This window comes from Streptomyces sp. NPDC005402 (assembly GCF_040606575.1).
GTDB lineage: Bacteria > Actinomycetota > Actinomycetes > Streptomycetales > Streptomycetaceae > Streptomyces.
The window spans coordinates 1-227,087 of record NZ_JBEXFB010000012.1 but is presented as its reverse complement, the minus strand read 5'-3'; the positions used below and the strand labels follow the sequence as shown (position 1 = coordinate 227,087).

The window sequence follows — 227,087 nt, the reverse complement described above, 5'->3', positions numbered from 1 at the left end:
ACGTCGTGGGAGATCACGATGAAGCCGCCGCGGTAGGTCTTGAGGTAGTCGCGCAGCCAGACGATCGAGTCGGCGTCGAGGTGGTTGGTCGGCTCGTCGAGAAGCAGGGTGTCGGCGTCGGAGAAGAGGATCCGGGCCAGTTCGATACGGCGGCGCTGACCACCGGAGAGGGTGTGCAGGGGCTGGCCCAGCACCCGGTCGGGGAGGTTCAGCGCGGCGGCGATGGTGGAGGCCTCCGCCTCGGCGGAGTACCCGCCCTTGGTGAGGAACTCGGTCTCCTGTCGCTCGTACTGCCGCAGCGCCTTCTCCCGGGTGGCGCCGGAGCCGTTGGCGATGCGCTGCTCGTTGTCGCGCATCTTCTTCAGCAGGACGTCGAGGCCGCGCGCGGAGAGGATGCGGTCGCGGGCGAGCACGTCGAGGTCGCCGGTGCGGGGGTCCTGGGGGAGGTAGCCGACCTCGCCGGAGCGGGTGATCTGGCCCGCGGCGGGGATGCCCTCGCCGGCCAGGCACTTGGTGAGGGTGGTCTTCCCCGCGCCGTTGCGGCCGACCAGGCCGATGCGGTCGCCCTTGGCGATTCGGAAGGTGGCGGACTCGATGAGGACTCGGGCGCCGGCGCGCAGCTCGATACCGGAGGCGGAGATCACGGACAGACTCCTGGGCGGATTCGGGATTGACGGGTGGGCGGCTGAGGCGTTCCCGCCGTCTAATGCGCGAGGAGAATGGCCATGGGCCAAGTCTAACGGGGGCGTGCAAGCACTTTTCCTGAGTGCGGGTGTTCGGTTGGTCTCGCTCCGGGTATCCGGTCGGTCCCGTCGCCGTCTCTCGCCCGGAGGTGTCCGCATGCAGTTCGACGACGACGCCAGGCTGGACACCTCCGAGGTGCAGGACGTGCGCGGCAGCCGCGTCCCGGGCGGGAAGGCGACCGTCGGTGGTGGCATCGGCGGGCTGATCGTCCTGCTCCTCGGGCTCTTCCTCGGTGTCGGCCCGGACCAGCTCGGGCTCACCGACGGCGGCGGACAGCCCGCGGCCACGGCCTCCGGCCTCGGCGAGGTCGAGCAGAGCTGCAAGAGCGGGCAGGACGCGAACACGCGCGACGACTGCCGGACGGTGGCGGTGGTCAACAGCGTGCAGGACTACTGGGACCAGGAGTTCCAGCGGCGCGGTGACACGTACACCCGCTCCTCCACCATCCTGTTCGGTGAACAGGTCGGCACGGCGTGCGGGTCGGCGACCTCGGCGGTCGGGCCGTTCTACTGCCCGGGCGACCGGAAGGTCTATCTCGACCTCGGGTTCTTCGACGAGCTGCGGTCGAAGTTCGGGGCGAGCGGCGGGCCGTTCGCGCAGGCGTACGTGGTGGCGCACGAGTACGGGCATCACGTGCAGGACCTGATGGGCACGCTGAGCCGGTCGCAGGACGGGCGCACGGGCGCGGACAGCAACGCGGTGAAGGTGGAACTCCAGGCGGACTGCTACGCCGGGGTGTGGGCCCGGCACGCGACCACGACGAACGACGAGTCGACGGGGCGCCCGCTCATCACGAGTCTCACGGACGCGGACATCGCCGACGGTCTGGACGCGGCGGCGGCCGTGGGCGACGACCGGATCCAGGAGCGGTTCCAGGGTCGAGTGACACCGGAGTCGTGGACGCACGGGTCGGCCGAGCAGCGGCAGAGCTGGTTCCGGCAGGGGTACGAGTCCGGCGACCTCACGCGGTGCGACACCTTCCGTTGAGGTTCCACCAGGCCCCTGTCGGTGGTCGCTGCGAGACTGGTCCACGGATCGATGTCCGGCTTTTTGGTCACAAGGGAGTGATCGGCATGACCGGTACCGGTGGTGGACGTCCGAGCATCTACCCCGCACTGCTGTACGCGGACGCGAAGGCGGCCATCAGGCAGCTGACCGAGGCCTTCGGCTTCACCGAGCTCGCGGTGTACGAGGGCGAGGACGGCCTGGTGGCCCACGCCGAGCTGGTGCAGGGCAACGGCGCGGTGATGCTCGGTTCGAAGGGCACCGGCAGCGCCTACGACAAGCTGATGAAGGACGCGGGCCCGACCGGGGTGTACGTGGTCGTGGACGACGTCGACGCGCACCACCGCCACGCCGTGGAGCACGGCGCGGAGATCCTGATGCCCCCGACGGACCAGGACTACGGCTCCCGGGACTACATGGCCCGGGACGCCGAGGGCAATGTGTGGAGCTTCGGGACGTACGCGCCGGAGGTACGCCCCTGACTCACCCGCCGGTGTGCACCTGGAAGGCGGCGCGGCGGACGGCCTTGGCGAGGGCCGGGTCGGGGTGCGCGGCGGCGAGGGCGACCAGGACCTGCACGGTGCGCGGGTGGCCCACGGCCCGCACCTCGTCCAGCAGTTGAGGGACGGTCGGCTGGAGCGCCGACTCCAGGTGCCGCACCAGCATCGGGGCCTCACCGTGGTCGGCGACGGCCGCCGCGGTGTCGACCCACAGCCAGGTGGCCTCTTCCCGGGTGAGGACCTCGTGGGCGTCCTCCGGGTCGATCCCGTCGTGCTCGGCCAGCCACAGCAGGGCGTACGGCCGCAGGGTGGGCTCGTCGGCCACCGAGCGGACGTCGGGCTCGGCGGGGGCGCCGACGACGCGCAGGGCCTCGAAGGCGAGACCGCGCAGCAGGGCGTCGTCGCCGCGGGCGGCACCGAGGAGTTCGGTGACGGCACTGCCGACGGGGCGGGCGGCCAGCCAGGCGCGGTACTCGGCGCGGGCCGCGTTCGGACGCAGCTGGGCGCAGCCGCGCAGCATCTCCTCGGCGGCGACCTCGATGTTGCCGGCCGGGCTCTGTGCGGCGACGCAGATCTGCTCCAGCTTGACCCACACCGCCCAGTTGCCGAGCGGGGTGAGGGTGGCCTGGCCGTCGCCGTAGGTCAGGGCTCCGACGGAGGCGAGGGCGCGCAGGGCCCAGTCGAGGAGGGGGGCCAGGGGGGCGTCGGCCGTCTCCGGCTCCGCCACGGGTTCCGGCTGGGGGCCGTAGGGGATCTCGCAGCGCTCGGTGCGCAGTTCGGTGACGCGCTGCTCCAGGAGGTCCAGGAGCTGCTCGACGGGGACGGGGCCGGCGGACAGCTGGAGGAAGGAGAGCACCTGGGGCATGGCCGAGACGACCTCGGCGACCGCCGCGGGCTCGCGGTCGGCGGGTTCCGGGAAGGCCAGCGACCAGGCGTCGAAGAGGGCGACCCAGCCGCGCAGTACGGCACTGTCGTCGCGGTCCCAGGCGCGCAGCCGCCAGCCGGGGCGGGCGTTGTCGCCGTGCACCTCGACGAGGCCCGCGAGGCGGGCGGTGTCCCAGTCGGCGCGGACCTGAGCCGCGGTCAGGCCGAGGTCCTCGGCCGCGCGGGCGGCTGTCTCGTCGGAGAGGGTGCCGTTGCCGTCGGAGCCGGCGCCGTCCCTGCCGGGGCCCAGGGCGCCGTCGGCCCAGTGCGCGACGCGGGCCGCGTCGGCAAGACCCCTGCGCGCCATTCTGGCCAGTTCCGCGGGGGCCGGCGTGCCCTCCGGGGGGCGGGGCGCGGGGCGGCGTGGGCGCCGTTGGTTCACAGCTGAGGGGGCGGCGGCCAGGGGTCGCGGGCGGACGAGTCGAAGCCTGGAGTCGCGCGGGATACGGGACGTCACGGGTGCAGTCTTCCGGTTGACGGTCCGAAAACCCAAACGGAATGTCACCGCGGGCGCCGGGCAGGGCCGGCGCCGGGGCCGCGCGGAGGGGCATACGCCGAGATCAGGCCAGTAGTACGGGCTTAAACGGAACCTGTGGGACCGGGGCGCCCGGAGGTCACATCAGGGGAGTGAGGAAACGGCGCAGTGCCTCCTCGTAGGCGCTCGGGTCGGCGTTCCACATCGCCGCGTGGGGGGCCTGACGGACCGTGTGCAGGGCGATCCGGTCCGGGTGGGCGTCGGCGAGACGGCGGGAGAGGGTCCAGGGGGCGATCGTGTCGTCCGGGCCGTGGAGGATCAGGGTCGGCGGCGGGGGCCCGTCGGGGCCCGTCCTGTCGGCCCGGTCCTCGCGGTCGGCGTAGGGGACGGTCCGGTCGGCGTACAGGCCGGAGCGGTCGCTGGGCAGGCCGGTGCGGCCCTGTGCCGCGCGCACCGCGAGCGGGAGGAGGACGCCGGGGGTGTGGCGGGCCGCGGCGAGGGCGCGCAGGGTCAGCTCCCAGCTGAGCACCGGGGAGTCCAGGACGAGCCCCTTGACGCGGCCGCGCAGGCCGGAGCGGGCGGCGGCGCGCAGGGCCATGGTGGCGCCGGTGGACCAGCCGTGCAGCACGAGTTGGCGGGCGCCGTTGCTGACGGCGTAGCGCATCGCCGCGTCCAGGTCGCGCCACTCGGTCTCGCCGAAGTGGTTCAGGCCGTCCGGCGGGCGGGGCGCGCCGAGGTCGCCGCGGTGGGCGGGGGCGAGGACCGGGAAGCGGTGGCGGTGCAGGAACTCCATGATGTTCAGGGCGTGTTCGCGGGTGGTACCGAGACCGTGCACCGCGATGACCCAGGTGTCCCGCACGCCGGGGACGAACCACGCGGGCAGCGCACCGAGTTCGCCCGGGATGTCGACGTCGGTGTGGTCGAGGCCGAGGGCCGACCCCGGGTCGCCGACGTACGCGTTCGGGGTGAGCCAGACCTTGTCGCCGGGTGCGAGGGTGCCGTGGGTGACGCGTTCCAGGCGGCGGACGACGGTGTCGGCGGAGTGCGGTTCCGCGGTGAGGACGTCGCCGACGACGGCGTGGGAGGCGTCACCGGCGAGGCCGTAGGTACCGGGGCGGAGGGCGGCGAGGTCGCGGGTGAGGGCGATGCGGCCGGCCGCGGTGGAGTGGACGGTGAGCCGGGGTTCGCCGGGCAGCGGGCGGCCCGGCGGCGCCTTCAGTCCGGCGTCGCTGGCGATCCTCCCCGCGACGATTCCGGCCGCGCCGGCCGCCAGGGCTGCGGTGACGGCAGCGGCCGTCGCTTTGACAGTGCGCACGTCTTCAGTGTCCTTTCGGACGCGGTCTTCGGCCAGTGGGCGGGGGCCTCCGGCGGTTGGGCGGCGCTGGTCGTCGGGTGTGTGCGGGCCGGTGGGGGCGGGCGTTTTGCGTGGTTCCCCGCGCCCCTGGAGGCGTGCGGTGCGTTGTGGGTCGGGGATGGGGTGCGCGGGGAACGATCCGTCCTGGCGCAGGGTGACCGCAACCCCCAGGGGCGCGGGGAACCGCGCGACCAGCCACAACGGACCCGCACCGGCAACCCCTTAAGTCCGCTGCCCGTACCCCCGCAACCGCTCCCCCACCTCCGCCACCTGTTCCTCGGTCAGGAGATGTGGCGTCAGGCCCGGTACCGCTCGGGCCGTCAGCCAGAGGTGGCACATCCACTCCAGTTGGGCTGTGCGGTCGAAGGCCTGGGACAGACTCGCGCCGTAGGCGATCGTGCCGTGGTTCTGGAGGAGGCAGGCGGTGCGGTCGGCGAGGGCGCGGAACATGTTCTCGGCCAGTTCGGCGGTGCCGTAGGTGGCGTAGGGGGCAACCCGGACGGGGCCGCCGAGTGCGGCGGTCATGTAGTGGATCGTGGGGAGTTCGGGCACGAGCGTGGAGACGGCCGTGGCGTGCACCGCGTGGGTGTGGACGACCGCGTGGGCGCCGGTGCTGCGGTAGACCGCCAGATGCATGGGGAGTTCACTCGTCGGCACCAGGGTGCCGAGCACCTGACGGCCCTCCAGGTCGACACCTGTCACGTCGCCGGGGGTGAGGCGGTCGTAGGGCACGCCGGACGGGGTGACCAGGACCGTGTCCCCGACGCGCACCGAGACGTTGCCGGAGGTGCCGACGACGAGTCCGTCGGTGACCGTCCGGCGGGCCGTATCGACCAACTCGCCCCAGGCGTCCGCCTCCTCGGCCCGCACACCCCTCGTGCCACCCCCGGCACCCGGTACGTCTCGTGGATCCTGCCGTTGCTCAGCCATGCCCGCGATCCTGCCAGCCGGGGTTTCGGGCCGTCGCGGGGCCGGGTCACTCCAGGGCGCGATCCGGCGCTCCGAAAGGGCGCGCGATCTTCCAGTAGCCTCTGGGCTTTGTCTCGTTTCGTGCACGACGCCATTCCGGGGGGGAGCACATGGCTCGTGATCACCAGGCCGGCCGTCGCCGAACCCGCGCCCTGGCCGTGCCCGCGCAGAAGGACGTCGACCGGCAGAAGGCCAACTACCGCAATCCGCACTTCGGGCACGGCACAGGCCGCGTACTTCGTACGCAACGGCGGCGCCTGGTCCGGTGATCCACCCGAACCGACCACGCGCTGTGAGCGGCCCGTTACCACTCGGCGGACGGGGGAACTCTGCCCGGCGGATGGTCGTCCTGAACACTCCGGCAGTACGCCAGCCGCAGCAGCCTGCCGGGTGACCAAAATCTCCTCAACGGGTCGGCAGGTCAGCTGAAGAGGTTCGCCGCCGGGTCATAGCGGTGGGGCCCATGGGGCGTGCGGGGGCCGCGGGGTCCGGCACAGCAATAGCCGAAGATTTCGGTCACCGTGCGGCCCGCCTCAGTTCACCTTCCGTTCATCCAGGTTACTTACGTTCGACTCGCCAATGACCTCGAACGATTGCCTGGGTAAATGGAAAACTTCTCGCTGATCCTCGCGATTGTGGTCGTCACCGCACTCGCGTTCGATTTCACGAACGGTTTTCACGACACCGCCAACGCGATGGCCACCACCATCTCGACCGGTGCACTCAAGCCCAAGGTCGCGGTGGCCATGTCCGCCGTGCTGAACCTTGTGGGCGCCTTTCTCTCGGTGGAGGTCGCCAACACGATCTCCAAGGGTCTCGTCGACGAGACCGGCATCCGTCCCGAGGTCATCTTCGCCGCCCTGGTCGGCGCGATCCTCTGGAACCTGCTGACCTGGCTGGTGGGTCTGCCCTCCAGCTCCTCGCACGCCCTCATGGGCGGTCTGATCGGCGCCACCATCGCCTCGGCGGGCATGGGCGCGGTCCACGGCGACGCGCTCGTCACCAAGGTCCTGATCCCGGCGGTCGCCGCGCCGATCGTCGCGGGCGTCGCCGCCATGCTGGCCACCCGGCTCTCCTACTCGCTGGGCAGGAAGGCCGACGGCAAGGCCGCCGCGAAGGGCTACCGCACCGGCCAGATCGCTTCGGCCGGCCTGGTCTCGCTGGCCCACGGCACCAACGACGCGCAGAAGACGATGGGCATCATCACCCTCGCCCTGGTCGCCGGCGGCGCCGTCGCCCCCGACTCCGACCCGCCCACCTGGGTCATCCTCTCCGCGGGTCTCGCCATCGCGCTCGGCACCTACCTCGGCGGCTGGCGCATCATCCGCACCATGGGCAAGGGCCTGACCGACCTCCAGCCGCAGCAGGGCTTCGCCGCCCAGACCAGCGCGGCCACGGTCATCCTGGCCTCGTCCCACCTCGGCTTCTCCCTGTCCACCACGCACGCCGTCTCCGGTTCGGTGATGGGCGCCGGCCTCGGCCGCAAGGGCGGGGTCGTCCGCTGGTCGACGGCCACCCGCATGCTCGTCGCCTGGGGCCTCACCCTCCCGGCGGCCGCCCTGGTGGGCGCCCTGGCCGAGTCCGTCACGGACCTCGGCGACTGGGGCACCGCGGTCGTGGCGGTCTTCCTCGTCGCCTCCAGCGCGGGGATCTGGAAGCTCTCGCGGCGCGAGGTCGTGGACGCGTCGAACGTCAACCACACCGACGAGCCGGCCGGCGTGGTGACCACGGCCATCGCCGCCGTGATCCCGCCGCCCGCGGGCCCCGTGACCGAGGACCTCATCGCCACGATCCCGGCCCCGCCCGTCACGACGGAACCGGCCGCCCCGCCGGCCGCCGTCTGAGCCCGCCGCACTAAGGAAGCCTCACCATGAAGATCGACTGGGAAGCACTCGGCTCCGTCTTCGGCGTCAGCCTCGTCGTCACCGTGGGCCTCGTGGCCCTGTTCACCCTCGGCATCATGGGCCTGTCCCGCCAGGAACGGGCCACGGCCCAGGGCGGCTCGGCCGGCCTCGCGGTCACCGGCGCCTACGCCTGCTTCGCGGCATGCGCGGCGGCGGTGGCGTACGGGATCTATCTGATCGTGGCCTGACGGCACCCCGTCACTCGACGGCCGGGCGGGCACGGAACTTCGGGTTCCGTGCCCGCCCGGCCGTCTGTGGTGACCGGCGATGTGGGGTTCTGCACACTCCCCCGCCGCAGGTCAACAGCAAGTTGACGGGTCTCGAAGGCCCGTGGTGGACTGCCGGAGCCATATACGGCGGCAGAAGAGGAAGCCGGTGCGAATCCGGCGCGGTCCCGCCACTGTCACCGGGGTAGGTAGCCCCGGGAGCCAGGAACTCTCGCCGCCGGACTCGTCGAACCAGGGCGTGGACACCCTGAGTGAGGACATGACGCGATGCTCGCCTGCCGATCGACCCGCAGTACCCGGCACTTGAACGACCCCGCGATCGGCTGACCCGATGCGTGCCGATCGCGTTTTCGCGTACGGCGCCGCCGCCGGCCTTCTCGGTGACCTTCTGCTCGGTGACCCACGTCGTGGGCATCCGGTCGCCGCGTTCGGGCGGGCCGCCGGGGCCGTGGAGCGGGTGCTGTGGCGGGACCACCGGGGGTGGGGCGCGCTGCACACCGCCGTGTGCGTGGGGGGTGCGGTGGCGCTGGGCGCCGTCGCCGAGAAGGTCGTACGTCCCTCCCGTACCGCCTCCGTCGTGCTCACCGGCGCCGCCACCTGGGCCGTCGTGGGCGGGACTTCGCTCGTGCGGGAGGCCCGGGTCATCGGGCGGGCGCTGGAGGCCGGGGACGTCGAGGCGGCCCGTGCCCGGCTGCCTCATCTGTGCGGGCGGGATCCTCAGGCACTCGACGCCGACGGGATCGCCCGGGCCGTCGTGGAGTCCGTCGCCGAGAACACCTCCGACGCCGTCGTGGGGGCGCTCGTGTGGGGTGCCGTCGGCGGGGTGCCGGGGCTGCTCGGCTTCCGGGCCGTGAACACGCTGGACGCCATGGTGGGGCACAGGTCGCCCCGCTACCGGCGTTTCGGGTGGGCCTCCGCCCGGCTCGACGACCTCGCCGGATGGCCGGGGGCGCGGCTGACCGCCGTACTCGCCGCCGTGGCCGGTGACAGTCCCCGGGGTGCCGTGCAGGCCTGGCGGGAGGACGCGCGCAGGCATCCAAGCCCCAACGCCGGGCCTGTCGAGGCCTCGTTCGCGGGGGCGCTGGGCGTCCGGCTCGGGGGCACCCTCTCGTACGCGGGGCGGGTCGAGCACCGGCCGACGCTCCATCAGCGGGGGCGTGCCGTCGCCCCGTACGACATCGAGCGCGCCGCACGGCTGTCGCGGCGCGTCGGACTGCTCGCGCTCGGCGCAGGTGTCGCCGCGCGTGCCTTGGTGAAGGGGCGTACGGCATGACGGGCGGGGGTCTTCTCGTCGCGGGTACCACCTCCGACGCCGGCAAGAGTGTCGTCACCGCCGGGATCTGCCGGTGGCTGGTGCGCCAGGGGGTGAGGGTCGCGCCGTTCAAGGCGCAGAACATGTCCCTCAACTCGTTCGTCACGCGCGAGGGCGCCGAGATCGGGCGGGCCCAGGCCATGCAGGCACAGGCCTGCCGGGTCGAGCCGACCGCGCTGATGAATCCCGTGCTGCTCAAGCCCGGTGGCGAACAGAGCAGTCAGGTCGTGCTGCTCGGGAAGCCGGTCGGTGAGCTGAGCGCCCGGGGGTATCACGGGGGGCGGCAGCAGAAGCTTCTCGGGACCGTGCTCGACTGTCTCGCCGAGTTGCGGGGCACGTATGACGCGGTGATCTGTGAGGGGGCCGGGAGCCCGGCCGAGATCAATCTCCGGCGGACCGACATCGTCAACATGGGGATCGCCCGGAACGCCGGGCTGCCCGTGCTGGTCGTGGGCGACATCGACCGCGGGGGTGTCTTCGCCTCGTTCTTCGGGACCGTCGCGCTGCTCTCGGAAGAGGACCAGAAGCTGGTCGCCGGGTTCCTCGTGAACAAGTTCCGGGGGGATGTCAGCCTCCTGGAACCCGGGCTCGACATGCTCCTCGGCCTCACCGGGCGGTCCACGTACGGCGTTCTGCCCTTCCGGCACGGGCTCGGGATCGACGAGGAGGACGGGCTGCGGGTGTCCCTGCGCGGGACGGTCCGGGAGTCCGCGGTGAGCCCCCCGGTGGGCGAGGACGTGCTGCGGGTCGCCGTCTGCGCGATCCCGCTGATGTCCAACTTCACCGACGTCGACGCCCTGGCCGCCGAACCGGGTGTCGTGGTGCGGTTCGTGGACCGGCCCGAGGAGCTGGCCGACGCCGACCTCGTCGTGATCCCCGGAACCCGCGGGACCGTCCGCGCGCTGGAGTGGCTGCGGGAGCGGGGACTCGCGGCGGCCATCGGGCGCAGGGTCGCCGAGCGGCGGCCCGTCCTCGGCATCTGCGGCGGGTTCCAGATCCTCGGCGAGCACATCGAGGACGAGGTCGAATCGCGCGTCGGCGCGGTCGACGGACTCGGAGTCCTGCCCGTGCGGGTGCGGTTCGCGCGGGAGAAGACCCTCACCCGGCCGGTGGGCGAAGCCCTCGGCGAGCCGGTCGAGGGGTACGAGATCCATCACGGGGTCGCCGACGTCCGCGGCGGTGTCCCCTTTCTCGACGGCTGTCGCGTCGGCCAGACCTGGGGCACGCACTGGCACGGCTCGCTGGAGTCGGACGGCTTCCGGCGGGCCTTCCTGCGGGAGGTGGCGGCCGCCGCGGGCCGCCGGTTCGTACCGGCCCCCGACACCTCGTTCGCCGCGCTGCGCGAGGAGCAGCTGGACCGGCTCGGCGACCTGATCGAACAGCACGCGGACACGGACGCGCTGTGGCGGCTCATCGAGTCCGGCGCGCCGCAAGGACTGCCTTTCATTCCACCGGGAGCGCCCGCATGAGCACAGTGTTGTTGTTGTCGACCGCCGACACGGACCTGTTGGCGGCCCGGGCCGCTGCCGGCGCCTCGTACCGGATCGGGAACCCGACCCGGGTCGATGTCGCGCAGGAGCTGCCGGCGCTGATCGAGGGCGCGGACATCGCCGTCGTACGGCTGCTCGGCGGCAAGCGGGCCTGGGAGGACGGGCTCGCCGCGCTGAGGACTTCGGGCATCCCGACCGTACTGCTGGGCGGAGAGGCCGTTCCCGACGCGGAGTTGATGGCCGAGTCGTCCGTGCCGGCCGGTGTCGTGGCCGAGGCGCTCAGGTACCTCGTCGAGGGCGGGCCCGCCAACCTGGAGGAACTCGCCCGGTTCCTGTCCGACACCGTGCTGCTGACCGGTGAGGGGTTCGTCGAGCCGCGGAAGATGCCGGAGTACGGCGTCCACGGCTCGTACGCGCGGGAGAGCGGCCGCCCCACCGTCGGCGTGCTCTTCTACCGGGCCCATGAGCTGAGCGGCAACACCGCCTTCGTGGACACCCTGTGCGAGGCGATCGAGGCGAAGGGCGCCAACGCCCTTCCCGTGTACTGCGGTTCGCTGCGCGGAGCCGACGCCGGGCTCTACGAGATCCTCGCCGGGGCCGACTCCCTGATCGCCACCGTCCTCGCCGCCGGCGGCACCCACGCCTCGCAGGCCTCGGCCGGCGGTGACGAGGAGGCCTGGGACATCGGGGCGCTGGCCGACCTCGACGTGCCCGTGCTGCAAGGACTGTGCCTGACGACGTCCAGGGCGGCCTGGGACGCGTCCGACGCGGCCCTCTCCCCCATGGACGCGGCCATGCAGGTCGCGATCCCGGAGTTCGACGGACGGCTGATCACCGTGCCGTTCTCCTTCAAGGAGCAGGGCCCCGACGACGTCCCGGTGTACGTGGCCGACCCGGAGCGGGCCGCGCGGGTCGCCGGGATCGCCGTACGGCACGCGACGTTGCGGCACAAGCCGAACGCCGAGAAGAAGCTCGCGCTGGTCTTCACCGCGTACCCGACGAAGCATTCGCGGGTCGGCAACGCGGTGGGCCTCGACACGCCCGCTTCGGCGGTGCGGGTGCTGGACGCGCTCAGGGACGCCGGGTACTCGCTCACGGAATACCCCTCCGGCGGCGACGAGTTGATCCACCGGCTCATCGAGGCCGGCGGGCACGACGTCGAGTGGCTCACCGAGGACCAGCTGGCCTCCGCCCCCGCGCGGGTGCCGCTCGCGGACTATCAGGCGTGGTTCGACAAGCTCGACCCGGAGCTCCGGCAGGCCATGGTGGACGCGTGGGGCGAGCCGCCGGGCTCGCTGTACGTCGACGGGGACGACATCGTGCTGGCCTCACTCCAGTTCGGGAACGTCGTCGTGATGATCCAGCCGCCGCGCGGCTTCGGGGAGAACCCGATCGCGATCTACCACGACCCGGACATGCCGCCGTCGCACCACTACATGGCCGCGTACCGGTGGCTGGACAACTCGTTCGGCGCCGACGCGATCGTCCACATGGGCAAGCACGGCACGATGGAGTGGCTGCCGGGCAAGGGGCTGGGGCTGAGTGGCGGGTGCGCGCCGGACGCCGTCCTGGGTGAACTGCCGCTGATCTACCCCTTCATCGTCAACGACCCCGGCGAGGGCACCCAGGCCAAGCGGCGCGGACACGCCACCGTCGTCGACCATCTGGTGCCGCCGATGGCTCGGGCCGACACCTACGGCGACCTCGCCAAGCTGGAGCAGCTGCTCGACGAGTACGCGCTCGTCTCCGACCTGGACCCGACCAAGGCCCCGGCCGTCCGCGCGCAGATCTGGACGCTGGTGAAGGCGGCCGAGCTCCACCACGACCTGCATGTCGACGAGCAGCCGGACGACGAGACCTTCGACGAGTTCGTCATGCACATCGACGGCTATCTGTGCGAGATCAAGGACGTGCAGATCCGGGACGGGCTGCACATCCTCGGCGGCGGTCCGGTCGACGAGGCCCGCGTCAACCTCGTGCTGGCTGTGCTGCGCGCCTCGCAGGTGTGGGGCGGACAGGCCAACGCCCTGCCGGGGCTGCGGGCCGCCTTCGCCGCCCATTTCGGGCTGGTCGAGAAGGAGTTGCTCGCGGAGCCGGGGGCGCCGGTGAAGGTCCCGGTCGAGCTCTCCGACCTCGTCGAGGGCCCGTCCCGTACGGCCGCCGACGCGATCGATCTGCTGGAGCAGCTGTGCCGGCGGGTCGCAGAGGGCATGGAGGCCGTTTCCTGGGACGCGGCGGCCGTCCCCGGTCTCGTCCGTGACGTCCTCGGCACCGAACTCCCCGAGGCTGTCGCCGTGTTGGAGTTCGCCTGCACCGAGGTGGTGCCCCGGCTGGCCCGCACGACCGACGAGATCGACCACATCCTCAAGGCCCTGGACGGCGGGTACGTCCCGGCCGGGCCCTCCGGCTCCCCGACCCGCGGTCTCGTCAACGTCCTGCCGACCGGCCGGAACTTCTACTCGGTCGACCCCAAGGCCATTCCGTCCAGGCTGAGTTGGGAGGTCGGACAGTCGCTCGCCGACTCGCTCGTGCAGCGGTACCTCCAGGACACCGGCGAGTACCCGAAGTCCGTGGGCCTCACGGTCTGGGGCACGTCCGCGATGCGTACACAGGGCGACGACATCGCCGAGATCCTGGCGCTGCTGGGCTGCCGCCCGGTGTGGGACGAGGCCTCGCGGCGGGTGACCGGTTTCGAGGTGATCGGTCTGGAGGAACTCGGGCGGCCGCGCATCGACGTCACCGTCCGCATCTCCGGGTTCTTCCGGGACGCGTTCCCGCACGTGGTCGGACTGATCGACGACGCCGTGCGCAAGGTGGCGGAGCTGGACGAGCCCGCCGAGTCCAACTACGTGCGCGCCCACGCCGACGAGGACACCGTCGAGCACGGTGACCGGCGGCGCGCCACCGCCCGGATCTTCGGGTCCAAGCCGGGGGCGTACGGTGCCGGTCTGCTGCCCCTGATCGACGCCCGCAACTGGCGCTCGGACGCCGACCTCGCCGAGGTGTACGCGGTGTGGGGCGGCTACGCCTACGGGCGCGGGCTCGACGGGCGGGCCGCGCGCGGGGACATGGAGACCGCGTTCAAGCGGATCAACGTCGCCGCGAAGAACGTCGACACCCGCGAGCACGACCTGGTCGACGCCGACGACTACTTCCAGTACCACGGCGGCATGGTCGCCATGGTGCGTCACCTCACGGGCGCCAACCCCGAGGCGTACGTGGGCGATTCGGCCACGCCCGACCAGGTGAAGACGCGGACGCTCGGCGAGGAGACCCACCGGGTCTTCCGGGCCCGGGTGGTCAACCCGCGCTGGATGGCGGCCATGCGCCGGCACGGCTACAAGGGCGCCTTCGAGATGGCGGCGACCGTCGACTACCTCTTCGGCTACGACGCCACGGCGGGCGTGGTCGACGACTGGATGTACGAGAAGCTCAGCGCGGAGTACGTCTTCGACGCGGAGAACCGGGACTTCATGAAGAAGTCCAACCCCTGGGCGCTGCGGGGCATCACGGAACGGCTCCTGGAGGCCGCCGACCGTGGACTGTGGGCCGAGCCGGACGCGGAGACGCTGGAGCGGCTGCGGGCCACGTACCTGGAGCTCGAGGGCGACTTGGAGGGTGACGAGAAGTGAGTACCCCGTTTCCGTTCACGGCCGTCGTCGGCCAGGAGGACCTGCGGCTCGCGCTGCTGCTGAACGCCGTGTCGCCGGCGGTCGGCGGTGTGCTGGTGCGCGGCGAGAAGGGCACGGCCAAGTCGACGGCGGTGCGCGCGCTCTCGGCGCTGCTGCCCGAGGTCGCGGTCGTCCCCGGCTGCCGTTTCTCCTGTGACCCCGCCGCGCCGGACCCGTCCTGCCCGGACGGACCGCACGAGCCCGGCAACGGCGGCACCCGCCCCTCCCGCATGGTCGAACTGCCCGTCGGTGCCTCCGAGGACCGGCTCGTCGGCGCCCTGGATATCGAACGGGCGCTCGCGGAGGGCGTGAAGGCCTTCGAGCCGGGCCTCCTCGCCGACGCGCACCGGGGCATCCTCTACGTCGACGAGGTCAACCTCCTCCACGACCACCTGGTCGACCTGCTCCTCGACGCGGCCGCGATGGGAGCGTCGTACGTCGAGCGCGAGGGCGTCTCCGTACGGCACGCCTCGAAGTTCCTGCTGGTCGGCACCATGAACCCCGAAGAGGGCGAGCTGCGGCCGCAGTTGCTGGACCGTTTCGGGCTGACCGTCGAGGTCGCCGCCTCGCGGGAGCCGGACCAGCGGGTGGAGGTCGTACGGCGCCGGCTCGCGTACGACGACGATCCGGCGGGTTTCTCGGCTCGCTGGGCGGAGGAGGAGGCCGCCGTACGGCAACGGGTCGTGGCCGCACGGGAGTTGTTGCCGTCGGTGCGGCTGGGCGACGGGGCGCTCCGGCAGATCGCGGCGACCTGTGCCGCGTTCGAGGTGGACGGTATGCGGGCCGACATCGTGATGGCGCGTACGGCGACCGCGCTGGCCGCGTGGGCCGGGCGGACCGATGTGCTGGCGGAGGATGTCCGGCAGGCCGCGCTGCTCGCGCTGCCGCACCGCAGGCGCCGTAATCCCTTCGACGCGCCGGGACTTGACGAGGACAAGCTCGACGAGACGCTGGAGGAGTTCAGCGGCGAGGGCGACGAGGACCCCGACCCGGACGGGCCCGGTGGGGGTGGCGGGCAGCCGCCGTCCTCCGACGGGCCGGGGACCGACGGGGGGTCCGGTGCGCAGCCGGAGGCCGGGGACGGCGGTGAGCCGCAAGCATCAGGGGCCGGTTCCGGGGAGCAGGCCGCCGCACGGGCTGCCGAGCCGTTCCGTACCAAGATGCTCAGCGTGCCCGGGCTCGGGGACGGCGCTGCCGGACGGCGCTCGCGGGCACGGACCGAGCACGGGCGCACGACCGGTGCGCGGCGGCCTCGAGGGGCGTTGACCAAGCTGCACCTGGCGGCCACCGTGCAGGCGGCCGCGCCCCATCAGCGGGCGCGGGGGCGGTCGGGGCGCGGTCTCGTGGTCCGGCGGGACGATCTGCGGCAGGCGACGCGCGAGGGCCGCGAGGGCAATCTCGTGCTGTTCGTCGTCGACGCCTCGGGGTCGATGGCGGCGCGGCAACGGATGAGCGCCGTGAAGGGGGCCGTGCTGTCGCTGCTCCTCGACGCGTATCAGCGGCGGGACAAGGTGGGGCTGGTGACGTTCCGGGGGTCGGCGGCGGAGGTCGCGTTGCCGCCGACGTCATCCGTGGACGCGGCGGCGGCCCGGCTGGAGACGCTGCCGACGGGTGGGCGTACTCCGCTCGCCGCCGGGCTGCTGCGGGCGCACGAGGTGCTGCGGGTGGAGCGGCTGCGGGATCCCGCGCGGCGGGCGCTGGTCGTGGTGGTGACGGACGGGCGGGCCACCGGTGGGCCCGAGCCGGTCGCGCTCGCGGGGCGGGCGGCTCGGCTGTTCGCCGCGGAGGGTGTCGCCTCCGTCGTCGTGGACTGCGAGTCCGGGCCCGTGCGACTGGGGCTGGCAGGACAGCTCGCCGGTGAACTCGGGGGTACCGCGGTGACGCTGGACGAGCTGCGGGCCGACTCGATCGCAGGGCTCGTGAAGGACGTACAGAGGAGGGCCGCGTAATGCCTCAGGGACAGCCGAGTGTGGTGCCGGACGACGGGCTGACGACGCGACAGCGGCGGAACCGGCCGCTGGTCGTCGTGCACACCGGGATCGGGAAGGGGAAGTCCACCGCGGCCTTCGGGCTCGCTCTGCGGGCCTGGAACCAGAGGTGGCCCATCGGGGTGTTCCAGTTCGTCAAGTCGGCGAAGTGGAAGGTCGGCGAGGAGAACGCGCTGCGGGTGCTGGGGGCGTCCGGGGAGGGCGGGTCCGTCGACTGGCACAAGATGGGTGAGGGCTGGTCCTGGGTGCAGCGGGACGCCCAGATGGACAACGAGGAGAAGGCCCGGGAGGGCTGGGAGCAGGTCAAGCGGGATCTCGCCGCCGAGACGTACAAGCTGTACGTGCTCGACGAGTTCGCCTATCCGATGCACTGGGGGTGGGTGGACACGGACGAGGTTCTCGATGTGCTGCGGGAGCGGCCCGGGACCCAGCATGTGGTGATCACCGGGCGGAACGCGCCCGAGAAGCTCGTCGATTTCGCCGATCTCGTGACCGACATGTCCAAGGTGAAGCACCCCATGGACGCCGGGCAGAAGGGGCAGCGGGGTATCGAGTGGTGATGTCCTCGTCCGCTTCCGTCCCTCGGCTGGTCGTCGCCGCGCCGTCCTCCGGCAGCGGGAAGACCACCGTCGCCACGGGGTTGATGGCCGCGTTCGCCGCGCGGGGGCTTGCCGTGTCTCCGCACAAGGTGGGCCCCGACTACATCGATCCCGGGTACCACGCGCTCGCGAGCGGGCGGGTGGGGCGGAACCTCGACGCGTACCTGTGCGGGCCGGAGCTGGTGGCTCCGCTGTTCCTGCACGGGGCGCGGGGATGTGACATCGCCGTCGTCGAGGGGGTGATGGGGATGTTCGACGGGGCCGCGGGGGAAGGGGAGCTGGCCTCCACGGCCCATGTGGCGAAGTTGCTGCGGGCGCCGGTGGTGCTGGTCGTCGACGCCTCCTCGCAGTCCCGGTCGGTGGCCGCTCTGGTGCACGGGTTCGCTTCGTGGGATCCCGAGGTGCGGGTGGGGGGCGTGATCCTCAACAAGGTCGCCTCCGACCGGCATGAGGAGCTTCTGCGGGAGGCGTTGGAGTCGGCCGGGGTGCCGGTGTTCGGGGTGTTGCGGCGGGTGACGCAGGTGGACACGCCTTCGCGGCATCTGGGGCTGGTGCCGGTCGCCGAGCGGCGGGCGGATGCGGTCGACTCCGTCGCGGCGATGGCGGAGCAGGTGCGTGCCGGGTGCGATCTTGAGGGGCTGATGGCACTTGCTCGGGGTGCCGGTGCGTTGTCCTGTGCGGTGTGGGACGCGGCTGAGGTCCTGGCTTCTTCGCCCCCGCCGCCCCTACCCGTCCCGTCCCCGGGGGCTCCGCCCCCAGACCCCCGCTCCTCAAACGCCGGAGGGCCTGAATCGGCGCGAACGCCGGAAGGGCTGGATTCGGCTCAGGTCACCCACCCAGGGGCGCGGGGCTGCGTTGAATCTGCGGCTACCGCCGCGTGGGCGCGACCAGCCCCCACGCACCCGCACCCGACTTCCGACGGACCGGTACGAGTTGCCGTCGCCGGTGGGCCCGCCTTCACCTTCTCCTATGCAGAGCACTCCGAGCTGCTCACCGCCGCCGGTGCCGAGGTCATCGTCTTCGACCCCTTGCGCGACGAGCAACTGCCGGACGGGACACGCGGGTTGGTCATCGGCGGCGGTTTCCCCGAAGTCTACGCCGCCGAGCTCTCCGCCAACGAGCCGCTGCGCAGGGCCGTTTCAGCCCTCGCAGAGACCGGCGCCCCCGTCGCCGCCGAGTGTGCCGGACTGCTCTATCTGTGCCGGGAACTCGACGGGCAGCCGATGTGCGGGGTGCTCGACGCCTCGGCGCGGATGGAGGAGAAGCTCACCCTCGGGTACCGGGACGCCGTCGCCGTCAGTGACAGTTCGCTCGCCGTCGCCGGGACGCGGATGCGAGGGCACGAGTTCCACCGGACCGTGGTGGAGCCGGGGGCGGGGGACGCCGCGGCCTGGGGTGTGCGGGTGCCCCGGCGGCGGCTCGAAGGTTTTGTACAGCGTGGTGTGCACGCGAGTTATCTGCACACGCACTGGGCCTCGCAGCCCGGTGTCGCCCGTCGGTTCGTGGAGAGGTGCCGGACGTCATGAGCAGCAGCAGGTTGATCGGGGTCGGGGTCGGGCCCGGGGATCCGGAGCTGGTGACCGTCAAGGGTGTCAACGCCCTGCGCGCCGCCGACGTGGTCGTCGTGCCCGTCATGGCCGCGCCCGACGGAAAGGACGGCGGAGAGCGGGGGCGGGCCGAGGCGACCGTGCTGCACTACGTGCCGCAGGAGAAGGTCGTACGGGTCGTGTTCGCCCTCAATGAGCGCACCGATCACGGTCGGCGCGAGGCCGCCTGGGACGCGGCCGGGGAGCGGGTCGCCGAGCTGCTTCACTCGCACGACTCCGTCGCCTTCGCGACCATCGGGGACCCCAACGTCTATTCCACCTTCACCTATCTCGCCCACACCATCAGTGAGCTCGTGCCCGGCGTCGTCGTCGAGACCGTGCCCGGTATCACCGCCATGCAGGATCTCGCGGCGAGGTCGGGGGCCGTGCTGACCGAGGGCACCGAACCGCTCACGCTCGTGCCCGTCACCGCCGGTTCCGCCGTGCTCAAGGACGCGCTCAACGGGCCCGGGACCGTCGTCGCCTACAAGTTCGGGCGGCAGGCCGGGGAGGTGGCCGAGGCGCTCAGGGAGACCGGGCGGATCGAGAACGCCGTATGGGGCTCGGCGCTGGGTCTCGAGGGCGAGTTCATCCGGCCCGCCGGCGAGCTCGACGGGGCTCCCCTGCCGTATCTGTCCACCCTGATCGCGCCCGCGCGGCGGGACGGCACCCGGGGTGGCAAGTTGTGACCCCCTCAGCGAACCCCTGCAGACCCGCCGGGTCAGCCGGCCAACCCCACCACCAGCCAGATGAAGCCCACGCCCGCGACCGTGCACAACAGGGTCGAGCGGGCGGGGTGTTCGTGATGTGCCTCGGGGAGGATCTCGGCGGCCGCGAGATAGAGCAGCGCGCCGCCGAAGAAGCCGAGATAACCGCCGAGCAGGCCCTCGGGGATGGTCACGAACGACGTCGAGGCGGCGCCCAGCACCGGGGCGGCCGCGTCCGCGAAGAGCATCGTCAGCGCTCTGCGGCGGGCGTTCCCGTACAGGCTCGTGATCGTGTACGTGTTGAAGCCGTCCGCGAAGTCGTGGGCCACGACGGCGAGCGCGACCGCCGTGCCCATGCCGCCGCCCACCTGGAAGGCCGCGCCGATCGCCACGCCGTCCATGGCGCTGTGGCCGACCATCGCGCCGGCGGCCGTCAGGCCCACCTCGGGAGCCCGGCCGGCGTGCTCCTCGCCGCCGTGCGCGGCCTGGCGGGCGGCCAGCAGGCGTTCCACCAGATGGGCCAGCAGGAAACCGGCCACGAACAGGAGCAGGGCCGCGGGCACGCCGAAGACCTCGTCGCCGGCCGCGTGCAGCGCCTCCGGCAGCAGGTCCAGGCCGACCACGCCGAGCATCAGTCCGCCGGCGAGGCCGAGGACCAGATGACGGCGGTCGGTCACCCGCTGTGCCGTCCAGCCGCCGGCCAGCGTCATCAGGAACGCGCCGAGCGCGACGAAGACCGCCATAGGGCCTTGGTATCCGATCAACCCCCGTTCGCGCACATCCGGCCACCGCGCCGACCGCAGCCGTAAGAGCTTTTCAAGACCTTTTGTGATGAGAGGACCGATTTCCATGGCCGATGCCCCCACCGGCAAGGTGACCTTCGTCGGTGCCGGCCCCGGCGCCGCCGATCTGCTGACGTTCCGGGCCGCGCGCGCCATCGCCGAGGCCGACGTCGTGATCTGGGCCGCGAGCCTGGTGCAGGCGGAGGTCCTCGAGCACGCGCGCGAGGACGCGGAGATCCTCGACTCGGCGACCATGTCGCTGGAGGACGTGGTCGCCGTGTACGAACGGGCCCACGAGGAGGGTTTCCGGGTCGCCCGGATCCACTCCGGCGACCCCGCTCTGTGGGGCGGTACACAGGAGCAGCTCGACCGGTGCGCGCGGATCGGCATCGCCACCGAGGTCGTGCCCGGGGTCTCCGCCTTCTCGGCGGTCGCCGCGCTCGCGCAGCGCGAGCTGACCATCCCCGAGGTCGCGCAGTCCGTCGTGCTCACCCGGCTCGGCGGCGGCAAGACGCCGATGCCGCCCGGCGAGGAGGTGCGGGAGTTCGCCAAGCACGGCACCACCATGGCGATCTTCCTGTCCGCCGCGCGCAGTGGGCAGTTGGTGCGGGAGCTGCTGGAGGGCGGTTATCCGACCTCCACGCCGGTCGTGGTCGCCTACCAGGCGACCTGGCCCGAGGAGCTGGTCGTGCGCTGCACGATCGAGACGCTGGAGGAGACCGTCAAGGAACACAAGCTGTGGAAGCACACGCTGTTCCTGGTCGGCCCGGCCCTCGACTCCGAGGGCACCCGGTCGCACCTCTACCACCCCGGTCACTTCCACGGGTACCGCAAGGCCGACCCGGAGGCCCGGCGGGCGCTGCGGGCGTCGCGGGGTGCCGGCACATGATCACGGTGGTGGGTACGGGGACGGCGGCCGCGCCCGCGGAGTGCCTGGCCGGGGCCGAACTGGTCGTGGGCGGACGGCGGCACCTGGATGCCGCGGCGGTCCCCGCGGACGCCGAGCGGGTCGTCCTCGGACCGCTGGCACCGGCGCTGGACATCATCGAACGGCATCACGACAAGGGCAGGCGGGTCGTCGTGCTGGCCTCCGGCGACCCCGGGTTCTTCGGGATCGTACGGGTGCTGGCCGAACGCTTCGGTGCCGGTGCGCTGGAGGTGCGGCCCGGGGTCTCCTCCGTCGCGGCCGCGTTCGCCCGCGTGGGGCTGCCGTGGGACGACGCGGTGGTGGTCAGTGCGCATGGGCGTGATCTGCGGACGGCGGTGAATGTGTGCCGGGCTCATCCGAAGGTGGCGGTGCTCACGGGGCCGGGGGCCGGGCCTGCAGAGTTGGGAGCTGCGCTCGCGGCAGGGGGTGCCGAGAAAGGCTGTTGGGCGACTGCGGATGCGTCGGGGCTGGTCGCGCCCCGCGGCGGAGCCGCAAATCGATACAGCCCCGCGCCCCTGAAACGCGTACTCCTCGTTGCCTCTGCCCTCGGCACCGAGGACGAGCGCGTCGAACGCGTCACCCCTGCCGAGGCCGCGGGCCGCGACTGGGGTACGGCCATGAGTGTCGTCCTCTGTCTTGACGAGCGGCGCGCCCTCGGTGGCGTGCGAACGGTCGCCGGGGCTGCAGCCGTTCCCCCCGGCTGGGCCCTCGTCGAGGACGAGTTCGTGCACCGCGACTCGATGATCACCAAGTTCGAGGTGCGGGCGCTCGCGCTCGCGCGGCTCGGGCCGCGGCTCGGGGAGCTGGTGTGGGACGTCGGTGCGGGGTCCGGGTCCGTGGCGGTGGAGTGTGCGCGGCTCGGTGCGGCCGTCGTCGCGGTCGAGAAGGCCCCCGACGGGATCGAGCGCATCCGCGCCAACGCGGCCGCACACGAGGTCGACGTACAGGTCGTCCACGGGTCCGCGCCGGACGCGCTCGCCGAACTGGACGACCCGGATGCCGTGTTCGTCGGTGGCGGTGGGCGCGAACTGCCCGACATCGTCGCCGTGTGCGCGCGCCGGGCCCGGCGCAGCGTGGTCGTCGCCATGGCCGCGCTGGACCGGGTTCCGGCCGTACGCGCGGCGCTCACCGACGCCGGGTTCGACTGCGACGGCGTACTGCTCCAGTCGTCCCGGCTCGCGCCGCTGCCCGGGGACGTGACCCGGCTCGCGGCGACCAACCCGGTCTTTCTGCTGTGGGGTGCCCGACACGGTGCCGGAACCCCCGTCTCTCGTGAAGGAGTTGCTCAGTGATCGGCCTCATTTCCGCCACCGCGGCGGGGACCGCGGCGCGCGACCGGCTGGCCGCGGCATGGCCGGACCGCACGCGCGTGTACGACGGACCCGTGGGGGACGGCGTGCGGCGGGCGTTCGCGGAGTGCGAGCAGCTCGTGTGTTTCCTGGCGACGGGTGCGGTCGTACGCCTGATCGCGCCGCTGCTCGGCGACAAGACGTCCGACCCGGGTGTGGTGTGCGTCGACGAGGGCGGCCGGTTCGCCGTGTCCCTCGTCGGCGGGCACGGCGGCGGCGCCAATGAACTCGCCCGAGAGGTCGGGGAGTTGCTGGGAGCCGAGCCGGTGGTAACGACGGCGACCGACGCGGTGGGGGTGCCGGGTCTCGACACCCTCGGGCTGCCGGTGGAGGGCGCGGTGGCCGCCGTGTCGCGGGCGCTCCTGGACGGGGAACCCGTCGCCCTGCACAACGAGTCGGGCTGGCCGCTGCCTCCGCTGCCGGTGGCCCCGGAGGGGGCGTACGGCATCCGTGTCACGGACCGGCTCGTCGAACTCTCGGAGCGGGAGGTCGTGCTGCGGCCGCCCACGCTCGTGGTCGGCGTCGGCGCCTCGAAGGGCGCGCCCACCGAGGAAGTTCTGGAGTTGATCGAGGACTCGTTGCGAGAGGCGGGACTGTCCCCTCGTAGCGTCGCCCGACTCGCCACCGTGGACGCCAAGGCCGAGGAGCCGGGGATCGTGGCGGCGGCCGAGCGGCTCGGGGTGCCCCTTCTCACCCACTCCGCCGAGGAGTTGGCCGCCGTGGAGGTGCCCAACCCCTCGGACGCGCCCCTGGCCGCCGTGGGCACGCCGTCGGTCGCGGAGGCCGCGGCGCTCGTACAAGGCGGTGAACTCCTCGTCCCCAAGCGGAAGTCGGGCGCCCGGCCCGCGATGGCGACCTGCGCTGTCGTACGGCGTCCCGCGCGCGGCCGGCTCGCGGTCGTCGGGCTCGGTCCCGGCGCCCGGGACCTGCTCACGCCCCGCGCGAAGGCGGAGTTGGAGCGGGCTTCGGTGCTGGTCGGGCTCGACCAGTACGTCGACCAGATCCGTGATCTGCTGCGGCCCGGCACCCGGATCCTGGAGTCGGGGCTCGGGGCCGAGGAGGAGCGGGCGCGCACGGCCGTCGACGAGGCCCGCAAGGGCCAGGCCGTCGCGCTGATCGGCAGCGGGGACGCCGGCGTGTACGCCATGGCCTCGCCCGCGCTCGCCGAGGCCTCCGACGACATCGACGTGGTCGGCGTCCCCGGGGTGACCGCGGCGCTCGCGGCGGCCGCGATCCTCGGGGCCCCGCTGGGGCACGACCACGTGTCCATCAGCCTCTCGGACCTGCACACCCCGTGGGAGGTCATCGAGCGGCGGGTGCGCGCGGCGGCCGAGGCGGACATCGTGGTCACGTTCTACAACCCCCGTTCCCGGGGACGGGACTGGCAGCTGCCCAAGGCGCTCGCGATCCTCGCCGAGCACCGGGAGCCGGCCACGCCGGTCGGGGTCGTACGGAACGCGTCGCGGCCGGACGAGTCCGGTCGGCTGACGACGCTGGCCGCTCTCGACCCGGCGACGGTCGACATGATGACGGTCGTGACCGTGGGCAACACGGCGACCCGTGACATCGCGGGGCGCATGGTGACGCCGCGCGGCTACCGCTGGCAGGAGGGCGCCAAGTGAACCGTGTCGTCCACCCGATCGAGGTGGAGTCCTACCGGCGGTTGCGCGCCCGCCTGGACACCTCGCACTTCCCGCCGCTGACCCGGGCGGTGGTGGAGCGGGTCATCCACTCCGCCGCCGATCTGGAGTACGCCACCGATCTCGTCATGGACGAGGGCGAGTTGGAGAAGGCGCACGCCGCGCTGCACTCCGGCGCGCCCGTCGTCACCGACGTGGAGATGGTCGCGGCCGGCATCACCCGGCGCGAGACCGTCTGCCGGCTGAGGGACGCCAAGTCCGGCCCGGGACTGACCCGTTCGGCCCACGCGATCCGCCTCGCCCACCAGCAGGTCGGGCCGGGGGCGATCTGGGTGATCGGCAACGCCCCCACCGCGCTGGAGGAGTTGCTGACCCTGGACGCGGCCCCGGCCCTCGTCATCGGGCTGCCCGTCGGCTTCGTCGGCGCGGTCGAGTCCAAGGCCGCGTTGCGCGAGAGCGGCCTGCCCGCCGTGAGCAACGTGTCCGAGAAGGGCGGTTCGGCGGTCGCCTCCGCCGCGCTCAACGCCCTGCTGTACCACCCTCTTGTCGAGAAGTCCGAGGAGACATCGTGACCACCCCGCCGCCCGCCCTGCTCATCGCCGGTCATGGCACCCGGGACGACGCCGGAGCCGAGGCGTTCCGCGACTTCGTCCGGGAGCTGGGGGCCCGCCACCCCGAACTGCCCGTCGCGGGTGGCTTCATCGAGCTGTCCCCGCCACCGCTGGGCGACGCGGTGACCGAGCTGGTGGAGCGCGGCGTGCGCCGGTTCGCCGCCGTGCCGCTGATGCTGGTGTCCGCCGGGCACGCCAAGGGCGACATCCCGGCGGCGCTGTCCCGCGAGAAGGAGCGCCACCCCGGGATCTCGTACACCTACGGGCGCCCGCTGGGCCCGCACCCGGCCCTGCTGAACGTGCTGGAGCGGCGCTTGGACGAGGCGCTGGGCGCGACCGGGGGGCGTACCCCCATGGACCGGGCGGACGTGACCGTGCTGCTCGTCGGCCGGGGCTCCACGGATCCCGACGCCAACGCCGAGGTGTACAAGGCGGCCCGGCTGCTGTGGGAGGGGCGCGGGTACGCGGGCGTGGAGACGGCGTTCGTGTCGCTGGCCGCGCCGGACGTGCCGAGCGGCCTCGACCGCTGTGTGGCACTGGGGGCGCGCAGGATCGTCGTACTGCCCTACTTCCTGTTCACCGGCATCCTGCCGGACCGGGTGAAGCACCAGACCGAGGGCTGGGCGGCCGCGCACCCGGAGATCGAGGTGCGCTCGGCGGAGGTCATCGGTCCGGAGCCGGAGCTGCTGGACCTGGTGATGGAGCGGTACGAGGAGGCCGTCAAGGGCGATCTGCGGATGAACTGCGACTCGTGCGTGTACCGCATCGCGCTGCCGGGCTTCGAGGACAAGGTGGGCCTGCCGCAGCAGCCGCACTTCCACCCGGACGACGACGGCCATCACCACGACGGCCACCACCACGGCGCCCACACCCATGCGCACTGACCGCACCGGCGGCCATGACCTGCGGCACCACGGTGACGCCGAGGTGCGGGACGACGGGGCTCGGCTCACCGACCTCGCCGTCAACGTCCGCGCGGACACTCCCCCGCTCTGGCTGCGGGAGCGGATCGCCGACTCGCTGACCGGGCTCGCCGCCTACCCCGACGGCCGCGCGGCGCGGGCGGCGGTGGCGGCCCGGCACGAGCTGCCCGTGGAACGGGTGCTGCTGACGGCGGGGGCCGCCGAGGCGTTCGTCCTGCTCGCGCGCGCCCTGACGGTTCGTCACGCGGTGGTGGTGCACCCCCAGTTCACCGAGCCGGAGGCGGCCCTGCGGGACGCCGGGCACTCCGTGGACCGGGTGCTGCTGCGGGAGGAGGACGGCTTCCGGCTCGACCCGGCGGCCGTCCCCGAGGACGCGGACCTCGTCGTCGTGGGCAACCCGACCAACCCCACCTCGGTCCTGCATCCGGCCGCCACGATCGCCGAACTGGCGCGTCCCGGGCGGACGTTGGTGGTGGACGAGGCGTTCCTGGACGCGGTGCCGGGCGAGCGGGAGGCGCTGGCCGGGCGGACGGACGTGCCCGGGCTCGTCGTCCTGCGCAGCCTGACGAAGACGTGGGGCCTGGCCGGTCTCCGGATCGGTTACGTCCTCGCCGCCCCGGAGACCGTCGCCGCCCTGGAGCGCGCCCAGCCTCTGTGGCCGGTGTCCACGCCGGCCCTCGCGGCGGCCGTGGCGTGCATGGAGCCGCGGGCCCTGGCCGAGGCCGCCCACGCGGCCCACCGCGTGTCCACCGACCGGGCCCATCTCGTCGCCGGCCTGCGGGAGTTCGCCCCGGACGGCCTCCGGGTGGCCGAACCGGCCGAGGGCCCCTTCGTCCTCGTACGCCTGCCGAAGGCCACTGTCGTACGACGGCATCTGCGCGACCTGGGCTTCGCGGTGCGGCGCGGGGACACGTTCCCGGGACTCGGCGAGGAATGGCTGCGACTCGCGGTGCGGGACCGGGTTACGGTGAACCGTTTCCTCCAGGCGCTGGATCAGGCGGTGACGCTGTCGAAGGGGTGAGCTCACATGTGGGACGGTCCCTTTTACCGAGTCAGGCGTGACGGGTACGAGATCTGTTTCGTGCCCGATGAGGGAGAGGACCTGGACGAGGTCTGCAACGTGGACATGTGGGTCACCCGTGACGACGGCGATCGCTGGTGCGGCACCGTGTTCACGCTCGACGAGGTGCACCGGCTCATGGACCATCACCGGCAGTCGGGGGCGCTGGAGGGCGACTACTGGTGGTGCTGGGACGGTCTCATCGTGCGTGACGCCGGCCTGTCCTCCATGGTCAAGGTCATCGACGGGCTGGTCGCCGCAGGCGATCTCGAGTCGGTCCTTCGCCATATCGGTCCCGAGAAGGACCTTTGATCCTCACCTCCGTTCCCATGGGCCCACCCGTTCCGTGGCACCGTCCGGAAACCGCACCTCCACAACCCCTTCGGCGTCGACCAGCGCCCGCGCTCCGGTGTACGGGCCCGTGCCGAGCATCACGAGGGTGACCAGGAGCGGCCCGGCGCCTTCGAGGACGGGCGTGGCCGAGTGCCGGCCGTACGCGTTGGTGTCCTCGGCCGCCACGACCGTTCCGGCGCCCTCTCCCCAGCCGTACAGTCCGACGATCGCGCTCGTCAGTCCGTCCGCCGCCCGGCGGACCCGCGCCCAGCCGGGACCGGACTCGGCGGTCGGCGGCCCGGCGTCGTCGGCGAGTGCCCAACCCCCTTCCCGCACCGGGACGTTGTCTCCCGAGATGCGGTGCACGCGGATCTCCCACGGCCCGTGGACCACGCTCACCGTCTCGACACGGTGCCCGAGCGCGCGGTGCCAGGAGGCGGCCCTGCTGCCTTCGCAGTGCAGCGGGTGGATACGGCCGCGGGGGGACGGGGTGCCGTCGGGGGCGAGCAGGGCGAGGTGGTTGTCGGGGCCGAGGGGGGTCTCGGGGGCGGTCGCGGTGGAGTAGGCGAGCTTGGCGTAGTGCGGGCTGTCCTCGTCCGTGGCCGGTGGGGGCGGGAGGCGGTCGGTGCCGTGGTTGACGAGGCGGACGATCCCGTCGGAGGCGGTCGAGTGGATCAGCCAGCCGGGGGCGGGGAGTGCGAGGACGGTGTCGGTGGTGTCGACGGGGCCGGGCTCCTCGGGGGCCGTCCACAAGGGGTGGTCCGCGGGCAGCAGCAGGCCGAGGAACGCCTTGCTGGCCCAGTACGGGGAGGCGGGGCCCGAGTAGCGCTGGAGCACTCCCGGGAACGGCCGGTACCAGCCGAGGGTGAGCAGGCCGCGTTCGTCGGGGGCGCCGCGCTCGGTGAAGTGCCTCAGGGTGCCGGAGGCCAGGCGCCGGGTGAGGCCGGGCGGCAGCGGGGTGGCGTCGGCGAGGGCGCCCGCCCAGAGCGGGGCGGCGGCCGCGAAGCGGTAGGTGAGGGAGCGGCCCTGGTGGACGGGGGCGCCGTCGGAGCCGAAGAAGTGCTGGTGCACCCCGAGGAACTCGCGCAGCCGGTCGCGATGGCGGGCCACGGTCCGCGGGTCGGCGCGCGGTCCGGCGATCCGGGCCCACAGCACCGGGTACAGGTGCAGCGCCCAGCCGTTGTAGTAGTCGAACTTCTTCCCGTCGCCGTCCGTGTACCAGCCGCCGCCCCGGTACCAGTCGTCCAGCCGGGCGAGTCCCGCGTCGATCTCCGCCCGGTTGTGCGGAGCCCCGACGGAGGCCAGGAACTCCTCCGTGATCACCTGGAAGAGCCGCCAGTTGGAGTCGTTGGCCGTCGCCCCGACGAAGTGGCCGAGCCACTCGACCACTTGGCCACGCACCCGGTCGTCGAGCCGGTCCCACAGCCAGGGCCGGGACTCGTGCAGCGCGAGGGCGACGGAGGCCGCCTCCACCATCGGCTGGGCGCGGTCGGTGATCGGCGGCCAGTGCTCGGGGTGGTGCGGATCGGTACCGGCGGCGAGTCCGGCGGCGTACCGCTCGACGAGCGCGGGACCGACCTGCCCCGCCGACCCGGCGATCCGGAAGGCGGCGAGCAGGAAGGACCGCGCGAACCCCTCGAGGCCGTCGGACCAGGCCCCGGAGTGACTGGGCGGCCCGGGCAGCCGGTACTGCGCGAATCCGGGGGTGGCGTAGGGCAGCAGTCCGTCGAGCAGCCGGTCGGCGACGGCTTCCCAGTGGGCGCGGGTCCAGCCGGTGACGGGAGAGCGCAGGGGGTCGGTGGGCGGCAGGTCGGGGTGGTGCGTCGGGTCGTCGGGGAGCGACACATGCGGCGCGGTCATACGGGGGTGAGTCCTCCGTCGGTCGGTGGTGGGGCGACGCTTCGGCGTACGACGATGTGCGTGCCCAGCAGATGGTGGCTTCCGGCGGCGTGTTCGGGGTCGCGCAGGGCGATGCGTACGGCGGCCCGGCCGAGTTCCTCGGCGGGCGTACGGACCGTGGTCAGCGGGGGGTTGAAGTCCTCGGCGAGCGGGATGTCGTTGTAGCCGACGACGGAGATGTCCGCCGGCACACCGAGCCCGGCGTCGGCGATGGCACGCAGCGCCCCCGCGGCGACCATGTCGTCCCCGGCGACGACGGCCGTGAACTCCCTGGTCGCCTTGAGCAGTTCGGCCATCGCCCGCAGCCCCGCCGCCCGTCCCAGCCCGCAGTCGACGACCCGTGCCGCCCCGGGGGGCAGCCCGTGCTCGGCGAGCGCGGCCCGGTACCCGGCGACGCGCGCGTCGAGGGCCGTGTTCCCGGGCAGCCCGCCGAGGAAGACGATCCGCCGGTGCCCCGCGGACAGCAGGTGCCCGGTGATCGCCCGGGCCCCCGCCTCGTTGTCGAACTCGACGACCAGCGCCGGGATCTCGGGGTCCGGGGCGGGACGGCCGCACAGCACCAGCCGGGCCCCGGAGGAGTCGAGGGCCTGCGCGTAGTGGGCCACGCGGGAGCGGTACGCGTCGTCCTCGACGACCCCGCCGACGAGGATGACCAGCCGGGCCCCCTCCTCCCGCATCAGCTGCACGAACTCCATCTCCCGCTGCGGATCCCCGCCGGTCGCCCCGACCACGCACAGCCAGCCGCGGTCGGCGGCCTCGGCCTCCACCCCCTCGGCGACCTGGGCGTAGAAGGGGCTGGTGACCTGACGGACGACGACGGCGGCCATCTTGCGGCCGCCGCCGACCAGCGCCCGGGCGTGCGCGTTGGCGACGTAGTCGAGGTCGCGGGCGGCGCGCAGCACGCGGGCCCGGGTCGCGGCCGGTACCGGGTGGTTGCCGCTGAGCGCGCGTGAGGCCGTCGCCATCGACACCCCCGCCCGCTCGGCCACGTCACGGATCGTGACCCGCCGCCTGGACCCCGTGTCCGTCATGTCGTTCTCCATCCCCCGCGTCTCCTGTTCCACCGGCGGCGCCTCATGTGTTGGCCGCGTAGTCCTTCGCGAACTCCCCGGCCATTCTGTCGCCGCCCTGGGCCCGCCACTTCTTGACCACCGCGTCCCACTCGGACAGCGGCAGCCGCCCGGCGACGATCCCGGTGACGGCGTCGTCCAGCAACGCCTTGAGGGTGGTGCCCTGGGCGTTCTTGGTGCGGGACTGCAGGCCGTTGGAGGCGTTGCGGATGGCGTGCGGCACGACCTTCTGCTGCCAGGAGTGCAGGGCCCGTACGGCGTCCGGCATGCCCGGCACGAACAGCACCTGCGGGCCCTCGGCGAGGTACTTCAGCGGCAGGTTGGTGTTGTTCTCGACCTCGCCGAGCTCGGTCGGCTCGGGTGAACCGTCCTTGCCGCGGGTGAAGTGGGTGCCCTCGACGCCGTAGTGGACGAGCTCCCACTCCTGGCTGCCGAAGGGGGCGGCGAGGTAGTCGAGGATGCGCAGGAGGAGTTCGACGCGCTCCTTCTTGGCCTTCTTCAGGACGGTGTACCCGAAGGAGCGGCGGGCGGCCACGATCCCGCCGGGCTCGCCGTCCACGCTGTACGGGAGGGCCGCAGCCGGGGTCAACTTGCCTTGCGACTCACGGTACTTGGGGAGGTAGGCGCCGAAGCCGTCCTGCATGGAGCCGACGGTGCCGTTGTAGTAGAGGGTGGTCAGGTCGATCTGGGAGACGGATGTGGAGTCCGGGTAGTAGGAGCCGTTCTTGCGGAGCTCGGCCTGGAAGGCGATGGCCGCCTTGTAGCGTTCGTCGGCGGCGCAGTGCTGGAAGGTGCCGTCCTTGGTGACGGCCCACTCGTTGGGCGCGTGGTGGGCGGCGGCGTGCACGGCGTTGCCGAACAGGGAGCCGTTGGCGGCCCCGAGCGCGTAGGTGCGGCCGCTGGTGGCCCGCCGGGCGACGGCGGCGAAGTCCTCGGAGGTCCAGCCCTCCTTCATGCCTGCGTCGGTGAACAGGCCCTGGTTGAGCCAGAGGGTGGAGCCGGGCAGCGGGCGTTCCAGCGGGATGCCGTAGAGGCGGCCGCCGATGCGTCCCATGTCCTGCCAGGCGTGGGTGGGGATCCCGGCCAGGTTCGGGTAGTCGGCGATCGCCTCGCCGGAGAGGTACGGGGTGAGGTCCTCGGCCCGGCGCTGCACGAACTCGGCCTCGCGGGGCAGGACGAAGCCGGAGAACAGGTTGATGATGTCGGGCAGGGTGTCGGGGTCTCCGGCCATGACGGTGGCCATCTTCTTCTGGTAGTCGGCCTGGGAGACGATCGTGTACTCGATCCTCACGCCCAGCGCCTTCTCGACGGCCGCCCAGAACCGGTTCGCCGAGGACGGCTTGGGCGGGGTGCCGAAGGACACCGACATGACCTTGACGGTGGAACCGTCGCCGGGGGTGCGGGAGACGGACCTGACGAGGTCGGCGGGGTAGGCGGTGTATCCGGCCTGGACGCCCGCCTCGGTGGGGGCGAGATCCGGCTTCGGACCGCTCGCGGCCCTGTACGCGGGCCAGGGGGCCAGCTTCTTGCCCGCGTTGGAGACGTCGCTGTCGCCGGAGCCGGTGGAGCAAGCGGTCAGCGCACCGGGGACGGAGAGTGCGGCCGCGGACAGCAGCAGGGTGCGTCGGGACATGCTGGGCATGGGTGATCACCTCGTGTCGGCTTGTGTCAGCTCGGGTCAGCTCTTGATGGCGCCGGTGAGCACGCCCTTGGTGAAGTACTTCTGCAGGAAGGGGTAGATCAGCAGGATCGGCACCGTGGCGATCACGAGGACCGCCATCTGCACGGTCTGCGGGGCGGTGACGGTGCCCTCGCCGGTGGTGGCGTCGGTGAGCCCGGACCCGGCCACCACGTAGGTGCGCAGCACCTGTTGGAGGGGCCAGTGGTCGCTCTCCAGGTAGAGGGAGGCGTAGAACCAGGAGTTCCAGTAGGCCACCGCGTAGAAGAGTCCCACGACGGCCAACGCGGCCTTGGACAGCGGCAGTACGACGGAGACGAGCACCCGCCAGTCCCCCGCCCCGTCGAGGCGCGCGGCCTCGTACAGCTCGTCGGGGATGCCCTGGAAGAACCCGCGCAGGACGACCAGGTTGAAGACGTTCACCAGCACGGGCAGGACCAGCGAGGCGTAACTGTCCAGCAGGCCGAGCTCCTTGACCAGCAGGAAGCTCGGGATCATGCCGGGCGGGAAGAGGAAGGTGAACAGGACGAGGAGGAGGACCGGCCTGCCGCCGAAGACTCCGGGGCGGGCGAGGGCGTAGGCGAGGGTGACCGTGCACAGCAGGCTCAGCAGGGTCCCTACGACCGTGACGCCGACGCTGACGCCGAGGGCGTGGGTGACGATCCCGCCGTCGAGGATGTCCCGGTAGGCCTTGAGACTCGGCTCGGTCGGCCACAGCACCCAGCCCCCGTTGTCGACGACCTCCTCGGTGGAGGCGAGCGAGGTCGACACGATGACGAGGAACGGCACACAGACCAGCAGGACGACCACGGCGAGGGCCACCGCCTTCGCGGCCTGGGTCACCGGCTTCGGTTTCTCCATCCATCCCGGACGGGCCTGGGCACTCACCTGTAGACCCCCTGTTCGCCGAGGCGGTGGGCGACCTTGTTGGCCGCGTAGACGAGGAGGGCGCCGACGACGCCCTTGAACACGCCCGCGGCGGCGGCGAATCCGTAGTCGCCGCCGACGATGCCCTGGTAGTAGACGAAGGTGTCGATGATCTCGGAGGCCTCGGGGCCGACCGCGTCGCGCTGGAGCAGCATCTGCTCGAAGCCGACGGAGAGGATGTCACCGAGCCGCATGATCAGCAGCAGCACGATCACCGGCCGGATGGCGGGCAGGGTGACGTGCCAGAAGCGCCGCCAGGGGCCCGCCCCGTCGATCGCGGCGGCCTCGTACTGCTGCTCGTCGACCTGGGCGAGGGCGGCCAGGAAGATGATCGTGCCCCAGCCGGCGTCCTTCCAGATGACCTGGGCGACGACGAGCGGCTTGAAGGCGTCGGGGTTGCCGATGATGTCGACGCTGTGCAACCCCATGCCGTCCAGGCCGGAGTTGAGCAGTCCGGTGTCGCCGAGCAGCTGCTGGAAGAGCGCGACGACGATCACCCACGAGATGAAGTGCGGGAGATAGGCGACCGACTGCACGAACCGGCGGACGCTGCTCCAGGTGAGGCTGTGCAGCAGCAGGGCGAGGCCGAGCGGGACCGGGAAGTAGAAGACGAGCTGGAGGACGGCGATCCAGACGGTGTTGAGCACCGCGTCCCAGAACGCGGTGTCCTCGAACATCCGCCGGAAGTTGCCGAGTCCGGTCCAGGGGCTGCCCCACAGGCCGTCGAAGGGGACGTACTCCTTGAACGCGATGACGTTGCCGACCAGCGCGCCGTAGTGGAAGAGCAGGAAGTAGGCGAGGCCGGGCAGCATCAGCAGGAACAGGGTCCTGCTCTGGAAGCGTTTTCGTCGGACGACTGCCAAGGCTCTCCCTCTTCCTGATGGGTCGGACCGAAGAGGAAGTTAAAGCGCTTTCATGCAGGGGTCAACAGTTCTGACAAAGGCGGGGAGTTGAGGCAGGTCAGGGCTGTGCGTCGCCGTGCCTATGGGAATGAAAACGCTCTCATAGGCTCTGACTGGTGCGGAGCCTGCGGGCCAACAGGACGCTCGCGACGATCACCCACAGGCCCGCGAGCGCGAAGGCGAAGAAGCCGACCCAGGGGATGAAGACCAGGACGCCGAGGACGAGCGCGGCCCAGCTCAGCCAGCGGGGCAGCGGCGAGCCGTCGGCGCGGACCGTGGCCAGGCCGGCGGCCAGGAGCATCAGGCCCATCCCGGCGACGAACGGGATGAAGAAGTCCTCGTTGAGCGCGTTGAGGGCCTGGAGCGCCTGAGGGGAGGCCGAGGACTTGTCCGAGAGGTCCAGCAGGGCCAGGGTGAGGGCCGCGCCCACCAGGAAGCCGACGGCGAGCAGGACGCCGCCCGCGAGGACCACGCGGTGCAGCCACTCGCCGCCGGGCGGAACGTCCCGGACCGCGCGGGCCAGGTGCGCGGCGAAGAAGACGAACAGCACCGCGGCGATGACCAGCAGATACAGGCTCACTCCGGTCTGTGCCCGATGGCCGTCGTAGTACGACCTGACCTCGCGGCCGGGGGCGCCGGTCCCCGGAGTGTCGCCCAGCAGGAGGAAAGCGGCGACCGTGAGCGCCACGGCCACGACACCGGTGAGCGGTGCTACGCGCATGGGGACCTCCTCGCCCCCCGGCCGGGTCACCCCCGCACATCTCACGGTCGCAGAGACGGGGTCACTGCGCCATCCGGGTGAGTAGGTCAGCGCCTACGCCGGGCCACCGCCACCGCTCCCCCGATCCGCCGGGAGTTCACATGATCGTGGCGCACCCGCGCATGCTGTCGAACCCGCGCTTCACGCAGTGCCTACTCCACCACCCGGCCGTTCAGCACGACCTGGCGCGGGGCGGCCAGTACGCGTACGTCTGCTCGCGGGTCCTGTTCGTACAGCACCAGGTCCGCGGCGGCGCCCTCTTCCAGTCCGGGGCGTCCCAGCCACTTCCGGGCGCCCCATGTCGTCGCCGACAGCGCGTTCAGCGGGGGGATTCCGGCCGTCACCAGTTCCGCGACCTCCGCCGCCACCAGGCCGTGCGGGAGGGTGCCGCCCGCGTCCGTGCCGACGTAGACCGGGATGCCGGCGTCGTAGGCGCCGCGGACGGTGTCGTAGCGGCCTTCGTGGAGCCGGCGCATGTGGGCGGACCAGCGGGGGAACCTGGACTCGCCGCCGTCCGCCAGCTTGGGGAAGGTGGCGATGTTGACCAGGGTCGGGACGATCGCGACGCCTCGCTCGGCGAAGAGGGGAATCAGGTCCTCCGTGAGGCCGGTGGCGTGTTCGACGCAGTCGATGCCCGCCTCGACCAGGTCCTGGAGGGAGTTCTCGGCGAAGCAGTGCGCGGTGACGCGGGCGCCGAGGCGGTGGGCCTCCGCGATGGCCGCCTCGACCGCCTCCCGCGGCCAGCTGGGGGCGAGGTCGCCCACCTCGCGGTCGATCCAGTCGCCGACCAGCTTGACCCAGCCGTCACCCCGGCGGGCCTCCTGGGCGACGTACGCGACGAGGTCCTCGGGCTCGATCTCCCAGGCGTAGTTCCTGATGTAGCGGCGGGTGCGGGCGATGTGCCGGCCGGCCCTGATGATCTTCGGGAGGTCCTCGCGGTCGTCCACCCAGCGGGTGTCGGAGGGCGATCCGGCGTCGCGGATCAGCAGGGTGCCGGCCTCCCGGTCGGCCAGCGCCTGCTTCTCGGCCACGTCCTGGTCGACCGGGCCGTGCGCGCCCAGGCCCACATGGCAGTGCGCGTCCACCAGACCGGGCAGCGCCCAGCCCGACACCGTACGGACGTCACGGGCGGCGACGGGACGGTCGTAGGAGATCCGCCCGTCGACCACCCACAGCTCGTCCCGGACGTCCTCGGGGCCGACCAGGATCCGGCCCTTCACGTGCAGCACCGCGCGATCGCTCATGCACCGCACCCTAGTCAGCCGGACGTCACTGTTCCCAGGGCGGTGGCCCCTCGAAGGCGAGCCGGTGGACGTCGAAGAGGACCGCCGCCTCGACGCGGAGGGCGGGACGCCGTGTCCGGCGTCCAAGTCACAAAGTTCCAGCGGTTGCCGGCGTCGCGTGCCACGTCGAGAGCGGCGAGGCCCGCCACGCGGTGGTCGGCCTGGTCGGCCACCCCGGCGACCGTCCTCACGGTGAAGGCCCCTGTCACCGCGACGTGCAGTCCGTCGATGCCCGCCTCGCCGCGCGGCCGGCAGCCGGCGACCTGCTCGCCCCGGGTCGTCCGGCGGGCCCTCTCGGACACCGCCCCGTCCTCGATGTCGTCCGGGTGCGCGGTCACGGCCAGGCCGCGCTCGCAGCGCTCCGGCAACAGGGGCAGCGGGCCGCCCGCTCCGAAGCCACCCGTGTCGTCGGGAGTCGTCATGCCCTGATGATGGACGTCCCCTGTCAGGCGCCTTTTCCGGCGTCCTCTCCCCCGGCGTCCTCTCCCCCGTCGTTCTCCTCCACGTCGGCCATCGCCGGGTCGAGGAGGCGGGAGAGGAAGTGGCGGGTGCGCTCGTGGCTCGGAGCGCCGATGACCTGGGCCGGGGTGCCGTCCTCGACGATGACTCCGCCGTCCATGAAGACGACCCGGTCGGCGACCTCGCGGGCGAAGGTCATCTCGTGGGTGACGACCATCATCGTCATGCCCTCCTGGGCCAGCATCCGCATGACCGCGAGCACGTCGCCCACCAGCTCCGGGTCGAGGGCCGAGGTCGGCTCGTCGAAGAGCATCACCTCGGGGCCCATGGACAGGGACCGGGCGATCGCGACGCGCTGCTGCTGGCCGCCGGAGAGGGAGGCGGGATAGGCGTCCGCCTTGTCGGAAAGGCCCACCCTCTCCAGGTTCTCGGCGGCCACCTTCGCGGCCCGCGCCTTGTCCCGCCTGAGGACCCTGCGCTGGGGCAGCGTGAGGTTCTCGGTCACCGTGAGGTGCGGGAAGAGGTTGAACTGCTGGAAGACCATGCCGATACGGCGGCGTACGGCGTCGATGTCGACGTCGGGGTCGGTGAGTTCAGTGCCGCCGACGAAGACCTGGCCCTTGCTCGGCTCCTCCAGGAGGTTCACGCACCGCAGCAGTGTGGACTTGCCCGAGCCCGAGGGGCCGATCACACAGACGACCTCGCCCTGGCCGATCTCCAGGTCGATGCCCTTGAGGACCTCGTTGGTGCCGAACGACTTGTGCAGACCGCGTACTTCGATCTCCGGCCGGCTCGTCTCAACGGTCATTTCACGGCCTCCTGCGCCTTGGCCTCCATACGGCGGACCACGAACCCGAGCGGGATCGTCACCAGCAGATAGCACAGGCCGGCGACGAGGATCGGTGTGGAGTTGGCCGTCGTACTGGCCAGGTCGCGGCCGTACTTGGACAGTTCGCGTTCCTCCAGGGTGACGCCGAGGAACAGCACCAGCGAGGAGTCCTTGAAGAGGAGGACCAACTCGTTGGTGAGCGGCGGGAGGATGATCCGGAACGCCTGCGGGATGATGATCGAGATCATCGCGCGGGCCGGTGAGAAGCCAAGCGAACGGGCCGCCTCCAGCTGCCCCTTGGGCACCGCCTGGATGCCCGCGCGGATCGTCTCCGCCATGTAGGCCGCCGCCACCAGGCCGAGCGCGAGGGCGACCTTGCCGTAGGTGCCGCCGATGATCTCCGTACCGGGGAACGCGAGCGGTACGGCCACGCCGATGAAGATGAAGATCAGCAGCGCGGGCAGGCCCCGGAAGATCTCGATGTAGACACCGGCGAACCAGCGGTACGGGCCCACCGAGGACAGCCTCATGAGCGCTATGACCATGCCGAGGACGAGTCCGACGACGAAGCCGGACAGCGTGTAGAGCACGGTGTTCTTCAGCGCCAGCGTGATGACCTCGGGGAACATCTGGCCGGCGATGTCCGCCTGCGCGAACTGGTTCTTCAGCCGCCCCCAGTCCGCCGAGGCCGCGAAGGCGATCACGGCGGCGAGGAAGACGGCGTACTGGATGCCGCGGGACAGACTGCGCTTCTGACGCCTGGTCAGGCCCTTTTTGCGAGGCTGGAGTCGTGAGTCAGCCGCGGTCATGAGGCGGCGGGAGAGGCGACCGACGCGTCGTACGGGCCGATCCACTTCTCGTAGAGCTTCTTGTAGGTGCCGTCGGCCTTGGCGTCCGCGAGCGCCTTGTTGATGGCGGTCCGCAGCTTGGTGTTGCCCTTCTTCACCGTGAAGCCGTACTGCTCACCGGTGTTGATGTTGTCGGCGACCTGGAAGGCGTCGGCGTTGGCCTTGTCCTTGAGCCAGCCCTGGACGACCGGGTAGTCGATGACGACGGCCTTGACCTGGCCCGAGCGCAGGCCGTTCAGGACGGCGTCGGAGGACTCGAAAGAGACCGGGTCGAAGCCCTGGGCCTTGACGTAGTCCTCACCGGTGGTCTGGGCCTGGGCGCCGAGCTGGACCTTCTTCGCCTTGGCGGCGGCGAGCGAGGAGATCCCGCTGCCCTTGGCGACCAGCAGGGCCTGGGTGGCGTCGAAGTACGGGTCCGAGAAGTCGACGTTCTTCTTGCGCTCGTCGGTGATGGTCATGCCGGCCGCGGCCAGGTCGCATTCGCCGGAGTTGAGGAACGCGCCGGTCTTGAAGTTCTCGAAGGGGGTGTCGAGGATCTCCTGCTTCACGCCCAGGTCCCCCGCGACCAGGTCGATGAGCGAGACGTCGAAGCCCTGGACCTTGCCGTCGATCTCCGACTGGAACGGCGGGTACGGCAAGTGGGTGCAGGTGGTGAGCTGTCCGCCCTTGACCAGTTCGACCCCGCCCGCGGCGGTCTTCGAACCGCTGCCGCCGTCGTCGCTCGAGGTGCAGGCAGCGACGAGCAGAAGCCCGGCCGTCGCGGTGGTGGCGGCCAGGACGCGGGTCCGGCGCCCGGAGAGGGTGTTCACGGGAGGCCTCCTGTGGGGGAACTGTGGGTTCCGATTATAAGGAAAGGTTTGAGTCTCTCAAACCAAACCGATGGTTGCGAGGCCGTTCAGCCTGAGAAGTCGCCGGTCGTCGGGGGTTGATCGGGAACGGTTACGCTCGTTCACGTCTACCCCGGAGAACGAAGAGAGCACCGTCGTGACACACCCCTTCCTGGACCTGACCCCGCTCGGCGCGGCGCAGTTCGCCTCGATCGAGGACCGTGTGGCGCGGCTGCTGCGCACCGAGCAGGACGTCGTGATCATGCAGGGCGAGGCGCTGCTGCCGCTGGAGGGGGCGATTCGGGGGACCGCGGGTCCGGGCACGACCGCGCTGAACGTCATCACCGGCCCGTACGGGCAGACCTTCGGGAACTGGCTGCGGGACTGCGGCGCGACGGTGATCGACCTCGCGGTGCCGTTCCACACGGCGGTGACGGCCGAGCAGGTCTCCGCGGCGTTCGAGGAGCACCCGGCCATCGACTTCGTGTCGCTGGTGCACGCGGAGGCGGCGACCGGCAACACGAACCCGGTCGCGGAGATCGGAGAAGTCGTACGGCGGCAGGGCGCCCTCTTCTACCTGGACGCGGTCGCCTCCGTGGGGGCCGAGCCGGTGCTGCCGGACGCGTGGGGTGTGGACCTGTGCGTGATCGGGGCGCAGAAGGCGATGGGCGGGCCCGCGGGTGTGTCAGCGGTGTCGGTGAGCGAGCGGGCATGGGCGCGGATGGCCGCGAATCCGGCGGCGCCGCGGCGGTCGTACCTCTCCCTCCTCGACTGGAAGGAGCGCTGGATCGACGGCGGCCGCAAGGCCCTGCTGCACGCTCCGGCGCAGCTGGAGATGCTGGCGCTGGAGGCGTGCGTCGAGCGGATCGAGGCGGACGGCCTTGAGACGGTGATGGGCCGGCACCGGGCCGCCGCCGCGGCGACCCGGGCGGGGGCGCGGGCCCTGGGCGGGGGCCTGGAGCCGTATGTGCACGCCGACCATGAGGCCGCACCGGTCGCCACGACGCTGCGTTCGCCGTCCGGCGCGCCGGCGTCGGAGCTCGTCGCCCGGGCGCTGTCCTCCGACCCGGCGCTGCCGCTGGCCGCTGGCGGGGGTGCGCTGGCCAAGGAGATGATCCGGGTCAACCACTACGGGGTGGATGCGACGCGGGGGGCCGTGCGGGCGAGTCTGGCGGCGTTGGGGGCGGCGCTGGGCGAACGAGGGCTCGCGGTGGACGTGGAGGGTGCGTTGCGCGCCGCGGACGAGGCTTGGCGCTGAGCGCTCCCGGCCGGTGCCACGACGGTCCGTTCTCGACTGCGACACCGTCGAGGCCGGTCGCGCGGTTCCCCGCGCCCCTGAAGGGCGCGTGCCCTGAGCGGCATTCATTCGTGCTCGCCGCCGAGCAGACCCTGCAGCAACTCTCCGCACTGGAGTCGAAGTGCGCGGGACTGGAGGACGTCGGGTGGATCGCCGACGGGCCCATGGCGGGCGTCGAGGTCAGTCTGCGCTGGGTGTTCATTCACCTGGTCGAGGAATACGCGCGGCACAACGGACACGCCGACATCTTACGAGAACGCATCGACGGGGTTATCGGCGCATAATTCACGGGGTAATTCCCGGGTTTATCAGAGCTTAGCTTCCCGTATTCTTCTGCCCGCTTTCACAAGACCTAAACGCAAAGATTCTGCGAACGAGAACCGGCTGAATTCGGGTAGATCTCGTGGGGGTTACATGCTTGTGACGCGTTACACATGGTGATCCATTTGCCCCTTATTTGCTGGGCGTAATCGTACATAGCGGTCACCTCTTGCGCGTCGGCGCGCGCCCGCGTGATAACACACGAAGCGCCCGTACGTAACCCCACCCGACGATGCAATTTTGAATTTCCCTCGGTAAATTCATTTCGCATGACTGCCGCACAAGCAGACCTGCAAATCGACCGGCCTACGGTCGCGGACGGAGCCGCACTGTGGCGGATCGCCCGCGACTCCGAGGTCCTCGACCTGAACTCGTCGTACAGCTATCTGCTGTGGTGTCGCGACTTCGCCGACACGTCGGCGGTGGCACGGAACGAGCAAGGGGAGCCGATCGGCTTCGTCACCGGGTACGTCCGCCCGGACCGACCCGGCACCCTCCTCGTCTGGCAGGTGGCGGTGGACTCGGCGTACCGCGGCCGCGGACTCGCCGCCGCCCTGCTCGACGGGCTGACCGCGCGGCTCGCCGCCGAGCGCGGACTGACCACCGTCGAGACCACCATCACGCCGGGCAACACCGCCTCCGAGCGGCTGTTCACGGCGTTCGCCGAACGCCACGGCGCCCGCCTGGAGCGCGAGGTGCTGTTCGACACGAGCCTGTTCCCCGACGGGCCGCACGACCCCGAGGTCCTCTACCGGATCGGGCCCTTCTCCCCCGGTTCCGCCACTCCCTCCGCCTGACCCCCCACGCACCCCGAGGAGCGATTCGTCGTGACCATCACCCAGCCCGACCTCAGCGTCTTCGAGACCCTCGAGTCCGAGGTGCGCAGCTACTGCCGCGGCTGGCCCACCGTCTTCGACCGCGCGCAGGGCAGCCGCATGTACGACGAGGACGGCCACGCCTACCTGGACTTCTTCGCCGGCGCCGGCTCACTGAACTACGGCCACAACAACCCTGTGCTGAAACGGGCGTTGATCGACTATCTGGAGCGCGACGGCGTCACGCACGGCCTCGACATGTCGACCACCGCCAAGCGCGCCTTCCTGCAGACCTTCCAGGACCTGGTGCTGCGGCCGCGCGACCTTCCGTACAAGGTCATGTTCCCCGGCCCGACGGGGACCAACGCCGTGGAGTCGGCGCTCAAGCTGGCCCGGAAGGTCAAGGGGCGCGAGGCCATCGTGTCCTTCACCAACGCCTTCCACGGGATGTCCCTGGGGTCGCTGGCCGTCACCGGCAACGCCTTCAAGCGGGCCGGCGCCGGTGTCCCGCTGGTGCACGGAACGCCGATGCCGTTCGACAACTACTTCGACGGCACGGTCGAGGATTTCCTGTGGTTCGAGCGGCTCCTGGAGGACCAGGGCTCGGGCCTCAACAAGCCGGCCGCCGTGATCGTGGAGACCGTGCAGGGCGAGGGCGGCATCAACGTGGCCCGCAAGGAGTGGCTCCAGGCGCTCGCCGCGCTGTGCGAGCGGCAGGACATGCTGCTCATCGTCGACGACATCCAGATGGGTTGCGGAAGGACCGGCGCCTTCTTCTCGTTCGAGGAAGCGGGCATCACGCCCGACATCGTCACCGTCTCGAAGTCGATCAGCGGCTACGGACTGCCCATGTCCCTCTGCCTGTTCAAGCCCGAGCTGGACATCTGGGAGCCGGGCGAGCACAACGGCACCTTCCGCGGCAACAACCCGGCCTTCGTCACGGCCACCGCCACCCTGGAGCAGTACTGGGCGGACGGTGCCGCGATGGAGAAGCAGACCCGGCAGCGCGGCGAGCAGGTCGAGCAGGGGCTCATCTCCATCACCGAGGAGAACCTGGCCGACGTGAAGGAGTACCGCGGGCGCGGGCTCGTGTGGGGCCTGGAGTTCCACGACAAGGATCGCGCGGGCCGGGTGGCGCACCGGGCCTTCGAGCTGGGGCTCCTCATCGAGACGTCGGGCCCCGAGAGCGAGGTCGTGAAGCTGCTTCCGGCGCTCACGATCACCCCCGAGGAACTGGACGAGGGCTTGAGCATCCTCGCCCGTGCCGTCCGGGAGACCGCCTGAACCGTCTTCCGCATCACATCACCGTCTACATAGGAGGCATCGCAGCACCGTGATCGTCCGCTCGTTCAAGGACATCGAAGGCACCGACCGGCATGTGAAGGCCGCGTCCGGCACCTGGGAGAGCAAACGCATCGTGCTCGCCAAGGAGCGGGTCGGCTTCTCGCTGCACGAGACGATCCTGTACGCGGGTACGGAGACGTCGATGTGGTACGCGAACCACATCGAGGCCGTCGTCTGCGTCGAGGGGGAGGCAGAGCTGACCGACCACGAGAGCGGCCAGACGCACTCGATCACGCCGGGGACCATGTACCTCCTGGACGGTCATGAGCGGCACACGCTGCGGGTCAAGGAGGACTTCCGCTGCCTCTGTGTGTTCAACCCGCCCGTGACCGGCCGGGAGGACCACGACGAGAACGGCGTCTACCCGCTGCTCACCGAACCCGAGTCCGAGGAGGTGTGACGCACCCATGACCACCACCGTCACCGATCTCTACCCCAGCCGCGGCGCCACCGAGGTGTCCGTCCCCCGCAAGGATCCGGTCGTCTGGTCGGCGCCCGACGCGCCGGGACCGATCGCCACGGGCGAGCTGGAGGCGTTCGAGCGCGACGGCTTCCTCGCCGTCGACCAGCTCATCGGCCCCGACGAAGTCCCCGTCTACCACCGCGAGTTGGAGCGACTCGTCAACGACCCGGAGATCCGCGCGGACGAACGCTCGATCATCGAGCCGAAGTCCAAGGAGATCCGCTCGGTCTTCGAGGTGCACAAGATCAGCGAGGTGTTCGCGAAGCTGGTGCGCGACGAGCGGGTCGTCGGCCGGGCCCGGCAGATCCTCGGCTCCGACGTCTACGTCCACCAGTCGCGGATCAACGTCAAGCCCGGTTTCGGGGCCAGCGGCTTCTACTGGCACTCCGACTTCGAGACCTGGCACGCCGAGGACGGCCTGCCGAACATGCGCACGGTGTCCGTCTCGATCGCGCTGACCGAGAACTACGACACCAACGGCGGCCTCATGATCATGCCGGGGTCCCACCGCACCTTCCTCGGGTGCGCGGGTGCCACCCCGAAGGACAACTACAAGCAGTCGCTGCAGATGCAGGACGCGGGCACGCCGTCGGACGAGGCGCTCACCGCGATGGCCTCGGAGTACGGCATCAAGCTGTTCACCGGCAAGGCCGGTTCGGCGACCTGGTTCGACTGCAACTGCATGCACGGCTCGGGCGACAACATCACGCCGTTCCCGCGCAGCAACGTGTTCATCGTGTTCAACAGCGTGGAGAACCAGGCCGTGGAGCCGTTCGCGGCGCCCATCCGGAGGCCGGGGTTCATCGGCGCGAGGGACTTCACGCCGGTGAAGTGAGCCCTTCGGGATGATCCTTCGGGGTGATCCCTCGGGGTGACCTCACAGCCACGACAGCGACGCGGCCCGCTCCAGTACGTTCCGTACGGCGGCCGCGTCGCCCGTCGTGTCCCGGGGCACGGTGTCCGGCGCGTACCGGCCGCCGACGAGCAGACAGAAGTCCACGGCGTCCAGGGTGAGTTCGGCCGCCACGGGGTCGCTCTGCGAACCCAGGACCCACTCCTCCCCGCCCCTGACCGCGAACAGCACGGGGGGCGCCTCGGCCCCGAGGGCCCCGCCGAGGATCCGGACGGCCAGCCTGACCAGCCGCCCCAGGTGCTCCTCGGGCGGCGGCGGTACGGCCAGGCCCAGTGCGCGGCCGATGTCGTCGGTGTGGATCCACGCCTCGAAGGCGCGCACCAGGAAGTGCTCGGTGACGGGCAGCCGGATGCCCATCAACAGCGTGGTCCCGGCGGCGAGTTCGGGATCGCGGGCGTGCGGGGTGCCGAGCAGCGCGGCCGCCTGCGCGGACCAGTCGGCGACGGTCTCCCCGGGCGTACGGCCGTACTCGTGGGCGATCACCTCGGCGGTACGCCTCTCCCAGGCGTCCCCCCAGTCCGCGTCCTCGTCGATCCGCGCGCCCGGCACCCGGGCGTCGATCCCGAGCCGCAGGGCCAGGTGTTCGTCGGCGGCGAGCAGATGGGCGACGGTGGCGTGCACGTCCCAGTCGTGCACGACCGGCGTCGTCCAGCGCCCCGCCATCTCGGGCAGCAGCGCCCGCAGCCCGGCGACGGTGGCCGCGTAGGGCGCGGCGTGCCGGGCCACGGGGGGTGGGGCGGGGCGGGCACGGAGGGCGCCGGTCAGGAGGTCGCCGAGCGGCGACTGCGGCTCGTCGAGCGGCGGCCCGTCCAGCAGTCGTACGGCCGCGCGCAGCCGTTCCGCTTCCGCGGCACAGCTCTCGCACCCGGCCAGGTGCGGTGGGACCAGCCGCTCCTCGGCCGGTTCCAGGGCGCCGAAGGCCCAGGCGGCCAGCAGGTCGCGTACGTCGTCGTGATCGGTCACCGCTCGCCCCCTGCCCTGTGTTCCCCTGCCGTCATCATGCGCCCTTTTCCCACACCGGGTCGGGTGGGTCCGCCAAAGTCTCCGCCAGGGTGCGCAGCGCGGTGCGCAGCCGGGTCTTCGCGGTGCCCTCGGGGATGCCGAGCTCGACGGCGGCCTGCCGGTAGGTGCGGCCCGCGAAGTAGGCGAGGTGCACCACCTCCCGCTGCGGCTGCGGGAGTTCGGCGAGGGCGGTGTGCAGCAGGAGGGAGCGCTCCCGGTCGACGACCGCCTCGGCGGGGCCGGGAGCGGCGTCCGGGATGCCGTGCAGCGCCAGGTCGTCGGCGCGGGCGTCCTTGCGGTGCCGGGCCTCGCCGCGCACCCAGTCCACGGCCCGCCGGTGGGCGAGCAGGGACAGCCAGGTGCGCAGGCTGCCCCGGCGCGCGTCGAAGGCGTACGGCCGGCTCCACAGCTGTGCGAAGACCTCCTGCGCGACGTCCTCGGCCGCGGCGCTGCTGCCGGTCACGCGCATCGCGATGGCCCGCACCAGCCCGCCGTACGCCCCGTACGCCTCGGCCAGCGCGGACTCCTCGCCGTACACCAGCCGCCGGTGCAGCTCCGCGTCTGCGGGTTGCTGCACGGACGTCGTCCCGCCCGTGGACTCCACGGCACCACCACCCCTTGGTGCCCTTCCTAGCGTCCCGGGCGGCGCGGCGCCAGCGGTTCAGTCAGACAGGGCGTCCAGAAGCCGGTCGACATCCGCGGCCGTGTTGTACAGATGGAAGGAGGCGCGCAGGTTGCCGGCCCGGTTGGACACCTCGATGCCCGCCGCGCTCAACTCGGGCTGGCGGCCGCCGAGTCCGGGCACGGACACGATCGCCGAGCCGGGGGCCGGCAGGGGTTCGTGGCCGAGGCCGGCGAGTCCGGTGCGGAAGCGGTCGGCGAGGGCGAGGTCGTGGGTGCGCACGGCGTCCACGCCGAGCTCCTCCAGGAGTTCGAGGGAGCGGCGGGTTCCCGTGTAGGTGAACAGGGCCGGGCTGACGTCGAACCGCCGGGCGGAGTGGGCCAGTTCGGCGACGGGGCCGTAGCAGCTGTCCCAGGGGACCTCGCCCGCGACCCAGCCGGCGAGCACCGGCTTCAGGTCGCCGAAGTCCTCCGGCACGGCGAGGAAGGCCGCGCCGTGCGGGCCGAGCAGCCACTTGAAGGTGGTGGAGACGGTGTAGTCGTACGACCGCGCGTCCACCGGGAGCCAGCCCGCGGCCTGCGAGAAGTCGACGTAGGTGCGGGCGCCGTGGGCGGTGGCCGCCGCTCGCAGGGCGGGCAGATCGGCGATCCGGCCGTCGGCGGACTGGGCGGCGCTGACCGCGACGAGGGCGGTGCCGGGGCGGACGGAGTCGGCGAGCCGCTCCAGCGGCACCATGCGCACCTTGAGGTCGCCGCGGGTGTGGAAGGGGTTCACGACGGAGCTGAAGTCGTCCTCGGCGGTGAGGACTTCGGCGCCCGGCGGCAGCGAGGCGGCGACCAGACCGGAGTAGGTGGACACGGACGCGCCCGCCGCGACCCGGGCGACCGGGACGCCGGCGAGCCGGGCGAACGAGGCGCGGGCCGCCTCCACGTCCTCGAACAGCGGACTCAGCGGCCTGCCCTCGGCGCGGATCAGCGCGGCCTCCTGGAGGGCGGTCACGGTGCGGGCCGGTAGCAGGCCGCTGCTCGCGGTGTTGAGGAAGGTGTTCTTCGGGGCGAACTCGGCGCGGACGAGGCTCTCGAAGGTCTCCATGGCTCCACTGTGGGGCCGGAAGACCTCTCGGTCCATGGCGATTTTCTACGTGGTTCCGCCAAGGAACGCTTATACGTCCGCGCCGACCTGCGCGTTTGTCAGCCCTGCTGGGGTACGGCGCACCCGTCGGGACCGCAGGCCTCGGCGGAGGTGTCGCCCTGGTCGATCAACTGCAGCGGGGAGCGGTTGCCCCAGGCCTGGGTGAGGGCCTGGGTGAAGACCTCGGCGGGCTGGGCGCCGGAGACGCCGTACGTGCGGTCCAGGACGAAGAACGGGACGCCGTTGGCACCGAGCTCGGCGGCCTCGCGCTCGTCGGCGCGGACCTCGTCCGCGTAGGCGGTGGGGTCGGCGAGGACCGTGCGGACCTCGTCGGCGTCCAGGCCGGCCTCCACCGCGAGCTCGACGAGGCGCTCGTCGCCCTCGGTGAACAGGGACCGCTCCTCGGCGAAGTTGGCCCGGTAGAAGATCTGGACGAGCTCGTCCTGCCGGCCGTGCTCCTTGGCGAGGTGGAGGAGGCGGTGCAGGTCGAAGGTGTTGCCGTGGTCGCGGTCGCGGGTGCGGTAGTCGAGGCCCTCGGCGGCGGCCTGGGCACCGAGGTTCTCCTCGCCGGCCTGGGCCTGGGCCTCGCTCATGCCGTACTTCTTGCTGAGCATGGCGAGGACGGGCTGCACGTCGCTCTTGTCGCGTCCCGGGTCCAGCTCGAACGACCGGTGGACCACCTCGACGCCGTCACGGTGTGGGAAGGCCGCCAGCGCCTTCTCGAAGCGGGCCTTGCCCACATAGCACCAGGGGCAGGCGATGTCGCTCCAGATCTCGACGCGCATGTCTACGGCTCTCTCCAGGTCGGACGGCTGCGGAGACTCCCTCCGCTACTTGGATGAACGTTCAAGCAGCGGGTTCCATTCCCACCGGCCCCGGTCAGCCCTCAGGCCCCGTCCCGCAGGTCGGCCGGCCAGTCGGGCCTGAACTCGATGTGGTCGTACGTCACCACACAGCCCTCCCCCATCGGCGACTGCGCCATGAAGCCGACCAGGGCCGCGCCGGTCTCCTTCTCGTCGCCCAGGGTGAAGAGGCGGACGAAGGTCCAGCGCTTGCCGTCGCGGGAGGCGTGGAAGGCGAAGGCTCGGCCGGTGCGGCTGATCCGGAGCCAGACCGAACTGCCGTCCACGGTGAAGGAGTTGCAGTCGTCGGAGTGCCCCCGGGTGACGACCGTGCAGACGGTGGGCACGTCCGGGGAGTTCTCCAGGCAGAGTTTGGCCCAGGCCCGCTCGCCGACATGGACGTACAGGACGCCCGCGTCGAACGAGCCGTTGAAGCCCACGGTGACGCGGGCTATCAGCTGGAAGTCGCCCTCGGGGGCACCGAGCAGCCGCGGTGCGTCGGCGGCGGGGTCCAGGGACTCCCCGGTGGGCGGCACGAACCGGTCCTGCCGGGGGCCGGCCCAGCCGGAGAGGATGCCGTCCTCGTAGGCCCAGTGTCCGTCGGGGCCGTAGGTGCGGAGAGGGAAGGGAAGTTCGGGAAGTTCGACGTCCATCCTCAGAGTTTTCCAGTTCCCTCTCCGCGTGCGAGCGTCGGGTGCCTAGCGCTCGAGACGGTTGTTGAAGCGGCGGGGCAGACCCAGCGGGTTGTCGTCCCGCAGCTCCGGCGGGAGCAGGGCCTCCGGCGTGTTCTGGTACGCCACCGGGCGCAGCCAGCGCTCGATCGCCGTACCGCCCACCGACGTCGACGTGGACGTCGTCGCCGGGTACGGGCCGCCGTGCTGCTGGGCCGGGGCCACGGCCACGCCCGTCGGCCAGCCGTTCACCAGGACACGGCCGGCGAGGGGGGTCAGCTCCGCCAGGATCTCGGCGCCGCGTCCCTGGCCGGCGGCCTCCCCGTCGGACAGGTGGACCGTCGCCGTGAGGTTGCCGGGCAGCCGGGAGAGCACCGCCCGTGCCTGCTCGTCGTCCTCGTACCGGGCGACCACGGTCACCGGGCCGAAGCACTCCTCCAGGAGCAGGTCGTACGCGCCCTCGGTGGCCAGCTTCTCCGCCGCCACCGTGAGGAAGCCCGCGCTCACCGTGTGCTCGCCGCCCGCGCCGGGCGTCACCGGCGTCTCGACCTCGGGCAGCTGTGCGCGCTCGGCGACGCCGGCGACGAAGTTGTCCCGCATGCGGTGGTCGAGGAGGACGCCCGCGTCGGTGTCGCTGACGGCGTCGGTCAGCGACTTCACCAGGCCGTCGCCCGCCGCGCCGGACGGCACGAGGACCAGGCCCGGCTTCACGCAGAACTGGCCGACGCCGAGGGTCATGGAGCCCGCGAGCCCGGCGCCGATGGCCTCCGCGCGCTCGGCGGCGGCCTCCTCGGTGATCACGACGGGGTTCAGGGAGCCCAGCTCGCCGTGGAACGGGATCGGCACCGGACGTGCGGCCGCCGCGTCGAACAGGGCGCGACCGCCCTTCACGGACCCGGTGAAGCCCGCGGCGGCGACCAGCGGGTGCTTGATCAGCTCGATGCCGGCCTCGAAGCCGTGCACGAGGCCGAGCACGCCCGCGGGGATGCCGTGCTCGTCGGCGGCCCGGCGCAGCACGGACGCGACCAGCTCGGACAGGCCCGGGTGGTCGGGGTGGGCCTTGACGACGACCGGGTTGCCGGCCGCCAGCGCGCTCGCGGTGTCGCCGCCGGCGACCGAGAAGGCGAAGGGGAAGTTGGAGGCCGAGTACACGGCGACGACACCGAGCGGCACCTTGTAGCGGCGCAGGTCCGGGATCGGCGGGGTCGCGGTGTCGTCGGGGTGGTTGATCACCACGCCGAGGAACTCGCCCTCGTCGACGATGTCCGCGAAGGCCCGCAGCTGGTAGCAGGTGCGGGCGAGTTCGCCGGTCAGCCGGACCGGGCCGAGGGCGGTCTCCGCGTCGGCCGCCTCGACCAGGTGTTCCTTGGACTCTTCGAGCTTGGTGGCCGCGGTGCGCAGGAAGGCAGCGCGGACGGTGCGGTCGGCGAGGGAAGCGCGCGCGTCGTACGCGGCGCGGACGGCGGCGTCCACCTCCTGGGCTGTGGCCTCCACCGCAACCTGTTCGCGCTGCTTCCCGGTTCGGGGGTCGACACTCCAGACTGGTGCTGCTGCCACCGCGGGTCCCTCCACGTGTATCTGGGTCATCCACCAGGAACGTTCGATATGCTGAACGCTGTCTCTGATGGTGAATATGCTGTTGGAGACTATAACTCTGGTTCTCGTCCAACAAAGGGGTCAAGGGCGATGTCGGCAGGCGAGACGGGCGGCGGGTCACAGGTCAAGTCCGCGGTACGGACGGTTGAACTGCTCGAATACTTCGCCGGGCGCCCCGGCATGCACTCCCTCGCGGCGGTCCAGGAGGCCGTCGGGTACCCCAAGTCCAGCCTCTACATGTTGCTGCGCACGCTGGTCGAGCTGGGCTGGGTGGAGACGGACGCGACGGGCACGCGGTACGGCATCGGGGTGCGGGCGCTGCTCGTCGGCACCTCGTACATCGACGGCGACGAGGTGGTCGCGGCGGCCCGGCCGACCCTGGACCGGCTGTCCGACGACACCACCGAGACCATCCACCTGGCCCGTCTGGACGGCACCAACGTCGTCTACCTGGCCACCCGCCAGTCGCAGCACTACCTGCGGCCCTTCACCCGGGTCGGCCGCCGGCTCCCGGCGCACTCCACCTCCCTCGGCAAGGCGCTGCTGAGCACGTACTCCGACGAGCAGGTCCGCAAGATGCTGCCGGAGACCCTGCCCGCGCTCACCGAGCACACGATCACCGACCGCGAGAAGCTCATCGAGGAGCTGCACCAGATCCGCGAGCAGGGCTTCTCCGTGGACCGCGAGGAGAACACGCTGGGGCTGCGCTGCTTCGGCGTCGCGATCCCGTACCGCACGCCCGCGCGGGACGCGATCAGCTGCTCGGTGCCGGTGGCGCGGCTGACCCCGGCCCACGAACAGATGGTGAAGGACGCGCTGTTCGACGCGCGGGACCGGCTGACACTGGCCACCCGTAGGCTCTGAGGCATGCAGATCGTTCTCCGCGAGGTCCATGACAGCGATCTGCCGGTCTTCTTCCGGCAGATGAACGACCCCGAGGCCCTGCGCATGGCGGCCTTCACCCCGAAGGACCCGGCCGACCGGGACGCCTTCGACGCCCACTGGGAGCGGATCCGGGCCACCGAGGACGTGCAGCGCACGATCCTGGTGGACGGTGACGTGGTGGGCAGCGCGGCCGTGTACGGCGAGCCGGGCGAGCGCGAGGTGACGTACTGGATCGACCGCGCCTACTGGGGGCGCGGCATCGCCACGGCGGCCCTGCGGGAGCTCGTCATCCAGGTGCCCGAGCGTCCCCTGTACGCCCGCGCGGCCGCCGACAACGCCGGCTCGCTGCGGGTGCTCGACAAGTGCGGGTTCCGGGTGACCGCCCGGGCTTCCGGGTACGCCCACGCGCGCGGTGCGGAGATCGACGAGTTCGTGCTCATGCTGGACGCCTGAGACCGCCGTACGACAGGGCGTGGATGAACGTCCGATGAGAAAAGCGGATGTTCGGGAACGATTCGTCCGCGCCTGATCGTCTTCTGGGTGGGATGAACAAGACGATCAGGCGCGCATCGGTCTTCGCGCTGCTCCTGGTGTTCGCTCTGCTGATCCGGGCGACCTGGGTGCAGTTCTACGAGGGCCAGGCACTCGCGGACGACAACGACAACCGGCGGAACGCGATCGAGACGTACTCCTCGCCGCTCGGGAACATCATCGTGGCCGGAAAAGCGGTCACGGGGTCCGAGAAGGTGACGGACAGCGACCTCGCGTACAAGCGGACGTACACCAACGGCAAGCTGTACGCGGCGGTGACGGGCTACGCCTCGCAGGCCTACGCCCCGACCCAGCTGGAGGGCATCTACGCCGACCTCCTCAACGGCACGGACAGCAGACTGAAGACCGTCATGGACACGATCACCAACCAGCGGGCCGAGCCCGGTGATGTGATCACGACGATCGACCCGGCCGTGCAGAAGGCGGCCTACGAAGCGCTCGGCGACACGAAGGGCGCGGCCGTCGCGATCGACCCGGCGACCGGCAAGATCCTGGCCGTCGTGTCGACGCCGTCGTACGACCCGTCCTCGCTGACGGACGCCAACACCGCGGGCAGTGCCTGGAAGCAGCTCAACGCGGACTCCGACAAGCCGCTCACCAACCGCGCGCTGCGCCAGCCGCTGCCGCCCGGCTCGACGTTCAAGCTGGTGGTGGCCGCGGCCGCGCTGGAGGACGGCCTGTACTCCTCGGTGGACGAGAAGACCGTCAGCCCGGACCCGTACACCCTGCCGGGCACGGTGACCCCGCTGGGCAACGAGAACTCCTCGGCGCCCTGCGAGAACGCCTCGATCCGGGTCGCGCTGGAGTACTCCTGCAACACCGTCTTCGCGAAGATGGCCGTCGACCTGGGCCAGGACAAGGTGAAGGCGATGGCCGAGAAGTTCGGCTTCAACAACGCGGAGCAGGACGTCCCGGTGCGGGCCTACGAGAGCGTCTATCCCTCCGACATGAACAAGTCGTCCACGGCCCTGACCGGTATCGGCCAGTACGACGTCACGGCCACCCCGCTTCAAATGGCCATGGTCTCCGCGGCCATAGCCAACGGCGGCCAGCTGGTGACGCCCCACATGGTGTCGACGATCACCGACCACGGCGGCGACGTCCTGAAGAACTACGACGACGAGGCGAGCACGACCCGGATCGTCAGCGCCGGCACGGCCGAGCAACTCCAGTCGGCGATGCAGTCGGTGATCCAGGACGGCACCGGCACCAACGCCAGGATCGACGGTGTCACCGTGGGCGGCAAGACGGGCACGGCCCAGCACGGCGAGAACAACAGCAAGACGCCGTACGCCTGGTTCACGTCCTACGGAAAGGCCGACGGGAAGGAGGTCGCGGTGGCGGTGGTGGTGGAGCAGTCGAACGCGGCCCGCTCGGAGGTGAGCGGCAACGGGCTGGCCGCCCCCGTGGCCAAGGCCATGATGGAGGCGGCCCTGAAGAACTGAGTCCTCCCGGTGGCTACTTGGCGCCGAGCACCTGCTCGATCGGGTCGATGGCGAAGTACACGAGGAACAGCGCCGAGGCGGCCCACAGCAGCCAGTGGATCTCCTTGGCCTTCCCCAGCACCACCTTGATCACGACGTACGCCAGGAACCCGGCCCCTATGCCGTTGGTGATCGAGTAGGTGAACGGCATCACGGCGATGGTCAGGAACGCCGGGATCGCGATGTCGTAGCGGTCCCAGTCGATGTGCTTGACCTGCGTCATCATCAGGAAGCCCACGGCGACCAGGGCGGGGGCTGCGGCCTGGAGCGGGACGATGGTCAGCAGCGGGGTCAGGAACAGCGCCAGGCCGAACATCCCGCCGGTGATCAGGTTCGAGAACCCGGTGCGTGAGCCCTCGCCGACGCCCGCCGCCGACTCGATGTACGACGTGGCGGAGGAAGCCGACGCGGCACCGCCGGCCACCGCCGCCGCCCCGTCGATCAGCAGGACCCGGCCGAGACCCGGCACCTTGCCCTCCTCGTCGAGGAGCCCCGCCTCCGCGCTGATCCCGACGACCGTGCCCATCGTGTCGAAGAAGTCGGACAGGATCAGGGTGAAGATCAGCAGGACGACGGTGACGATCCCGACGCCGGGCGCGCTGAAGGAACCGAACAGGCTGAAGTGGCCGATCAGTCCGAAGTCGGGGGCGTCGACGACCTTGTCGGGCCAGGCCGGTGTGGTGAGCCCCCAGGTCTTGATGTCGGCGATCGAGTTGATGATCATCGCGAGGACCGTCATGGTGACGATGCTGATGAGGATCGCGCCCTTGACCTTGCGGGCGAGCAGCCCGATCGTCAGCAGCACCCCGAGGCAGAAGACGAGGATCGGCCAGCCGGTGAGCGCGCCGGTGCCGCCGAGCTGAACCGGCACGGTGGTGTTCGCGGCGTCGGGGATACGGCTGACGAATCCCGCGTCCACGAAGCCGATGAACGCGATGAACAGCCCGATCCCGACACTGATGGCCTGCTTGAGCGGTTGCGGGATGGCATGCATGACGGCCTCCCGCAGACCGGTCACCACCAGCACACAGATCAGCAGGCCCTCCAGGACGACGAGGCCCATCGCGTCGTCCCAGCTCATCAGCGGGGCGATCTGGAAGGCGACGACGGCGTTCAGGCCGAGCCCGGCGGCGAGGGCGAGCGGCAGGTTCCCGCCGACACCCATGACGATCGTCATCACCGCGGCCACCAGAGCCGTCGCGGTGGTCAGCTGGACCGCGTCCAGCTGGTGTCCGAACTTGTCCTTCGCACTGCCGAGGATGATGGGATTCAGGACAAGGATGTAGGCCATCGTGAAGAACGTGGCGAAGCCGCCGCGTATCTCACGGGCGAAGGTGGATCCCCGTTCGGAGATCCTGAAGTACCGGTCGACGGACATGCTCGCTGCTCCTTGGTGCCTGAATGATCGGTGTGCGGATGCTGGCTGGATTGTTCCTGCGTTGAACGCGCTTCAGGTTTTACCCGTGTTACGAATTCGGGGGCCGCCCCGTCATACATCGTTCGAAGACCCGTACGAGAACACATGATCGGTCACTGCTACGCTTCCGGATCTCCGCCCGGCCACCTCCGGACGATCACATGTCATTCACATGACACACAAGGGAGAGGGAGCCCGTGGGCACAGTCGTCGACGACGCCGCCTCCGTGGAGTTCCACGCCTTCTTCGAGCGCCACTACGCCGAACTGTCCCGCCTGGCCCAGCTGTTGACCGGGGAACCGGACGCCGCCGACGACCTGGCGGCGGACGCGTTGCTGGCGCTGTGGCACCGCTGGGACCGGGTGCGCGCGGCCGACCACCCGGCGGCGTACGCGCGCGGAGTGGTCGCCAACCTGGCCCGCACCCGTATCCGCAGCGCCGTCCGTGAGCGCCGGCGCGTCGCCCTGTTCTGGTCCCAGCGCGAGGAGAAGGTCGAGAACCCGGACGTGGCGGGCGCGGTCGACGTCCAGGAGGCGTTGCGCAGGCTGCCGTTCCGCAAGCGGGCGTGTGTCGTGCTGCGGCACGCGTTCGATCTCTCCGAGAAGGACACCGCGCTGGCATTGGGGGTGTCGGTCGGTACGGTGAAGAGCCAGACCTCCAAGGGGATGGCCGAGTTGCAGCGGCTGCTGGGCCCCAGGAACACTCCGCTGAAGATGCACGCCGCGATGGCGCGCACCGGTGACGCCGGAGGAAGGGACCGATGACCATGCAGCGGGACGCGCACCGCGAACTGCGCGCCCGGCTGCGGGACGCGGCCGAGGCACACGAGCCGAACCGCGAGCGGATGCTCGCGCGGATCGAACGCGGCATGTCGGAACAGACCCGCCCCGACCACCGGGCGACCCGGCCGCCGGTCTACGGCTGGGTGCGGGTGGTGAGCGCCACCGCCGCGGTCGCCGCCGTGCTGGGCCTCGGCGGTTACGCGGTGGCGTCCGCGGTGAAGAACGAGCCGCCCGCGCAGAAGCCGGTCGCCGCCACGGGCACACCCACTCCTTCCCCCGACGCGACCAGCCGTCCGCCCGCCCGGTCGGCGGATCCGACGCCGCGCACCACTCCCACCCACAGGGCCGAGCCGCCCAGCGGTACGCCCTCGTCCACGCCGAGCGCCTCCACCGAGGTGCAGGCGTCCGGCGTCGAGGACGGTCCGCTGTGGTCGGACGGCTCGGTGGACCCGCACAGCAACGAGTTCTGGGCGCAGAGCAACCTGACCTTCAAGACCTCCGAGCAACTGACCGCGCTGACGGTCGAGTTGAGGATCGCGCAGACCGGCGGTGTCACGAACGCCGGTGCCTGGCGCTCGCTGCCGGAGGACGACTTCACGCTGACCGTCGCCGAGAGGGACGGCTTCCTCGTCTACACCTGGGTGCTCAAGGACGGCCGCACGGTCCCGAAGGGCGAGTGGGTGTTCGCCGGGCAGTACGACCACAAGCGCGGCGGCCGGGACGCGAAGGACGACGGCTACACGGCGACGGCGAGAGCGAAGTCCGGGGACCTCGCCGTGAAGGGCGGCTTCGCGGCGCAGGACGGCAAGACGGACGAAGGGGACTCGTAGGCCCTCCTGCCGGAGCCTCACGAAAAAAAGTCTCCGCGACGCGGCAACCGTTTCCTCTCCAGCGGCCACTCCATGGTGCACGACCCCCGGCAGGACGGCGTTTTCGGCGGTTCCCACGGCTCCCACCCAGCCCAACACCCGCTTTTTGCACACAAGTTCGCCCCATGGGAACAACCTTTCGTTCGCCTTCGACGTCCCTACTAATGACCTGCTGGCCTGAGCCCCCCTCGGGCCGGCGGCTGCCGGCTGGAGCCCCCCTCGGGCCGGCACGAGGAACGCCCCGCCTGTGACGACAGGCGGGGCGTTCCGTCGTTCCGTCCCTCAGTTCATCGTGGTGCCGAGAGTGGTGGAGCCGGTGGTCAGGAAGGTCGTCGAGGGCAGCGAGCCGTCCGCACCGCGGGCGCCGTACGCCGTGCCGGCATCCGTCGACCTGAACGCGGGGGTCGCCACCCCGGCGTCCCAGTTGTTCGCCGCGGACACCGTGGACGTACCCGGCTTCGACGCCCCGCCCTTGTTGCCGACCGCGAGATTGCGCGCCAGCCGGGCCCGGCCCCTGGCGAAGTAGAACCCGGCCTCGGCGTTGGAGTACGCCGTGTTGCGGTTGAGCACGATCGCCCCGGTGTTGGAGTTCTCGGTGAAGCCGTGCAGCGTGTTGCCCCAGGCCGCGTTGTTGTTGACCAGGTGCGCCACCGTGACGCCCCCGCCGCCCAGCTTGAACCCGTTGCCGTTGCCCTCGAAGGCGCTGTCCCCCCACCGGTTCCTGCCGTTGCCGAAGGCCCAGCTGTGCTCGACGGTGACCGGCGAGGAGAACTGCCACAGGTCGAGCCCGTCGTCGGAGTTGTTGTACAGACGCGCCCCGGTGATCCGGTTGCCGGTCCCGGACCCGAACTTGACGGCGATCCCGTCGGCGTTCTGACCGTGCCCGGCGGGGTCGTAGTTGCCGTGGCTGTCCAGGTTCTGCACGAGGTTGTCGCTGGTCCCGTCCCCGCGCAGGGTGAATCCGGAGTCCCCGTTGTCCGCGGTGACGAGGTTCTTGAAGACACCCCCGACGGAGGAGGTGACGACGAGGCCCTGGGCCGGCGAGTTCTGGAAGATGAGGTTCTGGACGGTCCAGTGGTCGCCGTGGATCCCCGCCAGCCAGGACCCGGCGGGCAGCTCGGACCCGTCGATCCGCACCTTCTCGCTGCCGTACGCCCGCAGGGTGATCCGTGCCGAACTCGTGCCGCTCGCGGTGGACTTGAGGGTGGCCGACGGGGTGTACGTACCCGCGCGGACCTGGATGACCGTACCCGCACTCGCGTTCCTCACCGCCGCCTCCAACTGAGCCGTGCTGGAGACGGTGACCGTCGTGGACGCGGCCTCGGCCCCGCCGCCCGACAGGCCGAGGTACACACCGCCCGCGCCCGCGGCCACGGCGACCGCCGCCGCGATGGAGAGCGTTCGGGTCCGGCGGTGGCGTCCGGTGCTGTGACGCACGGAGGCGTTCCTTTCCTCGGGGATCGGGGACGCCCTGAAGTCGCCGCCATGGCCGGTGAGGTTGCCGCGCCTCGACGAGAACAACCGAAACTTTCGCTGCTTCTCATCGCGCACTCATCGATTGACGTGCTGTTTCCCGCTCGTAACACTCCGAAGGCGCGCACAGCCCCCAACAGAAACCCCCACACCCCCACATCTCAGGAGCGACATGCGCTCACGTATCCTCCTCGTCGCCTGTCTCTCGCTACTGCTGGCCCTTCTCACCGCACCGCCCGGTTCCGCCCACTCAGGAGCACCACCCGTGAGCCACCCCAAGTACGCCGGCTATCTCTTCGCCTACTTCACCGGCGAGGGCACCGCCGACGGCGAGCAGATCCGCTACGCCCTCAGCCGCGGCAACGACCCCCTGCACTGGCGCGAGCTCAACCAGGGCAAGCCCGTCCTGACGTCGACGACCGGCGAGAAGGGCCTGCGCGACCCCTTCGTGATCCGCTCCCCCAAGGGCGACAAGTTCTATCTGATCGCCACCGACCTGCGCATGTACCAGAACAGCAGTGGCAGCTGGGACGACGTCCAGCGGCACGGCAGCAAGTCGGTCATGATCTGGGAGTCCACCGACCTGGTCCACTGGACGGACCAACGGCTGGTGAAGGTCGCCCCGGACAACGCGGGCAACACCTGGGCGCCGGAGGCCTACTGGGACGACAGCCTCGGTGAGTACGTCGTCTTCTGGGCGTCGAAGCTGTACGCCGACGACGACCCCGGGCACACCGGCTCGACGTACAACAAGATGCTGTACGCGACCACGAAGGACTTCCGCACCTTCAGCGCGCCGAAGGTCTGGGACGACCCCGGCTACTCGGTGATCGACTCGACGGTCGTGAAGTACAAGGACACCTACTACCGCTACACCAAGGACGAGCGGGACCCCACCTCCAGCTCGCCGTGTGCCAAGTTCATCACCGGCGAGAAGTCGACGAGCCTGACCTCGACGACGTACGACCTGGTGGCGGACTGCATCGGCAACGGGGCCATGGACCGCGGTGAGGGCCCGACGGTGTTCAAGTCGAACACCGAGAAGAAGTGGTACCTGTTCATCGACGAGTACGGCGGCCGCGGGTACGTTCCCTTCGAGACGACCGACCTCGACTCGGGCAGGTGGACGCCGTCGACGAACTACCAGCTCCCGGCAAGTCCCCGGCACGGCACGGTCCTTCCGGTGACGCAGAAGGAGTACGACCGGCTGCTGGCCGCGTACCCGTCGACGCCGAACTCGGTGGTGGACGCGACGGCCGCCGACCAGAAGGGGTACGCGATCGTCACGGAGGCCGCGTCCAAGGTCGTGCTGCCGATGCGGCCGGGCTCCGATCTCGCCCGTCTGGCACCGGAGTTGGCGGTCGGCGAGGGGGCCCGTGTGAGCCCCGCGTCCGGTACCCGGCGTGACTTCCGCAAGCCGCAGACGTACACCGTGACGGCGGCCGACGGCACGACCCGCCGCTGGACCGTCGAGGCCGTGCCGACCGGCAGCCCCGTCCTGCCCGGTCTCAACGCCGACCCGGACGTGCACTATCTGAACGGCGAGTACTGGATCTACCCGACCACCGACGGCTTCAACGGCTGGAGCGGGACGCGGTTCAAGGCGTACTCGTCGAAGGACCTGGTCCACTGGAAGGACCACGGGGTCATCCTCGACCTCGGCGCGGACGTGTCGTGGGCCGACAAGTACGCCTGGGCACCGGCGATCGCCGAGCGCGACGGCACGTACTACTTCTACTTCTGCGCCGAGCAGCAGATCGGCGTGGCGGTGGCGGACTCCCCCGCGGGGCCCTTCAAGGACGCGCTCGGCAAGCCGCTGGTCGCGAAGGGCGGTGCGTTGCAGGGCCAGATGATCGACCCGGCCGTCTTCACGGACGACGACGGCACGTCGTACCTCTACTGGGGCAACGGGCACGGGTACGTGGTGCCGCTGAACGACGACATGACCTCGTACGACCCGGCGAAGATCGAGGACATCACCCCGGACAACTTCCGCGAGGGGTCCTTCGTGATCAAGCGGAACGGCACGTACTACTTCATGTGGTCCGAGGACGACACGCGCAGCGAGAACTACCACGTCGCCTACGCGACGGGACCGTCCCCGCTCGGTCCGTGGACCAAGAAGGGGACGATCCTGTCCAAGCGTCCCGAGTACGGCATCCTCGCCACCGGCCACCACTCCGTGGTGAACGTCCCCGGCACCGACGACTGGTACATCGTCTATCACCGGTTCGCCCTGAACGGGCCGGGGAAGGCGGGCGGGGACGGTATGCACCGCGAAACCACCATCGACCGCATGGAGTTCGCGCCGGACGGCACGATCAAGCCCGTGGTGCCGACTCTTGAGGGGATCCGGCCGGTGAGGAACTAGCTGACGAAGTACGTCGGGTTCGGCAGCTTGTACGTCTTGTCGGCGTAGCCGCCGTCGAGGTCGGAGTACTGGTCGCCGAAGTTGGCGATGATGTCGTATCCGAGGTCCTGCTCGATGTGCTTGCGGGTGCCGCCCTTGTACTGCACGGTCGTGCAGGTCCAGGTGCCGGGGGTGGCGCAGGCGCTCAGGTAGGACGGCGGGTTGGCCTTGTCCTTGAGGAACACGTGGTCGGCGTCGAGGTTCACATCGGCGCCGATCTTCTTCAGGTTCTCGACGGCGGCGGAGCGCTGCGCCTCGCTCAGGCCCGAGTTGTAGAAGACCTCGACGCCCTTCTTGTCCGCGTACTGCACCAGCTCGGCGCTGCCGAAGACCCCCGGGCGGTCGGCCTTGTTCACGTAGTCGGCCCAAGTGGTCGCGTTGTACGTGTAGTTGTAGCGCTTCTCGTAGTCGAGGCTGAGCAGCAGCGTGTCGTCGATGTCGAAGACGACGGCGGGCTTGTGGCCCTTGTGGTGCGCCTTGCGGGCGGCCTGGTCGATCTGCTTCCTCGCGGCCTTGTCGATGGCCGCGAGGTCCTTGGCGTACTGGCTGTCGGGAGACGCCTGGTAGACGCCGTTGGCGTCGGCCGTGGTGCCGTAGTAGGTGTCGATGTCCTTGACCAGGAGCCCGATGTTGTAGGGCTCGTGCGTGGAGTTGGCCGTGGACTGGTGGGCCGTGGCCGCACCGGCGCCGTACACGGCGACGCCGACGACCGCACAGGCGGTGGTGGCGGCAGCGATACGCAATGTCTTATGCATGACAGAGGTTCTACGCGCGTCACCCCCGCGGGCGCGAGACCCGCCGGGTAAAAAACGGGTCAAGCGCCCCGGGCCGGGGTCCTGAACGGCGCGATCAGTTCATCGTGGCGCCGATGGTGGTGCTGCCCGTCGTCAGGAAGGTCGTGGCGGGCAGGGTGCCACTGGAGCTGCGGGCGTTGTACGTCGTCGAGGCGTCCGTCGACCTGAAGGCGGGGGTGCTGATGCCGCTGTCCCAGTTGTTGCCGGACGAGGTGACCTTGGAGCCCTTGCTGACCGAGCCGCCGCCGTTGCTCACCGCGAGGTTCTTGCCGAGCTTCGCGGAGCTGGTGGCGAAGTAGTAGCCCCACTTGCTGTTGGCGTAGGCGGTGGTGCGGTTGATGACGATGGCGCCGGTGTTGGAGTTCTCGGTGAAGCCGTTGCCGGCGTTGCCCCAGGCCGCGGAGTTGTTGATGACGTGCGCGACGACCTCGCCGTCACCGCCCAGCTTGTAGCCGTTGCCGTCGCCCGCGAAGGCGGAGTCGGACCAGCGGTTGACGCCGTTGCCCATGGACCAGGTGTGCTCGACGGTGACGGGCGAGGAGAAGGACCAGAAGTCGATCCCGTCGTCCGAGTTGTTGTAGAGGCGGGCGCCGGTGATGAGGTTGCCGGTGCCGGAGCCGAACTTCACGGCGATGCCGTCGGCGTTCTCGCCGTGGTTCGCGGCGTCGTAGTTGCCGTAGGAGTCGATGTTCTTGACGGTGTTGTTCACGGTCCCGTCGCCGGTGAGCGTGAAGCCGGAGTCGCCGCCGTTGATGGTCTTGATGTTGTTCCAGACGGTCCCGGTGCAGGACTGGCAGACGACCGCGCTGTCCGGAGAGTTCTGGAAGGTGATGTTGGAGACGTTCCAGTAGTCGGCGGTCAGCTTGAAGATCCAGTCACCGTCGGGCAGCGACGAGCCGTCGATCTTCACGGTCTCCGAGCCGTACGCGGTGAGCGTGACCGGCGCGGAGGAACTGCCGTTGGCCGTGGACTGGAGGGTGGCCGTCGGGTAGTAGGTGCCGCCGCGGACCTGGATCACCATGCCGGCGGTGGCGTTCTTGATGGCGTTGGACAGGTCGGTCGAGTTGCTGACGACCACGGTCGCGGCCTGGGCCTGGGTGGGGAGGACGGCGAGGCCTGAGCCGAGGGCGAGGGCGGCCGTGGCGATGAGAGCGGTACGACGAGACATGGAGAGCGGGTCCCTTCTCGTGCGGGTGGGGGGATGGTTCACAGGACGACGTCGAGCCAGCCGAAGACCTCGTCCTGCATGCGGTCGACGAAGACATGGCCGAGGTCGGGCCAGGTCTTCAGGTGCAACCGCTCCTCGGCGCGGCGGGAGTGCCAGACGGCGCGCAGTTTGTCGTACGCGACCTGTACGCCGTCGGCGGGGAACAGCGGGTCGAGCCCGCCGTTGAAGAAGAGCATCGGCCTGGGTGCGGCGATGCTCGCCACGTCGGGGAAGTCGAGGAGCCGGGGCAGCCCGGGATGGAGCATGTAGTAACTGGACTGCCCGCGCAGGGTGTTGTTGCCGGGCACCATCATTTCCCTGAGGCCGGTCATCCAGCAGATGGCGGCCGTGGCGCGGACGCAGTCGGTCAGCGCGGCGGTCTGCCAGGCGCGGTAGGCGCCCATGGAGAAGCCGACGGCCGCGACCCGGCGGGCGTCCACCCGGTCGAGACCGGCGAGGAACCCGGCCGCGCGGGCGTCCTCGCGGGCCATGAGCCCGGCGAGCGAGGAGCCGAGGTTGTAGAAGTTGCTCGCCAGCGCCTGCTGCTGGTCGTAGCCGACCGGGCCGCGGTCGCCCCAGCCGAGGGCGTCCGCGCACAGGACGACATAGCCGCGGCGGGCCAGCTCGTCGCCGACGAACCGGCCGCTGAAGTACTTGTCGGCCCAGGCCTGAGCGGAGGCGAGCCGGGTGTCGTCGTACCAGGGCCGGACCAGTTTCTCCTTGCCGATGTCGAACTTCGCCCCGTGGTCGTGGAGCAGCAGCACGGCGGGGAACGGGCCGGGGCCGCGCGGGGTGAGCAGGGCGGCGCGGACGCGTTCGTGGCGGGTGAGGGAGAGGGTGACCAACTCCCTTGTATAACCGTCACCTTGGGAGACCTGACTGCGCTCGGGTGCATAGGGCGTTCCGTCCTCGCGGTCGACGAGCAGGTGCTCCTCGACCTTGGCACGTGCGTGCCGACGCCAGGTGCGGAAGTCCCGGACCGGTGAAGTCCCCCAGGCCAGCGGGAAGGTCAGCTCGGCCTTGAGCGCGGGGTGGAAGTCGGGCAGCGGACCGTCCACGACCCCGGCTTCCGCGGGGCCCACCCCTCCCCCGGCCAGCGCTGCCGCTCCGGCGCCCACCACGAACGCCCGCCGCCCCAGCGGGTCACCGGCGCGCATAGGGCCTCCAGTCCCCGAGATACGTGCGCCGGGTGTGCGTGGCCGCCTGCTCGGCGCTCAGCTGGGGCCGGTTGTCGGGGACGGAGATCACCGCGCCGGGGCCGGAGTTGGCGTACTCGCCAAAGCGCATGGTCTGCCAGGGGTAGGCCTCGCGCATGTTGGTGTAGGGCGCGACCGGGTCGATGCCGGGGCCGATCCAGGAGTCGCGCACCACGAGCGACGGCCAGGCGGTCGTCTCGTACGACGGCACCCACGGCCGTGCCAGCTTGTACGCCCCGTCCTCGGCGCCGGAGGTGATGCGGGAGCGGACGGCGAGGATGCCGTACGGGTTGGCGCGGGCCGTGGAGGGGGCGAAGACCATGCCCTTGGGGGTGAAGTCGACGTCGCGCTGGAGGGTGTGGAAGTGGCACTCCTCGAAGACGGCGGTGGCCCGGCCGAAGACGAAGTCGACGTCACCCTCGATGTAGCAGCTGCGGAAGTACTGCCGGTCGAAGGCGGTGAGCGCGGTCGTCTCGACGAAGAGCGTGTCCTGGTGGGCGAGGAGCCGGACGTTCTCGAAGTGGGTGCGGTCGCCGTAGGTGCAGGCGGCGACGGCCTGGGTGCCGGTGATGTCGGGGTGGTCGGCGCGCAGCCAGTCGTTGGCGAGGGTGAGGTCGCGGACGGTGAGGCCGGGGGCCGCGGAGGTGAAGGTGGCGGACCCGGCGGTGCCGTAGGTGCCCGAACCGTCGGGCTTCTGGGTGCCGTTGGCGTTGTCGTACACGATGACGGCGGCGCGGGGGTCGCGGACGGCCCCGCGCAGGGTCAACTCGGCAGCGGAGGCGGGGACGTCGACGACCTCGCGATACGTGCCCGGATGCACGACGATCGTCCAGCCGGGGCCGGTGACCGCGTCCACGGCGGCCTGGACGGAGTCGCCGGGGCGGACGTGGAGGACGCGGTGGCCGCCGCCGGCGAAGGCCGGGGTCGCTCCCGCCGCGGCGAGTCCGAAGCCGGCCGCGAGAAGGGTGCGCCTGCGCATCAGCACGACTCCTTCCAGGGCCGCCAGTCGCCGAGGTAGGTCTCCCGCGTGGCCGACTCGGCCTGCTCGCGGGTGAGTTGGGGCCGGTTCTCCGGGACGGTGATCCTGGCGCCGGGGCCGGTGTCGCGGTACTCGGCGAAGCGCTGGTTCTGCCAGGGGAAGCTGTCCGACATGTTGGTGTAGGGGGCGGCCGCGTCGATGCCGGGGCCGAGCCAGGTGTCCCGGACGACGAGCGACGGACGGGCCGTGGTGTCGGAGCTCGGAACCCAAGGACGGGCCAGCTTGTAGTGGGCGTCGGGGGCTTCGCTGCTGACGCGGCTCCTGGTGACGAGGTATCCGCGCGGGTTGGCGCCCGCCGTCGAGGGCGCGAAGACGAAGCCGTACGGCGCCGCCGCCAGGTCGGTCCGGTTCAGGGTCCGGAAGTGGCAGTTCTCGTAGACGGCGGTGCCCCGCCCGAAGACGAAGTCGACGTCACCCTCGGCGTAGCAGTGCGAGAAGTACTGGCGGGCGAAGGAGGTCAGGGCCATCGAGTCGGCGTACAGGGTGTCCTGGTGGCCGAGGAAGCGGCAGTGGTGGAAGGCGGAGCGGTCGCCCTGGACCTTGAGGGCGACGGCCTGGGTGCCGGTGATGTCGGGGTGGTCGGCGCGCAGCCAGTCGTTGGCGAAGGTGATCCAGCGGGCGGTGAAGCCGTCGGCCTGAATCGTGGTGGTGGCGGATCCGGTGGTGCCGTAGGTGCCGCCGCCGGGCTTGGGGGTGCCGGCCGCGTTGTCGTAGACGATCACGACGTCCCGGGGGTCCTCGGAGGCGCCGATCCAGGTCGCCTCGGTGCGGGTGGCGTCGACGGCGACGGTCTCCCGGTAGGTGCCCGGTGCGAGGACCAGGGTCCAGCCGCTGCCGGCGGCCGCGGTGACGGCGCCCTTGACGGTGGTGTGGTCGCCGCGGCCCCGGGGGTCGACGTAGAGCGTCTGTGGGGTGAGCCGGGCGGCCGGGGAGCCGAAGCGGCCGAAGGGGCGTCGGCCACCGGCGGCCCGAGCCGGGCTCGACGTGAGCGCGAGCGTGGCTGCCGCTCCGGTGCCGGCGAGCAGGAATCCCCTTCTGGACAGGGGGAGTTGGGCGTGGTGCGAGGACATGCGGGTGCTCCTTGGAGACGCGGCTCAGGGGGTGGGGTTCCTCGCGTGGGGGGGTGAGGTGGCCGGGGCGGCCGCTGGATTCCGCCCCGGCCGGTCTGAGGGTGGGGCGTGTCAGCAGATGTTTCCGGCGCCCGCGCCGCGGTCGACGATCGCCGGCACCTTCTTGGCCGGGTCGATCTTCGTGCGCAGGGTGGGCGTCCAGCCCGCGCCGGACTGAAGGGTCTCGGCGGGGATCTCGGCGTTGTGGACGGCGATCAGGTCGGTGGGCGTGCCGTTGACGTAGTTGTCGGCGGCGGTGAGCGGGGAGACGTTCCACCGCTTGAGCACCTTGGCCGCGCTGACACCCGTCGGCAGCGTGAACGCGTTGTGCTCGGCGACGAGTTGGGACTCCTTGCCGATGCCGAAGCTGTAGGCGTAGTCGCCGTTCGCGACGAAGTGGTTGTTGTAGGAGTCGACCTGGCCGAAGCGGACGCGGGGTGCGCGCTCGACGAGGTCCGAGAACAGGTTGTGGTGGAAGGTGACCTTGAGTTTGCCCCGGTCCCCCACCGCGGTGGACTCGCTGTCGCTGTTGCCGATCAGGATCGTCTTGTCGTGGTCGGTGAAGACGTTCCAGGAGGCGGTGACGTAGTTCGCGCCCCGGACGATGTCCAGCTCGCCGTCGTGCTGCTGGTAGAGCATGCCGAAATAGGTCGGCGCGGCGCTGTCGGGGTGGCTGCCGTCGGTGAACGTGTTGTGGTCCAGCCACACATGGGTGGAGCCGTAGACGACGGCGGTGTCGTACTCGGAGTTCCAGTTGCCCTTGTCGCCGTCGGTGGGGTCCCACTGCGGGAAGCAGTCGATGGGGCTCTCGAAGGTGAGGTTGCGGACGATGACGTTGTCGACGGCCTTGATCTGGAGGCTCGCGCCCTTGAACCCGGCGTTCTTGCCGATGCCGATGATCGTGGTGTTCGCGGGGACGTTCGCCTTGATGGTCTGGTCCTGGTTGGCGGCGGAGACGCGGCGCAGTCCCTCGGGGCTGTCGGCGGGCTCGGCGCTCAGGTCGGTGTCCAGGCCCCAGGCCTCGGGCGCGTACTTCGCGAGGTAGGCGTCGAAGTCGTAGCCGGGCGCGGCGAGCGAGTCGCAGCCCTCGGAGACCGCGTCGATGGTCCCCTTCACCTTGATGATCTTCGGTGCGGTCCCGCCGGCGGCGAGGGCGGCCTTGAAGCCGGCCCAGTCGGTGACGGTGTACACGTGGGCGGCGTCGGCGGCCGCGCCTCCGGTGGTGCCGGTGCCGTCGGAGGCCCAGCCGTCACCGGCGGCGAGGGTCGCGCGGGCCGCGTCGTGGCCCTTGGCCTGAGCGGTGGTGCCGGTGACCGCGAGGACCAGGGCGGCGCATCCCGCCACCGCCATTACCTTGGTGATGACATGCCCATGCCATACCTGTGCGTTCATTGTGCGGCTCTCTTTCGACTGCGAAGAAGGAGTGGTCAGACGGTGGCCGGCGGCGGCCAGGTGATCCAGGACTCCGGGATCCCGGCGTCGAGCCGACGCACGTCCCGGGGCGCCAGCACGCGGTTCCGCAGCAGTTCACGGGCGACCAGCCGCGCGACCGCGATGGCCCCGGGCGGATTGAAGTGCGTGTTGTCCTGCTCGGTGTCGGTCCAGTTGAAGTACTTCTTGGTCTCCTCGACGCCGAGCTTCTGCCACAGCGCGAGCGACAGCGCCTGGATGTCGAGCAGCGTCACGCCCTCTTCCGCGGCGAGCGCACGCATGGCCGCCGGGTACTCGCCATGGGTCGGCACGGCGTTGCCGCTCGCGTCGAACTTCCGTCGCTCCACGGGCGTGGCGAGCACCGGCCGGGCACCCTTCGCGCGGGCGCCGTCGATGTAGAGGCGCAGATAGTCCTGGTACGTCGTCCAGGGCTCGGTGTAGCGGGTCGGATCGGCGGTCTTCTCGTCGTTGTGCGCGAACTGGACGAGCAGGAAGTCACCGGGCCTGATCAGCCCGAGCATCGCGTCGAGCCGTCCCTCGTCGACGAAGGACTTCGAACTCCGCCCGTTCACCGCGTGATTGGCGACGGGCAGGTCCTTGTGCAGAAAGAAGGGGAGTGCCATGCCCCACCCGGTCTCGGGAGCGGCGTCGGAGTACTTCTGGGCGGCGGTGGAGTCACCGGCGATGTAGAGGGTGCGAGTCCTCCTGGGAGAGGCATGAGCTGTGCCTGCCGCACCGAACGCGAGTGGCACGGTGGAGAGCGCCGCGACGGTGACTTGTCTACGAGTGAGCGACATTTTCAGATGCACCTTTCTGACCTGTGAGGGGCGCGGGGAACTGCGCGACCAGCCACAACCGGCCGGCAGCCCCCCACAAGCGCAACCACCCGAGCTCTAGCCGTTCTGTTCCTTCCACTCCGCCTGAGCCTTGTTCAGCTGCTCGGCCATGGTGTCCAGGAAGTCCTTGGCGCTCATGTCCCCCAGCAGGACCTTCTGGAAGTTCGGCTCGTTGTCGGCCTTGGAAATGGTGTTCCAGTCGGGCAGGTAGTACGGCAGCTGCACGATGCTCGTGGAGCCGTCGGTCAGCGCGGCCGCGGCCAACTTCGTGGGCTCCGCCTCAGAGATCCACGCGTCCTTGGCGGCCTCGTTGTTCGAGGGCACCTGTCCGGCGGACTTGTTGAACTTCGAGTTCTCCGCGTGCGAGGTGGCGAACTCGATGAACTTCCAGGCGGCGTTCTTGTTCTTCGAGCTCTTGAACACGCCCAGCCCGTCAACGGGGTTGGACACCTGGACCCGCTTGCCGGTGGAGCCGACGGGCTGCGGGATACCCCGGAACTTGTCGGCCCCGAGCGCCTTCACATGGTCCTGGTACGACCCCAGGTTGTGGTTCAGCATCCCGATCGTGCCGGAGTCCCACTGCGCGACCATCTTGGTGAAGTCGTTGTTGAGGTCGGCCGCCGGAGTGTCCTTCTTGTACAGCGCCGCGTACTTCTCCAGCGCCGCCACGTTCTTCGGGTCGTTGAGGGTGGTCTTGTCACCGTCCCAGAAGGAGGTGATGCCGCTCTGCCCGTACGACGCGTCCAGCGCCTGGGCGATGGACCCGGCTCCGCCGCGGATGGTGTAACCGAACTCGTTCTTCTTGGAGTTGGTGAGCTTGCCCGCGGCCTCGTAGAACTTGTCCCAGGTCGTCGGCTCGTCGAGGCCGGCCTTCTTGAACAGGTCGGTCCGGTAGTAGAGCACACCGTTGTTGGCGGAGGTCGGGATCGAGTAGAGGGTCCCGTCCCCGCCCCCGGCCGCCTTCAGCGACTCGACCATGTTCTCGTTGAGCTTGCCGTTCAGGGAGGACTTGGCGAGCCGGTCGTCCAGCGGCTCCAGCGCGTTCTGCGCGGAGAACCCGGCGAGCATGGCCGCACCGACACCGCCGACGTCCGGCAGGCCGCCGCCCTGGATGGCGGTGTCGACCTTGGACTGGTACTCGGTGGACGCGATGCCGACGTACTCGACCTTGATGTCCGGGTTCGCCTTCTGGAAGTCGGCGATGACCTCCTTCCAGATGTCGGTGCGCACACCGCCGTTGTTGTCCCAGAAGACGATCTTTCCCTTGCCGCTGCCCGCGTCGCCCTTGTCACCGCCCGACCCGCTGCCGTCGTCACCGCAGGCGGTGGCGGTCAGCGCCAGGACGGACCCGAGGGCGACGGCTATGGCAGCGCGCCTGCTTCTGCGGATACTGATCTTCATTGATCGGCTCTCTTCTTCTTCTGATTCCAGCGGAGATATGAAGTTGTGGGGGGAAGTCAGTGGTGGGCGTGGGGGGCCCAGCCGTCGGTGCCCTTGAGGTAGTCCGCGACGGTGTACGTCCTCGCGTCGGCGGCGCCGAGCTGCGGCCGGTCGGCGCTCGGGGCGGCTCCCGGCCCGACGTTGCGGTACTCGGCGAACCGCGCGTCCTTCCACGAGAAGCCGCTCATGTCGGTCCACGGCGAGGTCTTCACGGCGGCCGGCAGTTCGGTGTCGCGGATCAGCACCTGGGCCACGGCGGCGGGTTCACCGCCCGGGTGCCACGGCCGCCCCAGGTGGAAGCTCTGGTCCGGGGCGTCGCTCACGACCTTCGACCGGGTGATCAGGAAGCCGTACGGGTTGCCCGTCCAGGTCGAAGCGGCCGTGATGTAGCCGTTGTTGGAGTCCGAGCCCCGGCTCAGCGCCCGGATCACGGACCGTTCGATCACCGTGGTCGCGCGGCCGTAGATGAAGTCGACATCGCCCTCGATGTACGAGTCGCGGATGTAGACCCGGCTGATCACGTCCAGCTTGGGGCTGTCGGTCATCAGGGTGTCCTGGTTGCCCAGGAAGGCGGTGTCCTCGAAGACGATCCGGTCGCCGGTCGTCTTCATCGCGAGGGCCTGCTCGCCCTTCAGCTCGACCGCGGCCTCGTCGAAGTCGTTGCTGAAGGTGAGGTGGCGGGCGGTGACGTCGTTCGCGGCGATCCGGACCGTGGCGCTGCCCGTCGAACCGCCGTACTCGGCGGGGGTGTCGTAGACGATGACGGTGTCGGACCGGTCCTGTCCAGTCCCCTGGAGCACGATCTTCGGCTTGGTCGCCGGGATGTACACCTTGGCCCGGTAGGTACCGGGCGCGACGGCGATCGTCACCGGCACGGCGTTCTGGTCGGGCACGGCGTCCACGGCGGCCTGCACGGTCGGGTAGTCACCGGGGACGCGCAGGGTCACCCCGATCCGCTGCTGCGGGCCGGAGAACCTGGACACCAGCGCGGGCACGGCGGCGGCCGGGTCCAGCCGGTAGTCGTAGAAGGCCCGCGGATCGAATGCGGTACCCCACGCGTCCGTTCGCCCGGACGTGTTCTTCAGGATCGACCCGCGCTGCACCAACTCAGCGGTGGTGTCGGCCTGGTAGGGATGCTGGACGCCGTCGTAGTAGCTGCTCTCGATGACCATCTTCGTCCGGCCGCGCGACCAGTTCCCGTACGTCCACACCGGATCACCGTCGGCGACCTGCGCTGAGAGGTAGTTGTTGTAGAGGTGCGCGTAGGCGCAGTTGTCGGCGGACGGGTTGCGCTGCTTGGTTCCGGTGAACCAGTTGTGGTCGATGGTGATCTGGGTCAGCACGTTGGTCGTCCAGCCGATCCCGAACGCCTTGTTGTGGCTTCGGAACTGGTTGTACGAGACGGTGATGTACTGGCTGTCCTTGCGGATGTCGAGCAGCCCGTCACCCATGTGCTCGAAGCGGTTGTGGTCGATCCAGACGTGGTCGACCGTGTCCATCTGGATCGCGTCGAAGTCGGTCGTCTTGCCGTCCCAGTCGCCCTCGACGTACGAGTCGCGGATCGTCAGGTTGCGGATGATCACGTTGTGCGTGCCGGGGTCGAGGTGCAACTCGCCGTGGACGATCTCGCCGGTGTCGCCGACGCCGATGATCGTCTTGTTCGAGCCGACCACGATGTCCGAGCCGAAGGGCTCGACGGCTATCGCGCCCGAGACCCGTATGACGTACGGCTCCTCGGCCGCCGCGTACCGCGCCAGCGAGGCCTGGTCGGTGACGGTGACGACCTTGCCGCCGGCCCCTCCGGTGGTACCGCCGGCGAGGGAGGCGAAGCCGTGGGCCCGGTTGCTCCAGCGGTCCGCCTGGACCTGGTCGCTCCGGCGGTCGACCGGAGCCTTTTCGACAGCGAAGGCCCTGGCCTGCCCGAGCGCCCCGAGGCTCAGCGCGGCCACCAGGCCGAGCACAGCGGCCAGGACCGTGCCGTACCCCGGTCTCTGCAAGCGCTTGCTATGAAGGTGCTGCGTCATTGCGGCTCCCAACAGGCTTACGGGTTCAGTGCGTTACAGGTGGTCGATCCTGAAGTGCGAGAAGGTTGCCGCCCCGGCGTGCCCTCCTCCGACGGGCGCGAGGGCGAACAGTCCGAGCAGGGCTCCGACCCACCGCCAGGGGGTGGCGGCGAAGACGGGGCCGGAGGGGCGCGGGCCCTCGCCGATGTCGTGGAAGAACCGGCAGCGGGCGCCCGCGCCGATCTCGATCCGCAGGCGCACCCGTCCGTCGGCGGCCTCGGGCACGAGGCGCGGATGGTCGGCGTCCCGCTCCTGCTCGGCGACGCCCTCGGCGAACCGGTGCACGAGCTGGACCCTCCCGTCGGCCCCGCGCTGGAGCCCGATCCAGCTGAAGGCGTCCCCGAGGACGGCGAGACCGGCCCGTGCGCCCGGCTCCGCACTGTGCAGGCTCAGTTCCACCTCGACCACCGATGGTGTGCCGGGCAGCCGCTGGGTGAGGACGCTCGGCAGTCTGCGCAGGTCGTGCGCGTCGGCCGAGCGGACACAGGTGAGCCGGAGCCCGTCGCCGGAGTGGTGGGTGGCCCAGCCGGGCTGCGGGTTCGCGGTCCACTGCCACTGACGGCCGAAGCGTCCGCCGGGGAAGTCGTCGTCGGTGGCGGGCGCCGCGTCCGGCTGCGGCGGCAGGTCGGGCCTTTCGTGTACGGCGACGGGGGCGCCGTCGTGGCCGAGCACCGGCCAGCCCTCCTCGTCCCAGCGCATCGGCTGGAGGTGGACGACCCTGCCGTAGACGCCCTTCTGCTGGAAGTGCAGGAACCAGTCCTGGCCGGACGGGGTGCGCACCCAGCCGCCCTGGTGCGGCCCGTTGACGTCGGTGTCCCGCTGTTCCAGGACGACCTTCTCCTCGTACGGCCCGAAGAACCCGCGCGAGCGGAAGGCACCCTGCCAGCCGGTCTCCACTCCCCCGGCGGGCGCGAGGATCCAGAACCAGCCGTCGTGCCGGTAGAGCTTGGGCCCTTCGAGGGTGAACCAGCCGGGGATCCGGTCCCCGTCGACGATCACCTTGCCCTCGTCGAGGAGTTCACGGCCGTCGAGGTCCATCCGGTGCCCGGTGAGGCGGTTCTTGACGCCGGAACGGGACTTGGCCCAGGCGTGCACGAGGTACGCCTCGCCGCTCTCCTCGTCCCACAGGGGGCACGGATCGATCAGACCCTTGCCCGACTTGAGGAGGTGCGGGCGGGTCCAAGGGCCCCTGATCTCCGGGGCGTTGATCTGGAAGATGCCCTGGTCGGGGTCGCCCCAGAAGATCCAGAACCGTTCGTCGTGGTACCGGAGAGACGGTGCCCACACCCCGCAGTCGTGCCGGGGCCTGGCGAACTCCCCCGCCGGTTCCAGTCGTTCGAGAGCGTGGCCGATCAGGGTCCAGTTGACGAGGTCGCGGGAGTGCAGCAGCGGCAGGCCGGGGACGCGGCCGAAGCTGGAGGCGGTGAGGTAGAAGTCGTCGCCGACCCGGACGACGTCCGGGTCGGACCAGTCGGCGTTCAGCACCGGGTTCGTGTACGTCGTCGGCGGGTGCGGGTTCCCGGGTGCCACCGGCGGGTTCTGGTTCGTGGGTGTCATTGGCTGACCGCCTTCCGTACCAGGGCCGCCGCTTCGAGCCGGGGCAGGCGTCCGTCGGCCACGACGGTGACGATCCGCCGTACGACGGTCTCGCCGGGTGGGATCGGCAGTCTTGAGTCGTGGGCGAGCGAGGAGCCCACGCCCGGGTACTCGTCGGCGCGCACGAACCACGGGTCACGGCGGGTCTGCTCGGTGGCCCCGGCGAAGACGAGCGTCCAGGTACTGCCCGTGAGCGCGACCCAGTCGGCGCGGGTGCCGTGGATCGCCGCCTCGCCCTCCCGGTCGGCGGTGAGGACGTCCGGCGCGTCCTGCTCCTTCCGGGCCCGCCAGAAGAAGCCGCCGTACGCCGCGCCCGGGCGGCCGTTGGTGGCCGGGCTGCCGATCGACAGGGCGTCCTGGGTGACGTTGGTGAGGGAGAAGGTGAAGTCCAACGCCCAGGCGGTGCCGGTCAGTTCGGTGGCCGCGACGGTACGGCGCTCACGCAGCAGTTCCGCTCCCGAGGCGACCCAGCGCAACTCCTCCACGAAGCCGTCCGGGTCGCGGAGCTGGAAGGAGTGGTGGCGCTGGGCGCCGTGGTTGTCGAGCTCGGTCGGTCCCTGGTCGCGGACGTAGGTGCGACCGCCCCAGAAGTTGTGCCCCTCGACGTCGGGAACGGCGACACCGACGCCGAGGTGGTGGATGTGGTCGGTCGGGCTGAGTTCGGTGACCGCCGTGCCGGCCAGGGTGGTGACGGGGTGCAGATAGGGGCGCGGGGAGAGCCGGGCGGGCAGCTCGGGCCGGGTGACGTAGCGGCCGACCGGGCGGCCCGCGACACGCAGGACCGGGGAATCGGGGGTCGTCATGTGCTCACCTCGTTCGCGACGTGTGGCCGGGCCCAGTCGGCGCCCAGCTCGGAGTAGAGGGCGAGGTTGTCGGCGGCGGCCGCGACGAGTCCGTCGATGCCGGGGACGACACGGCGGTCCTCGTCGGGGAGCAGATGCCAGGCCGTGGCCGGGAGCGGGGTCGGGTCCGGGGCCAGCCGGATCGCCTCGACGACCTTCATGAAGGCGCCCGTCACCTCCGGGACGACCAGGAGCTCGTCGCCGTCGGTGATGTGGTCGACCAGGTTCTCCAGCAGGTCGGTGCGGCCGTACTCGTACTCCTCGGGGCCGTGCCCGGCCCGCTGGAGCAGCACGCGGTCCTGCTTGTACCAGTAGGTGATCCGGCCGCGGCTGCCGTGCACGACGACGTACGGCTCGTCGGGGTCCTCCGCGCACAGGGTCGCCGCGACGGTGACCGGGATGCCGTTCGCGGTGGTGACGCGGACGCAGGAGGTGTCGTCGGACTCGATGTCGTTGGCGCGCTGCAGCTCGGTCTCGATACGGGTGACGTCCTCGGCGCGGGTGGTGCCGTTCAGGGCGAGCGCGGTGGCGACGGCGTGCGCGAGCGGGTTGGTCAGCACTCCGTCGATCACGTCGACGCCGTTCATCCGCCGCTTGCCCGCCCAGGGCGCCCGCCGGTAGTACGCCTCGGCACGCGCCCAGGCACCGGCCCCGCCGACCCCGGTCACCTCACCGATCGCGCCCTCCTCGACCAGCTCCCGGATTGCGGGCACGGCGTGCGAGCCCAGCGACTGGAAGCCGATCTGGCAGGCGACACCGGCCGCGGCGACCCCGTCGGCCATGCGGCGGAACTCGGCGTACGACGGTGCCGGGGGCTTCTCCAGCAGGATGTGCACCCCTCGGGAGGCCGCTTCGAGCGCCAGGTCCGTGTGCGTCGGGATCGGTGTGCAGATCACCGCGATCCGGGCGCCGGTGGAGTCCAGGAGCGCCCCGAAGTCGGCGGACTGCTCGGGTGTGCCCAGGCCCTCGGGGATCTCGTCGCCGGTCAGCGGGTTCAGCTCGCAGATCCCCGCCAGTCGTACGATCCCCTTGTCCTGGAGCCGGCGGATGTTCTCCAGGTGCCAGCGGCCGTGGCCGCGCGCGCCCGCCAGGACGATGTCTACGGTGCCTACGGTGTTCATGGCATCCTCCCTGCGCCCGCGCCGCGCGCCACCTGTCGGTCGGCCACCGCGGCGCTGTCGATCTTTGTGTGCAGGGTAGGCGTCCAGCCGACGTCCGCCGTGAGGTCGCGCTCGCTGCCGGAGTTGTAGGCGTTGTGGATGGCGAGCAGGTCCACCGGATAGCCGTTGAAGAGGGTGCCGGTCTGGTGCAGCGCACTGCCGTTCCAGCTCTTGACGAGGTCGGCGGCCTCGATGTGGCCGGGGGTGCGGAAGGCGTTGTTCTCGGCGAAGATCGCGGACTCGGTGGAGACGCCCAGGGAGTAGCGGTAGTCGTCCGCGGGGACGACGTACCGGTTGTTGTAGACGTGCACCTGCCCGAAGCGGACGCGGGGTGCGCGCTGTACGACGGACTCGAACTCGTTGTGGTGCAGGGTGACCCGGAGCCTGCCGCGGTCGCCGGTGGCCGAGTCGCTGTTGCCGATGAGCATCGCCTTGTCGTGGTCGGCGAACCGGCTCCAGGAGACGGTGACCAGGTCGGAGCCGGTTGTGATGTCCAACAGGCCGTCGTGGCGCAGGTAGTTGCGGGCGAAGTAGGTGGGCTCGGCGGAGTCGGGACGACCCTTGTCGCTCAGGGTCACGTGGTCGACCCACACATGGGTGGCGCCGGTCAGCCAGATGGTGTCGTACGCCGTCTTCCAGTCGCCGAGGCCGCCGGTGTTGGGCTGCCAGACGGGGAAGCAGTCGTAGGCGTCCCGGACGTCGAGGTTGCGGATGATGACGTTGCCGGCGTTCCTGACCTGGAGGCTGCCGCCCTTGAGGACCGCTTCGCCGAGCCCGACGATCGTCGTGTTCGAACCGACGGCCAGCTCGACCCGCTCGGCCTGCTTCCTCGCGGACGCCTGCCGGGCCTCCTCCTGCGGTCCGCTGGGCTTGGCGGAGCCCCAGGTGCGGGGGTCGTAGGCGGCGAGGTACTTCTTCAGGGCGTAGCCGTCGGTGGCGTAGTCGGCGCAGTCCAGGTGGTCGCCGTCGTCGTCGGTGTTGGCGTCGACGGTCCCGGCGATCCTGATGATCTTCGGCGTGTCGCTGCCGCCGTCGAGAGCGCGGACCAGCCCGGCGCGGTCGGTGACGGTGTACACGTGCGCCGAGTCGGCGGCGGAGCCCCCGGTGGTGCCTTCTCCCTCGGCGGCCCAGCCGTCGTTCGCGGGCAGGGTGTCCCGGCTGATGTCGCGGGCCTCGGCGTGGGCGGGGAGACAGAACAGCCCCAACATGCCGGCGAGTACGGCGATCTTACGCAACCTCATACCCTCACCTCCCCGTCGGAACCGGAACCCGACTTCTTCCGCACACTCGCGGCCCGGCGCACAGCAGCCGTGGCCCGCCCAAGGCCGAGGGCTGCCGACACCCGGGCGTCACCCACCCCCAGGAGGACACGGCCGACGGCACGCCCCTCGGCGCGGACGACGACGCCCGTCAGTCCCAACACCACGCCGCTCAGCGCGATCCGACGGAGTCTCACTTCCCCGTCACCCCCCTGCCGGACCCGGCGGCCGGGGCTCCGGCCGGCGCGACACCCCGACAGCTGTCACCTGCTCCCGTCCGCGGACCGATGACCGACCGCGCCGGAACCCGCCTGATCCGGTGGCCGACCGCGCGGACACCACCGAAGGCCACCAGCAGGCCGTCCGCCGAACCGGCTTGGCCGAGGACCTGCGGGCTCCACCGGGAGCGCGGGCCGGGTGCACCGGCGGAGGCCGCCGCGGACTCCGCACTCGCCGTCGCGGCACTGCACGCTTCCGGCACCCGGGTCCGGCAGCCGACCGACCGGTCATGACCGCCACCGGCCGCCCCCGGTGCGCCCCTTCCGCTGATCCGACGGAGCCTCATCCCTTCACCGCCCCCGCGCTGAAGCCTGTGATCAGCCACTTCTGGATGAAGGCGAACACGATCACCACGGGTACCGCCGCGATGATGCCGCCTGCGGCCAGCGCCCCGAGGTCGACGCTGTCGGCGCTCATCAGGGTGTTGAGGCCGACCGGGATCGTCTGCTTGTCCTGGTTGTTGAGGAACATCAGGGCGAACAGGAAGTGGTTCCAGGAGTGCACGAAGGCGAAGGAACCGACGGCGATCAAGCCGGGGCGGAGAAGGGGCAGGACGACGATCCTGAAGGCCGTCAGCCTGTTGCAGCCGTCGACCCAGGCCGCCTCCTCCAGGGAGTACGGGACGTTCTTGATGAAGTTGCTGATCAGGATCATCGACAGCGGCAGCTGGAAGACCGTCTCGGCGATGATGACACTGCCCAGCGAGTTGATCATCTTCAGCTCGGCGAAGATCTCGAACAGCGGCACCAGGAGCAGCGCGCCCGGCACGAACTGGGAGCAGAGCAGGGCCAGCATGAACGCGTTCTTGACCTTGAAGTCGAACCGGGCCAGGGCGTAGCCGCCGGCCAGCGCGACGAGTGTCGTCATCACCAGGGTGGCGAGGCCGACGTACACGCTGTTCTCGAAGTAGGTGCCGAAGGCCCGCTCCGTCCACACCTTCTCGAAGTGGTCGAAGGTGATCGGCCAGGGCACGAGCGAGGTCGAGCCGGCCGGACGCAGTGCGAAGAGCAGGATCCAGTAGAAGGGGATCAGCGTGAAGACGAGGTAGATCGACAGCGGCAGGTAGATGTGCCAGCGCGGGACCTCGTCCCAGGCGCGGCGGCGCTTGGCGGGCCGTGGCGGCTCGGGCTCGTCGCGCACCGGTGCGGGTGCCGTCTCGGTGGCCTCCTTGGTGATCACTTGGAACCGCCTCCGAACTTGCTCAGCCGCAGATAGACCATCGAGCAGAAGAGCAGAATCACGAACGCGACCGTGGTCAGGGCGGACGCGTAGCCGAAGTTGTGGGCGTCGACGCTGGTGTTGGCGATGTAGAGCGGGAGGGTGGTCGTCTCCCCCGCGGGCCCGCCGCCGGTCAGCGTGTAGAGCAGGTCGACGTTGTTGAACTCCCACACCGCGCGCAGCAGCGTGGACAGGATGATCGCGTCCTTCAGGTGGGGCAGCGTGATGTGCCAGAACTGCTTGATCGTGCTGGCCCCGTCGACCTCGGCGGCCTCGTACAGGTCCTTCGAGACGGACTGGAGGTCGGCGAGGATGAGGATCGCGAAGAAGGGGACACCGCGCCACAGATCGGCGACGACCGCCGCCGAGAAGACGGTCGAGGTGTCCGACAGCCAGCTGGTGCCGTAGGAGCCGATGCCCATGTCGGCGAGGTAACGGGTGACGCCCGTCTGGGAGTTGTAGAGCAGCACCCAGATCGCGGAGGTCAGCACACCGGAGACGGCCCACGGGGAGAAGACGAGCGCGCGGCCCACCGCCCGGCCCACGAAGGTCTGGTTGACGATCAGCGCGAGCGCCAGACCGAACAGCAGCTGGAGCCCGACCTCGACGAAGACCCACTTGGCGCTGAAGGTCAGCGTGTCCCAGAACTGCGGGTCCTCGGTGAAGATGTGGACGAAGTTGTCGAAGCCCGCGTAGCCGTTCCGCCACGGCTTGGTGGGGTTGTAGTTCTGCAGGCTGTAGTAGAAGACGCTGATGACCGGGTAGGCGATGAAGCCCAGCATCAGCAGGGCCGCCGGTGCGATCAGCAGGTACGGCAGTCTGCGCGGCGTGGCGGAGGCACGGCGTCGCCGGGGTGGCGCGGGCGGTTTCGCCACGGCTACGGCTTGGGCCATGACAGGTCTCCGTTCTCGGTACGTCGTGCGGTGGTCGTACAGGAAGCGCTTTCTCGATGTGCGGAGGCCGGCCCCTTCGCGCGGTACGGGGTGCCTCTTGCTGTTGTGCGGCGACTGCGGGTGGGTCGTGGCTTGTCGCGCAGTTCCCCGCGCCCCTGAGTGGGACTTGTCAACCGGCGTATGGATCCGGGGACTTGCCTTGCCTGGCCAGGAACTCGAAGTCGCAGCCGGTGTTCGCCTGGGTGATCTGGTCGTTGTAGAGCGCTCCGTAGCCGCGCTCGTAACGGGTGGGCGGCGGTGTCCACTCCGCCCTGCGGCGCTCCAACTCCTCTTCATCCACGTTGAGTTGGAGAGCGCGTGCCTCGACGTCGAGGGTGATGCTGTCCCCCGTGCGCACGAGGGCGAGCGGTCCGCCGACGTACGACTCCGGCGCCACGTGCAGCACGCACGCGCCGTAACTCGTGCCGCTCATCCGGGCGTCGGAGATACGGACCATGTCGCGCACGCCCTGCTTGAGCAGATGGTCGGGGATGGGGAGCATCCCGTACTCGGGCATGCCCGGACCGCCCTTGGGTCCCGCGTTGCGCAGCACCAGCACGCTGTCGGCGGTGATGTCCAACGCCGGGTCGTTGATGGTGCGTTGCATGGTCTTGTAGTCGTCGAAGACGACCGCGGGCCCGGTGTGCTTGAGCAGGTGCGGCTCGGCGGAGATGTGCTTGATGACGGCGCCGTCCGGGCAGAGGTTGCCGCGCAGGACGGCGACCCCGCCCTCGCTCGCGACCGGGTTCTCCCGGGTGCGGATGACCTCGTCGTCGTGGACGACGGCCCCCTCGATCTGCTCGCCCAGGGTGCCGCTGACGGTCGGCCGGTCCAGGTGGAGCAGGTCGGTGATCCGGGAGAGGAAGGCGGGCAGGCCGCCGGCGAAGTAGAAGTCCTCCATCAGGTACGTCTGTCCGCCGGGCCGGACGTTCGCCAGCACCGGCACGGTACGCGCGATGCGGTCGAAGTCGTCGAGGGTGAGCGTGACCCCGCAGCGTCCGGCCATCGCGATCAGGTGGATGACCGCGTTGGTGGAGCCGCCGAGCCCGAGCACCGTGGTGACGGCGTCCTCGAAGGCCTCGTGGGTGAGGATCTCGGACGGCCGGAGCCCGGTCCAGGCGAGTTCCACCGCGCGGCGCCCGGAGGCCGCGGCCATCCGCTCGTGCGCGGAGTCGACGGCCGGGATCGAGGAGGCGCCCGGCAGGGTCATGCCGAGGGTCTCCGCCGCCGCGGTCATCGTGGACGCGGTCCCCATGGTCATGCAGTGGCCCGGCGAGCGCGCCAACCCTCCCTGAAGTTCCCGCAGTTCGCAGTCGGTCAGGTTGCCGGCGCGGTGCTCGTCCCAGTACTTCCACATGTCGGTGCCGGACCCGAGGGTCTCACCGCGCCAGTGCCCCGGAAGCATCGGCCCCGCGGGCACGAAGATCGAGGTGACGTCGGCCGAGGCCGCGCCCATGAGCAGCGCGGGCGTCGACTTGTCGCAGCCGCCGAGCAGCACCGCCGCGTCGATCGGGTACGACCGCAGCAGCTCCTCCGTCTCCATGGCGAGGAGGTTGCGGTAGAGCATCGGAGTGGGCTTCTGGTAGGTCTCCGAGAGGGTGGCGACCGGGAATTCGAGCGGAAAGCCGCCGGCCTGCCACACCCCCCGCTTGACCGCCTCGGCGCGCTCGCGCAGGTGGACGTGGCAGGGGTTGATGTCGGACCAGGTGTTGAGGACGGCGATCACCGGGCGGCCCCGGTACTCCTCCGCCTCGTAACCGAGCTGGCGCATACGGGCGTTGTGCGACCAGGTGCGCAGCTGGCCCTCGGTGCCGTACCACTGGTGGCTTCTGAGCTCTTCGGGACGCTTCCTGTCGGTCATATGGACCACCCGGCGGCTATCGCGGCGACCTCGGAGCGCTCGCTCTCGGGCAACTCGCGGCTGGGCGGGCGCACTTCGCGGCGGCACAGGCCGAGGGAGGCGAGGGCCTCCTTGACGACGGTGACGTTGTCGGCGGAGCCGTTCGCCGCGCGGAGTTCCTCGAAGCGGCGGATCTGCTCCCACACCTTCATGGCGGCCGGGTAGTCACCGGACCGGAGCGCTTCGATCATGTTCAGCGAGACGGCGGGGGCGACGTTCACGAGCCCGGAGGTGAACCCGGTGGCACCCGCCGAGAAGTAGGAGGGCGCGTAGGGCTCGGCGAGCCCGGCGACCCATACGAAGCGTTCGAGTCCCGCGTCCCTCGCGAAGGCGGCGAACTTGGCCGCGTCCGGGACGGCGTACTTCACGCCGATCACGTTCGGGCAGGCGTCGGCGAGTTCGGCGAGGCGGTCGCCGCCGAGCTGGGCGTTGCGGATGTACGGGACGACGCCGAGCTCCGGGACGGCCGAGGCGATCGCACGGTGGTAGTCGATCCAGCCGCCCTGCGAGACGTAGGGGTGGACGGGCTGGTGGACCATGACCATCCCGGCGCCCAGCTCGCGGGCATGGCGGGCGGAGGCGACAGCGGTCGGGACGTCGTGTCCGACGCCGACGAGGACGTCCGCCCGGTCCCCGGCCTCCTCGACGGTCAACTCCGTGACCAGACGGCGCTCTTCGGGGCTGAGGGCGTAGAACTCGCCGGTGTTCCCGTTGGGGGTGAGGGTGGTGATCCCGCCGTCGAGCAGCCGACGCAGCAGGGCCCGGTGGACGTCCTGGTCGATGGTGCCGTCCTCGGCGAACGGGGTCACCGGGATCGCCACCACGTCGGCCAGGGCCGCCCGCTGGGTCTCGAAGGTCTCGCTGCTCATTCCTGGCCTTCCTGGTCCAGCACTCCGGGGAACGCTCGTTCCACGAAGGACGCGATGTGGGCGTGCAGGGCGCGGGCCGCGCCGTCCGCGTCGCCGTCCAGGGCGAGCCGCAGGATCTCCCGGTGCTCCCCGGCCTCCCGCTCCCAGGAGGGCGAGGCCGCCCAGGCGACCGCGGAGACCAGGGCGGCCTGGTCGCGGACCTCGTCGAGCATCCGGCCGAGCAGCGGATTGCCGCAGGGCAGATAGAGCGAGCGGTGGAACTCCCGGTTGGCGAGGGAGCGTTCGGCGGTGTCGGTGGCGTCGTCGGCCCTGGTCAGGGCATCGCGTGCGGCGTCGAGGGAGGCCCCGCGCCGTACGGCCCGCTTGAGCGCCTCGGGTTCGAGGAGCAGCCGGACGTCGTAGACCTCGCGCGCCATGTCCGCGTCCACCATGCGCACCGTGACGCCCTTGTACTGGCTCATCACGACGAGCCCGGTGCCGGCCAGGGTCTTGAGCGCCTCGCGCACCGGGGTCTTGGACACCCCGAACTGTGCGGCGAGTTCGGTCTCGACCAGGGCCTGCCCCGGCGTCAACTGCCCGGTGAGGATGCGGCGTTTGATCTCCTCCAGCACGTACTGCGTGCGGGAGGGGATCGGGGTGGGCACAGAGGTCATGCGCGCCTCTCGGATCTCGCGTATCGGATCTTGCGTATCTGATCTCGCGTATCGCGTCTCATATATGACGTACGAAGTACGACGCGTTGAAGGTAGGGAGGACCGCGATGTTTCGTCAATGCTTCTGGCAAAAGAAGCTGAAGTTGCGGTGAGGGCCAGGCTCAGACGAGCCGGGTGGCGCCCTCGAAGGCCGTGCTGGTGCGCCCGGCGAAGGCGACGGCGGCGCGCGTGGTCGCCTCCTCCCTGGTGAGCGTGGGTCCGACGTGGGTGACGATCAGCTCGCGCACCCCGGCCTTGCGGGCGATGCCGCCGGCGTCCTCCGGCGTCAGATGAACCTGTTCGCCTTCGCGATGCCGGTCGATGTCCGCCTCGCACAGGAACACATCGGATTCCGCGGCGAGTTCGACGAGGGCGGCGCAGGGTCCGCTGTCCCCGGAGTACGCGAGGACGCGTCCGGCGCACTCGGCGCGCAGCCCGTACGCCTCGGTGTCGTGCGCGACGGCCCGCGCGGCGAGCCGCAGGTTCCAGTGCCGGACGGCATGACCGTCGTACAAGGGATGGAAGTCGAGGATGCCGTCGAGGAAGCGCACGTCGGACCTCCCGAAGAACCCGGCGAGGCGGTGGGCACAGCCGGGTGGCGCGTACACCGGGATCGGGGCGGGCGGGGTGAGCCCGCCGTACGCGAAGGCGTACACGGCGGAGAGCAGGTCGGCCGTGTGGTCGGCGTGCAGGTGGGAGATCCAGATCGCCGTCAGCCGGGAGGGATCCGTGTGCCGCTGCAACTCCGCGAAGGTTCCGGGACCGGCGTCCACCCACACCTCGGCGCCCCCGCCGCGCAGCAGATAGCCGGAGCAGGGGCGGCCCGGCGCCGGGTGCGGGGAGGCGGTACCGAGGACGGTGAGGCTGAGGGGCGGCATGGTGGGGAGCGTACGGTCCGGGCCTGCCGCCCGCCGCCCGTTTCCGTTCCTCTACGGCAGGGTGGTACCGGCGTCTACGGCGTCCAGCCCGGGTTCCGCCCGCTGAGGCCCAGGGCCCGGTCCAGCAGCGGCGCGCCCTGGGGCACCGGGACGATCGGGCCGAAGATGGCGTCCCGGCTCGGGTCGTCGGCGGAGGCCTGGAGGAAGCCGTACGACGCCTGGAGGGCGGCGGGGTCCGGGTCGTACGGCCGGCCGGTGGTGCGGGCGAGGTCCCAGCCGTGGACGACCAGTTCGTCGACGGCGACGGCCGCGGCGATCTCGGCGGGCAGGTCCACGCCGCCCGCGCGGGTCATGCCGGTCCAGGCGGCCGGGTCGCGCCAGGCCTCGGCGAGTTCGTCGAGGATCTTGGGGAGTTCCTCGCGCCAGCCGGGGCCGATGTCCGGGACGGAGTCGGTCGGCGGGGTGTCGGTGGTGGCGCCGAGGTCCTTGCGGGCGGCGTCGCGGAAGGCAGCGGAGAGATGGAGCAGGTGGCCGAGGATGTTGCGCACCATGTACTGCGGACACGGCGTGGCGTTCCTCAGCTGATCATCGGTGACCGCTTCGGCCAGCCGGGCGATGACCTGGGTCTGCGGTCCGAGGTCCAGGGTCGGGACGGTCATTCGGTGCTCCTCGGGGTTCGCGGTGTGGTGAGGGGTTGACCGTCGCGGCTCCGAAAACTCATCGCTCGGCATCTACGGCACCTGCCCCATCCCGACGCGTGGGCCTTAGACCCACGATGTGCAGGCATGACGAAGACATGGGCGGTGCTCCGTGACCGCAATGCCAGGCTCTACCTCACCGGAGTTCTCGTCTCGGGCTTCGGCACCTCGGCCCTGTGGCTGGTGTCCGGCGTCTGGGTCAAGGACCTCACCGGCTCGGACGGCCTGGCGGCGCTGTGCATGCTGGCGATGTGGGCACCCACCCTGGCGGGCCCGCTGCTCGGCACGATCGCCGACCGGGTCCGACGCAAGCCGCTGCTGATCGGCGGCAACCTGCTGTCGGCGGCCCTGTTGCCGATCCTGCTCATCGACCGGGCCCCGGTCGTCCTCGCGGTCCTTCTCGCCTACGGCGCGGCAGGCGTCGTCCACGACGTGGTGGAGTCGGCCCTCGTCGCCGGCGCCGTTCCCCCGTCCCTGCTCGGCGACTTCAACGGGCTGCGGATGGCGATCACCGAGGGCATGAAACTGGTGGCACCCCTGGCGGGAGCGGGCCTCTACACCCTCTACGGCGGCCCGGCCGTGGCGCTCCTGGACGCGGTCACGTTCGTGCTCGCCGCGCTCCTGTACGCCGGGCTCCGGGTCCACGAGAGCCGACCGGCCCCCCTCACGCAGGCGACAGCCCACGGCACCGGGGGCGAGCCGCCGGGTCCGACGGCGACCACGGCGGAGGCACCCGATCACCGCCCCACCTCCACCACCACGCGCAAGCCACCCGCCACCACCGGGCGCGGGCTGTTCCGGCGGGCCGCTACGGCGTCGAGAACCCCCGCCGCCACACCGGCCACCGAGACCGGGCCGCAGCCGTCCGGACGAAGGACGACCGCGCCGAAGCCGGCCGGTCACGGCCCCACCTCCACCACCACGCGCAGGCCACCCGCCACCACCGGGCGCGGGCTGTTCCGGCGGGCCGCGACGGCGTCGAGGGCGCCCGGCAGCGCACCACCGCCGCCGGAAGAAGCTCTCTCCCGCGCGGACCACACCCCGACGCCGTCCAGGCGCACCCCCGCCGGAACCCGCCACCTATGGGCCCACCCCACACTGCGCCCCCTGATCCTGGCCGCCGGCACCACCATGCTCTGCGCGGGGCTCAACGGCGCCCTGCTCTACGCCGTGATCGACGGCCTCGGCCACTCCCCCACGTACGCCGGTGCGCTGTACGCCGTCCAGGGCGCCGGTTCCGTGGCGGTGGGGCTGCTCTCCGGGCCCGCCCTGCGTCGGCTGGGCGAGCGCCGGTTCGCCGCGTACGGCATCACCCTGACCGCGGTGGCCGCCGGGCTGCGGGCGGTCCCCTCGGACCCGCTCGCCCTCGTCTGCAGCGCGGCCATCGGCCTGGGCCTGCCCTGTGTGCTGATCGCCGCGCTCACCGCCGTCCAGCGCGAGACCCCGGACGCGCTGCTGGGCCGTACGGTCGCCACCGCCAACACCCTGGTGTACACCCCGAACGTGCTCGGTCTCGCGGCGGGCGCGGCCCTGGTCGAACTGGTAGACCAGCGGCCGCTGTCAGCCGTCCTGGGCGTGGCCTGGCTCGCCGTGGCCCTGCCGCTGTTTCAGAGGGCGGCGAGCCCCTCGCGGATCGCGGACAGGTCGCCGTCCGACGCCAACCCCGCGTGATACAGCCGGACTTCGCTCGCCCCGAGCTCCCGCGCGCGGGCCACGTCCGCCGCGAGGGTGCCCGGGCTGCCGCCCATCGCCGAGACGACGGGGAAGTTGGCGGCGATGACCGCGTCCGCTCGGGCCCGGGCGAAGGGCGTGAGCAGGTCCGGACCGCCCGCGCAGGGCACGACGACACCGTCCGCGACGGACAGGATGTGCTCGGGGTCGACGCCCGGGTTGGCACCGACGTGGTACGACACAGGGTCGGCGTGCAGCAGGATCTGGAAGCCTTCGGGAGCGGCCGCGCGGACCGCCCGCACCGCCGTCTCCTGGAGCGTACGGGCGGTTTCGTCGCGCCACGCGCGCGTGGCCGCCGCCGACTCGGAGCCGAGCAGCTTCTCGACCCCGTCCCAGCCCCCGTCGTCCGGCGCGCCCTGCCACAGCGGCTCCAGCGCGACCCGTACGGCGGCGGCGAGCGCGTCGGCGTCCAGCCCCTGCTCGCCGTACCCCTCGCGGCACGTTCCGCAGAAGCAGAGCGCCATGAGGTACATCCCGGCGTCGCCGAGGGGCACCCCGCCGGTCTTGTCGTGGGCGTGCAGGTGCTGGAGGCCGTACCAGCCGAGGGACTCCAGTTCGGTGCCGGCCGCGCCCGGACGCAGTGCCGCCTCGACGGCGAGGTCGACGAGGTACGCGCGCGTGGCGGGCTGTGCGATGCACGGGGCCCACGGGTAGCGGTCGCCGTAGGCGTTGACGACGGAGGTGCTCGGGTGCTCGGCGCCCAGGCGGGAGTTGTGGGCGAGGACGACCCAGGTGTGCACGTCGAGGCCCGCCCCGGACAGCTGCGCGGCCGCCTCGCCGAAGGCGTCGCCGGGGGCCCAGTCGCCGGCCGGGTACGGACGCAGTTCCCGCCCTGCCCAGCGGGAGTCCGTCGGGTACAGCACGGCCGCGTGCTCCGCGGTGACGATGCGGTGGCGCGGGTGGCGGGGGGTCAACGCGCGCGTGGAGTGGTAGGCGGAGGCGAGGGTCGCCTGCTGTACGCCGAGCCCGGCGATGCGGGCCGCTGCCTCCGGGTCCCCGTTGACGTCCCAGGGGTAGACGAACGTCGACGCCTTCACTGTGCCTCCTCCAGCAGCGCGTACCCGCGCTCGATGATCTCCGCGAGCTGCTTCACATGATCCTCGCCCGGCTCGTGCAGCGGCGGGCGGACCTCCCCCACGTCGTGCCCGCGCATCCGGACACCGGCCTTGACGAGGGAGACGGCGTAGCCGCGGCCACGCGCGCGCAGTTCGACGAAGGGACGGTAGAAGCCGTCGAGCAGACGGTCGGCGGTGGCCCGGTCGCCCTCGACGAGCGCGCGGTGGAAGGCGAGGGCGATCTCGGGGGCGAAGCAGAAGACCGCGGACGAGTACAGGGGGACGCCGATGGCCTGGTAGGCGAGCTGGGTCTGCTCGGCGGTCGGCAGTCCGTTGAAGTAGAGGAAGTCGCCGGGGACCTCGGTGCGTACGGCACTGACGATCCGCTGCATCAGATCGAGGTCGCCGAGGCCGTCCTTGAGGCCGATGATCCCCTCGGTGCGGGCCAGTTCGACGACGGCTTCGGGGGTGAAGACGGCGTTGTCGCGCTGGTAGACGATCACCGGGAGCGCGGTCGCGGCGGCCACCTCGCGGTAGTGCCGCAGCAGCCCCTCCTGCCCTGCGATCACGAGGTACGGCGGCATGGCGAGCAGTCCGTCGGCCCCGGCCGCCTCGGCGAGCCGCGCGTACCGTACGGCGAGCGCGGTGCCGTATCCGGCGCCCGCGACCACCGGCACGCGCCCCTCCGTCGCCTCGACGGCCGCCCGGACGCACGCCTCGAACTCCTCGGGCGTGAGCGCGTGGAACTCCCCGGTCCCGCAGCACGCGAACACGGCCGCGGCCCCCGCGTCCACGCCTTGGCGTATGTGCGCGCGATACACGGCGAGGTCGATGGATCCGTCCGGGCCGTAGGCGGTGACGGGGAAGAACAGCGGCCCACTGGGGATGCCGAGTCGGTGGGCGAGGTCGGCGGACGGCGTCACAGGCTCTCCCTAGAGTGGCATGCAGAATACTGATCAGAGTTTATGTTTATGAACACGCGTCGCGCCACCCTTGACGAAGACAAGACCCAATCCCTAACTTGTCCACGAATGTGAATACCGTACTCATGAGGCCGTTCAAGGAGACCCGAGAATGCCCGCTCCCCGTACCGTTCTGCTCACCGGTGCCGCCGGCGGGCTCGGCACCCTGATGCGGGATCTGCTCCCGGCCTACGGTTACGACCTGCGTCTGCTCGATCTGCGGCCCGTCGAGGGCGAGCCGGACGCGGTCGTCGCCGACCTCGCCGACAAGGACGCGGTGCGCGAGGCCGTGCGGGGCGTCGACGCGATCATCCATCTCGCGGGCATCTCCCTGGAAGCCCCCTTCGAGAAGATCCTCAAGGCGAACATCGAGGGCACCTACAACCTGTACGAGGCAGCGCACGCGGAGGGCGTCGGACGGATCGTCTTCGCCTCCTCCAACCACGCCGTCGGCTACACCCCGCGCCCACAGGGCAGCGACCCTCTGATCCCGATCGACACCCCGCGCCGCCCGGACACGTTCTACGGCCTGTCCAAGTCCTTCGGCGAGGACCTCGCCCAGTTCTACTGGGACAAGCACGGTCTGGAGACCGTCTCCGTGCGCATCGGCTCCTGCTTCCCCGAGCCCACGAGCGTGCGCATGCTCTCGCTGTGGATGAGCCCGGCCGACGGCGCCCGCCTCTTCCACGCGGCCCTGACCGCCGAGCAGGTCGGCCACACCGTGGTCTACGGCTCCTCTGCCAACACCCGCCTGTGGTGGGACCTCACCACCGCGCGGGCGCTCGGCTACGACCCGCAGGACGACTCCGAGCCCTACGCGGAGAAGCTGATCGCCGAGCAGGGCGAACTCCAGGAGGGCAACGAGGGCCACGCCTACCTGGGCGGCCAGTTCGTGACGGACCCGCCGATCTGGCCGTACTGAGACACCGGCGGACAGGCGGGCGGGCACCGAACGGGCCCGCCCGCATCCATATCCGGGCACGGACGGACTCCTGAGGGCGGGCGCGACAGCGCCGCCCTCAGGGGGGCGGGGAACTGCGCGACCAGCCACAACGAACCCGCAGCCGCCACCCGGCCGCACACCCCACCCCCGTGGGCGCGCTCCGCCCGAACGGGCACACGCGGTCACTATCACCCGAGCAACAGACCTGGTCACCACACCCCGCCCGCTGTACAACTTCCTGCAGACGGCCCGAACGGGCACCGAACGACAGGAAGGCGGGTGACCGAATGACCAGTACCGCGGAAGAACGCCAGCGGGAGATCGTACGGACCGCCCGCACCACCGGCTCCGTCGACGTCAACACCCTTGCCACCACACTCGGCGTGGCCAAGGAGACCGTGCGACGGGATCTGCGCGCCCTGGAGGACCACGGCCTGGTGCGCCGTACGCACGGCGGGGCCTACCCCGTGGAGAGCGCCGGGTTCGAGACCACACTCGCCTTCCGGGCCACCAGCCATGTGCCCGAGAAACGCCGGGTCGCGGCCGCCGCGGCCGAGTTGCTCGGGGACGCCGAAACGGTCTTCGTCGACGAGGGCTTCACCCCGCAGCTCATCGCCGAGGCCCTGCCCCGGGACCGGCCGCTGACCGTGGTCACCGCGTCCCTGCCGGTCGCCGGCGCCCTCGCCGAGGCCGAGAACACCTCCGTCCTGCTGCTCGGCGGCCGGGTCCGCCCCGGCACCCTGGCGACCGTCGACCACTGGACGACCAGGATGCTGGCCGGCTTCGTCCTCGACCTCGCCTACATCGGCGCCAACGGCATCTCCCGCGAACACGGCCTCACCACCCCCGACCCCGCGGTCAGCGAGGTCAAGGCGCAGGCGATCCGGGCCGCGCGCCGCACGGTGTTCGCGGGCGTGCACACCAAGTTCGGCGCGGTCAGCTTCTGCCGGTTCGCGGAGATCGGCGCGCTGGAGGCGATCGTGACGAGCACCCTGCTGCCCTCTTCCGAGGCCCACCGGTACTCACTGCTGGGGCCACAGGTCATCCGGGTCTGAACGTCCGACTGACGTGCTCAGCGGGCCTTTTATGTCATGAAGTGCCCTTTATGCACCGCTATATTCCTCTATGTCCAGGAGCGATCCATGCGAACCCAGAGCCGACGACGGCCACCGCGAGCCACGCTCGCCATGGCCGCCGCAGGGACGCTGCTCACCCCGCTGCTCTCCGGCTGCTGGGTCGGGGCGGGCGGGGCGGGGTCGGGCGGCGACGCCATCAACGTCCTGATGGTCAACAACCCCCAGATGACCGAGCTGCAGAAGCTGACCCGGGCCCACTTCACCAAGGAGACCGGGATCAAGGTCAACTTCACCGTCCTGCCCGAGAACGACGTCCGCGACAAGATCAGCCAGGACTTCGCCAACCAGGCCGGTCAGTACGACGTGGCGACCCTGTCGAACTACGAGATCCCGATCTACGCCCGCAACGGCTGGCTGCACGAGATGGACTCGTACGTGGCCAAGGACCAGTCGTACGACGAGAAGGACGTCCTGGCGCCCATGCGGCAGTCGCTGACCGGCGACGACGGCAAGCTCTACGGCCAGCCCTTCTACGGCGAGTCGTCCTTCCTGATGTACCGCAAGGACGTCTTCGAGCAGAAGGGCCTGACGATGCCGGCCCGTCCCACCTGGCAGCAGGTGGCCGACCTGGCGGCGAGGGCCGACGGGGCTCAGCCCGGCATGAAGGGCATCTGTCTGCGCGGTCTGCCGGGCTGGGGCGAGGTCATGGCCCCGCTCACCACGGTCGTGAACACCTTCGGCGGCACCTGGTTCGACAAGAGCTGGAAGGCCCGGCTCGACTCACCCGCCTTCGTGAAGGCGACGACGTTCTATGTCGACCTCGTGCGCGAGCACGGCGAGTCCGGCGCCGCCCAGTCCGGCTTCGCCGAGTGCCTCAACAACATGACCCAGGGCAAGGTCGCCATGTGGTACGACGCCACCTCCGCGGCCGGTTCCCTGGAGGCGAAGGGCTCCCCGGTCAAGGGCAAGGTGGGCTACGCCCCCGCCCCCGTCGAGGAGACGAATTCCTCCGGCTGGCTCTACACCTGGGCCTGGGGCATCCAGGACGCCTCCCGCAACCCCGACAAGGCCTGGCAATTCGTCTCCTGGGCCTCCGGCAAGGAGTACGAGCAGCTGGTCGGCGACGAGATCGGCTGGTCCAACGTCCCGGCCGGCAAGCGTGCCTCCACGTACACCAACCCTGAGTACGTCAAGGAGGCCGCCGCCTTCCAGGAGATGACCAAGGAGGCCATCGAGCAGGCCCGGCCGAACGACCCGGGGGTGCAGCCGCGCCCCGCGCCCGGCATCCAGTTCGTCGGCATCCCCGAGTTCACCGACCTCGGCACCAGGGTCTCCCAGGAGATCAGCGCGGCCATCGCCGGACGCCAGTCCGTCGAGTCGGCCCTGAAGAAGTCCCAGCAGATCGCCGAGAAGATCGCCGAGGAGTACGAGGGACGATGACCGCGACCACGACGGCCCCCCTGGCCACCACTTCCGTACGCACCGCGCGGCAGCCCTCGGGCCGGCTGCGCGCCTGGGCCACCCGCGGCCCGCTGCTCCCCGCCCTGATCTTCATGATCGTGGTCACCCAGCTGCCGTTCGTGGCCACGGTGGTGATCTCGTTCTTCGACTGGAACTCCCTCTATCCCAAGGCCCGTCACTTCACCGGCGTCGACAACTACCAGGAGGTCCTCACCGACGCGGACCTGCGCCACTCGGTGTGGACGACGGTCCTGCTGACGGTGACCGTGGTCCTGGTCAGCCTGGTTCTCGGACTGCTCCTGGCCCTGCTCCTCGACCGGCGCTTCAAGGGCCGGGGCGTGGTCCGCACCCTGCTGATCGCCCCCTTCCTGGTGGTCCCGGTGGCAGCCGCCCTGCTCTGGAAGCATGTGCTCTACAACCCCGAATACGGCCTGCTCAATGGGCTGTTGCACTATGTGGGCGGCCCACAGCCGGACTGGATCTCCCACACCCCGCTGCTCGCGGTCGAGGCCTCCCTGGTCTGGCAGTGGACCCCGTTCATGATGCTGATCCTGCTGGCCGGCCTGCAGAGCCGCGACCAGCAGCAGATGGAGGCCGCGCGGGTGGACGGCGCGAGCGACTGGCAGATCTTCCGCTATCTGACCCTCCCGCATCTGCGCCGCTATCTCGAACTCGGCGCCCTGCTGGGCTCGATCTACATCGTCCAGAACTTCGACGCGGTCTTCACGATCACCTCCGGCGGCCTCGGGACCGCCAACCTTCCCTACACCGTCTACCAGAGCTTCTACCAGGCCCACGAGAACGGCCTCGCCTCGGCCGCGGGCGTCCTGGTCGTCATCGGCTCGATCATCATCGCGACCTTCGCCCTGCGCGTGGTGTCGTCCCTGTTCCGTGAGGAGGTCGGCCGGGCATGAGCAGCACCATCGCCGTGAAACGCAAGGGACTTGGTCTGGGTCTGGTGGCCTGGCTGCTGGGGATCGTCTTCTTCCTGCCGATCGCCTGGATGGCCCTGACGTCCTTCCACTCGGAGACGGACGCGGCCACCAACCCGCCCTCCTTCGGCGCCGCCCTCACCCTGGACGGCTACCGCGAGTTCTTCGGCACGGGCGGCGGCGCGAGCCCCTGGCCGGCACTGATCAACTCGACGGTCGCCTCGCTGGCCTCGACCCTCTTCGTCCTGCTCCTGGCCCTCCCGGCGGCGTACGCGCTCTCCATCCGCCCGGTGAAGAAGTGGACGGACGTCCTGTTCTTCTTCCTGTCGACGAAGATGCTCCCCGTGGTGGCGGGCCTGCTGCCCATCTACCTGTTCGCGAAGAACACGGGCATGCTCGACAACATCTGGCTGCTGGTCATCCTCTACACGTCGATGAACCTGCCGATCGCCGTCTGGATGATGCAGTCCTTCCTCGCCGAGGTCCCGGTGGCGGTGATCGAGGCCGCGCGCGTGGACGGTGCCCGCCTTCCGACCATCCTCGCGCGCGTGGTGGCCCCCATAGCCCTGCCCGGCATCGCGGCAACAGCCCTGATCTGCTTCATCTTCAGCTGGAACGAACTGCTCTTCGCGCGGGTGCTCACCGGCGTGGTGGCCGAGACCGCCCCCGTCTTCCTGACCGGCTTCATCACCAGCCAGGGCCTGTTCCTGGCGAAGGTGTGCGCCGCGTCGCTCGTCATCTCCCTGCCGGTGCTCGCCGCGGGGTTCGCCGCCCAGGACAAACTGGTCCAGGGCCTGTCCCTTGGAGCCGTGAAATGAAGGCCGCCGTCATCGAGTCCGTGGGCCGTGCCGTCGTCGCCGAGGTCCCCGACCCGACGCCAGGGCCGCGCGAGGTCGTCGTCGAGGTCGCCGCGTGCGGCCTGTGCGGCACCGACCTGCACATCCTCCAGGGCGAGTTCGCCCCCGAGCTGCCGATCGTGCCGGGCCACGAGTTCGCGGGCGAGGTCGTCGGCGTCGGCACCCAGGTCACCGAGCTCGCGGTCGGCGACCGGGTGGCCGTGGACCCGTCCCTGTACTGCCACGAGTGCCGGTACTGCCGTACGGGCCACAACAACCTCTGCGAACGCTGGGCCGCGATCGGCGTGACCACGGCGGGTGGCGCGGCGCAGTTCGCCGCCGCGCCGGTGGCCAACTGCGTACGGCTGCCCGAACACGTCCGCACCCAGGACGCGGCGCTGGTGGAGCCGCTGTCCTGCGCGGTGCGGGGTTACGACGTCCTGCGGTCCCGGCTGGGCGCCCATGTGCTGATCTACGGCTCGGGGACCATGGGCCTGATGATGCTGGAGCTGGCCAAGCGGACCGGCGCGGCGAGCGTGGACGTGGTGGACGTGAACCCGGCCCGGCTGGAGACGGCCCGCAAGCTCGGCGTCTCGGCGTCCGCCGCGAACCCGGACGAGCTGGACCGCCCGCAGGGCTGGGACCTGGTGATCGACGCGACGGGCAACGCGGCGGCCATCCAGGACGGCCTGGACCGGGTGACCAAGGCCGGAACCTTCCTCCAGTTCGGCGTGGCCGACTACGCGACGCGGGTGACGATCGACCCGTACCGCATCTACAACCAGGAGATCACCATCACCGGTTCCATGGCGGTCCTGCACAGCTTCGAACGTGCGGCGGAGCTGTTCGCGACCGGTGTCCTGGATCCTGAGGTCTTCATCAGCGACCGGCTGCCACTGGACCGGTATCCGCAGGCGCTGGAGCAGTTCTCGGCGGGGGTGGGGCGGAAGATCGTGGTGGTGCCGTAGGGAACACGGCGTCAGTTTCACGCCACTGTCCATGAGTTGCCTTGCCGTTCCCTGTGAGGCGAGAGGACACTCGAACGATGGCCCGGGGCGTCCGGATGGGCGCCCCTCAGGGTGCCGACATCGGGGCGTCACAGGGGGAATATTGTCATGCCCACATCACGATCTTCAAGAGCGAGATCCTTACTCGGACGCACCGCCGTCGGCCTCGCCGGCGCTCTGGCCCTGTCCGTCACGGCACAGTTGGGAATCGGCGCGACAGGAGGCGGCGCCTGGGCCGCCGCCCACCAGCAGCTGAAGTCGGCGGACACCTCGTCCCTGGCGGCCGAGGGCGTCACGCCCAAGGCGCCACCCGGCCCGGGACCCGTCGTCCGGGATCTGCCCGCCTCCGCCGAGACCAACCACGGACTGCCCCAGGGCAAACGGCCCCCGGTCGTACCGCCGGCCACCCGGGCCGAGGGCCGGGCCCAGAAGCTGTCGAAGACCGAGTGGTCGAAGGTCCGCAAGCCGAAGCCGGTGGCCCCGCTCATCACGGAGAAGCGGGCCGCGGCCGCCGCGGCGGGAGCCCAGTCCCTCGTCCTGCGACCTGGCTTCACCATCGGTGACACCTCCCTGGTCCTCTACTTCGACGCGGCCTCCCCGGGTGTCTCCGACTGGGCCTCCTGGCACGCCACCGTGTACGACCCGGAGACCGGCACCGCGCAGGAGTCCGCGCCCCAGGCGAACACCGACCCGCCGGTGTGCGGTGCCCCGCGCACGTACTGCCGCAGCTTCGGCGCCGCCGAGGGCTGGACTCTGACCGACGGCCACGACTACTTCGTGACGCTCACCGTGACCCTCAACGACGGCACCCAGGTCACCTCCGACCCCAGCGCCAGGGCCAAGGCCAGGGCCACTGCGGATCCGCCCGCGCTCCCGGCCGACCAGACGGTGGGCTGCTCCTGCGGCAACGCGCTCACCCCGACCACCTTCGGCCAGGCGCTGCGCGGCCACAACGTCAACACCGGCACCGGAGCCTTCGTCCTGAGCTCGACCGACCTCAGGATGCCCGGGTTCGGGGTGCCCTTCCAGGACGTACGGCGCTACTCGTCCGCCAGCACCACCGCCGGGTCGCTCGGCGTCGGCTGGTCCTGGACCTACGACGTACGGGTCCTGCCGCCCGCCGGCGACGAGACCGCCGTGACCGTGCGGGCCGAGGACGGCGCCCGGGTGACCTACCGACGGGCCGCCGACGGCTCCTACGACCGGCCCCCGGCGGTGCGCTCCGACCTCAGTGCCGTCGAGGGCGGCGGCTGGAAGCTGGTCACGCCGAACGGCATCATCTACCGCTTCGACGCGACCGGCCGGCTGACCTCGGTGAAGAGCGCGCGCGACCTGGGCGTGACGCTCGCCTACGGCGCCTCCTCCTGGACGATCACCGACGCGGCGGGCCGAGTGGTCACCGTACGGCTCCAGTCGGACGGTCTGGTCAAGAGCATCGCCCTGCCCGACGGCAGGACGGTCGGCTACGCCTACGCGGGCGGCCGGCTCGGCTCGGTGACCGACGCCACCGGCGCGGTCTGGCGCTACACGTACGACGCCGACGGGCTGCTGGCCAAGGTGTACGACCCGAAGGGCCGCGTCCAGCTGACCAACGCCTACGGCGGCGGCCGGGTGGTCAGGCAGACCGACATCACCGGAGCGGTCACCTCGTTCTCCTGGGACCCGGGCAAGCACGAGTCCACCACGACCGACCCGGACGGCGTGAAGTACTTCGACGGCTACCGCGGCAACATCCTGATCTACAGCCAGAACGGCAACGGCGACACCGTCAACCAGCGCTACGACACCTCGGTCAACCCCGACCTGCTCGTCGACGCCAAGGGCAGCCAGTACGTCCAGGCCTACGACCGGTCGGGCAACGTCACCTCCGCCACCCAGCCGGAGCCCTTCAACGCCACGGCGACCAACACCTACGACGCGCACAACAACCTGACCTCGCACACCGACGCGCTCGGCAACAAGGCGGTCTTCGGATACACCGCCTTCGACGAGCTCGCGACCGTCACCGACCCGGGAGAGAACCGGACCGTCTTCACGGTCGACGACCGCGGCCTGGTCACCGCGCTGAAGGACCCGCGCGGCAAGGTGACGAGGATGGCGTACGACTCCGCCGGCAACCTCGTCGCGAGGACGAGCCCGCTCGACGAGAAGAGCACCTACGGCTACGACCGCACGGGCCGCCTCACCAGCTCCACCGATCCCCGCGGCAACCTGTCGGGCGCCGATGCCACCGCCTTCACCACGCGGTTCGTGTACGACAACCTCGACCGGCTCCGCAAGAGCTACGACCCGGGCAAGGAAGACCCCTGGACGACCGTCTACGACGAGCTCGGCCAGCTCACCGCGACCGGCAACCCGCTCGGTGACTCGACCACGTACGCCTACACGGAGGTCCTGGGCCGTACCGCCTCGATCACCGACCCGAACGAGCACACCACCAGGTACACGTACACCGCCGCCGGACGGCAGGCGTCCGTCACCGACGGCGCCGGCAACAAGACCACGTACACCTACAACAACCGCGGCAACCTGGCGACCGTGGTCTCCCCGCGGGGCAACGTGAGCGGCGCCAACAAGGCCCAGTTCACGTCCACGTACATCTACGACTTCAACGCGAACGTGGTCCGCGTCTCGCACCCGTATCCCGGTGGCGGTTTCGTCACCAATGACGCCCGCTTCGACGAACTCAACCGGCAGACCGCCGACATCGACGAACTCGGGAAGTCCACGACCACCAGCTACGACAACAACAGCAACGTGGTCTCCACGGTCGACCCGCTCGGCCAGTCCACCTCCATCAGCTACGACATCAACAACCGTCCCTCCGCCGTGACCGTCCCGGCAGGCGGCCAGGTCACCACCCAGTACGACGCGGCCGGCAACCCGGTCAAGCGGACCGCCGCCACCGGTGGGGTCACCACCTGGACGTACGACGACGACGGACGCCTCGCGAGCACCGTGGAGCCCCGGGGCAACGCCGACGGGGCGAGCCCGGCCGGCTACACGACCTCCTACGGCTACGACGCCGAGGGCAACCTGACCAAGGTCACCGACCCGCTCGGCGCGGCGACCGTGTTCCAGTACGACGGGGTCAACCGTGTCGTCGGCACCACGGACGCCGCGGGACACGCCATCCGCTACAAGTACGACGACGCCGACCGCCAGCGCTCCCTCAGCGGCCCGCAGGACGGAGCGGTCACCTCGTACGAGCGCGACGCGGCCGGCCACATCACCTCGCGCACCGACCCCAACGAGCATGTCAGCAGGTACACCTACGACGCCGTGGGCCGCCTCGACTCCGCGACCGACCCGCTGGGCCGTCGCACCGCCTACACCTACGACGCCGAGAACAACCTCACCCGGACCCTCACCCCGGGTTCCGGCGACGCCACCTCCCGCACGATCGCCAACAGTTACGACATCCTCGGCCGGCAGACCGGCCAGGACCTCGCGGGCGGCCAGACCATCTACGCCTACAACTACGACGCCAAGAACCGGCTCACCAGCCTCGCCGACCCCGGCGGCCTGAGCACCCGCTCCTACGACAACGCCGACCGGCTGACCGCCGTGAAGCGGGGCGAGGACACGTTCTCCTACGGCTACGACGCCAACGGCAACATCACCTCGCGCACCTGGCCGGACGGCACCGTGGTGGACGCCGACTACGACGCCTCCGACCGGATGACGGGGCTGGCCACCCACGGCGGCACCGCCGGAACCGGACGCGCCGCCTACAGCTTCGGCTACGACCCGGCGGGCCGGCTGACCCGCACCACCGGGCCCGAGTCCGGCGGCCTGGTCACCGACCGCGGCTACGACCGCGCGGGCCGGCTCTCCGACCTGAACAGCCACAACACGGCCGGGACCGTCGCCCGCTTCCGCATCGACCACGACGCCGTCGGCAACCCCACCTCGATCAGCACCACCCGGGGCGCCGCCGAGCAGACCGTCGCCTACACCTACGACGTGGCCAACCGGGTCACCGGTGCCTGCTACGCGGCGAGCACCTGTTCCGGCTCCCCGTCCGGCACGGTCGCCTACAGCTACGACAAGGTCGGCAACCGCCTCACCCAGAAACTCACCGGCTCGGCGGGCAGCGGCACGGTCCGCTACGACTACGACAAGGCGGACCAGCTCACCCGCGCCGAGGACTCCGCGGCCGACACGGTCACCAAGTACGGCTACGACGACCAGGGCAACCTGACCAGGGCCGGGGACAGTTCCTTCGACTACAACCTCGACCACAGCCTCGCGTCGGCCACCATCGACGGCATCACCACCAGCTACGGCTATGACGGAGGGGGCCTGCGCCGGACCGCCGTCACCGACACCGGCGCCGATGTCACCAGCCGCACCTTCACCTGGGACATCGCGGGCGACAACCCGCAACTCGCCCTCGAGCGCACCGCCCAGTCCAGTACCCCGGACACCGGCACCGCCCGCGGCTACCTCAACGGTCCGGGCGAGACCCCGCTGGCCCTGCTCACCGGAACGTCCGTCAACCCGTTCGCACCGGACTGGCTGGCCGGCGTGGCCGACGTGCTCTCTCCCGAGGGCGACGTCCTGGCCGCGTACGACTTCGACCCGTACGGCGTGCCGCGCAAGAACGGCACCGCGGCCTCGGCGGTCTCCGGCAGCAAGGTCGACAACCCGGTCAGGTTCGCCGGCGGCTACCAGGACGCCGGTCTCGGCGGCGACTACGCCACCCCGGCCCGCGTCTACGCACCGTCCACCGGCCGCTTCGGCGGCGTCGACCCGGTGTCCCCGGCGGTCACCAACCCGGCCGTCAGCTCCTACGCCTACGTCGACAACCGGCCCACGTCCTTCCGGGACCCGTCCGGCGCCCAGGGCGGCAACCCCGACCACGACGACGCCGTACGGCTGGCCGTCTCCGACCGGCTCAACCCGCTGTACGGGCCGCAGAACGTGTACGGGGACGTGGTGCCCGGACAACTGACCCTGCCCGGCCACGTGGGCACGGGGTCCGGCGGCCGGATCTGTGTGCCGACCTTCCAGCCGCAGCCCGGTGACCCCGCGACCAGCTGCCCCGACATCATCGTCATCAACGGCGCGCTGACCTATCTCTACGAGGTCAAGCCCGCCTCCGACCAGCTCTCCAGCATCAAGCCCGCCCTGCCCGTCCGGGGAGTGGCGAACGCCGCCCAGGTACAGCGCTACATCAACTCCCTCGCCAATGCCGGATTCAGCAACGTCCAGGCCGGACCGCCCATCGTCCCGGCCACCAGGTCCTACGCGGACGGCAGCACGCTGACGATCTTCTCCGGCAACAGCTGGGCCTCGCTGGCCCCCAAGGGCAAGCGCCCGGCCGCCAACAGCGACGGCATCATCTACTACCTCAAGAAGAACCCGCCCAAGAAACCCACCAACCCGCCGACCGCGCCCAAACCCGACCAGCGCGCCCAGAAGCAGGACGAGGAGCCCAAGGACCAGCCGGCCGACCAGCCGATCCTGGGGGACACGGCGAAACAGGTGCTCGCCGTCGTCGCCGCGGTGGCGGTGGTCGCCCTGGTGGTGGTCGCGGTCGTCGTCCTGGCCCCGGCCGAGATCGCGGCGGGGGTGGTCGGCGGGCTCGTGGCCCTGGGCGCCTGGGCCTTCGGCTAGGGTTCGGCGCGACCCGCGCAACACCGGCACGACACGTCCAACGGGCGGGAGGCAGCAGCCGTGAACGACGAACTCCGTACCGCGGATCCCTGGTACGACCAGCGGCCGGAGATGAAGCAGCGCGAGTTCGACGCCGTGCACTTCTTCGTCAACCAACCCGGCTGCCCTCCCGCCCCCAGGCCCCGGCTGGGCGTCTATCTCGACTCCGGCCTGAGCCAGCGGGCACTCGCCCGCGAACTGCCACGGCTCATAGACGACATGCTCGCGGTGCTCGGCCGTACCACGGCCCTTCCCATGCGGCCGCACCAGGCCGGGTACGCCCTGGCGGGCCGGGCACCCGTCGACCGCTGGTGGGACGCCGAAACACCCGGCACCCTGGCGGCGGCCCTGGAGACCGGACAGGTCGAAGCCCTGTCCGTCTCCGTCGACGGCCCCGACGACGAGGAGTTCTGGTACCTGTCGCTGGCGGCGCTCCCGGACCGTCCGGACGCCGCCCTCGACCTCTCCCTCGTCCCCAGCCCCGACCTGTGGCCGTCCGAGGCCACCGACGCGGTCGCCGAAGCCCTGCTCGACCTGGTCGTCTCCTGGACGGAGCCGCTGTCCCTGCTGACCGCGGCCGTGACCTACGACCAGAGTGACCCCCAGCGCTCCCCCTGGGACCGCTGGTACGGGACGGACCACCGCACCACCGCACCTGTGGCCCACAACCACGTCCGCGGCTACTTCTGGGCCAATCTGCTGACCGCGGGACACCTCGCCCGGCTCGGTGGCCTCACCGCGCTCGCCGACCACGCGGTCCGGGAAGGCCTCAGCGTGCGGCGGGTGAGCGGGAACGCAGCCGTACTCCGCGGCTCCGGCCCGGTCGGCGAGTTCGACGACCGCGGGCTCGCCGCCACCAGGACCGTCCTCGGGCCGGTGCTCATCGACCACCCCTACATCTGCTACCAGGGCTATCCGCTGCGCATCCTGCCCGACCCGGGCACGGCCTTCCGGCGCGTACCGCCGGGCAGCCCCATGCCCCGATGGATCCCCTGAGCCCGACAACCACGCCCCTCGACAACCGCCGACCCGAACGGCCGCGGGTAAGGGAACGGCAAAGAGACCTCGCTCGTTCACCGGGCATGACAGCTATGACCCCCGGCTCGAACATCCCCCTGTCCGCCGCCCGCGTGACGGTGGACGTCGCCGCGCCCGTGCGGCTCGACGTATCGGGCCTGCTGCTCACCGCCGACGGCAAGGTGCGCTCCGACGACGACTTCATCTTCTACAACCAGCCCTCCGGCCCGGGGGTGACGTACCGCTCGGGCGGCGGTACGGCCCCCGACGCGATCACCGTCGACACGGCGGCCGTGCCGCCCGGCATCGAGAAGATCGTCGTCACCGCGAGCCCGGACGCCGCGGGCCAGACCTTCCAGGGCATCGAACCGACGGCCACGATCCGCAACGCGGACGACAACAGCGAGCTGGCCACCTTCACTCCGCCGCAGCTCGGCGCCGAGACGGCGCTGGTGATCGTGGAGATCTATCTGCGCAACGGCGCCTGGAAGGCCCGGGCGGTGGGGCAGGGGTACGCCAACGGGCTGGCCGGCATCGCGACGGACTTCGGCGTGACGGTGGAGGAACCGGCGGCCACGCCCGCCCCGACCCCCGTGGCTCCGCCGGTCGCGCCCACCGTGCAGACCCCGGTGGCTCCGCCCGCCCCGGCCATGGACCCCCGGATCGCCGCGCCGCCGGCGCCCGCCGCTCCCCCGGCGCCGCCCGCTCCCGCTCCCGGTGCCGGGAAGATCAACCTCGACAAGGGCCGGGTCAGCCTCCAGAAGAACCAGACCGTGTCCCTGGTCAAGGGCGGTCAGCCCCTTCTCTCCCAGGTCAAGATGGGTCTCGGCTGGGAGCCGGCGTACCGCGGCAAGGACATCGACCTCGACGCGTCGGTCATCGCCTACGGCCCGCAGCGCAACCACATCGACAGCTGCTACTTCGGCAAGCTGTCCATCGTCGGCGGCGCGATCAAGCACTCCGGCGACAACCTCACGGGCGAGGGCGGCGGTGACGACGAGGTGATCGTCGTGGACCTCGGCCGGCTCCCCCAGGAGGTCACCGGTCTCGTCTTCACGGTCAACTCCTTCTCCGGGCAGAAGTTCACCGAGGTCGCCAAGGCGTACTGCCGTCTCATCGACGCCGCGAGCGGCGAGGAGCTGGTCCGCTTCGACCTCACCAACGCGGAGGCGCAGACGGGCGTGATGATGGCCAAGCTGATCAAGCAGTTCTCCGGCGAATGGGAGATGACGGCGATCGGCGACTTCGTGAAGTCCCGCACCGTGAGGGGGATGGTGAAGCCGGCGGCCCAGGCGCTCTAGGCAGTTGTTCGGCTGCGGGCCGGTGGGTGCAGTCAACGCCTGCCTGGCTGTACCCACCTGGGGGCGCGGGGAACTGCGCGACCAGCCCCCACCGACCCGCAGCCGCAAGACGACACGGCGGGGCACATCCTTGCGTGCCCCTACCCCTGCAGCCCCTCCGTCAGCAGCGTCAGATACCGCCGGATCGACTCCCCGCCCCCGTCGGCCAACTCCGCCGCCCCCGCCACCCCATGGGCCAGCCGGAGCAACTCGAGCGGCTCGACGTCCCCGCGCAGCGAACCTTCCTCCCGCGCCGCCGACACCAGCCGCTCCGCCGCCCCCCGCACATGCGTGCCGCAGGCCGTCAGCACGGTGTTGCCGCCGTCCGTGACAGCGGACCCCAGCAGCGCCTTCATGCCCCGCACCTGGATCGTCCCGACGCACAGCTCGTACAGCCACTCCGCCAGCGCCTCACCCGGCGCCAGCTCCTCCGCGAGCTCGTCGGCACGCCGGGCGAACCCCTCGAGGCGGTCCACGTAGGCCGCCTCCAGCAAGGCCTGCCGGGTCGGAAAGTGCCGGTAGAGGGTCCCGGAGCCCACCCCCGCCCGCTTGGCGATGTCGTCGAGCGACGCACCCTCCCCATGCTCGGCGAACGCCTCCGCGGCCACCCTCAGCAGCCGCTCGTAGTTGCGCCGGGCGTCCGCGCGCATGGGCCTGACCTGCGTCATCCAGATACTCCTTGCGAACCGGAGAGCCGCTCCGCATGGTATCGAACGGGTCAGAACAACGCGCTGTACCCGTTGAGCGCCGGCTGTCCGCCGAGGTGGGCGTAGAGCACGGTGGAGTCGGCGCCGATCTCCCCGCGCCGGACCAGGTCGATCATCCCGGCCATGGACTTGCCCTCGTAGACGGGGTCGGTGACCATCCCCTCGGTGCGGGCGGCGAGGCGCATCGCCTCCAGTGTGGTCTCGTCGGGGATGCCGTAGACGCCGGCGTGGTAGCGCTCGTCCAGCTCCACGTCCTCCTCGGTCAACTCCTTCTGTACGCCGATGAGTTGACCGGTGTTGTGGGCGATCCGCGCGATCTGTTCCCGGGTGGTGACGGGCTTGGCGGAGGCGTCGATGCCCAGGACGCGCCGGGGCCGGCCACCCGCCTCCTGAAGCGCCCGGAACCCGGCGATCATGCCGGCCTGGGTGGACCCGGTCACCGAGCAGACCACGATCGTGTCGAAGAAGACGCCCAACTCGCGCTCCTGGTCGGCCACTTCGTAGGCCCACGCGGCAAAGCCGAGACCGCCGAGCGGGTGGTCGGAGGCGCCTGCGGGAATGGCGTACGGCTTGCCGCCGCCCTCCTCGACGTCCCTGAGCGCCTGCTCCCAGCTCTCCTTGAACCCGATCCCGAACCCGGCCTTCACCAGGCGCACGTCCGCCCCGGCGAGCCGGCTGATCAGGATGTTGCCGACCTTGTCGTAGACGGCGTCCGGCCAGTCCACCCAACTCTCCTGCACGAGCACGCACTTGAGCCCGGCGCGGGCGGCGCAGGCGGCGACCTGACGGGTGTGGTTGGACTGGACGCCGCCGATCGAGACGAGGGTGTCGCAGCCCTTGGCGAGCGCGTCGGCGACCAGGTACTCCAGCTTGCGGGTCTTGTTGCCGCCGTAAGCGATCCCGGAGTTGCAGTCCTCGCGCTTGGCCCACAGCGCGGCCCCGCCGAGGTGCGCGGTGAGGCGCTCCAGGCGGTGGACGGGGGACGGTCCGAAGAGGAGCGGGTAGCGGTCGTAGGACGCTAGGGGCATGGGGACCTCCCGGGTGGGTCGGTGGGGGCTCAGTCGCTGTCGGCGAGTTCGGCCAGGCCCCGCCAGATCTCCGCGGTGACCCGGACCGCCTCGTCCACGTCACCGGCCGCGCAGGCCGCGATCAGCCGGTCGTGCAGGCCTGCCGAACGGCAGTTGCCGCCCTCGCCGAAGCGCCTGCGCTCCAGTCGGCGGATGAGGGGGGTGTAGCGGGCGGTGGTGGCGGCGGCCGCGCGGTTTCCGCTGACGCGGACGAGGACGTCGTGGAGCGCGTCGTCGGCGTGCAGGGCCTCGTCCACGTCACCGGCGGTGACGGCGGCCGCGAACCGTTCGTTGGCCGCGCGCATCATCTCGATGTCGGCGGCGAACAGCCGGGGGACGGCGACCCGCGTGACCAGTTCGTGCATGGCCCCGACCACGGCGGCGGCGTCCCGCACGTCGGCGGCGACGACCTGGGTCACCCGCGTGTAGCTCTGCGGCTTGCTCTCCAGCAGGCCCTCGTCGACCAGCCGCGTGAAGGCCTCCCGCACCGGCGCCCGCGACAGCCCGAGCCGCTCGGCGAGCTCGGCGTCCCGCACGACCGCCCCGGGCTCGATCTCCCCGGCCACGATGGCGTCCCGGATGGACGCGTAGGCGCGATCGCGGAGAAGGGTGCGGCCGAGTGGCCGTATGGCTTTCATGAACTGAAATGTTAGATGTCAGCGCTGGGCACGGGCAAGGGTGTGGCCCGCACCCCCGTGAGTGCGGGCCACGCTCGGGGCTCAGGCAGCCCAGGGCCAGTCGGCGTCCTGGGCCGCCTCGAGCAGCGGAACCATCCGGAAGGCCGCGTCCGTAAGGCCTCCGAAGGTGTGGCGGTTGCCGATGCCGGAGGGGCCGTGGCCCGCCCGGTAACCGGCGAGGTTCCAGGTGTAGACCGGCACGTCGGCCGGGACCTGCTCGGTCGGGCCGCCGTGGCGGTTGTACGTGTGCTGCTCGTCGGTGACGATCAGCACCCGGTCCTGTCCCCGGTAGTGCGCACGGACCGCCGAGGTGGTGTCGGTGCCGCCCAGGTCGCCGAAGCGGCCGAGGATCTTCAGCACCGACTCGCCCCTGCCGAACGACAGGCGCCGGTTCGTGGTGCCGAACTCGACGAGATCCGCGTCCGCCGCCCGCAGCGCGAGCGCCGTACCGAAGATCGCCGCCGCGTCCGCCCGGTTGAGCTGCGAACGGTCGGACAGCCGCGCCCACATCGAGCCCGAGCGGTCGACGAGCACCAGGGTCCGGCCGGGCAGCGCGGGCACGTTGGCCAGCGAGTGGCCGAGCGCCTGCTCCAGCGGGTGGGCCCAGCGCAGCGAAGGTGCGTGCTGGTACGCGGCGAGGTACCGGAAGGGGAACTGTCGCGACCGGGCCACCTCCGCCGGGTCGCTGATCCGGGCCGCCACCTGGGCCGCGACCTCGTCGGAGACTCCGGCCTCGTCGAAGTTCCGCAGGTTGCGGAGCAGCGCCATCGCACCCATGGACGGGATCACGGCCTCCCAGGCCGCCCTGTCCATCGGCCCCTGCAGCCAGCCCGCCAGCGCCTCCCATGTCATCCCCGCCGCCGCCAGCCGCTCGGCTCCGCCCTCGGACGTGACGACGGCACGCCGCTGCCCGACCGGCAGCGCCATCAGCTCGCGGTGCGCGCTCAGGATCCGGCTCGACGCGGGCGGCACGGCCGTGTCCGGGTGGTGCCGCCGGTCGAGGGCGTACTGGAACAGCTCGCCCTGCCACGGCTTGTCCGGGTCCGGTGCCGCGTGCACGAGGTTGAGGATGTCGCCGAAGCGGTAACCCTTGGACGCGGTGTCGTACTTCAGCAGCGACTTGCCGCTGTACAGCCGCTGTACCGCGTCGGCGATCCCGCGCTTGACGGGCTTCGGGACGCTACGGCCGTACTGCGCCGTCCAGTACCCGAGGAACTCGCCGGGCTCATCGGGACGCTGGAGTACGGAGGCCACGACCTGCCGGTTCGAGGGGCCGTCGGTGACGCCCGCGTCGAGACGCGCCTTCACGTACTCGGCGGCGCCCACGAGCGAGGCGGTGCGCAGGTTGCCCTCGCCGCGCAGCCAGCCGAGCAGGCCGGCGGTCCAGGCCGGGTCGGTGACGGCGAGCTGCCGTACGAGCGCGGCGAACCGGTCGTCGCGGTCCGCACCGGACTCGTAAAAGGTCTGCTGGGACACGAAATTGGCGACCGCGAGCAGAAAGAGCTCGGAGCGCGCGTCGCGCTCGCGGCCCCGGCCGCCCTCGTAGGTGCGGAGCACCCGGCCGGTCGACGTGACCCGCGAGATGGGCTGGGAGCGCGCGACCTTCTTGTTGAATCGTGCCATGGTGAATTCCCCCGAATTCCTGGATGTTCGGAGGAGGCACAGCAAAAGGTGGGTGCCTGAGATCAGGAGTCGGCGACGGACTTATTCCGGTGCTCTACCCAATTGAGCTACACCGACCCGAAGTCGATGACGGGAGTCGAACCCGCAACCGCCAGATCCAATGAAGTAACCGTTGCCTGCGCACCAGGCACCCACCATGAGCTGCGCCTCCCGAGATCAAGTCGGCGGCGGCGTGGGATTCTTTGAGAGAGAAGTAGCCGCTGCCTTCGCACCGGGAGGTGCGCTGTCTTGATCTCACTTTAGGAGGCACAACTCGGAGTGGCGACCGAATTAACTAGCCGCGCTTCTGCCGCTTCCACGGCCCCGTGATCGCCAGCATGATCCCCGGTGTCTGGATGTTGGCGTACAGCGTCCTGCCGTCGGGCGAGAAGGTGACGCCGGTGAACTCGCTGTACTCCGGCTCCTCTTCGGTGCCGATGTTGAGTTCGTTGCGGGCGATCGGATAGGTGCGGCCGCTCTCCGTGGCGCCGAACAGGTGCTGGACGCCCTCGCCGTCCTCGGCGATGACGAGGCCGCCGTACGGGGAGACGGTGATGTTGTCGGGGCCGTCGAAGGCGCCGTCCTCGGAGGGGTCCGGGTTCACGCCGAGGAGGACCTTGAGCGTGAGGGTGCGGCGCTTGGGGTCGTAGAACCAGACCGCGCCGTCGTGCTGGACGGGGCTCTCGGTGCGGGCGTACGAGGAGACGATGTACGTGCCGCCGTCGCCCCACCACATGCCCTCGAGCTTGCGGGCGCGGGTGACCTGGCCGGTGGTGAACTGCTTGCGGACGGAGGTCGTCCTGGCGTCGCGGTCGGGGACGTCCACCCAGTCGACGCCGTACACCGTGCCGATCTTCGTGGCGCGGGAGAGGTCGTCGACGAACTTGCCGCCGGAGTCGAAGCACTTGAAGGCCTGGAGGGTGCCCGCGTTCTCGGCGAGGGTGCGCAGCCTGCCGTGGCCGTGGCGGAAGCCCTCGGGCGGGGTCCAGCGGTACAGCAGGCCGTTGGGGTTGGACGCGTCCTCGGTGAGGTAGAGGTGGCCGCGCTTGGGGTCGACGACGACGGCCTCGTGGGCGTAGCGGCCGAGCGCCTTGATGGGCTGGGGGTTCCTGTTGGCGCGGCGGTCGCAGGGGTCGACCTCGAAGACGTAGCCGTGGTCCTTGGTGAAGCCGTTGGTGCCGGCCTTGTCCTCGGTCTCCTCGCAGGTGAGCCAGGTGCCCCAAGGGGTGTTGCCGCCCGCGCAGTTGGTGGCGGTGCCGGCGATGCCGACCCACTCGGCGACCTTGCCGCCGGGGCGCACCTCGACGACCGTGCAGCCGCCGGCCGCGGCCGGGTCGTAGACGAGGCCCTCGGTGAGCGGCACCGGGTGGGGCCAGTTGGCGCGGGGGCCTGCCAGTTCGTGGTTGTTGACGAGGAGGGTCGTGCCGCGCGGGCCGTCGAAGGTGGACGTGCCGTCGTGGTTGGACGGGGTGAACTCGCCGGACTCCAGCTTGGTCCTGCCGCTGTAGGTGATGACCTTGTACGTGAACCCGGCGGGCAGCGCGAGCAGGCCCTCGGGGTCGGCGATCAGCGGGCCGTAGCCGACGCCGCGGTGGGCGCCGGCACTCTCCACGCCCTCGCTCTCGACGTCGGTGGCGGCGAGCGCGTTCGGTGCGGTGGCGAGGGCGCCGACAGTGCCCGCCAGCGCGACACCGGCACCGGTGATCGCGGATTTCGCGGCAAAGTCCCTGCGGGTGAGCGACATGGTGTCTCCTGAGACGGTGGGTGAGCGCCGTGGAGGGTGGGGGACCTCGGGTCGGCGCAACCGTCTCGCCCATGCCTGAACACCAGTTGAACAGCGAGCGGATTCAGTGGAGCAGCTTCAATGAATCAACAAAGGGCAGGAAATGCGCCCCTAAACCCGCCCGCACCCGCGAAACGACCTCAACCCCCCTGCTGCGACCGCGCCTTGAACGCGGCCTTCCGAGCCTCCTTGGCGACCCGCTTGTCCGGATGCAACCGCCCCATCGCCTCCAGCACATCCGCCGTGGCCGGATGATCCACCCGCCAGGCCGCCGCGAAGAACCCGCTGTGCTGCTGGGCCAGCCCCTCCACCAGCCCCTGCAGCTCCTCGGAGTTCCCCTCCGCGGCGAGCTGCGCGGCAAGCGTGTCGACGGTCAGCCAGAACACCATGTCCTGGGAAGGCGCGGGCACGTCTCCGAACCCCCGCTCGGCCAGCCAGACCCGGGCCAGCCCACCCAGTTCGGCATCGTCGAGGACCTCCCGCAGCGCGGGCTCGGCAACCGCACCGACCAGCGACAGGGCCTGCTGACACCGCAGCCGGCGCAACGGCGCCCCCGCGTCGCTCCCCCGGGCCGCCGCCAGCAGCTCCCGAGCGGCCGCCAGAGGTTCACGCAGGTCCAGCCACTGCTCGGTCTCGGCCTGGGCGGACGCCGGAGGAAACGCGGCGGTCCCGTCGAGCAGCGCGTCCGCCCCCTTGTCGGCGAGGTCGCCGACGGCCGGGGCCGGGATTCCCGCCTCCAGCAGCCGCGACCGCAGCCCGTACAGCCCGAGCGGGGTCAGCCGCACCATGCCGTACCGGGAGACGTCGGTCTCGTCGACGACCGCGGCGGGTTCCTCGTCGGCGTCGGCCATCAGCGCCTCGTCGACGGGCTGGTACTCGACGATCCCCACCGGCTCCAGGACCCGGAACTGGTCGTCCAGCCGCATCATCGCGTCGGACACCTGCTCCAGGACGTCGTTGGTCGGCTCGCCCATGTCGCTCGGCACGATCATCGACGCCGCGAGGGCGGGCAGCGGCACGGGCCCGTCGCCGGGGCCGTCCGCGCCGACCGTGAGCAGATAGAGGTTTCCGAGCACGCCGTCGAGGAACTCCTGCTCGGCCTCCGGATCCCAGTCGAGGGAGGCGAAGTCGACCTCCCCCTTCTCGTCCAAGGCGTCGACCAGGTCGTCCAGATCCGGCACGCTCGCGTCGGCCAGCGCCGTCTCCAGAGCCGTCATCCACACGCCGAGCACGTCCTGCGGGGATCCGGACAGCAGTGCCAGGTCCGCGCCCGTGGCGACGGTGCCCTCCTCCTCGTCGACGATCTCGACGAGTCCGGTGTCGACGGCGGCCCGCCAGGCCTCGCTCGCGTGGGCCGCCGCCTCGTCCCCGGTCAGTCCGAGGTGCGCGGCCGCCTCGGGCAGCTGCTCCTCGACGAGTCCGCCCCCCGCGTCGACCCGCGTGTCCTCGCCGGCCCAGCGGGCGAGCCGGGCGGCCCGGGCGAGCAGCGGGGTGGACAGGGCGGCCCGCGCCAGCTCCGCTTCGGGGTGCAGCCGCACCGGCGGCAGGGGGGAGCTGTCTGACATCGGCTGGTTCTCCTAGGACGCGTCGTGCCACTCAGCCGCTCAGCGTAGACGGATATCCACCTATGCCGCCCGGTTCATCTCCCCGACAGGGTCCGTACATGGCTGAAACCTTGACAACTGGACTGACCAGGCAGGAGATTGACGCGCGTAGAAATCCGCCGGACATCTGTTCACTGTATTTTCTACGCGCGTCGCAACCGCCCCACAGGTCGCGGCTCCCACCGTTCCACGTCACCCTCGTCCCGGCGCCTACGTTCGTCCCCGGAGGGATCCCGTTGCCGAGCAAGAAGTCCGCGCGTCTCGCCGCGCTCACCGTCGCCGCCCTGTCGGCGGCCTCCACCGTCGTCCTCGTGTCGCCCGCGCACGCGGCCGCCGTGAGCATCCATGACATCCAGGGCGCGACCCGGATATCCCCGTACGCCGGTCAGAAGGTCACGGATGTGGCCGGAATCGTCACCGGTGTGCGCACCTACGGCTCCTCCAGAGGTTTCTGGATCCAGGATCCGAACCCCGATGCCGACCCGGCCACCAGTGAAGGCGTGTTCGTCTTCACCAGCTCCGCCCCGAAGGTCGCCGTCGGTGACGCCGTCACGGTCACCGGCACCGTCTCGGAGTACGTCCCGGGCGGCACGTCGTCCGGGAACCAGTCGGTCACCGAGATCACCAAGCCGACCGTCACCGTCGTCTCCAGCGGCAACGCGGTCCCGGCGGCCACGGTGGTCGACGCGAGGTCGGTGCCGGCAGCGTACGCCCCGGAGGGCGATGCCGCCGCGGGCAACTCGATCAACGGCCTGACCCTGGAGCCGAAGAAGTACGCCCTGGACTTCTACGAGTCCCTGGAGGGCATGAACGTCAAGGTCGCCGACACCCGCGTGGTCGGCGCGAGCGACCCGTACACCGAGCTGTGGGTGACGGTGAAGCCGCGCGAGAACACCACCAGGCGCGGCGGCACGCTCTACGGTTCCTACAGCTCGCAGAACACCGGCCGGCTCCAGATCCAGTCGCTGGGCTCGACCTCCGCCTTCCCCGTCGCGAACGTCGGCGACGTCCTCACCGGCTCCACCTCGGGCCCGCTGGACTACAACCAGTTCGGCGGCTACACCCTGGTCGCGAACGAGATCGGCACGCTGAAGAGCGCCGGTCTGGAGCGGGAGACCACACAGAAGCAGAAGAACGGCGAGCTCGCGGTCGCCACGTACAACGTCGAGAACCTCGACCCGTCCGACGCCACCTTCGAGGAGCACGCCTCCGCGATCGTGAACAACCTCAAGTCGCCCGACATCGTGTCCCTGGAGGAGATCCAGGACAACAACGGCGCGAAGGACGACGGTACGGTCGCCGCCGACGTGACGGTGAACAAGCTGATCGACGCGATCGTGGCGGCGGGCGGCCCGAAGTACGACTGGCGCTCGATCGACCCGGCCAACGACACCGACGGCGGCGAGCCCGGCGGCAACATCCGCCAGGTGTTCCTCTTCAACCCGCAGCGGGTCTCCTTCACCGATCGCGCGGGCGGCGACGCCACCACCGCGGTGGGCGTCACCAGGGTCCACGGCAAGGCGCAGCTGACGGCCTCCCCGGGCCGCGTCGCGCCCACGGACGAGGCCTGGAAGTCCAGCCGCAAGCCGCTGGCCGGCGAGTTCGTCTTCCGTGGCCGCACGGTCTTCGTGATCGCCAACCACTTCAACTCCAAGGGCGGCGACTACGGTCTGACCTCGGCGACCCAGCCGGTGCCGCGCAGCTCGGAGATCCAGCGCCACCAGCAGGCGACCCTGGTCAACGCCTTCGTCAAGGACATCCTCGACACCCAGAAGAACGCGGACGTCATCGCTCTCGGCGACATCAACGACTTCGAGTTCTCCGACACCGCGAAGACCCTGGAGGGTGACGGCGAGCTGTGGTCGGCGATCAAGTCGCTGCCGAAGAGCGAGCGTTACACCTACGACTACCAGGGCAACCAGCAGGTCCTGGACCAGATCCTGGTGAGCCCGTCGATCCGGCGCGGCTGTGACTTCGAGTACGACAGCGTGCACATCAACTCGGAGTTCAACGACCAGATCAGCGACCACGACCCGCAGGTACTGCGCTTCAAGCCGTAACCCGTAGCGGGTCAGGCCTGGTTGAACACGCCGTTCAGCCAGGCCTGCCACTCGGTCTCGCACTCCTTGATGTCGGCGTCCGCCGAGAAGTCGTGCAGGGAGATGCCGACCGGGTGGCCCCAGTGGTTGCGCCCGAAGATCCGGGTGAGGCCCCGGTCGGTGCGCAGCCCGATGAAGTAGGGGTTGCGGAAGTCGACGACGGCCTCGAAGGTGTCCGGGCCGTGGACCGTCACCCGCGTGCCCGCGGCCACGTCCTCGCCGACGCCGAGGGCCCGTCCCACGACGGTGAGGGCGTCGGGTGCCTTGGACGCCTCGGGCCCGTCAAAAGTCGCGAAGGCGGCCGGGCGGGGCGCGAAGTGGGTCAGGTACTCGCGCAGGGTGTGCAGATAGAAGTCGGTGTGCTTGGCGGCGCCGTCGTACTGGTTGTCCCAGTCGTCGACGAAGATCCCGCTGTGGACGTAGCGCACCCAGGCCCGGCGGCCCTCGTCCCGGGGTTCGACGGTGTAGTCGAGCTGGTTGAGGGTCTGTACGGAGATGCCGTCGACGTTCTCGACCCGGTTGGTGTAGCGGTGCGGCGGATCCCATGCGGTGACCTTGGACCCGAAGGGGCCGGTGCCGCCGACGCGGGGCTCGGGCGGCTCCATCGGCCACAGATAGCCGCCGGTCCCGGTGGTGATCGCCTCCCACACCTGCTCGGGGGTGGCGTCGACCTCGAACTCGCGGGCGATCTCGAATTCCTTGGACATCGTTCTACTCCAACTCGGTCTGTGTGGGGGCGGGTTCGGTCTCTTTGAGCGTCGGATGGACTGCCAGGACGATCCGGTGGTCACGGCCGCCCTCGGTTTCCGGGGCGTCGTACTTGCGGATCAGGGCGGCGACCCCCGCCGTCAACTCCTGGATGAACGCGGCCCGTTCGGCGGCGGAGGCGAAGCGCACCTCACCGTCCAGCGCGTAGGTCGCCAGCCGCTGACGGGCCTTGGCCGCCCCCGTGATCAACTGACCGACGTCCCGCACCAGTCGGGCCCCGAGCGCGAGCAGCCAGCGCGCGGAGAGCTGGTCGCGGAAGCGGTCGGGGTCGGGCTGCACGGCGGCGAGGGCGAGCGGCGAGATCACGTACGACGCCGCGGTCGCCCGCATCAGCCGCTCGGTGACATTGCCCTTGCGGCGCTCCCCCGCGAGCTCGACCAGGCCGTGCCGCTCCAGCGCCTTCAGGTGGTAGTTCACCTTCTGCCGGGGCAGCCCGACCTTGCCGGCCAGCATGGCGGCCGACGCGGGGCCGGCCGCCAGCTCGGCCAGCAGCCTCGCCCTTATGGGGTCCAGGGAGACGGCTGCGGCCTCGGGGTCCTCGATCACGGTGACGTCCAGCATGGATCCACCGTCTCACCGAAAACTTTTTTTGTCCAGACGATTTGAGTTGTCTGGAGCAGCTCGGTCGAAGCACCTCTGCCGGGAGCAGCTCGGTCGAAGCACCTCTGCCGGAAGCAGCCCTCTCGGCAGCGGCTCTATTCGGGCAGCAGACCGAGGGCGTGGTCGTACCGGCTGACCACGCTGCTCTTCAGCCCCGGCCAGGTCTGCACCCGCTCCCAGCGGTCCGAGGCCGAGCCGATCCCGTCACCCGGGGCGGCGAGCGCGTCGAGGTGGGCCTGGGCGCTCTCCCACTCGGCGTAGTTGAGGACGCGGGTGCCGTCGGTGCTGAGGTGGAAGTGGCCGCTGATGCCGCCGGGGTGCGGGTTCGGTTCGCTCTCCAGCGCCTCGATGACGGCGTCGACCCAGGCGCGCTGCCGTTCGGGGTCGAGGCCCTCGAACTCGATGTCGACGATCACGATGCAGCCCGGAATCCGCTGGTCACCGTCCTGGGCGACGCTGCGGTAGTGCCGGTACCGGCCGAGCCCCACCCGCTCGATGCCCGGGACGGCGGTGTCGATCTCGTCGACCCGCTCCAGCCGCTGGGTCCGCGCGAACGCCTCGTAGGTCTGCTCGTTCGTCCACTGCGAGTAGTGCAGGAGGCTCGCGGCGTCGTGTCCGGTGTAGACGTGGTAGCCGAGGAGCCCGTCGGCGGGCCACGGCCGGCGTTGCCAGGTGTCGGCGATGGCCTCGACGGTCTGCCGCTGCCGCAGCGGGGTGCCCACCCGCCAGGTGCTGAAGAGGGACGCGCCCACCTCGGGCCGGGCGGGGTCGGGATGGATGTCGGTTCGGCGGGTCATGCGGGGCCTCCTCGGATCGCTGCTCGGTGTGTGCGCCACCCACCCTCCGACCTCAACCGTGATTCAGGTCAAGTCGGCTGTTTCGGAAGGCGGTTCGGGACCCGGTTTCGGGAGACCCGCCTCGACATGGACGAGCAGGCCGAGGAACAGCCGCACAGCCCCTCCAAGTTGCCCGCCCGATCCTGGGGCGCGGTGCTGCGGCGCACGGCGAAGGAGTTGCTGGACGACGAACTCGCCGACCGGGCGGCGGCGTTGACGTACTACGGTGTCCTGTCGCTGTTTCCCGCCCTGCTGGTGATGGTCTCCCTGCTGGGCGTGGTGGGACAGCGCGCCACGGACAAGATCCTGGGCAACATCGGGGACCTCGCGCCGGGTCCGGCCCGGGACATCCTGCGGGACGCGGTGGTCCAGCTCGGTGACAGCGGCGGCACGGGCAGCGTCCTGGCGATCCTCGGACTGCTCGCCGCGCTGTGGTCCGCGTCCGGGTACGTCGCCGCGTTCATCCGTACGTCCAACGCGGTGTACGACCTTCCCGAGGGGCGCCCGGTGTGGAAGCTGACGCCGCTGCGGCTGGCACTGACCGTGACGTTGATGCTGATGCTGGCGGCGAGCGCGCTGATCGTGGTGTTCACGGGTCCGCTCGCCGAACGGGCGGGCCGTGCAGTGGGGTTCGGCGACGCGGCGATCGCGATCTGGGGCGTGACCAAGTGGCCGGTGCTGCTGCTCCTGGTCGTCGTGATGATCGGGCTGCTGTACTGGGCCGCCCCCAACGTCCGTGGCCGGGGCTTCCGTTGGATCTCGCCGGGCAGCGTCCTCGCCACCCTGGTCTGGCTCGCCGCCTCCGCTGGTTTCGCCCTCTACGCCGCCAACTTCGGTTCGTACAACAAGACGTACGGCACCCTCGCCGGCGCCATCGTCTTCCTGGTGTGGCTCTGGCTGACGAACCTGGCGATCCTGCTGGGCCTGGAGTTCGACGCGGAGCTGGCCCGGGAGCGGGCGATCGCCTCCGGCGCGGCCGGGACCACGGAGGAGCCGTACGTGGAGCCCCGGGACACACGAAAGTGGCCGCCGAGGCTGCGGGCGCGGGCGGCACGGGGGAAGTGACGCATCCCCGCGGCGGCCGGACCCCGCGCACGGACGTGGGCGGCACCCCGTGATTCCGGGTGCCGCCCACATCGGGGTTTCGGCGTGCCGTGGCCTACTTCTTCGGGTACCGCCATGACACGACGATGATCGCGGCCAGGGCCGCGCCGGCGATCAGTACCGGCCGCGGATGCCGGATCGCCGCCAGCACCAGGGGCCGGGCCGGCTGGGGCACGCTGTGCTCCGCCCTGCGCTCCAGCGCGGCACGGTCCTGGACCTGATGGCCGGCCTGCGTCGCCCTGTCCTGGACCTTGTGACCGGCCTGCGTGGCCTTGTCCTGCACGGTGTGGCCCGCCTGCGTGGCCTTGTCGTGCACGGTGTGGCCGGCCTGCGCCGCGCTGCTGCGCAGCTGCACGGTCATCGCGCCCGCCTTGTCCCTGAGGTCCGCCGCACGAGCCCGCGCTCGGCCCTTGACGTCCATCTTTCCTGCCAACTCCTCAACCGTGTCGCCGAGTGCACTGCGAGTCCGCTCGATCTGCTGCCGCAGTTCCTCGGGGCCCTTGGCCCCCGTCACGGGGGGCTCGCTGCCCGTCCTGTCCGTCATCGGTGCGCCCTTTCCTTGATCTCCTCGACGTCCGCCTTGACGCTGCCGAGGGCCTCCTCGGGCGTCGGGGGTGTGGCACGGCGCAGCTGGGCGCGGCCGACGGCGGCGAGCACCCCTGCGATCACGAACAGCACAGCCGTCACGATGAGTGCCGAGGCCCACACCGAAAGCACCAGTGCGAGAGCGGCTGTGGCCGTTCCGGCCAGGGCGAGCAGTCCCGCGTAGGCGAAGGCACCGGCGGCACCCAGCAGCCCGCCGCCCTTCCCGGCCCGCCGGCCCTTCTCGGCCAGCTCCTCCTTCGCGAGGGCGACTTCCTGCCGCACCAGCCTGGAGACCTGTTCGGTGGCCTGTCCGACGAGTTCGCCCACCGAGTGATGTTCGTCGTGCGCCGGCCTGGGGGCCGTGGTTCCGGTCACGGTGTTCCGCCTCCTCTCGGTCGGACCCCCCGGGTACCCGGCCCGGCCATCGCTACCCCACCTGCGGGCCACCGTCCGGGCCGCGCTGTCCGAGCCGGGCCAGCTGGCTCTGGAACCAGTCGAGCCGGGCCTGCAACAGGGCTGCCTCGGCGGCGAGTTCGGGCACTCCGAGCCCCTCTGGCAGGCCGGGATCGGCTTGCGTGAGCACGGCGGCCGGCCGTGCCACCACCCGCAGCCCCTCACCGGCCAGCCGGGCGAACCCGGCGAGCGAGACCGCCGTACGTCCGCGCAGGCAGCCCGCGCAGGAGGGGGCCAGGGCCCGCCAGCCGGGTCTGCCCCAGCCGGCGTCGGCGAGCGCCGCCGCGACCGTGCCGCAGGCGCAGGGTCCGACGGTGGCGGTCCGCACCCGCTGGCGGGCGTAACGGAAGCCGAGCTCGAAGCGGAGGTAGCGGCCGAGGACCAGGACGTCGAGGAGGACTGCCGTACGGTGCTCGGCCGTGCACAGCAGCGCCTCGGCCGCCGCGCGGTCGTGCACGCAGTGGAAGCCGCAGTCGCAGCGTCGGTTCGGTGCCCGGTGCCGCAGGCCGTAGACGCAGGACGCGTCGGCCAGGACTCCGTACGGCAGCGCGCCGCCGAGCGACACACCGGTGAACCCGGCCCGGGTGCTGTCCTGGGACAGCACCGGGTGGGCGATCTTGTATCCGGTCGGCGGCTCCGTCGGGCGTTCCTCCGGAAGCCGCAGTCTCATCGGGCCGCCGGAACCTCTTCGGGGGCCTTCAGTTCCTGGATCTCCTCGGGGAGCTCGAGCTCCTCCTCGTGGATCTCCGGCCGCTCTTCCGCGACTCCGGTGGCGAGTGCCTTGCCGAGCTTCATGACGCCTCCAGGACCAGTGGTCGTGCACCGTCCTGACCATGGTGACCCATGCGGGCCCGATTTGGACATAGCGCCTTGTCGCAGCATCCCTTACCGGTACACCGTAGAAGAATTAAGTGGAGCTTCACGGTTGAGGTACCGAGACTACGCGTATGACGACAACCGCCCCGCCCTTCGGCCGCGCCCTCTGCGCCATGATCACTCCCTTCGACGCGGCCGGTGCCCTCGATCTCGACGGCGCGCAGACACTCGCCGACCATCTGGTGACTGAGGGCTGCGACGGGCTCGTCCTGTCCGGCACGACGGGCGAGTCGCCGACCACGACCGACACGGAGAAGGCCGCGCTCGTCACGGCGGTACGGGAGGCGGTGGGCGAGCGGGCGTCGGTGGTGGCGGGGGTGGGCACCTTCGACACCCGGCACACCGTCGAGCTGGCCCTCGCCGCCGAAAAGGCGGGCGCGGACGGCGTGTTGGTGGTCAGCCCCTACTACAGCAGGCCGCCGCAGGACGCGCTGGAGGCACACTTCAGGGAGATCGCGGACGCCTGCGGACTGCCCGTCATGCTCTACGACATCCCGGGCCGCACCGGCACCCGCATCGAACCGGAGACGATGATCCGGCTCGCCGAGCACCCCCGGATCGTCGCGGTCAAGGACTGTTCCTACGACTTCCTCGGCGCCCAGAAGGTCCTGGACCGCACGGAGTTGGCGTACTACGCGGGCTGCGACGAGCACATCCTCGCCCTGTACGCCGTGGGCGGGACGGGATACGTCAGCACGGTGGCCAACGTGGTCCCCGCTCGACTCCGGGCGGTCCTGGACCTGTTCGAGGCGGGCGACACCCCCGTGTCCGCCCGCCTCCAACAACGGGCCACGCCGCTGATCGAGGCGATGATGTCGGCGGGCCTGCCCGGCACGGTCACTGCCAAGGCCCTCCTGAACGCGCTCGGTCTGCCCGCGGGCCCGGTCCGCGCCCCGCTGCGGCCCGCCGGCCGGGAGGCGGCCGAAGGGCTGCTGGCGGAGTACGAACGCCTCGTGGCCGCCTGATCAGGGCTGGGCGAACAGCGGCTCCCAGCGTCCGGCGTCCCCGTCGTTGCCCTCACGGAAGCCGCTGAGCGGAACCTCCTTGTCGCTGCCGATGGTGACCAGGACGAGCCGCTGATGGAACTCGCTCTTGTCGTTCCTGGCGATGTCCCAGGCGATGAGTTGCTTGTTGCCCACCCAGGCGAGCAGTTGCTGCCCGCGTACCTCGGTCGGCGCACCGGTCGTGGCGTCGAGGACCCAGGAGGAGGTCTTCCACTTCTTGCCCGCGAACTCACCGGCGAAGAACCGGCCGTCCGGCGACTTACCCGCGTCGACGTACCACTCCAGGTACTTGTCGGCCGCCGGCGTGGGGACCTTGTCGCCGTCGAGGTCCCAGAACTCCTTGCCGACGTTCGCCGTGGGGTTGCCGGACCACACGTGCCGGCCGTCGTCGGTGAGGGCGAAGTCCTGGCGGGAGTTGAGGGCGGAACCACCGAGCCCGCCGTCGTCGGCGGCGAGCTTCACCTCGTTCCAGGCGCCCTTCCCGGAGGCCACGTCGAGGACGTAGAAGCCGGTGCGGCTCGACGTCCACTCCGGGCTCCATTCGGCGTCGCCCTCCGTCTTGATCCGCAGATCGGGATTCTTGGTGTACGTCGTCGCGACCAGCCTGCGTCCGTCGCGGGAGAAGGCGAGTCCGCCGACGCCGTGGTCGACCTGGATCCACCGCTCGACCTCGCCGGTGGTCAGATCGAGCAGGCCGATCCGGGCGGAGGGCAGGTCCTGTTCGAGGACGGCGGCGGTCTTCGCGCCGGGGGCGACGGCGACCCAGGACCAGTCGGCGGCCTCGGCGTACTTGCCGGTCCTCGGGTCCAGCAGGTGGTAGGCGCGCTGGTAGACGGCGGTCTCCGCGGTCTTCTTGACCGTCTCCGGGAGGAAGTACGCGGCCAGGGTCGTGCCCCCGACGGAGATCTCCTCACGCGGCGGCGACTGGTCGGGGTGGGCCCTGGTCTTCTGCTCCACCACGACCGGGCCGCCGCCCGAGGGGCGCACGTCCTTCTTGCCGGAGTCCAGCAGCGGCACCCCGACCCCGACGGCGACCACGGCGACCGCGGTCACGGCGGCGGCCGTGATCCTGCGGTTACGGCGGCGGCGCCGGACGGCGAGCACCCGGTCGGCGAATCCCCCTGGCGCCGGGGGCTGTTCGGTTGCCTGCTCGCGCAGGGCGTCGCGCACGATGTCGTCGACGTTCACGGACGCACCTCCACGGGCGAGCAGTCACGGGCATCGAACCGCTCGGCCTCGGGGCCGAGGGCGGCCAGTTCGGGAGCGAGCCGGCGCAGCCGGGCCAGCGAACGGTGGGTGGTGGACCGCACGGTTCCGACCGAGCAGCCCAGCAGCCGGGCCACGTCGGCCTCGGGCAGGTCCTCGAAGTAGCGCAGCACGAGCACGGTGCGCTGGCGTGCGGTGAGCCGGGACAGGGCCTGGCGCATCACCAGGCGCAGTTCGGCCGCGGCGGCGGTGTCGGCGCCGGGCGCTCCGGCACCCGGCGGTTCGGGCGGCTCGGCGACGCTGACCTCCCGCCGGGGCCACTTCAGCCGCCAGCGGCTGACCTGCTGACGGTAGAGGACCTGCCGTACGTAGGCCTCCGGCTCCTCGATCTTCTGCCACCGCCCGGCCACCTTCACCAGGGCGTTCTGGAGCAGGTCCTCACCGGCGTGCCGGTCTCCCCCGCACAGCAGCACAGCGGTCTTCAGCAGGGCGGACGACCTGCTGTCCACGAAGTCCCGGAAACTCTCCAGCCCTTCGGCATTCATCGTCACCTTCTCTTCCCCGGCGACGCCTGTGCGCCGCCCCTCCCACCCTTGTGACGCGTACGGGTGACCGCCGCTATGCCGTCCCCACGAAAAAAGTCGCCGCGAAGGACATGCGTCCTCCGCGGCGACTCCCTGTCACGCGGGTCAGTTCCAGGAGTACCCGTCGCCGATCAGCAGCGCGTGCTCCAGCACGTCCTCCATCGGGTCGTCCACCTGACCGATGTTGACCAGGCCGACCCGGGGGCCGTTGTGGGAGGCGGTGTTGGTCTCGTTCGTCGTTTCGGCGTCTGATCGGACTCTGCGTCCACCCGTTCACCTGCCGAAACGACCCCGAGGTCACGCCGGGTAACCCGTAAGTGATCTTCGCGCGTTCAGTTGTGGCTGTGCAGGACGTCGTTGAGGCCGCCCCAGACCGCGTTGTTCGGGCGGGCCTCGACCGTGCCACTGACCGAGTTGCGGCGGAAAAGGATGTTGGAGGCGCCACTCAGCTCGCGGGCCTTGACGATCTGGCCGTCGGGCATGGTGACCCGGGTGCCCGCGGTGACGTAGAGACCGGCCTCGACGACGCACTCGTCGCCGAGCGCGATGCCGACACCCGCCTCGGCACCGATCAGGCAGCGCTCACCGATGGTGATACGGACGTTGCCGCCGCCGGAGAGCGTGCCCATGGTGGAGGCGCCGCCGCCGATGTCCGAGCCGTCGCCGACCACGACACCGGCGGAGATGCGGCCCTCGACCATCGACGTGCCGAGCGTGCCCGCGTTGAAGTTGACGAAGCCTTCGTGCATCACGGTGGTGCCCGCGGCGAGGTGCGCGCCGAGGCGGACCCGGTCGGCGTCGGCGATGCGGACGCCCTTGGGGGCCACGTAGTCCGTCATGCGCGGGAACTTGTCGACCGACGTCACCTGGAGGTGCAGGCCCTCGGCGCGGGCGTTGAGGCGCACCTTCTCGATGTCGTCGACGGCGACCGGGCCGAGCGAGGTCCAGGCGACGTTGGGCAGGAGGCCGAAGATGCCGTCCAGGCTCTGGCCGTGCGGCTGGACCAGACGGTGCGAGAGCAGGTGCAGGCGCAGGTAGGCGTCGTGCGTGTCGAGCGGCTTGTCGTCGAGGGAGGCGATGACCGTGCGGACCGCGATCACCTCGACGCCGCGGCGGGCGTCCGGGCCGATGGCCTTGGCGGCGCCTTCGCCGAGCAGTTCCACGGCCCTCTCGGCGGTCAGCCGCTCGGTGCCGGCCGGGCCGGGTTCGGCGGAGAGCTCGGGGGCGGGGAACCAGGTGTCGAGAACGGTGCCGTCGGCGGCGACGGTGGCGAGGCCTGCGGCGATGGCGCCGGTGGTGCGCGGGGCAGTCGTGTCGGTCATGAGGGAAACCTAACCGGCGCGGGGCGCGGGACGCGAACCCGCGCGCGAGGCGTCTCGGGTGGTGGGCGGCCCGCACTCCCCCGTTGTGCGGGCCGCCCCGTCCGAGGTGTCAGCCGCGGTCACCGGCCTTGTCGACGACGGCCGTGGCGACGAGGGAGTTGCCGCCGACGACCTCGCATCATCCGCGTCCGCCTTCCGGGATCACCCGCCCCAGCACCTCCCGCGCGTATTCCTCGTCGTACGGCACCCCCGTCAGCAGCACCTGGAGACAGATCCCGTCCATCAGCGCGATCAGCGCCCGGGCGGTGACCGGGTCCGTGCGGCGGGCGAGGCGTTCGGCGAGGTCGTCCGCCCATTCGGCGGCGACGGGGCGCAGGGCGGGGCGGCGCAGTGCGGCGAGGTAGAGCTCGTACTCCAGCTCGACGCCGGTGCGGTCGCCGCCGAGCCAGTCACCGAGGACGCGGGCGAGGCCGGCGGCCAGGTCACCGCCTGGCTCGTCCAGGGTGCCGTGCGCGGCGACCGCCTTGGCGAAGCCCTCGCTGGCCTGGCGCAACGCGGCCACCATCAGCTCGTCGAGGCTCTTGAAGTGGTACGTCGTCGAACCGAGCGGTACGTCGGCCGCGGCGGCGGCGCTGCGGTGGCTGAGCCCCGCGAGCCCCTTCTCCCCGACGACCCGGATGGCCGCGTCGATGATCCGCTGCCGGCGCTCGGGGTCGTGCCGCCGGGCCATCAGTGCGCCCCGCCCAGGTTCAGCACCACGACACCCAGGATGATCAGCGCGATCCCGGCGGCCTTGGTGACCGTCATCCCCTCCCCGAGGAAGACCATCCCGATCGTGACGATGGCGGCGGTGCCCACCCCGGCCCAGATCGCGTAGGCGGTGCCGACCGACACCGTCTTCAGCGTCTGGGCGAGCAGCGCGAAGGAGAGGACGTACCCGAGCACGGTCAGCAGCGAGGGCCCGAGCCGGCTGAAGCCCTCGGTGTACTTCATGGCCGTGGTCGCTCCGACCTCGGCGGCGATGGCTCCGGCGAGGAGCAGGTATCCCATGTGTACGAGCGTACACAACGGGTGGACGAAGACGGGCCGTACGGGACAAGGGGGTGCAGAGGTGACCACGCAGCCACCCTGCCGCCGCCACCGAGAGGGGAATGTGGAAACCGGCCGGTTCAAAGGGCTGCTCGGGACCGCCGGCAACCACTAGTGTTCCCCCGGAACCACTTGTGTTTCACCCTTCACATACCGCGCCACCACAGCAGCGGCACGTCGCTCCGCGCCGCGCCGGAGGAACAGCGCATGCCCGAAGACAAGTCCCGGCCGCCCCAGGACCGCCCCTGGGAGAACGGCTGGACACTGGACACCTCCCGCACGCCCGGCACCAGACGGCTCTATCTCGCCGGGGCGCTGGCGGTGGTCACGATCGTCGCCTGTGTGGCGGCGATAGCCGCTACCGACAAGGCAGTTGACGCGCCGTCAAAAACCGCGCGGGACGAGGGGTCCGGCCTGGTCTCCTTCTCCTCGCAGCCCGCGACGGCCGCCGCCCCGCAGGGCGACAGCGGTCTCTCGTCAGTGTCCCCCACTCCCCAAGGCCCCCGGCAGCAGGGCGCCGACCCCACCGTCACGGTCACCGCCACCCCGAAACCGCCCAAGTCCACGGCGTCCAAGGGCAGTTCGTCGAAGCCGAAGACCGCGGTGACCTACCGTTCGGTCCGCGCGGTCAACTACCCCGACCGCTACTGGCATGTGACCGAGTACTACGTGGCCCTGGACCCGGTCCGCGGCTCCGAATCCCGCGAGGACTCGACCTTCAAGCAGGTCAAGGGTCTCGCGAACACCTCGTGTTACTCCTTCACCACCCACGACGGCAAGTACCTGCGCCACAGCAACTTCGTGCTGCGTGCCGCCCGCGACGACGGCTCGTCCCTCTTCAAGCAGGACGCGACGTTCTGCCCCCGCGACTCCTCGTACTACCGGGGCGCCGTGATGCTGGAGTCGGTCAACTACCCCGGCTACTTCCTCCGTCACGAGAACTTCGTGGTCCGGCTGGAACGCTTCGAGTACAGCTCCCAGTACCTGGCCGACTCGTCGTTCCAGCTGGTGGGCGGACTGGCCTGAGACGCGCACACAGAAGCGGCGGCACCCGAAGGTGCCGCCGCTTCGTCACTGCCGAAAAACCTCAGACGTTGAACCCGAGCGCCCGGAGCTGCTCGCGTCCGTCGTCCGTGATCTTGTCCGGGCCCCACGGCGGCATCCACACCCAGTTGATGCGGAGTTCGTTGACGAGGCCGTCCGTGGCGGACTTGGCCTGGTCCTCGATGACGTCCGTCAGCGGACAGGCCGCCGAGGTCAGGGTCATGTCGAGGGTCGCGATGTTCGCGTCGTCGACGTGGATGCCGTAGATCAGGCCGAGGTTGACGACGTCGATGCCCAACTCGGGGTCGACGACGTCGTACAGCGCCTCGCGGATCTCTTCCTCCGAGGCCGGCTTCATCTCAACGGTCTCGCTCATGCCGTCTTCCTTTCGGCGTCGGCTCCGGCGTCCAGCGCCTGGGCCGTCGCGTCCTTCCATGCCATCCAGCTGAGGAGGGCGCACTTGACCCGGGCCGGGTACTTGGAGACGCCGGCGAACGCGACCGCGTCCTCCAGCACCTCCTCCATCGCGTCGTCGGGCTCGATCCTGCCCTTCGACTGCATCAGCTCCAGGAAGGTCTCCTGGATCCGCTGCGCCTGAGCCAGGTCCTTGCCGACCAGCAGATCGTTCAGGACGGACGCGCTGGCCTGGCTGATCGAGCAGCCCTGGCCCTCGTAGGAGACGTCCTCGATCCTCGTGCCGTCGTACTTCACACGGAGGGTGATCTCGTCGCCGCACGTCGGGTTCACGTGGTGCACCTCGGCGTCGCCATCCCGGAGACCACGCCCGTGCGGGTGCTTGTAGTGGTCCAGGATGACTTCCTGGTACATCGAGTCCAGCTTCATGCGATAGCCCGTTCCCGTCAGCCGAAGAAGTTCCGTACGTGCTCCAGGCCCTCGACCAGTGCGTCGATCTCGGCCGGAGTGGAGTACAGATAGAACGACGCTCGCGTGGTCGCGGGAATTCCGTACCGCAGGCAGACCGGCCGTGCGCAGTGGTGGCCGACCCGGACCGCGATGCCCTGCTCGTCGAGGACCTGGCCCACGTCGTGCGGGTGGATGTCGCCGAGCGTGAAGGAGATCGCCGCACCCCGGTCCTCGGCGGTGGCCGGGCCGATGATCCTGAGGTCGGGGACCTCCGTCAGACGCTGGACCGCGTACTCGGTGAGCGCGTGCTCGTGGGCGAGTATCTTGTCCATGCCGATCGACTGGAGGTAGTCGATGGCCGCGCCCAGCCCCACCGCCTGCGCGACCGGGGGCGTGCCCGCCTCGAACTTGTGCGGCGCCGGGGCGTACGTCGACGAGTGCATCGACACGGTCTCGATCATCTCGCCGCCGCCGAGGAACGGGGGCAGGTCCTCCAGGAGTTCCTGCCGGCCCCACAGCACGCCGATGCCCGTCGGGCCGCACATCTTGTGGCCGGTGAAGGCCACGAAGTCGGCCTGGAGCGCCTGCACGTCCACCGGCATGTGCGGGGCGGCCTGGGAGGCGTCGATGCAGACCAGCGCGCCGACCTCCTGCGCGCGGCGGATGATCGCCTCGACCGGGTTGACCGTGCCCAGGATGTTGGAGACCAGCACGAAGGAGACGATCTTCGTCTTCTCGGTGATGACCTCGTCGATGTTGGACAGGTCGAGCCGGCCGTCGTCGGTCAGCCCGAACCACTTCAGCTTCGCGCCCGTGCGCTGCGCAAGCAGCTGCCACGGCACGATGTTGGAGTGGTGCTCCATCTCCGTGATGACGATCTCGGTCTCGGAGTCCACGCGGTAGGGCTCGTCGGCCCAGCCCAGCATGTTCGCCACGAGGTTGAGCGACTCGGAGGCGTTCTTGGTGAAGATCACCTCGTTGCGCGAGGGCGCGTTGATGAACTCGGCGACCTTGTCGCGCGCGCCCTCGTACAGCGCCGTGGCCTCCTCGGCGAGCACATGCACACCGCGGTGGACGTTGGCGTTGTAGCGCTCGTAGTACTCGCTCAGGGCGTCCAGCACCTGGCGCGGCTTCTGCGAGGTCGCCGCGTTGTCCAGGTAGACGAGCTTCCGGTCGTCGTGGACCAGGCGGTCCAGGATGGGGAAGTCCTTGCGGATCGCCTCTGTGTCGAGGAGGCCCGGCAGCTGTGTCACGCGGATACGCCACCCTTCGTGTATGCCTCGTAGCCCTCGTTCTCCAGCTTGTCGGCGAGCTCGGCGCCGCCGGACTCGACGATCCGGCCACCGGAGAAGACGTGGACGAAGTCGGGCTTGATGTAGCGCAGGATGCGCGTGTAGTGCGTGATCAGCAGGGTGCCGACCTCGCCGGTCTCACGGACGCGGTTGACGCCCTCGGAGACGATCCGCAGCGCGTCCACGTCGAGGCCGGAGTCCGTCTCGTCGAGAATCGCGATCTTCGGCTTGAGCAGTTCGAGCTGGAGGATCTCGTGGCGCTTCTTCTCACCGCCGGAGAAGCCCTCGTTGACGTTGCGCTCGGCGAAGGAGGAGTCCATGTGGAGGCGCTCCATGGTCTCCTTGACCTCCTTCACCCAGGTGCGCAGCTTGGGGGCCTCGCCGCGGATGGCGGTGGCGGAGGTGCGCAGGAAGTTGGAGACGGAGACGCCGGGGATCTCGACCGGGTACTGCATGGCCAGGAACAGGCCCGCGCGGGCGCGCTCGTCGACCTCCATCTCCAGGACGTCCTCGCCGTCGAGGGTGACGGTGCCGCCGGTGATGGTGTACTTCGGGTGACCCGCGAGCGAGTAGGCGAGGGTCGACTTGCCGGAGCCGTTGGGGCCCATGATGGCGTGCGTCTCGCCCTGCTTCACGGTCAGGTCGACACCCTTGAGGATCTCCTTCGTGGCGTTGTCGGCCTCGACGGTGACGTGCAGGTCTCGGATTTCAAGCGTTGCCATGGGTGCCTCAGGACTCCTGGGAAAGGGAGACGAGCACATCGTCCCCTTCGATCTTTACGGGGTATACGGGGACGGGGCGCGTCGCGGGAAGGCCGGACGGCTTGCCGGTGCGCAGGTCGAAGCTGGAGCCGTGCAGCCAGCACTCGATCTGGCAGTCCTCCACCTCGCCCTCGGAGAGCGAGACGTTGGCGTGGGAGCAGATGTCGTGGATGGCGAACACCTCCCCCTCGGTACGGACGACCGAGACCGGCGTGCCGTCGAGTTCCACCCGCTTCGGGGTGTCCTCCTCCAGCTCGCTCAACCCGCAGGCGCGTACGAAGGCCATCAGACGGTGGCCTCCAGCTCCTCGTCGATCTTCACGAGAAGGCGCTCTTCGATGTCGTCCACACCGATCTGCTGGACCAGCTCGGCGAAGAAGCCGCGCACGACCAGGCGCCGGGCCTCGTCGGCCGGGATGCCGCGGGCCATCAGGTAGAAGAGCTGTTCGTCGTCGAACCGCCCGGTCGCCGAGGCGTGACCCGCTCCGACGATCTCGCCGGTCTCGATCTCCAGGTTCGGCACGGAGTCGACCCGGGCGCCGTCGGTGAGGACGAGGTTGCGGTTCATCTCGTAGGTGTCCGTGCCCTCGGCCTTGGCCTCGATGAGCACGTCACCGATCCACACCGCGTGGGCGCCCTCGCCCTGCAGCGCGCCCTTGTAGACGACGTTCGACTTGCAGTGCGGGGTGTTGTGGTCGACCAGGAGGCGGTGCTCCTGGTGCTGACCCTGGTCGGTGAAGTACAGCCCGAACAGCTCGGCCTCACCACCGGTGCCGGCGTAGGACACGCGCGGATGCAGCCGTACGACGTCGCCGCCGAAGGTGACGACGACCGACTTGAAGGACGCGTCCCGGCCGATCAGCGCGTTGTGCTGGGCGACGTGCACGGCCTTGTCGTCCCAGTCCTGGACGGAGACGACGGTCAGCTTGGCGCCGTCCCCGAGGAGGTAGTCGACGTTGGCCGCGAGCAGCGCGTCACCGGTGTGGTCGATGACCACGACGGCCTCGGCGAAGGCGCCCAGCTCGATCACCTGGTGGCCGAAGCGGGTGCCGCCCTCGCCGTGCACGGCGATCCGGATCGGCTCGGTGAGGACCGTCTCCTTGGGGACGGTGATCACGCCGGCCTTCTCGAACGCGGAGTACGCCTGGGCGGCGACGCGGTCCACCGGGGTGCCCGCCCTGCCGATCCGGGCGTCGTCACGGCCGACGGTCTCGACGGTGACGCCCTCGGGGGCCTGCACGTCCACGGTCACGCCGTCGCCGGTGGCGACGGCGGTGCCGTCGTGCAGCCCGCGCAGGCGCTCCAGCGGGGTGAACCGCCACTCCTCCTCGCGGCCGTGCGGGACCGGGAAGTCCGCGACGTCGAAGGACGGGGGCGCGCTCATGCGCGTGGCGACGGTCGACTCGGCGGCCACCGCGATCTGGCCGGCGGTCGTGCTGCCCACCGGGATGTTCTGAGCCTCAGCCATGGCTGTCGGTCTGCTCTCTTCCTACGTCAGAAATGTGCCGCTGCTTGCCGGAGGGACGGTCAGCCGACCGCGCCTTCCATCTGCAGCTCGATCAGCCGGTTGAGTTCGAGGGCGTACTCCATGGGCAGCTCCTTCGCGATGGGCTCGACGAAGCCGCGCACGATCATCGCCATCGCCTCGAACTCGGAGAGGCCACGGCTCATCAGGTAGAAGAGCTGGTCCTCGGAGACCTTGGAGACGGTCGCCTCGTGGCCCATGGACACGTCGTCCTCGCGGACGTCCACGTAGGGGTACGTGTCGGAGCGGGAGATGGTGTCGACGAGCAGCGCGTCGCACAGCACGTTCGACTTGGAGCCGTGGGCGCCCTCGCCGATCTCGACGAGACCGCGGTAGGACGTACGGCCGCCACCACGCGCCACGGACTTCGACACGATGTTGGAGGAGGTGTTCGGCGCCATGTGGACCATCTTGGAGCCGGCGTCCTGGTGCTGGCCCTCGCCCGCGAAGGCGATGGAGAGGGTCTCGCCCTTGGCGTGCTCGCCCATCAGGTAGACGGCCGGGTACTTCATGGTGACCTTGGAGCCGATGTTGCCGTCGATCCACTCCATGGTCGCGCCCTCGTACGCCACGGCGCGCTTGGTGACCAGGTTGTAGACGTTGTTCGACCAGTTCTGGATGGTCGTGTAACGGCAGCGGGCACCCTTCTTCACGATGATCTCGACGACCGCGGAGTGCAGGGAGTCCGACTTGTAGATCGGGGCCGTACAGCCCTCGACGTAGTGGACGTAGGCGTCCTCGTCGACGATGATCAGCGTCCGCTCGAACTGGCCCATGTTCTCCGTGTTGATACGGAAGTAGGCCTGGAGCGGGATCTCCACGTGCACGCCCTTCGGCACGTAGATGAAGGAGCCGCCGGACCACACCGCGGTGTTCAGCGACGCGAACTTGTTGTCGCCGACCGGGATGACGGTGCCGAAGTACTCCTTGAAGAGCTCCGGGTGCTCCTTCAGAGCGGTGTCGGTGTCCAGGAAGATGACGCCCTGCTCCTCCAGGTCCTCACGGATCTGGTGGTAGACGACCTCGGACTCGTACTGGGCCGCGACACCGGCGACGAGGCGCTGCTTCTCCGCCTCGGGGATGCCGAGCTTGTCGTACGTGTTCTTGATGTCCTCGGGCAGGTCCTCCCAGGACTCCGCCTGCTTCTCCGTGGACCGCACGAAGTACTTGATGTTGTCGAAGTCGATGCCGGAGAGGTCCGAGCCCCAGTTCGGCATGGGCTTCTTGTCGAACAGGCGCAGACCCTTGAGGCGGAGCTTGGTCATCCACTCCGGCTCGTTCTTCTTCGCGGAGATGTCGCGGACGACGTCCTCGTTGATACCGCGCCGCGCGGAAGCTCCGGCCGTGTCGGAGTCGGCCCAGCCGTATTCGTACTTGCCCAGGCCCTCGAGCTCAGGGTGGGCAGTCTCCGTGGGGAGAGTCATGCGGGGTTCCTCCCGGCCGTGCTTGCGGATGCGATATCAGGGGTGTGGGAAATCTTGGGGATGAACGTCGTGCAGACGCCGTCGCCGTGCGCGATGGTCGCCAGTCGCTGGACGTGTGTTCCGAGCAGCTGGGAGAAGATCTCGGTCTCCGCCTCGCACAGCTGGGGGAACTTCTCCGCGACATGGGCCACCGGGCAGTGGTGCTGGCAGAGCTGCTCGCCGACCGGTGCGCTTCGCGCCGTAGCAGCGTACCCGTCCGCGCTCAGGGCCTTGGCCAGGGCTTCGGTGCGGTCCTCGGGAGCGGCGGCCTCGACGGCCTGACGGTATCCCTCGGCCTGCTCGGCGATCCTCGCGCGTGCGAAGGCGACGACCGCCTCGTCCCCGCCGAAGCGCTCCTGGATCCAGCGCAGGGCGTCCGCGGCGAGTTTGTCGTACGACTGATCGAAGGCGTCCCGGCCGCAGTCGGTGAGCGCGAAGACCTTGGCGGGGCGGCCGCGCGTGCGCGCTCCGTACACCCGCTGCTCCCGCGCCGCCACGACGTCGTCGGCCACCAGCGCGTCCAGATGACGTCGTACGGCCGCGGGGGTGAGCCCCAGCCGTCCGGCCAGCTCGGTGACGGTCGACGGGCCGTGGTCCAGGATGGATCGCGCGACACGGTTGCGGGTGGACCGCTCACCGGTCGCGAGTTCCTCCTGAGGGGCCCCCGTGGGGGTCTCCCGAACCTCGCCGACGTTTTTCACAACGCCATTGTTGCGTAATTCCTCAGGACCCGGCAACCCGCGTCCGGTCCGGGGGACGGTGCCCTGCATCACTTAGGTCCGCCTAACCTGACCTGGGGAAACGATCTTTGATCGATCAAACCGGTGGCATTCGGCGGACCTGTCAGGGACACTCCCGAACCATGCCGACACCACCTCCCACCGGCCCACTTGTCACTCGCGACACCCTCGCCGGGCAGCTGCGCGAGCTGGGTGTCAGAAGCGGCGAGACCCTGCTCGTGCACTCCTCCCTGAGTTCCCTCGGCTGGGTCTGCGGAGGCCCGGTCGCGGTGGTCCAGGGCCTCCTGGACGCCCTCGGCCCGGACGGCACCCTCGTGGTCCCGACCCAGACCGGCGACCTCTCGGACCCGGCGGTGTGGAGCAACCCGCCGGTGCCCGAGGAGTGGTGGGACACGATCCGGGCGACCATGCCCGCCTACGACCCCCTCGTCACGCCCTCACGCGGGGTCGGCGTGATCCCGGAGACCGTCCGCACCTGGCCCGGCGCCCTGCGCAGCGCGCACCCGCAGACCTCCTTCGCGGCGATCGGCCCCCGCGCGCGGGACGTGCTGGACCGCCATGCCCCCGACTGCCGCCTCGGCGAGCACAGCCCGCTGGCCCGCCTCGAGGCCCTCCACGCGCGCGTGCTGCTCCTCGGCGCCGGCTACGACAGCTGCACCAGCTTCCATCTCGCCGAGTACCGCGTCCCGACCCCCCTGGTGAAGGTCGGCCGCCCGGGACCGGACGGATGGGAGGTGGTGACGGAGGTCTCGATCACCTCGGACCGCTTCGACGAACTCGGGTACGACTTCGAGCGGGACAGCGGTGTGGTCGTACGGGGAAAGGCGGGCGCGGCCGACGTACGGCTGTTCCCGGTGGCGGACGCGGTGCGGTACGCGGAGCGGTGGCTCTCACTGCACCGGTCTCGGGAGGACACGCCCCTGAACGCGCTGGGTGGGGACACGCACGGAGATGCGGGTGGAGATCCTGCACCCGCCCGTCTGCGGCGCGCGCGGCGTACCTAGACTCGGGCCCATGCGAAGTGAGCCCGTGGTCCAGGTCCACGCCCTGGTGAAGCGGTACGGCACCAAGACCGCCGTGGACGGCCTCGACCTGGTGACCCGGGCGGGTGTGACCGCCGTACTCGGACCCAACGGCGCCGGCAAGACGACGACGGTGGAGACCTGCGAGGGATACCGGAAGCCGGACTCCGGCACGGTGCGGGTCCTGGGCCTCGACCCGGTGCGGCAGGCCCGTGAGCTGCACCCGAGGATCGGCGTGATGCTCCAGTCCGGGGGCGTGTACTCGGGTGCCCGGGCCGACGAGATGCTGCGGCACATGGCGAAACTGCACGCGCACCCGCTCGACGTGGACGCGCTGATCGAGCGCCTGGGCCTGGAGAGCTGCGGCAGGACGACGTACCGCAGGCTGTCGGGCGGCCAGCAGCAGCGCCTGGCGCTCGCCATGGCCGTGGTGGGCCGCCCGGAACTGGTGTTCCTGGACGAGCCGACCGCGGGGCTCGACCCGCAGGCCCGCCGCGCGACCTGGGACCTGGTCCGCGACCTGCGCGCGGACGGTGTCTCGGTCGTCCTGACCACGCACTACATGGACGAGGCCGAACAGCTCGCCGACGACGTGGCGATCATCGACGGCGGCCGGGTCATCGCCCAGGGCACCCCGGAGGAGCTGTGCCGGGGCGGCGCGGAGAACACCCTGCGCTTCACGGGCCGCCCCGGACTCGACGTGGGCTCCCTCCTGAAAGCCCTCCCCGCCGACTGCACGGCCGCCGAACTGACCCCCGGCTCCTACCGGGTGGTCGGCAAGGTCAACCCGCAACTGCTGGCGACGGTGACGTCCTGGTGCGCCCAGCACGGCGTGATGCCGGAGAAGATCTCGGTGGAACGGCACACCCTGGAAGACGTGTTCCTGGAACTGACGGGCAAGGAGCTCCGCTCGTGACGGCCACCGGTATGTACACCCCGAAGCCGGGCGCGGCGCCCCTGGGACGCATGATCGCGGCCCAGGCGGTGCTGGAGACGAAGATGCTCCTGCGCAACGGCGAGCAGCTGTTGCTGACGGTGGTGATCCCGACCCTCGTGCTGGTCCTGTTCAGCTCGGTGGACATCATCGACACCGGCGAGGGCAAGGCGGTGGACTTCCTCGCCCCCGGCGTCCTGGCCCTCGCGGTCATGTCGACGGCCTTCACGGGCCAGGCGATCGCGACCGGCTTCGAACGCCGCTACGGCGTACTGAAGCGCCTCGCCTCCTCCCCGCTCCCCCGCTGGGCCCTGATGACGGCGAAGACGGCCTCGGTGCTGGTGACGGAGATCCTCCAGGTGATCCTCCTGACGGTGATCGCCTTCGCGCTGGGCTGGTCCCCGCACGGCAACCCCTTCGCCGTCCTCCTGCTCCTGCTCCTCGGCACGGCTGCCTTCTCGGGCCTCGGCCTCCTGATGGCCGGCACCCTGAAGGCGGAAGCCACCCTGGCCGCGGCCAACCTCGTCTTCCTGCTCCTCCTGGTCAGCGGCGGAGTCATCGTCCCCCTGGACCGGTTCTCGCAGAGCACTCAGGACGTACTGAGCCTGTTGCCCATCACGGCCCTGTCGGACGGCCTGCGGGACGTGTTGCAGCACGGGGCCGGGATGCCGTGGGGCGACCTGGGGATCCTCGCGGTGTGGGCCGTGGTGGGTCTGGCCGTGGCGGGACGCTTCTTCCGCTGGGAGTAGGCGTGGGAGGAGGGGGCCCTCGTGAACGCGTGCACAAGCGGCCCCCTACGATGGAAGGCGTGCCGAACCTGACCCGCGCCGACGCCGTAGCGGCCGTCCGCAACCCGCTCGCCTTCATCGCCGCACGCTGGACCCCGACCCCCCGGACGGTTCAGAGGGCGGCTCTCTCCGCGCTCGTCATGGCGGTGGTCATCGTGGTCACCGGCGGGGCGGTGCGGCTGACCGGGTCGGGACTCGGGTGCCCTACCTGGCCCAAGTGCACGGACGACTCCCTGACCGCGACCAGCGCGATGGGCTTCCACGGAGCCATTGAGTTCGGCAACCGGATGCTGACGTACGTGCTGTGCGCCGCCGTCGGGTGGGCGATCATCGCCGCGCGCTCCGAGAAGCCGTACCGGCGCAGCCTGACCCGGCTGGGCTGGGCGCAGTTCTGGATCGTGATGAGCAACGCGATCCTCGGCGGCATCGTCGTCCTCGTGGGGCTGAACCCGTACACGGTCGCGGCCCACTTCGTGGCGACGACGGCCCTGATCACGGTCGCCGCGGTGATGTGGCAGCGCACCCGCGAAGGCGACACGGCACCGCGCCCGCTGGTCGGCAAGCCCGTGCAGCAGCTGGTGTGGTTCATGGTCGCGGCCGCCGCCCTGCTGATCCTCGTCGGCACCGTGGTGACCGGCGCCGGACCGCACGCCGGTGACTCCAGCGAGGTCGAGCGGATGCCGCTGGACTGGGAGACCGTGAGCAAGGTGCACGCGGTCCTGGCCTGGATCGTCGTGTCGCTGACCTTCGCCCTGTGGTTCATCCTCAAGGCGGTCGACGCCCCCAAGGGCCCCCTGCACCGCACCCGCGACCTGTTCCTGGTCCTCCTCTCCCAGGGCGTCATCGGCTACGTCCAGTACTTCACCGACCTGCCCGAGTTCCTGGTCGGCCTGCACATGCTCGGCTCGGCCCTGGTGTGGATCGGGGTCCTGCGCGTCCTGCTGGCCCTGCGGGAGCGGCCGGAGGGCGAGGTGCCCGAGGTGCCCGCTCAGCCGTACGCCGCCACCAGCTCGTCGATCGCCGGGCCCAGGTAACTCCGGGTCAGCGCCGCCCTGTCCTCGACGGTGGCCACGGCGTCACCGTAGCGGCGCGCCCGGATGTCCTCGACGACCGCCACGGGCGCCCCGAGACCGGGCAGCAGTTCCAGTGCCTCGCACTTCGAGATCAGTCGGCCCTCCCGCAGGGTCACGCTCGCGCGGGCGAAGGTCAGCAGCCCCAGGTCGACCCACACGTCCCGGCTCCACAGCGGGGCGTTGTCCACGGCCGGGCGCCAGAAGTCACGCTGGTCGCGGACGACGAAGTCGGTGAGCTCACGGTCCGGCACCGGCGGCAGCAGTTCCGCGGGCGGCTTCCCGTGCAGCACCCGCCCGAAGGCGTGCAGTTCGCGTCGGGTCACCGCGGTGACAGGCCGTTTGAACAGCTCCTCGTGCGCCCAGGTGAGGTGCCGGCCGTCCATGTCGGCCGACGGCGTCAGGTAGGTGCAGTGCAGCTGCCCGGACAACGGCTCGGCCCGCAGCCGCGCGTGCAGCTTCGCCAGCCGCCACACCGTACGGGGCGTGATCGAGGGGAGTACGGCGATCAGGTCCAGGTCGCTGCGGCCCTCCTGGTAGTCGCCGCCGGCCAGTGAACCGTGGGCCCATACGGCGACGGGATCGAGCGGGGTCAGTGCGGCGAGGAAGCGGTCCAGTAAGACGTCGGTCTGCATGGGCCCATCCTGTACAGCTCACTCCAGCCCGTACACCCTGCGCGCGTTCCCCGCCGCGATCAGCCCCGCCACCCGCTGCGCGTCCGCCGGCGACCAGGCTCCCTCGGTGACCCAGGCGCCCAGCACCCGGCCCAGCGCCTCGCGGAACAGACGCGCGCCCACCACGTGCAGTTCGGGCAGGCTGTGGGCCCCGCTGGAGAAGACGATCTTGCCGAAGGGAGCGAGTTCCAGGATCTCGGCGAGGACGGTCGCCGCGCGGGCGCCGGTGCGGACGAGAGCGGCTCCGGCGTCGGCGTAGACGTGCGGGAAGACGCCGGCGAGATGGGCGGCGTGCCGGTGGTAGGGGTAGCTGTGCAGCAGGACGAGGTCGGTGCCGAGACCCGCGGTGGCCCGGACGAAGTCGGTGAGCAGGACGGGGTCGGTGCGGTCGATGCGCAGGCCCGGTTCACCGAGCCCGGCGTGGAGTTGGAGGGGCAGGCCCGAGGCGGCCGCGATCCACAGCAGGTGTCGTAGGAGCACGGGATCGGACAGTTCGCCGCCCACCCGGCGGCGCGCCAGCCACCGGCCCGCCGCGCCCCGCACCTCTCCCGGCCCCGGCGGTTCGGGCGCGAGCGCCAGTCCGTGCCGTACGCCCGCCACCGATGTGAAGGCGACCGCGTTCGCGGCGGCTCCGTGCACCGACTCGGCGAGGTTGGCGAGGAAGGACTCGACGGTGCCGGAGGTGTCGGCGACCTGTTCGGCGAGGAGTTCCAGGCGCACGATCTCGCGCGCCTCGGCGGCAGCGGCGGAGGCCAGTTCGGTGGGCCCGGTGAGGTCGCCGGGCAGTCCGGTGTCGACCAGATAGGTCGTGATTCCGCTGCCGCGCAGCAGCCTGCGGCCCGCTTCCAGCACGCCCAGCTCACGGCGCCGGGCCAGATAGCGGGCGGGCGGACAGTGCGGTTCCAGGCCGAGCAGGGGCGGGCACCAGCGTCGTACGGCGAAACCCGTCTGGGTGTCGAACAGTGTGGTCCCCGGGGCGGGCGGGCCCTCAGTGCGGGCCAGCTGGGCCTCGAAGGTGCCGAGACCCAGCTCCGTCCTCAGTACGCCGTGGCAGTACTGGTCCACGAGGGACGGCGTTTCGATCATCCGGGCTCCCCGTACTTGGACCGTGTCGTTGCTCACAGGTCCTAACGGGTGAACCGGTCATCAGGTGTTGCTGTCACACACCCCGTGCGAAACGCCGGGCGATCTCAGCCGTTCGAGGGGCCGCCGACCTGGATGCCCGCCATCCGGCTCCACTCGTACGGCCCTGTCCTCACCTTCGCGGCGAACTCGCCGTCGAACTCCTCGTGGACCGTGATGCCGGACTTCTCGACGGCCTTCTCGGCGATCTCGTACGAGGGGGCCACCAGGTCGCCCCAGCCGCCGTCCTCGCCGACGAGGACGATCCGGGTGCCGCGCTCGCCGATGTGGGCCAGCTGGCCCTCGGCGCCGCCGTGCTCCTTGGAGAAGGCGCTGATCTGCTTGGCGATCCGGGCGACCTTGCGCTCGGCCTTCGCGTCAACCTGCTGCGTGTCTGCCATGACCAGGATGCTACCGACGAGTACTGGGGACGGCGACGTGACCCTTACCTCAGGAAGGGGTCGACCGCCACCGCGAGGAAGAGGATCGACACATAGGTGATCGACCAGTGGAACAGTCGCATCTCCTTGAGTTTCACGCCCGTCACCTCGGCCTTGGCGCGGTTCTGCAGGCCGTGCGCCTCCCACAGCCAGAAGCCGCCCGCGAGCAGCGCGACCGTCGTGTAGAACCAGCCGGTGTAGCCGAGCGGCTGCAGCAGCAGCGACACCACGACCATCACCCAGCTGTAGAGCACGATCTGCTTGGCGACCACCTTGTTGGAGGCGACGACCGGCAGCATCGGCACGCCCACGCGCGCGTAGTCCTCACGGACCTTCATGGACAGCGGCCAGTAGTGCGGCGGCGTCCAGAAGAACATGACGAGGAAGAGGATGACCGGCGCCCACGCCATGGAGTTCGTGACCGACGACCAGCCGATCAGGACCGGGAGGCAGCCGGCGATGCCGCCCCACACGATGTTCTGCGAGGTACGGCGCTTGAGGATCATCGTGTAGACGACGACGTAGAAAAGGAGCGCGCCGAGCGACAGCCAGGCGGACAGCCAGTTGACGGTGAGGCCGAACAGCAGCGTCGAGACGACCGCCAGCGTGATGCCGAAGGCCAGGCACTCGCGCGGCGACACCATGCCGGTGACCAGGGGCCGCTGTGAGGTGCGGTCCATGAGCGCGTCGATGTCACGGTCGATGTACATGTTGAGCGCGTTGGCGCCGCCCGCCGACAGATAGCCGCCGACACAGGTGAGCAGGACCAGCTTCAAGTCCGGCACGCCCTGCTGCGCCAGGAACATCACCGGAACGGTGGTGATCAGCAGCAGCTCGATGATGCGGGGCTTGGTCAGCGCCACGAATGCCTTGACACGGGCCCCGAACGGCCGGTGGCTCGAGCTCTTGCTCTCCCCCAGCACTCCGGCTGGACGGGATTCGACGGCCGTCACGCACACCCCTACAGAGACATCCCAGCAAGCCTCGCCCGTGTGAAGTCCCGGTAAAGGCTCGCGCGTACCACGCCACTGTAGACGTTGCCCATACCCCGACATTCGCGGGGGTCGGGTCGTGTCCGAGGAGGCCCCCGGAAGAGCTCGGTCCCACTCGGTTGAGCACTCGGACGAGCGGCTGCGTATTCAGTTGCCAAGTGCGCTGCCGCCCAGTCGGGAGGCGGATCTCCGCACGGCCCGGCAGTCTGGAATGACTCGAAAAAACGCACGTACTTGCGGGGGTAGGCTCGACAACGGCCGGGCGTCCCGTGCACCGGCATTTTCGACATGCGTGACATGTGGAGAGGAGCCCTGACCCAGGGTGAGCACCAAGCCGACCACCACAGACCTCGAGTGGACCGAGTTGGACCAGCGGGCCGTCGACACCGCCCGCGTCCTGGCCGCCGACGCCGTACAGAAGGTCGGTAACGGCCATCCCGGTACGGCGATGAGCCTGGCTCCCGCCGCCTACACCCTCTTCCAGAAGGTGATGCGGCACGACCCGGCCGACCCCGACTGGGTTGGACGCGACCGCTTCGTGCTGTCCGCCGGCCACTCGTCCCTGACCCTCTACACCCAGCTGTACCTGGCCGGGTTCGGCCTGGAGCTGGACGACCTCAAGGCGTTCCGCACCTGGGGCTCGAAGACCCCGGGTCACCCGGAGTACGGCCACACCAAGGGCGTCGAGACCACCACAGGACCGCTCGGCCAGGGTGTCGCCAACGCGGTCGGCATGGCCATGGCGGCCCGCTACGAGCGCGGTCTGTTCGACCCGGAGGCCCCGGAGGGCACCTCGCCCTTCGACCACTTCGTGTTCGCCATCGCCGGTGACGGCTGCCTCCAGGAGGGCATCTCCGCCGAGGCGTCCTCGATGGCCGGCCACCAGAAGCTCGGCAACCTGATCCTGCTGTGGGACGACAACCACATCTCGATCGAGGGCGACACCGAGACGGCCGTCTCCGAGGACACCGTCAAGCGGTACGAGGCGTACGGCTGGCACGTGCAGCGTGTCGCACCGCAGGCCAACGGTGACCTCGACCCGGTCGCGATCTTCGAGGCGATCCAGAAGGCCAAGGCGGTCACCGACCGGCCGTCCTTCATCGCGATGCGCTCGATCATCGCCTGGCCCGCCCCGAACGCCCAGAACACCGAGGCCGCCCACGGCTCGGCGCTCGGCGACGACGAGGTCGCGGCGACCAAGCGGGTGCTGGGCTTCGACCCGGAGCAGTCCTTCGAGGTCTCCGACGAGGTCATCGAGCACACCCGCGGGGCGCTGGAGCGGGGCCGCGAGGCCCGGGCCGAGTGGGAGAAGTCCTTCCAGGAGTGGCGCAGCAACAACCCCGAGCGCGCGGCCGAGTTCGAGCGCGTGGCCGCGGGTGAGCTGCCCAAGGGCTGGGAGTCGGCGATCCCGGTCTTCGAGCCCGGCAAGGGCGTCGCCACGCGTGCCGCGTCCGGCAAGGTGCTCCAGGCCCTCGGCGCCGTGATCCCCGAGCTGTGGGGCGGCTCCGCCGACCTCGCCGGCTCGAACAACACGACGATCGACAAGAACAGTTCGTTCCTCCCGGCGGACAACCCGCTGCCGGAGGCGGACCCGTACGGCCGCACGATCCACTTCGGCATCCGCGAGCACTCCATGGCCGCGGAGATGAACGGCATCGCGCTGCACGGCAACACCCGTGTCTACGGCGGTACGTTCCTCGTCTTCTCCGACTACATGCGCAACGCCGTCCGGCTCTCGGCGTTGATGCACCTGCCGGTGACGTACGTGTGGACGCACGACTCCATCGGCCTCGGCGAGGACGGCCCGACCCACCAGCCGGTCGAGCACATCGCCTCGCTGCGCGCGATCCCCGGCCTGAACGTGGTCCGCCCGGCGGACGCCAACGAGACGGCGACCGCCTGGCGCGAGATCCTGGGGCGCTGGACGAAGGAGTTCGGCAAGGGCGCCCCGCACGGCCTGGCGCTGACCCGTCAGGGCGTGCCGACGTACGAGCCCAATGAGGACGCGGTCAAGGGCGGTTACGTCCTGTTCGAGGCCGAGGGCGGTGACCCGCAGGTCATCCTGATCGCCACTGGTTCCGAGGTGCACGTGGCCGTCGAGGCGCGTGAGCAGCTCCAGGCCGACGGCGTGCCGACGCGCGTCGTCTCCATGCCGTGCGTGGAGTGGTTCGAGGAGCAGGACCAGGGGTACCGGGACAGCGTCCTGCCTCCGGCCGTGAGGGCTCGTGTCGCGGTCGAGGCGGGTATCGGTCTCACCTGGCACAAGTACGTCGGGGACGCCGGTCGCATCGTTTCCCTGGAGCACTTCGGTGCTTCGGCGGACGGCAAGGTCCTCTTCCAGGAATTCGGCTTCACTGCCGAGAACGTGGCCACCAAGGCGCGGGAATCTCTCGCCGCCGCCCAGCGCTGACGCTCACATACGACACGTAGGAGATGTAATTCCATGACAGACGCACTCAAGCGCCTCTCCGAGGAAGGCGTGGCGATCTGGCTGGACGACCTGTCGCGCAAGCGGATCACGTCCGGCAACCTCGCCGAGCTGATCGACCAGCAGCACGTCGTGGGCGTCACCACCAACCCGTCGATCTTCCAGAAGGCGATCTCCGAGGGCGACGGCTACGACCAGCAGCTGTCGGACCTGGCGTTCCGCAAGGTGTCCGTCGAAGAGGCCCTCCGCATGATCACGACGGCGGACGTCCGGGACGCCGCCGACATCCTGCGCCCGGTCTTCGACGCGACGGGCGGCCAGGACGGCCGGGTGTCGATCGAGGTCGACCCGCGCCTGGCGCACAACCTCAAGGCGACCGTCGCCGAGGCCAAGCAGCTCGCCTGGCTCGTCGACCGCCCCAACACCCTCATCAAGATTCCCGCCACCCAGGCGGGCATCCCGGCGATCACCGAGGTCATCGGCCTCGGGATCAGCGTCAACGTCACGCTGATTTTCTCGCTGGAGCGCTACCGCCTGGTCATGGACGCCTTCCTGGCCGGCCTGGAGAAGGCCAAGGAGCGGGGTCTGGACCTGTCGAAGATCCACTCCGTGGCGTCCTTCTTCGTGTCCCGCGTGGACACCGAGATCGACAAGCGCATCGACGCGCTCGGCACCGACGAGGCCAAGGCCGCCCGCGGCAAGGCCGGCGTGGCCAACGCCCGCCTCGCCTACCAGGCGTACGAGGAGGTCTTCTCGGGCGAGCGCTGGGCGAAGCTGGAGAACGCCGGCGCGAACAAGCAGCGTCCGCTGTGGGCCTCGACCGGCGTCAAGGACCCTGCGTACAAGAAGACCATGTACGTCGAGGAACTGGTCGCGCCGAACACGGTGAACACCATGCCGGAGGCGACGCTGTTCGCCACCGAGGAGCAGGGTGAGATCCGCGGCGACGCCGTCTCGGGCACCTACGAGCAGGCGCGCGCCGACCTCGACGCGGTCGAGAAGCTCGGGATCTCGTACGACGAGGTCGTGCAGCTGCTGGAGGACGAGGGCGTCGAGAAGTTCGAGGCGGCCTGGAACGACCTGCTCAAGTCGACCGAGGCGGAGCTTCAGCGCCTCGCCCCCTCGGAGGGCTGAAATCTTGTCGAGCAGCAACCCGCTGCGTGACCCTGCCGACCGACGGCTCCCGCGTATCGCGGGGCCGTCGGGCCTGGTCATCTTCGGCGTCACGGGCGATTTGTCACGAAAGAAGCTCATGCCCGCCGTGTACGACCTCGCGAACCGGGGTCTGCTGCCGCCGGGCTTCTCACTGGTCGGCTTCGCCCGGCGGGACTGGGAGAACGAGGACTTCGCGGAAGTCGTCCACGACGCCGTCAAGGAACACGCGCGGACGCCGTTCCGCGAGGAGGTCTGGCAGCAGCTCATCCAGGGGATGCGCTTCGTCCAGGGCACCTTCGACGACGACGACTCGTTCGAGCGGCTGCGCGACACCATCGACGAACTGGACAAGGCCCAGGGCACCGGCGGCAACTTCGCCTTCTACCTGTCCGTGCCGCCGTCCGCCTTCCCCGTGGTCATCCAGCAGCTGAAGAAGCACCGGCTGGCCGACCAGTCGAGCGGCTCCTGGCGGCGCGCGGTCATCGAGAAGCCCTTCGGTCACAACCTCAAGTCGGCCGAGGAGCTCAACGCGACCGTCGAGGAGGTCTTCGCCCCGGACCAGGTCTTCCGCATCGACCACTACCTGGGCAAGGAGACCGTCCAGAACATCCTGGCGCTGCGCTTCGCCAACACGATGTTCGAGCCGATCTGGAACCGGTCCTTCGTGGACCACGTGCAGATCACGATGGCCGAGGACATCGGCATCGGCGGCCGGGCCGGCTACTACGACGGCATCGGCGCCGCCCGTGACGTCATCCAGAACCACCTGCTCCAGCTCATGGCCCTCACCGCCATGGAGGAGCCGGCGTCCTTCGACGCGGACGCGCTGGCCGCGGAGAAGACCAAGGTGCTCGGCGCGGTGAAGCTGCCGAAGGACCTGGGCCGGGACACCGTGCGCGGACAGTACGCGGCGGGCTGGCAGGGCGGCGAGAAGGCGGTCGGCTACCTCGAAGAGGACGGCATCGACCCCCAGTCCAAGACCGACACCTACGCGGCCATCAAGGTGGAGATCGACAACCGCCGCTGGGCGGGCGTTCCGTTCTACCTGCGCACCGGCAAGCGCCTGGGCCGCCGGGTCACCGAGATCGCGGTGGTCTTCCAGCGGGCCCCGCACTCCCCCTTCGACACGACGGCCACCGAGGAGCTCGGCTCCAACGCGATCGTCATCCGCGTCCAGCCCGACGAGGGCGTCACCGTCCGCTTCGGCTCCAAGGTGCCGGGCACCTCGATGGAGATCCGGGACGTGTCCATGGACTTCGCCTACGGCGAGTCGTTCACGGAGTCCTCGCCCGAGGCGTACGAGCGCCTGATCCTCGACGTCCTGCTCGGCGACTCGAACCTCTTCCCCCGCACGGAGGAGGTCGAGCTGTCCTGGAAGATCCTCGACCCGATCGAGGAGTACTGGGACACGCACGGCAAGCCCGCCCAGTACCCCTCCGGTACCTGGGGCCCGGTCGAGGCGGACGACATGCTCGCACGAGAGGGACGGAGCTGGCGCCGGCCATGAAGACAGACCTCACGGACACCACGGCCAGCAAGATCAACAAGGCCCTGGTCAAGGCCCGCCGGGCCATCGGCACACCGGCCGTCGGCATGGTGCTCACCCTGGTCATCGTCACGGACGAGGAGAACGCCTACGACGCCCTCAAGGCCGCCAACGACGCGTCGCGCGAGCACCCCTCGCGCACGCTGGTGGTCATCAAGCGGGTGTCACGCAGCCCTCGTGACCGCACCCAGTCCCGCCTCGACGCCGAGGTACGGGTGGGCGCGGACGCGGGCACCGGCGAGACGGTGGTGCTGCGGCTGTACGGCGACGTCGCCGACCACGCCCAGTCTGTGGTCCTTCCGCTGCTGCTGCCGGACGCGCCCGTCGTCGTCTGGTGGCCGGTGGACGCGCCGCTCGACCCGGCCGGGGATCCGCTCGGGGCGCTCGCCCAGCGACGGGTCACCGACACGTACTCCTCCGAGCAGCCGGTGCGCGAGCTGTCGGCACGCGCCGACGCCTACACGCCGGGCGACACCGACCTCTCCTGGACCCGCATCACGCCGTGGCGCTCGATGCTGGCCGCCGCGCTCGACCAGGTCACCTGCAAGGTGAAGGCCGTCGAGGTGGAGGGCGAGGAGTTCAACCCGAGCTGCGAGCTGCTGGCGATGTGGCTGGCGGACCGGCTGGACGTGCCGGTGAAGCGGTCGCTGTCCAGCGGCCCCGGCCTGACAGCGGTACGCATGCACACGAACAGCGGTCCGATCGTCCTGGACCGCGCGGACGGCTCGCTCGCCACGCTCTCCATCCAGGGGCAGCCGGACCGTGCGGTGGCGCTCAAGCGCCGGGACACGGCCGAGCTGATCGCGGAGGAGCTGCGCAGGCTCGATCCGGACGACACGTACGCGGCGGCGCTGCGCTTCGGGGTGGAGCGGCTGAACTCCTCGGCGCCCTTTCCGGAGCCGGGAAGCGTCAAGGAGTCCGGCGCCAAAGAGTCCGGCGCCAAAGGATCCGGCGCCAAAGGAGAACCCGCCTCCGGAGAACCGGACGCAGCCTCCACCGAGCTCGCCGTCAAAGCCCCTGTCGAGGGCGCTGCGGAAGCTCCCCGGGAGGAAGCGGCGCCGTCGGCATCGCTGAAGCCGGTCCCCTCCGGTCTGTCCGGGAAGGCGGCGAAGTGAGCACCCCGCAGCTGGTCGTGCACCACGACAAGGAGCTGATGGCCCAGGCGGCCGCGGCCCGTCTGATCACCAAAATCGTGGACGCGCAGGCCTCCCGGGGCTCGGCGTCGATCGTCCTCACGGGCGGCCGCAACGGCAACGGCCTGCTCGCCGCCCTGGCCGCGGCGCCCGCCCGGGACGCCGTCGACTGGGGCCGCCTGGACCTGTGGTGGGGAGACGAGCGCTTCCTGCCCGAGAGCGACCCGGAGCGCAACGACACGCAGGCCCGCGAGGCCCTGCTGGACGCCGTACCGCTGGACCCGAAGCGCGTGCACGCCATGCCCGCGTCGGACGGCCCGCACGGTGACGACGTCGAGGCCGCGGCGGCGGCCTACGCCGAGGAGCTGGCCCGTGCGGCCGGTCCCGAGAACCACGGCGCGGTCCCCACCTTCGACGTCCTGATGCTGGGCGTCGGCCCGGACACCCACGTGGCGTCCCTGTTCCCGGAACTCCCCGCGGTACGGGAGACCGAGCGCACGGTCGTCGGTGTCCGCGGCGCGCCGAAGCCTCCGCCCACCCGGGTGTCGTTGACCCTGCCCGCGATCCGCGCGGCCCGCGAGGTCTGGCTCCTGGCGGCCGGCGAGGACAAGGCAGAGGCCGCTGCGATCGCCCTGTCCGGCGCGGGTGAGATCCAGGCCCCGGCGGCGGGGGCCCGTGGCCGGGCCCGCACCCTGTGGCTGCTGGACTCGGCGGCGGCCTCCCAGCTGCCGAGGTCCCTGTATCCGCCGGCTTCGCCCTGACGAACGTCCGCGGACGGACCCCGTCCGCGGACCAGGCCGGTTCCGGAGCCCGTACGGTCAAGTACCGTACGGGCTCCGGCCGTTGAGGCTCTTCACTACCTGCCGCGCAGCTCCCGGTACGTCGTCACCAGGGCCCTGGTGGACGCGTCCAGGCCCGGCACCTCGGCGCCCTCGGTGAGCGCCGGTTCGACGCGCTGGGCGAGGACCTTGCCGAGCTCGACGCCCCACTGGTCGAAGGAGTCGATGTTCCAGATCGCGCCCTGGACGAACACCTTGTGTTCGTAGAGGGCGATGAGCTGGCCGAGGACGGACGGGGTGAGCTCCTTCGCGAGGATCGTGGTCGTGGGGTGGTTGCCGCGGAACGTCCTGTGCGGGACCAGTTCCTCGGCCACTCCCTCCGCCCGCACCTCGTCCGGCGTCTTGCCGAAGGCCAGCGCCTGGGTCTGGGCGAAGAAGCTCGCCATGAGCAGGTCGTGCTGGGCCTTGAGCCCGTCGGAGAGCTCGGCGACCGGCTCGGCGAAGCCGATGAAGTCCGCCGGGATCAGCTTCGTGCCCTGGTGGATGAGCTGGTAGTAGGCGTGCTGCCCGTTGGTGCCGGGCGTGCCCCACACCACCGGCCCGGTCTGCCACTCCACGGGCCGCCCGTCACGGCCCACGGACTTGCCGTTGGACTCCATGTCCAGCTGCTGCAGGTAGGCGGTGAACTTGGACAGGTAGTGGCTGTACGGCAGTACGGCGTGCGACTGGGCGTCGTGGAAGTTGCCGTACCAGATGCCCAACAGGCCAAGGAGCAGAGGCACGTTGGAGTCGGCGGGCGCAGTCCTGAAGTGTTCGTCGACGAGATGGAACCCGTCGAGCATCTCGCGGAACCGGTCCGGGCCGATGGCGATCATCAGGGACAGTCCGATCGCCGAGTCGTAGGAGTAGCGGCCGCCCACCCAGTCCCAGAACTCGAACATGTTGGCCGTGTCGATGCCGAAGTCCGACACCTTCTCGGCATTGGTCGACAGCGCCACGAAGTGCCGGGCGACAGCTTCCTGGCCGGCCTTGAGCTCGGTGAGCAGCCACTCGCGGGCCGAGGTGGCGTTGGTGATCGTCTCGATCGTGGTGAAGGTCTTGGAGGCGATGATGAACAGCGTCTCGGCGGCGTCCAGGTCGCGGGTGGCCTCGTGCAGGTCGGCACCGTCGACGTTCGACACGAAGCGGACGGTGAGGCCGCGGTCGGTGAAGCCGCGCAGCACCTCGTACGCCATGGCGGGGCCCAGGTCGGAGCCGCCGATGCCGATGTTGACGACGTTCTTGATCCGCTTGCCGGTGTGGCCGGTCCACCCGCCGGAGCGGACGCGTGCCGCGAAGTCGCTCATCCTGTCGAGCACGGCGTGCACGCCCGGGACGACGTTCTCCCCGTCGACCTCGATCACCGCGTCGCGCGGGGCGCGGAGCGCGGTGTGCAGCACGGCCCGGTCCTCGGTCGTGTTGATCTTCTCGCCGCGGAACATGGCGTCCCTGAGCCCGAACACGTCGGTCGCGGCGGCGAGTTCGCGCAGCAGCCGCAGCGTCTCGTCGGTGACCAGGTGCTTGGAGTAGTCGACGTACAGGTCACCGACCCGCAGGGTGTACCCGGTGCCGCGCCCGGGGTCGGCTGCGAACAGCTCCCTCAACTGCACCTCGCCGAGCGCCTCGCGGTGCCCGGCCAGCGCGGCCCATTCGGGCGTCCGGTTGAGCCTGGTGCGGCCGTCTGCGTTCATGTCCGACTTCAGCCTTCTTTCGTGCCTGTCCCAGCTGTTCCCACCTGGTTGATCAACGCGGGACGCCGGCCGTGGAGGCGTCGGCGTCCGGCGCACCAACAGATACGTGCGCGGGGAGCACGGGTATCAGCGAGACAACGGGCAGGGAGAGGAACCCGGCCGCAGTGCGCCGACTGGTGCCGCGCCCGCGAGCAAGCACCGCCCACCCGCCCACGCGGATCGGGAACCGGCCGTCCGGGCCCCGCACTTCACAGCGGACGGCAGGCCGAGCGCGACCGCGAGATGTGCGGCGGCCGGTCCGTCAGGGGTCGCGGTGAGCAGGGGGTAGCGCGGACCCACGCGGCGCGCACCGAAACTCGAGAGCACGGCAGCACTCCACGACCGCCCGACTCCCCGTGCCCCGCAGACGCACGTGGCCGGGCGGACAGCCGTGAAACGGCTCCGGCCAGGCACCCCTCGGTACCCGGCCGGCTTTCGACTCCTAGATCTCGCCCCGCAGTTTGGCGAGGGCCTCGGCGAGGATCGCCTCGCCGTCCGCGTCGCTGCGCCGCTCCCGTACGTACGCGAGATGCGTCTTGTACGGCTCGGTGCGCGGCGGGTCCGGCGGGTTGTCCCGGTCCTGTCCGGCGGGAAAGCCGCAGCGCGGGCAGTCCCAGGTTTCGGGGACCTGCGCGTCGCTGGCGAAGCTGGGCTGCGTCTCGTGCCCGTTGGAGCACCAGAAGGAGATGCGCAGACGGGGCGCGGACTCGCCCCGCTCGGCTTCGCCCATCGGCCCCGCCCCGACCCGGCTACCACGGATCGCGTTGCCACTTGCCACGGTCGTAACTCCCTGCGTGATGGTGCCGCGAAGCGAGTCGACGTGTCGCTTCGTTGCGAGCGCCTCAGTCTACGTAAGGCCCAACGCGCGTCCAGTGATGGGAGTTACCGACCCCACATCCAGACGCAAGCCCCATGATAGGCCGCGCTCAGGTGCGCGTACCGAACATGGGGCCTTACGTGCGGAATGTGTGTGCTGTGTGGGGCGTGGCCGCTCAGCTGTTCGTCTTCATGAGAAGAGCGAGTACGACAATGCACGCGAACCACAGCAGACCGATCACCACGGTGATGCGGTCGAGGTTGCGCTCGGCGACCGAGGAACCACCGACGGACGACTGCATGCCGCCACCGAACATGTCGGAGAGGCCGCCGCCCTTCCCCTTGTGCATCAGCACCAGCAGCATCAGCAGCCCGCTGAAGACGATCAGGGCGATCGAGAACCCCAAAACCACGGCTGGACCAACTCTCTCGGATTCGGATGAACGACGGGGGCACGGCCTCGAGGGCCATGCCCCCGCAAGAGTACGACGGATCGCCGCCAGGGCCTACTTACTGGTCCCGGAAGCGCACGATCTTGACGAACTCGTCGGCATCCAGTGAGGCACCGCCGACCAGCGCGCCGTCGATGTCGGCCTGCGCCATGATCTCGGCGACGTTGCCGGCCTTGACGGAGCCGCCGTACTGGATGCGGACCTGGTCGGCCAGCTCCTGCGAGTACAGCTCGGCGATCTTGCCGCGGATGGCGGCGCAGACCTCCTGGGCGTCCTCGGCGCCGCAGACCTTGCCGGTGCCGATGGCCCACACGGGCTCGTAGGCGATGACGACGGACTCGGCCTGCTCGGCCGGGAGGTCCTTGAGCCCGCCCTCGACCTGGGCGAGGGTGTGGGAGACGTGGTTGCCCGCCTCGCGGACGTCCAGCTCCTCGCCGACGCACAGGATCGGGGTGAGGCCGTGCTTGTAGGCGGCCTTGACCTTGGCGTTGACGATCTCGTCGGTCTCCGCGTGGTACTGACGGCGCTCGGAGTGGCCGATCGCCACGTACGTGCACTTCAGCTTGGCCAGCATCGAGCCGGAGATCTCGCCGGTGTAGGCGCCGGAGTCCTGGGCCGAGATGTCCTGGGCACCGTACTTGATCTTGAGCTTGTCGCCGTCGACCAGGGTCTGCACGGAGCGCAGGTCGGTGAAGGGCGGCAGGACGGCGACCTCGACGGCCTCGTAGTCCTTGTCCGCGAGGGCGAAGGCGAGCTTCTGGACGTGCGCGATGGCCTCGAGGTGGTTGAGGTTCATCTTCCAGTTACCCGCCATGATCGGCGTGCGAGTGGTCATGCGGGGTCAGTCCTCCAGTGCGGCGAGGCCGGGGAGCGTCTTGCCCTCGAGGTATTCGAGGGAGGCGCCGCCACCGGTCGAGATGTGTCCGAACGCGTTCTCGTCGAAGCCCAGGATGCGGACGGCCGCGGCGGAGTCGCCACCGCCGACGACCGTGAAGGCCGAGGAGTCGAGGAGAGCCTGGGCGACCGCCTTGGTGCCCTCGGCGAATTCGGGGTGTTCGAAGACGCCCATCGGGCCGTTCCAGAAGACGGTGGCGGCGTCGGTGATCTTCGAGGCGTACAGCTTGCCGGACGCCGGGCCGATGTCCAGGCCCATCCGGTCGGCCGGGATGGCGTCCGCGGCGACGGTGGTGGAGTCGGCCGGGGCCTTGGTCTTCAGGTCCGGGAACGCGGGGGCGACCACCGCGTCGACCGGCAGGACCAGCTCGACGCCGGTCTTCTCGGCGCGCTCGATGTACTCCAGGACCGCCGGGATCTGGTCCTCCTGGAGGAGGGAGGCGCCGACCTCGTGGCCCTTGGCCTTGAGGAAGGTGAACGCCATGCCGCCGCCGATGAGGATGCGGTCGGCCTTGCCGAGCAGCTGGTCGATGACGGCGAGCTTGTCGGAGACCTTGGCGCCGCCGAGCACGACCACGTAGGGCCGCTGGACGTCGTCGGTGAGCTTCTTCAGGACGCCGACCTCGGTGGCGATGAGGTAGCCGGCGTAGTGCGGCAGCCGGGCCGGGAGGTCGAAGACCGAGGCGTGCTTTCGGTGGACGGCCCCGAAGCCGTCGCCGACGTAGACGTCGGCGAGAGCGGCGAGCTGGTCGGCGAAGGCACCGCGCTCGGCGTCGTCCTTGGAGGTCTCGCCGGCGTTGAAGCGGAGGTTCTCGACGACGGCGACCTGGCCGTCGGCGAGGCCCGCGACCGTGGCCGTGGCCGACTCGCCCACCGTGTCGGTCGCGAACGCCACGGAGGCGTCGAGGAGTTCACCGAGGCGGGCGGCGGCCGGGGCGAGGGAGAAGGCAGGGTCCGGGGCGCCCTTGGGACGGCCCAGATGGGAGGCGACGACCACGCGGGCACCCGCCTCGGCGAGGGCCTTGACGGTCGGCACAACGGCGCGGATCCGGCCGTCGTCGGTGATGGTGGTGCCGTCGAGCGGCACGTTGAGGTCGGCGCGGACGAAGACCCGCTTGCCGGCCACGCCTTCGGCGAGGAGTTCGTCGATCGTCTTCATAAAAGGGGACTCCTGAGGAGGGCTCTGGATCGTACGAGAGCTGATCACGTGAGTCAGGGCTCGGGCAACGCGCCCTCGCGCTGCCCGAGCCCTGTTCACACACCTAGGTGCCTGATCGGTCGATCAGAGCTGGTTGCCGACGAAGACCGTGAGGTCGACGAGGCGGTTGGAGTAGCCCCACTCGTTGTCGTACCAGCCGAGGATCTTCACCGTGTTGCCCTCCTGGACCATGGTCAGGGAGGAGTCGAAGGTGCAGGACGACGGGTCGCCGACGATGTCCGAGGAGACGATCGGGTCCTCGGTGTAGGTCAGGAAGCCCTTGAGGTCGCCGTCGTCGGAGGCCTTCTTGAACGCGGCGTTGACCTCGTCCTTGGTGACCTCGCGCTGGAGCGTCACGACGAGGTCGGTGGCGGAACCGGTGGGGACCGGGACGCGCATCGCGATGCCGTCGAGCTTGCCCTTGAGCTGCGGGAGGACCAGGGCGGTGGCCTTGGCGGCACCGGTCGTGGTCGGGATGATGTTCTCGGCGGCGGCGCGGGCGCGGCGCAGGTCCGAGTGCGGGAAGTCCAGGATGCGCTGGTCGTTGGTGTACGCGTGGACCGTCGTCATCAGGCCCTTGACGATGCCGAAGTTCTCGTCGAGGACCTTGGCCATCGGCGCCACACAGTTGGTGGTGCAGGAGGCGTTGGAGATGACGTGGTGGTTGGCCGCGTCGTACTTGTCCTGGTTGACGCCCATCACGATGGTGATGTCCTCGTCCTTGGCCGGAGCCGAGATGAGGACCTTCTTGGCGCCGCCGGCGATGTGCTTCTCGGCGTCGGCCTTCTTCGTGAAGATGCCGGTCGACTCGATGACGATGTCGACGCCCAGCTGACCCCAGGGGATGTCAGCGGGGTTGCGCTCGGACAGCACCTTGATGGTGTGACCGTCGACGGTGATCGTGTCGGCGGTGTGCGACACCTCGGCCTTGAGGCGGCCCAGGATGGTGTCGTACTTGAGCAGGTGAGCGGTGGTCGCGGTGTCACCCAGGTCGTTGACAGCCACGATCTCGATGTCAGCACCCTGCTCCAGCAGCGCGCGGAAGTAGTTACGACCGATGCGGCCAAAGCCGTTGATGCCTACGCGGATCGTCACGAACCGATCTCCTCGTTGGTACGCCGGTTGTGAGACCGGCGAGCTGTATGGGATGTCCCCGACCACCCCCGACCCTACCTCCCTGAGGCTTGCGGAGTGACATCGAGATGCCCCATACACGGCAGGGCGGTCCGTACCCGCCAGTAGGGGTACGGACCGCCCCGGCCCGAAAGCTCAGGTCACCCGGATTGACTACATCGGGTCACGCCCGGTTCACCCGCGGATGGCGGCGAGCGCCTTTCCGACGAGGGCCGTGCGGTCGGCCGCCGCGGTGACGTGCTCCAGGCCGAAGCCCAGCAGCACGGTGTCGTCCGTGGTGACCGCGCCGTACGTCTTGAACAGCTCTCCCGCGCGCCCCCAGTCCGTCACGACCGCGGGGCTGCCCGCGGGCGGCCCCGGCACGCTCCACGCGCCGAGCGAGGTCTCGAAGCCCTCGGTCTCGGTGGCCTGGCCGCCGATGACCACGGACGCGTTGTCGGCGAGGACACCGCGACCGCCGGAGCCCGGGTCGGTGATGTAGCTGAGGGAGACCTCCACCTTCTTGCCGGCGTACGCGGAGAGGTCGAAGGAGACCTCCTGCCAGCCGGCCGAGGATCCGGTGAAGCTGTTCCACTGTCCGCTGGTGCCGGAGGCCGTGCAGCCGTCGGCGCCCTGCGTCAGATACCGCTTGAGCGCGGGGTGGGCCGCGATGAAGAACCCGGCCTCGCACTCGGCGGGCACGGCGGTGCTGGTCGCACCGTTCTTCTCCGGGAGCGTGGTCCAGTCGTCGGCCCCGGCGGTGTGCGCCTCCAGGACGGCGTGGTCGTAGCCCTCCTCGGTGTCCCACAGCAGCCGGGTGCGCAGGGCGGGTGCCTGCGCGGCGGTGACCTGGGTGAGGTCGATGGTGCGGGTGAGGCGGTTCCAGGCGTAGTCGCTGTGCGTGACGGCCGCCATGGACGCGCCCTCGTACGGTCCGTACGGGTTGGGCGTACCGGGGTACGTGCCCGCTCCCGCGCTCGCGAACTGCGGGAAGGCCGCCGCGGGCAGGTTGTCCGAGGTGGCGCTGAAGGACCCGGCCGCGTCCAGCGGGTTGCCGGGCGCGGCGCCGAGGGTTCCGGAGGCCCCGGCGAGCTTGCCCGTGCCCTGGAAGGCGGTGGCGCCCGGCAGGGTCGTACGGGTGTAGGCGCCCAGGTAGTACTGGCTGAAGTCGTTCGACAGGGTGCCGTCGCCCAGGTCGACGCTGCCGCCGGCCCGCTCGCCCGCCTCGACCAGCTTGCCGCCCTCGTTCAGGAAGGCGCGCAGCTGGAGCTGGGTGGGATTGCCCGGGACGGTCGCGCCCGTGTAGTGGACGACCGACCTGAAGTGGTCCAGGACCCCGAGCGCGTCGGGCGCTCCCTGGGTGGCCACGTTCCAGACGATCGCCTTCCGGCCGGCCGCCTTGAGCGCGTCGACGTACGTCTGCGCCTGTGTGGCGGTCGCGCCCTCCTCGGCGACCACGAGTACGTCCGCGCGCGGCCGCTCGGCCACGGTGTACGTGAAGTGCGTGCTGGAGGTGGGCTTTCCACTCTCCGTCCGGCCGGTGAACCAGACCTCGACCTTGTCGCCCGGGTCGGCGTCCTCGACCTTCGCCCGGTACTCGTCGAAGTAGAGGTTGTCCTCACCGCCGTAGGTCTCGCCGCCCTTCCAGGTCCTGAGCGTCTCGTCCTTCGTACGGCCGCCGTTGACGCGGTACTTGAGCTCCTTGTCGCGCACGGCCTTGCGTACGACGACGGAGACCTCCTGGTCGGCGCCGCGCGAGTAGGACGTGGAGAACGTCTTCGGGGTGAAGTCGGCGGCCTTCAGGCCGAGCGAGGACTTCGGCTGGTCGGGCCTGGCAGCGGACTCGGCGACCGAGAGGGCGAAGGGGACGTTCTTCTCGAACTCCTGCTGGATCAGCTTCTCGTCGTCCGGGAAGTTGAAGACCGACTGGCAGTCCGCCGCGTTCCACTGGTCGTGCGGGTCGAGGTTCGAGGCGGTCTGGCAGGTCGACATCTCGGGAGTGAACATCGCCAGGCCGTTGACGTTCGACGCGTGGCCGTCCGCCTCGCCGTTGGTGGTGTACAGCTCCGAGGAGACCTGCGGACGGTAGCCGGGGATCGCGGAGTTGTCCGGGGTGCCGGCGAGCGCCTTGTACATGATGTCGTCGGGGGTGTCGGTGGCCACCTGCCAGCCGACGCCGTAGAGGAGGAGTTCGGCGGCGGAGTGGTAGTTGATGCCGTACGTGAAGCCGATCCGCTTCTCGAAGGCGTCCAGGGCCTTGGTCTCGGGCTCGGAGGAGGGGGCCGCCCCGCGGTAGGTCTCGCTGGTGGGGTTGGGGGACGAACCCTCGTTGTCGTAGCCCCACTTGTAGGAGAAGTTGCGGTTGAGGTCGACGCCGTCGCCGACGGCGATGGTGCCGTCGCCGTTGTTGTCACGCAGGTTCTTGCGCCACAGGCGGTTGTCGTCGCTCTGGAAGGTGTAGTCGTAGCCGTCGGGATTGGCCGACAGGACGAACCACAGCTCGGTGGAGTCGACGATCTTCTTGACGCGCTTGTCGCTCTTGTAGTGGTCGACGTAGTGGTGGAGCAGCCGACGGGTCATCTCCGGCGTGATCCACTCGCGCGCGTGCTGGTTGGACATGTAGAGCACGGCGGGTTTGGCGCCGTCCTTGGACTTCTTCGCGTTCTTGGTCAGTTTGAGCGCGAGGATGTCCCTGCCGTTCACGGTCCTGCCGATGGAGACGACCTTGGTGAGGCCGGGGTTGGCCCGGGCGGTCGCCAGGATCTCCTCGCGGAGGCCGCCGCTTCCGCTGTACGGCCGGAACACGCCCTCGGCCGCCTTGTCCACGCGGGCCTCGGCCCTGGCGGTCAGGGCGTGCTCGGTGAGCTCGACGCCCTGCCCTTCGAGCTTTTGGGCCTCCTGGTCGGTGAGGTAGACCTCGACGGTCGCGGTGCCCTTCGCGGGCACCCGCTCGCTCAGTTCGTGGCCGTCCTGCCCGGCCGCCAGCAGCAGGGGTACCTGCCCGCTGGTGACCTCGGCGCGGAAGACCTTGACTTCGTTCGGATCAGGAGAACCTGCGCTCTGCGCGGCATGGGCGACGGGTGCGACGCCCACGCCGCCGAGCAGGAGTGCGCCAACAGCGAGGATCGGTCTCGCTCTTCGTCTCATGAGCCCCCCTTGCGGTGGTCCGCCACAGCGGCGAACAGATGCCAGGCTCATGACAGTTCATGATCCAGTCAAGGGTGCCTCACGGATACGTAAACGCCGGTGCCGACTGCCCAAGTGGGCGTCGGCACCGGCGAGGTGAAGGAGGGTCAGCCGACCAGGTGGTCGGCCATCTCCTCGGTGATGCTGGACTCCGTGCCGGGGATGCCGAGGTCGGAGGCGCGCTTGTCGGCCATGGCCAGCAGACGGCGGATACGGCCGGCGACGGCGTCCTTGGTCAGCGGCGGGTCGGCCAGCGCGCCCAGTTCCTCCAGGGAGGCCTGCTTGTGCTCCATGCGCAGCCGCCCCGCGGCGGCGAGGTGCTCGGGCACGTCGTCGGCGAGGATCTCCAGGGCCCGCTGCACCCGTGCTCCGGCGGCGACGGCCGCGCGCGCGGAGCGGCGGAGGTTGGCGTCGTCGAAGTTGGCGAGCCGGTTGGCCGTGGCCCGCACCTCGCGGCGCATCCGGCGCTCCTCCCAGGCGAGCACCGACTCGTGGGCGCCCAGCCGGGTGAGCAGGGCGCCGATCGCGTCACCGTCACGGACGACCACCCGGTCCACACCGCGGACCTCACGGGCCTTGGCGGCGATCGACAGGCGGCGGGCGGCGCCGACCAGCGCGAGCGCGGCCTCCGGACCCGGGCAGGTCACCTCCAGGGAGGAGGAACGTCCGGGCTCGGTGAGCGAGCCGTGCGCCAGGAAGGCCCCGCGCCAGGCGGCCTCCGCGTCACAGGTGGCACCGGAGACGACCTGCGGCGGCAGTCCCCGGATCGGGCGGCCCCGTCCATCGACCAGGCCGGTCTGCCGGGCCAGCTGGTCACCGCCGGCGACGACCCGGACCACGTAACGCGAACCGCGGCGCAGCCCGCCCGGTGCCATCACGATCAGTTCGGAGCTGTGGCCGAAGATCTCCAGAATGTCCCGCTTGAGGCGGCGCGCCGCCATCGCGGTGTCCAGCTCCGCCTCGATCACAATGCGCCCGCTCACCAGGTGGAGGCCGCCGGCGAACCGCAGGACGGCGGAGACCTCCGCCTTTCTGCAGCAGGTCCGGGTGACGGGGAGCCGGGAGATCTCGTCCTTCACCGCTGCCGTCATCGCCATGGGCCGATCCTTCCATGCATCCGAAAAATACGGTCGTACGCGGCGGCCAACAGCTCCGGGTCGTGCCTCGGGGTCCCGTCGGGCCGGGCCACCGGCGCCAGCTCGACCGCGGCGCCGAACCGCTTGGCGGCATCGGTCAGGGAATCGCGGTCGGGCACGGCGGCCTGGTCGGCCAGCACCACGTCCAGGGCGAGTTTAGGGGCGTGTCGTCCCAAAACCTCCAAATGACGCTGCGGGGAGAAGCCATCGGTTTCTCCCGGCTGCGGTGCGAGATTCAGGGAGAGTACCCGGCGCGCCTTCGTCTGGGTGAGCGCGTCCAGCAGTTCGGGCACCAGCAGGTGCGGGATGACCGAGGAGAACCAGGAGCCGGGACCGAGGACCACCCAGTCCGCGTCCCGGACGGCCTCGACCGCCTCGGGGACCGCCGGCGGGTCGTGCGGCACGACGTGCACGGACTGCACCTCGCCCGGGGTCAGGGCCACGGTCGCCTGTCCCCGTACGGTGTCCACGTCCTCGGGCCGCTCCGGGTCGTGCCCCTTGACCAGGGCCTGGAGCTCCAGGGGTACGGCGGACATGGGCAGCACGCGCCCGTGCGCGCCGAGGAGTCTGCCGACCAGGTCGAGGGCCTGGACATGGTCGCCGAGCTGCTCCCACAGGGCGACGATCAGCAGATTGCCGACCGCGTGTTCGTGCAGGTCGCCCTTGGACTGGAAGCGGTGCTGGATGACCCGGGCCCAGGTCTGGCCCCAGTCGTCGTCGCCGCACAGCGCGGCCAGCGCCTTGCGCAGGTCGCCGGGCGGCAGGACGCCCAGCTCGTCGCGCAGGCGCCCGCTGGAGCCGCCGTCGTCGGCCACGGTGACGACGGCGGTGAGGTCGCCGGTGATCCGGCGCAGGGCGGCGAGCGAGGCGGACAGGCCCATGCCGCCGCCGAGCGCGACCACCTTGGGCTGGGCGCCGCGGCGGCGCGGTTTGGCGCCGCGGGCCTCGGCGGGACGGCTCACTCGTCCCTCGGGCACCGCCCGGCGCAGCCTGCTCAGCCGGGAAGAACGTCCTGTCATTCCCGTCCCATGTCCCGGTGTACGACCACCGTCTCCACACCCTCGGCCGCGAGGCGCGCGGCGAGCTTCTCCGACGTGGCGACCGAGCGGTGCTTGCCGCCGGTGCAGCCGATCGCGATGGTCACGTACCGCTTGCCCTCACGGCGGTAGCCGGCCGCGACGAGGCGCAGCAGCTCGGCGTAGCGGTCGAGGAACTCCTTGGCGCCGGGCTGGTTGAAGATGTACGCCGACACCTCCTCGTTGAGGCCGGTGAAGGGGCGCAGCTCCGGGACCCAGTGCGGGTTGGGCAGGAACCGCATGTCCGCGACCAGGTCGGCGTCGACCGGCAGGCCGTACTTGAAGCCGAAGGACATGACCGTGGCCCTGAGCTCGGGCTCCTCCTCGCCGGCGAACTGGGCGTCCATCTTGGCGCGCAGCTCGTGCACGTTGAGGCTGGAGGTGTCGATGACCAGGTCGGCGTCGCCGCGCAGCTCGCGCAGGAGTTCGCGCTCGGCGTCGATGCCGTCGACGATGCGGCCGTCGCCCTGGAGGGGGTGCGGGCGGCGCACGGACTCGAAGCGGCGCACCAGTGCGTCGTCGGAGGACTCCAGGAAGACGATCCGCCGGGTGACGTGCTTGGCCTCCAGGTCGGCGAGGGACTCGCGGAGGTTGTCGAAGAAGCGCCGGCCGCGGACGTCGACGACCACCGCGATCCGGGCGACGTTGCCCTGGGAGCGGGCGCCGAGCTCCACCATGGTGGGGATCAGCGCGGGCGGGAGGTTGTCGACGACGAACCAGCCGAGGTCCTCCAGGCACTTCGCGGCGGTGGAGCGGCCGGCGCCGGACATGCCGGAGATGATCACCAGCTCGGGGATGGCCGCCTCCGGGACGCCGCCCGCGTCGAGGGCGGTGCCCGTGCTCACCTGCGCGTCGTCTCCGCCCTGGTCCTGTTGTTCTTGGTGCTCGTTCACATTCATGTCTCCTGCCCCCGTCGTTCGTCCGGGGCACCCGCCGTCACGGGGTCCCCACCGGAACCCGTGGTGCCGGGTTCCTCCTCATCCATGATCTCTCCAGTCGCCGTGTTCACGGCGGGCGCGGCCGGGGCCGCCTGGGCGAGGGCCACGGCGATCGTCTCGGCCGTCTTGCGGCCTATGCCGGGGACCTCGCAGATCTGGTCGATGGTGGCGGATCGTAGTTTCTTCAAGGACCCGAAATGTTTCAGCAGGGCCTGCTTGCGCGTGTCCCCGAGGCCGGGGACGTCGTCGAGGGGGCTCGACCGGAAGCGCTGGCTCCGCTTGGTGCGCTGGTAGGTGATCGCGAAGCGGTGGGCCTCGTCACGGACCCGCTGGAGAAGGTACAGGCCTTCGCTGGTGCGGGGCAGCACGACCGGGTCGTCCTCCGCCGGCAGCCAGACCTCCTCCAGGCGCTTGGCGAGGCCGCAGACGGCGATGTCGTCGATGCCGAGCTCGTCCAGCGCCCTCTTGGCGGCCGCGACCTGGGGCTGTCCGCCGTCGACGACGACGAGCTGGGGCGGGTAGGCGAACTTCTTGGGGCGGCCGTCGTCGTCCTTGAGGCCGTTCTCGGAGAGGCTTTGCGAGCCGCCGATCGGGGAGGGCTCGTTCTCGGAGTTCTGAGAGGCGTCGCTCTGGGAGGCGTCGTCCACCCACTCGCCGGTCTTCTCCTTCTCGGCCAGGTACCGCTTGAACCGGCGGGAGATGACCTCGTGCATGGACCGGACGTCGTCCTGTCCGGCGAAGCCCTTGATCTGGAAGCGGCGGTACTCGCTCTTGCGCTGGAGCCCGTCCTCGAAGACGACCATGGACGCGACCACGTCGTCGCCCTGGAGGTGCGAGATGTCGTAGCACTCGATCCGCAGGGGGGCACTGTCCAGGTCCAGGGCCTCGGCGATCTCCTCCAGGGCACGCGAGCGCGTGGTGAGGTCGGAGGCGCGCTTGGTCTTGTGGAGCACGAGTGCCTGCTGCGCGTTGCGCTGCACGGTCTCCATCAGGGCCTTCTTGTCGCCGCGCTGCGGGATGCGCAGCGAGACGCCCGAACCGCGGCGCTCGGCGAGCCACTCCTGGACCGGCTCGAACGGCTCCGGCAGGGCCGGGACGAGGACCTCCTTGGGGACCGAGTCGCCCTTCTCCTCGCCGTAGAGCTGCTGGAGGGCGTGCTCGACGAGGGCGCCGGTGGTGATCTCCTCGACCTTGTCGGTGACCCAGCCACGCTGGCCGCGCACCCGTCCGCCGCGGACGTGGAAGATCTGGACCGCGGCCTCCAGCTCGTCCTCGGCGACCGCGATCAGGTCGGCGTCGGTCGCGTCGGCGAGCACGACGGCGCTCTTCTCCATGGCCTTCTTCAGGGCCCCGATGTCGTCGCGCAGGCGGGCCGCCCGCTCGTATTCCATCTCCTCGGCCGCGTCCGTCATCTGCTTCTCCAGACGGCGGATGTAGGTGCCGGTGCGGCCGGCCATGAAGTCGCAGAACTCCTCGGCCAGATCACGGTGTTCGTCGGCGGAGACGCGGTCGACGCAGGGCGCCGAGCACTTGCCGATGTAACCGAGGAGGCAGGGGCGGCCGGTGCGGGTGGCGTTCTTGAAGACGCCGGCGGAACAGGTGCGGACGGGGAAGACACGCAGCAGGAGGTCGACGGTGTCGCGGATCGCCCACGCGTGCCCGTAGGGCCCGAAGTACCTCACGCCCTTGCGCTTGTGGCCGCGCATCACCTGCACGCGCGGGAACTCCTCGTTCATCGTCACCGCGAGGTACGGGTAACTCTTGTCGTCGCGGTACTTGACGTTGAACCGGGGGTCGAACTCCTTGATCCAGGAGTACTCCAGCTGCAGGGCCTCGACCTCCGTGGACACCACCGTCCACTCCACGGACGCGGCCGTGGTCACCATCGTGCGGGTGCGGGGGTGCAGGCTCGCCAAGTCCTGGAAGTAGTTCGCCAGGCGCTGGCGCAGGCTCTTCGCCTTTCCGACGTAGATCACCCGGCGGTGCTCGTCGCGGAACCTGTACACCCCGGGAGAGTCCGGGATCTCCCCTGGTTTGGGGCGGTAGCTGGAGGGGTCGGCCATGTCTCACACCCTACTGGCGAGGGCTGACACTCCGGCGAGCCTGTGGACAACGGCCCGGGACTGTCCGGCGAATCGTGTGCGGGCCCGAAGGAGGGGAGGGAGCTGTCTCCCGCGGGGCCCGGCCACGCGGGAGGATGGGCCGCCGGCCTCCCGGTGTGATTTCCGCCCTTCCGACCCGGCCGGGGTCGCTTCCGTGCTGCTCTCGCCGGGCCGGCCGAACGGCGGGGCGGTCGCCCGCGCCGGCGGGGCCGGCCCGGGCAGCAGGTCCTGCGGATATCGCTGCGGGATACGGATCCCCGAGCGGCTCGTACCCCAGCTCGATCGCCACCCGGTGATCCGGCCGGAGCAGCGGGCCACCGGCCGTGAGGTCACGGGGACGACGCCGTGCGGCAGATACGCGGCTCACGGCCTCCCGGACCATGTTCGGGCGGCGGCGGTTCGAGTCAGTGGCGAGACCGGCGACCGTCCCTCGGCGTCGAGCGCCGGCTCGCGGGGCCACCCCCTGAGGGCCGAACGGCATGCCGACAATCGCCCCTCCCCGCCGGGCAGGCCCTCACGCGACTCCAGGAACGTCAGCACCGCCAGGACCCTGCGCTCGACGGCGAGAGCGGCTTCGACGTGGCGGTGGAACCGGCCCGCAGTGCATCCCGCGTCATCGTCCTGATCTCCACGCACGCGCTGGAGAACTTCGAGGAACTGATCGCAAGCAGCCCGGCGCACGGGTTCCTGCCCAAGTCGGCGCTGTCGGCACAGGCGATCAGCAGGCTGGCTGGACGAGCTGCCGGACGGGGCGGGAACGCTTTCGCCACCTGAGCGGGCGGCCCGCCGACCGGCCGGGAGTACACCACCGTTCGGCGACAGGTGTTGTCGGGACTTGGTCAACACGCTTCAATGCGGGGGAACTCGGGGCCGGGAACGACGGCGTACGGATGTGAAGCCTCCCCGGCACTGCCACGGACGGCCCCGAGGCACCCTCACGAACGGCCTGACCAGCCGCCCGGACCTGTACAGAAAGGCCCTGCATGCCGCACGCCACACAGCACGCGGACGACGTGAGCGTCGCCGACGCGGAACTGGACTCGGCCCTGCGGGGCGGCCCCTTTCACGTCGCGCTGCGCGCGGCGATCGCCGCGCGGGGGCTGCCGCTCCAGCGCGTCCAGCACCATCTGTCGCGCTACGGGGTCAAGGTCGGGGTCACCAGCCTGAGTTACTGGCAGCAGGGCGCCCGGCGCCCGCAGCGTCCCGAGTCGCTGCGGGCCGTACGCGCGCTGGAGGAGATTCTCCAACTGCCGGAGGAGTCACTGATCAGGCTGCTCGCCGAGGACGACGACCGGTCGACCGCCGAGCGGCCGGCGACCCGCTCCTACCGCTCCCTGCTCGCCGCCTCGGACGTTCTCGGACAACTGCTGGGCGAGCTGGACGCGCCGCCCGACGGCGGCCTGCACACCCTCGGACACCACGAGCGGATAGACATCGGGGCGCGCCGTGAGCTGCGCAGTCGCGAGTCGCACCACATCGTGCGCGCCCACCGCGAGGGCGTCGACCGCTTCATCGCCGTCCACCACGGCGACCCGGGGTGCGTGCCGGAGCACATGACCGTGCACGCCCTGGAGAACTGCCGTACGGGACGCGTCCGTTCGCACCACGACACCGGGGTGCTCGTGGCCGAGCTGCTCCTCGACGCCCGGCTGCGGGCGGGCGACACCTTTCTGTTCCGCTACTGCGTCGAGGACGGCACGGCCGGGGTGTCGCGCGAGTACGTCCGCGGCTTCGGCTCGCCCGGCGGGCAGTACGCGCTCCAGGTCCGGTTCGACGAGGGCGCCCTGCCGCTGCGCTGCCACCGCTTCGCCCAGCACTCCCCCGCGGCGCCCCGCAGCGGCCGCCAGGAACTGTCCCTCACCGGCCACCACCACTCGGTGCACCTGGTCGAGCCGCGGGTGCGGTCGGGGGTGGTGGGGATCGGGTGGGAGTGGGAGTGAGCGGGGTGACGCGTCAGGCCGTTCACAGCACGTAAACGTTTGCGCAAGCGTTTACGTGGGCTGCGGAATGGGATACCTTCCCGGGCGTGGGCCGCCGTTCCAGTGCCCTGTGGACACCCGTTCCGGGAGGGGAACCCGATGCCGACCATGGCCGACGTGGCACGCAGCGCGGGGGTGTCCGTGGCGACCGTCTCGCACGTCCTCAACGGCACCCGGCCGGTCCTGCCCCACACCCGCCAGGCCGTGCTGGACGCCGTCGACGAACTGGGCTACACCCCCAACACCCTGGCCCGCTCCCTGGTGACCTCCCGCACCCGCTCCATCGGGCTCGCGGTGTCGGCGATCAGCAACCCGTACTTCACGGAGATCCTCCAGGGCGTCGAGGCGGGCGCGCTGGAGCACGGCTACAGCCTGCTCATCGCCGATCCGCACGACGATCCCGACCACGAGCGCAAGGTCGTCCAACTGCTGCACGAGAGGCGCGTGGACGGGATGATCGTCGCGCCCTCGGCGGACCCGCGCGAGCTCGTCTCCTACCTCGGGCGCCACCAGGTCCCGGCAGTGTTCCTCGACCGGCTCGTCACCGTCCCCGGGGGCGACCCGCAGCGCTTCGACCAGGTCTGCGCCGAGAACACCGAGCCGACGGCCCGGCTGGTCACCCATCTCGCCGGACTCGGCCACCGCCACATCGGCCTGGTGGCCGGCCTGCCCGGACTCAGCACCACCGCCGAACGGATCTCCGGATACCGACAGGGCCTGACGGCCGCCGGTCTCCCCTACGACGATCACCTCGTCGTCCACGGCGACTCCGAGTCCGCCGGAGCCGAGCGCGCCACCGCCGCGCTGCTCTCCCTCGCCTCCCCGCCCACCGCCCTCGTCACCGCCAACAACGCGATGACCATCGGCACCCTGCGCGCCCTGCGCGAGCACGGCCTTTCGGTGCCGGACGACCTCGCCCTGTGCTGCTTCGACGACTTCGCCTGGGCCGACCTGTTCTCGCCCCGGCTCACCGCGATCGCCCAGCCCAGCAGGGAGATCGGCGCGCGGGCGGTCCGTGTGCTCCTGGAACGCCTCGACATGCCGGACCGGCCCGCCCGGACCGTGCGCCTGGACTGCGCGTTCGTGCATCGCACGTCATGCGGGTGCTCCGACGCCGGGGAGGGGTCGGCGCGCCCTGCACAGCCCTCACAGGGCCTCACAGCCCTCGCAGCCGTCACACCCCTCGCAGCCCTCGCCTTCGAGAAAGGAACCGATTCGTGATCGTCGTCGCCGGTGAGGCCCTGATCGATCTGGTACCGCAGGGCACGGGCGCCCTCGCGGGTCTCAAGCCGGCGCTCGGGGGCGGCCCCTACAACACCGCCGTGGCCCTCGGCCGGCTCGGCTCCCCCACCGCCTTCTGCTCCCGCACCTCGCTCGACGCCTTCGGAGAGGCCCTGCTGGACGGGCTCCGGGAGGCGGGGGTGGACGTGTCCGCCGTGCAGCGCGGCACGGAACCCACCACGCTCGCCGTCGCCACCATCGACACCAACGGCTCGGCCGCCTACTCCTTCTACGTCGACGGCACCGCCGACCGCCGGTTCGCCGCCCCCGCCGAACTCCCCGCCGGCACGCGCGCGGTGTCCTTCGGCACCTGCTCGCTCGTCCTGGAGCCGGGGGCGAGCGCCTACGAGGAGCTGCTGCGGACCGCGGCCGCGCAGGGCGTCTTCACCGCGCTCGACCCGAACATCCGCGCCGGGCTGATCCCCGACGCGGACGCCTACCGGGCCCGCTTCAAGAGCTGGCTGCCGTCGGTGTCGCTGCTCAAGCTCTCCCAGGAGGACGCGCTGTGGCTGGGCGGGACCCCGCGCGAGTGGCTGGCCGCGGGGCCCTCGGCCGTCGTGGTCACCCAGGGCGGTGACGGGCTGACCGTTTTCACCCGGGACGGGGCGGTGCTGCCCGTGCCGGGCGAGAAGGTCGACGTCGTGGACACGATCGGCGCGGGCGACACGGTGAACGCGGCCCTGCTGCACGGCCTGGCCACCCTCGACGCGCTGTCCCCGGAGGCGCTCGCCGGCCTGGACGTCGAGGACTGGACCCGGCTGCTGCGGTTCGCGGCACGCGCGGCGGCGATCACCTGCTCACGAGCCGGGGCGCAGCCGCCGTACGCGTCCGAACTGGGCGAGCTGTAGGGGCCGTCGAACGAGCGGTGCCCCGCAGGGAGTTCCCTGCGGGGCACCGCTCGTTCGTGTCCACTCGGGATGCGACACCGGTCTCGCCGCCCGGCGACTCAGGCCTTGCGGGCCCGGGTCGTCTTCTTGGCGGGCGTGGCCTTCTTGGTGGCCTCGGCGGTCTTCCTGGTGGCCGTCGTCCTGGCTGTCGCGGTCTTCTTCGCCGCCGTGGACTTGGCGGCGACCGTCTTCTTCGCCGCGGTCTTCCTGGTGGCCGTCGTCCTGGCTGTCGCGGTCTTCTTCGCCGCCGTGGACTTGGCGGCGACCGTCTTCTTCGCCGCGGTCTTCCTGGCCGGTGCCTTGCGCGGGGCCTTCACCGCGGCCCCGTCGCTGATCCGGTCGGCGCCGAGGATCTCCCTGAGGAACTTGCCGGTGTGGCTGGCCGGAACCCCGGCGACCTCCTCCGGAGTGCCCTCGGCAACCACGAGCCCGCCGCCCGCGCCGCCCTCGGGGCCCATGTCGACGACCCAGTCGGCCGTCTTGATCACATCGAGGTTGTGCTCGATGACGATGACGGTGTTGCCCTTGTCGACCAGGCCGGAGAGGACCTTCAGCAGCTTGCTGATGTCCTCGAAGTGCAGACCGGTGGTCGGCTCGTCCAGGACGTAGACCGTACGGCCGGTGGACCGCTTCTGGAGCTCGCTGGCGAGCTTCACGCGCTGGGCCTCGCCGCCGGACAGGGTGGTCGCGGCCTGGCCGAGCCGGACGTAACCGAGGCCGACGTCCTTGAGGGTGTTGAGGTGGCGGGCGATCGCGGGGACGGCGTCGAAGAACTCCGTCGCCTCCTCGATCGGCATGTTCAGGACGTCGGCGATGGACTTGCCCTTGTAGTGGACCTCCAGGGTCTCCCGGTTGTAGCGGGCGCCGTGGCAGACCTCGCACGGGACGTAGACGTCCGGGAGGAAGTTCATCTCGATCTTGATCGTGCCGTCGCCCGCGCAGTTCTCGCAGCGGCCGCCCTTGACGTTGAAGGAGAAGCGGCCGGGCATGTAGCCGCGGACCTTCGCCTCGGTGGTCTCGGCGAACAGCTTGCGGACGTGGTCGAAGACGCCGGTGTACGTCGCCGGGTTCGACCGCGGGGTGCGGCCGATGGGCGACTGGTCGACGTGCACGACCTTGTCGACGAGGTCGTCGCCGTCCACGCGCGTGTGCCGGCCCGGGACACTCCTCGCGCCGTTGAGCTCGCGCGCCAGGTGGGTGTACAGGATGTCGTTGACCAGGGTCGACTTGCCGGAGCCCGAGACACCAGTGACCGCGGTGAACACGCCCAGCGGGAAGGACACGTCGATGTCCTGGAGGTTGTTCTCGCGGGCCCCGTGCACCGTGAGCTGCCGGGACGGATCCAGGGGGCGGCGGATGTGGGGCAGCGGGATGGCCTTCTTGCCCGACAGGTACTGGCCCGTCTCCGACTCGGCGTTGACGAGCAGCTCCTTCAGGGAGCCGCTGTGCACGACCTTGCCGCCGTGCTCGCCCGCGCCGGGGCCGATGTCGACGATCCAGTCGGCGACCTTGATGGTGTCCTCGTCGTGCTCGACGACGATGAGCGTGTTGCCCATGTCGCGCAGCCGGACCAGGGTCTCGATGAGCCGGTGGTTGTCGCGCTGGTGCAGACCGATGGACGGCTCGTCGAGGACGTACAGGACGCCGACGAGTCCGGAGCCGATCTGGGTGGCCAGGCGGATGCGCTGGGCCTCACCGCCGGAGAGGGTGCCGGCCGCGCGGTTCAGCGAGAGGTAGTCCAGGCCGACGTCGACCAGGAACTTCAGCCGCTCGTTGACCTCCTTGAGGACCCGCTCGGCGATCTTCTTGTCACGGGCGCTGAGCTTCAGCTCGCCCAGGAAGTCCGCGCAGTCGCTGATGGACATGCCGGAGACCTCGGCGATCGACTTGCCCATGACGGTGACCGCCAGGACGAGCGGCTTCAGACGGGTGCCCTCACAGGTGGGGCAGGGCACCTCGCGCATGTACCCCTCGAAGCGCTCCCGGCTGGCATCGCTCTCGGACTCGCTGTGCCGGCGCTTGACGAAGGGGACGGCCCCTTCGAACGGGGTCGTGTAGACCCGCTCGCGGCCGTACCTGTTCCGGTAGCGGACCTCGATCTGTGTCTTGTGGCCGTACAGCAGGGCCTTCTTGGCTCGCTGCGGCAGCCCCGCGAAGGGGATGTCCGTCCGGAAGCCCAGTGCGTCCGCGAGGGCGCCGATCAGGCGGCCGAAGTAGTCCTTGGTGTGCCCGTGCGACCAGGGGTGGATGGCACCCTCGTCGAGGGACTTGTCCTCGTCCGGGACGATCAGCTCCGGGTCGACCTCCATGCGCGTGCCGATGCCGGTGCACTCGGGGCAGGCGCCGAAGGGCGAGTTGAAGGAGAAGGAGCGGGGCTCCAGCTCCTCGAAGGACAGGTCGTCGTACGTGCAGTACAGATGCTCCGAGAACATCCGCTCGCGCTCGGGGTCGTCCTCGGGGAGGTCGACGAAGTCGAGCACGACCATGCCGCCGGACAGTCCGAGGGCGGTCTCCACTGAGTCGGTGAGACGGCGCTTGGCGGAGTCCTTCACCGTGAGGCGGTCGATGACCACCTCGATGGTGTGCTTCTCCTGCTTCTTCAGCGTGGGCGGGTTGGAGAGCTGGACGGTCTCGCCGTCCACCCGCGCGCGGCTGTAACCCTTGGTCTGGAGGTCCGCGAAGAGGTCGACGAACTCTCCCTTGCGCTCCCGCACCAGCGGCGAGAGCACCTGGAAGCGACTCCCCTCCGGCAGCTCCAGGACCCGGTCGACGATGGCCTGCGGCGACTGGCGCGAGATGGGCCGGCCGCACTCGGGGCAGTGCGGCTTGCCGATGCGCGCGAAGAGCAGACGCAGGTAGTCGTAGACCTCGGTGATGGTGCCGACCGTCGAGCGCGGGTTGCGCGAGGTCGACTTCTGGTCGATGGAGACCGCGGGCGAGAGACCCTCGATGAAGTCGACGTCGGGCTTGTCCATCTGGCCGAGGAACTGGCGGGCGTACGAGGAGAGCGACTCCACGTAGCGCCGCTGGCCCTCGGCGAAGATGGTGTCGAAGGCCAGGGAGGACTTGCCCGACCCTGACAGGCCCGTGAAGACGATGAGCGAGTCGCGAGGCAGGTCGAGCGAGACGTTCTTCAGGTTGTGCTCGCGCGCGCCACGGACGATGAGACGGTCGGCCACGCCGGTCCGCACCTTTCTTGGCTTGAGAGGAGTGACAGGGGCGGGGCCCCCGTGCTTTCTCAGACTAGGGGGAGCCACTGACAACGCCGGTCGGATTCCCGGATGCATAACAATCCCCGGCCTTCCAGCATGCCCGACGCCGCACCCGACCATATAGCACGTGCTTTCGATTTACGGCACTGCTTCACCACCTTCACCCAAAGGTGTGGCGGGGCTAGGGTCAGCAGCATGATTGATCACGCTCATGACCTGGAGTCTGTACGTGGTGCGACCGAGCGGCTGCTGACCGCAGCCGCCAAGATGGACAACGCCGGCGTGACCGAGTCGTCACGGCTGCCGGGCTGGAGCCGTGGCCATGTCCTCGCACACCTGTCCCGCAATGCCGACGCCCTGGTGAACGTTCTGCGGGGCCGGCCCATGTACCCGTCCGCTGAGACTCGTGACGCCGACATCGAGCGCGACGCCCCGCGCCCCCTCGACGTCCAGCTCGCCGACCTCCGCGACAGCGCCGAGCGCTTCCAGGAGGTCGGGACCGCACCGGCGGACTGGTCGCGCACGGTCGAGCTGCGCAACGGGGTCACCGACTCGGCGTCCCGGGTGCCGTTCCGGCGGTGGGCCGAGGTCGAGCTGCATCACGTGGATCTGGGGATCGGATACGAGCTGGAGGATCTTCCGGACGAGTTCACGCGGCGCGAGATCGACTTCCTGACGGAGCGGTTCCGGGGCCATCCCGACGTACCCGCCCTCGTGATCGAGGAGGACGGCGGCCGCAGGATCCCGACGGGCGGCGAAGGGGAGCCCCCGCTCGTCGTCAGCGGCCGCCGGGCCGACCTGCTCGGCTGGCTCGCCGGCCGCCGCGACGGCTCGGCACTGACGGTCCACGGAGGGACTCTCCCCTCGCTGCCCCCGCTATAGGCTGCCGCCATGACGTACAGCGGACAGGTGACGGTCGGCGGGCCCGCCGACGTGCACGAGCTCAAGGACCTGATGATCACCAAGATCGCGGTCGGCCCGATGAACAACAACGCCTATCTGCTGCGCTGCCGGGCCACCGACGAGCAACTGCTGATCGACGCCGCCAATGAAGCGGACACCCTGCTGGGCATGATCGGTGACGACGGCATCGCGTCCGTCGTCACCACGCATCAGCACGGCGACCACTGGCAGGCGCTCGCGGCCGTCGTCGCGGCCACGCGCGCGCGTACGTACGCCGGCCGGGACGACGCCGACGGCATCCCCGTACCCACCGACGTACCGGTCGACGACGGCGACGTCATCCGGGTGGGGCAGGTCGAGCTGACCGCGCGCCACCTGGTCGGTCACACCCCCGGCTCGATCGCCCTCGTCTACGACGACCCGCACGGGCATCCCCATGTGTTCACCGGGGACTGCCTGTTCCCGGGGGGGCCTGGTCGGACAACACTTCCGGAAGAGTTCAACTCTCTGATGGGCGGCCTGGAGACCAAGCTGTTCGACGTCCTGCCCGACGAAACGTGGATCTACCCCGGCCACGGCAACGACACCACCCTCGGCACGGAGCGGCCCCACCTCGCGGAGTGGCGCGCACGAGGCTGGTAACCGTCCGACGACGTCCGCCCCCCCGTTTCGAAACCGAAGCGGGGACGGACGCGTGCAGGCCCTTCGGCGCTCGGAGAGCGCCATGCCCCATCGTCACCGCGTTGGCCTGTACAGGCCCTCCTGCCCTGGCGGCCGTCCGGCCACGGTCGGTCACCTCGGGCCACCCGTCGGAAGGCTCACGGGACCAGGGGAGGCGCTCCTGAGCCGCGTGGATCTCGGCGTACAGCTCGGCCGCCCGGCGCTGCGCGTCCCGGAGCTTCTGGGAAAGTCGAGGAGGTCGAACGGCTCTCCTCGGCGGGGGCATGCTCGGAGGAAGGGGTGGTGGCGCTGGCTCCGACCCCCGCTCCCGCGGCGAGTTCCTCGCGTTGACGGGGGTGACCAGGCGAGGGCGGCGCGGTGCTCCGACGTACGGCTGGGAGCCGGGTGTGCGCTCCGGCTACCCGCCCCGGGCTACTTGCCCCATGCCTCGCTAGGCAGCCCCAACGCGCTGGGATGCGAGGGCTTGTCAGCAGTGGTGATGGGTTGCGGCGCGCGGGAGGTGCCGCCCCAAGGCTGCTGGCCATGTCGCACGGCGGCGAGAACTGGGGAGGGGCAGGGTGGGGGCAGCTTGGTCACGCCAGCGGATCTACGGGGCGCACTCGCTCAGGAGGCGTTCCACGTGAGGCTCACCTTCAACTGGGCCGACGCGCCGGCCGCTGAGACGAACGCACCCGCCTGGGCGCTCAGCTCGACGCCGAACTCCACCACGAGCTCATCTGGTTTGTGCACGAATTCCTCCACTTGTGTGGCCACGCTTCGGCTCACCGCACGGATGACACCCATCGCCGACTCGAATGTTCCCTCGGCCCGCGCCATCACGGCGGATGCCGAGGCTCCACGGGTGACAACAGGGCTTTCTGCTTGCTGGTCAGAAACTCTGACCAGCACCGTACCGCCGTCCTGTAGCACGAACTCTGCAAGGGTCATAGCATCGTAATAACACGAACTGCTATGGCTAGCCAGTTAGTTGACCGTTCTCCCATTTGCCGGCCTTGCAGCATGTGGTCGGAGCAGGGTCGGCGGGAGCGTGACATGCGGGGGGCAAGTCACCCGAGGAGCAGAACCATGCCACTCGCGATAGAAATCCTACTCGTCATTGTCGGCATTCTCCTTCTGGCGCTTGCGCTGATCGGCAGCGGAATCTCCCGGCGCCTGATGACTATACCCAGAATGCATAAATGGCCCCGTATAGTCATAGCCGTCCTCGGCGTCGTGATGATCGTCGGCGGAGGATGGCTGTTGATGACCTCTGACGAGAAGGATGGCCCCTCCTATGCGGACCTCAAAGATCACATACCCAGTACGTTGACAAGCTGGATGACGTGCGAGAAGCACAGTGAGGCACCCGAGGGAGCAGTCGAGGCGAAGTGCACATCGAGCGACGGCGCGCAAACCGTCTATTACTCGCTGTTCTCGGGCGTCAACCCCATGCAGGCGTTTTACGCGAAGAGCGTCACCTTGGAAGAACTTACCGAATCCGAGTGCAGCAGTGTGGAGGATTTTCAAACGGGCGGCAAGTCTTCGTATGGCAACGACGAATTCCCCGTGCTGGGCGACGTGGCGTGCCAGGTAGGCAACGACGAAAGTCTTTGGATGACCTACACGGACCGGCGATTCAACATCGTCGTCGAGGCAAACCACGCAAAGCGAGAAGATGTTTCCGGATTCAACGACTGGTTGAGTGACACCACACCTGTAGGGTCCGCAAACTCCACACCCGCGACACCCACCCAAACCGCAGCACAGCAGTGATCGCGTGCCACGGAAGAGAAGGCTGTCATGGCTGAGGAGTTCGACTTCGTGGTTCAGATGAGCGAGGCACCCGGCGGGTACGAGATCGAGGTGTCCTCATCAGCCGGCGAGGACCGGGAAGTCGTCAGTCTTAGAACCGACGATCTGCTGAGCAGAATGCCCGATCTGCAGGCCGCGATTCTGGGATCGTCCGTTCACTCCCGGGGAGCCGGCAGCGAACTCGAGGAGCCGGTTCTGCAGATCGGTAACGCTTTGTTTGATTCAGTCTTCCGGGACTCCATCAAAGGGCTTTACATCTCCAGCAAGCAGAAAGCAGAAGAGCAGGACCACGTGCTGCGTATCGTTCTTCGGGTGCGGTCACCAGAACTTGCTGCCCTCCCGTGGGAACTTCTTCACGACTCGAAGGTCGGCGGCTACCTGTGCCTGGATCACCCCATCGTGCGCTACGTCGACATCCTGAAACCGGTCGCACCGCTTCGCGTGTCGCCGCCGCTCCGTGTGCTCGGAATGATAGCTCTTCCCGGTTCGCTGTCGAGCCTGGACACCGAGACCGAGAAAGAGAATCTGCACGCCGCATTGAAGCCACTCATCGACGAGGGGATGGTGCGGCTCGAATGGGTTCCGGGAAACACGAAAAGCGATTTGTACAGCGCTCTGCTGCGCGGCGGATGCCATGTTCTGCATTTCATCGGTCATGGGAGATTCGATGAGCATCGGCGTCAGGGCGCAATTATTTTCGTCGACGAGAGAGGACGGGAGGACCCGTTGCATGCGGGAGCACTCGGTTCTCTCATCAGCGTCGGCCAGCCACGCCCACGCCTGGTCGTACTCAACAGTTGCCAGACGGGAACGTCCAACGCTCAGGATCTCTTCTCCAGTACAGCAGCCCAGCTGGAGCACACTGTCCCGGCAGTGGTGGCCATGCAGTTCGCCGTGACCGACACGGCGGCCGTGCTGTTCTCTCGCGCGTTCTACCAAGCCCTCGCGGCGAATCGCCCCGTCGACGAGGCGGTGCGAACCGGTCGTATCGCGTTGCGGGTCCACAAGGACGACAGCCTGGAGTGCTTCACACCGGTTCTGTACCAGCGCGCCGGCGACGCCCGGCTCTTCGACCTCACTGCGCGAACACCCCCGCCTCCCCCGGCGCCCGAGACGACCGAGCCTCCGCCGGAGCGCGGAAAGCACGGCGTGGATACGGGGTCGGAGACAGAACCAGACAGCAGGCGGGCCGAGACCGGCTCCGGCCCGGTAAAGGCCGCCGACCTTCCGGTCCTGCCGGTGATCGACACGGACCACTGGGTCGTAAGCATGGCCGTGCATCCCCGGGGGCGCCTGGTCGCCACGGGTGCCCGCCGACTCGTGCGCCTGTGGGACGCGACCACCGGTCAGGCGGAATGGGAGCGCCGGATCCCGGGCTGGAGCACGATGGCGAATGCCGTCTGCTTCAGCCCCGACGGCGGTCTCTTGGCCGTCGGCAGTTCCGACAACTCGGCACGTGTGTGGGACCTCGCGACCGGTCAGGTCTCACTGGAATTCGCGCACCGACATTTCGTGAACGCCGTCGACTTCGACGCCGGCACCCGCCGTCTGGCTACAGGCGACTCCGATTCCTTGGCTTGTCTTTGGGATCTCCGTACGGGCAGCAAAATACTGACCCTGCGGCACGGTCGGGCAGTCAGGGACGTCAGTTTCAGCCCGGACGGGACATTGCTGCTCACCGCCAGCGAGGATCGGCACGCGTACGTCTGGGACACGGCGACCGGCGAACAGAGGGCGCGGATCCCGCACGAAAGCTACGTCCTCGGCGCCGCCTTCTCTCCCGATGGGCGACGGATTGCCACCTGCAGCGAGGACCGAACCGCCCAGATACGGGACACCAGGACCTGGGAGCCTCTCTTCCACATCGAGCACCGGAGCGGTCTGCGCGCAGTGGCCTTCAGCCCCGACAGCGCCCTGATCGCCACGGGCAGCGAGGACGGCGCGGTACACGTATGGAGCGCGACCACAGGCGAGCAGGTACTGCACATCAAGCACAAACGCTCGGTCAACGTCGTGGCGTTCTACCCCGACGGCCGGCACCTGGCGAGCGGCGGTGAGGACAAGAACGTGCGGAGTACGCGGATCTCCACTCAGGGAGCCGGGTGACTGTCAGTCCCTCGAGGCCGGTGAGAGCGCGGCCGCGTAGTGACCAGGTGGGGACGGCGCGGCGCCCGGGGCCGCCCAGGTGGCCCCGGGCGCCGGGCGTCCGTGGGTCAGTGGACCTCGCGTGCGTACAGTGCGACGGTGATCCGGTCGATCAGCGGCGCGTAGCGCGAGCGGAGCAGAACGCCGGGGAACGTGTCCGAGGCGTAGGTGGTGCCGTCGAAGTTCGGCAGTTCCTCGGAGCGGAACCGATCGTGTTCCTTCCCTTCTTCAGCCGGACCGGGACGGCCAGCTCCCAGAAGTTGTCCCTGTGGAAGCTGTTGCCTCGGACTGTTCGGGGTTGGAGTAGCGGATGGTCAGCGCCTACAGACCGGCCCGCTCAGCCGGGGCCCCGCCGATGCCCGTGATCCGTGCCGTCGGTGGCGAGGGACTGCGGGGCGAGCGTGGTCGAACCGGCGAGCATCGTGTCCCCGGCTTCGTAGGTGCGCGCCGACAGCGTGCCCTCGGTCGGTGTGACCGTGAGGCGGTCGACGAGGGGCGTGGCCGGGCAACCGGTCATGTCACCTTGTTGGCGCCGCCGGAGAGGGAGACCGCCGCACGGCTCCGGTCCTTGGCCAGGCACAGCGCGTCATGGCCATTGACGGCAAGCTGGGCACCGCTGCCGCCAAGCGTGTGGACCTCAGGGTGGCCAAGCGGTCGGCCGGTGAGTAGACCCAGAACGTCGCGCTCTGGTCGGCTGTGGCGGGTGGTGTGGCGGGCCGTACGGCACAGGACACGTCCGCCGTAGCGGCGGAAGTACCAGCTCGTCGCACGGGCCTCCTTGGTGGCCTTGCCCTTGCCGCCACTCTTGCCGGGGCCCTTGGTGCCCTTGCCGGTCGGCTTCGGCCCGGAGCGCTTGCTCTTGGGGGGCTTGCCGCCGCCGTTGCCCTTCCCCGGAGGCGTGGGCAACACCCGCAAGGATCCCGAGGCGTTCGCGAGTCTGATCCACGACGTCGAGACGAAGATCTTCGACGCGCTGCCGGACGAGACCTGGGTGTACCCGGGACACGGCAACGACGCCACCCTCGGGGTGTAGCGCCCGCGGCTCAAGGAATGGTGGGCGCGCGGCTGGTAGCCCCTTGGTCAGGGTCGTCGTTTCTCGGCTGCGAGCAGCGCGGCGACCAGCGCTTCGAAGATGCCGAGGTTCGCGGGGGACTTGATGCCGAGTTCCAGTGCGGCGGCCCGCGGGGTGATCGGGGGTCGCTTCTTGCTGGGCTCAAGGATCCCGGCTTGCCGGAGCAGTAGCTTTTGCGTGGTGTGCAGCGCCTTGGCGAGAGGCTTGAGCAGGTCGGTCGGAGGCTCATATCTGGCGCCGGCGATCGCGGCTATGTCAGCCTCCGGCATACCGGCCTCCACGGCGAGCTTGGCTCGACCCTCCGGGGTCGCAAGGTCATAGCCGACAGTCTTCGCCCGCGCGGTGACGTACCTGCTGAACTCCTGTGCCTGCTTGTGCTGTTGCTGGGCCATCGGCTGATCCTTCCGTAGAGGAGTCCAGCAGCATGGCATCGCAATGGCCGGCCGGATACCCCACGGGCGAGGACCGACCTCTCGCAGCCGATCTCCGCCCGACCTCTGTGCCCGGCCACCATCATCACCACGGCGATCGGCCGCTAGGGGTGGATGCTGTGACACTGCCGGGTGAGGCGTATTGCGTTGCTGTAGAGCGTGGCGCAGGCGCGCCCTGTCTTCCACAGGTAGGGGCCGGTCCTGTAGTCCACGCGGACGTGCCCGTTGATCGTGCATGAGTCGTGCGACAGGCCCTGGACGTGTCGGTAGCCGGCGCCGGTCACGTCGTAGTAGTCGAAGTCGACCCACCAGTTGCACAGCGGCCACGCTGTGGTGACCTGGGCTCGGTCGTAGGCCAGAGCCACGCCTTGCCCGTCGACCGCGTGCAGCAGCGTGCCGTTCGCGATGCACTTGTTGAAAGCGCAGACGACTCCCCAGGTGGAGTTCCCCGCCGCGTATGCGGACGCGGGCTGAGCCGTGGCCAGTCCCAGCATCAGTGCTGCGCCGGCTGCGGCAGCCGCAAGCCATCCGTGTCGCCGGTTCCGCATCGGTCCCCCTCACTTCGTCGCAGAGGTGGAATTGAACGCCGCTCGGTCGGGTGAGCATGAGGGCGTAGTCGAGGGCGGGTGGCGCACAGTCGCAGCGCGTGCCGCGCGGCGTGCGGCGCGCACGTGACTCGGGTGATTGGACGGTGAGCTCCGCTCCCGGGTGACGAGCCCGTCGCGAGGGTGGTAACCACCGGCAGGGGCCGCTGCTTTCGGCCCGGCTTGCTCCGGTGATACCGCTCCGGCGCGCGCCCCGTGTGAACTCTTCGCACACGCCGGTGTCACGCACGCGCTCCCGGCGCACATGGTTGCGCAGTCAACTGGGAGCAGCCCCGCACAGGATGACGGCTCCTGCGCGGTAAGGGCCGCCGGTCTTTCATCCCCGCCCTCGACCGGCGGCCCCGGCGTTCTGTCCGGAAAGCGTTCACAGGAATGCAACACCCGTTCCCAATATGCGGACTTTTGCCGTCGTGACCTCGACAAACGAGACAGTGGCCTGCCACTCTCCCGCCATGCACCCTGCCCCACGCGCCCTGCGCCGCGCCGTCGCCGCGGCATCCGTAGCCCTGCTCGCCACCGCCGTCGGCTGTGCTCCGCAGCCTGACGACGACGCGAACGCCAAGGCCTCGGGGTCGACCGGAGCCACCTGCGCCCAGGGCAAGTTGGCCACCAGGACCTCCGGCAAGCTGACGATCGCCACCGACGAGCCGGCGTACGAGCCCTGGTTCAAGGACGGCAAGCCCGCGAACGGCAAGGGGTTCGAGTCGGCGGTCGCGTACGCCGTGGCGAAGCAGCTCGGCTATGACAAGAACGCGGTCGTCTGGCAGAGCGTCCCCTTCAACAAGGCCTTCGCGCCCGGGGAGAAGACCTTCGACTTCGACATCAACCAGGTGTCGATCAGCGCCGAGCGCAAGAAGGCCGTGGACTTCTCGTCCGGCTACTACGACGTGCGCCAGGCCGTCATCGCGCTCAAGGGCACCAAGGCCGCCAAGGCGACGAGCATCGCCGATCTGAAGGGGCTCAAACTGGGCGCCCAGGTCGGCACGACGAGCCTCGACTACATCGAGAACGTGGTGAAGCCGACCGAGGAGGCCGCCGCGTACGCGAAGAACGACCAGGCCAAGTCCGCCCTGCAGAACAAGCAGGTGGACGCCATCGTCGTCGACCTGCCCACCGCCTTCTACATCACCGCGGCCGAGGTCACGGACGGCACGATCGTCGGGCAGTTCGAGAACCAGGGCGGCACGCCGGAGCAGTTCGGGCTCGTGCTCGACAAGGGCAGCGCGCTCACCTCCTGTGTGACGGCCGCCGTGGACGCCCTGCGCAAGGACGGCACGCTCGCCAAGCTGGAGCAGGAGTGGCTGTCGGACGCCGTCGACGCCCCGGTGCTCAAGTGACGCTCACGAAGGACGAGGCCGGTCAGGAAGGCACCGGCGGCACCTACACGCCGTCGCAGCGGCGGATCGAGCGGGAGCGTCTCAAGCGCACCCGCGCCCGCCGCGCGACGGCCATCGCCGCCGTCTCCACCCTGGTCACCGGCATCGTCCTCTACCTGGTCGTCGTCAACGCGCCCGGCTGGCCGCGCACCAAGGAGACGTTCTTCAGCGGGCAGTACGCGCGCGAGGCGTTCCCGAAGGTGCTCGAAGGGCTGTGGCTGAACGTCCGGCTGCTGCTGATCTGCGGTGTCGCCGTGCTGGTGCTCGGCATGCTGATCGCCATCGCCCGCACCCTGCGCGGCCCGGTGTTCTTCCCGCTGCGCGTCCTGGCCGCCGCCTACACGGACTTCTTCCGGGGCCTTCCGCTCATCATCAACCTCATGATCGTCGTCCTGGGCGTTCCGGCGCTGCGGCTCCAGGGCGTGACGGTCGACCCGGTGCTGCTGGGCGGCACGGCTCTCACGCTGACGTATTCGGCGTACGTGGCCGAGGTGTTCCGGGCCGGCATCGAGTCCGTCCACCCCTCGCAGCGCGCCGCGGCCCGCTCGCTCGGGCTCTCCAACCGGCAGGCGCTGCGGTACGTGGTGCTGCCGCAGGCGGTACGCCGCCAGGTGCCGCCCCTGCTGAACGACCTGGTGTCGCTGCAGAAGGACACCGGCCTGGTGTCGATCGGGGGCGCGATCGACGCCGTACGGGCCGCCGACATCATCGTCGGCCGGAGCCTCAACTACACGCCGTACATCGTCGCGGGCCTGGTGTTCGTGGCGCTGACCATCCCGATGACCCGCTTCACGGACTGGGTGACGGCACGGATGGACCGTCAGCGGGCCCAGGGAGGGACCACATGAGCGACGCAGACGCGCCGGTGCTGCGGATGGAGTCCGTCCGCAAGACCTTCGGCGGTTCGGTCGTGCTGCGGGACGTCGACCTGGAGGTCGCCCCGCACACGGTGACCGCGCTGATCGGCGCCTCCGGCTCCGGCAAGTCGACGCTGTTGCGCTGCGCCAATCTCCTGGAGGAGATCGACGACGGCGCCATCTGGCTGGACGGCGAGGAGATCACCGATCCGCGCGTCGACCAGGACGCGGTACGGCGTCGTATCGGCGTGGTCTTCCAGGCGTACAACCTCTTTCCGCACATGACGGTGCTGGAGAACATCACGCTGGCCCCGCGCCGGGTGCACGGAGTGGCCCGCGCGGAGGCGGAGGAACACGCTCGCGAGCTCCTGGAGCGGCTCGGGCTGGGTGGCAAGGCCGGCGAGTACCCCGACCGGCTGAGCGGCGGTCAGCAGCAGCGGGTGGCGATCGTGCGGGCCCTCGCCGTGCGCCCCCGTCTGCTGCTGCTCGACGAGATCACCGCGGCCCTCGACCCCGAGTTGGTGGGCGAGGTCCTGAACGTCGTGCGCGATCTGAAGGGCGACGGGATGACCATGATGCTGGCCACGCACGAAATGGGCTTCGCGCGGGAGGTCGCCGACCAGGTGTGTTTCCTGGACGCAGGCGTGGTCCTTGAGCGCGGGACGGCCGAGCAGATCTTCGGGGATCCGCAGCAGGAGCGCACGCGGCGCTTCCTGAAGCGGATCGTGGAGGCAGGGCGGCTGTAAGGGGCGCCCGCCATTGCGAGCGGCCCTTACAGCTCTACGCCTCGGCCCGGGCCGGTCCCGCCAGCGCCGCCACGCGCTCCACACCGAACACGTACCCCTGCACCCCGCAGCCGGCGATGACCCCGTCCGCGCGCAGCGAGACGTAGGAGTGGTGCCGGAAGGTCTCGCGCTGATGGATGTTGGAGATGTGCACCTCCAGCACCGGCAGCCCGTCGCACGTGTTGAGCGCGTCCAGGATCGCGACCGACGTGTGCGAGTAGGCGCCGGGGTTGATGACGATCCCGCAGTGGTTCAGCCGCGCCTCGTGGATCCAGTCGACCAGTTCGCCCTCGTGGTTGGACTGCCGGAAGTCCACCGTGCCGCCGTGCGCGGCCGCCGCCTTGGCGCACAGGGTCTCGACGTCGGCGAGGGTGTCCTTGCCGTAGATCTCCGGCTGACGCTGACCCAGCAGGTTGAGGTTGGGGCCGTTGAGGATCATGATCGGGGCGTTGGCCAGGGTGCGGGGCACGGTTCCTCCGGTCGGTGAAGACGGGCTGCTCGGACCCGGTTTATCACGGTGCGCCGCGCGCGGTGCGGCCCGTACCCTCCGGGCATGACGACGATCTCGTACCCTCCCAAGCCCGTACCGGGCGACCGTATTGCCGTCATCTCCCCCGGCGCGGGCCTGCCGGGGCTCTTCCCGCGCCCGTTCGAGCTGGGGCTCGAGCGGCTGCGCAAGGAGTACGGTCTGGAGCCGGTCGAGTATCCGTCGACCCGCAGGATGGGCTCGACGCCCCAGGAGCGCGCCGACGACATCCATGCCGCGTTCGCCGACCCGAGCGTCAGGGCGGTCATGGCGTCCATCGGGGGCGACGACCAGATCACCGTGCTGCCGTTCCTGGACCGGGAGTTGATCCGGGCGAACCCGAAGCCGTTCTTCGGGATGAGCGACAACACGAACCTGCTCGCGTACCTGTACAACACCGGGATCGTCGGCTACCACGGCGCGACCGTGATGACCGCCCTCGGGCGGCCGGTGGCCATGAGCCCCCTGACCGCCGACTCCCTGCGGGCGGCCCTGTTCACCTCCGGCACCTACGAACTCACCGCCGCCGAGCGCTGGAACGACGTCAACCGCGACTGGGCGGACCCCTCGACCTTCGACGCGGAGCCCGAGACCCGCCCCGGCAACGGCTGGACCTGGGTGAACGCCGACCGCGTGGTGGAGGGCCGGAGTTGGGGCGGCTGTCTGGAGATCCTGGGCTGGCTGATGATGGCCGACCGCGAGATCGCGCGCAACCTGAGTCGGTACGACGGCGGCGTGCTGCTCCTGGAAACCTCGGAGGAGATGCCGAGCGACGTCGAGGTCTTCCGCACCCTGCGCAACATGGGCGAACGCGGGCTCCTCCAGCGCTTCTCCGCGCTGCTGTGGGGCCGCCCCAAGACCTGGTCCTTCGAGCGTCCCAACAGCCCGGAGGAGGCGGATCGTTACGCGGCCGACCAGCGCGAGGCCGTACTACGGGCCATGCACATATATGCCCCCAACACCACCATCGTCTTCGATGTGGACTACGGCCACAGCGATCCTCAACTCGTCATCCCCTACGGCGGTCTCGTCCGCGTCGACGGCCCCGCCCGGCGCATCACCGTCACCTACTGATCACGCCCGAGCGCGTCCGCCCGCCCCCGTAACCCCTGATCACTGTGGGTAGTTGACGCGGCATGCACGACGTACGCACCATGAAGGCGCCCTCCATGCCGCGGCTCGCGGCCGCCTCGCTCGCCGGGACCGCCATCGAGTTCTACGACTTCTTCGTCTACGGGACGGCCGCGGCGCTGATCCTGGGGCCGCTGTTCTTTCCGACCTTCTCACCGATCGCGGGGACGCTGGCCGCCTTCGCGACGTTCGGCGTGGGATTCGTCGCGCGGCCGCTCGGGGCGGTGCTGTTCGGGCACCTCGGGGACCGGCAGGGACGGCGTCCGGTCCTCGTGGCCTCGCTGCTGCTGACCGGCGCCGCCACGGTCGCGGTCGGCTGTGTGCCGACGTACGAGACGATCGGTGTGGCCGCCCCGCTGCTGCTTCTGGTGCTGCGCTTCCTGCAGGGCCTGGGGCTCGGCGGGGAGTGGGGCGGGGCCGTGCTGCTGACCGCGGAGCACGCGCCCGCCGAACGGCGCGGGCTGTGGACGAGCTTCCCGCAGGCGGGACCCGCGCTGGGCTTTCTGCTCGCCAACGGAGTGGTACTGACGCTGTCGGCCACGCTGTCCGACGCGCAGTTCGCGCAGTGGGGCTGGCGCGTGCCGTTCTGGGCGGCCGGAGCGCTGGCGGTGGTGGGGCTGTGGCTGCGCGCCTCGCTCCCGGAGAGCCCTGGTTTCCTGGAGCTCGACGACCACGCGCGTGTGCCGTTCGCCGAGGTGGCGCGCGACCACTGGCGGCTCGTTCTGCTGACGGCGGGAGCGCTCGCCGTCGGGTACGCGATCTTCTACGCCGTGACGACCTGGTCCCTCGCCTACGGCACGGAGCGGCTCGGGGTGAGCCGTACCGTCATGCTGACCTGCATCATGGCCGCGGTGCTGGTGAAGGGTGCGCTCACGCCGGTGGCGGCGGTGCTCGGGGACCGGTACGGGCGGCGGCCGCTGTGTCTTGCGGGGTGTGCGGCGGCCGCCCTGTGGATGTTCCCGATGGTGGCGCTGCTCGCGACCGGGGAGCCGCTGTTGATGTTCCTCGGCTTTCTGGGCGCGATGGTCGCGTTCATCACGATGTTCGCGGTGATCGCCGCGTATCTGCCGGAGCTGTACGAGCCGCGGGTGCGCTGCACGGGAGCCGCTGTCGGCTACAACCTCGGCGGGGTGGTCGGGGGCGCGCTCACACCGATCGTGGCGACGGCCCTGGTGGGGCACGGCGGGCGGGTGCCCTGGGGCGTGGGCGCGTATCTGACCGGGATCGCGCTGCTCAGCCTGGGGTGTTTCGCGTTGCTGCCGGAGACGCGACCAGTGCCCGTGGCGACGGCGGAGCCGGCTCCGGCCGGACCCGTCACGGGTTGATCGCCAGTTCCAGGTAGGCGGCGAACACCACCAGATGGACGCCACCCTGGAGCGGTGTGGCCCGGCCGGGAACCACCGTCAGGGAGCTCACCACGACCGTCAGGGCGAGCAGCACCATGTGGGTGGAGCCGAGGCCGAGGACGAGCGGGCCGGAGAGCCAGACGGACGCCAGGGCGACCGCGGGGATGGTCAGGCCGATGCTGGCCATGGCCGAGCCGAGGGCGAGGTTGAGGCTGGTCTGCACACGGTCGCGGCGCGCGGAACGCAGTGCGGCGATGGTCTCGGGGAGCAGCACCAGCAGCGCGATGATCACGCCGACAACGGCCTGCGGCAGTCCGGCCTTGGCCACCCCGGACTCGATGGTGGGCGAGACGCCTTTGGCCAGGCCGACCACCCCGATCAGGGCCAGGCCCAGCAGGCCCAGACTGATCAGCGCGGCGCGGGCGGTGGGCGCGTCGGCGTGGTCCTCGGCCGTGATCACCTCGCCCTGGCGGGTGATGGGGAGGAAGTAGTCGCGGTGCCGTACGGTCTGGGTCGCCACGAACAGGCCGTAGAGGATCAACGAGGACAGTGCGGCGAAGGTCAGCTGGGTGGTGGAGAACTCCGGGCCCTGCTTGCTCGTCGTGAACGTCGGCAGTACCAGGCTCAGGGTGGCCAGGGTGGCGACCGTGGCGAGGGCGGCGCCGGTGCCCTCGGGGTTGAAGACCGCGGTGCCGTGGCGCAGCGAGGCCACCAGGAGGCTGATGCCGACGATGCCGTTGCAGGTGATCATGACGGCCGCGAAGACCGTGTCCCTGGCCAGGGTCGAACTCTTGTCGCCGCCGTCCGCCATCAGGGTGACGATCAGGGCCACCTCGATGATCGTGACGGCGACGGCGAGAACCAGCGAGCCGAACGGTTCCCCCACCCGGTGGGCGACCACCTCGGCGTGGTGCACGGCGGCCAGTACGGCCCCGGCGAGGACCAGGGTCACGACCACGACGACCGCCCCGGGCAGATCGCGGCCCCAGGTGAACCCCAGCAGGACGACCGCGAGCACCGGCACGACGGACGTCCAGCTCGCGGTGAGCGACCTGAGCCGAGCGATCATGCAGCGATCGTCGCAGAGGCGCGCGTACGCCGCCAGGGCTACTTGAGCTCGCCGGACTCCAGGACGTCGCAATTGGTGTAGACACGCTCGCCGATGCTCAAGGCACTCAACCGCTCCGCGAGCTTGCTCGTCTCCGGGTCGTCGCTGTTGCGCATGGCCTCGTCGTACGAGTCGAACTCGATCAGCGCCAGGTAGTGGTTGGGCTTGTCCCGGTCCTTCAGGAGCATGCTGTGCGTCGGGCCGCCCGTCCTGCCCGCGCTGCGCTGCCCGGCCTCCTGCAGCACCTGCTGCATCTCTTCCAGCCGCTCCGTCTCGAAGCCGATGACCTGGACGAACTTCATGGGTGTCTCCTGCCGGCCACGGCGCCCCCGGGCCGGGGGACGCGCTCTGCAACCAAACAAGCACCGGGAGCGGTACCCGGCAATTCGCCGAGTCCCGCTCCCGGTGGTGGTTCTTCCTACGACGGCCGTGGTCAGGCCTCGATGCTGTCCTTCGGAGCGCCTTCGCTCTCGGCCTGCGCCGCTTCGGCCGCCTGCTTCCTGGAGGCCATGAGACTGGTGATCGTGGTGACGATCAGGACCGAGCAGATGACGCCGAGCGAGACCGGAATGCTGATCTCGGGGACATGGACCCCGGACTCGTGCAGAGCGTGCAGCACCAGCTTGACGCCGATGAAACCGAGGATGATCGACAGGCCGTAACTGAGGTGGACCAGCTTCCTCAGCAGTCCGCCGATGAGGAAGTACAGCTGCCTCAGGCCCATCAGGGCGAACGCGTTGGCCGTGAAGACGATGTACGGGTCCTGGGTCAGACCGAAGATCGCGGGGATCGAGTCGAGTGCGAAGAGCACGTCGGTGGAGCCGATCGCGAGCATCACGACGAGCATCGGGGTCATGACCCGCTTGCCGTTCTCCACGATCCACAGCTTGGTGCCGTGGTAGCGGTCGGCCACGCCGAACCTGCGCTCGACGGCCTTGAGCAGCTTGTTCTCCTCGAACTCCTCTTCCTCCTCGTCCGCCCGGGCCTCCTGGATGAGCTTCCAGGCGGTCCAGATGAGGAAGGCGCCGAAGATGTAGAACACCCAGGCGAAGCTGGCGATGATCGCGGCGCCTGCGGCGATGAAGATCGCGCGCAGCACCAGGGCTATGAGGACACCGACGAGCAGCACCCGTTGCTGGTACTGCGAGGGCACCGCGAACTTCGCCATGATCAGGACGAAGACGAAGAGGTTGTCCACGCTCAGGGACTTCTCGGTGATGAAGCCCGCGAAGAACTCACCGGCGGGCTCGCCGCCGGAGAAGATCATCAGACCGAGGCCGAAGAGGCCGGCCAGGGCGATCCAGACGACCGTCCAGATACCGGCTTCCTTGATCGACACGTCGTGCGGCTTGCGGCCGATGAAGAAGTCGACCGCGATGAGGGCGGCGAGGCCCACGATCGTCAGGACCCACAGGGTCATGGAAACATCCACAGTTCCTCCGGCAATACGTAACGGCAAGTAACCAGCGTCGTCGCGCTGCCGGAGGTCTCTTCCACCCACGGTGGGCCGACGCCCCGGGATCAGGCCTGATCCGTATTGACGGGTACGCCGCAGTCGACAGGGAGTACTCCCCTCCGTGCCACCAACCGTACCCCAATCACCAAGTAAAGGTAAAGCGATTGGCAAAAGAAAGGTCAAAATCCCTGGTGGGACAGCCTTTACGTGTACTTGGTACGAGCCTCCGCGACCTGGGTCAGGACCTGCTGGAGCACCTGGCTGCCGGGCGGGACGAGCGCCGGCTCGTAGGTCCAGGCATGCCCGACCCACGGGTCGGCGAGGTGGTCGTCGGGCACCGGGGTCAGCCGCATGAGCGAGCGCCACAGAGGGTCGAGAAGAGGGCCGTAACCGGATGCCTCCTCACGGTCCGCGACCATCATCAGGTGGACGCCGACGGACGGTCCCTCGTCCGCTAGGTAGCGCAGCTGGGTGACGGCCCGGTCGTCGAAGCCGTGCGGGAAGTCGTTGACGATCAGGAGTTGCTCGGAGGTGTCGAGACCCGGCGGGAGGGAGTCGGCCGCGCCGCCGCGGACAGCCATCTGCACCAGGTCGACGCGCTGGGTGAGGCGGGCCAGGACGTCCGTCACGCCCGCGGCGCCGAGGGCGGGCGGGGCAGCGAGCACGCCGGACCACACCAGCGGGGCGAGCGCCTGCGCCCCCGAGCCGGCCGGGTCGATGACATGCAGGGTGTAGTCGCCGGCCGGGTGGACGGCGAGGAGCCGGGCCGCGAGCGCCACGGCCGTGTCCAAGGCGAGACGGTGCAGTTCGTGGGAGTCGAGGAAGGACCCGTCGAGCGATCCGGCGGCCCCGCTGTCGATCCACAGGCCGCGCTCCAGCGGGAGCCGGACCAGCATCGGGATGCGCAGCTCGGCGCACTCGGGCAGATGCAGGTCGCCCAGGCGCACGGCCATGGGCGCCTCGAACGGCACCCGGTAGCCGTGCCAGACGGGGTTGTCCCAACGGGCGTACGCGAGCGGCAGGGCGGGTTCGACCACCTCGGACTCGGCCGTGAGCTGGCCGAGATCCCGGTCGTAGGCCGCGCGGGCCTGTTCGACCAGCTGGGCCTGCTTGGCACGGGCCGCCTCACGCGCGGCGTCGCCCTGTCCGCCGATCCGGTTGCGCGGGTCGGCGAGGGCCGCGTCCAGCTCCTTCTCCATGCGGGAGTCGGCGAAGTCGACTGCACTGCGGTACGCGGCCGTGGAGCGGGCCAGGTCCTCGAACATGCCCCACACCTGGTTGTAGAGCCGCTCCTCCATGGACCAGCCGGTGGCGTCCCCGGCGACGGGCCGCGCGGGCTGCCCCGGCTGGGCGGGAGGTGCGGTGGGCGGGGGCGGCGGCGGGGCGGTGTCCTGCCGCCGGGGGTGGCTGTAGTCGATCGGGCCACCGACGGTGGGCGGCTGGGCGGTGGTGTCCGCGGGCCCGGGGGTGTATCCGGACTGCGGCACGCCCTGTGTGCCGTAGGGGGAGGTGGGCTGGGGTGTGCCGGAGGCCGGACCACTGCTCGGTGGCATCGGCGGCGGGGTGCTCGGGGGCTGTGTGCCGTACGGCGACAGTGGCTGCGGTGTGGTCGGGAGCTGTGGCTGCGGCGGTACGGCACCGGGGGCGCCCTGGGCCCCGGACGATCCCGGGTCCGAGCCCGGCGTCGGTGTGGCCGTCTGCCGGGGACGGTCGCCGTCGGCCGTGAGCGGCGGTGGCATCGGCACCGCGCGGGCCAAGCCCCGGGCGACCGCCTCGTGGATGTCACGGGCGAGCTGCTGGGCCTGGGGAAGGCCCTGGTCGGTGAGGAGTTCGGCGAGACCGCCCGCATAGCCCTGTCCCACGGCCCGTACCTTCCAGGCGCCCTGGCGGCGGTAGAGCTCCAGCGCGACGACCGCCGACTCGGCGTCCAGGCCGGTGATGGTGTAGCTCGCGAGCTCGGTGCCGTCCAGGCCCGTGACCGCGACGAAGGGGGCGGGGACGGCGCCGAAGCGCACGGGGCCGCCCGCCGCGGGCAGCGCGAGCAGCACATGGACCCGGTGGACGGCCTCGGGCAGCGCGCCGAGATCGACCGCGAGGCGGTGGTCGGCGGCCGCCTGCCGGGAGACCTCCAGTCCCGGCAGGGTGGGCGTGCCCGGGTGGACGACCCACTCGACGCCGTGCACCCGGCCGTGCTCGTCACCGAGCGTGGCTCCGGCCACGATCGGCGTGCCGGCCGCGATCCGGATCTCGAGTCGGGCCTGGGAGAGCGGATGGTTCTGCCCCCGCACCAGCTCGGCCGTCATCGCCTTCTCCCCCCGTGTCGTGGTGTCGGTCGGGTGCCGCTCGGCGGCCGGCTACAGGTGCGGCAGGATCGCCGGCATCAGGTCCTGGAAGGTCCGGCCGTTGGCCGGGGTGCCGAGGGCCGTCATGCTCCAGCCCGGACCCGTCCGGTGCACCTTCGCCATGATCTGGGCGGTGTAGGCGCCGCCGCCGGCGAGCGTGTAACGGGCGAGCTCCTGTCCGTTGGTCTCGTCGACCAGGCGGCAGAAGGCGTTCTGCACCTCCTGGAAGGTCTGGCCCGTGAAGGAGTTCACGGTGAAGACGATCTGGTCGATGTGGACGGGAATACGGGAGAGGTCGACGAGGATCGCCTCGTCGTCCCCGCCCTGGCCCACGCCGCCGACGAGGTTGTCACCGGTGTGCTTGACCGAACCGTCGTCGCTCACCAGGTGGCGGAAGAAGACGACGTCGACGGGCTGCTTGTCCGCGAACAGGACGGCGGAGGCGTCGAGGTCGACCTCCCGCGTGCGCGAGCCGAACAGGCCGCGCCGGGGAGCCGCCTGCCAGCCGAGGCCCATGCGCACCGCGGTCAGGCTGCCTCCGTCGTTCTTCTGCAGACTGATGGCCTGACCCTTGGTCATGTTGACGGTCACGCGCCGAACCCCTCTCGCTGCTGTCCCCTGTTGCCGCGGCCCCCGCGGTTGTCCAGAACCCTACGCAGGGCCGCTGACGGTGACGCACCCCGAAGCGCACTTTGTGTCGGTCTTGCAACACAGCGCGATGCGGGTCAGGCCAGGCCCGCCTCCTTCATCTGCCGGAGCTCCTTCTTCATCTCGGAGACCTCGTCCCGCAGCCGGGCCGCGATCTCGAACTGCAGGTCGGCGGCGGCGGCACGCATGCGTGCCGTCATCTCCTCGATCTGCCCGGCGAGCTCGGCCGCGGGACGGTCGGTCGGGACGGTCTCCTTGGCCTTGCCCCTGGCCGCCTTGGTGCCCGCCGCCTTGCCGCCGAGGGCCGGCACGGGCGCCTTGGCCGCCTTGCCGTCCTTGCCCTTGCGGTAGCCGGAGCCGAGCAGCTGCTCGGTGTCCACGTCCTCGCGGGCGATCTGCGCGACGATGTCGTTGATCTTCTTGCGCAGCGGCTGGGGGTCGATGCCCCGCTCCTTGTTGTACGCGACCTGCTTCTCCCGGCGGCGGTTGGTCTCGTCGATGGCCTTCTCCATCGCCGGGGTGATCTTGTCGGCGTACATGTGGACCTGGCCGGAGACATTGCGCGCCGCGCGGCCGATGGTCTGGATCAGGGAGGTGCCGGAGCGCAGGAAGCCCTCCTTGTCGGCGTCGAGGATGGCCACCAGGGACACCTCGGGCAGGTCGAGGCCCTCACGCAGCAGGTTGATGCCGACGAGGACGTCGTACTCGCCGGCCCGCAGCTCGCGCAGCAGCTCCACACGACGCAGGGTGTCGACGTCGCTGTGCAGATAGCGGACCTGGATGCCGAGTTCCAGGAAGTAGTCCGTGAGGTCCTCGGCCATCTTCTTCGTGAGCGTGGTGACCAGGACACGCTCGTCCTTCTCGGTGCGGGTACGGATCTCGTGCACCAGGTCGTCGATCTGGCCCTCGGTGGGCTTGACCACGACCTCGGGGTCGACCAGGCCGGTGGGGCGGATGATCTGCTCGACGACGCCGTCCCCGCGCGAGAGCTCGTACTTGCCGGGCGTCGCCGACAGGTAGACGGTCTGGCCGATGCGCTCCGTGAACTCCTCCCACTTCAGGGGGCGGTTGTCCAGGGCCGACGGGAGGCGGAAGCCGTGGTCGACGAGGGTGCGCTTGCGGGAGGCGTCGCCCTCGTACATCGCGCCGATCTGCGGCACGGTCACGTGCGACTCGTCGATGACGAGCAGGAAGTCGTCCGGGAAGTAGTCCAGCAGGGTGTTCGGCGGGGAGCCGGGCAGGCGGCCGTCGAAGTGCATCGAGTAGTTCTCCACGCCGGAGCAGGAGCCGATCTGGCGAAGCATCTCGAGGTCGTAGGTGGTGCGCATCCGCAGGCGCTGGGCCTCCAGGAGCTTGCCCTGCTTCTCCAGCTCGGCCAGGCGCTCCCCGAGCTCCTTCTCGATGTCGTTGACGGCCCGCTCCATGCGCTCGGGCCCTGCGACGTAGTGGGAGGCCGGGAAGACGTACAGGTGCTCGTCGTCGCTGATGATCTCGCCGGTGAGCGGGTGGAGCGTCGAGAGGGCCTCGATCTCGTCGCCGAACATCTCGATGCGGACGGCGAGTTCCTCGTAGACCGGGAAGATCTCGATGGTGTCGCCGCGGACCCGGAAGGTGCCCCGGCTGAAGGCGAGGTCGTTGCGCGTGTACTGGATGTCCACGAAGCGGCGCAGGAGCTGGTCGCGGTCGATTTCGTCGCCGACCCTGAGGGGGACCATGCGGTCCACGTACTCCTGGGGCGTACCGAGACCGTAGATGCAGGAGACGGAGGCGACCACGACGACGTCGCGGCGGGTGAGCAGCGAGTTGGTCGCGGAGTGGCGCAGCCGCTCGACCTCCTCGTTGATCGAGGAGTCCTTCTCGATGTAGGTGTCCGACTGCGGGACGTAGGCCTCGGGCTGGTAGTAGTCGTAGTACGAGACGAAGTATTCGACGGCGTTGTTCGGCAGCAGCTCGCGGAACTCGTTCGCCAGCTGGGCGGCCAGCGTCTTGTTCGGAGCCATCACGAGGGTGGGGCGCTGGAGCTTCTCGATCATCCACGCCGTGGTGGCGGACTTTCCGGTGCCGGTCGCGCCGAGCAGGACGACGTCCTTCTCACCTGCCTCGATGCGCTTGGCCAGCTCGGCGATCGCCGCCGGCTGGTCGCCGCTGGGCTGGTAGGAGCTGACGACCTCGAAAGGCGCCACCGTACGTTCGATGTGGGAAACGGGCCGCATGGAGTCCACCGTACGACTCCCCACTGACAACGCGGCCCGATCAGGGGTTCCGGGGGCCGACGGAGGGCGTGCGGGTTGGCGACGGGTGCGCGATGGAGGGTGGGCGACGGCGAGGCCCGGGCGGAGCCCGTGGACTGCGGGGGCGGCCGCCGCGGCAGCGGCAAGGGGCGGGCAGGGCTCCGGAAGCGGCAGGCGGGGCGGGTGCGACGGACCGTGCGCGGCGGCGAGAGCCGGACCGCGAGAGCGGCCGTGGCAAGGGGGGCGGGCGGGGCGCCGGGGGCGGCAGGCCGGGCGGGTGCGACGGACCGCGGGCGACTGCGGGGGCCGGGTGGAGCCCGTGGACTGCGGGGGCGGCCGCCGTGATGGCGGGCAGGGGGCGGGAAGGGCGCCGGAAGCGGCAGGCGGGCGGGTGCGACGGACCGTGCGCGGCGGCCGGAGCCGGACCGCCGGTGGGGCCGCCGCGGCGGCGAGGGGCGGGCAGGGTACCCGGGGGCGGCGGGCCGGGCGGGTGGCGGCGCAGGGGTGGAGCGGGAGGGCGGCGGGAGCGGCCGACGGCTCTGGTGGGTTCAGCGGTTCTGCGGGGTGCGGGAGTCGTGGTGGGTCACGCTGCGGTGGGTGCGCGAGGGGCGGCGGGCGGCCGGGTGGTGGACGCGTTCGCGGGCGGGGACGCCGGGCTTGTTCTCGGCGGGCGACCACACGGGCTTGCCCATGACCATCAGCGGATCGAACATCACGACGACACCCGCGAGCAGCAGGAAGGCCAGCGGTCCGATCATCATCGGCGCGAGCAGTGAGGCGGGCGAGTCACCGGAGACGGGGGCGGACGTACCGTGCAGATGGACGCTGAGGGCGGCCATGCCGGTGTAGTGCATGCCCGTGACGGCGAGGCCCATGACCAGGCTCGCACCCACGCTCCACAAGAAGCCCCGGACCTGACCGGCGGCCCACAGGGCGGCGGTGGCGGCGACGACGGCTATGACCACGGAGATGCCGACGGTGACGGTGTTGTACTCCAGCTGCCCGTTCAGGCGCATCCCGGCCATGCCCAGGTAGTGCATCGAGGCGATGCCCAGGCCGGTGACGGCACCGCCGGTCATCAGGGGCGTTCCGGACGCGCCCCGGTAGCCGACGATGAAGACCCCGATGCCCACCATGACGATGGCGACGCCCAGGCTCGCGAAGGTGATGGACCTGTCGTAGTGGATCGGCGCCTGCTCGACCTTGAACCCCATCATCGCGACGAAGTGCATGGTCCAGATGCCGGAGCCGATCGCCGCCGAGCCGAGAGCCAGCCAGCCGGGTCGCCAGGACCGGCTGACCAGCATGGATCTGGTGGTGCAGCGCAGGCCGAGGGCACCGCCCAGGCAGGCCATGAGGTAGGCCACCAGCGGTGTGACGAGTCCGTAGCTGAATCCGTCGACCGTGCCTTGCATGCGCGGCTGCCCTTCCGCCCTCTTACGTCCTGGAATTCCCTGAAATGTGCCCCTTCCCAGCATCGCCCGAGCGATCAGGGTTGAGGCAGAGAGTATGACCGCCACCGGAATGGTCGAACGATTTTCCGGCAAAGAAACACGTCCTTGCCCCAGTTGTGCGGCACCGGTGTGCGGACTTGAGACACGCCGGTTCAGGATGTGCCCATTCTGTACCCCGGTGCCGTTGACCCGGTGCTGTCACAGTTGTGCTGTACGTGTTTGCTCGACGCGAGGAGTACGTATGCACGCGCGCGCCGTGACCGCCCTGACCACCGCGCTCCTGGGGACCGCCGCCCTCCTGCTTCCCGCAACCGACGTCCGGGCCGTCGAGGACGGCACGCCCCCCGCGGTCATCGCCCACCGGGGCGGCTCCGCCTACGCCCCCGAGAACACCCTGGCCGCCGTCGACAAGGCCGCCCGGCTCGGCGCCGTCTGGGTCGAGAACGACGTCCAGCGCACCAGGGACGGCGAACTCGTCGTCCTCCACGACGACAGCCTCCAGCGCACGACCGACGTGGAGCAGGTCTTCCCCGGGCGGGCGCCCTGGAAGGTGAAGGACTTCACCGCCGCCGAGGTCGCGCGTCTCGACGCGGGCAGCTGGTTCAGTGCCGCCTACGCGGGCGCGCGCGTGCCGACGCTGAAGCAGTATGTGCGCCGCGTCGATCTTCACCGTCAGAAGCTGCTCCTCGAACTCAAGAACCCGGAACTGTACCCGGGCATCGAGCGGGAGACCCTCAAGCTCCTCGGCAACGAGGGCTGGCTCGACGGGAAGCACCGGAGCCGGCTGGTCGTGCAGAGTTTCAGCGCGGCCAGTCTGCGGACCGTCCACGATCTCAAGCCCGCTGTGAAGACCGGCTTCCTCGGCACCCCGTCCGTGACGGACCTGCACGCGTACGCGGTCTTCACCGACCAGATCAACCCGTCGTACACCTCCGTGTCCAGGGCCTACGTCGCCGCGGTCCATGCCTTCACCGGCCCGCACGACAAGCCGCTGGAGGTCTCCACCTGGACCGTCGACACCGCCGACTCCGCGCGGCTGGTCGCCGGGTACGGCGTCGACGGCGTCATCACCAACAAGCCGGACGTGGTGCGGGACGCGCTGCGCGAGTAGCGGGCCGGGCCGGCTGTTCACGCAGGTCGCCGGGCGTTGTCAGTGGCGGCTCGTACGGTGGTCGCATGAACAGCCAAGGGCAGGACGAGCAGCGGATCGTGTGGACCGTCGTCGGCACGGACATCGGCCCGCTGCTGCTGGCCGCCACCGACGAGGGTCTGGTCAACGTGGTCTTCCACGCCACCGACGCGGTCCGCGACAAAGCGCTCGAGCGGCTCGCGTCCCGACTGGGCACCGAGCCCGTCGAGGCGCCCGGTTCCCCGCTGCTGGCAGAGGCGATACGCCAGGTCGAGGCGTACTTCGCGGGCGAGCGGCACACTTTCGACCTGCCCCTGGACTGGTCGCTGATCTCGGGCTTCAACCGGCAGGTGCTGCGCGAGCTGGCGTCCGGCGTGCGGTTCGGCCAGGTCGTCGGGTACGGCGATCTGGCCGGGCGGGTCGGCCAGCCGGGTGCCGCGCAGGCCGTGGGGGTGGCCATGGGCTCCAATCCGCTGCCGGTCGTCGTGCCCTGCCACCGGGTCGTCGAGAGCGACGGCGGGATCGGCGGGTTCGGCGGCGGTCTGGAGACCAAGCGGAAGCTGCTCGCGCTGGAGGGCGTGCTGCCCGAGCCGCTGTTCTGAGGCGGTCCCGTGCGCCGCCGTAGGAAGTGCTCGTCGGTTCGCGCGCGATGGCCGGCCGGAGGGCCGACGCGGTGGCGGACTCCGCCGTGCGCACAGCCACCGGCACCCGAGAGCTCGGAGCCGAGGGGAACGGAAACGGGGCCGTCGCGTACCTAAGGCCAAGATCACCGGCGAAGTCGTCGAACGAGGCCCGGCGTCTGCCTGAACGCCGGCGCGTCCCTCAGCTCGCGCGGTCAGTCGTAGTGGCGTGCCTCGAAGACGTTCCCGTCCGGGTCGCGGAAGTAGAAGCTGCGGCGGGCCGTTCCGCGGGCGCCGAAGGAGTCGTGGGACAAGGCCGAGACGGGTACGGACCGTTCCTCCAGACGGGCACGGAGTGTCTCGAAATCGTCGGCGGGCAGGGCCAGGCAGACATGATTGACGGGGTGTCCCGCGCTCTCGGCAGCGCCAGGGACCATTTTCATGCCGTCCGCCAGGGTGAGCGGCATGAGGTCGAAGATGGTCTCGTCGTTGAGCCGTACGGAGGGGAAGGACACCGCCCCCGCGGCGAAGTCGGTGAGCCTCACGGGTTCCAGACCCAGGGTCTTCTCGTAGAAGTCGGCCGATGCCACCGGGTCGCGCACCCAGAGGACGACATGGTCGAGACGCGTCGAGTTGTCCGTCATGCACCCCAGGCTGGTGTGATCCCGCACGGCCCGCAAGGGTTTGACCGGACGCGCCGCCCGCCAGAGATGAGGGAAGACCGATCGACAGGAGGCAGGCCCGTGGTGCTGGTGGTGTCCGAAGAGGTGCGCGAGGCGATCGACGCGCGTCGACCCGTGGTGGCCCTGGAGTCCACGATCATCGCGCACGGGCTGCCGCGTCCGCGCAATCTGCAGGTGGCGCTGGAACTGGAGGACGTCGTACGGCAGGAGGGCGCCGTACCGGCGACGATCGCCGTACTGGACGGGCGCCCCCATGTCGGCCTGGACAAGCAGCAGTTGGAGCGCGTCGCCAACGAGGACGGGATCCGCAAGCTGGGCCACCGGGATCTTCCGCTCGCGGTGGCCGCAGGGGTGAGCGGGGCGACCACCGTGTCGGCGACGGCACAGTTGGCGGCCTTGGCCGGGGTGGAGGTGTTCGCGACGGGCGGGCTCGGCGGGGTGCACCGGGAGTGGACGACGACCCAGGACGAGTCGGCCGACCTCGGCCTGCTGGCGCGCACGGCGATCACCGTGGTGTGCGCGGGCGTGAAGTCCATCCTGGACGTGCCCGCGACGCTCCAGCGACTGGAGACGCTCGGGGTCGCGGTCGCCGGGTACGGCACGGACCGCTTCCCCGGCTTCTATCTGTCCGACTCCGGTTATCCGGTGGAGTGGCGGCTGGACACCCCCGAGCAGGTGGCGGACGTCATGCGCGCGCGTGAGGCGCTGGACGCGTCCGGCTCGGCGCTGATCGTCGCCAACCCGGTGCGCGAGGAGGAGCAGCTGGATCCCGAGTTGCACGCGCGTGTGCTCGCGGAAGCGCTCCGGGCCTGCGAGGAGGCGGGGGTCACCGGTCAGGGGGTCACGCCGTTCCTGCTGGACTACCTGGTGCGGCACACCGACGGCGCCTCCCTGAGCGCCAACCTGGCGGCGGTGCGCGGCAACGTGCGGCTGGCGGGGCGGATCGCGGCAGCCCGGGCCGGGGCGTGACGGCGGACGGGCTGGGTAGCGCGGCCACCGACCGAGGCGGCGCGCCCGGTACCGCCGCGGCCGTCCCGGACGGCGCTCTCCTGGTCGTCGGGGACGTGATCACGGACGTCGTCGCCCGGCACCGAGGGCCGCTCGCCGCCGGCACGGACACCGCCGCCGCGATCCGTACGGTGCCGGGCGGGGCGGGGGCCAACGTGGCCTGCTGGGCCGCCCGCCCGGGCGACGCGGAGGTACGGCTGCTGGGACGGGTGGGCGCGGACGCAGCCGCGTGGCACGAGCGGGAGCTGGCCGGCTGCGGGGTACAGCCGCAACTGGTCGTCGATCCGGAGGCGCCGACCGGGACGGTGATCTGCCTCGTGGACACCGGCGAGGCTGCCGAGCGGACTTTTCTCACCGACAGCGGCGCGTCACTGCGGCTGGAGCCGGACGACTGGTCGGACACGTTGCTCGACGGCGTGGCGAGGCTGCATCTGTCGGGCTATCTCCTGTTCTCGGAGCCCAGCCGGACCCTGGTGGCGGTCGCCCTGGAGTCGGCACGCGCGCGTGGCGTGCCGGTGAGCCTTGACCCGGCGTCGGCCGGGTTCCTCCGGGAGATGGGGGTGGACCGCTTTCTCTCGCTGGTCGAGGGGGTGGACGTCCTGCTGCCGAGCCGGGACGAGGCCTGCCTGCTCACCGGCTTGCCCGACGTGACGGACGCGGCGGCCAAGTTGAGCCGGCACGTCCCGCTGGTGGTGGCCAAGCAGGGGGCGGAGGGGGCACTGATCGCCCGGTCCGGCACCGTGTACGCCCACGTGCCCGCCGTAGCGGCGACGCCCCGGGACACCACCGGGGCGGGTGACGCCTTCACGGGCGCCTTCCTCGCGGCCCTGCTGGCGGGCGCCGCGCCCGAGGACGCGGCGGCGGAGGGATGCCGGGCGGGTGCGTTGGCGGTGGAACGGGTGGGCGGGAGGCCACCGATGCCGGAGTCACGGCCGGGCCATGGGCCACCGTTGCCAGCGGACGCTCCTCCGGCCTGACGGCCCACCACCGGGTCGCCACTACCAGCGGACGCCTCTCCGGACTGACGGCCGGTCCGTGGGCCACGGTTGTCAGCGGACGCTCCTCCGAACCGACGGGCGACCACCGGGCCGCCCTTACCAGCAGACGCCTCTCCGGACTGACGGCCGGTCCGTGGGCCACGGTTGTCAGCGGACGCTCCTCCGAACCGACGGCCCACCACCGGGCCGCCATTGCCAGCGGGCGCTCTCCGGGCTGACGGCCGACCGCGGGGTACCCCGGGCTTCCGCTCGGCCATCGGTTTCCGACTCCCGCTCCGTTACTACGCCTTGCGCCCCCATGCCGAGATCAGCGGGGCCGTGGCCAGGTCCATCGTGCCGGTGGCGACGTTGGCGAGGTGACGGTCGATGTCCTCGTCCGTGGCGATGCCCGCCGTGACCAGCCGGCCGCGGATCTGGCGGATCGTGGCGGACTCCAGTGCGGCGCAGGCCGGCGAGGCGAGCGGAAAGTACGCGTCGGCGGCGACCTGACGCAGACCGGCCTCGCGGAGCAGGCGCGGGAGGGTGCGGCCGTAGGAGAGGTCGGCACCGCGGTCGGCGAGCAGTCGGCGAAAGCCCTGGCGCAGCCGGTTCGCCAGCTGCTGCTCGGGGCCGTACTCGTCGGGGCAGGTCAGGGGTTGCAGGGCGGGGTCGGCGTCCTCCAGCAGGAGCCGTCCGCCGGGCCGCAGGGACTTGATCATCGACTGGAGGGCCCGTTCCCGGTCCGGCACGTGGACCAGGACGAGCCGGGCGTGCACCAGGTCGAAGCCCTCCCCGGGGGGTTCCTCGGCGCTCACGTCATGGACCCGTACGTCCACCGGCGGGCGGGCCGCCGCGGCGAGACGCGTGGTGTCGATGTCCGTCGCGACGACCTTTCCGGTCGGGCCGACCTTCTTCGCCAGCCAGGACACCACGGACGTGCCGCCCGCGCCGACCTCCCAGCAGCGCCAGCCGGATCCGATGCCGAATCCTTCGATGTGCCGGAAAGTCGTGGGGTCGAAGAGGGTGGCGAAGGCGTCGAAGCGCTCTCCCGCCTCCGCCTGCCGGTTGTCGAGGAGATACCCGTCGGTTCGTGTCATGCCGCGATGATCCCAGTTGCCGGGCTTGTCGGAAACGGGCGACGCGGTTCCTACGAGGAGACGGCCGACGTGCGTCTGTCGGGCGGTCCGCGCCGGGGCAGCCGCGGACCGGTTTTCCACAGGCGGGAACCAAGCGGAACCTCCCCTGTCCACAGGCTCACCCGGCGCTTACGCCGGCCTGGCACACTGGCTCGCCAGGACGCAGCAACGCGTCGAACGGGGAGATCACGCAAGGAGTCCAGATGTCCATGGCAGGGAATCTGCGAAAGGTCACCGGCCTCGGCAGGGTCGGCGGCCTGCGCACGGTGGCCCGGCTGGCCCGGCGGCGTCCGCGCGTCGACCTGAGCCACCACGCCCGCTCCCCGCTGGGCACCTCGGTCGTCAACTGCGTGACGTACAAGGAGGGGGCCCGGATCCCGGTCGACGGCGATCTGGTCGACACCGTGGAGCGAATGCGCAGGAGCCGTGACGGTTTCGTCTGGCTCGGTCTGCACGAGCCGTCGGACCATGAGTTCGAGGGCATCGCGGACCTCTTCGACCTGCACCCGCTGGCCGTCGAGGACGCGGTCGAGGCCCATCAGCGCCCGAAGGTGGAGCGCTACGGCGAGACGCTGTTCGCGGTGTTCAAGACGGTCTGCTACGTCGAGCACGAAGAGCTCACGGCGACGAGCGAGGTGGTCAACACCGGCGAGATCATGGTGTTCGTCGGCGAGGACTTCGTGATCACGGTGCGGCACGGCAGCCACGGATCCCTGGGCCCGCTGCGCGAGGAGCTGGAGTCCGACCCCGGGCAACTCGCCAAGGGACCGGCCGCGGTGCTGCACGCGATCGCGGACCATGTGGTCGACGACTATCTGGACGTCACCGATTCCATGCAGTCGGACATCGACCTGGTCGAAACGGCGGTGTTCGCGGACAACGGCGCGCGGGTCGACCCGGGCCGCATCTACCAGCTCAAGCGTGAACTCCTGGAGCTGAAGCGGGCGGTGGCCCCGCTCAGCCGCCCCCTGGAGGAGCTCTCCACCCGGCCGCTCCAGGTCATCGCCCCGGAGATACAGGCGTACTTCCGCGACGTCTCCGACCATCTGCTGCGCGCCAAGGAGCAGATCGCCGCGTTCGACGAACTGCTCAACTCGATCCTTCAGGCACACCTCGCGCAGGTGACGGTCGCGCAGAACGAGGACATGCGGAAGATCACCGCGTGGGCCGCGGTGATCGCCGTCCCGACGATGGTCTGCGGTGTGTACGGCATGAACTTCGACCACATGCCGGAGCTGCACTGGACCTTCGGCTACCCGTTGGTCATGGGCGTGATAGCCGTCGGCTGCGGTGTGCTGTACCGCGGCTTCCGGCGCAACGGCTGGCTGTGACCGGGGCGTCCCGGACGGGTCAGTGGGTGGTGGAGGAGCGCGCGTAGACGCTCTCGGCCCAGCCGGCGATCTGCTCGTCCGTCAGGTGCCGGGCCAGGTCCGACTCGCTGATCATGCCCACCAGACGCTTGTCCTCGATGACGGGGAGCCTGCGGATCCGGTGCTCCTGCATCTCGTGCAGGACATCGGCCACGTCGGCGCTCGCGTCGATCCAGCGAGGTGTGCCCTGGGCCATCTCACCGGCGGTCACCTTGGCCGGGTCGTGGCCCACGGCCACACAGCCGATGACGATGTCGCGGTCGGTGAGGATGCCGCACAGCCGTTCGTTCGCGTCGCTGATGGGCAGGGCTCCGACGCCGAGTTCACGCATCAACTGGGCGGCGCGGTCGAGGGTCTCGTGGGCGGGGATCCACTGGGCACCCCGGTGCATGATGTCTCCGGCGGTGGTCATGAAGTACCTCCCGGTGCCGGACGGCCGGCGCGGCGCGGGCGGCACCGCAAGTCCCGGCGCCCTACATTCTCGCCGCGTCATCGGGGGCCCGCACCCGGAACCTGTCGGTGACGGCGGACGGGCCCGGAGCAGCGACGCCACAGTCCTCGGACGGGACCCGGTCAGCCGTTCCACGCCGGGTGGCGGGGGTCGTCGGCGCGGACGAGTACGTCGGCCGTGCCGGCCGGGTCGGTCTCGTCGGCGTAGCGCTCGTGGGCGGGGAGGGTCCAGTGGTCGGGCTCGGGAGTACGGCGCCGGAGGGCGCCCTCGGAGAGGAGGAGGTGGACGGTCAGGTCGAAGGGGAACCAGTGGCGCAGCAGGAGGGGGCCGTGCAGCAACAGGACGCCGCCGGGCGGGAGTTGGACGTAGGGACTGCGGGTGGCTCGGTCGGTGACCGGATCCCACAGGTCGGGAAGGACGCGGCCGTCGCCGCCGGGTTCGAGGGGGCCGAAGACCTCGCGCCAGAGGGCGCCGGTGTCGAACCAGCCGTTGTAGTAGGCCTCCAGGTCGTGGTGGCCGTATTCCAGACGGAGCGAGGCGGGGCGCAGGAAGCCCTCCATTCCGACGACGAGCGAAGGGCGGCCGCGTATGCGCAGGGCCTCGCCCAGCCGTTCGGCGAGTTCACCCGGGCGGGCTGCCGGGGCGCCGTCGAGGGCGACGCGGGGCCAGGGGCTGCCGTCGGCCGGCTTCAGGTCGAGCAGGCGGTCGGCCAGCCGCTCGCCGAGCCGGTCCCAGGTGATCGCTTCGAGTCGCACACGGCCATGATGCGTCAGCCGACGTTCAGAACGCGTCGCGCTCGTGCCTGGCGGACGGCGGACAGGGGCGCAAGGTGGATCTCGCGGACGAGAGGAGTGAGGGCGAATACGACGCGGGGCGGGTTCTCGCGGGCAGGGTCTCGCTGCGGACCCTGGGGACCAGGGCCCGGAGTGGACGCGGGGTGGGGTCAATTGGCGCCGCCGTCTTCGAGGCACACGAGGGAGGAGGGGCGGCTGGTCGTCCGGCGGCCGGTGATCGCGGGGTGCGTCGGCCGGCTGATGCGGCGGCGGGCTGAGGCAGGGTGCATGGCGGGTCCAGGCGGTACCGGTTCGGAGGGATCGGGGGCCAGTCGGGTCCGAGGGTGCCGGGGACTGCGCCGGTCGGCAGTTCGGTCGCACGAGGATCTCGCGGTGGCGGTGGTCGACGAGACCGTGTCGCCGACGCGGCACAGGACGTGGGTGTCGGTGGTGGGTGGGGCCGGGGAATGAACCACTCATGACAGGCCTCGCGACTCCCCCGGCCCGTGGCGGACTTCTCGTCGTCCAGCCGTTGAGGAGGCGGCACTGTGGGGAGTGCCGGGGCGGGCCGTTTTCACTGCTCGTCGTCGAGGGCGGGGCGACGCGGTGTCTCGACTGCGCCGACCTCGGACACCTGGTGTTCCTGCCGCGCGGGGACACGGCGCTCACGCGTCGCTCGCGGGAGGAGAGCACGCTGTCGGCGGTCGTCGTGCGGTTCAACCGGCGCAAAGGGCGTTACGAGCGGCAGGGCGTCCTCGTCGAGGAGGCGGGGCTGGCGCGGGCCGAGGAGCGGTGTCTGGCTGACGCGGAGGCACGACGGCGACGCCGGGTACGGGACGCGAGGCGGCGGGCAGCGGAGGACGTGCGGTTCACGGAGGCGTTCGCCGCGGAGATACGACGGTTGTTTCCGGGGTGTCCTGACGAGCGGGCGCGGGCCATCGCCTCGCATGCGTCCCTGCGGGGCAGTGGGCGGGTGGGGCGCAGTGCGGCGGGCCGTGCCCTGTCGGAGGGGGCGGTGGTGTCGGCGGTGGTGGCGTCCGTGCGGCATGTGGACACGCCGTACGACACGTTGCTGATGAGCGGGGTGGCACGGCACGAGGCGCGACGGCGGATCTCGGGGCGGGCGGAGGCGGTACTGAGGGGGTGGCGGGAGCCGGAGAGGGTGTTGCAGGAGGAGGCGGGCTGAGGATCCCGGCACGGGGCGGCTCGGCACCGCCCGACCGAAACACCGACACCCGCCCGCTCGGCACCATCGAACCCAGCCCCCGGCTCCAACCCCCTGGCCCCGACGTCAGCCCCCCCCCCCCCCCTCCACGCCGCCGAACCAAAGCCCCCGAGACCGAGGCGCTTCGCACCGCGGAACCAGAACCTCGTCGCCCGCTCCCCACCCCCAGGCAACTCCGTTGCGGTCGGCGGAGAGCAGCTGATGTGGAGAGGCTCCGGGCAACCCGTGGGGATGGACGTCTGGACGTTTGGTTATGGGGGTGCGCGGAATGGCCATGGTTCGGGGGGTGGGGGCGGGATTCACTGGTGGGGACGGGTGGTGTCGGGCCGGAGGCGGGAGCTGGTGTTGTGATGATCGATGGGCCCTACTTCGTGCTGGTCGTGCTCGGGGTGCTCGGGACCGGACTGGTGGCCGGAGTGTTCTGCGCGTTCTCGACGTTCGTGATGAGAGGGCTCGCCGAGTTGCCGCCCGCACAGGGCGTCGCGGCCATGAACGCGATCAATGTGAGCGCGGTGCGGCCGCCGTTCATGGCCCTGTTCGCGGGCTCCGCGGTGCTGTGCGCGGTGATCGCGGTGGTGACGTTCGTGCTGTGGCCGGACGAGGGGACCGTGGAGCTGCTGGTGGGCAGCGCGCTGTACCTGTTCGGTTCGTTCGGGCTGACGATGGTGGCGAACGTGCCCCGCAACGACGCCCTGCTCCGGCTGGACCCGGGCACCCCGGAGGCGACGGCGTACTGGCCGGCCTACGTGCGCGAGTGGACGATGTGGAACCACGTCCGCGCGATCGCCTCGGGCGCGGCGGCGCTGGCGTACGTGCTGGCCCTCACGTGAACGCGCGCACACCGTCCCCCAGCCTCCGGAGCATGGTGAAAGCGCTGTCCCTGACAGCTCACCGGGACTCTGCGCGAGTGGCCGAGGAGTCGTATCGTGGCGGAAAGAAGTTCCGCAGGAGTGCCGCAGGAGTGCCGCCCGATGACGCACGGCCACGTCGGACGCGTCAGCGTCACCAGTGCGAGCGAGGAAGACGGCCATGGCCGATCCCAAGGGATTCATGACCACCCCGCGCCAGGACTGGCCCCGTCGGCCGGTCGAGGAGCGGGTCCGGGACTGGGACGAGGTGTACGTCCCCGGAGCACTGCTGCCCATCATCACCGAGCAAGCGGATCGCTGCATGGACTGCGGTATCCCGTTCTGCCACGACGCCTGTCCGCTGGGGAACCTCATCCCGGAGTGGAACGACCTGGTCTCGCGGGAGGACTGGCGGCAGGCCGCGGACCGCCTGCACGCGACTAACAACTTCCCCGAGTTCACGGGGCGGTTGTGTCCGGCGCCGTGCGAGGCGGGGTGTGTGCTCGCCATCAACCAGCCCGCGGTCACCATCAAGAACGTCGAGGTGGCCGTAGCGGACCGGGCCTGGGAGCTGGGGTTCACGCCACCGCGGCCGCCGGACCGGCTGTCGGGGCGGACCGTCGCGGTGATCGGGTCGGGGCCGACCGGGCTCGCCGCGGCACAGCAGTTGACGCGGGCGGGGCACACGGTCGCCGTCTTCGAGAAGGACGACCGGCTCGGCGGCCTGATGCGGTACGGCATTCCCGAGTTCAAGATGGAGAAGCGCCATCTGGAGCGGCGGATCGAGCAGATGCGGGCCGAGGGGACGAAGTTCCGTACGTCCACGGCGGTCGGGCGCGATGTCGGCGCGGCGGAGTTGCGGACGCGCTACGACGCGGTGGTGATCGCCACGGGAGCCACGGCATGGCGTGAACTGGACGTGCCGGGGCGGGAGTTGGCCGGGGTGCAACAGGCCATGGAGTATCTGCCGTTGGCCAACCGGGTGTGCGAGGGGGAACTGGCGGTGTCCCCGATGTCGGCCGCCGGGAAGCATGTCGTGATCGTGGGTGGGGGTGACACGGGGGCCGACTGTCTGGGAACCACGGTGCGTGAAGGGGCCGCCTCCGTGACCCAGTTGGACATCTACGCGCAGCCGGGCGGTGAGCGGGACGAGGACGTGGAGCCGTGGCCCACCTACCCGAAGATCTACCGGCTGTCGGCGGCGCACGAGGAGGCCCGCGATCTGGAGACGGCGCCCGCGGCGAATGCGGACGCGCGGTTGTTCGCGGCGTCCACGCTGCGCTTCACCGGGGACGAGGACGGGCATGTGCGGTCGCTGCATCTCGTCGAGGTGGACGAGGCGCGGCGGCCGGTGGAGGGCACCGAGCGGACCCTTCCCGCCGACCTCGTGCTCCTGGCGCTCGGGTTCTCCGGGCCGGACCGGGGAGACGGGCTGGTGGAGCAGTTGGGGCTGGAGATGGAACCCCGGGGGACGATCGCCCGGGATGCGGGGTTCGGTACGAACGTGCCGGGGGTGTTCGCCGCGGGGGACGCCGCCCGGGGGCAGTCGTTGATCGTGTGGGCGATCGCGGAGGGGCGGTCGGTCGCGGCGGCGGTCGACGGGTATCTGACGGGAACTTCGCAACTGCCCGCGCCGATCGGGCCGTACGACCGGCCGATGGCGGTGTAGGGCGGCGCACGGAGGAGCCCCGGTCGCTCACTCCCGCTCGTCACCCCCTCGTCACCCCCGCTCGTCCGTCCCCGCCACCTTCGCCGTCGCCAGAGCCACCCTGTTCCACGTGTTGATCGTGAGGATCAGGGACAGTACGTGGGCCAGTTCCTGTTCGTCGAAGTGGGCCGCGGCCTCGGCGTAGACCTCGTCGGGGACTCCCCCGTCGGCCACCAGCGTCACGGCCTCCGTGAGCGCCAGGGCGGCCTGTTCCCTCGCGGTGAAGAAATGGCGCGCCTCTCGCCAGACCGGGACCATGTGGAGGCGGTCCTCCGTCTCGCCGGCCTTGCGGGCGTCGTTGGTGTGCATGTGGAGGCAGTACGCGCAGTGGTTGAGGTGTGAGGCGCGGATCTGGATCAGTTCGACGAGGGCGGGGTCGAGGCCCTCGCGGGCCGCCGTGTCGAAGCCGACCAGGGCCCGGAACACCTTCGGGGCGGCCTTGGCGAGGTTCAGTCGAGCCGTACCTGTCACGTGCGTGTTCGTCGTGGTCATGTGATCAACCTACGGGCCGGAAAGACCGGCTGTAGGGTGCATTTCCATGCCGGAATCGTGGGTCAATTACGCGGAGCGGATCGGCTCCGACCTGCACCTGGAGCTCTCCGCGCCGGGGAGCAAGCGGGCCGCGCTCATCGGGGCGCTGCGTGAGGCCGTACGCAGCGGACGACTCGCCCCGGGCACCCGGCTGCCGCCGTACCGCTCGCTCGCCGCCGACCTCGGCGTCGCCCGCAACACCGTGGCCGACGCCTACGCCGAACTCGTCGCCGAGGGCTGGCTCACCGCCCGCCAGGGCTCCGGCACCCGCGTCGCCGAACGGACCCGGCCGCTCCACCCCGCCGTGCATCCGAAAGCGCCCGCACGAGACCCACGCGCGCGTGCCCCACGCCACAGCCTGTCCGCCCGGCACGATCTGCGCCAGGGCACCCCGGACGCCTCCGCCTTTCCCCGAACCGCGTGGCTCGCGTCCTACCGCCGGGCCCTCTCCCAGGCCCCCAACGAGGTCTTCGGCCCCGGCGATCCCGCCGGACGGCCGGAGCTGAGAGCGGCCCTGGCCGGATACCTCGCACGCGCGCGTGGCGTGCGGACGGAGCCGAACCGGATCGTCGTCTGCTCAGGGTTCGCACACGCCCTGCGGCTGCTCTTCGGAGGCGGAGGCGGAGGCGGGAACAAGGACGGAGGCGGACAGGTCCTGCGCGGTCCGCTCGCCGTGGAGGCGTACGGGTTGCCCTTCCACCGGGAACTGCTCGCGGTCGAGGGGGTACGGACCGTGCCGCTCCCCCTCGACGAACACGGCGCGCGCGTCGACCGGTTGGCCCGCGAGCGGGCCGTACTGCTCACGCCCGCGCACCAGTTCCCGACCGGCGGTCCGCTGCACGCCGCGCGCCGGGCCGGGGTGGTCGACTGGGCACGCGCGCGTGGGGCGGTGGTGCTGGAGGACGACTACGACGGGGAGTTCCGTTACGACCGCAAGCCCGTCGGCGCCCTGCAGAGCCTCGACCCCGAGCGGGTGATCCTGATCGGCTCGGTCAGCAAGAGCCTGTCGCCCGCGGTGCGGCTGGGGTGGATGGTGCTGCCCGAGCGGTACGTCGGCGACGTGCTCGCGGCCAAGGGCGAGCGGGAGGCCTGGGCGAGCGTGCTCGACCAGCTGGCCCTCGCCGACCTGATCGTCTCCGGGTCCTACGACCGTCACGTACGGCGGATGCGGCAGCGCTACCGCGACCGCCGGGACCGGCTCGTCGCCGCGCTGGCCGAGCACGCGCCGCACATCGAGGTCAGCGGGGTCGCGGCGGGGCTGCACGCGGTGCTGCGACTCCCCCCGGGCACCGAGCGGTCCGCCGTGCAGGCCGCGGGCCGGCAAGGAGTCGCGCTCGACGGGCTGGCGGAGTTCCGCCACCCGGACACGGACATGCCGGCCCACGACGGTCTGGTCGTGGGGTACGCGACGCCTTCCGAGCATGCGTACGGAGCGGCGCTGGACGCACTGTGCGGGGCGCTGGCGCCGGGTGGGCCGCAGGTGTCGTAGGGCCGCAGGTGTCGTAGGGCGGCATCGGCATCCGGCGAGCCCCGGCGCCTCACTGGTGGGAAGCCGGGGGACAGGTAGCTGCCAGGGCAGCTCGGCGAGCAGCCGGCCGACCAGGTCGTACGCGCCGTCCTCGTCGGGGACGAAGTGCAGCAACGCGACGGGCCGCGAGAGGTCCAGGTCCTTTCGCGCAGCCTCCAGAACGGCGTCCGGGTCGCGGACGTCCGCCTGGAGGTACTCGGTGGCGCTCTGGTCCGCCCGCGCGGCAGCGCGGCCGTGTGGGCCAGGACGACCGGGTCGTTGTCGCAGTAGACGATCCGGGCCTCGGGCGTGATCTCCTGGGCGACCTGACTCTCCCCCACTGCCTCAAGGGCGGGGGTGGTACCCCCACGCGTCGACCGGGTGGTTGTCCTTGCCGCCGAGGTAGCAGTCGTACGTCCGCGCGGGGTGGGGCTTGGTGGTGTCGATCTCAGGCATCGGTGCTTGTCTGGGCCATCAGTGCTTACCCATCAATTGAGCAAAGAGGTCAGGAGAGCAGGAAGTCGGCCACCCCCGCCTTCGCGCCCTCGATGAAGGCGGTCATCTCGTCGGTGGTGTAGATCAGCGCCGGTCCGTCCGGGTCGGTGGACTGGCGCACGGCGATCCGACCGTCGGCGAGCTTCATCGCCTCCAGGCAGTTGCCGCCGTTGCCGCCGCTCCACGGCTTGTGCCAGCCTTCGCTCCCCAGTTCCCGGGCGGGCATGCCGTTGTAGACGGGAAGGCGTGGCTTGATGCGGTTCATTCACAGCTCCTTGCGGAGATCCCGGAGGATCTCCTTCGTGCGATGTGCCGTAGCGGCCTGTGCCGCCATGCGGTCCATGACCTCGAGGTGGGTCGCCACCTCGACGCGCGCGTCCAGATAGACCGCGCCGGTCAGGTACTCGCTGTAGACCATGTCCGGAAGTTCGGGCACGGCGAATCGGAAGAGCACGAAGGGCCCGTACGTGCCGGGGTGCGGCCCGTTGGCGAACGGGGCGACCTGGAGCGTCACGTTGGGCAGCTTCGTTGCCTCGAGCAGTTTGTCGATCTGCGCACGCATCACCTCCGGGCCGCCGACGGGGCGGCGCAGCACGGTCTCGTCCATGACCACCCACAGCCGGGGCGCGCCCTGGCGGGTGAGCAGTCCCTGCCGTTCCATGCGCAGGGCCACATGGCGCTCGATGTCCTCGGGGCTGGTCTGGCCGATGGCGCCCGAGCGCAGGACGCCACGCGCGTAGTCCTCGGTCTGGAGCAGACCGGGCACGAAGTGCGGTTCGTACTCGCGGATGAGCGCGGCGGCGCCCTCCAGGCTGACGTGCATCGAGAACCAGCCGGGCAGCACGTCGTGGAAGCGCTGCCACCAGCCGGGACGGTTGGCGTCCTCGGCGAGCTGTACGAAGTCCTCGGCCTCCTGGTCACAGACGCCGTAGGCCTTCAGGAGCAGCTGGAGGTAGGGGATCTTGAGCCCGACCTCGGCCATCTCCATACGGCGGACGGTGGCAGGGGCGACGCGGAGGATGCGGGCGGCTTCCTCGCGCTTGAGCCCGGCACGTTCCCGCAGGTCCAGCAGGCGCCGGCCGAGGACGACCTGGCCGACCGTCGGCGCGGACCGCGGTTCGCTCACGCTCCACCTCCACTTGAGTCACGTACGGGCGTCGAAGTCATGCACGGGCGTCGCAGCCACCAGCATGCTGACAGGCCAGCGGCGCCATTCGAAGACCTAAATCGAAGATCTGTACGGATATGGCCATCGGTACGAATACCGATACGTACGGATCTTCGGCGATCCCAACTGGCGCCGCTCGACATGCTGTTGCGAGCAGTGTGCCACGGCCTTCCACCACGTCACACAGCACTCTGCATTTTTCAGAGTGACACTTGCCAAGTGTTCACGACGGGGCGATAGTGGCAAGCGTGATTCCGTCCCCGCCCTTAGGAACAGATGCTGCCGAAGACCACCCCCAGGGTCTCGGTGCCGCCGCGGGAGCAGGCCTCTCCAGGTCCGCTGCCCGGCGCCGGTTCCGTTTCGAGCTGGCCGCGCACCCGGGTTCGCCCGCGCAGGCCAGACGCCTGACGAGGGCGCGACTGACCCATTGGTCGGTCTGCGAGGACACCTGCGACTCGGCCGCCCTGGTGGTCTCCGAGCTGGTGACCAACGCCATCGTGCACACCGCGAGCCGCCGTGTGGTCTGCGAGCTGCACGACAACGACGACCTGGTGCGGATAGCCGTACGTGACGAGGGCTGCGCGCCGGGTGAACCCCATCCTTCCCCGCAGCGCGGCGAAGAGGAGCACGGGAGGGGACTGCTCCTCGTCGACTCCCTCTGTCACGCGTGGGGCGCCCATGAGCACGGTCCCGGTCTGCTGGTCTGGGCGGAGCTGCCGCGCAAGGCGGACGAGCCCCGCGAGGACACCGGTCCGCGCAACGACCTGGGCTGGGGGGCCCGCCCCAAGCCCGTCCCCTCCGGGGAGCCCGGCCAGGGGGACGAGGCCGAGGAGCATCACCGAGCGGCGCCCGAGGGAGAAGCCCGCGAGCATGGAGCGGGGGGCGCGGACACATGGGCGTGAGGAGCGGGTCCGGCGGCCAGTTGCTGACCCTGGACACGCTGGTCCGCCTCGGACGCGAACTGCGGGCGCCGGTGACGCCCGGGACGCCGCACAGGCTGGCCGTGCCGGAGGGGATGACGGTGCCGCTGGGCTGCGACGCGGTGGGGGTGCCGGTGCTGCTGAGCAAGCAGCTGGTGTCCCGGTTGCCACGGGTCGGGTGTGTGTACGCCGATGCCACGCACTGGTGGTGGCTCGTTCCCGCCGACTCCGACTACGCGCTCCAGTGGCCCACGCCTGCCCAGTACGCCACCGGGGCGGTTGTTCCGGACGCCCCGGTGGTGCCGTCCCTCGTGCACGTGGCCGAGGGGACGCTGCCGTACACGCCGCCGATACCGTTGTACTTGGCGTTGTGCCGGCTGACGGGGGCCACTCCCAGCTGGTCCCGGCCGGTGAGCTCCGCCGGTTAGGCCCGTTTCGCGTGCGGGCCTGTGGGGGCGGGGCGCGCGGTTTCCCTCGCCCCTGAACAGACCGACGTCCCCTGTCTGCCGAGGTGTGCGCCCGCGCGCTGTCCGAATTTCCCTCTGCGCCCTGCCCCGGCACCGTCCGCCCCGGCCATAGTTGCCCCCGTCCAGCGATCGGGGGAGGTCCACGATGGGGAAACAGCCGGACGCCGAGCAACCCGGGGTCTCCGAGTCGGAGCAGCTGCTCTTCGGTGGGCCCCTGCGGTACGACATGGGGTGGAACTCCCATGCCGACGCGTTCCTGGAGTTGGGGTTCCGGGCCATGGTGGTCCGGCTGCCGTCGCTGTTGTCGGCCAGTCTGCGGCTGGCCTGGCAGGCCGACCGGCGGGCCGCGCGGATCGTGGTGGGGGCCGAGGTGGCGCGGGGCCTGACGCAGGCCGTGAGTCTGCTCGCCGTCAACAGTGTGCTGGGGCGACTGATCGGCGGGGGCGCTCTGGAGGACCGGCTCCGTGGTGCCGTGCCCGCGCTGGTCACCATGGCCGCCGTGATGCTCGTCGGGGCACTGCTGCGGGCCGCCTCGACGTATGCCACCGGGCGCCTCGAACCCAAGGTGGAGCGGGTGGCGACCGAGCGCTACCTGGAACGGGCCGCCACCGTCGAGCTCGCCGCGATCGAGGACCACGCCTTCCACAAGCTGCTGGACACCGCGCAGTACGGCGCCGCCTCGGCCCGCCGGATGATCTCGTTCGCCACCCGCGTGGTGAACGCGATGATCTCGCTGATCGCGGCGGCGGGTGTGCTGACCGTGCTGCACCCGGCGCTGCTGCCGCTGCTGATCACGATGACGATCCCGAGCGGCTGGAGCGCGCTGACCATCGCGCGCCGTCGGTACGAGTCCTTCCACGCCTGGGTGCAGCACGCGCGCGCGGGCCGGCTGCTGGGCGCCCTGTTGATCGAGCCGGAGGCGGCACCGGAGATCCGGGTGCACGGGGTGGGCCCGTTCCTGTTGCGGCACTTCCGGGCGATGGCGGAGACGGCGGAGGAGGAGCAGGCCCGGCTGGCCAAGCTGGCCGCCCGGACGGGACTGATCGCGGCGGCCTGGACCGGGATCGCGACGGCGGCGACGTACGCGACGCTCGGCGGGCTGCTGCTGGCGGGCGCGATGGCCCTGTCGGTGGCGGGTACGGCCGTGATCGCGATCCGTACCGGTTCGCAGAGCCTGGACACCCTGGTCGTCGAGGTGAACGCGCTGCACGAGGAGGCCCTCTTCGTCGGCGACCTCCAGCGGCTCTACGAGGAGGCGGCCACGTGGGCGATCCCGGTGGGCGGGACCGCGCTCCCGGAGGAGCCGCGCGAGATCCGCTTCGAGCACGTCTCCTTCACCTACCCGGGTGACGCGGCGCGCCCGGCCCTCGACGACGTGACGCTCACCGTGCCGCTCGGCAAGATCGTCGCGCTGGTCGGTGAGAACGGCTCCGGCAAGACCACCCTGGTGAAGCTGCTCGCGGGCCTGTACTCCCCCGACCGGGGCCGCATCCTGTGGGACGGGGTCGACGCGGCGCACGCGGACCGGCGGCTGCTCGCCGAGCGGGTCGCGATGGTCGCCCAGGACTTCAAGCGGTGGCCGTTCACCGCCCGCGTCAATGTGGCGGTGGGCCGCTCGTCGGTGCCGCTGACCGACGAACGGGTGTCCGGCGCGGTCGCGGAGGCCGGGGCCGGGGAGGTGCTGGCGGATCTGCCGCGCGGCCTGGACACGCTGCTGGCCCGCAACTTCAGCGGCGGGCACGAGCTGTCGGGCGGGCAGTGGCAGCGGCTCGGGATCGCCCGGGCCGCCTACCGGCGCGGCCGCATCCTGATCGTGGACGAGCCGACGGCCGCCCTGGACGCCCGGGCCGAGCTGGAGGTCTTCGAGAAGATCCGCGCCCTGGCCGGCACCGGTCAGACGGTCATCCTGATCACCCACCGGCTGGCGTCCGTACGCCACGCGGATCTGGTGCACGTCCTGGAGCAGGGCCGCCTCGTGGAGTCGGGCACGCCCGACGAGCTCCTGGCCTCCAACGGTGTCTACGCGGAGCTGTACTCGCTCCAGGCCGAGCAGTTCACGGCAAAGGTGCCCGCCAAGGAGGCGGGCTGACCTCATGCGAGGGCGTCGGCCGCCGCCTCTCCACTGCGGACGATCACCAGGAACGTGTCGGACGCGAGGTCCATGACGACCTCCGCCTGTAGTCCCTCAAGACGCCTCGCCTGCGCGAACTCCTCCGCCGGCCACGATCCACGCGGCCCGCCAGCGGGAAAGCGTTCGAGCACTGTTCGCCCGTTCACCACCCTGCACCTCCAGAAAGCGTTGCGCTCACCAGTAGGAGCGCTTGTAGGAGTTAACGCCTTCCAGGGCCGGAAAGCCTCGGTGAGTTGCCGTACTGAGACGTAGTTGACACGAGTTCAGCGCGAAGCGTGAGAGTTCGATTACTCAACGGTCACTTCGCTCACCTTATGTGTCAGTCCTCGTACTCATCGTGATACCTGATGCGTGCGCTGCCAGCAGGCGCCCCAAGAGCTGACGCGCGCCCCTTGGGTTCCTCCCACTCCTCCTGCCGTCCCAGTGCGGTGAGGTCGAGGAAGCTGGTGGTCGAGCCGAGTCCGTCGAGGCCGCGCTCATAGGTCGAGTAGGTGTGGAAGACCCGGTCGCGGTCGCGCAGGAAGCAGCTGACGCCGGGCCGCTCGGCCGGCTCCCCCGCGATCTCCAGGGTGACCTCGAAGTCGTGGTTGAAGTCGCCGCCGTACGACGAGTACAAGGGCACGGTCCATCCCATCCGCGCCTTGAACGGCAGGAATTTCGTATACGGCGCTCTCGACACGGCCGCGAACGTCGTCCCCCGTGCCTTCAGATGGGCCAGGTGCCCGATCTGGTCCAGGAACGCGGAGCAGCTGCGGCAGCCCGCGTCCCACTCCGGCGCGAACATGAAGTGGTAGACGACGAGCTGGCCGCGCCCCTCGAACAGGTCGAGCAGGGTGGCCTTGCCGTCACCGCCCTCGAAGACGTACTCCTGCTCCACCTCGACCATGGGCAGTCTGCGCCGCTCGGCGTTGAGGGCGTCCCGCGCGCGCGTGGCCGCCTTCTCCCTGACCAGCAGCTCCGCGCGCGCCGCGCGCCATTCGTCCCGCGAGACGATCTCCGGAAGCGCCATGGGGGTCCCTCCTGTGCGACGGTCCGTCCGGGGTGGTGACCGTGCGGAGCGGCGGAACTCATCGGTGCTGCGGGAGATTTCCTCCGTACGACACCCGCAGCGCGAGCAGTCCGCGGGCGCGCAGGGAGTTGCGCCACCGTGGGGTGGGCTCGGCGAGCGCGAGGTCCGGGAACCGTTCCAGCAGCGCGGCCAGGGCGATCTCGGTCTCGGCGCGGGCCAGCGGGGCGCCCAGGCAGTAGTGGATGCCGTGGCCGAGGGAGAGGTGGCCGGAGGCGTCGCGGGCCAGGTCGAGGCGGTCGGGGTCGGGGAAGCGGGCGGGGTCGCGGTTGGCGGCGGACGGGGAGACCCAGACCGTCTCGCCCGCCGGGACCGTGACCTCGCCGATGGTGACGTCCTCGACGGGGAAGCGGCGGATGGCCAGCAGGGCGGGCCCCTCGTAACGGAGGAACTCCTCGACGGCCGCCGGGAGCCGGGACGGGTCCTCGCGCAGAGCGGTGAGCTGTTCGGGGTGCTGGACCAGGGCGAGCACCGCGTTCCCGATCAGCTGCACGGTGTTCTCGTACCCGGCGAAGAGGATGAGGAAGGCCAGCGACATCAGCTCGTCCTCGCTGAGCCGGTCGCCCTCGTCGCGGACGGCGATCAGGTCGGAGAGCAGGTCGTCGGCGGGATCGCGGCGCTTTTCGCCGAGCAGCCGGGTGAGGTAGCCGAGCATCGCCACGACCGCTTCCTTGGCGGCCCCGGGGCCCGCCGAGGGGTCCGGGGCGACGAGCGTGTCGGTCCACACCCGGAAGTCGAGGCGGTGCTCGTCCGGGATGCCGAGGAGGTCGCAGATGACCGTGATCGGGAGGGGCGCGGCGTAGGAGGCGATGAGGTCGGTGGTGCCGTGCTCGCCGAGCGCGTCGAGGAGCCGGTCGGCGGTGCGCCGGATCGGCTCCCGCAACCGCTCGACCCGGCGCGGGGTGAAGGCCCGTCCGACCAGCCGCCGGATCCGGGTGTGGTCGGGCGGGTCCATGTTGAGCAGGTTGGCGTCGAGCGCGGGCGGCAGCGAGAACCCCTTGTACGTCCCCGCCGTGGCGTGCCTCTTGTCGAGCGACAGCCGTGGATCGGCGAGCGCCGCCCGCACGTCGTCGTACCGCGTGACGATCCAGGCGGGCGTCCCGTCGGGTCCGGCGATCCGGTGCACCGGGGCGGTCTCGCGCAGGCGCCGGTACACGTCGTAAGGGTGGTCGAGGAGGCCGTCGGCGGGGTCCATGGACGTCAGCCTAGTGCCGGCGTGATCACGGACTGCCCGACTCGGTGACGCCCTGGGCGAGTTGGCCGACCACGTCCACGACTCCGTGCCCGAAGGCGGTCGGAGCGATCAGGATGCCGAAGACCAGCACGATGGCCACGGTCAGCTTCTCGTCGTTCCGGCTCCGTGCCTGCGTCCGTCGGCGCAGGCGCACCACGATGATGACAGCGAGCAGTACAGCGACGTCGATCGTCAGTTCCACCCGGCCGGCCCTCCCCGTCAGACAGGTGTGCTCCGGCTTTCATATGTAGCGTGAAACCACCTGACGCGACCGCCGGGTCACCGGCGGTTGGCGTCAAAGTGCTTCTCCGCGACCGGATTTCAGGTCTTGTAGTCCTGGATCCGCCTGCCATGGCTCCGGTCCAGCAGTGCGGGCATCCGCTCCCCCAACTCCCCTACGACCGCGTCCAGATCGATGGTCAGCAGCTCGCGGTCCCGCATCAGCACACGACCGTCGACGATCGTCGTGCGGACGTCGGAGGAGCGGGCGCTGTGGACGAGGGTCGCGGCGAGATCGTGGACGGGCTGGGTGTGCGGGCCGGTGAGGTCGACCAGGATGATGTCGGCGCGGCGGCCGGGCGCGATGCTGCCGACGACGTCACCGAGCCCGACCGCCCGGGCGCTCTGAAGGCTTGCGTGGTGCAGCGCCTGACGGGACGTCAGCCAGCGTGGGTCGCCGGTGGTGGACTTCTGGATCAGCGCGGTGAGCGCCATCGACTCCCACACGTCGAGGGAGTTGTTGGAGGCGGCCCCGTCCGTGGCGAGTCCGACGGGGATGCCGATGTCGCGCAGGGCACGGACGGGCGTCGTGGTGGGCCAGGCGAACTTGAGGTAGCCGCGCGGGGCGGTCGCAACCGCCGTACGTCCGGCGGCACTCGCGAGTGCGGGCAGGTCCCGGTCGAGGATGCCGCTGCCGTGCGCGATCAGGACGTCCGTGTCGAGGATCCCGGTGCGCCGCAGCACCTCGATGGGCGTGATGCCGTGCCGGGCGAGGCTCGTCTCGGCCTGGTCGCGGTTCTCGGAGGCATGGAGGTGGACGGGGAGACCGTGCTCGTGGGCGAGCGAGGCGGTCGCGGCGAGGTCGGTGTCGTCGACGGTGTAGGGCGCGTGCGGGGCGAGCGCCGTGGTGATGCGGCCACCGGCGGCGCCGCGGTGCCGCAGCGCGAACTCCAGTGATTTCTCCCGGCCTTGGGCCCCCTGCGAGGAGAAGTACGCCTCCCCGAGGTGCGCGCGCATGCCGCACTCCTCGACGACGGCGGCGACGGCGTCCATCGAGAAGTAGTGGTCGGCGAAGCAGGTGACACCGCCCCGGATCATCTCGGCGCAGGCCAGCCGGGCCCCCAACTCCACGTCCTTCTCGGTGAGGTTGGACTCGATCGGCCAGACGACGTCGTTGAACCACTCCTCGGTCGGCAGGTCCTCGGCGATCCCGCGCAGGGCGACCATGGGCGCGTGGGTGTGGCAGTTGACGAGCCCGGGCAGGGCGATCTGCCCCCGCGCGTCGATGCGCTCCGCCGCGGGCAGTTCCTCGGCCCGCGCACTGCTGATCACCGAGTCGACGACACCGTCCCGGACGACGATCGCGGCGTCCCGCACGAACTCCACCCGCTCTTGATCGTCGTGCGTGAGGACCGTGCACGGGGTGATGATGAGACCTGCGGGAGAAGGCGTCATACAAGCACCGTACGACGCGGTCGTGCCCTCGCAGTGAGTGAACCGCGCATCCCGACGCCGCCCTGTCGCGGCGGCGCCGGCGTCGGCACCCTGGTCTCGTCACCGCCCGTCGTACGCCTTCCGGAAGGGGTCCGGCATGCTCGTCGGCACCTGGAACCTGGAGAATCTGATGCTGCCGCGCAGCGGCGACGGCGCCCCCAGGAGCGAGGCCGAGTACGAGGCGAAAGTGGAGGCCCTCGCCTCCGTGATCACCGCGCTCGACCCGACCCTGCTGGGCGTTCAGGAGGTCAGGCAGGAGGAGACGCTCGCCGACCTGGCCAAGGCCGTCGGCGGGCAGTGGCACATCGCGCTGTCCCGGCACGCGGACCACAGGGGCATCCGCGTCGGCTTCCTCAGCCGTACACCGCTGCGGATACGGCGGGACACCCACGTGTTCGCGGAGGGGCTGCGCCCCGTGCAGGGCGACGACGGCACCGGGCCGGACGCGCACGACAGCGAGACCAGCCGCGGCTTCCTCGCGGTGGAGACCGACACCGGGGACGGGGCGCTCCAGGTGGCCGTCGCCCATCTCAAGTCGAAGCTGCTGTCGTATCCGGGCCCCGGGGGCAGGAGCCGCTTCCAGCCGCACGACGAGGCCGAACGGGCCCGTTTCGGCGCCTACGCCCTCTACCGGCGGGCGGCCGAGGCGACGACCCTGCGCGCCCTCGCGGACTTCCTGCTCGAAGGCGCCGGGACCGAACGCGACGTGATCGTCCTCGGCGACATGAACGACGTGGTGAACGCCGCCACCACACAGATCCTGCTCGGCCCGCCCGGCTCCGAGCTCGACAAACCGCGTGCCTTCCACAAGTCCGACCTGGGCGATCCGTTCCGGCTGTGGGACATCGCCCCGTGCATACCCGAGAAGCGCCGCTTCTCCCGCGTCAGCTTCGGACGCGCCGAGCTGATCGACCACATCCTGGTGAGCCACCGTCTGGCCCGCCGCATCGCGGAGGCGGGGACGGGTCTGCCCGAGCACCGGGACGACGCCCTCGTACTTGCGTCGGTGGACGAGGACCCGCGCAAGCGGGTGGCGACACCCGGGTCTGACCACGCCCCGGTGTGGGTGCGTGTGTAACTCCTAACCGGCGAGGGGGATCTCGGGCAGCCGGATTCCCACGCGCCCCCGCCCCTCGTCGAGTCGGCCGAGTTCGTCGAGGAGTTCGGTGAGCCGGCGGACCTGTTCGGGGGTGAGCCGCCCGGAGTCGTCGAGGTGGACGGCGCACGCGGTGGTCGTGTCCACGATCCGCTCGAGCACGGCGACGATCTCGTCGGCGCCCTCCGAGTGCCGGGCGAGCGCGGGGAGTTCGGCGGCGGCGTGGGCGATGGCGGTACGGGCCTCGGCGAGCGAGCGGTACGCCTCACGACGGAGGGTCCAGCGCAGAGCGCGGGTGTCCTCGGTGGGAGTGGCCTCGGCGCGTGTGTCCTGGGTGGGCCCGCCTCGTACGGCGGACTCGGCGACGCGCGGGACAGGCCGCGAGGTCTCCCGCAGGACGGGCTGTACGGACCCCCGCTGGGCGGGCCGCTCGGTCTCCCGCAGGACATGCGCGAGGTACGCCTGCGCCGCCCCGCCCGCCGCGGCCAGCCGGGACCGCACTCCGCCGCCCCGCTGACCCGGCATCGGCAGATGCCCCACGATCAGCACGATGGCACAGGCGAGCAGGGTCTCGGTGATCCGGCCGACGGAGGCCTGCGGTTCGCCGCCGACCATGACGAGCGCCAGGACGAGGACCGTGACGACGGCGGTCTGCGCGGCGAAGTGCCGGGTCGCCACGGGGATGAGCGCCCCGCTGACGGCGACGAGCGCGATGAGCCCTTCGGGCCGCGGCAGCACGAGCGCGAACCCGGCGAAGACCAGCGCCCCCAGGACGGTTCCGGCGGCCCGGCACAGCACCCGGGAGGCCAGCGGTCCGAGGTCGGGCTTGACGAGGAAGACGGCGGTGGCGGGCAGCCAGTACCAGTGCTGGTGCTCCCCGTACCAGTGGGAGTGGTGCAGGGCCTGTGCCACGGCGACGCTGGCCCCGAAGCAGAGGGCGACCCGCAGCCCGTACTCCCGCCCGCCGGCCCCGAAGACGGACCGCAGCAGGGCTCGGACGGTGAGCCGGCGCGTGTGCAGATCCCCGCCCCGGCCCCGGTCGAACGCCTCGGCGGCCCGCAGCAACGCGTCGTCGAGCGCCCGCAGGGCGGGCCCCGACCGACTGGGCGCGGGCAACGGCCCGGTGTGCGTGTTCTCCCGTACGGCGGCGGCGAGCCGCCGGGGCCCCGCGGAGGCCCGCCCGGGCACCGCTTCCGCCGCCCAGGCGAGCGCGGTGGCGGCCTCGGCGAGCGGCAGCGCGGCGGCGTACTGCGCGTGCAGCCGGCGCTCGGCGGCCGAGCTGGCGTACCGCCGCAGCCGGGGGCCGGTGAGGGCGTCCTGCGCGTGATCGAGAGCGGCGGTGAGCGCCACGCGCCGGTCGGTGGCACGCTCGGAGCCGACGGCGTCGAGAAGCTGGGCGACGGCGTCGTACACCCCGGCGACGGCTTCCCGCTCCCCGTCGAACCGGAAGTCCCCGGCGATGGCGCCCGGGGTGGGGAGCACCAGCCGCAGCGCGATCAGCCAGCAGGCCCCGCCGAGATAGCAGACCGCCCTGAGCCATCCCTCCTCCGGCAACGGCATGCCCGCGCCGATCGCCGACGCGACGAGCAACTGCGTACCGGCCCCGGAGGCGACGGGCCCGACGGCGCTGATGCCACCGGCGACCAGGCCGACGAGGGTGAGGAGAACGGTGAGGGCCACGGCCCCCAGGTACTCCCCCGCGTACGTCCCGACGACCATGCCGATCGCCCCCGCGAGCGCGGGCGCCCCGATCCTCTTCACGGAGACCCGCCGGCTCCCGGGCCGGTCGTTGATCCCGGCGAGCATGGCGGCGATGGCGGCGACGACACCGAGTGAGGTCTGCTCGACGAGCACGGCGGCAAGAAGGAGGGGCCCGGCGGACAAGGCTCCCCGCGCGACCGCGTTCCAGGGGATCGGCCCGCGCTGGGCACGGAGGGTGTGCGCGAGCCAGGGCGGTAGGTGCATCCGTACGGCGGGGCGGGACACAGGGCTCCTGTCGTCGGGGGAGGCGGGGGTGTGCCTTCGGGCGACGGTGGCCGGGCGGTGGTCTGTGGTCTGTGGTCTGTGGTCTGTGGTCTGTGGTCTGTGGTCTCCACGGTAGATCGCGTTCTTGGACGGTCCGGGACGCTTGTGTTACCCGCGTGTGACGATGCATGCACAAGCCACGTTCTTTATGAACGCAATGGGCTGCGGGAGCACGAGGAGCGGGGATCCGATCAGCCAAGACCAGAGTCGGCCGCCCCCTCTTGGACTACGGTCACGACTGCTGACATACAGCGCTGACCAGGGCGAAAGGACGACCCACGTGAACGCGGCTCCGCTGAGCCCCGAGGACCCGACCGAACTCGGCGGTTTCGAGCTGCTCGGGCGCATCGGTCACGGCGGCATAGGCCAGGTCTACCTCGGTGAGTCTCCTGGTGGGGAGCCCGCGGCGGTGAAGGTCATCAAGCCGTCCGTGGTGGATTCCGAGACGCGTCTGCGCTTCGCCCGGAGATCGAGGTCCTCAAGACGATCTGGGGTCCTCGTATCGCGGGGTTCCTCGACGCGGACGCGGAGGCCGAACAGCCCTGGCTGGCCACGGAGTACATCGACGGGCCGGACCTCCGCAAGCACGTCCACACCCACGGTCCGCTGCCCGTGGTCCTGACCGCCTCCCTGGGCGCCACGCTCGCCGAGGCGCTCGCCGGAGTCCACAAGCAGGGCCTGCTGCACCGGGACCTCAAGCCCGCCAACATCCTCCTCGGCCCGAACGGACCGAAGATCATCGACTTCGGTCTCGCGGTCTTCACCGAGTCCAGCGCGTCCCTCACCGCCCCCAACACCGTGCTCGGCACGCCGGCATGCATGGCCCTCGCCGCCGACGAGATGGAGGCCTGGCTGATGCTGTTCCCCGAAGCGTTCACCAAGCTCAACTCGGCCTGGAAGCTCACGCAGCAGGACCGGCGGAGAAACCTGGGCACCATCCCCGGCGGCTCCAAGGAACTCCTCAAGAGCCGCCTCACCCAACCGCGATACCTGGAGAGCCACGCCCCCAAGGTGATCGAGAAGGCGGTCACCCACGGCTACGTGACCTCCTGCGACCCCAGCCGAAACCGCTCCTACGCCGACTTCACCGCCGACCTCGCACAGTGGAAGTGACCAGCTTTCGTCACACCGAATTCTTCGCTTCTGTGACCCACTCTTCGGATCGTCGCGCCGTAGGCCCTTCGACATGGTGGGCACCGGCCGCGTACGCCACCCAAAGCAGATCCAGGCACCCGAAGAAGGGTTCCCCCCAGTTGTCGACCCAGATCCGGACACGGGATGACCCTGCCGGTGTGACGTCCCACCATTCCCAGCCCCTGGAGTCGTCGTCGGGGTCGAAACGGTGGAGCCAGTTCTGGAGTGACCACGGGCGTTGCCCAGTTTGTCCCACATAAGCGTCTCGCCCGCTCTTCGCAAAATCTGGAGCCCGCTCCCCACCCTCCACCCCGATAGCGCTGAGCCACTCGGGAACGTCGCCGATCGGGAGATCCTCTTCTTCGAAGTCGGCAGTAACTCCCACATTCGCTGCGGCCGAAAGTGCCGACCGCAGGCGCTTGACGTACGCCGCACGATCCCCAAGGGGGTCGACTGTGAATGCACACAAAATCGACGGCGGAAAATCCACATCAGGGCGATAATGACAGTTCTGGAATTCCAGCTCGAGCCTTTCCACAGTGTGCAACATCTCACCCTCAGTGGCCTTTGCGTCAACTTTCAAGCAAGTCGGTGACATATTCGCGAAGCTCAGGTGGCAACTCATCAAGTCGAATGTCCTGCAGCTGCGCGATATGACCAAAGGCGACATGGCCGGTGGACATTAGCTCAAGGATCGCGTGCAGCTCGGCCTCCAACGCTGGCTTCTCCTTCTCGGAGGCTGCAACCGCCGAGAGCAGCGTCACCAAAGTCGACACCTGGGCGGGCGAATAGGAGCCCAACAGGTCGATAACTTCGTCGGCTGCGCGTTCCCGCGCAACGGATTCAGGGTCGAGGATTTTGCGGGTCACTGCAATGAACTCGCGAGCATCCATTTACGTGACCTCTACAGGCTCATGGTTCATCCAATCTGACATTTCATCGTCTTGCGCAAATCCGAAGGCGTGAATACCGGAAAGCGATTTCGAGAGTTTCGACACCTACTCTCCCTCTCTCCGATACTGGAGCTTCATACGCAGTTCATTGCTGGCCACTGATTTCTCCGGGGTAATAGAATCGCGCGACTTCTTCGCCACTCGCCAGCACCCGTTCCCGGCAGAGCAGGCCCAACCGCCCTCCACTCACCGGAGTTTCCGGAATAAATTCGAATACCCACTTTGGGTCAGGAGGTTGAGGTGATTGTCAAACCCGCTTTCAATAGAGCGACCCCGCCTCCGGTGAAGTAGACCTTTGCATTGTGAGGTGGATCAAAAAAATCTACGAAACGTCCGTAGCGATTGATCCATTCCAACGTCACTTGCAAGGTCGCGTTTGGGTCCTCGTTCGCAGATCCGGCGTCAAAGTGCTGTCCGGTGCGCACTACTCCACCTACGCAGCGTACGACGCATGTGGCTGACCGAGAGCCGGCCTCTTCCACTTCGTAGATCTGGAGCCGCCCTGGGCCCTGGTCAGCCATGCTTGTATGCCTCCGCGACAAATTTACGGAGCCCTCGGACGCAGATCCGGCATCGAACTGCTGCCCCTCACATCAAGTGAAGATGAGATGATCTCTGATACTCGCCGCCCATCACTATAGGGGTTCGCTGACATCCAGGCTGACAATCCAGTACTCGTATTCCTCAGCCGTTACGCCGCAAACGTGATGGCCACTGATTGACCGAGCAATAAATTCCACCTTTCCTTGGTCATCAATCAGGCGTGTCACATCAAATTCTGGCATCCAGCGAACACATACCCAGCCAATTTCGTGGCTCCCCGTACTGACAATCGTGATCAGGAAAGAACCGTCTTCGGAAATCACTCCAGATAGCCGGGCATTCCGAAGCCAGAGAGAATTCAGCCGCGAGGCAACACCTTCTCCCTCCAGAGGGGTGCTGGCCGTTGGTCGCACTTCGAAGTTCGCAATCGTCATCCACGCCTGATCAACAGAGGGGGGTGACTGATTTCCGGTAATCTCGATTACTTCCAGTCCGCTTGCCTGCAATTTCTCAAGCAAGACTTTCTCGTGCTGAGACATTAATTCCCTCCAGTATGGAAGAAATGATGATCTCCTCCGGGCTTGTCGAGCGCTCTATATCTTTCCATGGTTCTATAACCTTCCACAGTGCTATCCCAGCCGAAATTTACTTCACTTCGCGTCTGGTCTTCAAGCGTGCGCCCCTTCGGCGCGCCGGCATGGAAATGTGGTCCTGCTGGATCGTGCGTGTGTTCCACGATCACGCGAGACCCGTTTTCGGTCTCGAATTGGCGGAAATTTCCCCAGTGGGTTTCGTCCGGAGAGTAGACGTGACCGGGCATGTTCTTGAGTGTTTTGTCTCCCATGACAACCCACTCCGCATCCGGGGTCGTTCCATATGGCACTCCCGCCACCTCAAACGCTGCTCTTTCCGCATCCGCGCGCCTTTCAAAGGGGTTGCCCCTTTCCCCCTTCGGGATGCATGGCGTGAGGCCGACGGGGTCAGCCCAGGTCAGAGGGTTGACGACGTAGGTGGTGGGGTTGGGTGCGGGGGTGAGGCCCAGTGGGTCAGACGTGGTGTAGCGCGCGGTTTCCGGGTCGTAGTGGCGGAAGTAGTTGTAGTGAAGACCCGTTTCGGGGTCGAAGTACTGGCCCGGGAAGCGGAGCGGCGTGTATGCGGTGCTGTCCGCCGTCCACGCCGTGGTGCCCCAGAGGGTGCTCCGGGTGCGCCAGGCTATGTCGCCCTGTTCGTCGATGAGTTCGGTCGGGGTGCCGACCAGGTCTGTGACGATTGCCAAGAAGCGGGAGTCGATCTCGTCCTGCGGGACGTCCGCGGCCGTGATGCGTTCGGTCTGGGCGATCGGGTGCAGGCCCTTGTGGTCCCAGGTCAGGGTGACCGGGTGGGGCAGGTCTTGGGAGGTGGTGGTCTGTTCGCAGAGGGTGGTGCCGTCCCAGGTGAAGTCGACTCGTTCGACGACGGTTTCGCCGTCGTCGGCCAGGCGGAGCTTGGCTGTGCGGCGGCCCAGGGGGTCGTACCGGTAGCGCCAGGTGGTGCCGTCCGGGGTCGTCACCGACGAGAGGCGGTCCTCGGCGTCCCAGGCGTAGCGCCAGGTGTCCGGCTTGCGGGACAGGCGGGTCTTCTGGCGCAGGGTGATGCGCCCGGCTTCGTCGTGTTCGTAGCGGACGTTGCCCGCGCGAGTGATACGCGTGCCGGTGTAGGAGCGGGCTCCGGTCGCCTCCTGGCCCGGGTGACCGGTCGGCCAGGACGCCCGCGTCTGGTTGCCCGCCTCGTCGTAGGCGTACGCCTCCGCCCAGTTCGCCGCGTGGACGGCGGTCACCCGGCCCGCCGTGTCGAGGTCGAAGCGGCGGAGGCCGTTCAGATCGTCGTCCACGGCGGTCAGGTTGCCGTCGGCGCGGTAGGTGTAGGCGCGGTGCTGGAGACGTCGGCCGGCCGGGCCGGTGAGTTCCTGTTTCGTCAGGCGGCCCAGGGGGTCGTACGCGTTGGTCAGGGTCGCCGACTCGCCTATGCGGCGGGTCAGTTCACGGCCCGCCTCGTCGTATGTGAAGTCGAGGGTGCGGCCCGATGCCACCATGCCGGTACGGCGGCCGGCCACGTCGTACGTCCACGTACTGGTCGCCCCGGTCGGGGTGGTCCGGCCGATGCGACGGCCCCGGGCGTCGTAGGCGTATGTGAGGGTGCGGCCGTCGACCGTCTCGGACAGCACCCGGCCCGCCTCGTCCCGCCGCAGGGTCAGGACCGCGTCCGGGCCGGCCGCCTCGGCCAGGCCGCCCGTCTCGTCGTACACATATCCCGACACCTGACCCGCCGCGTCCTTGCGCGCCACCCGGCCCAGCACGTCCCGCTCGAAGCGGATGCTCTGGCCCAAGGCGGTGGTCTTCGTGGTCAGTTGGCCCGCCGCGTCATGCTCGTAGGACACCGTACGGTCGTCGAAGTCCGTCTCCGCGATCAGACGGCCCGCCGGGTCGTAGGTGTAACTCCACGTCAGACCCTGCGGGTTGGTGACCTGCGTCAGGCGGAGTTCCGTGTCGTGGGCAAACTCGTAGCGCACGCCGTCCGGGCCGGTGCGGGCGGACAGCAGGTCGAAGTGGGTGTACTCGTAGCGGGAAACGGCGCCCAACGCGTCCGTGTGGGACGTGCAGTTGCCCTCGCCGTCGTACGTCCACGATTCCGACGTGCCGTCTGCCGCCGTACGGCGGGACAGGCGGCCCTCGACGGTCCACTCCAAGTGGGTGACCTCACCGAGTGGGTCCGTGATGGTGACTGGCCGGCCGAAGGTGTCTCGTTCGTAGCTGGTCACCGGCCCCCGCGGGTCGGTGATCTCCAGGGGGAGGCCTGCGGGGTCGCAGCGGACCCGGGTGGTGTGTCCGAGGGCGTCGGTGACGGATGCCAGGTGGCCGAGGTCGTCGTAGGTGAAGCAGGTCGTGGTCCCGGCGGTGTCGGTAACGGCCGTGCGGTTGCCGAACTCGTCGAACTGCTGGGTGACGTGAGTGCCGTCAGGGCCGGATATGGCCACCGGCATGCCCTGGTCGTCGTAAGCGATGCTGGTGTAGCGGCCGTCCGGGCGAATGGCCAGGACCGTGCGGCCCGCCTCGTCGTAGGCGTAACTCACCGTGCGGCCCAGCGGGTCGGTGACCGTCAGGGGGCGGTGGGCGGCATCGTGGGTGGTGCGGGTCGTCTCACCGTCGGGCGTGGTCTCGGACACCACCTGCAGGTCGCCGTTGATCTCGTAACGGGTGCTGTGGCCCAGGGAGTTGACCGCGGTGACGATCCGATGGCCGGTATCCGGATCGGGCTCGCCGTAGGTGTAGGTGTAGCTCAGGTGGCCGGCCTCGCCGCCCTGCGAGACACAGCGGTCCTCGTCGTCGTAGACGTAGTGGTAGGAGGAGTTGTTGGTGTCGGTCCAGGCGGTGATCCGGCCGGTCGTGTCGTTGGTGAAGCGGGTCGGCAGGCCCGAGGAGTTCGTCACGGCGGCGAGGTGGCCGTGGTCGTCGTAGCCGAAGAGGACCATCTCGACGGCCTGGTCGCCGGTCGCCAGGTGCAAGTCGGTTATCCGGCCTTCGGCAGTGGTGATCTTCACGTGGTAGCCGGAGGAGTGCACGATCCCGGTAGGGGCGCCCTGGTCGTCGTACTCGAAGGTCAGCCACTGGCTTCCGGAGCGGTCGATGATCTGGGAGAGCAGTGCGACGCCATTGCCGTCGCCGCCCGGCCCCGCGAAGTCCCATACGCGGCCGGTCTCCGGGTCGGTGACGGTGTAGTCGCCGTACGCGTCAACGGTCAGCGGGTGCCCCTCACCAGCCAGGGGGAGCGTCGGTACGCCGGGGGCGGGGTGCGGGTAGGCCAGCAGGGAACCGTCCTCGCGGACGAAGATGACGCCCTCCGCGTCCACCTCCAGGCGCTGGTCGGCGGTGGATGTCCACTTCGGGCCGAACCAGCGGCCTGCCTCGTACGACGACTCGAACTGGCGGGAGAAGACCAGCGGCAGCCTCGCCGGCAACGTCACGTCCGTGACCGGCAGGGACATGCGGCCGGTGGCCATGTCGATCGGGTCGCTGCCGAAGATCTTGCACTTCAGCTCCCGGGCGACGTCCATGAGCCCCCGCCGCGTGCCGCTGCGCGCTGCTCCCGTCGCCGCGTCCCTGGCCGCTCCACGCAGGGCATCCTTCAGCGCGGCCCGGCCCACACCCCCCGCGCCCTTTCCGCCGATCAGGTTCGAGATGAAGTACCCGCCCGCGTCCCCTGGGTCACTGCTCCACCCCGTCCCCAGCAACGACATCGGCAGCCGCTCCGGGTGGGCCGCCGTGCCCACCAGGCCCGCCAGCAACATGCTGGAGTTCTTCGACCAGTCGCCGGGGTGGGTCAGGTTGTAGGGGTCCAGCGGGTTGACCGTGCGGGCCAGTTTCAGCATGTCCGTGCCACCGCGCAGCAGGCCGCCCAGGACGTGGACCGAGTTGAGCTGGGTGCCGACGAACAGGTCCGACGCGTCGGCGCCCAGGCGGTCGGTGAACTCCGGTTTGGGCGGGGCCGACTCCAGAGCGGCGGTCAGCTTGCGGCGGGCGTCCTCGGCTTCGTCCGTGCGTCGGCGGCGGGCATCGGACAGGATTTCCTGCGCCTCCTCGCGACCCGCCGTCCCCGGGTCGACGTAGGTTCCCAGCTCGGTCGGCTTCGCACCGGGGTCCTGGCCCGCCAGGGCCTTCGCGTCGTACTGCTCGGCTGCCTGCGCGTACCTCTTCTCGTCAGCCCGGTAAGCCTCCTCCGCTTTCTGACTGCTCTCCTGCGCCTTGCGGTAGGTGTCGATCGCCAACTGCGCCTGCTGCTGCGCCCACCGCACCATGTCCGCGTAGGCGTCCAGCGCGGTGGCCGCCGCCGTACACGCGTCCGCCGCGGTCAGCCACTGCTTGGGCTGTACGTCGAACTTCGCGCGGAAGGCGTCCGCCGCCTGGCCCCGCCACTCGCCCGGGTCCAGCGACCGCATGCCCTGGCCGACGTTCTCGAACGCTCCCGCGAACTTCCGTAGATGCCGGGCCCGTTCGCGCAGCGCCGGCTCGCTGCCGTGGACGAGTTCTTTCGGGTCCTCGGAATCGCCCAGCGCGCGCTCCGAAACCGTGCCGCCCAGGCGGTTGTTCACGCTCTCGCCGACGTCGCGGACCTTCTCGGCCGCACCGTCCGCGCCCACGTCCGACAGCAGCCCCGCCGTCTTGTCCGCGCCCCAGCCGACCGCCTCGCCGACGCTCTTGTTCAGGCTGTCGGACGCGCTCTCCAGGCCGTCTCCGAAATCGTCGACCAGATCTCCGAACCCCATCAGCCCTCACCCTGCTCATCGGCGGAGGGAGGCCCGCTCCACTGCCAGTCGGTCCGCGGATCGAAGAACGCGTCCGGCGTCACCGTCGACGTCTCCATGTCCTCCGCCGCCTGCGACCAGGCCGCCTTCACCTCGTCCTGGCCCGACGTGAAGGACTCCGCGCTGTAGTCCGCATTCGCCACCTGCGAGACCGGGTTGTCCTTCAACGTCTCCGACCAGGAACGTTCCTTCACCTCCTCCGGGGAGAGGTAAGGATTGCCCGTGCCGGCCGTCCACACCGACTTCAGCGTGTTCGAGACGTACTGCTCCTGCTCGTGGTAGATCCCCGCCGACAACCCCAATCGGCCCGCGAACTCGTTCGCGTCCCCCATCAACGAGCGCACACCCCAGCCCCAGCGGTCGCAGAAATCCGCGAACACCTGCTGGAGACCGTCGTCTCCCACCTCAAGGTCCGTCAGGGACAGGTCGTCGAAACCGCGGCCCAGGTTCGCCTCGATGTCGAAGCCGAACTCCTTCAGCTCCGCCATCGCCTGGTTGATACCCCGGGTGATCCGCTGCATCGCCTCCGGATCGACCTGGTAGCCCTCGCTCATGCCGCCGACTCCTTCGAGGCCACGTCCACAGCCACCGCGTCAGGCACGATCCCCGCAACCGGCGGCAGGACGAACCCCGTCGGGCTCCCCGCGTCCACCGCGATGCCCACCGGACCGCCCACAGCGGGGACCACCTGGTCCAGCAGTCGCGCCCCGTACACCGGTATTCGCTCCGGCACAGGCTCACCCCGCGCCTCCGCGAATCGCCTCAGCGCCTCCTCGTCCGTGAACGCGAAGAGCCAGCGGATACCGCCCGACTCCGCCGACAACAAGGAGCCGTCCACCACCGGTACCAACACCTCGCCGCGCCGGAACTCCCCTACCAGTGCCCGCAGGTCACCCTGCCCGGACGCCGCCAAATCCGTCAGCCGGTCACGCAACGCCTCGGCACTCACGCCAGCCGCCCCCGTCGTAGCCCTCATCGAACGTCGCACAAGTGAACGATCATGCTAGACCGTTGAATTCAGGGAACACCAGCCGCATCTCGGCCGCGCGCGGTCAGCCGCACGTCAACCCATCCGGGCGCCCCTCCTGACAAACGCCGACGCCGCTCCATGCCTGGAAAGCCGCATTCCCCCAAGATGCGCACTCCGATTCCACCGGTGACTCGCGCAGTGACGGTGATCGGGCAGAATCGGAGGCGACGGGAACGGAACCACCCCAAGGTCGCCTTCCGGGGCAACTGTTCAGCCTCCATGTGCGCTTCCAGCCCGCCCCGGGCCGCATCCACTTCCGGCTGATCACGGAGGAAGCCAGGATCCGCGTCGGGTATGTCGGCCGGAAGCGGCTGGCGGACGGGGTGCCACGCAGGGCGCGCCGAGCCCCCTTCTCACCGTGGTTGCCGCGGGCACCCTCGACGATTCACTGATCCGTACTTACCGTGAGTAGTCCGAGGATTCCGGTGAGCGAGCCTACGGGGGGCGGCGCGGATGGCGGCCAAGGGCTGGATCGATCAGATCGTCGCTGGGTTCGGGGCAGAGTGCAGGCAGATCCTCGGGCACGTGGCGGAAGACGAGGCGGCGATCCGACGGCCGGTGGAGAACCTCCTGATCGCCGCGGCCACAGAGCTGGGCCTTGAACTGCATCTCCACCCCGAGGCCAGACGCCCCGATCTCGGGATCCGTCCGGATCTCGCGGCCCGCGTCGGGCAGGACCGGCAACGGATCGTTGGTTACGTCGAGTTGAAGAGTCCGGGCAAGGCCGACATCAGCCCGGGCGCACTGCGGGGGAACGACCGCAAGCAGTGGGAGGGCATGTCCAAGTTACCCAACTTGATCTACACGAACGGTCAGAGCTGGATGCTCTACCGGCTCGGCCAGCAGCACGGTGAGACCGTGCGTCTGACGGGCGATCTGTATCACGCCGGTACACGTCTCCACGCTGCCGGACCATCGTCCACCGCGTTCGAGCGACTGCTGCGTGAGTTCCTGAGCTGGCAACCCGAACCCCTTCGCACCATAAGGCAGTTGGTGGGGTCGATCGCTCCGCTCTGCGGATTGTTGAGGGCCGAGGTCGTGGACCGCCTGGAGGATGAGGCGCGAGGCCCTGCGGGCCGTCGCGAGCGGCCGTTCACCGACCTGGCCAAGACCTGGGAGAACGTTCTGTTCCCGAGAACCGACGAACGGGACCCCCATATCGCCTTTGCGGATCGCTACGCCCAGACCGTCACGTTCGCCTTGTTGCTGGCCAAGGCAGAGCGCATCCCCCTCTCCGAGCAGAGTTTGCACGAAGTAGGGCGGCAGCTCGGAGCCGACCACACCGTGATGGGAAGGGCCCTTCAGATCCTCACCGATCACGTGGAGGGTCAATTCAGGAACAGCCTCGACATGCTGGTCCGCGTCATTGACGCAGTCGACTGGCCTGCGATCCTCCAACGTGAACCCGATGCCCATATCCACCTCTACGAGCATTTCCTGCAGGAGTACGATCCCAACCTGCGCAAGGCATCCGGTACTTACTACACACCTGCGCCGCTCGTCGACGAAATGGTCCGCCTCGTCGACGAAATCCTGCGTCTGAAGCTCGACTGCCCTGAGGGGTTCGCTGATGAGCGCGTCTCCATCATCGATCCCGCGATGGGCACCGGCACCTTTCTCAGCTCCATCATCGGCCTCGTGGCCGGGCGGCGGTCCGCGGGCGGGAACGAGGGCTTCCGGGCCGAAGCGGTAGAAGGGCTCTCCCGCAGGCTCATAGGCTTCGAGAAGCAGATGGCCGCCTACGCCGTGGCCCAGATGCGCATCGCGCAGACGCTGCGCGCCCAGGACGCGGACATCCCGCTGCGAGATCTCCGGCTGCACCTCACCGACACCCTGGCCGACCCCTGGCGACCGTCGGACCTCTTCGACACAGGCGGAGCCGCGATGGCGCCGCTGAGGATGGACGCGGAGAAGGCGAACCTGATCAAGCGAGAGGAGCGTCTCACGGTCGTCATCGGTAATCCTCCGGACCGTGAGCGGGCGCAGGGCGAGGGCGGGTGGATCGAATCAGGATCGGAGGGACACGGCCCACCACTCCTCGACCGCTTCCGGCTCGGCGGCAGGAACGGTCGACACGAAAACAAACTCAAGAACTTATATGTCTACTTCTGGCGTTGGGCGACGCACAAGGTCTTCGAGCAACATCGCCCTGACCACGATCAGGGAATCGTGAGCTTTGTTTCGACGGCGGGATTCCTGCGCGGCCAGGCATTCCAGGGTATGCGCGAATATCTGCGAAGTACCTGCTCGGAAGGGTGGATCATCGATCTGACTCCGGAACGCAAGAAGCAGCCGCCCATTTCCAGTCGATTCTTTCCTGGTGTGCAGCGCGAACTCGCCGTCGCAATCTTCGTGAGACACCGCGACACGAAGTCGAAGGACATCGCGCCGGTGCACTACACCGCCCTCCACGGCAGCCGCGCGGAGAAGGCTGCGCAACTGCGTACGCTGGCTATTGACGGCGCTGGCTGGCGAACTGTCCGGTCCGACTGGTATGCCCCCTTCACGCCCGCTTCCGAACGTGACTGGGACACGTTCCCTGCGATCGGGTCCCTGCTGCCCTGGTTCAAGCCCGGCTTCAATCCCAACCGGACGTGGGTGGTCGGACCCGACCCCGATGTCCTGCGGCAGCGTTGGGAGAGGCTTGTACACGAAGACGACGCCGCGATGCGGCAGACGCTCATGAAGGAGACACGTGACCGGCATATGAACAGTCGGCCGCGGCCGTTCCCGGGGTACCCCGTACCGAGCAAGGCCCTCAACGCAGAGCGAGCCGCATGCCCGGAGCCTGTCTCCATCGCCCGCCGGAGTTTCGACCGTCAGTGGCTGATCCCCGACGGCCGAGTCGTCGACTACCCCAGGCCGGAGCTCTGGCGGTGCCAACGCGACGATCAACTCTTCATCGTCGAACAACACAGGCAACCCATTTCCACCGGGCCGGCGTTGGTATTCACGTCGCTCGTGCCGGACGTGCACTACTTCAACAACAACGGAGGCCGGGTCCTCCCGCTGAAGCATGCGGACGGTTCACCGAACACCGCGCCCGGTCTCTTGGAACACTTGGCCAATTCCTTCGGGTTGCCAGCGGTGACCGTAGAGGATCTCGCCGCTTACATAGCCGGAATCACCGCCCATCCAGCCTTCACTGAGACCTTCGCAGAAGACCTCAACTCCCTTGGCGTACGCCTCCCCCTCACCGCGGACCGCGGTTTCTGGCACGAAGGCGTCAGGCTCGGCCGCCGCATCCTCTGGGCATCCACCTTCGGCGACCGATACGCCGATGCCACCGACGGTCGCTCACCCGGCCCTTCCGGGGTGCGGCAAGCGGCTCAGCCCGGAATCACGTACACAACTCGCATCACACCGACGCCTTTACCGGACACACTCCAGTACGACGAGCAGCGCCAGGCCCTGATCATCGGCACCGGCGTCTTCACGGGTGTCAGCCCCCGTATGAGGAACTACGAAGTCGGTCACCGCAAAGTACTCGACCACTGGTTCGCCGCCCGCAGCAGCAAGCCGACAGGCCGTATCGGCAGCCCGCTGGACCGTATGCGCAGCGATCGGTGGCGCTCCGAGTGGAGCACCGAACTGGTCGACGTGCTGAGCGTGTTACGTCATCTGACAAGCCTCGAAGCCGAACAGGCGACCCTCCTGGACCGAGTACTCTCCGGCCCGCTCGTCAACGTGGCCGAGTTGACCCGGAGGGGTGTCCTGGAGCCCCCCGCCCACACTGCCTCCCCACGCCACGCCGCCCCTGCCGAGGAGATGCTGCCTGGTATGGCCGACGTGGACGGCCTGGAAACCGCGCCGGTGAGCCCTCTTCAGCCTGTCTCTGAGCCGGCGCCGGATCATGCCGATCCCTCGCGGGTGCGTGGTCGCCCACGCCGAGGTTCCATTCACCATGAGCCCACGTGAATGGCATGAGCACTTCAGGCTAGTCTGCGGCCATGTTAGGAATCCTTCGGCGCAAGAAGAGCCGCAAAGAAGCCGCAGCAGCAGAGCAGTGGGAGCGCCTCCTCGCCTCGGCCAAGCGACTCGGACCGGATTTCCACATCGTCCAGGTCGCCGAGGTGTACTAGGTTCTGTCTGACAAATGATCTTGGGTAGGTTCCCGGAGCCAGAGGATGAGCGAGGCGAGGCGGATGCCGGCTTTGTAGCGGTCGGCGAGTT

The 227,087-nt window shown here is 70.4% G+C and carries 202 protein-coding genes, 3 pseudogenes and 1 riboswitch (1 of these 206 running past the window's edge); of the genes and pseudogenes, 84 read left to right on the top strand and 121 right to left on the bottom strand.

Annotation, left to right across the window (positions count from 1 at the left end):
- Positions 1-644, bottom strand: partial view of an ABC-F family ATP-binding cassette domain-containing protein gene (locus tag ABZT02_RS24425; RefSeq protein ID WP_356020594.1) — the start only. 955 nt of this gene lie to the left of the window's left edge; 644 of the gene's 1,599 nt are visible here — the first part of the coding sequence; its start codon is at positions 642-644; its stop codon lies off the left edge, out of view.
- 196 nt (positions 645-840) lie between these two features.
- Between ABZT02_RS24425 and ABZT02_RS24420 the strand changes: the two genes are divergently transcribed.
- Both ABZT02_RS24420 and ABZT02_RS24415 read left to right on the top strand, forming a co-directional pair.
- Positions 841-1,731: a neutral zinc metallopeptidase gene (locus tag ABZT02_RS24420; protein WP_356020592.1), complete on the top strand. Its 891-nt coding sequence runs from the start codon at positions 841-843 to the stop codon at positions 1,729-1,731.
- 86 nt (positions 1,732-1,817) lie between these two features.
- A complete protein-coding gene (locus ABZT02_RS24415; RefSeq protein WP_356020590.1) occupies positions 1,818-2,231 on the top strand; it encodes a VOC family protein in 414 nt (137 codons plus the stop codon).
- A 1-nt stretch (position 2,232) separates the two neighbouring features.
- On the opposite strand, the gene ABZT02_RS24410 is transcribed toward ABZT02_RS24415, so the two are convergent.
- From ABZT02_RS24410 to ABZT02_RS24400, 3 genes are all read right to left on the bottom strand, one after another.
- The gene (locus ABZT02_RS24410; RefSeq protein WP_356020588.1) at positions 2,233-3,630 is read right to left on the bottom strand and encodes a hypothetical protein; all 1,398 of its coding nucleotides are present in this window, start codon (positions 3,628-3,630) and stop codon (positions 2,233-2,235) included.
- A gap of 157 nt (positions 3,631-3,787) precedes the next feature.
- Positions 3,788-4,963 (bottom strand): alpha/beta hydrolase, encoded by a 1,176-nt coding sequence (locus ABZT02_RS24405; RefSeq protein ID WP_356020585.1) that lies wholly within the window; start codon positions 4,961-4,963, stop codon positions 3,788-3,790.
- Between the two features lie 261 nt (positions 4,964-5,224).
- The gene (locus tag ABZT02_RS24400) at positions 5,225-5,932 is read right to left on the bottom strand and encodes a class II aldolase/adducin family protein (RefSeq protein ID WP_356020583.1); all 708 of its coding nucleotides are present in this window, start codon (positions 5,930-5,932) and stop codon (positions 5,225-5,227) included.
- Between the two features lie 149 nt (positions 5,933-6,081).
- Here ABZT02_RS24400 and ABZT02_RS24395 point away from each other — a divergent pair, with 149 nt between their 5' ends.
- The 10 genes from ABZT02_RS24395 to cobI all read left to right on the top strand — a co-directional run bounded on the left by ABZT02_RS24395 (position 6,082) and on the right by cobI (position 19,437).
- Positions 6,082-6,240, top strand: coding sequence for a hypothetical protein (locus ABZT02_RS24395; RefSeq protein ID WP_356020581.1), 159 nt, complete (start codon positions 6,082-6,084; stop codon positions 6,238-6,240).
- Between the two features lie 336 nt (positions 6,241-6,576).
- A complete protein-coding gene (locus tag ABZT02_RS24390; RefSeq protein ID WP_356020578.1) occupies positions 6,577-7,815 on the top strand; it encodes an inorganic phosphate transporter in 1,239 nt (412 codons plus the stop codon).
- 26 nt (positions 7,816-7,841) lie between these two features.
- Positions 7,842-8,063 carry a hypothetical protein gene (locus ABZT02_RS24385; protein ID WP_356020576.1) on the top strand — a complete coding sequence of 74 codons (222 nt, stop codon included), beginning with the start codon at positions 7,842-7,844 and terminating at the stop codon, positions 8,061-8,063.
- A 129-nt stretch (positions 8,064-8,192) separates the two neighbouring features.
- Positions 8,193-8,336, top strand: a riboswitch (cobalamin riboswitch).
- A gap of 97 nt (positions 8,337-8,433) precedes the next feature.
- A complete protein-coding gene (locus tag ABZT02_RS24380; protein WP_356020573.1) occupies positions 8,434-9,375 on the top strand; it encodes a cobalamin biosynthesis protein in 942 nt (313 codons plus the stop codon).
- On the top strand, positions 9,372-10,883 hold the full coding sequence (locus ABZT02_RS24375; RefSeq protein ID WP_356020571.1) for a cobyric acid synthase: 1,512 nt from the start codon (positions 9,372-9,374) through the stop codon (positions 10,881-10,883). The genes ABZT02_RS24380 and ABZT02_RS24375 overlap by 4 nt, the downstream gene beginning before the upstream one ends.
- Complete coding sequence (gene cobN, locus ABZT02_RS24370) at positions 10,880-14,536, top strand: cobaltochelatase subunit CobN (RefSeq protein ID WP_356020569.1); 3,657 nt, start codon at positions 10,880-10,882, stop codon at positions 14,534-14,536. Before ABZT02_RS24375 ends, cobN begins: the two co-directional genes overlap by 4 nt.
- Positions 14,533-16,524: a putative cobaltochelatase gene (locus ABZT02_RS24365; RefSeq protein WP_356020566.1), complete on the top strand. Its 1,992-nt coding sequence runs from the start codon at positions 14,533-14,535 to the stop codon at positions 16,522-16,524. The genes cobN and ABZT02_RS24365 overlap by 4 nt, the downstream gene beginning before the upstream one ends.
- Positions 16,524-17,123 carry a cob(I)yrinic acid a,c-diamide adenosyltransferase gene (gene cobO / locus ABZT02_RS24360; RefSeq protein WP_356020564.1) on the top strand — a complete coding sequence of 200 codons (600 nt, stop codon included), beginning with the start codon at positions 16,524-16,526 and terminating at the stop codon, positions 17,121-17,123. Before ABZT02_RS24365 ends, cobO begins: the two co-directional genes overlap by 1 nt.
- The gene (locus ABZT02_RS24355) at positions 17,123-18,688 is read left to right on the top strand and encodes a cobyrinate a,c-diamide synthase (RefSeq protein WP_356020562.1); all 1,566 of its coding nucleotides are present in this window, start codon (positions 17,123-17,125) and stop codon (positions 18,686-18,688) included. Before cobO ends, ABZT02_RS24355 begins: the two co-directional genes overlap by 1 nt.
- The gene (cobI, locus tag ABZT02_RS24350; RefSeq protein ID WP_356020559.1) at positions 18,685-19,437 is read left to right on the top strand and encodes a precorrin-2 C(20)-methyltransferase; all 753 of its coding nucleotides are present in this window, start codon (positions 18,685-18,687) and stop codon (positions 19,435-19,437) included. The genes ABZT02_RS24355 and cobI overlap by 4 nt, the downstream gene beginning before the upstream one ends.
- A 32-nt stretch (positions 19,438-19,469) precedes the next feature.
- On the opposite strand, the gene ABZT02_RS24345 is transcribed toward cobI, so the two are convergent.
- Positions 19,470-20,198 carry a ZIP family metal transporter gene (locus ABZT02_RS24345; protein ID WP_356020557.1) on the bottom strand — a complete coding sequence of 243 codons (729 nt, stop codon included), beginning with the start codon at positions 20,196-20,198 and terminating at the stop codon, positions 19,470-19,472.
- Positions 20,199-20,304: 106 nt separating this feature from the next.
- On the opposite strand from ABZT02_RS24345, the gene cobM reads away from it, so the two are divergent.
- Genes cobM through ABZT02_RS24310 form a run of 7 tightly spaced genes read left to right on the top strand, consistent with a single transcriptional unit; the run spans position 20,305 to position 27,060 of the window.
- Positions 20,305-21,126 (top strand): precorrin-4 C(11)-methyltransferase, encoded by an 822-nt coding sequence (gene cobM / locus ABZT02_RS24340; RefSeq protein WP_356020555.1) that lies wholly within the window; start codon positions 20,305-20,307, stop codon positions 21,124-21,126.
- On the top strand, positions 21,123-22,457 hold the full coding sequence (gene cbiE, locus ABZT02_RS24335; protein ID WP_356020553.1) for a precorrin-6y C5,15-methyltransferase (decarboxylating) subunit CbiE: 1,335 nt from the start codon (positions 21,123-21,125) through the stop codon (positions 22,455-22,457). Before cobM ends, cbiE begins: the two co-directional genes overlap by 4 nt.
- Positions 22,454-24,136, top strand: coding sequence for a precorrin-3B C(17)-methyltransferase (cobJ, locus tag ABZT02_RS24330; protein WP_356020551.1), 1,683 nt, complete (start codon positions 22,454-22,456; stop codon positions 24,134-24,136). The genes cbiE and cobJ overlap by 4 nt, the downstream gene beginning before the upstream one ends.
- Positions 24,133-24,726, top strand: coding sequence for a precorrin-8X methylmutase (locus ABZT02_RS24325; RefSeq protein WP_356020549.1), 594 nt, complete (start codon positions 24,133-24,135; stop codon positions 24,724-24,726). The genes cobJ and ABZT02_RS24325 overlap by 4 nt, the downstream gene beginning before the upstream one ends.
- Positions 24,723-25,649 (top strand): sirohydrochlorin chelatase, encoded by a 927-nt coding sequence (locus ABZT02_RS24320; protein ID WP_356020547.1) that lies wholly within the window; start codon positions 24,723-24,725, stop codon positions 25,647-25,649. Before ABZT02_RS24325 ends, ABZT02_RS24320 begins: the two co-directional genes overlap by 4 nt.
- A complete protein-coding gene (gene cobC, locus ABZT02_RS24315) occupies positions 25,639-26,709 on the top strand; it encodes an Rv2231c family pyridoxal phosphate-dependent protein CobC (RefSeq protein WP_356020544.1) in 1,071 nt (356 codons plus the stop codon). The genes ABZT02_RS24320 and cobC overlap by 11 nt, the downstream gene beginning before the upstream one ends.
- 60 nt (positions 26,710-26,769) lie before the next feature.
- Positions 26,770-27,060 carry a hypothetical protein gene (locus ABZT02_RS24310; protein ID WP_356020542.1) on the top strand — a complete coding sequence of 97 codons (291 nt, stop codon included), beginning with the start codon at positions 26,770-26,772 and terminating at the stop codon, positions 27,058-27,060.
- A gap of 3 nt (positions 27,061-27,063) precedes the next feature.
- Here the strand turns inward: ABZT02_RS24310 and ABZT02_RS24305 are convergent, their stop codons facing one another.
- From ABZT02_RS24305 to ABZT02_RS24255, 11 genes are all read right to left on the bottom strand, one after another.
- Positions 27,064-28,941: a DUF2264 domain-containing protein gene (locus ABZT02_RS24305; RefSeq protein WP_356020540.1), complete on the bottom strand. Its 1,878-nt coding sequence runs from the start codon at positions 28,939-28,941 to the stop codon at positions 27,064-27,066.
- A complete protein-coding gene (locus tag ABZT02_RS24300) occupies positions 28,938-30,011 on the bottom strand; it encodes a LacI family DNA-binding transcriptional regulator (RefSeq protein ID WP_356020538.1) in 1,074 nt (357 codons plus the stop codon). Before ABZT02_RS24300 ends, ABZT02_RS24305 begins: the two co-directional genes overlap by 4 nt.
- A gap of 43 nt (positions 30,012-30,054) precedes the next feature.
- Positions 30,055-31,692 carry a sugar ABC transporter substrate-binding protein gene (locus tag ABZT02_RS24295; protein WP_356020535.1) on the bottom strand — a complete coding sequence of 546 codons (1,638 nt, stop codon included), beginning with the start codon at positions 31,690-31,692 and terminating at the stop codon, positions 30,055-30,057.
- A gap of 36 nt (positions 31,693-31,728) precedes the next feature.
- Positions 31,729-32,616, bottom strand: coding sequence for a carbohydrate ABC transporter permease (locus ABZT02_RS24290; RefSeq protein WP_311713751.1), 888 nt, complete (start codon positions 32,614-32,616; stop codon positions 31,729-31,731).
- Complete coding sequence (locus tag ABZT02_RS24285) at positions 32,613-33,467, bottom strand: ABC transporter permease subunit (protein WP_356020732.1); 855 nt, start codon at positions 33,465-33,467, stop codon at positions 32,613-32,615. The genes ABZT02_RS24290 and ABZT02_RS24285 overlap by 4 nt, the downstream gene beginning before the upstream one ends.
- A gap of 190 nt (positions 33,468-33,657) precedes the next feature.
- Positions 33,658-34,278 (bottom strand): hypothetical protein, encoded by a 621-nt coding sequence (locus ABZT02_RS24280; protein ID WP_356020533.1) that lies wholly within the window; start codon positions 34,276-34,278, stop codon positions 33,658-33,660.
- A 191-nt stretch (positions 34,279-34,469) separates the two neighbouring features.
- Positions 34,470-35,561, bottom strand: a complete 1,092-nt coding sequence (locus tag ABZT02_RS24275; protein ID WP_356020531.1) for an amidohydrolase family protein — start codon at positions 35,559-35,561, stop codon at positions 34,470-34,472.
- Between the two features lie 14 nt (positions 35,562-35,575).
- Positions 35,576-36,022 (bottom strand): hypothetical protein, encoded by a 447-nt coding sequence (locus tag ABZT02_RS24270; protein WP_356020529.1) that lies wholly within the window; start codon positions 36,020-36,022, stop codon positions 35,576-35,578.
- A gap of 23 nt (positions 36,023-36,045) precedes the next feature.
- Positions 36,046-36,867, bottom strand: a complete 822-nt coding sequence (locus ABZT02_RS24265; protein WP_356020526.1) for an amino acid ABC transporter ATP-binding protein — start codon at positions 36,865-36,867, stop codon at positions 36,046-36,048.
- Positions 36,864-37,697: an amino acid ABC transporter permease gene (locus tag ABZT02_RS24260; protein ID WP_356020524.1), complete on the bottom strand. Its 834-nt coding sequence runs from the start codon at positions 37,695-37,697 to the stop codon at positions 36,864-36,866. The genes ABZT02_RS24265 and ABZT02_RS24260 overlap by 4 nt, the downstream gene beginning before the upstream one ends.
- Positions 37,694-38,545 (bottom strand): ABC transporter substrate-binding protein, encoded by an 852-nt coding sequence (locus ABZT02_RS24255; protein ID WP_356020522.1) that lies wholly within the window; start codon positions 38,543-38,545, stop codon positions 37,694-37,696. Before ABZT02_RS24255 ends, ABZT02_RS24260 begins: the two co-directional genes overlap by 4 nt.
- 175 nt (positions 38,546-38,720) lie before the next feature.
- On the opposite strand from ABZT02_RS24255, the gene ABZT02_RS24250 reads away from it, so the two are divergent.
- The 6 genes and pseudogenes from ABZT02_RS24250 (at position 38,721) to thpD (ending at position 43,638) form a co-directional block, all read left to right on the top strand.
- A complete protein-coding gene (locus ABZT02_RS24250; RefSeq protein WP_356020520.1) occupies positions 38,721-39,821 on the top strand; it encodes an aminotransferase class V-fold PLP-dependent enzyme in 1,101 nt (366 codons plus the stop codon).
- Positions 39,822-39,985: 164 nt separating this feature from the next.
- Positions 39,986-40,144, top strand: a pseudogene (locus tag ABZT02_RS24245) (DUF664 domain-containing protein); the annotation flags it as partial.
- A gap of 306 nt (positions 40,145-40,450) precedes the next feature.
- On the top strand, positions 40,451-40,978 hold the full coding sequence (gene ectA / locus ABZT02_RS24240; RefSeq protein WP_356020517.1) for a diaminobutyrate acetyltransferase: 528 nt from the start codon (positions 40,451-40,453) through the stop codon (positions 40,976-40,978).
- 30 nt (positions 40,979-41,008) lie between these two features.
- Positions 41,009-42,280 carry a diaminobutyrate--2-oxoglutarate transaminase gene (ectB, locus tag ABZT02_RS24235; protein WP_356020515.1) on the top strand — a complete coding sequence of 424 codons (1,272 nt, stop codon included), beginning with the start codon at positions 41,009-41,011 and terminating at the stop codon, positions 42,278-42,280.
- A gap of 49 nt (positions 42,281-42,329) precedes the next feature.
- Positions 42,330-42,740: an ectoine synthase gene (locus ABZT02_RS24230; RefSeq protein WP_356020513.1), complete on the top strand. Its 411-nt coding sequence runs from the start codon at positions 42,330-42,332 to the stop codon at positions 42,738-42,740.
- 7 nt (positions 42,741-42,747) lie between these two features.
- Positions 42,748-43,638 carry an ectoine hydroxylase gene (gene thpD, locus ABZT02_RS24225; RefSeq protein WP_356020510.1) on the top strand — a complete coding sequence of 297 codons (891 nt, stop codon included), beginning with the start codon at positions 42,748-42,750 and terminating at the stop codon, positions 43,636-43,638.
- 42 nt (positions 43,639-43,680) lie between these two features.
- Here thpD and ABZT02_RS24220 read toward each other — a convergent pair whose 3' ends face one another.
- From ABZT02_RS24220 to ABZT02_RS24195, 6 genes are all read right to left on the bottom strand, one after another.
- A complete protein-coding gene (locus tag ABZT02_RS24220; protein ID WP_356020508.1) occupies positions 43,681-44,679 on the bottom strand; it encodes a maleylpyruvate isomerase family mycothiol-dependent enzyme in 999 nt (332 codons plus the stop codon).
- A 34-nt stretch (positions 44,680-44,713) separates the two neighbouring features.
- Positions 44,714-45,322, bottom strand: coding sequence for a sigma-70 family RNA polymerase sigma factor (locus tag ABZT02_RS24215; protein ID WP_356020506.1), 609 nt, complete (start codon positions 45,320-45,322; stop codon positions 44,714-44,716).
- A gap of 57 nt (positions 45,323-45,379) precedes the next feature.
- Positions 45,380-46,432, bottom strand: a complete 1,053-nt coding sequence (locus ABZT02_RS24210; RefSeq protein ID WP_356020504.1) for an aminotransferase class V-fold PLP-dependent enzyme — start codon at positions 46,430-46,432, stop codon at positions 45,380-45,382.
- A 98-nt stretch (positions 46,433-46,530) separates the two neighbouring features.
- A complete protein-coding gene (locus ABZT02_RS24205; RefSeq protein ID WP_356020502.1) occupies positions 46,531-47,256 on the bottom strand; it encodes a DsbA family oxidoreductase in 726 nt (241 codons plus the stop codon).
- A 101-nt stretch (positions 47,257-47,357) separates the two neighbouring features.
- A complete protein-coding gene (locus ABZT02_RS24200) occupies positions 47,358-47,966 on the bottom strand; it encodes a DUF1349 domain-containing protein (RefSeq protein WP_356020500.1) in 609 nt (202 codons plus the stop codon).
- Positions 47,967-48,011: 45 nt separating this feature from the next.
- Positions 48,012-49,541, bottom strand: coding sequence for an aldehyde dehydrogenase (NADP(+)) (locus ABZT02_RS24195; RefSeq protein WP_356020498.1), 1,530 nt, complete (start codon positions 49,539-49,541; stop codon positions 48,012-48,014).
- Positions 49,542-49,670: 129 nt separating this feature from the next.
- Between ABZT02_RS24195 and ABZT02_RS24190 the strand changes: the two genes are divergently transcribed.
- The 3 genes from ABZT02_RS24190 (at position 49,671) to ABZT02_RS24180 (ending at position 52,462) form a co-directional block, all read left to right on the top strand.
- Positions 49,671-50,444 carry an IclR family transcriptional regulator gene (locus ABZT02_RS24190; RefSeq protein ID WP_007381154.1) on the top strand — a complete coding sequence of 258 codons (774 nt, stop codon included), beginning with the start codon at positions 49,671-49,673 and terminating at the stop codon, positions 50,442-50,444.
- 3 nt (positions 50,445-50,447) lie between these two features.
- On the top strand, positions 50,448-50,918 hold the full coding sequence (locus ABZT02_RS24185) for a GNAT family N-acetyltransferase (RefSeq protein WP_356020496.1): 471 nt from the start codon (positions 50,448-50,450) through the stop codon (positions 50,916-50,918).
- 92 nt (positions 50,919-51,010) lie between these two features.
- Positions 51,011-52,462, top strand: a complete 1,452-nt coding sequence (locus ABZT02_RS24180) for a penicillin-binding transpeptidase domain-containing protein (RefSeq protein ID WP_356020494.1) — start codon at positions 51,011-51,013, stop codon at positions 52,460-52,462.
- Positions 52,463-52,475: 13 nt separating this feature from the next.
- Here the strand turns inward: ABZT02_RS24180 and ABZT02_RS24175 are convergent, their stop codons facing one another.
- On the bottom strand, positions 52,476-53,879 hold the full coding sequence (locus tag ABZT02_RS24175) for an NCS2 family permease (protein ID WP_356020491.1): 1,404 nt from the start codon (positions 53,877-53,879) through the stop codon (positions 52,476-52,478).
- A 236-nt stretch (positions 53,880-54,115) separates the two neighbouring features.
- On the opposite strand from ABZT02_RS24175, the gene ABZT02_RS24170 reads away from it, so the two are divergent.
- Both ABZT02_RS24170 and ABZT02_RS24165 read left to right on the top strand, forming a co-directional pair.
- Entirely contained in the window at positions 54,116-54,682 is a 567-nt protein-coding gene (locus tag ABZT02_RS24170) for a SigE family RNA polymerase sigma factor (RefSeq protein WP_356020489.1), read from the top strand.
- Positions 54,679-55,530 carry a hypothetical protein gene (locus tag ABZT02_RS24165; RefSeq protein WP_356020487.1) on the top strand — a complete coding sequence of 284 codons (852 nt, stop codon included), beginning with the start codon at positions 54,679-54,681 and terminating at the stop codon, positions 55,528-55,530. Before ABZT02_RS24170 ends, ABZT02_RS24165 begins: the two co-directional genes overlap by 4 nt.
- Positions 55,531-55,851: 321 nt before the next feature.
- Here the strand turns inward: ABZT02_RS24165 and ABZT02_RS24160 are convergent, their stop codons facing one another.
- Positions 55,852-57,006 (bottom strand): right-handed parallel beta-helix repeat-containing protein, encoded by a 1,155-nt coding sequence (locus ABZT02_RS24160; RefSeq protein ID WP_356020485.1) that lies wholly within the window; start codon positions 57,004-57,006, stop codon positions 55,852-55,854.
- A gap of 208 nt (positions 57,007-57,214) precedes the next feature.
- Between ABZT02_RS24160 and ABZT02_RS24155 the strand changes: the two genes are divergently transcribed.
- Positions 57,215-59,413, top strand: a complete 2,199-nt coding sequence (locus tag ABZT02_RS24155; RefSeq protein WP_356020483.1) for a family 43 glycosylhydrolase — start codon at positions 57,215-57,217, stop codon at positions 59,411-59,413.
- On the opposite strand, the gene ABZT02_RS24150 is transcribed toward ABZT02_RS24155, so the two are convergent.
- The 21 genes from ABZT02_RS24150 to ABZT02_RS24050 all read right to left on the bottom strand — a co-directional run bounded on the left by ABZT02_RS24150 (position 59,410) and on the right by ABZT02_RS24050 (position 82,851).
- The gene (locus ABZT02_RS24150; RefSeq protein WP_356020480.1) at positions 59,410-60,207 is read right to left on the bottom strand and encodes an HAD family acid phosphatase; all 798 of its coding nucleotides are present in this window, start codon (positions 60,205-60,207) and stop codon (positions 59,410-59,412) included. The two genes, ABZT02_RS24155 and ABZT02_RS24150, sit on opposite strands and share 4 nt — an antisense overlap.
- A 94-nt stretch (positions 60,208-60,301) precedes the next feature.
- Positions 60,302-61,414 carry a chondroitinase-B domain-containing protein gene (locus tag ABZT02_RS24145; RefSeq protein WP_356020478.1) on the bottom strand — a complete coding sequence of 371 codons (1,113 nt, stop codon included), beginning with the start codon at positions 61,412-61,414 and terminating at the stop codon, positions 60,302-60,304.
- 38 nt (positions 61,415-61,452) lie between these two features.
- Positions 61,453-62,610, bottom strand: coding sequence for a dienelactone hydrolase family protein (locus ABZT02_RS24140; protein WP_356020476.1), 1,158 nt, complete (start codon positions 62,608-62,610; stop codon positions 61,453-61,455).
- Positions 62,597-63,628 (bottom strand): pectinesterase family protein, encoded by a 1,032-nt coding sequence (locus tag ABZT02_RS24135; protein ID WP_356020474.1) that lies wholly within the window; start codon positions 63,626-63,628, stop codon positions 62,597-62,599. Before ABZT02_RS24135 ends, ABZT02_RS24140 begins: the two co-directional genes overlap by 14 nt.
- Entirely contained in the window at positions 63,628-64,758 is a 1,131-nt protein-coding gene (locus ABZT02_RS24130) for a pectinesterase family protein (protein WP_356020472.1), read from the bottom strand. Before ABZT02_RS24130 ends, ABZT02_RS24135 begins: the two co-directional genes overlap by 1 nt.
- A gap of 111 nt (positions 64,759-64,869) precedes the next feature.
- Complete coding sequence (locus ABZT02_RS24125; protein WP_356020470.1) at positions 64,870-66,189, bottom strand: pectate lyase; 1,320 nt, start codon at positions 66,187-66,189, stop codon at positions 64,870-64,872.
- A 35-nt stretch (positions 66,190-66,224) separates the two neighbouring features.
- Entirely contained in the window at positions 66,225-67,025 is an 801-nt protein-coding gene (locus ABZT02_RS24120; protein WP_356020467.1) for a rhamnogalacturonan acetylesterase, read from the bottom strand.
- Positions 67,026-67,121: 96 nt separating this feature from the next.
- Positions 67,122-68,465, bottom strand: coding sequence for a sugar ABC transporter substrate-binding protein (locus tag ABZT02_RS24115; protein ID WP_356020465.1), 1,344 nt, complete (start codon positions 68,463-68,465; stop codon positions 67,122-67,124).
- A gap of 56 nt (positions 68,466-68,521) precedes the next feature.
- Complete coding sequence (locus ABZT02_RS24110) at positions 68,522-70,528, bottom strand: pectinesterase family protein (protein ID WP_356020463.1); 2,007 nt, start codon at positions 70,526-70,528, stop codon at positions 68,522-68,524.
- 33 nt (positions 70,529-70,561) lie between these two features.
- Positions 70,562-72,124 (bottom strand): family 43 glycosylhydrolase, encoded by a 1,563-nt coding sequence (locus ABZT02_RS24105; protein WP_356020460.1) that lies wholly within the window; start codon positions 72,122-72,124, stop codon positions 70,562-70,564.
- The gene (locus ABZT02_RS24100; RefSeq protein WP_356020458.1) at positions 72,121-72,966 is read right to left on the bottom strand and encodes a PmoA family protein; all 846 of its coding nucleotides are present in this window, start codon (positions 72,964-72,966) and stop codon (positions 72,121-72,123) included. Before ABZT02_RS24100 ends, ABZT02_RS24105 begins: the two co-directional genes overlap by 4 nt.
- Entirely contained in the window at positions 72,963-74,126 is a 1,164-nt protein-coding gene (locus ABZT02_RS24095; protein ID WP_356020456.1) for a Gfo/Idh/MocA family oxidoreductase, read from the bottom strand. Before ABZT02_RS24095 ends, ABZT02_RS24100 begins: the two co-directional genes overlap by 4 nt.
- Positions 74,123-75,406: a pectate lyase gene (locus ABZT02_RS24090; protein ID WP_356020454.1), complete on the bottom strand. Its 1,284-nt coding sequence runs from the start codon at positions 75,404-75,406 to the stop codon at positions 74,123-74,125. Before ABZT02_RS24090 ends, ABZT02_RS24095 begins: the two co-directional genes overlap by 4 nt.
- Positions 75,403-75,621 carry a hypothetical protein gene (locus tag ABZT02_RS24085; RefSeq protein WP_356020451.1) on the bottom strand — a complete coding sequence of 73 codons (219 nt, stop codon included), beginning with the start codon at positions 75,619-75,621 and terminating at the stop codon, positions 75,403-75,405. Before ABZT02_RS24085 ends, ABZT02_RS24090 begins: the two co-directional genes overlap by 4 nt.
- Before the next feature lie 364 nt (positions 75,622-75,985).
- Positions 75,986-76,882: a carbohydrate ABC transporter permease gene (locus tag ABZT02_RS24080; protein WP_356020448.1), complete on the bottom strand. Its 897-nt coding sequence runs from the start codon at positions 76,880-76,882 to the stop codon at positions 75,986-75,988.
- Positions 76,879-77,814 carry a sugar ABC transporter permease gene (locus ABZT02_RS24075; protein WP_356020446.1) on the bottom strand — a complete coding sequence of 312 codons (936 nt, stop codon included), beginning with the start codon at positions 77,812-77,814 and terminating at the stop codon, positions 76,879-76,881. The genes ABZT02_RS24080 and ABZT02_RS24075 overlap by 4 nt, the downstream gene beginning before the upstream one ends.
- 169 nt (positions 77,815-77,983) lie before the next feature.
- Positions 77,984-79,714, bottom strand: coding sequence for an L-arabinonate dehydratase (gene araD / locus ABZT02_RS24070; RefSeq protein ID WP_356020444.1), 1,731 nt, complete (start codon positions 79,712-79,714; stop codon positions 77,984-77,986).
- A complete protein-coding gene (locus ABZT02_RS24065) occupies positions 79,711-80,622 on the bottom strand; it encodes a dihydrodipicolinate synthase family protein (RefSeq protein ID WP_356020441.1) in 912 nt (303 codons plus the stop codon). Before ABZT02_RS24065 ends, araD begins: the two co-directional genes overlap by 4 nt.
- On the bottom strand, positions 80,619-81,275 hold the full coding sequence (locus ABZT02_RS24060; protein ID WP_356020439.1) for a GntR family transcriptional regulator: 657 nt from the start codon (positions 81,273-81,275) through the stop codon (positions 80,619-80,621). The genes ABZT02_RS24065 and ABZT02_RS24060 overlap by 4 nt, the downstream gene beginning before the upstream one ends.
- Before the next feature lie 161 nt (positions 81,276-81,436).
- Entirely contained in the window at positions 81,437-82,192 is a 756-nt protein-coding gene (locus tag ABZT02_RS24055; RefSeq protein ID WP_356020437.1) for an MBL fold metallo-hydrolase, read from the bottom strand.
- Between the two features lie 74 nt (positions 82,193-82,266).
- Entirely contained in the window at positions 82,267-82,851 is a 585-nt protein-coding gene (locus ABZT02_RS24050; RefSeq protein WP_356020435.1) for a TIGR03086 family metal-binding protein, read from the bottom strand.
- 126 nt (positions 82,852-82,977) lie between these two features.
- Here ABZT02_RS24050 and ABZT02_RS24045 point away from each other — a divergent pair, with 126 nt between their 5' ends.
- Positions 82,978-84,561: an MFS transporter gene (locus ABZT02_RS24045; protein WP_356020432.1), complete on the top strand. Its 1,584-nt coding sequence runs from the start codon at positions 82,978-82,980 to the stop codon at positions 84,559-84,561.
- On the opposite strand, the gene ABZT02_RS24040 is transcribed toward ABZT02_RS24045, so the two are convergent.
- Both ABZT02_RS24040 and ABZT02_RS24035 read right to left on the bottom strand, forming a co-directional pair.
- Positions 84,498-85,658 carry a hypothetical protein gene (locus ABZT02_RS24040; protein WP_356020430.1) on the bottom strand — a complete coding sequence of 387 codons (1,161 nt, stop codon included), beginning with the start codon at positions 85,656-85,658 and terminating at the stop codon, positions 84,498-84,500. The genes ABZT02_RS24045 and ABZT02_RS24040 overlap by 64 nt on opposite strands.
- A complete protein-coding gene (locus ABZT02_RS24035; RefSeq protein ID WP_356020428.1) occupies positions 85,655-86,599 on the bottom strand; it encodes a 5-dehydro-4-deoxyglucarate dehydratase in 945 nt (314 codons plus the stop codon). Before ABZT02_RS24035 ends, ABZT02_RS24040 begins: the two co-directional genes overlap by 4 nt.
- A gap of 151 nt (positions 86,600-86,750) precedes the next feature.
- Between ABZT02_RS24035 and ABZT02_RS24030 the strand changes: the two genes are divergently transcribed.
- The 9 genes from ABZT02_RS24030 to ABZT02_RS23990 all read left to right on the top strand — a co-directional run bounded on the left by ABZT02_RS24030 (position 86,751) and on the right by ABZT02_RS23990 (position 100,872).
- The gene (locus ABZT02_RS24030) at positions 86,751-87,560 is read left to right on the top strand and encodes an NAD(P)-dependent oxidoreductase (RefSeq protein WP_356020426.1); all 810 of its coding nucleotides are present in this window, start codon (positions 86,751-86,753) and stop codon (positions 87,558-87,560) included.
- Positions 87,561-87,868: 308 nt separating this feature from the next.
- Entirely contained in the window at positions 87,869-88,636 is a 768-nt protein-coding gene (locus ABZT02_RS24025; RefSeq protein ID WP_356020423.1) for a DeoR/GlpR family DNA-binding transcription regulator, read from the top strand.
- Positions 88,637-88,723: 87 nt separating this feature from the next.
- Positions 88,724-90,097: a sugar ABC transporter substrate-binding protein gene (locus ABZT02_RS24020; RefSeq protein ID WP_356020421.1), complete on the top strand. Its 1,374-nt coding sequence runs from the start codon at positions 88,724-88,726 to the stop codon at positions 90,095-90,097.
- Positions 90,094-91,032, top strand: a complete 939-nt coding sequence (locus tag ABZT02_RS24015; RefSeq protein ID WP_356020419.1) for a sugar ABC transporter permease — start codon at positions 90,094-90,096, stop codon at positions 91,030-91,032. Before ABZT02_RS24020 ends, ABZT02_RS24015 begins: the two co-directional genes overlap by 4 nt.
- Complete coding sequence (locus tag ABZT02_RS24010; protein WP_352390520.1) at positions 91,029-91,868, top strand: carbohydrate ABC transporter permease; 840 nt, start codon at positions 91,029-91,031, stop codon at positions 91,866-91,868. Before ABZT02_RS24015 ends, ABZT02_RS24010 begins: the two co-directional genes overlap by 4 nt.
- On the top strand, positions 91,865-92,854 hold the full coding sequence (locus ABZT02_RS24005) for a zinc-dependent alcohol dehydrogenase family protein (protein ID WP_356020416.1): 990 nt from the start codon (positions 91,865-91,867) through the stop codon (positions 92,852-92,854). The genes ABZT02_RS24010 and ABZT02_RS24005 overlap by 4 nt, the downstream gene beginning before the upstream one ends.
- Before the next feature lie 147 nt (positions 92,855-93,001).
- The gene (locus ABZT02_RS24000; protein ID WP_356020413.1) at positions 93,002-98,515 is read left to right on the top strand and encodes a DUF6531 domain-containing protein; all 5,514 of its coding nucleotides are present in this window, start codon (positions 93,002-93,004) and stop codon (positions 98,513-98,515) included.
- A gap of 60 nt (positions 98,516-98,575) precedes the next feature.
- Positions 98,576-99,550, top strand: a complete 975-nt coding sequence (locus ABZT02_RS23995) for a hypothetical protein (RefSeq protein WP_356020411.1) — start codon at positions 98,576-98,578, stop codon at positions 99,548-99,550.
- A gap of 95 nt (positions 99,551-99,645) precedes the next feature.
- Entirely contained in the window at positions 99,646-100,872 is a 1,227-nt protein-coding gene (locus ABZT02_RS23990) for a TerD family protein (protein ID WP_356020730.1), read from the top strand.
- A 140-nt stretch (positions 100,873-101,012) separates the two neighbouring features.
- On the opposite strand, the gene ABZT02_RS23985 is transcribed toward ABZT02_RS23990, so the two are convergent.
- The 6 genes from ABZT02_RS23985 to ABZT02_RS23960 all read right to left on the bottom strand — a co-directional run bounded on the left by ABZT02_RS23985 (position 101,013) and on the right by ABZT02_RS23960 (position 108,372).
- Complete coding sequence (locus tag ABZT02_RS23985; RefSeq protein WP_356020409.1) at positions 101,013-101,579, bottom strand: helix-turn-helix domain-containing protein; 567 nt, start codon at positions 101,577-101,579, stop codon at positions 101,013-101,015.
- Positions 101,580-101,629: 50 nt separating this feature from the next.
- Positions 101,630-102,646 carry a 1-aminocyclopropane-1-carboxylate deaminase gene (locus ABZT02_RS23980; RefSeq protein WP_356020406.1) on the bottom strand — a complete coding sequence of 339 codons (1,017 nt, stop codon included), beginning with the start codon at positions 102,644-102,646 and terminating at the stop codon, positions 101,630-101,632.
- Between the two features lie 29 nt (positions 102,647-102,675).
- Positions 102,676-103,323 (bottom strand): GntR family transcriptional regulator, encoded by a 648-nt coding sequence (locus ABZT02_RS23975; RefSeq protein WP_356020404.1) that lies wholly within the window; start codon positions 103,321-103,323, stop codon positions 102,676-102,678.
- Positions 103,324-103,404: 81 nt separating this feature from the next.
- Positions 103,405-104,985 (bottom strand): TROVE domain-containing protein, encoded by a 1,581-nt coding sequence (locus ABZT02_RS23970; RefSeq protein ID WP_356020402.1) that lies wholly within the window; start codon positions 104,983-104,985, stop codon positions 103,405-103,407.
- A 334-nt stretch (positions 104,986-105,319) separates the two neighbouring features.
- Complete coding sequence (locus ABZT02_RS23965; protein WP_356020400.1) at positions 105,320-106,768, bottom strand: alkaline phosphatase PhoX; 1,449 nt, start codon at positions 106,766-106,768, stop codon at positions 105,320-105,322.
- Positions 106,769-106,947: 179 nt separating this feature from the next.
- Positions 106,948-108,372, bottom strand: coding sequence for a hypothetical protein (locus ABZT02_RS23960; protein WP_356020397.1), 1,425 nt, complete (start codon positions 108,370-108,372; stop codon positions 106,948-106,950).
- A gap of 275 nt (positions 108,373-108,647) precedes the next feature.
- Between ABZT02_RS23960 and ABZT02_RS23955 the strand changes: the two genes are divergently transcribed.
- Positions 108,648-110,471: an endonuclease/exonuclease/phosphatase family protein gene (locus ABZT02_RS23955; protein WP_356020395.1), complete on the top strand. Its 1,824-nt coding sequence runs from the start codon at positions 108,648-108,650 to the stop codon at positions 110,469-110,471.
- A gap of 11 nt (positions 110,472-110,482) precedes the next feature.
- Here ABZT02_RS23955 and ABZT02_RS23950 read toward each other — a convergent pair whose 3' ends face one another.
- The 3 genes from ABZT02_RS23950 to ABZT02_RS23940 form a co-directional block, all read right to left on the bottom strand.
- Positions 110,483-111,217 carry an SRPBCC domain-containing protein gene (locus ABZT02_RS23950; RefSeq protein ID WP_356020393.1) on the bottom strand — a complete coding sequence of 245 codons (735 nt, stop codon included), beginning with the start codon at positions 111,215-111,217 and terminating at the stop codon, positions 110,483-110,485.
- 4 nt (positions 111,218-111,221) lie between these two features.
- On the bottom strand, positions 111,222-111,839 hold the full coding sequence (locus ABZT02_RS23945) for a winged helix-turn-helix domain-containing protein (protein WP_356020389.1): 618 nt from the start codon (positions 111,837-111,839) through the stop codon (positions 111,222-111,224).
- 134 nt (positions 111,840-111,973) lie between these two features.
- On the bottom strand, positions 111,974-112,675 hold the full coding sequence (locus tag ABZT02_RS23940) for an antibiotic biosynthesis monooxygenase (RefSeq protein ID WP_356020387.1): 702 nt from the start codon (positions 112,673-112,675) through the stop codon (positions 111,974-111,976).
- A 126-nt stretch (positions 112,676-112,801) separates the two neighbouring features.
- Here ABZT02_RS23940 and ABZT02_RS23935 point away from each other — a divergent pair, with 126 nt between their 5' ends.
- Positions 112,802-113,779: a YihY/virulence factor BrkB family protein gene (locus tag ABZT02_RS23935; RefSeq protein WP_356020384.1), complete on the top strand. Its 978-nt coding sequence runs from the start codon at positions 112,802-112,804 to the stop codon at positions 113,777-113,779.
- A 94-nt stretch (positions 113,780-113,873) separates the two neighbouring features.
- Here ABZT02_RS23935 and ABZT02_RS23930 read toward each other — a convergent pair whose 3' ends face one another.
- The 4 genes from ABZT02_RS23930 to ABZT02_RS23915 are packed head-to-tail and all read right to left on the bottom strand — an operon-like array spanning position 113,874 to position 115,651.
- Positions 113,874-114,362, bottom strand: a complete 489-nt coding sequence (locus ABZT02_RS23930) for a DUF3618 domain-containing protein (protein ID WP_356020382.1) — start codon at positions 114,360-114,362, stop codon at positions 113,874-113,876.
- Positions 114,359-114,778 (bottom strand): phage holin family protein, encoded by a 420-nt coding sequence (locus tag ABZT02_RS23925; RefSeq protein WP_356020380.1) that lies wholly within the window; start codon positions 114,776-114,778, stop codon positions 114,359-114,361. Before ABZT02_RS23925 ends, ABZT02_RS23930 begins: the two co-directional genes overlap by 4 nt.
- A 52-nt stretch (positions 114,779-114,830) precedes the next feature.
- On the bottom strand, positions 114,831-115,526 hold the full coding sequence (locus ABZT02_RS23920; protein ID WP_356020378.1) for a hypothetical protein: 696 nt from the start codon (positions 115,524-115,526) through the stop codon (positions 114,831-114,833).
- Complete coding sequence (locus tag ABZT02_RS23915) at positions 115,523-115,651, bottom strand: hypothetical protein (protein ID WP_356020376.1); 129 nt, start codon at positions 115,649-115,651, stop codon at positions 115,523-115,525. The genes ABZT02_RS23920 and ABZT02_RS23915 overlap by 4 nt, the downstream gene beginning before the upstream one ends.
- A 152-nt stretch (positions 115,652-115,803) precedes the next feature.
- Between ABZT02_RS23915 and dapA the strand changes: the two genes are divergently transcribed.
- A complete protein-coding gene (gene dapA, locus ABZT02_RS23910; RefSeq protein ID WP_356020374.1) occupies positions 115,804-116,697 on the top strand; it encodes a 4-hydroxy-tetrahydrodipicolinate synthase in 894 nt (297 codons plus the stop codon).
- Here the strand turns inward: dapA and ABZT02_RS23905 are convergent, their stop codons facing one another.
- The 5 genes from ABZT02_RS23905 to ABZT02_RS23885 form a co-directional block, all read right to left on the bottom strand.
- Positions 116,698-117,924, bottom strand: coding sequence for a WD40 repeat domain-containing protein (locus tag ABZT02_RS23905; protein WP_356020371.1), 1,227 nt, complete (start codon positions 117,922-117,924; stop codon positions 116,698-116,700).
- Positions 117,921-118,487: a SigE family RNA polymerase sigma factor gene (locus tag ABZT02_RS23900; protein ID WP_356020369.1), complete on the bottom strand. Its 567-nt coding sequence runs from the start codon at positions 118,485-118,487 to the stop codon at positions 117,921-117,923. The genes ABZT02_RS23905 and ABZT02_RS23900 overlap by 4 nt, the downstream gene beginning before the upstream one ends.
- A gap of 371 nt (positions 118,488-118,858) precedes the next feature.
- Positions 118,859-119,848 carry a 2,3,4,5-tetrahydropyridine-2,6-dicarboxylate N-succinyltransferase gene (dapD, locus tag ABZT02_RS23895; RefSeq protein ID WP_356020367.1) on the bottom strand — a complete coding sequence of 330 codons (990 nt, stop codon included), beginning with the start codon at positions 119,846-119,848 and terminating at the stop codon, positions 118,859-118,861.
- A gap of 178 nt (positions 119,849-120,026) precedes the next feature.
- On the bottom strand, positions 120,027-120,578 hold the full coding sequence (locus ABZT02_RS23890) for a TetR family transcriptional regulator (protein WP_356020365.1): 552 nt from the start codon (positions 120,576-120,578) through the stop codon (positions 120,027-120,029).
- Positions 120,578-120,898 carry a multidrug efflux SMR transporter gene (locus tag ABZT02_RS23885; RefSeq protein ID WP_356020363.1) on the bottom strand — a complete coding sequence of 107 codons (321 nt, stop codon included), beginning with the start codon at positions 120,896-120,898 and terminating at the stop codon, positions 120,578-120,580. The genes ABZT02_RS23890 and ABZT02_RS23885 overlap by 1 nt, the downstream gene beginning before the upstream one ends.
- A gap of 246 nt (positions 120,899-121,144) precedes the next feature.
- Here ABZT02_RS23885 and ABZT02_RS23880 point away from each other — a divergent pair, with 246 nt between their 5' ends.
- Positions 121,145-121,963 carry an AbfB domain-containing protein gene (locus ABZT02_RS23880; protein WP_356020361.1) on the top strand — a complete coding sequence of 273 codons (819 nt, stop codon included), beginning with the start codon at positions 121,145-121,147 and terminating at the stop codon, positions 121,961-121,963.
- Between the two features lie 61 nt (positions 121,964-122,024).
- Here the strand turns inward: ABZT02_RS23880 and ABZT02_RS23875 are convergent, their stop codons facing one another.
- Genes ABZT02_RS23875 through ABZT02_RS23840 form a run of 8 tightly spaced genes read right to left on the bottom strand, consistent with a single transcriptional unit; the run spans position 122,025 to position 128,586 of the window.
- A complete protein-coding gene (locus ABZT02_RS23875) occupies positions 122,025-122,357 on the bottom strand; it encodes a metal-sulfur cluster assembly factor (RefSeq protein WP_356020358.1) in 333 nt (110 codons plus the stop codon).
- A complete protein-coding gene (sufU, locus tag ABZT02_RS23870; protein ID WP_355745365.1) occupies positions 122,354-122,824 on the bottom strand; it encodes a Fe-S cluster assembly sulfur transfer protein SufU in 471 nt (156 codons plus the stop codon). Before sufU ends, ABZT02_RS23875 begins: the two co-directional genes overlap by 4 nt.
- A gap of 17 nt (positions 122,825-122,841) precedes the next feature.
- Positions 122,842-124,098, bottom strand: coding sequence for a cysteine desulfurase (locus ABZT02_RS23865; protein WP_356020356.1), 1,257 nt, complete (start codon positions 124,096-124,098; stop codon positions 122,842-122,844).
- A complete protein-coding gene (gene sufC, locus ABZT02_RS23860; RefSeq protein ID WP_356020354.1) occupies positions 124,095-124,859 on the bottom strand; it encodes a Fe-S cluster assembly ATPase SufC in 765 nt (254 codons plus the stop codon). Before sufC ends, ABZT02_RS23865 begins: the two co-directional genes overlap by 4 nt.
- A gap of 7 nt (positions 124,860-124,866) precedes the next feature.
- Positions 124,867-125,184 carry a non-heme iron oxygenase ferredoxin subunit gene (locus tag ABZT02_RS23855; protein WP_356020351.1) on the bottom strand — a complete coding sequence of 106 codons (318 nt, stop codon included), beginning with the start codon at positions 125,182-125,184 and terminating at the stop codon, positions 124,867-124,869.
- Positions 125,184-126,365, bottom strand: coding sequence for a Fe-S cluster assembly protein SufD (gene sufD / locus ABZT02_RS23850; protein WP_356020348.1), 1,182 nt, complete (start codon positions 126,363-126,365; stop codon positions 125,184-125,186). The genes ABZT02_RS23855 and sufD overlap by 1 nt, the downstream gene beginning before the upstream one ends.
- Positions 126,366-126,424: 59 nt before the next feature.
- Positions 126,425-127,846 carry a Fe-S cluster assembly protein SufB gene (gene sufB, locus ABZT02_RS23845; RefSeq protein WP_125190079.1) on the bottom strand — a complete coding sequence of 474 codons (1,422 nt, stop codon included), beginning with the start codon at positions 127,844-127,846 and terminating at the stop codon, positions 126,425-126,427.
- Entirely contained in the window at positions 127,843-128,586 is a 744-nt protein-coding gene (locus ABZT02_RS23840; RefSeq protein ID WP_356020345.1) for a metalloregulator ArsR/SmtB family transcription factor, read from the bottom strand. The genes sufB and ABZT02_RS23840 overlap by 4 nt, the downstream gene beginning before the upstream one ends.
- A 161-nt stretch (positions 128,587-128,747) precedes the next feature.
- Between ABZT02_RS23840 and ABZT02_RS23835 the strand changes: the two genes are divergently transcribed.
- From ABZT02_RS23835 to ABZT02_RS23820, 4 genes are read left to right on the top strand one after another with little or no spacing between them, the layout of a single operon-like run.
- Positions 128,748-129,629, top strand: a complete 882-nt coding sequence (locus tag ABZT02_RS23835) for an AAC(3) family N-acetyltransferase (protein ID WP_356020343.1) — start codon at positions 128,748-128,750, stop codon at positions 129,627-129,629.
- 10 nt (positions 129,630-129,639) lie between these two features.
- Complete coding sequence (locus ABZT02_RS23830; protein ID WP_356020341.1) at positions 129,640-130,563, top strand: ABC transporter ATP-binding protein; 924 nt, start codon at positions 129,640-129,642, stop codon at positions 130,561-130,563.
- Between the two features lie 11 nt (positions 130,564-130,574).
- Positions 130,575-131,330 (top strand): ABC transporter permease, encoded by a 756-nt coding sequence (locus tag ABZT02_RS23825; RefSeq protein ID WP_356020727.1) that lies wholly within the window; start codon positions 130,575-130,577, stop codon positions 131,328-131,330.
- Positions 131,331-131,380: 50 nt separating this feature from the next.
- Entirely contained in the window at positions 131,381-132,403 is a 1,023-nt protein-coding gene (locus ABZT02_RS23820) for a COX15/CtaA family protein (protein ID WP_356020338.1), read from the top strand.
- Here the strand turns inward: ABZT02_RS23820 and ABZT02_RS23815 are convergent.
- From ABZT02_RS23815 to ABZT02_RS23800, 4 genes are all read right to left on the bottom strand, one after another.
- A complete protein-coding gene (locus ABZT02_RS23815) occupies positions 132,358-133,074 on the bottom strand; it encodes a nucleotidyltransferase domain-containing protein (RefSeq protein WP_356020336.1) in 717 nt (238 codons plus the stop codon). The genes ABZT02_RS23820 and ABZT02_RS23815 overlap by 46 nt on opposite strands.
- Before the next feature lie 18 nt (positions 133,075-133,092).
- Positions 133,093-134,199, bottom strand: coding sequence for an amidohydrolase family protein (locus ABZT02_RS23810; RefSeq protein ID WP_356020334.1), 1,107 nt, complete (start codon positions 134,197-134,199; stop codon positions 133,093-133,095).
- Positions 134,200-134,303: 104 nt separating this feature from the next.
- Complete coding sequence (locus tag ABZT02_RS23805) at positions 134,304-134,636, bottom strand: hypothetical protein (RefSeq protein WP_356020332.1); 333 nt, start codon at positions 134,634-134,636, stop codon at positions 134,304-134,306.
- Between the two features lie 44 nt (positions 134,637-134,680).
- A complete protein-coding gene (locus tag ABZT02_RS23800) occupies positions 134,681-135,634 on the bottom strand; it encodes a heme o synthase (protein WP_356020330.1) in 954 nt (317 codons plus the stop codon).
- A 355-nt stretch (positions 135,635-135,989) separates the two neighbouring features.
- Between ABZT02_RS23800 and tkt the strand changes: the two genes are divergently transcribed.
- From tkt to pgl, 5 genes are read left to right on the top strand one after another with little or no spacing between them, the layout of a single operon-like run.
- Positions 135,990-138,077 (top strand): transketolase, encoded by a 2,088-nt coding sequence (gene tkt / locus ABZT02_RS23795; protein ID WP_356020327.1) that lies wholly within the window; start codon positions 135,990-135,992, stop codon positions 138,075-138,077.
- A 33-nt stretch (positions 138,078-138,110) separates the two neighbouring features.
- Positions 138,111-139,229, top strand: a complete 1,119-nt coding sequence (tal, locus tag ABZT02_RS23790; RefSeq protein ID WP_356020325.1) for a transaldolase — start codon at positions 138,111-138,113, stop codon at positions 139,227-139,229.
- 4 nt (positions 139,230-139,233) lie between these two features.
- A complete protein-coding gene (gene zwf / locus ABZT02_RS23785; protein ID WP_356020322.1) occupies positions 139,234-140,757 on the top strand; it encodes a glucose-6-phosphate dehydrogenase in 1,524 nt (507 codons plus the stop codon).
- Positions 140,754-141,911, top strand: a complete 1,158-nt coding sequence (gene opcA / locus ABZT02_RS23780) for a glucose-6-phosphate dehydrogenase assembly protein OpcA (protein WP_356020320.1) — start codon at positions 140,754-140,756, stop codon at positions 141,909-141,911. Before zwf ends, opcA begins: the two co-directional genes overlap by 4 nt.
- Positions 141,908-142,690: a 6-phosphogluconolactonase gene (gene pgl, locus ABZT02_RS23775; protein WP_356020318.1), complete on the top strand. Its 783-nt coding sequence runs from the start codon at positions 141,908-141,910 to the stop codon at positions 142,688-142,690. The genes opcA and pgl overlap by 4 nt, the downstream gene beginning before the upstream one ends.
- A gap of 95 nt (positions 142,691-142,785) precedes the next feature.
- Here the strand turns inward: pgl and pgi are convergent, their stop codons facing one another.
- From pgi to uvrC, 11 genes are all read right to left on the bottom strand, one after another.
- Positions 142,786-144,438 (bottom strand): glucose-6-phosphate isomerase, encoded by a 1,653-nt coding sequence (gene pgi / locus ABZT02_RS23770; protein WP_356020315.1) that lies wholly within the window; start codon positions 144,436-144,438, stop codon positions 142,786-142,788.
- A gap of 481 nt (positions 144,439-144,919) precedes the next feature.
- Positions 144,920-145,255, bottom strand: a complete 336-nt coding sequence (locus ABZT02_RS23765; protein ID WP_003976875.1) for an RNA polymerase-binding protein RbpA — start codon at positions 145,253-145,255, stop codon at positions 144,920-144,922.
- A 214-nt stretch (positions 145,256-145,469) separates the two neighbouring features.
- The gene (gene secG / locus ABZT02_RS23760; RefSeq protein ID WP_356020725.1) at positions 145,470-145,700 is read right to left on the bottom strand and encodes a preprotein translocase subunit SecG; all 231 of its coding nucleotides are present in this window, start codon (positions 145,698-145,700) and stop codon (positions 145,470-145,472) included.
- A gap of 103 nt (positions 145,701-145,803) precedes the next feature.
- Positions 145,804-146,580, bottom strand: coding sequence for a triose-phosphate isomerase (tpiA, locus tag ABZT02_RS23755; RefSeq protein WP_356020313.1), 777 nt, complete (start codon positions 146,578-146,580; stop codon positions 145,804-145,806).
- Positions 146,581-146,586: 6 nt separating this feature from the next.
- Entirely contained in the window at positions 146,587-147,798 is a 1,212-nt protein-coding gene (locus ABZT02_RS23750; RefSeq protein WP_356020311.1) for a phosphoglycerate kinase, read from the bottom strand.
- Positions 147,799-147,921: 123 nt separating this feature from the next.
- Entirely contained in the window at positions 147,922-148,932 is a 1,011-nt protein-coding gene (gene gap, locus ABZT02_RS23745) for a type I glyceraldehyde-3-phosphate dehydrogenase (RefSeq protein ID WP_356020309.1), read from the bottom strand.
- Between the two features lie 213 nt (positions 148,933-149,145).
- Entirely contained in the window at positions 149,146-152,097 is a 2,952-nt protein-coding gene (locus ABZT02_RS23740) for a M14 family zinc carboxypeptidase (RefSeq protein WP_356020306.1), read from the bottom strand.
- 146 nt (positions 152,098-152,243) lie between these two features.
- Entirely contained in the window at positions 152,244-153,233 is a 990-nt protein-coding gene (gene whiA, locus ABZT02_RS23735; RefSeq protein WP_356020304.1) for a DNA-binding protein WhiA, read from the bottom strand.
- The gene (yvcK, locus tag ABZT02_RS23730) at positions 153,224-154,291 is read right to left on the bottom strand and encodes a uridine diphosphate-N-acetylglucosamine-binding protein YvcK (protein ID WP_356020301.1); all 1,068 of its coding nucleotides are present in this window, start codon (positions 154,289-154,291) and stop codon (positions 153,224-153,226) included. The genes whiA and yvcK overlap by 10 nt, the downstream gene beginning before the upstream one ends.
- A complete protein-coding gene (gene rapZ / locus ABZT02_RS23725; RefSeq protein WP_356020299.1) occupies positions 154,288-155,247 on the bottom strand; it encodes an RNase adapter RapZ in 960 nt (319 codons plus the stop codon). Before rapZ ends, yvcK begins: the two co-directional genes overlap by 4 nt.
- Complete coding sequence (uvrC, locus tag ABZT02_RS23720; protein ID WP_356020296.1) at positions 155,244-157,349, bottom strand: excinuclease ABC subunit UvrC; 2,106 nt, start codon at positions 157,347-157,349, stop codon at positions 155,244-155,246. The genes rapZ and uvrC overlap by 4 nt, the downstream gene beginning before the upstream one ends.
- Positions 157,350-157,967: 618 nt before the next feature.
- Between uvrC and ABZT02_RS23715 the strand changes: the two genes are divergently transcribed.
- From ABZT02_RS23715 to ABZT02_RS23700, 4 genes are all read left to right on the top strand, one after another.
- Complete coding sequence (locus ABZT02_RS23715; protein WP_356020293.1) at positions 157,968-158,162, top strand: hypothetical protein; 195 nt, start codon at positions 157,968-157,970, stop codon at positions 158,160-158,162.
- Between the two features lie 209 nt (positions 158,163-158,371).
- Complete coding sequence (locus tag ABZT02_RS23710; protein ID WP_356020291.1) at positions 158,372-159,328, top strand: hypothetical protein; 957 nt, start codon at positions 158,372-158,374, stop codon at positions 159,326-159,328.
- A gap of 138 nt (positions 159,329-159,466) precedes the next feature.
- Complete coding sequence (locus tag ABZT02_RS23705; protein ID WP_356020289.1) at positions 159,467-160,588, top strand: LacI family DNA-binding transcriptional regulator; 1,122 nt, start codon at positions 159,467-159,469, stop codon at positions 160,586-160,588.
- Positions 160,585-161,496: a carbohydrate kinase gene (locus tag ABZT02_RS23700; protein WP_356020286.1), complete on the top strand. Its 912-nt coding sequence runs from the start codon at positions 160,585-160,587 to the stop codon at positions 161,494-161,496. The genes ABZT02_RS23705 and ABZT02_RS23700 overlap by 4 nt, the downstream gene beginning before the upstream one ends.
- A gap of 98 nt (positions 161,497-161,594) precedes the next feature.
- Here the strand turns inward: ABZT02_RS23700 and uvrA are convergent, their stop codons facing one another.
- Positions 161,595-164,714, bottom strand: coding sequence for an excinuclease ABC subunit UvrA (gene uvrA / locus ABZT02_RS23695; protein ID WP_356020284.1), 3,120 nt, complete (start codon positions 164,712-164,714; stop codon positions 161,595-161,597).
- Between the two features lie 228 nt (positions 164,715-164,942).
- On the opposite strand from uvrA, the gene ABZT02_RS23690 reads away from it, so the two are divergent.
- A complete protein-coding gene (locus ABZT02_RS23690) occupies positions 164,943-165,629 on the top strand; it encodes a maleylpyruvate isomerase family mycothiol-dependent enzyme (protein ID WP_356020282.1) in 687 nt (228 codons plus the stop codon).
- A 9-nt stretch (positions 165,630-165,638) separates the two neighbouring features.
- Positions 165,639-166,292 carry an MBL fold metallo-hydrolase gene (locus tag ABZT02_RS23685; RefSeq protein WP_356020280.1) on the top strand — a complete coding sequence of 218 codons (654 nt, stop codon included), beginning with the start codon at positions 165,639-165,641 and terminating at the stop codon, positions 166,290-166,292.
- 642 nt (positions 166,293-166,934) lie between these two features.
- On the opposite strand, the gene ABZT02_RS23680 is transcribed toward ABZT02_RS23685, so the two are convergent.
- Positions 166,935-167,258, bottom strand: a complete 324-nt coding sequence (locus tag ABZT02_RS23680; protein ID WP_356020277.1) for a CU044_2847 family protein — start codon at positions 167,256-167,258, stop codon at positions 166,935-166,937.
- Positions 167,259-167,396: 138 nt separating this feature from the next.
- Between ABZT02_RS23680 and ABZT02_RS23675 the strand changes: the two genes are divergently transcribed.
- Both ABZT02_RS23675 and ABZT02_RS23670 read left to right on the top strand, forming a co-directional pair.
- Positions 167,397-168,083: a hypothetical protein gene (locus tag ABZT02_RS23675; protein WP_356020275.1), complete on the top strand. Its 687-nt coding sequence runs from the start codon at positions 167,397-167,399 to the stop codon at positions 168,081-168,083.
- A 27-nt stretch (positions 168,084-168,110) separates the two neighbouring features.
- Complete coding sequence (locus tag ABZT02_RS23670) at positions 168,111-170,228, top strand: CHAT domain-containing protein (protein WP_356020273.1); 2,118 nt, start codon at positions 168,111-168,113, stop codon at positions 170,226-170,228.
- 376 nt (positions 170,229-170,604) lie between these two features.
- On the opposite strand, the gene ABZT02_RS23665 is transcribed toward ABZT02_RS23670, so the two are convergent.
- Together ABZT02_RS23665 and ABZT02_RS23660 are read right to left on the bottom strand one after the other, a co-directional pair.
- Entirely contained in the window at positions 170,605-170,784 is a 180-nt protein-coding gene (locus ABZT02_RS23665; protein ID WP_356020270.1) for a hypothetical protein, read from the bottom strand.
- Entirely contained in the window at positions 170,781-171,173 is a 393-nt protein-coding gene (locus ABZT02_RS23660; RefSeq protein WP_356020268.1) for a hypothetical protein, read from the bottom strand. Before ABZT02_RS23660 ends, ABZT02_RS23665 begins: the two co-directional genes overlap by 4 nt.
- Here ABZT02_RS23660 and ABZT02_RS23655 point away from each other — a divergent pair.
- Positions 171,154-171,300 (top strand): annotated as a pseudogene (locus ABZT02_RS23655) (MBL fold metallo-hydrolase); the annotation flags it as partial. The gene ABZT02_RS23660 and the pseudogene ABZT02_RS23655 overlap by 20 nt on opposite strands.
- 47 nt (positions 171,301-171,347) lie before the next feature.
- Here ABZT02_RS23655 and ABZT02_RS23650 read toward each other — a convergent pair.
- Positions 171,348-171,731 (bottom strand): hypothetical protein, encoded by a 384-nt coding sequence (locus ABZT02_RS23650; protein WP_356020266.1) that lies wholly within the window; start codon positions 171,729-171,731, stop codon positions 171,348-171,350.
- 143 nt (positions 171,732-171,874) lie between these two features.
- A complete protein-coding gene (locus ABZT02_RS23645; protein ID WP_356020263.1) occupies positions 171,875-172,264 on the bottom strand; it encodes a hypothetical protein in 390 nt (129 codons plus the stop codon).
- Between the two features lie 563 nt (positions 172,265-172,827).
- Between ABZT02_RS23645 and ABZT02_RS23640 the strand changes: the two genes are divergently transcribed.
- The 3 genes from ABZT02_RS23640 to ABZT02_RS23630 are packed head-to-tail and all read left to right on the top strand — an operon-like array spanning position 172,828 to position 175,354.
- Positions 172,828-173,712 (top strand): ABC transporter substrate-binding protein, encoded by an 885-nt coding sequence (locus tag ABZT02_RS23640; RefSeq protein WP_356020261.1) that lies wholly within the window; start codon positions 172,828-172,830, stop codon positions 173,710-173,712.
- The gene (locus ABZT02_RS23635; RefSeq protein WP_356020258.1) at positions 173,709-174,599 is read left to right on the top strand and encodes an amino acid ABC transporter permease; all 891 of its coding nucleotides are present in this window, start codon (positions 173,709-173,711) and stop codon (positions 174,597-174,599) included. The genes ABZT02_RS23640 and ABZT02_RS23635 overlap by 4 nt, the downstream gene beginning before the upstream one ends.
- Positions 174,596-175,354, top strand: coding sequence for an amino acid ABC transporter ATP-binding protein (locus ABZT02_RS23630; RefSeq protein WP_356020256.1), 759 nt, complete (start codon positions 174,596-174,598; stop codon positions 175,352-175,354). The genes ABZT02_RS23635 and ABZT02_RS23630 overlap by 4 nt, the downstream gene beginning before the upstream one ends.
- 34 nt (positions 175,355-175,388) lie before the next feature.
- On the opposite strand, the gene aroQ is transcribed toward ABZT02_RS23630, so the two are convergent.
- Entirely contained in the window at positions 175,389-175,862 is a 474-nt protein-coding gene (aroQ, locus tag ABZT02_RS23625; RefSeq protein ID WP_356020254.1) for a type II 3-dehydroquinate dehydratase, read from the bottom strand.
- Positions 175,863-175,946: 84 nt separating this feature from the next.
- Here aroQ and ABZT02_RS23620 point away from each other — a divergent pair, with 84 nt between their 5' ends.
- Together ABZT02_RS23620 and ABZT02_RS23615 are read left to right on the top strand one after the other, a co-directional pair.
- The gene (locus ABZT02_RS23620) at positions 175,947-176,993 is read left to right on the top strand and encodes a S66 peptidase family protein (RefSeq protein ID WP_356020252.1); all 1,047 of its coding nucleotides are present in this window, start codon (positions 175,947-175,949) and stop codon (positions 176,991-176,993) included.
- Between the two features lie 62 nt (positions 176,994-177,055).
- Positions 177,056-178,375, top strand: coding sequence for an MFS transporter (locus ABZT02_RS23615; RefSeq protein ID WP_356020250.1), 1,320 nt, complete (start codon positions 177,056-177,058; stop codon positions 178,373-178,375).
- Here ABZT02_RS23615 and ABZT02_RS23610 read toward each other — a convergent pair.
- The 7 genes from ABZT02_RS23610 to ABZT02_RS23580 all read right to left on the bottom strand — a co-directional run bounded on the left by ABZT02_RS23610 (position 178,365) and on the right by ABZT02_RS23580 (position 187,596).
- The gene (locus ABZT02_RS23610) at positions 178,365-179,465 is read right to left on the bottom strand and encodes an ionic transporter y4hA (RefSeq protein ID WP_356020246.1); all 1,101 of its coding nucleotides are present in this window, start codon (positions 179,463-179,465) and stop codon (positions 178,365-178,367) included. The two genes, ABZT02_RS23615 and ABZT02_RS23610, sit on opposite strands and share 11 nt — an antisense overlap.
- 38 nt (positions 179,466-179,503) lie before the next feature.
- Positions 179,504-179,806 carry a hypothetical protein gene (locus ABZT02_RS23605; protein WP_356020244.1) on the bottom strand — a complete coding sequence of 101 codons (303 nt, stop codon included), beginning with the start codon at positions 179,804-179,806 and terminating at the stop codon, positions 179,504-179,506.
- A gap of 131 nt (positions 179,807-179,937) precedes the next feature.
- Entirely contained in the window at positions 179,938-180,936 is a 999-nt protein-coding gene (locus tag ABZT02_RS23600; protein ID WP_356020242.1) for a TerC family protein, read from the bottom strand.
- 227 nt (positions 180,937-181,163) lie between these two features.
- Complete coding sequence (locus ABZT02_RS23595; RefSeq protein WP_356020239.1) at positions 181,164-183,263, bottom strand: TerD family protein; 2,100 nt, start codon at positions 183,261-183,263, stop codon at positions 181,164-181,166.
- Positions 183,264-183,314: 51 nt separating this feature from the next.
- A complete protein-coding gene (locus ABZT02_RS23590) occupies positions 183,315-183,893 on the bottom strand; it encodes a TerD family protein (RefSeq protein ID WP_356020237.1) in 579 nt (192 codons plus the stop codon).
- A gap of 134 nt (positions 183,894-184,027) precedes the next feature.
- Positions 184,028-186,163, bottom strand: coding sequence for an excinuclease ABC subunit UvrB (gene uvrB, locus ABZT02_RS23585; RefSeq protein ID WP_356020235.1), 2,136 nt, complete (start codon positions 186,161-186,163; stop codon positions 184,028-184,030).
- A gap of 566 nt (positions 186,164-186,729) precedes the next feature.
- A complete protein-coding gene (locus ABZT02_RS23580) occupies positions 186,730-187,596 on the bottom strand; it encodes an MHYT domain-containing protein (RefSeq protein ID WP_356020232.1) in 867 nt (288 codons plus the stop codon).
- A gap of 280 nt (positions 187,597-187,876) precedes the next feature.
- Here ABZT02_RS23580 and ABZT02_RS23575 point away from each other — a divergent pair, with 280 nt between their 5' ends.
- Positions 187,877-188,746, top strand: a complete 870-nt coding sequence (locus ABZT02_RS23575) for a glycerophosphodiester phosphodiesterase family protein (RefSeq protein WP_356020230.1) — start codon at positions 187,877-187,879, stop codon at positions 188,744-188,746.
- Positions 188,747-188,811: 65 nt separating this feature from the next.
- A complete protein-coding gene (locus tag ABZT02_RS23570; protein ID WP_356020228.1) occupies positions 188,812-189,366 on the top strand; it encodes a methylated-DNA--[protein]-cysteine S-methyltransferase in 555 nt (184 codons plus the stop codon).
- Between the two features lie 233 nt (positions 189,367-189,599).
- On the opposite strand, the gene ABZT02_RS23565 is transcribed toward ABZT02_RS23570, so the two are convergent.
- Complete coding sequence (locus ABZT02_RS23565; RefSeq protein ID WP_356020225.1) at positions 189,600-190,028, bottom strand: VOC family protein; 429 nt, start codon at positions 190,026-190,028, stop codon at positions 189,600-189,602.
- A 99-nt stretch (positions 190,029-190,127) separates the two neighbouring features.
- Here ABZT02_RS23565 and ABZT02_RS23560 point away from each other — a divergent pair, with 99 nt between their 5' ends.
- The gene (locus tag ABZT02_RS23560) at positions 190,128-191,036 is read left to right on the top strand and encodes a pseudouridine-5'-phosphate glycosidase (RefSeq protein ID WP_356020223.1); all 909 of its coding nucleotides are present in this window, start codon (positions 190,128-190,130) and stop codon (positions 191,034-191,036) included.
- A gap of 11 nt (positions 191,037-191,047) precedes the next feature.
- Positions 191,048-192,052 carry a sugar kinase gene (locus ABZT02_RS23555; RefSeq protein WP_356020723.1) on the top strand — a complete coding sequence of 335 codons (1,005 nt, stop codon included), beginning with the start codon at positions 191,048-191,050 and terminating at the stop codon, positions 192,050-192,052.
- Positions 192,053-192,354: 302 nt separating this feature from the next.
- On the opposite strand, the gene ABZT02_RS23550 is transcribed toward ABZT02_RS23555, so the two are convergent.
- Positions 192,355-193,149 carry a methyltransferase domain-containing protein gene (locus ABZT02_RS23550; RefSeq protein ID WP_356020221.1) on the bottom strand — a complete coding sequence of 265 codons (795 nt, stop codon included), beginning with the start codon at positions 193,147-193,149 and terminating at the stop codon, positions 192,355-192,357.
- Positions 193,150-193,391: 242 nt separating this feature from the next.
- On the opposite strand from ABZT02_RS23550, the gene ABZT02_RS23545 reads away from it, so the two are divergent.
- Positions 193,392-194,519, top strand: a complete 1,128-nt coding sequence (locus ABZT02_RS23545) for a magnesium and cobalt transport protein CorA (protein WP_356020218.1) — start codon at positions 193,392-193,394, stop codon at positions 194,517-194,519.
- Positions 194,520-194,538: 19 nt separating this feature from the next.
- Here the strand turns inward: ABZT02_RS23545 and ABZT02_RS23540 are convergent, their stop codons facing one another.
- Together ABZT02_RS23540 and ABZT02_RS23535 are read right to left on the bottom strand one after the other, a co-directional pair.
- Positions 194,539-194,970, bottom strand: a complete 432-nt coding sequence (locus ABZT02_RS23540) for a CBS domain-containing protein (protein WP_356020216.1) — start codon at positions 194,968-194,970, stop codon at positions 194,539-194,541.
- A gap of 161 nt (positions 194,971-195,131) precedes the next feature.
- A complete protein-coding gene (locus tag ABZT02_RS23535) occupies positions 195,132-195,764 on the bottom strand; it encodes a uridine kinase (protein WP_356020213.1) in 633 nt (210 codons plus the stop codon).
- Positions 195,765-196,260: 496 nt separating this feature from the next.
- On the opposite strand from ABZT02_RS23535, the gene ABZT02_RS23530 reads away from it, so the two are divergent.
- The 3 genes from ABZT02_RS23530 (at position 196,261) to ABZT02_RS23520 (ending at position 199,524) form a co-directional block, all read left to right on the top strand.
- A complete protein-coding gene (locus ABZT02_RS23530) occupies positions 196,261-196,968 on the top strand; it encodes a DUF2293 domain-containing protein (protein WP_356020211.1) in 708 nt (235 codons plus the stop codon).
- 389 nt (positions 196,969-197,357) lie between these two features.
- On the top strand, positions 197,358-197,837 hold the full coding sequence (locus tag ABZT02_RS23525; protein WP_356020209.1) for an anthrone oxygenase family protein: 480 nt from the start codon (positions 197,358-197,360) through the stop codon (positions 197,835-197,837).
- Between the two features lie 199 nt (positions 197,838-198,036).
- Entirely contained in the window at positions 198,037-199,524 is a 1,488-nt protein-coding gene (locus ABZT02_RS23520; protein WP_356020206.1) for a glutamate synthase subunit beta, read from the top strand.
- 51 nt (positions 199,525-199,575) lie between these two features.
- Here ABZT02_RS23520 and ABZT02_RS23515 read toward each other — a convergent pair whose 3' ends face one another.
- A complete protein-coding gene (locus tag ABZT02_RS23515) occupies positions 199,576-200,055 on the bottom strand; it encodes a carboxymuconolactone decarboxylase family protein (protein ID WP_356020204.1) in 480 nt (159 codons plus the stop codon).
- Positions 200,056-200,101: 46 nt separating this feature from the next.
- Here ABZT02_RS23515 and ABZT02_RS23510 point away from each other — a divergent pair, with 46 nt between their 5' ends.
- The gene (locus tag ABZT02_RS23510; protein WP_356020201.1) at positions 200,102-201,583 is read left to right on the top strand and encodes a PLP-dependent aminotransferase family protein; all 1,482 of its coding nucleotides are present in this window, start codon (positions 200,102-200,104) and stop codon (positions 201,581-201,583) included.
- 84 nt (positions 201,584-201,667) lie between these two features.
- On the opposite strand, the pseudogene ABZT02_RS23505 reads toward ABZT02_RS23510, so the two are convergent.
- The 3 genes and pseudogenes from ABZT02_RS23505 to ABZT02_RS23495 form a co-directional block, all read right to left on the bottom strand.
- A pseudogene (locus tag ABZT02_RS23505) lies at positions 201,668-202,057 on the bottom strand (SAM-dependent methyltransferase); the annotation flags it as partial.
- A gap of 49 nt (positions 202,058-202,106) precedes the next feature.
- Entirely contained in the window at positions 202,107-202,361 is a 255-nt protein-coding gene (locus tag ABZT02_RS23500; protein WP_007381290.1) for a DUF397 domain-containing protein, read from the bottom strand.
- Positions 202,362-203,222 carry a helix-turn-helix transcriptional regulator gene (locus tag ABZT02_RS23495; protein ID WP_356020199.1) on the bottom strand — a complete coding sequence of 287 codons (861 nt, stop codon included), beginning with the start codon at positions 203,220-203,222 and terminating at the stop codon, positions 202,362-202,364.
- A 281-nt stretch (positions 203,223-203,503) separates the two neighbouring features.
- On the opposite strand from ABZT02_RS23495, the gene ABZT02_RS23490 reads away from it, so the two are divergent.
- From ABZT02_RS23490 to ABZT02_RS23480, 3 genes are all read left to right on the top strand, one after another.
- Positions 203,504-204,166: an ATP-binding protein gene (locus ABZT02_RS23490; RefSeq protein ID WP_356020197.1), complete on the top strand. Its 663-nt coding sequence runs from the start codon at positions 203,504-203,506 to the stop codon at positions 204,164-204,166.
- Positions 204,157-204,612: a hypothetical protein gene (locus ABZT02_RS23485; RefSeq protein WP_356020195.1), complete on the top strand. Its 456-nt coding sequence runs from the start codon at positions 204,157-204,159 to the stop codon at positions 204,610-204,612. Before ABZT02_RS23490 ends, ABZT02_RS23485 begins: the two co-directional genes overlap by 10 nt.
- 184 nt (positions 204,613-204,796) lie before the next feature.
- Entirely contained in the window at positions 204,797-206,740 is a 1,944-nt protein-coding gene (locus ABZT02_RS23480) for an ABC transporter ATP-binding protein (RefSeq protein WP_356020192.1), read from the top strand.
- Between the two features lie 2 nt (positions 206,741-206,742).
- Here ABZT02_RS23480 and ABZT02_RS23475 read toward each other — a convergent pair whose 3' ends face one another.
- The 5 genes from ABZT02_RS23475 to ABZT02_RS23455 all read right to left on the bottom strand — a co-directional run bounded on the left by ABZT02_RS23475 (position 206,743) and on the right by ABZT02_RS23455 (position 210,756).
- Entirely contained in the window at positions 206,743-206,928 is a 186-nt protein-coding gene (locus ABZT02_RS23475; protein WP_082319552.1) for a hypothetical protein, read from the bottom strand.
- Between the two features lie 173 nt (positions 206,929-207,101).
- Positions 207,102-207,791: a DUF899 domain-containing protein gene (locus ABZT02_RS23470; RefSeq protein ID WP_356020189.1), complete on the bottom strand. Its 690-nt coding sequence runs from the start codon at positions 207,789-207,791 to the stop codon at positions 207,102-207,104.
- Positions 207,792-207,849: 58 nt separating this feature from the next.
- Positions 207,850-209,043, bottom strand: a complete 1,194-nt coding sequence (locus ABZT02_RS23465) for a cytochrome P450 (RefSeq protein WP_356020186.1) — start codon at positions 209,041-209,043, stop codon at positions 207,850-207,852.
- 25 nt (positions 209,044-209,068) lie between these two features.
- Positions 209,069-209,284, bottom strand: a complete 216-nt coding sequence (locus tag ABZT02_RS23460; protein ID WP_356020184.1) for a hypothetical protein — start codon at positions 209,282-209,284, stop codon at positions 209,069-209,071.
- Between the two features lie 119 nt (positions 209,285-209,403).
- Positions 209,404-210,756 (bottom strand): amidohydrolase, encoded by a 1,353-nt coding sequence (locus ABZT02_RS23455; RefSeq protein ID WP_356020181.1) that lies wholly within the window; start codon positions 210,754-210,756, stop codon positions 209,404-209,406.
- Between the two features lie 136 nt (positions 210,757-210,892).
- Here ABZT02_RS23455 and ABZT02_RS23450 point away from each other — a divergent pair, with 136 nt between their 5' ends.
- Positions 210,893-211,873, top strand: a complete 981-nt coding sequence (locus ABZT02_RS23450) for an endonuclease/exonuclease/phosphatase family protein (RefSeq protein WP_356020179.1) — start codon at positions 210,893-210,895, stop codon at positions 211,871-211,873.
- 3 nt (positions 211,874-211,876) lie between these two features.
- Here the strand turns inward: ABZT02_RS23450 and ABZT02_RS23445 are convergent, their stop codons facing one another.
- Entirely contained in the window at positions 211,877-213,856 is a 1,980-nt protein-coding gene (locus tag ABZT02_RS23445) for an FUSC family protein (RefSeq protein ID WP_356020721.1), read from the bottom strand.
- 528 nt (positions 213,857-214,384) lie between these two features.
- Between ABZT02_RS23445 and ABZT02_RS23440 the strand changes: the two genes are divergently transcribed.
- On the top strand, positions 214,385-215,029 hold the full coding sequence (locus ABZT02_RS23440) for a protein kinase (protein ID WP_356020717.1): 645 nt from the start codon (positions 214,385-214,387) through the stop codon (positions 215,027-215,029).
- A gap of 593 nt (positions 215,030-215,622) precedes the next feature.
- Here the strand turns inward: ABZT02_RS23440 and ABZT02_RS23435 are convergent.
- The 5 genes from ABZT02_RS23435 to ABZT02_RS23415 all read right to left on the bottom strand — a co-directional run bounded on the left by ABZT02_RS23435 (position 215,623) and on the right by ABZT02_RS23415 (position 222,833).
- Positions 215,623-215,943 (bottom strand): hypothetical protein, encoded by a 321-nt coding sequence (locus tag ABZT02_RS23435; protein ID WP_356020177.1) that lies wholly within the window; start codon positions 215,941-215,943, stop codon positions 215,623-215,625.
- 695 nt (positions 215,944-216,638) lie between these two features.
- A complete protein-coding gene (locus ABZT02_RS23430) occupies positions 216,639-217,085 on the bottom strand; it encodes a hypothetical protein (RefSeq protein ID WP_356020175.1) in 447 nt (148 codons plus the stop codon).
- The gene (locus ABZT02_RS23425) at positions 217,085-221,845 is read right to left on the bottom strand and encodes a putative T7SS-secreted protein (RefSeq protein WP_356020173.1); all 4,761 of its coding nucleotides are present in this window, start codon (positions 221,843-221,845) and stop codon (positions 217,085-217,087) included. The genes ABZT02_RS23430 and ABZT02_RS23425 overlap by 1 nt, the downstream gene beginning before the upstream one ends.
- Positions 221,845-222,438, bottom strand: a complete 594-nt coding sequence (locus ABZT02_RS23420; RefSeq protein WP_356020171.1) for a hypothetical protein — start codon at positions 222,436-222,438, stop codon at positions 221,845-221,847. The genes ABZT02_RS23425 and ABZT02_RS23420 overlap by 1 nt, the downstream gene beginning before the upstream one ends.
- A complete protein-coding gene (locus tag ABZT02_RS23415; RefSeq protein WP_356020168.1) occupies positions 222,435-222,833 on the bottom strand; it encodes an SseB family protein in 399 nt (132 codons plus the stop codon). The genes ABZT02_RS23420 and ABZT02_RS23415 overlap by 4 nt, the downstream gene beginning before the upstream one ends.
- 534 nt (positions 222,834-223,367) lie before the next feature.
- Between ABZT02_RS23415 and ABZT02_RS23410 the strand changes: the two genes are divergently transcribed.
- Positions 223,368-226,832, top strand: a complete 3,465-nt coding sequence (locus ABZT02_RS23410) for a type ISP restriction/modification enzyme (protein ID WP_356020166.1) — start codon at positions 223,368-223,370, stop codon at positions 226,830-226,832.
- A gap of 32 nt (positions 226,833-226,864) precedes the next feature.
- On the top strand, positions 226,865-226,996 hold the full coding sequence (locus tag ABZT02_RS23405) for a hypothetical protein (protein ID WP_356020164.1): 132 nt from the start codon (positions 226,865-226,867) through the stop codon (positions 226,994-226,996).
- Positions 226,997-227,087 lie beyond the last annotated feature (91 nt).

Bases quoted from the DNA above. Each gene is read 5' to 3' on its own strand.
- ABZT02_RS24420 (WP_356020592.1), top strand. From the start codon at position 841: ATGCAGTTCGACGACGACGCCAGGCTGGACACCTCCGAGGTGCAGGAC.
- ABZT02_RS24415 (WP_356020590.1), top strand. From the start codon at position 1,818: ATGACCGGTACCGGTGGTGGACGTCCGAGCATCTACCCCGCACTGCTG.
- ABZT02_RS24400 (WP_356020583.1), bottom strand. From the start codon at position 5,932: ATGGCTGAGCAACGGCAGGATCCACGAGACGTACCGGGTGCCGGGGGT.
- ABZT02_RS24395 (WP_356020581.1), top strand. From the start codon at position 6,082: ATGGCTCGTGATCACCAGGCCGGCCGTCGCCGAACCCGCGCCCTGGCC.
- ABZT02_RS24390 (WP_356020578.1), top strand. From the start codon at position 6,577: ATGGAAAACTTCTCGCTGATCCTCGCGATTGTGGTCGTCACCGCACTC.
- ABZT02_RS24385 (WP_356020576.1), top strand. From the start codon at position 7,842: ATGAAGATCGACTGGGAAGCACTCGGCTCCGTCTTCGGCGTCAGCCTC.
- ABZT02_RS24380 (WP_356020573.1), top strand. From the start codon at position 8,434: ATGCGTGCCGATCGCGTTTTCGCGTACGGCGCCGCCGCCGGCCTTCTC.
- ABZT02_RS24375 (WP_356020571.1), top strand. From the start codon at position 9,372: ATGACGGGCGGGGGTCTTCTCGTCGCGGGTACCACCTCCGACGCCGGC.
- cobN (WP_356020569.1), top strand. From the start codon at position 10,880: ATGAGCACAGTGTTGTTGTTGTCGACCGCCGACACGGACCTGTTGGCG.
- cobO (WP_356020564.1), top strand. From the start codon at position 16,524: ATGCCTCAGGGACAGCCGAGTGTGGTGCCGGACGACGGGCTGACGACG.
- ABZT02_RS24355 (WP_356020562.1), top strand. From the start codon at position 17,123: ATGTCCTCGTCCGCTTCCGTCCCTCGGCTGGTCGTCGCCGCGCCGTCC.
- cobI (WP_356020559.1), top strand. From the start codon at position 18,685: ATGAGCAGCAGCAGGTTGATCGGGGTCGGGGTCGGGCCCGGGGATCCG.
- ABZT02_RS24345 (WP_356020557.1), bottom strand. From the start codon at position 20,198: ATGGCGGTCTTCGTCGCGCTCGGCGCGTTCCTGATGACGCTGGCCGGC.
- cobM (WP_356020555.1), top strand. From the start codon at position 20,305: ATGGCCGATGCCCCCACCGGCAAGGTGACCTTCGTCGGTGCCGGCCCC.
- cbiE (WP_356020553.1), top strand. From the start codon at position 21,123: ATGATCACGGTGGTGGGTACGGGGACGGCGGCCGCGCCCGCGGAGTGC.
- cobC (WP_356020544.1), top strand. From the start codon at position 25,639: ATGCGCACTGACCGCACCGGCGGCCATGACCTGCGGCACCACGGTGAC.
- ABZT02_RS24305 (WP_356020540.1), bottom strand. From the start codon at position 28,941: ATGACCGCGCCGCATGTGTCGCTCCCCGACGACCCGACGCACCACCCC.
- ABZT02_RS24300 (WP_356020538.1), bottom strand. From the start codon at position 30,011: ATGACGGACACGGGGTCCAGGCGGCGGGTCACGATCCGTGACGTGGCC.
- ABZT02_RS24295 (WP_356020535.1), bottom strand. From the start codon at position 31,692: ATGCCCAGCATGTCCCGACGCACCCTGCTGCTGTCCGCGGCCGCACTC.
- ABZT02_RS24285 (WP_356020732.1), bottom strand. From the start codon at position 33,467: ATGCTGCCCGGCCTCGCCTACTTCCTGCTCTTCCACTACGGCGCGCTG.
- ABZT02_RS24280 (WP_356020533.1), bottom strand. From the start codon at position 34,278: ATGCGCGTAGCACCGCTCACCGGTGTCGTGGCCGTGGCGCTCACGGTC.
- ABZT02_RS24275 (WP_356020531.1), bottom strand. From the start codon at position 35,561: ATGAGCGATCGCGCGGTGCTGCACGTGAAGGGCCGGATCCTGGTCGGC.
- ABZT02_RS24270 (WP_356020529.1), bottom strand. From the start codon at position 36,022: ATGACGACTCCCGACGACACGGGTGGCTTCGGAGCGGGCGGCCCGCTG.
- ABZT02_RS24265 (WP_356020526.1), bottom strand. From the start codon at position 36,867: ATGACCGTTGAGACGAGCCGGCCGGAGATCGAAGTACGCGGTCTGCAC.
- ABZT02_RS24260 (WP_356020524.1), bottom strand. From the start codon at position 37,697: ATGACCGCGGCTGACTCACGACTCCAGCCTCGCAAAAAGGGCCTGACC.
- ectA (WP_356020517.1), top strand. From the start codon at position 40,451: ATGACTGCCGCACAAGCAGACCTGCAAATCGACCGGCCTACGGTCGCG.
- thpD (WP_356020510.1), top strand. From the start codon at position 42,748: ATGACCACCACCGTCACCGATCTCTACCCCAGCCGCGGCGCCACCGAG.
- ABZT02_RS24210 (WP_356020504.1), bottom strand. From the start codon at position 46,432: ATGGAGACCTTCGAGAGCCTCGTCCGCGCCGAGTTCGCCCCGAAGAAC.
- ABZT02_RS24205 (WP_356020502.1), bottom strand. From the start codon at position 47,256: ATGCGCGTCGAGATCTGGAGCGACATCGCCTGCCCCTGGTGCTATGTG.
- ABZT02_RS24200 (WP_356020500.1), bottom strand. From the start codon at position 47,966: ATGGACGTCGAACTTCCCGAACTTCCCTTCCCTCTCCGCACCTACGGC.
- ABZT02_RS24190 (WP_007381154.1), top strand. From the start codon at position 49,671: ATGTCGGCAGGCGAGACGGGCGGCGGGTCACAGGTCAAGTCCGCGGTA.
- ABZT02_RS24185 (WP_356020496.1), top strand. From the start codon at position 50,448: ATGCAGATCGTTCTCCGCGAGGTCCATGACAGCGATCTGCCGGTCTTC.
- ABZT02_RS24180 (WP_356020494.1), top strand. From the start codon at position 51,011: ATGAACAAGACGATCAGGCGCGCATCGGTCTTCGCGCTGCTCCTGGTG.
- ABZT02_RS24175 (WP_356020491.1), bottom strand. From the start codon at position 53,879: ATGTCCGTCGACCGGTACTTCAGGATCTCCGAACGGGGATCCACCTTC.
- ABZT02_RS24165 (WP_356020487.1), top strand. From the start codon at position 54,679: ATGACCATGCAGCGGGACGCGCACCGCGAACTGCGCGCCCGGCTGCGG.
- ABZT02_RS24155 (WP_356020483.1), top strand. From the start codon at position 57,215: ATGCGCTCACGTATCCTCCTCGTCGCCTGTCTCTCGCTACTGCTGGCC.
- ABZT02_RS24150 (WP_356020480.1), bottom strand. From the start codon at position 60,207: ATGCATAAGACATTGCGTATCGCTGCCGCCACCACCGCCTGTGCGGTC.
- ABZT02_RS24145 (WP_356020478.1), bottom strand. From the start codon at position 61,414: ATGTCTCGTCGTACCGCTCTCATCGCCACGGCCGCCCTCGCCCTCGGC.
- ABZT02_RS24140 (WP_356020476.1), bottom strand. From the start codon at position 62,610: ATGCGCGCCGGTGACCCGCTGGGGCGGCGGGCGTTCGTGGTGGGCGCC.
- ABZT02_RS24135 (WP_356020474.1), bottom strand. From the start codon at position 63,628: ATGCGCAGGCGCACCCTTCTCGCGGCCGGCTTCGGACTCGCCGCGGCG.
- ABZT02_RS24130 (WP_356020472.1), bottom strand. From the start codon at position 64,758: ATGTCCTCGCACCACGCCCAACTCCCCCTGTCCAGAAGGGGATTCCTG.
- ABZT02_RS24125 (WP_356020470.1), bottom strand. From the start codon at position 66,189: ATGAACGCACAGGTATGGCATGGGCATGTCATCACCAAGGTAATGGCG.
- ABZT02_RS24120 (WP_356020467.1), bottom strand. From the start codon at position 67,025: ATGTCGCTCACTCGTAGACAAGTCACCGTCGCGGCGCTCTCCACCGTG.
- ABZT02_RS24115 (WP_356020465.1), bottom strand. From the start codon at position 68,465: ATGAAGATCAGTATCCGCAGAAGCAGGCGCGCTGCCATAGCCGTCGCC.
- ABZT02_RS24110 (WP_356020463.1), bottom strand. From the start codon at position 70,528: ATGACGCAGCACCTTCATAGCAAGCGCTTGCAGAGACCGGGGTACGGC.
- ABZT02_RS24105 (WP_356020460.1), bottom strand. From the start codon at position 72,124: ATGACACCCACGAACCAGAACCCGCCGGTGGCACCCGGGAACCCGCAC.
- ABZT02_RS24100 (WP_356020458.1), bottom strand. From the start codon at position 72,966: ATGACGACCCCCGATTCCCCGGTCCTGCGTGTCGCGGGCCGCCCGGTC.
- ABZT02_RS24095 (WP_356020456.1), bottom strand. From the start codon at position 74,126: ATGAACACCGTAGGCACCGTAGACATCGTCCTGGCGGGCGCGCGCGGC.
- ABZT02_RS24090 (WP_356020454.1), bottom strand. From the start codon at position 75,406: ATGAGGTTGCGTAAGATCGCCGTACTCGCCGGCATGTTGGGGCTGTTC.
- ABZT02_RS24075 (WP_356020446.1), bottom strand. From the start codon at position 77,814: ATGGCCCAAGCCGTAGCCGTGGCGAAACCGCCCGCGCCACCCCGGCGA.
- araD (WP_356020444.1), bottom strand. From the start codon at position 79,714: ATGACCGACAGGAAGCGTCCCGAAGAGCTCAGAAGCCACCAGTGGTAC.
- ABZT02_RS24065 (WP_356020441.1), bottom strand. From the start codon at position 80,622: ATGAGCAGCGAGACCTTCGAGACCCAGCGGGCGGCCCTGGCCGACGTG.
- ABZT02_RS24060 (WP_356020439.1), bottom strand. From the start codon at position 81,275: ATGACCTCTGTGCCCACCCCGATCCCCTCCCGCACGCAGTACGTGCTG.
- ABZT02_RS24055 (WP_356020437.1), bottom strand. From the start codon at position 82,192: ATGCCGCCCCTCAGCCTCACCGTCCTCGGTACCGCCTCCCCGCACCCG.
- ABZT02_RS24050 (WP_356020435.1), bottom strand. From the start codon at position 82,851: ATGACCGTCCCGACCCTGGACCTCGGACCGCAGACCCAGGTCATCGCC.
- ABZT02_RS24045 (WP_356020432.1), top strand. From the start codon at position 82,978: ATGACGAAGACATGGGCGGTGCTCCGTGACCGCAATGCCAGGCTCTAC.
- ABZT02_RS24030 (WP_356020426.1), top strand. From the start codon at position 86,751: ATGCCCGCTCCCCGTACCGTTCTGCTCACCGGTGCCGCCGGCGGGCTC.
- ABZT02_RS24025 (WP_356020423.1), top strand. From the start codon at position 87,869: ATGACCAGTACCGCGGAAGAACGCCAGCGGGAGATCGTACGGACCGCC.
- ABZT02_RS24020 (WP_356020421.1), top strand. From the start codon at position 88,724: ATGCGAACCCAGAGCCGACGACGGCCACCGCGAGCCACGCTCGCCATG.
- ABZT02_RS24015 (WP_356020419.1), top strand. From the start codon at position 90,094: ATGACCGCGACCACGACGGCCCCCCTGGCCACCACTTCCGTACGCACC.
- ABZT02_RS24010 (WP_352390520.1), top strand. From the start codon at position 91,029: ATGAGCAGCACCATCGCCGTGAAACGCAAGGGACTTGGTCTGGGTCTG.
- ABZT02_RS24005 (WP_356020416.1), top strand. From the start codon at position 91,865: ATGAAGGCCGCCGTCATCGAGTCCGTGGGCCGTGCCGTCGTCGCCGAG.
- ABZT02_RS24000 (WP_356020413.1), top strand. From the start codon at position 93,002: ATGCCCACATCACGATCTTCAAGAGCGAGATCCTTACTCGGACGCACC.
- ABZT02_RS23990 (WP_356020730.1), top strand. From the start codon at position 99,646: ATGACCCCCGGCTCGAACATCCCCCTGTCCGCCGCCCGCGTGACGGTG.
- ABZT02_RS23985 (WP_356020409.1), bottom strand. From the start codon at position 101,579: ATGACGCAGGTCAGGCCCATGCGCGCGGACGCCCGGCGCAACTACGAG.
- ABZT02_RS23980 (WP_356020406.1), bottom strand. From the start codon at position 102,646: ATGCCCCTAGCGTCCTACGACCGCTACCCGCTCCTCTTCGGACCGTCC.
- ABZT02_RS23975 (WP_356020404.1), bottom strand. From the start codon at position 103,323: ATGAAAGCCATACGGCCACTCGGCCGCACCCTTCTCCGCGATCGCGCC.
- ABZT02_RS23970 (WP_356020402.1), bottom strand. From the start codon at position 104,985: ATGGCACGATTCAACAAGAAGGTCGCGCGCTCCCAGCCCATCTCGCGG.
- ABZT02_RS23965 (WP_356020400.1), bottom strand. From the start codon at position 106,768: ATGTCGCTCACCCGCAGGGACTTTGCCGCGAAATCCGCGATCACCGGT.
- ABZT02_RS23960 (WP_356020397.1), bottom strand. From the start codon at position 108,372: ATGTCAGACAGCTCCCCCCTGCCGCCGGTGCGGCTGCACCCCGAAGCG.
- ABZT02_RS23950 (WP_356020393.1), bottom strand. From the start codon at position 111,217: ATGTCCAAGGAATTCGAGATCGCCCGCGAGTTCGAGGTCGACGCCACC.
- ABZT02_RS23945 (WP_356020389.1), bottom strand. From the start codon at position 111,839: ATGCTGGACGTCACCGTGATCGAGGACCCCGAGGCCGCAGCCGTCTCC.
- ABZT02_RS23940 (WP_356020387.1), bottom strand. From the start codon at position 112,675: ATGACCCGCCGAACCGACATCCATCCCGACCCCGCCCGGCCCGAGGTG.
- ABZT02_RS23935 (WP_356020384.1), top strand. From the start codon at position 112,802: ATGGACGAGCAGGCCGAGGAACAGCCGCACAGCCCCTCCAAGTTGCCC.
- ABZT02_RS23930 (WP_356020382.1), bottom strand. From the start codon at position 114,362: ATGACGGACAGGACGGGCAGCGAGCCCCCCGTGACGGGGGCCAAGGGC.
- ABZT02_RS23920 (WP_356020378.1), bottom strand. From the start codon at position 115,526: ATGAGACTGCGGCTTCCGGAGGAACGCCCGACGGAGCCGCCGACCGGA.
- ABZT02_RS23915 (WP_356020376.1), bottom strand. From the start codon at position 115,651: ATGAAGCTCGGCAAGGCACTCGCCACCGGAGTCGCGGAAGAGCGGCCG.
- dapA (WP_356020374.1), top strand. From the start codon at position 115,804: ATGACGACAACCGCCCCGCCCTTCGGCCGCGCCCTCTGCGCCATGATC.
- ABZT02_RS23900 (WP_356020369.1), bottom strand. From the start codon at position 118,487: ATGAATGCCGAAGGGCTGGAGAGTTTCCGGGACTTCGTGGACAGCAGG.
- dapD (WP_356020367.1), bottom strand. From the start codon at position 119,848: ATGACCGACACGACTGCCCCGCGCACCACCGGCGCCATCGCCGCAGGC.
- ABZT02_RS23890 (WP_356020365.1), bottom strand. From the start codon at position 120,578: ATGGCCCGGCGGCACGACCCCGAGCGCCGGCAGCGGATCATCGACGCG.
- ABZT02_RS23885 (WP_356020363.1), bottom strand. From the start codon at position 120,898: ATGGGATACCTGCTCCTCGCCGGAGCCATCGCCGCCGAGGTCGGAGCG.
- ABZT02_RS23880 (WP_356020361.1), top strand. From the start codon at position 121,145: ATGCCCGAAGACAAGTCCCGGCCGCCCCAGGACCGCCCCTGGGAGAAC.
- ABZT02_RS23875 (WP_356020358.1), bottom strand. From the start codon at position 122,357: ATGAGCGAGACCGTTGAGATGAAGCCGGCCTCGGAGGAAGAGATCCGC.
- sufU (WP_355745365.1), bottom strand. From the start codon at position 122,824: ATGAAGCTGGACTCGATGTACCAGGAAGTCATCCTGGACCACTACAAG.
- sufC (WP_356020354.1), bottom strand. From the start codon at position 124,859: ATGGCAACGCTTGAAATCCGAGACCTGCACGTCACCGTCGAGGCCGAC.
- ABZT02_RS23855 (WP_356020351.1), bottom strand. From the start codon at position 125,184: ATGGCCTTCGTACGCGCCTGCGGGTTGAGCGAGCTGGAGGAGGACACC.
- sufD (WP_356020348.1), bottom strand. From the start codon at position 126,365: ATGGCTGAGGCTCAGAACATCCCGGTGGGCAGCACGACCGCCGGCCAG.
- sufB (WP_125190079.1), bottom strand. From the start codon at position 127,846: ATGACTCTCCCCACGGAGACTGCCCACCCTGAGCTCGAGGGCCTGGGC.
- ABZT02_RS23835 (WP_356020343.1), top strand. From the start codon at position 128,748: ATGCCGACACCACCTCCCACCGGCCCACTTGTCACTCGCGACACCCTC.
- ABZT02_RS23830 (WP_356020341.1), top strand. From the start codon at position 129,640: ATGCGAAGTGAGCCCGTGGTCCAGGTCCACGCCCTGGTGAAGCGGTAC.
- ABZT02_RS23825 (WP_356020727.1), top strand. From the start codon at position 130,575: ATGTACACCCCGAAGCCGGGCGCGGCGCCCCTGGGACGCATGATCGCG.
- ABZT02_RS23820 (WP_356020338.1), top strand. From the start codon at position 131,381: ATGGAAGGCGTGCCGAACCTGACCCGCGCCGACGCCGTAGCGGCCGTC.
- ABZT02_RS23815 (WP_356020336.1), bottom strand. From the start codon at position 133,074: ATGCAGACCGACGTCTTACTGGACCGCTTCCTCGCCGCACTGACCCCG.
- ABZT02_RS23810 (WP_356020334.1), bottom strand. From the start codon at position 134,199: ATGATCGAAACGCCGTCCCTCGTGGACCAGTACTGCCACGGCGTACTG.
- ABZT02_RS23805 (WP_356020332.1), bottom strand. From the start codon at position 134,636: ATGGCAGACACGCAGCAGGTTGACGCGAAGGCCGAGCGCAAGGTCGCC.
- tal (WP_356020325.1), top strand. From the start codon at position 138,111: ATGACAGACGCACTCAAGCGCCTCTCCGAGGAAGGCGTGGCGATCTGG.
- opcA (WP_356020320.1), top strand. From the start codon at position 140,754: ATGAAGACAGACCTCACGGACACCACGGCCAGCAAGATCAACAAGGCC.
- pgi (WP_356020315.1), bottom strand. From the start codon at position 144,438: ATGAACGCAGACGGCCGCACCAGGCTCAACCGGACGCCCGAATGGGCC.
- tpiA (WP_356020313.1), bottom strand. From the start codon at position 146,580: ATGACCACTCGCACGCCGATCATGGCGGGTAACTGGAAGATGAACCTC.
- ABZT02_RS23750 (WP_356020311.1), bottom strand. From the start codon at position 147,798: ATGAAGACGATCGACGAACTCCTCGCCGAAGGCGTGGCCGGCAAGCGG.
- ABZT02_RS23740 (WP_356020306.1), bottom strand. From the start codon at position 152,097: ATGAGACGAAGAGCGAGACCGATCCTCGCTGTTGGCGCACTCCTGCTC.
- whiA (WP_356020304.1), bottom strand. From the start codon at position 153,233: ATGGCGATGACGGCAGCGGTGAAGGACGAGATCTCCCGGCTCCCCGTC.
- yvcK (WP_356020301.1), bottom strand. From the start codon at position 154,291: ATGACAGGACGTTCTTCCCGGCTGAGCAGGCTGCGCCGGGCGGTGCCC.
- rapZ (WP_356020299.1), bottom strand. From the start codon at position 155,247: ATGAATGTGAACGAGCACCAAGAACAACAGGACCAGGGCGGAGACGAC.
- uvrC (WP_356020296.1), bottom strand. From the start codon at position 157,349: ATGGCCGACCCCTCCAGCTACCGCCCCAAACCAGGGGAGATCCCGGAC.
- ABZT02_RS23710 (WP_356020291.1), top strand. From the start codon at position 158,372: ATGCCGCACGCCACACAGCACGCGGACGACGTGAGCGTCGCCGACGCG.
- ABZT02_RS23705 (WP_356020289.1), top strand. From the start codon at position 159,467: ATGCCGACCATGGCCGACGTGGCACGCAGCGCGGGGGTGTCCGTGGCG.
- ABZT02_RS23690 (WP_356020282.1), top strand. From the start codon at position 164,943: ATGATTGATCACGCTCATGACCTGGAGTCTGTACGTGGTGCGACCGAG.
- ABZT02_RS23685 (WP_356020280.1), top strand. From the start codon at position 165,639: ATGACGTACAGCGGACAGGTGACGGTCGGCGGGCCCGCCGACGTGCAC.
- ABZT02_RS23680 (WP_356020277.1), bottom strand. From the start codon at position 167,258: ATGACCCTTGCAGAGTTCGTGCTACAGGACGGCGGTACGGTGCTGGTC.
- ABZT02_RS23675 (WP_356020275.1), top strand. From the start codon at position 167,397: ATGCCACTCGCGATAGAAATCCTACTCGTCATTGTCGGCATTCTCCTT.
- ABZT02_RS23670 (WP_356020273.1), top strand. From the start codon at position 168,111: ATGGCTGAGGAGTTCGACTTCGTGGTTCAGATGAGCGAGGCACCCGGC.
- ABZT02_RS23665 (WP_356020270.1), bottom strand. From the start codon at position 170,784: ATGACCGGTTGCCCGGCCACGCCCCTCGTCGACCGCCTCACGGTCACA.
- ABZT02_RS23650 (WP_356020266.1), bottom strand. From the start codon at position 171,731: ATGGCCCAGCAACAGCACAAGCAGGCACAGGAGTTCAGCAGGTACGTC.
- ABZT02_RS23645 (WP_356020263.1), bottom strand. From the start codon at position 172,264: ATGCTGGGACTGGCCACGGCTCAGCCCGCGTCCGCATACGCGGCGGGG.
- ABZT02_RS23640 (WP_356020261.1), top strand. From the start codon at position 172,828: ATGCACCCTGCCCCACGCGCCCTGCGCCGCGCCGTCGCCGCGGCATCC.
- ABZT02_RS23630 (WP_356020256.1), top strand. From the start codon at position 174,596: ATGAGCGACGCAGACGCGCCGGTGCTGCGGATGGAGTCCGTCCGCAAG.
- ABZT02_RS23620 (WP_356020252.1), top strand. From the start codon at position 175,947: ATGACGACGATCTCGTACCCTCCCAAGCCCGTACCGGGCGACCGTATT.
- ABZT02_RS23615 (WP_356020250.1), top strand. From the start codon at position 177,056: ATGCACGACGTACGCACCATGAAGGCGCCCTCCATGCCGCGGCTCGCG.
- ABZT02_RS23610 (WP_356020246.1), bottom strand. From the start codon at position 179,465: ATGATCGCTCGGCTCAGGTCGCTCACCGCGAGCTGGACGTCCGTCGTG.
- ABZT02_RS23605 (WP_356020244.1), bottom strand. From the start codon at position 179,806: ATGAAGTTCGTCCAGGTCATCGGCTTCGAGACGGAGCGGCTGGAAGAG.
- ABZT02_RS23595 (WP_356020239.1), bottom strand. From the start codon at position 183,263: ATGACGGCCGAGCTGGTGCGGGGGCAGAACCATCCGCTCTCCCAGGCC.
- uvrB (WP_356020235.1), bottom strand. From the start codon at position 186,163: ATGCGGCCCGTTTCCCACATCGAACGTACGGTGGCGCCTTTCGAGGTC.
- ABZT02_RS23580 (WP_356020232.1), bottom strand. From the start codon at position 187,596: ATGCAAGGCACGGTCGACGGATTCAGCTACGGACTCGTCACACCGCTG.
- ABZT02_RS23575 (WP_356020230.1), top strand. From the start codon at position 187,877: ATGCACGCGCGCGCCGTGACCGCCCTGACCACCGCGCTCCTGGGGACC.
- ABZT02_RS23570 (WP_356020228.1), top strand. From the start codon at position 188,812: ATGAACAGCCAAGGGCAGGACGAGCAGCGGATCGTGTGGACCGTCGTC.
- ABZT02_RS23565 (WP_356020225.1), bottom strand. From the start codon at position 190,028: ATGACGGACAACTCGACGCGTCTCGACCATGTCGTCCTCTGGGTGCGC.
- ABZT02_RS23550 (WP_356020221.1), bottom strand. From the start codon at position 193,149: ATGACACGAACCGACGGGTATCTCCTCGACAACCGGCAGGCGGAGGCG.
- ABZT02_RS23545 (WP_356020218.1), top strand. From the start codon at position 193,392: ATGTCCATGGCAGGGAATCTGCGAAAGGTCACCGGCCTCGGCAGGGTC.
- ABZT02_RS23540 (WP_356020216.1), bottom strand. From the start codon at position 194,970: ATGACCACCGCCGGAGACATCATGCACCGGGGTGCCCAGTGGATCCCC.
- ABZT02_RS23530 (WP_356020211.1), top strand. From the start codon at position 196,261: ATGACAGGCCTCGCGACTCCCCCGGCCCGTGGCGGACTTCTCGTCGTC.
- ABZT02_RS23525 (WP_356020209.1), top strand. From the start codon at position 197,358: ATGATCGATGGGCCCTACTTCGTGCTGGTCGTGCTCGGGGTGCTCGGG.
- ABZT02_RS23520 (WP_356020206.1), top strand. From the start codon at position 198,037: ATGGCCGATCCCAAGGGATTCATGACCACCCCGCGCCAGGACTGGCCC.
- ABZT02_RS23515 (WP_356020204.1), bottom strand. From the start codon at position 200,055: ATGACCACGACGAACACGCACGTGACAGGTACGGCTCGACTGAACCTC.
- ABZT02_RS23510 (WP_356020201.1), top strand. From the start codon at position 200,102: ATGCCGGAATCGTGGGTCAATTACGCGGAGCGGATCGGCTCCGACCTG.
- ABZT02_RS23500 (WP_007381290.1), bottom strand. From the start codon at position 202,361: ATGAACCGCATCAAGCCACGCCTTCCCGTCTACAACGGCATGCCCGCC.
- ABZT02_RS23485 (WP_356020195.1), top strand. From the start codon at position 204,157: ATGGGCGTGAGGAGCGGGTCCGGCGGCCAGTTGCTGACCCTGGACACG.
- ABZT02_RS23480 (WP_356020192.1), top strand. From the start codon at position 204,797: ATGGGGAAACAGCCGGACGCCGAGCAACCCGGGGTCTCCGAGTCGGAG.
- ABZT02_RS23470 (WP_356020189.1), bottom strand. From the start codon at position 207,791: ATGGCGCTTCCGGAGATCGTCTCGCGGGACGAATGGCGCGCGGCGCGC.
- ABZT02_RS23465 (WP_356020186.1), bottom strand. From the start codon at position 209,043: ATGGACCCCGCCGACGGCCTCCTCGACCACCCTTACGACGTGTACCGG.
- ABZT02_RS23455 (WP_356020181.1), bottom strand. From the start codon at position 210,756: ATGACGCCTTCTCCCGCAGGTCTCATCATCACCCCGTGCACGGTCCTC.
- ABZT02_RS23450 (WP_356020179.1), top strand. From the start codon at position 210,893: ATGCTCGTCGGCACCTGGAACCTGGAGAATCTGATGCTGCCGCGCAGC.
- ABZT02_RS23445 (WP_356020721.1), bottom strand. From the start codon at position 213,856: ATGCACCTACCGCCCTGGCTCGCGCACACCCTCCGTGCCCAGCGCGGG.
- ABZT02_RS23435 (WP_356020177.1), bottom strand. From the start codon at position 215,943: ATGGATGCTCGCGAGTTCATTGCAGTGACCCGCAAAATCCTCGACCCT.
- ABZT02_RS23430 (WP_356020175.1), bottom strand. From the start codon at position 217,085: ATGTCTCAGCACGAGAAAGTCTTGCTTGAGAAATTGCAGGCAAGCGGA.
- ABZT02_RS23425 (WP_356020173.1), bottom strand. From the start codon at position 221,845: ATGGGGTTCGGAGATCTGGTCGACGATTTCGGAGACGGCCTGGAGAGC.
- ABZT02_RS23420 (WP_356020171.1), bottom strand. From the start codon at position 222,438: ATGAGCGAGGGCTACCAGGTCGATCCGGAGGCGATGCAGCGGATCACC.
- ABZT02_RS23410 (WP_356020166.1), top strand. From the start codon at position 223,368: ATGGCGGCCAAGGGCTGGATCGATCAGATCGTCGCTGGGTTCGGGGCA.
- ABZT02_RS23405 (WP_356020164.1), top strand. From the start codon at position 226,865: ATGTTAGGAATCCTTCGGCGCAAGAAGAGCCGCAAAGAAGCCGCAGCA.